Source organism: Allosaccharopolyspora coralli, assembly GCF_009664835.1.
Classification (GTDB): domain Bacteria; phylum Actinomycetota; class Actinomycetes; order Mycobacteriales; family Pseudonocardiaceae; genus Allosaccharopolyspora; species Allosaccharopolyspora coralli.
The window spans coordinates 4,587,649-4,818,334 of record NZ_CP045929.1; the positions used below are offsets into that span (position 1 = coordinate 4,587,649).

The window sequence follows — 230,686 nt, forward strand, 5'->3', positions numbered from 1 at the left end:
AGGCGAAGATTGCCGTCATCTGACATTGGTTGCTAATCGTCCGCATTAACTCGAAGGATAACGAAAGCAAATGCTCGTAAGAGATGGTCGTGTATGGACACTTGCCAACGTTTTTCGGGGGTAAGCCGGGGGTGACGGCGCTCTTACTCTGCGACTGCCAAAGAGGGCGACTCTTGGCGGGTCTTCTCTCGCCAGCGGAGGGGTTTGCCTCCATCCCGTCGACCTGGCGTAGCCCGATCACGTCGTGAGGAGGGTGCAACCGGCGAGTGTGACCGTAGCCGATGGTGCCAGGCTTGCGCCCTCCTCACGACGTGATAGCCCTCTGGGAGGTCGTCGGGATGGAGGCTTCCCCGGAACCACCCACCGACCGCATCGCCCCCGCGGTCGCCGCCATCCTGTTGGCCTGCCCGTCCGGCGAGGACACATGGTCGTTCGATGCTCGCGGCCAGTCTTCAGCGCACCCTAGAGTTTGGGACTATCGAAGGCGCCGCACGTGTCCGCGGACCCTATACTTGGTGCCGTCCGGGCGACTGTAAAAGTAAGTTCGAGTTTTCACGTACACGTTTCGGCGCTTACGTCGGTGATCGCGTTGATGTTTTCGCGCTGAGAGGCCTTCGAACAGCGCTGTCTCAAACTGGTCGCCGACCCACATGATGCGTTCGATCCGGGGCATTGCGTAAAGTTCGGCGACCAGTTCATCTCTGCGCGGGTCCCCCCGCGGGTAGATCTTGACAATCAATCGCAGGCAGAAGCCAGGAGCAACACCGAAGACGAGCACAGCGACCAGCAGTGTTGGCCAGGCTGCGACGGACTGAATCAGTTCGTTCACCAGGCCAACCGTCCAATCATCCCGCTGAATCGAGCATCATCACGAGCCCCCTGAAGCAGGCCACCTAGTTCGCGCCGTCCCTTGTCGGTCAGCTCGTAGTACCGCCGCGGTGGTCGCTTGCCCTGGATTGACGCCGAGTCTTCCCAGCCATCGACCAGCCAGCCATCGTCCAGCATTCGCGTCAACATCGGATACAGCACGCCCGAGCGCACCCCAGCCCGCTTCGTCAGCTCGTAGCCCCAGAACCGGTCACTTGGCGTTTCCATGAGGGCGAGTGCCACCTGAATCAGCGCGTGAGTGCTTCGCATGAGTCGTAATCTACATAGGTAGCGAGATGTAGGTCAAACCAGGTGCGAAGAGTGACCAGAACGCTGCACTCTCCTGACGGCTACGGCGAGCCCGCTCATCGGGTGCGGGTGTGAAGCGATGCTTACTCATCTTGCGGCCCCTGCGTGGTTCCCGGCCGCCTGCTTTCCGCTCCGTGGCCGGGCGCGCCGGCGGGACCGGCCGCCAGGCCGCATGCCCGCCGGCGCTTGCCCGGCCACACGAAACAGCAGGCAGGCGGCCCCGCAGGGGCCGCCCTTGATGAAGTAAGGAAACTCTGAACACACGCACTCTGAGACGGCAGCTGGAACGTCCTACAAGAGTCGCGTGGTGTACCCGGCCTGGATGAGTCGTTGGTAGGCGTTCTCGACCTCGGCGGGGACGGGCTGCGGGATCGCGAAACCTCGCTCGGCGTAGACCGTGATGCGCTGCGTGTCCCCGACCAGCATGTTGATCACACGGTCCACGTCGCCGATCGAGTCCATATAGGCGTCGAGCGGGAGTTCCGCTGACGAGCAGGTGACCTCGACTTCAGGCCAGAGCTTCTTACATGTCGCGAACGCCCGGCGCTGTTGATACGGGCGGGACACGAGCAACACGGACCGCGCCCGTATGCCGTGCTCAACGAGCAGTTGCCGGGTGAAAGTGATGTTCTCGCCGGTGTTGGTCGCGTCGGGCTCGACCAGAATCGCGTCCTCTGGCACTCCGAGCGTCATCGCGTGCTCGCGGTAGTGCACCGCCTCGCCCCGCGGGAACCGTTCCACGGTGGTCGGCGCATTCGCCCCGGTGAACACGATCCGTCCGGCGTAGTCGGCCTGGTAAAGCTCGGCACAGTGTGTTGCAACCCCGAGATCGTGACTCCCGAGAGCCACCACCACATCACACGCACGCAGCTTGTGGTGCATGTCGTGAAACGTCCAGAGCGTTTCGACATCGCCCCGCAGGGCCTCGGGAATCGTCGTCTGCGACATGGTCAACGCGGGCCTCCGTGGTCGTCAGTCCGGGATCGTGAACGTGTAAGTCCAGGCGAACCGCGACGCCGCGTGAACGCCGCGCGCGAACTCGATCACTCGATGTTCTGCGGTGTAGGTGCACCGTTTCAGGATCATGACCGGCTCGCCCGCTGGCAGCTCGAGTTGTGTTACTTCTTCGGGCGTGGGCATCCGTCCGTACACGCTCTCGGTGATGTGGTCAGGTTCGAGCCCTTGCAGGGTCAGGACCGCGAATCCACCGCCCCGTCCTGCGGGGCCGACCGTCGGATCGACCAACGGCGTTCCCTCTACGTCGGTTGGGATGTAGTAGCTCGTGAGCGTGTGGGTGGGAGTCTTGCCGTCCTTCACCAGTCGTGCTCGTTTCGTAGACCGGTGAGCCGACGTCGAGCCCGAGTAGTTTTGTGCACCTAAAGTGCACGTCTGATCTTGGGTTGATCGACGGCCGACGCTGTGGCCTGGTGTTGTGGTGGGGCGCCGGGGGATCGAACCCCGAACCCGCGGATTAAAAGTCCGCTGCTCTGCCAGTTGAGCTAACGCCCCGTCGCTGCCAGGCGGCGCCCACCAGCAAGGTCACCTGCCCAGGCTACAAGGGCTGGATGATCTTCGTGGACGCGGACGGCGACAGGAGGTGCAGACCGCTCGTCCGGGCAGCACAGGCGGCGGCGTCATGGCGAGAGCGCCGACGCTGATAAGCAGAAAGATCATGCACATTCCCTGGCCAGCAGGTTGTAATTCATTAACTGAACAGTCAGTTTATCTGCTACGGTCGGCCCATGGCACGCTCCGTCGACCCTGAACTCGCCACCGCGCGGCGAGAGGCGATCACGTCGGCCGCGGCGGATCTGTTCGCGCGTCGTGGCTTCGAGAAGACCACCGCGGCCGAGATCGCCCGGGCCGCCGGCATGAGCTCCGGCAGCGTCTTCTACTACTTCAAGGACAAGCGCGCCGTCTTTCGCTCCGTGTTCGAACGCGACGTGCCCGAGTCCCGCGAACTCGTCGAACGCTGCCTCGCCGAAACCGATCCGCTCGCCGCCATCCTGACGATGGTGGACGCGATCGCGGCCGAAGCACTTCACCCGCACGCCTGGAAGATCCTGGTGGAACTGCTGCGCCAGGTCGACCAGGACCCGGAGCTGGCTCAAGTCGTGTCCGAGAACGCCTCGATCCTGTACTGCGGCTTCGAAGAGCTGATCGAGCGTGGCATCCGGAGCGGCTCCTTCGATACCGAACTCGACCCGCGGGACGCCGCCGCATGGATACAGAAGATCCTCGACGGCGCCTTCTTGACGGCTGATCCGGTGACCGACCCGCGGCCGATGCTTCGCCGCATCGTCACGCGGTTCCTCGTGCCGCCAACGCACCAAGGGGGAACGCAATGAACCGGTCAGAGTCGATCACGGTTCGGATGCCGGGCTGGATCAGCTGGCTCCTTCGCATCGGAGCCGGAACCATCGGAGTACTACTGGGATTCCTCGTCAAACCGTTGGTTGGCTGGGTCGTCGCTATCGTGGGAGACGCGCCCGGACCGCTTCGCCTCGCCGCGAGTCTCCCGACCGGGTGGGCAGTTCCGGTGCTCGCCCTCGTAGGGCTGCTCGCCGGCATCTGGTTGGCACACACCGCCCGACACGAGGCGCTCCTGCTCACAGTCTCCGCAACGGCCGTGCACCTGCGCCAGAAAGGAATGGAACGCCGCATTCCGCGCGAAGCCGTCTCCGTGGCTTTCCTCGACGGCAAGGAACTCGTTCTGCTCGCGTCGGACACCACACAGCTCGCTCGCTACGGCGCGTCCGACTTGCCCGCACGGCAGATCCGCGACGCGTTCGACAACTTCCAGTACGCCTGGTTCGATCACGGCGATCCGCACGAGCACGAGTTCCAAAGTTGGGTGGACGGACATCCGATGCTGGACGAGACCAGAAACCGGCTGTTGCGGTCGCGGTCGCGAGCGCTGAGCGAGAACCGGTGGGGCACCGCCGCTGACTTGGCGGACGACCTGCAGGAAATCGGCCTGGTTGTTCGCGATCGCGGCACGGATCAGGAATACCGAACCATCGCACGATCCGGGAAACCCCGGAGCGAGGGAGCGAGTGACTCCGGCTCCGCAGCGACCACGAACACGTGACCTTCCCGGCCGTGGCCGAGGTTCGTGACCATGCAGCCGGACCGCCCGTCGTGGAGCCGTTCGACGCTACCGGGGAGAATGGGGCGCGTGACTGCCACTCTGACTCGCTCCGCGCTGCGGATCGGCCCGTACGAGGTCGACCCGCCGGTGGTGCTCGCGCCGATGGCGGGCATCACGAACGTGGCGTTCCGGCGGTTGTGCCGGGAGTACGGCGCCGGGCTCTACGTCTGCGAGATGATCACGAGCCGGGCGCTGGTCGAACGCCACCCCAAGACTCTCGAGATGGTCACCTTCGACGCCGACGAGAGCCCCCGCTCGATGCAGCTCTACGGCGTCGACCCGGCGACGATGCGCGACGCGGTGAAGATGATCGTCGACGACGACCTCGCCGATCACGTGGACATGAATTTCGGCTGCCCGGTGCCGAAGGTCACACGTAAGGGCGGCGGGTCCGCCCTGCCGTACAAGCGGAACCTGTTCCGCGAGATCGTCTCCGCGGCCGTCGGCGCGGCGGAACCGGCGGGGATACCGGTGACGGTGAAGTTCCGCATCGGCATCGACGACGAACACCTCACCTATCTCGACGCGGGCCGCATCGCCGAAGCCGAGGGCGCGAAAGCGGTGGCGCTGCACGGGCGCACCGCCGCGCAGCGGTATTCCGGTACCGCAGACTGGTCGGCCATCGCCCGCTTGAAGGAAGCCGTCACGTCGATCCCGGTGCTCGGCAACGGCGACATCTTCAGCGCCGACGACGCACTGCGGATGATGGCGGAAACCGGCTGCGACGGTGTCGTCGTCGGGCGCGGCTGCCTCGGCCGCCCGTGGCTGTTCCGGGATCTGCAGGCGGCATTCGCCGGTGAGCCGGTGCCGCAGGGCCCGAACCTCGGCGAGGTCGCGCGCGTCCTGCGCAGACACGCCGAGCTGCTCGCCGACCACATGGGTGCGGACAAGGGCCTTCGCGATCTCCGCAAGCACATGCCGCAGTACATGCGCGGCTTCCCGGTGGGCTCGGACCTCCGGCGCGCGCTCGGCACCGTGTCGGGTTTCGGCGAACTGGACGACCTGCTCGGTTCTCTCGATCCGACCGTGCCGTTCCCGGACGAAGCCGAAGGTCCCCGTGGCCGGCAGGGCTCGGCGGGCAAGGTCGTGCTTCCCGAAGGCTGGCTCGAGGACCCGGACGACGCGAGCGTCCCGTTCGCGGCCGAGATCGACTCCAGCGGCGGCTGATCCGGATGCGCCCCGGACCGGTCGTGTTCGTGGCGACCCTGCTCGCCGTGCTCGCCGGTTGCTCGTCCACACCGGAGCATGTGCGGTTGGCGCAGGAGTACTTCGCGGCGAACAACGCGGCCGCCTTCGAGAACTCCGCGGCGCAGCAAGACTTCTTTCGACGCACCCAGCATCCCGACTTCACCGGCGAGATCTGCGCGCTCGGCGGCGCCACCGTGGAGTCCGAGCCGGTGTACTCGACGCTGCGTCCCGACCCCGACTTCGAACCCGACGGAGCCGGTCCGGCGCGTGGCGACACCTGGGTGGTCGCCGTCGAGGTGACGACCCGGCAGGACGGGGTGGTCGTCGGCAGACAGATCGGGTCGCAGCACCTGGTGCAGCTCGATGATCGGATGTTCGGGTTCGCGCCCTGCCCCCGATGACGGACAATTCGGAATACCACGACCGATTTTTCGCCTTTTTGCCACGCTCTGTCATTCGGTGACCAAAGACACAGCCCTCAAGGCTCGTCCGTGCGGGTGGCACCGTCGAATTCGGGTTCCCGGCCGATCTGCCAGCCGGTACACAACGAACAGAGGTGGCACTGAATCGCTCGCGCCGACGGATGGGGCATCATCGGATCCACCGAACGAGCGAAATCGATCGCGATGCGGATCCGGCCGACTCAAGCGCAACGTCCGAGCCGACGACAACCAACGGACGGGAGGTGAGCACGATGACCGGTCTTCGCTCCAGCTTCGTCGCATCCGGGCGACAGCGGTCCCGCGACGCGGACCGGACGCCGCCTGCCCTCCCGGACCAGTATCAGCCCGGCGGACACCAGGATTCGACCGACACCGGACTCGTCGAGCTGCACGAGTCGATCGCCACCCTGCTCGCCTCGCGCGGGCAGTGGCGGCAGGCCTACCACCACCTGCGGTCGGCACTGGACATTCTGTCCGCGGAGAACACACCAGAGGTGCCGCAACAGCTGCGCACCGAGGTCGACCGGCTGCGCAAAGAACACGCCGAGGCGCGGGAGCAGAGCCTGCGGGACAGTCTCACCGAGTGCTTCAACCGCCGCTACCTCGACGAACGCCTCAACCAGATGCTCGACAGCGGCAACGGGCTCGCGGTCGCGCTCGTCGACCTCGATTGGTTCAAGCAGGTCAACGACACCCACGGGCACGTCCTCGGCGACCGCGTACTGCAACGCGTGGTGGATCTGTTGCAGCAGTCGTTGCCTGCCGGAGCGTTCTGCGCCCGCTACGGCGGCGAGGAGTTCGTCCTCGTGTTGCCCGGGATCGACCCGACGAGCGCGGTCGGTGTGTGCGAGGCCGCCCGCGCCCGGGTCGAGCGGTATCCATGGCAGCAGCTGCAACGGGGCCTGCGGATCACCGTGAGCATCGGGGTCACCTACGAGTCGGGATCGCTCGACGGCACGCCACCGACCGACAGCGAACACCAGCTGCTCAACGCGGACGCGCTGCTCTACTCGGCGAAGCAGTCGGGACGCAACGCGGTCGCGTACCGGACGAACAACGAAGTCCGACTGGCCGGATTCGCCGCCGCTCGACGAACCGCTCCCCGCTCGAACGCTCTGGGTTACTGACGGCGGTCGCGGACGTGGTTCCGGTCCCTTTCCGCTGATCGCGCCCGGTGAAATACCTAACACGAACAGACGAAGGATCGCCTGAATTCGGACCGATCGTGCACAGATCGTGAAGAAGTCGGTTGCCGCTATCGTCAGGTTGGGCCCTCGCCCGTATTATCTCTGTAGCGTTGCGCGACAGAGATCGGGGACTGAGCGCCACGCACCCACAGAACGACCGTTCAGCCGGTACGACCGGATCGATCGAGCGACCAAGGCGGGAGGGAACACGGGTGCCGCAGGACCCCGGCCACGGCAATCACGAGCCTCCCCGTTCGCGACAGACTCCACCGGACCAGGGCGACGACCAAGGTGACCAGCGCAGCCGCAGGCGGCGCGCCCTCGGCGACGACGGAACCGGTGGCACGAGCGTCATCGATCTGCTCGCCGCCCACGGCAAATCCCCGGACGGCGGCGGCACGCGACGTCGCCGCGCCGTCGAACCGGACGAGCCGCAGCAGGCTCCGCGTCGACAGCACACCCCACCGGCGAATCCGGCGGGCGGACCCGCGCGGCCACCGCAACCGCCACGCCCCGGCCCCGGGGGACCACCGCAGGGCAATCAACGACCCGTGCAACCGCCTGCCGCACCGGCTCGGTGGGAACCACCGCAGGGGCAGCCGCAGCGCCCGGCAGCACAGGGCCCGGCCACACACGGCTCCGCAGCACACGGCTCCGCGCCGCAACAGCCGCCTCAGACGCAGCAACGACAGCGGCCGGACCGACCCCAGGCACATCCCAGACCCCCGCAGCAGACGCTGAACGGTCGCGGGCAATCCTCGCCCCCGAACGGGCACCCGCGGCCCGAGGCGCAGGCGCAGCAACCGTGGACACCACCCGTCCGCGACGAGAGTCCGCCGGATACGCCCCGCCCCGACCCGGGACCGCCACGGGGCACGCACCCGCCGCCGGATCCCGCGCCGCCACACCGCGGGGCCGCGTCGCGCCCACGGATGCCCGCGCCCGGGCCCCCTGCACCACAGCCGCCGCAGGCACCTCCCGACGGCGGACGTCCGGCACCACCGCGCACGCACGACTCCGAGGCGACCCGCATCACGTCCGCACTGTCCGGGCCGAACACCTCCCAGCAGCGCCCGGACCCCGTCGCAGGCGGCGGCCCGGCACCCGCCCCGCAGGCTCCGGGTCGGCCGGCCGTGCCGACCGACGACGTCGAGATGACGGTGCAGCACCAGCCGGTGTCGCCCACACCCCGACCCGACGCGAGCCGCGAGCCCGACACCGACGAGCCCGATCCGACGCAGGACGACCGCGGCGAGGGCTCCGACCCGTCCGCCCGGCTCGACGAGGATCAGACTCGCTCGATCGACGCGACCCTCGCACGGTTCTCCGCGGTCCACGACCAGATCGCCGCCGAGGAGGACGCGCGCCGGAAGAAGTTCTGGTTCTTCGGAAAACGCAAGGAACCCGAACTCGGGCGGGACATGCCCTTCGACTTCCGCCAGGGCAACGACAGCCAGGCTTCACGCCTCGAGTGGAAGAAGGAACGCCGGAAGCGCCGCATCAGCATGCTGCTCAAGGCACTGGCGGTCGCCGTGATCCTCACGGCCGTGGTCGTGGTCGGTATCGGCTGGAGCGCGACAGCATGGGGAGTTCAGGGCGTCGCCGGGCTCGACGCGGTCTCCGCCGCGATGACGGACACCGGCGGTGACGGCGGCCTCCGGATCGCACCAGACTTGCCGACGTAGCGCCGTCGGCAGCCACGTCTGGCCTCCGTTCGGGCTCCTCACGCGTCGTTCACCGATCATTCACCACGAGGCCTACGGCGGTCTCCCCGCCGGCAGTATCCTGACGATATGCGTGAGGCCTATCAGGAACAGCTCGGCAAGCTCGCCGAAGAACTCGCCGCGATGTCGACCATGGTCGGGACCGCGATGGAGCACGCCACGAAGGCCTTGCTCGACACGGACCTCTCGTTGGCCGAACAGGTCATCGACGACGACCTCCGGGTCGACGAGGCCCGCGCCCGCTCCGAGGAGCACGCGTTCGGGCTGCTGGCGCTGCAGGCTCCCGTCGCGGGCGACCTGCGCACCGTCATTTCGACGATCCACGTCGCCGAGGACCTCGAACGGATGGGCGACCTCGCGCTGCACGTGGCGAAAGCGGCCCGTCGCCGCCACCCGCAGCCGGTGCTCCCGGAGGACGTGCGCCCGGTCTTCGACCAGATGGGCAAGATCGCGGTGAAGCTCGCGGGACGTCTGCACGACATCATCCAGAACCAGGACGCCGACTCGGCGCACGCCATGGAGGCCGCCGACGACGAAATGGACGACCTGCACCGGCACTTGTTCACCGTGATGATGAGTTCGGAGTGGGAGCACGGTGTCGCCGCGGCTGTCGACGTGACGCTGCTCGGGCGGTTCTACGAGCGGTTCGCCGACCACGCGGTCGCCGTGGCCCGTCGTGTCGTGTTCATCGTGACGGGCCAGATGCCCAACGACTGAGACGGAGTATTAATACTCGATCTCAACAGTCCTCGCCGGGGCTCGTCTATGCCATCCTCGTTCTGGTGAACTACAGCTGTGTGACCGGTCGCCTCTCGCTGGGGGCGACCGGTGCGTAAAAGCCCGACCGTGCACCGGCGTCGCCTCGGCGGCGAGCTCCGGACGCTGCGGGAGAGTGCCGGGCGCACCCACCGCGAGGTCGCCGCGCATCTCGACTGTTCCCAGGGCAAGATCAGCCAGATCGAACTGGGGCGAGTGCCGGTGCGCACCTCGGACGTCCGGTTGATGGCCGACTTCTACGGCGCGGGCGAGCAGGTGGACGCGTTGATCGACCTCGCCCAGGGGTCGAAGGAGCGCGGGTGGTGGCAGGACTTCCCGACGACCGCGCAGCAGCCCGGCCTCGAGACCTACCTGGGGCTGGAGACCTCGGCGCACGCGGTGAGCTGCTTCGGCTCGGACCCGCTGCCGGAGCTGCTGCGCACCGTCGACTACAACACCGCGGTGCTGCGCTCCGGGCCACGGGATCTCGGCGAACCGGAGAAGCTGGAGCGGCTCGCCGTGACAGCCACGCGGCAGCAGCGACTCGTGGGTGAGCATCCGCTGGAGCTGTGGGCGGTCGTCGACGAGGCTGCGTTGCGGCGTGAGACGGGCGGACCTTCGGTCATGCGGGCTCAGCTGGAACATCTGGTGCACATGTCGTATCGCCGCAACGTGACCGTGCAGGTGCTGCCGTTCGCTGCGGGGGCACACCCGTTGATGTCGGACCGGGTCTCGGTGTTCTCGTTCCCGGACGGGGTAGACCCTCAGGTGGTGCACCTGGGGGACTCGGCGAACGCGCGGTTCTTCGACAAGCCCGCGGACACCAAGCCGTACCTGACCGCGTTCGAGCAGGTGTGCGCGCAGGCCTTACCGCCGAAGCAATCCAGCGCCCTCATCTCCACCATCGCCGACACCTGGACCGCCTGACCCTCCGCCCGGGTGGCAAATTCGCGCGAATTTGCCACCCGGCTGTCCACAGGGGGACCGAGTTGTCCACAGGGCGGTGGTTCCCCGACCGGGGCCTCGGAGCCTCGGCGAGGACTCAGCCGAAGCGGCCGGAGATGTAGTCCTCGGTGGCCTTCTGGTCCGGGTTCGAGAAGATCTTGCCTGTCTCGCCGACCTCGACGAGCTCCCCGGGCTCCCCGACCGCACGCAGGTTGAAAAAGGCCGTCTGGTCGCTGACGCGGGCGGCCTGCTGCATGTTGTGCGTGACGATGACGATCGTGTAGTCCTGCTTGAGTTCCGCCACCAGGTCCTCGATGGCGAGGGTGGAGATCGGGTCGAGCGCGGAGCACGGCTCGTCCATCAACAGCACGTCGGGTTGCACCGCGATCGCACGGGCGATGCACAGACGCTGCTGCTGCCCGCCGGAGAGCCCGCCGCCGGGGCGACCGAGCCGGTCCTTGACCTCTTCCCAGAGGTTCGCGCCACGCAGCGCCTTCTCGGCGATCTCGTCGAGCGCGCCCTTGTTCTTCTCGCCGGTGAGTTTGAGCCCGGCGACGACGTTGTCCCGGATGGACATGGTCGGGAACGGGTTCGGCCGCTGGAAGACCATGCCGATGGTGCGGCGCACCTGAACGGGGTCCACATCGGAGCCGTACACGTCCTCGCCGTCGATGAGCACCTTGCCGTCGACGCGGGCACCCGGGATGACTTCGTGCATCCGGTTCAAGGAACGCAGCACGGTCGACTTCCCGCAGCCCGAGGGCCCGATGAACGCGGTGACACCCCGGGCGGGAACCTGGACGGTCACGTCCTGTACTGCGTGGAACTTGTTGTAGTACAGGTTCAGGTCTTTGATGTCGAGTCGCTTGGCCATGGGTTCTCCTACTGCCCTTACTTCGTCTTGACCGCGAAAACCTTGGACAGCAAGGTCGCGAGGAGGTTGATGAGCATGATGAGCAGGACGAGGGTGAGCGCGGCTCCCCACATGCGCGCCTCGCCCGCCGCGGTGCCGGTGGACCGCTCCATGAAGATCGTCAGCGGCAACGACGCCTGCTCCCCCTGGAACAGGTTGAAGTTGATGGCGCTGGAGTAGCCGACGAGGATCAGCAGCGGCGCGGTCTCACCCATGATTCGCGCGAGGCCGAGCATGATGCCGGTCAGGATGCCGGACAACGCGGTCGGCAGCACGATCTTGACGATCGTCTTCCACTTCGGGACACCGAGCGCGTAGGAGGCTTCGCGGAGCTCGTCGGGAACGATGAGCAGCATCGTCTCGGTGACGCGCACGACGACCGGCAACATCAGCAGCACCAGAGCGAGCGCGACGGCGAAGCCGCTGCGGTCGAGGCCGAACGTGGTGATCCACAGCGCGTAGATGAACAGTCCGGCCACGATGGACGGCAGCCCGCTGAGGATGTCGACCATGAACGTCGCCGTCTTCGCCAGGCGGGAGTCCCTGCCGTACTCGACGAGGTACACACCGACCATGACACCCAGCGGCACACAGACCAGCGCACAGACGGCCGCTTGCTGGAGCGTGCCGACCAGCGCGTGGTAGACGCCGCCGCCGAAGTCGGTCGGCAGCAACCCGTTGAACGAGTTCGTGAACCACGTCGGGGTGAGCAGGGGCGCCAGCCCTCGCTCCAGCAGGGTGTAGAGGACCCACAGCAGCGGGATCACCGCGAGCCCGAACGCGGCCGTGAACACGACGGTCGCGGAGTTGTTCTTCAATTTCCGCCCGAATCCGAGTTGCTGGAAGGCGGGCGGCGTGGCGAGGCGCTCGACGTCGGGGCTGTCGGTTCTCATTCTTCCCCCTTGCCGCTGCGGCTCTCGATCCAGCGGGCCAGCGCGTTGACCACGAAGGTGATGACGAACAGCACGAGTCCGGCCGCGATGTAGGCCCCGACCTGCAGGTTGTGGTTGAACTCCGCCGCGCTCAGCGCGATCTTGGACGCGAAGGTCGCTCCGACGTCGAAGATGCTGTACTCGGGCGGTGCGGAGGCGCCGCTGAGGATGACCGCGAGCGCGACGGTCTCACCGAGCGCGCGGCCGAGTCCGAGCATGGATCCACCGACGAACCCGTTTCGGCCGAACGGCCACACGGTCGTGCGGATGACTTCCCAGCGGGTCGCGCCGAGCGCCTGCGCTCCTTCGATCTGCGCGCTCGGAGTCCGCTGGAACACTTCGCGGGTGACGCCGGTGATGATCGGCAGGATCATCACGGCGAGCACGATGCCCGCGGTGAACACGTTCGCGCCGCTGTCGGCGGGCGCGTTGCCGTCGCCGAAGATCGGGATCCAGCCCAGGTTGGCGTTGATCCACGAGGCGACCGGGTTGAGCACCGGCGCGAGCACGTAAACGCCCCACAGGCCGTAGACGACCGACGGCACCGCGGCGAGCAGGTCGACGACGTAGGCGAACGGCCTGGCGAGCGCGGCGGGCGCGTACTGGGTGAGGTACAGCGCGACGGCGGCCGAGAGCGGCATGGCGATGGCGAGCGCCACCAGCGAGCTGGCCACGGTGATCCACGCGAGATCGAGGATGCCGAAGCTCAGGTTGTCGATGTCGCTGGTGTCCCACTCCCTGCTGAACAGGAAGCTGACCTGGTTGACCTGCAGCGAGGGAACGGCCCGGATGAGCAGGAACAGGCCGATCGCCGCGATGAGCGCGACGACGAACGCCCCCGAGCCGGTCGCGAGCGACTGGAAGACACGGTCGCCGGTGCGGACCACGCTCCGGTCGGCGGAAGAGGAGACCTCGGGGGCGGAAATAGGAGCCTCCGGTCCGGTGCTGGTCGCCGAAAGGCCCCGCGAGTCCCCGGATTCTCCGGTGTCCGCGGGGCGCCGCTCGGCTTTCGTCGAGTCGGTCACTGCTGGTGGCAGCCTCTCACTTCGGGTTCGGTCCCTCTCGAGTGCCTCGCCCCTCGACCGAGGGGCGAGGCGGGCTCGATCAGGAGGAAATGGCGTTGACCGAGTTCATGACCTTCTTCTTGAACTCCTCGGGCAGCGGCACGTAGCCGGCTTCCTCGAGTTGCTGCGGGTTGGCGTTCGCCGCGACGGTCAGGAACGCCTTGACCGACTTGGCGGTCTCCGGGTCGTAGCCCTTGGAGCAGACGATCTCGTAGGTGTTGAGCACCAGCGGATACACGCCGGGGGACTTGTTGCCGTAGACCGAGTCGAGGTCGACGCGCAGGTCGTTGCCTTGGCCTTCGATCTTCGCGCCTTCGATGGCGTTGCCGACGGTCTCGCTGTTCAACTCGACCGGGCCCGCGCCGCTGTCGAGCTTGGCGATGTCCAGGCCGAGGTTCTTCGGGTAGGACCACTCGGCATAGGTGATGCTGCCTTCGGTGGCCTTGACAGCCTGGGAGACCTGGTCGGTGCCCTGCTTGCCCTGGCCGACGCCGGGGCCGGGCTGGAACTGCTTGCCTTCGCCCTTCCACGCGCCGTTGGTGGCCGTGGAGAGGTACTTCTGGAAGTTGTCCGAGGTGCCGGACTCCTCCGAGCGGAAGAACGGAACGATGTTCATGTCCGGCAGCTGCGCGTCGGGGTTGAGCGCCTGGATCGCCGGGTCGTTCCAGTTCGTGATCTGACCCTGGTAGATCTTGGCGATGGTGTCGGCATTGAGGTTCAGGTTGTCCACACCGGGAATGTTGTAGGCCATCGCGACGGGGCCGAACACCATCGGGATGTTCCAGGCTGGGTTGCCCTGGCACCGCTCGGCGGCCTTGTCGACCTCGCCGCCCTCGGCGTCGAGCGGGGAGTCCGAGCCGCCGAAGTCGACCAGCCCGGCGTTGAAACTCGAGACGCCCTTGCCCGAACCGGACTTCGTGTAGTTGACCTGCTGACCGGGGCATTTGATGCTGTAGTCGCGGGCGAAGACGTCCATCGCGTTCTTCTGTGCCGACGAACCCTCTGCCGAGAGCGGCTTGGTCCCGCATTCGACCTGCACGTTCTCAAGCTGCGGGTTCGCACTCGCCGGGGCGTTCCGGTCGGAGCCGCAGGCCGAGAGCACGAGCGTGCTCACCGCCAGCAAACCGAACGCAGCAGCGTGCCGCGTGATCTTCACTTCGTCCTCCACTCGGGAAAGAAGGCACTGGGTTGGGGAAGGCACCGCGGCCACTCGTGCCGCACGCCCGGAACCGTAAGCGCCCCGCATGGACAGGCACCGCCGAGAAGGTGAACCAGAAGTGAACAACGCACTCTAAGTAAGCAGTCCCACATCCCATCGGGTGATCAAGTGAGGGAGCGAGAACAGCGCCCGAGCGTTCCGTAACTGTGTTGTGCCGCGCCCGGAGGATTCACCCCGCGCACGGTTCCGGCGTCGCGCACCAGCCGAATCGAGGCGAACGGCACTCTCGCCTCGTCCTGTGAGGCGAAGGTGCCGTTCGCCTCACAGGACCAACGAGGCGAACGGCACTTTCGCCTCGTCTGATGGGGCGAAAGTGCCGTTCGCTCCATTTGAACGAGTGGCCGGACACGCCGACGATCACTCGGTGTGATGTTGAGGAGACGCGCCGGAGCGGATGTCGTCCTACAGACCGAACTGGACGTCGGTGTCCCAGCGCTCGAAGCCGAGCCGTCGATACACCGCGATCGCCGGGCCGTTGTCCCCTTCGACGTAGAGCATGACCTGCGTGCAACCGACGTCTCGGAGGTACTGCAGGCCCGCGGCGGTCAGCGCCCGGCCGAGCCCGGAGCCCTGCGTGTCGGGATCCACCCCGACGACGTAGACCTCGCCCGCACCGTCGGGATGAATCTTGGTCCAGTGGAACCCGAGAAGGCGGTCGGCCTCGTCGACGGCCAGCAGGAAACCGGCGGCGTCGAACCAGTCCTCGAATTCCTTGCGCCGGAGGTCCTCCTCGCTCATGTCCCCCTGTTCGGGGTGCCAGGAGAACGCGCGGTGATTCACCCGCACCACTTCGGCTTCGTCGACACCGGTACGGAACGCGCGGATCGTCACGCCTTCCGGAGTCACGACGTCGGGCAGGGCGGGAGCGTCGGTGTCGGTCTCCTGCAGCATGCGGCCCATCCGCCAGAGCTCACGTACCCGGTGCAGGCCGTAGCGTTCGGCGAGACGAAGTGCGCCGGGATGCTCACCGTGCGACCAGATCCGCAGGGATCCGCTGTCGGTGCCGGAGTCCTCGGCGATCTCGACACGTTCGACTAGAGCCTGGACGAGCCGCGTGCCGATGCCGAGGCGCCGGTGATCGGGGTGCACTGCGAGCTCGGCGACGAGCGGGCCCGATTCGGCGGCGGTGTCGAGGTGTGCGTAGCCGACGAGTTCACTGCGGGAGCCGCGCACGATGTAGTGCTCGGAACCGCCGACGTCGGCCTGCACGGGCTCGATCTGTTCGGCGACGCCGCGTCGTGCCGTCAGCCGCAGAATCACGTGTTCGCCGACGGGAGCGACCCCGTCGATCTTCTCGGCGTGCGTCAGCAAAGCCATGATCTCGTCGGCCTCGCTGGAGTCCAGTCCGTTCCGCCACGTCAGCTGCACCACGACTCCGACCGTACCGATGTCGCGGCCGGTTCGGGGACGCCGGTCAGCGCCCACCACCGCAGACCGAAGACAACGTCTCAGAGTGCATTGGGGAACTGGCGATTGTGCCCGTAGGGCACGCCGCATACGTGACCAGCCGCGGCACGGTGGGACGCTCCGGCGTTCGGAGGTCGTGCCTCGCAAGGGAGGGGTTCTCGCCGCGCCCGGTACTCAAGAGGAACCCAAGGCCGCGAGACGCGAACTGGAACGGCGGTACCGGACCACCCACCCCAGTTCCACCATGCCCGCTCAGGAAAGCGGCGTCTGGTCGCGGGTGCGGCTGTCGGCCGGTACGTCGCTGTTCTGGCGTCCCTTGGACGGAGAGACGAACTTGTATCCGACGTTGCGGACGGTGCCGATCATGGCGTCGTAGTCCTGTCCGAGCTTCGCGCGCAGGCGCCGCACGTGGACGTCGACGGTGCGGGTGCCGCCGAAGAAGTCGTACCCCCACACCTCGTGCAGCAGCTGTGCGCGCGTGAACACCCTGCCCGCGTGCTGTGCCAGGTACTTGAGCAGCTCGAACTCCTTGTAGGTCAGTTCGAGCGCGCGCCCCTTGAGACGAGCGGTGTAGGTCGCTTCCTCGATGACGAGATCGCCGACCGTGACGGAGTCGGGCGTCTCGTCCGCCTCGGCGGCCCGGCGGGAGGTGAGCAGCCGCAGTCGTGCGTCGACCTCGGCGGGCCCGCTCGTCGGCAGGACGATGTCGGTGACGCCCCACGCGGCGCTGACGGTGATGAGTCCGCCTTCGGTGACGACCGCGGCGACCGGCGCCTCCCCGGCGGCGAAGACGCGGCAGAGGTCACGAGCTTCGGCGAGGTCGTCGCGGGCGTCGACCAGGACCGCGTCGTGCGATCCCGCGGAGACCAGAGCCGACGGTTCGGGCGCGACGACGCGAACGGTGTGCGGGAGCAGAGCGAGAGCCGGGAGCACTGCGGCACTGTCCCGTTCGGTGGTGACGAGAAGCAGTTCGGAACTCATGTCCGGGGCCTTTCGTTCCAGGCCGCCCGAGCGGCGGGCCGGGTGTACGACCGTGCCGGTGCGACTCGCCTCAGCGGCGCCATCCGGTACAGCCCGGCCTCGTTGCCTGCGGATGCCGAAAAGAATAACGGATCGGACCGTAGAAATCCCAGGTCGAGTCGACAGCGTCACATCGGTGAACCGGATGCGAACCCGTGTTGCGGCCGTGTTTCACGCGCGTCGGGTGTTCGTTGTCATCCTCGCCGGCGCCCGGGACGCGCCGTACGGCCGATAAAGTGAACGTCGCCGGACCCCACAGAACGGACCCCGCAGGTGAAGAAGGCCCTCATTACCCTGGTCGTCGTTCTCGGCCTCTTCGTGGCCGCGGACTTCGGCGCTGCGGCCGTCGCCGAATACCAGGTCTCCAAGCAGATGCGTCAGCAGCTGAGGCTGGAGGAAGACCCGGCGGTGCGCATCAACGGCTTCCCGTTCCTGTGGCAGGCCGCGTGGGGCGACTACCGAAACGTGGAACTGGAGGCCAGGGCCGTCGAGGTCGGCGAGCTCAGCGAGGTCGGCGTCGGCGCGAACCTGCACCACGCGAAGGTGGCGACCTCCGAGGTCATCGCGGGCACCGCGGACGAGATCGACGTCGAGGAGGTCGTCGGCCGGGTCGAACTCAAGGCCTCCGACGTCGGCCGGTACCTCAACATCACCGACCTGCGGATTTCGCCTGCCCCGAAGAACGCGCTCCAGGAGGAGTCCAGCGGCGACGACGCCAGCGGACAACCGCAGAACCCCAGCGGCGCCGACCCCACCAGCAGCGGGCAGGAGGACGGCGGGGACCGCACGAAGGCCACCGTGCAGCTCGACGGCAGCGTCAACATCGGCGGCGAGAACGTGAAGGTCAAGGTCATCGCGGTGCTGTCGCTGCTCAACGGCAAGCTCGAGATCGAGCCTCGTAAACTGGACCTCAACACCAGCCGGTTCGGCGACATCCCGCTGCCGGCGGTCTTCGAGAAGTCGGTGCTGCAGCAGTTCAACACCACCCTCGACCCGGGGGCTCTCCCGTTCCGCGTTGTGCCGACCGCCGTGGACGTCGAGCACGGCGCGCTGATCGTCGAGGGCAAGGCTCGGGACGTAACGATCAGTGCGGGGGGCATGAGCTCGCCGTGACCGGCTGGTGGGCGCTGCTGATCGTGCTGGCCGTCACGCTCGTCGTGGCGCTACTACTCCGCGCGAAGGAGGGTCGTATCACCCGCGCGAAAACCGGTTCGGACACGTCGGCGGCCTCGCAGGCAGGATCCGTGTCCGCGCTGCCGGAGGCACTGCGCGAGCGGCTCGACGAGGAGCCCGCGGCGCCGGTCACCTTGCTACAGCTCTCGACGACCTTCTGCGCTCCGTGCAGGCACCTACGGATCCGGCTCGCCGACCTCGCCGCACGAACCGAGGGGGTCCGCCACGTCGAGGTCGACCTCACCCACCATCCGGAGTGGTCGACGCCGCTGCGGGTGCACACGACGCCGACGACGCTCGTTCTCGACTCCACAAGCTGCGAGTTGTTCCGGTTCTCGGGAGTGCCGCGTCGGGCGGAACTGGCCGACGCGCTCCGGCCGCACCTCGCATGAACTGGGACGAAACAGATTCGACAGCGCTGAGGGCCGGCCACCGTGGGACGATCAAAACCGTCCCACCTGGTGAACTTCCTTCCCGCACTCCGGTGCGACCGGTAACCTCACGATCGTGCATGAACTGCTGACCCGACGGCGCGCGGTGGACTACTGCCGCGTGGGGAGCAGCCTGTGTCGGGCGCACTGACCGGGCGGTAGCCCCGACGCACCGCGCTCCCAGCAGTGCCCTGCGCCAGGCTCGCGCCGCCTGACGGACTCGTCAGCAATGGTCCACGGTCAGGAGGCCCGCTATGCCCGCAGACACTCTCGACCCCCGTGGTGTGCGCTTCACCGCGTGGGTGACCAGCGGGATCCTCGCGCTCGGCCTGGTCACCGGGAGCTGGCGGCTGATGGCAGCGCAGACCGTGCTGTTCGGGCTGTGCGCGTTCGTCGGACTCAAGCTCAATCCGTGGGGTGAGGTGTACCGGCGGACGCTGGCCCCGCGCCTCGAACCGGTCGCCACGGAGGACCGGGAGGACGTCGCACCGGTCCAGTTCTCCCAGGGCGTCGGGTTCGTCTTCGCACTGCTGGCCACCGTCGGGTATGCGGCCGGGTGGGTCACGTTCGGCATGATCGCCAACGGGCTCGCGCTGGTCGCGGCGTTGCTGAACGCGGCCATGGGCTACTGCCTCGGCTGCCAGATGTACCTGCTGTTGCGTCGGTTCGCCCCGGCGGGCCGAACGACACCGTCCACACCGGACGCCGGATAGATGCTCGAACAACGAAGGAGTCGCTCGACATGAGCCGCGAAGAGGTCCTCGTCTCCACCGACTGGGCCGAGCAGAACCTGAACACCGACGGGATCGTGTTCGCCGAGGTGGACGAGGACACGACAGCCTATGACGCGGGCCACATCGCGGGCGCCGTCAAGCTCGACTGGCGAGAGGACCTGCAGGACCACGTGCGCCGCGACTTCGTGGACCGCGCCGGGTTCGAGAAGCTGCTGTCCGCGAAGGGGATCTCCAACGACGACACGGTGATCCTCTACGGTGGCAACAACAACTGGTTCGCCGCCTACGCCTACTGGTACTTCAAGCTCTACGGCCACGACGACGTCAAGCTTCTCGACGGTGGCCGCAAGAAATGGGAACTCGACGGCCGCCCGCTGGTCAAGGACGAGTCGAACCGGTCCACCACGCAGTACAACGCGCAGGAGCCGGACACCTCGATCCGCGCGTTCCGCGACGAGGTCGTCGACGCGATCGGCACCAAGAACCTCGTCGACGTGCGTTCGCCCGACGAGTTCTCCGGCAAGCTGCTCGCCCCGGCGCACCTGCCACAGGAAGCCGCGCAGATCGGCGGGCACATCCCGAGCGCGATCAACGTGCCGTGGAGCAAGGCCGCGAACGAGGACGGCACCTTCAAGTCCGACGACGACCTCCGGAAGCTGTACTCGGAGGCCGGGCTGGACACCTCGAAGGACACCATCGCCTACTGCCGGATCGGCGAGCGGTCCTCGCACACCTGGTTCGTGCTGCGTGAGCTGCTCGGCGAGAAGAACGTGAAGAACTACGACGGTTCGTGGACCGAGTACGGCTCGCTCATCGGTGTGCCGGTGGAGAACCCCAGCAAGGAAGACAGCTGAGACCGTCGCCCCAGCGGCGAGGACAGGAGAGAGCGGACATGAGTGGATGCGGAGCTCCGCAACAGGGCGGCACCGCCGTGGCCGAGGACACCGATCAGGTCGTGCTCGCGGGAACCGTGACGGCGGGCGGCAACCCGGTCGAGGGAGCCTTCGTGCGGCTCCTCGACTCGAGCGGTGAGTTCACCGCCGAGGTGGTCTCGTCGGCCGACGGCGCGTTCCGGTTCTACGCGGCCCCGGGCACCTGGACGGTGCGGGCACTGCACCGCGAAGGCACCGGTCAGGCCGAGCTGGCACCGGCCGGGGTCGGCGTGCACACGGCGGACATCGCCGTCAGCTGACGACATTTCGGCGAGCGAAGGGGTCGATGCCCGCAGGGCGTCGGCCCCTTCGCGTGTCCCGGGGGTCAGACGCGGGATCGCAGGAGGGCGAAAGCGCGTTCGTCCCGGTCCTGCGTGCACGGATCGGAGTCGTGTTCGCAGCCGACCGTGGTGAAGTCGACGACCTCCCACCCGGTGCGTTCGAAGAGCCGCTCGAGTCCCGTCGCCGAGAAGATCCAGAAGTTCGTGGCGTCGTTGTTCGCCTCCGAGGGATGCAGCAGGTAGGCCACCGGCTGGTGCTGCAACCGCGTCCGGTGATCCGGCGCGAGCTGCGCCACCCGGGTCGACAGGAAGCACAGGTCGGCGTGCCTGGCGAGGGTTTCCAGCGCGAAGAACGGGTTCTTCAGGTGGTAAAGCAGCCCGAGGAAGAACACCGCTCCGTAGCGCTCGGCAGGCATCGTGAACTGGGAGTCGAGGTCGACCTCGTGCACTTCGGTCGTCGAGTCGAGTTCGGAGACGAGTGTTCGCGCCCCCTGCAGGCCGTTGAAGTTCGTCGGCGCGTGGTCGATCAGGTCGACCCGGCAACCGAGTTCGTCCTCCAGGAAGAAGCCGAAGTCTCCGTCGGCCGCACCGATGTCGGCGACGCGGCGCTGCCGGAGCTGCTCGAACACCGTCCGGTTCTGCCCGGTCAGCAGCCGGTCCAGGTGAAAGATGTTCGCCATCGTGTCGTACGGGTACCACTCGAAGTCCGTGGGCGCGATCCGCTGCTTGCGCGCGAGCAGGCGCTCCCGGTACGCGAGCGCGCGTTCCCGAAACGTCTCGAACTCCATGTGTTCCCGCCCCCTGTTCGGTGGCCCCGCGGCCGGTCGTCTGCGCAGCCGGGGACGTGACGTCCGTCTCGCACCGCCCACGACCTGCACTCACTCGACGGTGTTGACGCAGATCATGCCGGACGCCTCGCTCACCGCGGCGGGCGCCGTGGTTATGCTTTGGCCGTGGAACTCATCGACGTTTTGCACTACGGCCTGGTCGGACTCGTCGGCGTCGCTGCCGTGGCGACCGTGTGGTTCGCCGGGTACGTGGTCTTCCGGCTGTACAACGACTGATCCCGATGACCGACGAGCCTCAGGCCCAGGGGCCGGTTCCCGGCAGCGGTGACGCGGCCGTCGCGGCGGCCGCGGAGCGTGCCGAACACACCCGGGGCCGCAACCTGCCCCAGTTCGACGACCTCCCCGGCGCGCAAGACACGGCGAACCTGCGGCTGGGTCCGGAACTCAACGACGCGTGCCTCGCGCTGCTGCCGCTGGTCGGGGTGTGGCGCGGCGAGGGCGAGGCCTCGCACCCGTCGCTCGACGAGACGTACCGGTTCCTGCAGCAGGTGACGTTCGCGCACGACGGGCGGCCGTTCCTGTTCTACGAGAGCCGCGCCTGGAAACTCGACGGCGAGGGCGGCTCGGTCGTGGAGCCGGCGTTCCGCGAGGTCGGGTTCTGGCGGCCCCAGCCGGACGACACGATCGAACTGCTGCTGCTGCACGCCGACGGGATCTCCGAGATGTTCTTCGGCTCGCCGCGCAACCAGACGACGTGGGAGCTCTCGACCGACGCCGTCATCCGGACGCCCACCGCCGACGACGTCAAGGCGGCGAGCCGTCTCTACGGCGTCGTGGAGGGCTCCCTGGCCTACGTCGAGGAGCGCGCGACCTCCGAACACGAGATGCAGCCCCGCCTGTCCGCGAAACTCGAGCGCGTCGTCGGCTAGGCCGGGTGGCAAATTCGCGCGAGTTTGCCACCCGGCTGTCCACAGGGGTGGGGAGTTGTCCACAGGGCGGGGGCGCGGTGCCGGGTTCGGACTCGGTGGCCCTCAGTGCCTGTCTGTGGTCTTGTTCGGATGCCCGTCAGGGCATGGTCTTGCGTGGTCAGCCCGGGCACGGTGAGAAGCTCCGGCGTTTCAGTTCGTGCCTCGCAAGGCAGCGGTGCTCGCCGCGTACGTGTGCTGGGGCGGCGGTACCGGACCACCTCCCCAAGTTCCACAATGCGCTCTCAGCTCAGGAGTAGTTGGACTCGTAGAGGGCGCCGAGCGTCTCGTGCAGAGCCGGGTCGGCCTTGACCTCCGCACCGTCGATGCTGCGGACCTGAGTGACGAGCCGCACGCTGGACGCCAGCCACACGCCGTCCGCGGCGAGCATGTCGTCGACGCCGAACCGCTCGACGCGCGTGTTCCACCCGGCGTTCTCGGCCGCCCGGAACAGCGCGCCCTGGGTGGTGCCGCGCAGGATCCCCGTGCTCGGCGGCGTCGTCAGCAGCGAGTTCCCCTGCGCGAGGACGACGTTCGAGGTGGGGCCTTCGAGCACCGTTCCGTCGCTGGCGACGAACACGACCTCGTCGGCGTCGCGTCGGCGAGCTTCGCGCATCGCGGCCATGTTCACCGCGTAGGACAGCGTCTTCGCCGACAGCAGCAGCCACGGGGCCCGCTCCATCAGCTCGGGGGCGATACCTCGCTCCAGCGTCACCACCGAGACGCCGTCGGCGCGTTTGCGCTTGGTCTGCTCCTCGATCGAGGTCCCCAGCCCCCACGCGGTCGGAACGTCGGTGCCCTCGACTCCCCGCGTGCACACGATCTTGAGCGCCATCTCGCGGTCGTCCTTCCACGGCCACGCGTCGACCGCGGCCGCCACGAGCCGTTGCCAGTCCTCGCGCGGCGGGATCGTCATGTCCATCAGCCGCGCCGACCGTTCCAGCCGGTCGAGGTGCGGACCGAGCTCGCGAGGCCGGCCTTCGACGACGAGGATCGTCTCGAAGATCCCATCCCCGCGGTGGACACCAAGGTCGTCGACGCGCAGCTGCGGCGCGTCCGGGTCGGCGAGTGTTCCGTCCAGAAGAGCGAGTACGCGCATACCCGCAGCCTAAGCGGTGTGCGCAGTGCCACCGGCATCCGTGCGGCGGTGCCTCGCGCGGCCGTGCGGCGCCTGCGGCACGCACCCCCGGTCGCGGCCTACGATCGGGGGTGGCGACCGGTGCATCGCCGCACCGGCGAGGAAGGACCGGGACCGTGGGCGATCAGACGGGACTGCGCCGGACACTGCACCGGCGCGGGAAACGGATGACGCCGCAGCGGCAGCTGGTTCTCGACGCGGTGCGCGAGCTCCGGCACGCGACTCCGGAGCAGGTGTGCCAACGGGCGCAGGCCACCGCGCCGAGCGTCAACATCACCACCGTCTACCGTGCCCTGGACCTGCTGGAACAGCTCGGGCTGGTGCGTCACACCCACCTGGGGCACGGCGCGCCCACCTACTCGGTCGACGAGCACGAACACGTGCATCTGGTGTGTCACGTGTGCGGCGAGGTCGACGAGGTGCCGTGCGAGACGCTGGACGCACTGGCCGGCCTGCTCGACCGGGAACGCGGTTTCGGACTGGACGCCGGTCACGTGGCACTGTCCGGCACGTGCCGCCGCTGCAGGCGGGACGCGGCACCACCCGGACGCGAGTGAGAATCGAGGAGTCATGACATCACCGCTGCTGGAGTTCCCCGGGGCGGTTCCCGCCCCCGACGACGACCCGGACTCCGGCGTTCCCTGGCACTTCGGCGACCCGTTCGCCGAGCAGCGGCGGGCGGCGCGCTCGGCGGTCGTCGTGGACCGCTCGCACCGCCAGGTCATCGCGGTGCCGGGCGAGGAGCGACTGAGCTGGCTGCACCTGGTGCTCTCGCAGCACCTCACCGAGCTGCCGGAGGGCCGCGGGACCGAGTCGTTGGTGCTGGACACGCACGGGCGGGTGGACAGTCACCAGATGGTTGCCCACCTCGGCGGCGTCGTGTACCTCGACGCCGACCGGGGAACGTATGCGACGAGCGCGTTGCCGACCCTCGGCGAGAACGGCAAGCAGCCGCTGTTCGACTACCTGGAGGCGATGCGCTTCTGGTCCAAGGTGGAGCCGCGTGAGGCCACCGGTGAGTTCGCGGTGTTCACGATCATGGGGCCGGAGTCCGGCGACGTTCTCGACAAGGCGGGTGTCGCGACCGTGCCCGCCGAGGTCGACGACGTGGTGGCGCTGCCGGACGGCGGGTACCTGCGCCGGGTGGCGTTCGGTGGCCTGAGTGTCGTCGACGCGGTCGTGCCGCGTGACGAGATGGTCGACTGGTGGACACGGCTCACCGACGCGGGCGCGCACCCGGCGGGCACGCTCGCGTACGAGGCGCTGCGGGTCGAGGCACTGCGCCCGCGGGTCGGCGCCGAGACCGACGACCGCTCCATTCCGCACGAACTCGGCTGGATCCACGTCGCCGCACACGTGGCGAAGGGCTGCTACCGGGGCCAGGAGACCGTCGCCAAGGTCCACAACGTCGGCAAGCCGCCGCGGCGCCTACTCCTACTGCATCTGGACGGCTCCGTGGAGGTCAGGCCGGAGACGGGCGACCCGGTGTGGCACGGCGACCGCAAGGTGGGTCGCGTCGGTTCCGTGGTGCTGCACCACGAACTCGGCCCAGTCGCGTTGGCGCTGCTGAAGCGTTCGGCTCCGGTGGACGTGGAGCTCGTGGCAGGCGACCGGGACGAGGAGCGGGCGGTCGCGGCGGCGGTCGACCCGGACTCGGTTCCGCCGGACACCGGCGAGCCGCCGGGACGGTTGGCGGCGCAGGGACTCCGCGGCCGGTGAGGTGTGCCAAGATCGCGGGTATGACGACGTCGTCCAGTCCGAACCGACCTCCCGAGGGCACGGTCGTCGCGGTCGCGCCGCTGGGCGGGCACGTCGCGGTGACCGCGGACGACGTGGCACGGGCGGCCACCGACTGCGCGCGCATCGGTGCGTGCGTGGTCGACGTGGAGCCGCGCGCCGACTGCCCGATCGCCGACCAGGTCGCCGCCGCCCGCCGGGAGGCGGACGTGCTGGTGCGGGTGTCGGCCTACGCACGGACCGAGACGTTGACCGCGCTGCTGGAGGCCGGTGCGGACATCGTCACGGGCCCGATGGACGCGCCTGCGGAATTCCTCACCGAGCTGCGGCAACGGTCGGAGCGGCAGGGGCTTCCGGTGCACTACGAGGCGCGCAACCTCGAACAGGTGGCCCGGCTGCGGTCGCTGCCTGCCGTGGAGCACGCGGTGCTCGTGTTCGGCGACAGCAGGGGCATGCCCGGAACGGTGGAGACGATCGCGGAGGCGCTGCACGCGGTTCCGGAGTCCGCTGCGGTCACCGCGACCGGTCTCGGCTCGGTGTGCGTCCCGGTGATGCTGACCGCGTTGGCGGCCAGCGCACACGTACGCACCGGGCTCGCCGACTCGTGGGAGTACTCCGAGGGAGTGGCCGCCAAGGACGATGCGCAACTCGTCGCCCGCGCCGCCGGGCTGGCGAAGATCGCGCAGCGTCCCGCTGTCGGCGCAGCGGAGGCACGAACGCTGCTGACTTCCAGGGCCACGGCGTGATGCGCCGTGCGTACACGGTTCGGCACACTGGGCGCACCACGATGAGATCGACGTCCCGTCGAGGCCGGGAGCGCGGCCCGTCGGGACAGCGGAGGATGGACACGTGATCGAAGTCCGCCCGGGTGGGCGCCGTCGGATCGACCGAGTGCTGAGCCCGGACTACACCGCAGAGATCGGCGCACGGTCGCTCGCGGACGTCCGCGAGCGGCGCGACGAGGCGGCCCAGGAGGAGACCGACCTGTCGTACCTGCGTCGGCTGTTGCACGTCCGGATCGACATCGTGCGCGCCGAACAACGCAGACGGGCCGAGACCGGGTCGGCGTCGGTCGTGGAGCAGCTGGTGAGCATCCTCGCCGACAACGCGGTGGGGCCGGCGACCGGTTCCGGGCGTTACCAGACGATGGAGCCCTCGCGTGCCGAAGCGCACCGCAGGCACGTGGAGGCGCTCGTGTCCGACGTGGATCTCTCGGACGTGATGTCGCTGTCGGAGTCGGCGCTGGAGACCACGCTGACCGCCTACACCGAGGAGGAGGACTCCGTCTCGGCGCGGCGGCGCGAGGTGCAGAGTGTGGTGGACGAACTCAACGCGGAGATCGCCCGCCGGTACCGGGAGGGCGCCGCCTCGGTCGACGAACTGCTCGCGGCGGAACGGGACCAGTCGTCATGACCGAACACGTTCCACTGGTCGAGGTGGTGCGCGGCGGGCTGCGCGAGGGCGTGCACCACGGTTCCGTGGTGGTCGTGGACCGGGACGGTTCGATCGCCTGGTCGCGCGGCGAGGTCGAGACGCCGATGTTCCCGCGCTCCTCGAGCAAACCGGCACAGGCACTCGGCATGCTGCGTTCGGGCCTGACGCTTCCCGACGACGCGGATCTGGCGCTGGCCGCCGCCTCTCACAGCGGGGAGACCGCACACGTCTCGCGAGTTCGGGAGATGCTGCACCGGCACGGGTTGTCCGAGGCCGACCTGCACTGCCCACCGGACTGGCCGATGCACGAGCCGTCGCGGGACGCCATGCTAGCCAACGGCCTCCGACCGCAGCGGGTCACGATGAACTGTTCCGGCAAGCACGCGGCGATGCTGGCGACCTGTGTGCAGCGCGGCTGGTCCACGACGGACTACCTCGACCCGAAGCATCCGCTGCAGGTGTCCGTGCACGAAGCGGTCGTCGACCTCGCAGGCGAGCCGACCGCGACATCCACTGTGGACGGTTGTGGCGCGCCGTTGTTCGCGATCTCCCTCGCCGGCCTCGCCCGGATGTACAGCGCGCTGGCGACCGCCGGGATCGGGACGCGGCGCCGCCGGATCGCCGATGCGATGCGCGCGCACCCGTGGCTGGTGTCCGGAACCGACCGCGAGGACGTGGAACTCATGGGGGCGGTCCCGGGTCTGTTGTCGAAGATCGGGGCCGAAGGCGTGCTCGCCGTCGCGTTGCCGGACGGTCGAGCGATGGCGTTGAAGATCGCCGACGGGGCGGACCGGGCCCGCCTGCCGCTGGCGATCGGGGTGCTGCGCACGCTCGACGTCGCCAACGACGTGCTCGACGCACTCGCGGAGTCGCCGGTACTCGGAGGCGGGGTGCGGGTCGGCTCCGTCCGCGTCCTCCGCTGACGAGGCGTGAGCCTTTGTGGTGCCTATGACCACCAAAAAGGCTCACGCAACGCAACGCACCCCCCACCCAAGTCCCACACCACCACACAAACCCTCACGCAACGCAACGCACTCCCCACCCAAGTCCCACACCACCACACAAACCCTCACGCCACGCTCCCGCAGGTCGCCTCACCGCGTCACTCAGGCCTGGTCAGTTGTAGCGTTCGCGGGCGGCGAACTCGGCCCAGAAGTCTCGGAGCGCCTCGTATCGTTCGGCGACTTCGGTGGATTCCCCGCGTTCCATGGCGTCGATGATCGCGTGCACGTCCTCGGCGGACGTGTCGGCCTGGACGTCCTCGGCGCTCATCAACTGCACCAGCCCGCCGTAGTCGAGCTCCACCGCGGAGTGCGGGTGGAACCGCTCCAGCCAGCGGCCCGTCTCACGCAGGATCCTCGTGGGCCCTTGATCGCCGAGCGCGCCCTCGGACACGGTGTGCGCCCGCGCGGCCCGGCGCCGGGCGTCGGCCATCGCCACCAGCCACGACACCGCACCGGAGTCGGTGCCCTCGATCCGTTCGGTGGGGTCGACGAGCGCGAACCACGGCAGCGGCACCGTCCAGGTGGACGAGAGCACGTGCACCGCGGTGTCCGAGAGCTCCTGCACGACCCGGTTCGCGTGGCTCTTCGCGTCACCGTCCGGGTCGGGGAACACGGCGCCGCGCAGCGGCACCTCGGCCGAGGCCAGGAACCCCACGAGCGCCGCGGCGGACCGGCCGCGCAGGTCCAGTGGGCACACCAGCGGCCCGGGCCCGACCGTCGCGGACTCGCCTGTGGGCACGTCGTCGGGATCGACCACCAGGACGTCCTCGGCTCCGGCCGGCGTGCCGTCCGCGGCCTCACCAGGCAACAATCGGGACGGGGCGACGAGCTGGCTGTGCAGCCAGCGGCGCTGTTCACGGACCCCTGCGTGGTCGGGGGCGATCGGACCGCGTCGGAGCGCTTCCACGAGCTGGTCGCGGACTGTCGGCGCGAACGTGGACAAGGGTTCGTACACCCTCAGGTAGGCGACGAACGGTGCTGGCACAGCGTGCATCGTGTCACGTCCGCTCCGCGGCGACGGAGGCGGTCGCCGTTCGGCGCGTGTCCGCGCCGAACGTCACCGACGCCACGCCCGACGCGGGCCGGACCACGTCGCGTAGAACCGCATCGGCACGGTACGGTAGTTACCAGGAAACGTTGTCGAGATCATGCGGGGCCGCCTCCCCTGGCCGCCCCGCCACCCTGCGCGAGGGGGTCGAGCCATGGGGCGCGGCCGGGCCAAGGCCAAACAGACGAAGGTCGCCCGCGAGCTGAAGTACAGCTCACCGAACATGGACGTCGAGGCGCTACAGCGTGAGCTGTCGGGTCCGGAGTCCAGTGGCGAGTGGTCCGAAGAGGATCGCGAAGACTCATACGACGACGGGTACGACGACCCACGACGTTGACACGCTGCACGCCACCGAGCGGTTCGCACGCCGACCGCTCGGTACCTTGTGTCGCCGATGGGGGTCGAGCACCCGGTGGATGAGTCTCGCGCACAGGACACTGTCCGTCGCGGGCAAGAGAAGAATCCGAGAGACGAACGGGCGGTGGGCAGACCCACCGCCCGTTCCGTCTGTCGAGGGGCCGGTGTGCGGGCCGCCTCTCGGCGAAAGGCTCTGCAAGGCTCCAGCCGGACGGTATTCCCAGCAGGCGATAGATGGGGCCCGGGGGCACGCGCACACCAGCCATGCTGTGCAACGGCCGTGTCCCCGGTGGCATTCCCACGTGTGCTCGCTCGGATCGAGTGCTGGGGTCAGGCCACTGCGCCGCCGCTCAGATACCGGCCCGCGATGCGAGCTTCCGCCACGGAACCACCGACGCCGAGCACCGCGCACCCTTCAAGCGTCAGAGCTTGTGTCAGGGCATGGTCTCGCGTGCTCAGCCCGAGCACGATGAGAAGCTCCGGTGTTCCAGGTTGTCGCTCGCAAGGCCGGGGCCGCCGCTGCGTACGTGCTGGTACTCGAGGCGACCCCAACGCCGCGAACGGCAAGCTGGAACGCCGGTAGGTGACCACCACCGCAGACCACAGACAGCTTCTCAGAAACGCAGGTGGTTGCCGTGCAGCAGCACTCGCCGACCGTCCTCGGCTCCGTCGACCGTGGGCTGCTTGGCGACCTCGCCGAGCACGAACGCCGGGATGTGCCGAGCGGTGAGGACGGCCAGCGCCCGGTCCACGTCCTCGGCGGTGACGACGGCGACCATGCCGATGCCCATGTTGAACGTTCGTTCCATCTCGTCGGCGTCGACACGGCCGCGCTGGGCGATGAGCCCGAACACCGGCTCCGGTGTCCACGACCCGCGATCGAGGACGGCGGTGAGCCCCTCCGGGATCACCCGCTCCAGGTTCGCGGCGAGTCCGCCGCCGGTGACGTGTGCGAACGTCCGGACCTCGGCTTCGGCGGCCAGCGCGAGGCAGTCCTTGGCGTAGATGCGGGTCGGCTCCAACAGTTCCGCACCGAGAGTGCGGCCGAACTCCTCGACGTGGCCGTCCAGCGGCATCCGTGCGATGTCGAGCAGCACGTGCCGGGCCAGGGAGTAGCCGTTGGAGTGCAGCCCGGAGGATCCCAACCCGATGACCACGTCGCCGGCGCGCACCTTGTCCGGTCCGAGCATCGCGCCGGCTTCGACGACGCCGACCCCGGTGGCGGAGATGTCGTACTCCCCGGGGGCCATCAACCCGGGGTGCTCGGCGGTTTCGCCGCCGAGCAAGGCACAGCCCGCCTGCACGCAGCCCTCCGAGACACCTTTGACCAGCTCACCGACGAGTTCCGGGTCGACCTTGCCCGCGGCGACGTAATCCTGGAGGAACAGCGGTTCGGCGCCGCACACGACGAGGTCGTCGACGACCATGGCCACCAGGTCGATGCCCACGGTGTCGTGCTGTTCCATGGCCTGCGCGACGGCGAGTTTGGTGCCGACACCGTCGGTGGCCGACGCGAGCACCGGCTCCTCCCACCGGTCCAGCTTCAACTGGAAGAGCCCGGCGAATCCGCCGAGCGAGCCGAGCACCTCCGGCCGGGTCGCACGCCGCGCCCACGGCAGGATCCGCTGCACCGCTTCGTCACCGGCCTCGATGCTCACCCCGGCGGTGGCGTACGTGGCCTTCTCGTTGTCGGCGGACTCGCTGGTCGAACCCGCGAGCAGCTCTTCGGACACGGCTGTCTCCACATCTGATGGGATCGTCGGCTCGTCGACGCGTCGCGAGCACGCATCACGCTACGCGCAGCGGCGAGTCTCCGGGGGCCTCGGGTAGACGGCGGACCCCGCCGGGTCAGGGCCTGCGTACGGCATCTTCGGCGCCGTACCCGCTGGGCAGCACGGGTTCTGCCGCACCGGCTACACCCCGGGAGTCGAGCGGTTCGAGCAGATTCTTGCCGATCTGCTCGTTCTCGGGCAGCGGGATCGGGTACTCACCGTCGAAGCAGGCGGCGCACAGACGTGTCCGGGGTTGCTCGGTTGCGCTGATGAGCGCGTCGAGCGCGACGTAGCCGAGGCTGTCCGCCCCGATCGACCGGCGGATGCCGTCGGAGTCGAGCCCGTTGGCGACGAGTTCGGCCCGGGAGGCGAAGTCGATGCCGTAAAAGCACGGCCACTTCACCGGCGGCGAGGCGATGCGCACGTGCACCTCCACTGCGCCTGCCTCACGGAGCATCCGCACGAGCGCACGCTGCGTGTTGCCACGCACGATGGAGTCGTCGACGACGACGAGGCGTTTGCCGCGGATGACCTCGCGCAGCGGGTTGAGCTTGAGCCGGATGCCGAGCTGGCGGATCGTCTGGGAGGGCTCGATGAAGGTGCGGCCGACGTAGGCGTTCTTCACCAGCCCGTTGCCGTACGGCACGCCGGATTCCTGCGCGTAGCCGATCGCGGCGGGTGTGCCGGATTCGGGCACGGGGATGACGAGGTCGGCGTCGACGGGATGTTCGCCTGCGAGCCTGCGGCCGATCTCGACGCGGGTGCTGTGCACCGACCGGCCGGCGATCGTCGTGTCCGGGCGTGCGAGATAGACGTACTCGAAGATGCAGCCCTTGGGGTCGGGGTTGGCGAACCGCGAGGACCGCAGCCCGCTGCCGTCGATGGCGAGCAGTTCGCCGGGCTCGATCTCGCGCACGAACGAGGCCCCGACAATGTCCAGACCGGCGGTCTCGCTGGCGACGACCCAGCCGCGTTCGAGCCTGCCCAGCACGAGTGGCCGCACCCCGTGCGGGTCACGGGCGGCGTAGAGGGTGGACTCGTCGCTGAAGACCATGGAGAACCCGCCGCGCAGGGTCGGGAACAGCTGCATGGCGGCTTGCTCGACTCCCAGGTCGCCGGCGAGGTCGGCCAGCAGCGCGCACACGAGGTCGGAGTCGTTGGTGGCGCGTTCGCAGCCGTTGGCGGGCGAGGACGTGTTGGCGGCAGCCCTGTCCACGCCTGCGGCGACCACGCGGTCACGGAGTTCGGCGGTGTTGACGAGGTTGCCGTTGTGGCCGAGCGCGAGACCGCTGCCGGACGCGGGGATGCGGAACGTGGGCTGCGCGTTCTCCCAGGTGCCACCGCCGGTGGTGGAGTAGCGACAGTGCCCGACGGCGACGTGCCCGCGCAATGAGTTCAGCACTTGCTCGTCGAAGACCTGGCTGACCAGCCCGAGGTCCTTGTAGACGAGGACCTGCGAGCCGTCGCCAACGGCGATTCCAGCGGCTTCCTGCCCGCGGTGCTGCAGGGCGAACAAGCCGTAGAAGCTCAGCTTCGCGACGTCCTCACCGGGCGCCCAGACACCGAACACGCCGCATTCCTCGTGCGCGACGTCCTGGTTCGGGTCAGGCTCCGGCGCGGGAGGCGCGCCGGATGGCGTGGAGGTGTGCGCGGGGTCGGGACTGCCTGGCTGGCCCGTGCCGGGCCGATCGGTCACCACCGAGAACTCCCTGGAGGACGGAGCCGGAGTTACACCCCAGTGTAAACAGCGGCCGACGCGCGAATGACGAGATGTGACGTGTCCGCTGCCTCACAGGCGGCATTCACACCGGGCGAGGTTTTCGCGGTCGCACCGAGTGCGATATGTGTGTCACGCGGAGTCAGCGGACCCTTGCGTGGAGTCGATCCGCACGAGTGGCAGCCAGCCGTCGAGGTCGGCGCGGGCGCCGGACGCGGTGACCGAACCGTCGGCCACGGCTTCGGCGAACGAGAGCGCACCGGTGGCCATCCGCAGCCAGGTACGCGCGTCCGTTTCGATGACGTTGGGTGGCGTTCCGCGCGTGTGACGCGGGCCCTCCACGCACTGGACCGCCGCGTACGGCGGCACCCGCACTTCGACGCTGCGGCCGGGCGCGAGCTGTTCGAGAGTCCGCAGACTCAATCGCACCGCCTTGGCGAGCTCGGTACGTGGGGGCGGCTCCTCCCCGCCGTCGAGCCAGGGTGCGACGTGCTGCACAGCCCGCCGCAGTTCCGACGCCTCCACCCCACGCTTGGCCATGCCACGACCCTAGTCGACGGGCCGGCGTGCGAAGCGTGAGTCTTTTTGGTTGCCATAGCCACCAAAAAGGCTCACGCGGCCTTTCTCACAGCCAGCCGAGTTTGACCGCTTGCATACCCGCCTGGAATCGGGTCTCGACACCGAGACGGGCGATGAGCTCGCGCACCCTGCGATGCGCGGTGCGGGCACTGAAGCCCATCAATCGTCCGATGGTGTCGTCAGTCGCACCGGAGGCCAGCAGCGAGAGGATCCAACGCTCCTCCTCGGAGGGTTGGGCGTCGCCGTTGACCGTCGCCGCCTGGCCGGTGAACGGAGCCGCGAAGCGCCACAGGTCGTCGAAGATCCGCACCATCGCGGCCAGCATCGCCGAGTTCCGGACGACGACGGCGCTGTCGATGCTGTTCTCGCTCGTCACGAGCGGCAGCAGGGCGACCTCGTTGTCGACCACCAGCAGTTTGGTCGGCGCGAGGTGCACGACGCGGGCCTGCTCACCGAGCGAGACCAGTCGTGAGGTCACGTCGATCTGCGGCGGCAACGCGAGCGCCGCGCGGTCGTAGAGCACCTTGTAGTCGACGCCCTCGGACAGCTTGTGGGTCTCGACGGAGTCGAGCGAGTCCGTCGCGGCGTACGGTGGCTTGACGACGCCTTGGACCAGTGTCCGCGCGCTGCGCTGGAGTTCGTAGGCGGCCCACCCGACGCGCTTGCTGCCGTGGACGACCTGGAGGACGCCTCCGTTGCTGCCCCTGGCCCGCGCGGCTCGCGCCACGGAGGCGACGGTTTCCCGTGCGTCGACGTGGGCTTGGACTGCTTCGTCCGTGGCCGCGGGGCCGTTGACGACCCGCTCCGGTGTCGCGGTGTGTCCGGTGAGCACAGCCTCACCCCTCCCTGAGGTGGCAGGGGTGAATCACTGGCACCGATCCACCCCGTCGCGTGAAACGTAACCGGTTCGGGAGAAGGCCGGAACCAACTTTCGAAGGATGAACACCGTCACCTTTGCCTAATGTCACTCCTTCGTAGGAGTCCATTCACCCCGTGAATGAGAAGTATGTAACTCAAGGTGATCATCGTTGTGCGCCCGACCGCACGACTCGGGCCCCCTCTCCCACGAGGAGAAAGGGGGCCCGAGTCGTGCTGAGCGCGGCGGGCGTCAGCCCTGTGCGACCTGGAGCAGGTCCGGGATGGTGCCCTGCGGAGCGCCCTGGATGACCCCGGCCGAAGCGGTCTCCTGCAGCGCGGTCACGATGTCGGCCGGAGCCGAGCCCTCGTTGAGACCCAGGTGCACCGCGGCGACGCCGGCCACGTGCGGGCTGGCCATCGACGTGCCGCTGAGCGTGTCGGTGCCCCCGCCCGGAACAGTCGACTCGATGTCCACACCCGGGGCGTAGCCCTCCACGGTCTCGCCGTAGTTCGAGAAGCTCGCGTGAGTGTCGGTCTCGTCCGACGCCGACGTGGTGAACACACCCTCGGCCGACGCGGGCGAGACGTTCGAGGCGTCCTGGCTCTCGTTGCCCGCGGCCACCGCGAGGAACACACCCTGATCGACCAGGCCGGTCGCGGCCTCGTCCAGCGCCGGGTCCTTGCCGCCACCCAGCGACATGTTCGCCACCGCAGGCTTGCCGGCGGCGTCCTGGGCGACCCAGTCCAGACCCTTGATGATGCCCTCGGTGGTGCCGGAGCCGTCGTCGCCGAGAACCTTCACCCCGACCAGGTTCGACGCCTTCGCGACGCCGTAACCCGCCGAGCCGATCGTGCCGGCGACGTGCGTGCCGTGGCCCTGCCGGTCGCCGCCGTCACCACCGGTGGCGTCGAAACCGACCGAGGCACGACCCTCGAAGTCCGCGTGCTGGGCGTCGATCCCCGTGTCGAGGATGTAGGCGGTCACGCCCTCACCGTTGCCCGCCGGCGTGTAGGCCCCGTCCAGCGGCAGCTGGGGCTGATCGATGCGGTCCAGACCCCAGGTGGCCTGCACGTCTTGCGGCGGCGGTTCGACCTGGATCCGGTGGCTCTGCGAGACACCCTCGACGTTCGGGTTCGACCGCACCTGGTCCAGCTGCTCCGGGCTCAGCTGCGCCGAGAAGCCGTTCAGCGTGTTCGTGTAGACCTGCCGGGTCTGCACGTCCATCTCCTGAGCGGCACCGAAGACGTTGGCACCGTCCTTGAGGTTCACCACGAACACGTCACCGGCACCCGCGGCTCCTTGGCCGTGCATCGTCAGCGGGGCGGGCTCGGTGTCGAGCGCGTGTGCGGGGGCGGCGGTGAGCGCGAGAGCCGCGGCGGCCACACCGGCCCCGGCTCCGGTCATCAGCTTCTTCATGGAATCCCCTCCTGTTGTTCGTCCGGGTGGGGCCGGACGACCTAGGTACAACGCGGAAGGTAGCCATGCGGGTCACCCGACAGGTTTGAGTGGCGAGATATTGCCACAAGAATTCGGGATTCGGCTACGTCCAGTGATCATTTCGACGCGCAGCAAGCCTCGAACGTGATCAAGTGCTCGTGACGATCAGCCCGCCGCCGCCCAACGTCGAAGACGCAGTCGGACAGCCTGGACGTAGCCCCGGCCCGGTTCCTCCGAGCCACGCTGCTGCGACGGGATCACCCCGTACTCGAGGCCGTAATGCAGGAACAAGGCACGTTCCTGCTCCGCCAGCAGGTCGCCGTCGTGCAGCGACACCCTCGGCGCCTGTCGCACCACGTCCTTGCGTACGGCCACGGTGAGCGTGTCGCCGTCGAACGCCGCGCCGTCAAGCGGAACGAAACTCTCGTTGGTGCCGAACAGGCCGGTCTGGACCGTGATCCACGCGGGCTGGTCGGTGTGATCGTCGAGGAAGAGCTGCCCGACGATCCCGACCCGCTGCCCGTCCGGATCGAAGACCTCGCACCCGAACAGGGCCAACGACTCCCGTGGTTCGATCATGACCGACCGCCTCCCCGCTCCGATCGCCCGACCGGGTCCAGTCTCACCCCGCCGACACGACACCGGCACCTCGGAACGGCTGATTCGGCGGTCTCGACTCGGTCACGACGGCGCGCCGACGGGAGGCGTCCCCAGGGCTCCACCGGACCGATGGGACCCTCGGCGGGTACGCCGCATGCCGATCCGACGGAGTCCACCGTTCCCATGTCCGAGCAGCCCGAACAGCCGACCGCCCCACCCGTCACCGACGAGATGCGCGAGCAGGCCCGCCAGACCCCCGACAGCTGGATGTACATCATCGACCCCGGCTACGAGGAGTCCGGTGAGGACGTCCCGCCGGAAGGCGTGGTCGGCGCCTTTCGGATCGACTCCGCGGGCGAGATCGAAGACGAGTTCCACCACAACGACGAGTACGTGCCCTCCGAGTTCACCGGCCCGATCCCGGAGCCGACGAACGCACTGGAGCAGGTGTTGCACGCCATCGCCGCCGGCGACGCACCCGAGTCGGACCTGCCGCCTGCCATCCTCGACGCCGAAGTGCTGTTCTACGCACCCGAGGACGGCGAGGAGGACGCGATCTACGCGGCCGAGATGTCGGACGGATCGCAACTGGTTCCGGCGTGTACCTCGGTCGAGCGGGTGCCGGAGTCGTGGCCCGGGTACCGGCCGATCGCGGGCAACCTGCTGCCCGACCTGCTCAACGGACTCGATCTCGGTTTGAACCTGGACGACCCGATCCGCGCGGTGGTCCCCCACAGCGTGCTGCTCGAGACCGCCGCGCACCGCGACTGACCGGCTGCGAGCCTCGTCCCCGGGTGCCACCCCAGCGCCGATTACCTAGTCTCGGACGTGATGGCTCACGATCACGCACCTGCGAACGGGCCCGGCCTCATCGAGGACTATGCGTTGCTGTCCGATCTGCGGACGGCGGCTCTCGTCGGCAAGGACGGTTCGGTGGACTGGCTGTGTCTGCCGCGGTTCGATTCACCGTCGTGTTTCACGCGACTACTCGGTGATCACCGCGACGGACACTGGCAGCTCGCCCCGACGGCGACCGTGCGCGACGTGTCGCGGCGCTACCGCGGCAACTCGCTGGTCCTGGAGACCGACCTGCGAACCGACACCGGCACGGTCCGGCTCGTCGACAGCATGCCGCCGCACGAGAAGAACCAGCAGGACGATCCGTGCCTGGTGCGCCACCTGGAAGGACTCGACGGCGAGGTCGAGGTGCGGATGCGGTGGGTGCTGCGTTTCGCCTACGCGGACGCGGTGCCGTGGGTCCAGCACGTCCGCACCGAGGACCCGACCGACGAGTACGTCATCGGCGTCGCCGGCCCGCACGCGGTCGTGCTGCGCGGCGACGTCCTGCCGTACCCGGTCAGCGGTGAACTCGCCCACGAGGCCGTGTTCACCGTCCGCGCCGGGGAGCGGCTGTCGTGGGTGCTGCAGTGGACCAGCGACACCGACCAGGTCGCGCCGCCGCTGGATCCCGACCAGGAAACCCGGGACAGCGAGGACTTTTGGCACGAGTGGACCTCGCGGCTGCGCTACACCGGGGAGCACTCGGAGGCGGTCTACCGCTCGCTGGCGACCCTGAAGGCGCTGACCTTCGACCCCACCGGCGGCATGGTGGCCGCACCGACGACGTCGCTGCCCGAAGCACTCGGCGGCGACCGGAACTGGGACTACCGCTACTGCTGGCTGCGGGACGCCACGCTGGTGCTGCTCGCCCTGGACAACTACGGCTGCTCCGACGAGGCGGCGGCCTGGCGCCACTGGCTGGTGCGTGCGGTCGCCGGGGACCCGGCGGACCTGCAGATCATGTACGGCATCAGCGGCGAACGCCACATGTGGGAACGGGAGCTGGACTGGCTGTCCGGCTACCAGGGTTCCGCTCCGGTACGCATCGGCAACGGGGCGTTCCGCCAGCTCCAGCTCGACGTGTTCGGCGAGGTCATGGACGCCTTGCACCTGGCACGGGAACGCGGCTTGCAGGACACCGCGCGTTCCTGGGACGTGCAGCGCGGCATGCTGACCCACCTGGAGACGATCTGGCAGCAGCCGGACAAGGGTCTGTGGGAGGTCCGCGGCCCGGACCGGCACTTCACACACTCCCGCGTGATGGTGTGGGTCGCCTTCGACCGGGGGGTTCGGGCGATCGAGGAGCACGGATTGTCCGGCCCGGTCGGCCGCTGGAAGGAGCTGCGCGACACGGTGCACGAGGAGGTACTCACGAAAGGTTTCAACGAGGAACTGGGCGCGTTCACCCAGTACTACGGGGGCACCGAGCTGGATGCGTCGATCTTGTTGATCCCGGCCGTGGGGTTCCTGCCGGGCGACGACGAACGGGTCACGAGCACCGTGCGCGCCGTCGAGCAGCGGTTGCGGCACGGCGTGCTCGTCGACCGGTACGAAGCCGCGGAAGGTGAGCACTCGGTCGACGGGCTGCACGGGCGCGAAGGCTCGTTCCTGGCGTGCTCGTTCTGGCTGGTGGACGCACTGGCCGGGGCCGGGCGCCGCGACGAAGCGGTGGAGATGTTCGAGGGCCTGCTCGAACTGGCGAACGACGTGGGGCTCTACGCCGAGGAGTACGACCTGCACAGCGGCCGTTTCACCGGGAACTTCCCGCAGGCGTTCAGCCACCTGGGGCTGGTCAACTCGGCGGCGGTGCTCTACGGCGGGCACGTGCGCAACGAATCCGTCCGCCGCGGACCGTGGAGCCGGCGGTGAGGGCGGCCACGGTCGTCCCCGGCGACCCGGACTCGGCGGGGGTCAGCGAACTGCCGGGTCCGACTCCGCAACCGGGCGAACTGCTGGTCGAAGGGCTGCTCGCAGGAATGTGCGCGACCGACCGGGAAGTCGCCGCGAGCACGCACGGAGTGCTGCCTCCTGGCCACGACCGGTTGGTTCTGTTCCACGAGTCCGTGGGCCGGGTGCTGCACGCGCCCGCGATCAGCGGCTTCCACGAAGGCGACTTCGTGGCGGGCGTGGTGCGCAGACCGGACCCGAAGCCCTGTGGGGCGTGCGCCGCGGGCGAATGGGACTTCTGCCTCAACGGCGAGTTCACCGAACGCGGCATCAAGGGCCTCGACGGGTTCGGTGCGCAACGGTGGACGGTCGAACCACGGTTCGCGATCCCCGTCCCGGCGGCGCTGGGCGAGTTGGGGGTGCTGACGGAGCCGACGTCGGTGGTGGCGAAAGCCTGGGAGCAGGTCGAGCTGATCGGCCGCCGCTCCTTCTTCGCGCCGCGACGCGTGCTGGTGACCGGAGCCGGACCGATCGGCCTGCTCGCGGCGCTGCTGGCGGTGCAGCAAGGGCTCGAGGTGCACGTTCTCGACCGGGTCGACGACGGCCCGAAGCCCGACCTGGTCGCCGAACTCGGCGCGACCTACCACCGGGACGTGATGGCGATCGGGTTCGAACCGGACGTCGTCGTGGAGGCGACGGGCTCGGGTGAGGTCGTCTTCGAGGTGCTGCAGCGAACCGCGCGCAACGCGATCACCGTGCTCACCGGTATCTCCGGTGGCGACCGCACGGTGCCGATTCCGGCCGGGGCGATCAACAACGAGCTGGTGCTGGACAACGACGTGGTCGTGGGCAGCGTCAACGCCAACCTCAGGCACTACCGGTCGGCGGTTCAGGCGCTGGCGGCCGCCGACCCCGAGTGGCTCTCGTCGCTGATCACCCGCCGCCTTCCGCTCGACAAGTGGCCGGACGGTTTCTCCGGCGGGCCGCACGACATCAAGACCGTCGTCGAACTCCAGTAGCTCTGCGACCGACGAACAGCATTCCCGCCCCACCCCGAAGAGGCGAACGGCACTCTCGCCCCACCAGACGAGGCGAAAGTGCCGTTCGCCTCAGGCCCACTGGGGTAGGTGGTCCGCGATGAAAGCCCGCGCCCGGTCCGGCAGACACGGCTTCTCGAAGTAGTAGCCCTGGCCGGTCTCGCACCCGATCGCCGCGAGCCTTTGGGCTTGGTCCTCCGTCTCGACACCTTCGGCCGTCACCGAGAGGCCGAGGGTGTGCGCGAGCTCGACGAGGGTGCGGACGATGCGCGCGTCGACCGGGTCCGGCTCGTCGGGGTTGCGGAGCCCCTCCATGAACGATCCGGCGATCTTGAGTTCGTGCACGGGCAGATGCCGGAGGTAGGCGAGGTTGGAGTAGCCCGTCCCGAAGTCGTCGATGGCGATGCGGACGCCCATCTCGGAGAGGCGGCGCAGCGGCTCGAGTGCTTCGTCGGCGGTCCCCATCACTGCGCTCTCGGTGAGTTCGAGTTGCAGTTTGGCGGCTTCGAGACCGGTCTCGGCGAGGACTGCGGCGACGTCCGAGACGAGCCGGGGTTCGCGGAGCTGGCGAACGGCGAGGTTGACGCTCACGAACGGGGCGGTGTCCCCGAACTCGTCCGCCCACTGCTTGGCCTGCCTGCACGCGGTGCCGAGGACCCAGCGCCCGAGGGGGACGATGAGCCCGGTCTCCTCGGCGAGGCCGATGAACTTGTCCGGTCCGAGTCGCCCGTGGTCAGGGTGCCACCAGCGCACGAGCGCTTCCACGCCGACGACCTCGCGGCGGCGGAGACCGACGAGGGGCTGGTAGTCGACGTAGAACTCGCCGTGTTCGAGCGCCGCCGGCATGGTCGCAGAAAGGTGGAACCGCGCGAGTTCGCTCGCGTTGCGCACCGGGTCGAACGTCTTCCAGGTCCCTTTGCCCTCGGACTTCGCCCAGTAGAGCGTGACGTCGGCGTCGCGGATGAGCTCGGCGGCGTCCTGGCCCTCGACGGGACGTTCGACGATGCCGATGCTGGCACCGACGGACAGTTCGTTGCCGCCGATGCGGATAGGGTCGCCGAGAGCGTCGAGCACGGTCTCGGCGATGTCGACGGCCTGCTCGGTGCCGGTGGAGTCCTCGACCAGGATGACGAACTCGTCGCCCCCCATGCGAGCGACGAGACGGTCGGAGCCCCGCACGGTGTGCGCGAGGCGGTCGGCGACCGCGACGAGCAGATCGTCACCGATGTGGTGCCCGAGGCTGTCGTTGATCATCTTGAACCCGTCGAGGTCCATGTAGCAGACGGCGATGCGTTCGTCGTCGCGATGCGCGCGCATGGTCTCGTCGAGCCGGTCGAGCAGCAGCGCGCGGTTGGGCAGGCCGGTCAGCGGGTCGTGCATGGCCTGGTGGCGCAGGCGTTCCTGCAGCGTCTTGCGATCGGTGACGTCCTCGACCATCGCGACCTGGTAGAGCGGCAGGTCGTCCTCGCCGCGCACGAGGGAGACGACGATCTCGGTCCATACCCGGGTTCCGTCGGGGCGCACGAACTGCTTCTCGACGCGGTACTGGTCGCGGTCGCCCCGGACGAGTTGCTCGTAGACATCCCGATTCTCGTCGTCCTCGTCGGGGCCGGTGAGCTCGTAGACCATCATGCGGCGCAGTTCGTCGTACGGTCGTCCGAGGATGCGGCGCAGCGAGGAGTTGACTTCGAGGATGCGACCGCCGATGTCGGCGATGCCGATGCCGAGCACGGCTTCGGCGAAGATCGCCCGAAAGCGGGACTCGCTGGTGCGCAGTGCGTTCTCGACGGAGTCGCGGGCGTCGATGACGGCCTGCCGGATGGCTTCTTGCTCGTCGAGCGTGCGCTTGCGTGCGGCCTGCACGAACCCGGCGCACACCGCCCCTTGGATCGCCGAGAGCCGCTGTCTCCACTCGGGCGTGTCCTCGATGCCGAGCAGGCGCAGCGCGTCCTCGCCGAGCACGTCGACGGTGCCGGCGAGGGACTCGGCGCCGGTGAAGTGGACGGCGACGAGGTCGGCTCCGACCGCCCGGGCGTCCTCGCTGTCGAACGGCTCGCTGACCAGGTCGGCGACGAGCCGCTCGGTGTAGCTCTCGAGCCTGCGTTCGACCTCGTCGCCGGTCATCGGGACGTAGCTGGTGCGCGTCAACGCCTGGGCCCAAGCCAGAGCGAAGCGTTGCCTGTCGGCGGCCCTGACGGCACCAGCGCTCGACGGGTCCTCGGCGCTCGGCGATGACGCGGTCCACCGAGTCATTCCTGCGGCGTCCTCCGCTTCTCCTGCTCGCCTTGGCGGGCTCGTCCGAGCATACGTTCGGGGTCACCGTGGAGCCGAGCACACGTCAGCGGGACGCCGTCGGCGGCGCCCGGTCGCGTGAGCGAGCGTGGTTCCCCTTGATCGTCGCTGCCGTCGCAGCACGATACTGGCCCCCAGCCCGGCAGTCATGGCCGCTACGCCCGTGCCCTGTTGACCGAGTGATCACAGTACGCCGCTCAGGTGAAATTGATCCTCGTGGACACCGTCACGACGCGTGTGCACGGCACGCTTCCTCGGGTCAGAATTCTGCCAGCCCGGTGACGAATTCACCAAATAGGCGGACAGTCTGGCAACTCATCGCCACACCGTCGAACGAACGCTGCACCGATGGAGCGAGCGGGTTCACGCGAACGACACTTCGTCGTCCGCTCGTGACGCGATGACCAAGCGTCCCGACGCCTTTACCACGGGTGATCTCGCCGTGCACGGTGATCCCGAACGGTCCGCCCACGCGGGCCCACCGGGAAGGGAATCACCTCATGAGCTCCCAAGTCGAGCACGGCGAGCGCCCCGAAACGGACCCCAGCGCCGAGCCACGAGCCGCCGTCGACGGCATGGACGTCAGCGGCCATCAGCAGAACGTCGACTGGCAGCACTGGTGGAACCAGGGCATGCGGTTCGCCTACTGCAAGGCGACCGAGGGAACCGGATACGTGAACCCGTACTTCGCCCAGCAGTACAACGGTTCCTACGACATCGGGATGATCCGCGGCGCGTACCACTTCGCGCTGCCCGACCGGGCAAGCGGCGCGACACAGGCGAACTATTTCGTCGACAACGGCGGCGGCTGGTCGGGCGACGGCAAGACCCTGCCCGGTGCGCTCGACATCGAGTACAACCCGTACGGCCCGAACTGCTACGGCTTGACGCAGGCGCAGATGATCGCCTGGGTCAAGGACTTCAGCGACACCTACCACGCCAGGACCGGCAGGTGGTGCACCATCTACACCTCCACCAGCTACTGGAACCAGTGCATCTACGGCGAGTTCGCCAGCACGAATCCGCTGTGGGTCGCGCGGTACAACGACACGGTCGGAGAGCTGCCGTACAACTGGGGGTTCCACACGTTCTGGCAGTACACGTCCTCGCCGCTGGACCAGAACCTGTTCAACGGCGCCTACGACCGGCTGCAGGCCCTGGCCAACGGCTGATCGTCAAGGCAAGATCAACTGTGTGCGCCCGCTGACGCTCACCCTCGTTCTCGCGGTGCTGGCCTTCACCGGGACCAGCACCGCTCTGCTGTTGTTCGACCCGCGCGTGAACGGAGCCGACGCGCTGCGCACCGGAGGTCTCGCAGCGGGATCCGTCGTCGCGCTGTACGCGCTGTGGCTCAACGACCGACGGCGCCGGGTCGACGAACAGCGCCAGGAGCTCGAAACCCGGCGCCAAACACTGGAAAGCGAGCGCTACACACTGGAGCAGCAGCGGCAGGCGCTGGAGGACCGACGCACGGGCAACGAGTACGAACGCGCCGCCGACGAACGCTTCGCGCGGGCGGTCGAACTGCTCGGTCACGAGGCAGACCAGGTGCGCATCGGCGCGATCCACGGCCTCGTCGGTCTCGCGCGCAGCAATCCGGGCTACACCCAGACCGTCCTCGACGTACTGTGCTCCTACCTACGGATGCCGTTCAATCATCCGAAATGGACGACGCCGAACGACGCGGAGTCGATTCCGGCCGCCGCCACACCGGAGCAGGAGCGGGAACGCACCGTGCGTCAAACCGCCTGCAAGTCTCTGCGCACACTGTTGCCCGGCAAGGAGTTCGTGGACCCGCCGATCTATCACCTCGATCTGATCGACGCACACCTGGAACTCGTCGACTTCTCCGACCGGGTCGTCGGCCGGGTCGCCGCCTACTCCGCGACATTTCGTCACACCGTCCACTTCGAACGCACCGAGTTCCGCGGCCCGTTGGCACTGTCCGGCGCGGTGTTCCTCGACAGGCTGCGCGCCGAGGATGCCGTGTTCCTCGAGAGGGTGGCCGCGCAAGGGGTGACATTCCGCCGCGAAGTCAACTTCGACCGAGCCGAATTCCTCGACGAACTCGATCTCCGCGAGATCCACTGCGAGCATTTCGTCTCCTTCGAACGCGCCCGCATTCTCGGGTCTGTCGACCTCCGTCGAGCCTACTTCGAACGCGGAGTTCATTTGCGCGTCCGTGAACCGGTCCCGACCTTCGCGCTGTACAAGACGACGGTCACGGCGAAGGCACCGTCCACGATGCCGCACACGCTGACGATCGGCCCCTCGGAAAGCCGAGGGCTGGGCTGGCTACACAGCTCCGGCGAGCCTCCTACACTTGCCGTTCCGCCCTCACGCCCGGGTGCTCGCACCTCGGACTATCGGGACGTGCGGGAGTGAGGACTTTCGCGCCGCGATTCGTCGTTCGGCCCTGATCGGCATCATCGTCCTTGCCGTCTCTGTTCCCTTGTCGGCGCGTCGACCGCGCTGCCGCACTCGAATCCTCGGGCAGACTCGGTTCTCCTCCGCCTCTTCCATGAAGAGGCGGCGTTCGCGATGACCGTGTTCGACGAGCCCCGGGTCTCACCGGCACCCGTTTCGAAGCAGGCACCGACCTCGCCTCGGCAGCGACGTGAGCCTTTTTAGTGGCTATAGCAACCAAAAAGACTCACGCTGCCGAGCTGCGCCTCAGCCGAACAGGGCGGGCAGTGTGCCTTCCCACGCATCGCGGAGCTCGGTCAGCGGGATGTCGGCTACGTCCTGGATCTCCAGCTTCTGCGACTGATCGTCGACCACGCCGACCTTCACGCAGGGCAGCCCACGCGCGGCACACATCTCGGTGAACCGCAGTTCCTCGCTGCGCGGCACCGCCACCAGCGCGCGGCCTGCGGATTCGGAGAACAGCCACACGAACGGGTCGACGCCCTCCGGAAGTACGACACGCGCGCCGGTCTCGCCGATCAGCGCCGTCTCGACCAGCGCCTGCGCCAGTCCGCCCTCTGAGAGGTCGTGCGCGGCCGAGACCATGCCGTCCCGGGAACCGGCGAGCATGACGTCCGCGAGCAGCTTCTCCCGAGCCAGGTCGACCTTCGGCGGCGTGCCGCCGAGATGCCCGTGCGTGACCTTCGCCCACTCGGAGCCGCCGAGTTCTTCCGTGGTGTCCCCGAGCAGCAGTAGCGTTTCGCCCTCGTCGCCGCCGATACCAGTAGGAATGCGGCGGGTGACGTCGTCGATGACGCCGAGCACACCGACTACCGGCGTCGGCAGGATCGGGTGGCGTCCGGTCTGGTTGTAGAAGCTGACGTTTCCGCCGGTCACCGGGATGCCGAGTTCCGCGCACCCGTCCGCGAGTCCCCGCACCGCCTGCTGGAACTGCCACATCACGCCGGGGTCCTCAGGAGAACCGAAGTTGAGGCAGTTCGTGACGGCCATCGGCGTGGCGCCGGTGACCGCGACGTTGCGGTAGGCCTCCGCGAGCGCCAGCTGGGCGCCCGCGTACGGGTCGAGCCGGGTGTAGCGGGAGTTGCAATCGGTGGAGACGGCGATGCCGCGCCCGGTCTCCTCGTCGACGCGGAGCACACCGCCGTCGGAGGGCTGGGCGAGCACGGTGTTGCCGCGCACATAGCGGTCGTACTGGTCGGTGACCCACGCCCGGGAACACAGGTTCGGAGAAGCGGCCATCCGCAGCACGGTCTCCCGCATGTCGTCCGGAGTGGACGGCCGCTCGAGCGTGTTCGGGTTGTCCGCGGCGATGAGGTCCTGCTCGCCGGGACGCTCCACCGGCCGCTCGTACACCGGGCCCTCGTGGGCGACGGTGCCGGGCGGGACGTCGAGGACGCACTCGCCGTGCCAGTAGATCTCGAGGTTCTCGCCGTCGGTGACCTCACCGATGACGGTGGCGAGCACGTCCCACTTCTCGCAGACCTTCATGAACGCGTCCACGTCGGACGGTTTCACCACCGCGCACATGCGTTCCTGCGACTCGCTGGAAAGCACCTCGGCGGGAGTCATTCCCGTCGCCCGCAGCGGAACCCGGTCGAGGTCGACGCGCATTCCGCCGTCACCGGCCGAAGCCAGCTCGGCCGTCGCGCACGAAAGCCCGGCGCCGCCCAGGTCCTGAATGCCGACGACGAGCTCGTCGTTGTAGAGCTCCAGGCAACACTCGATGAGCAGCTTCTCGGTGAACGGGTCACCGACCTGCACGGCGGGCAGCTTCTTACGCCCGGCACCGGTCTCGTCGCCCTCGAAGGTCTCCGAGGCCAGTACGGACACGCCACCGATGCCGTCCAAGCCGGTTCGCGCCCCGAACAGGATGATCTTGTTGCCCGTCCCGGAAGCGTGTGCCAGATGCAGGTCGTCGACCTTCATCACGCCGACACACAGGGCGTTGACCAGCGGATTGCTCGCGTAGCACTCGTCGAAGACAACCTCGCCGCCGATGTTCGGCAGACCGAGCGGGTTACCGTAACCGCCGACACCTTCGACCACACCGGGCAGCACCCGTTTGGTGTCCGGCGCGTCGGCGGGACCGAAACGCAGCGGGTCGGCGACCGCGACCGGGCGGGCTCCCATCGCCATGATGTCGCGGACGATGCCACCGACACCAGTCGCCGCGCCCTGGTAGGGCTCCACATAGGACGGATGGTTGTGGCTCTCGGCCTTGAACGTGACCGCCCAGCCGTCGCCGATGTCGACCACACCGGCGTTCTCACCGATGCCGGCGAGCATCTTCGCCTTCATCTCGTCCGTCGTGGTCTCACCGAAGTACTTGAGATGCACCTTCGAGGATTTGTAGGAGCAGTGCTCGCTCCACATCACCGAGTACATCGCCAGCTCGGCGTCGGTGGGACGCCTGCCGAGGATCTCGCGGATGCGGGAGTACTCGTCGTCCTTGAGCCCGAGTTCACGGTACGGCTGCTCGGTGTCCGGCGTCGCCTTCGCGTGTTCGACCGTTTCGGCCTGCTGGGCGGGTGCGGAAATGTCGGTCACGCTGCCACCAGTGCGTCGAGAGCGGACAGGAACATGCCGAGGCCGTCATCGGTGGGCCCCGTCAGCGGGTCGATGGCGTGTTCGGGGTGCGGCATGAGCCCGACGATGCGGCCGGTCGGGTCGCTGATGCCCGCGATGTCCCGGGCGGAGCCGTTCGGGTTGCCGTCGACGTACCGGAAGACGATCCGCTGCTCCCGTTCCAGCTCGTCGAGCACCGCGTCCGGAGCGGTGTAGCGGCCCTCGGCGTGCTTGACCGGGACGAGCAGGTTGGCGCCCTGCTCGTAGCGACCGGTCCAGATCGTCTCGGTGTTCACCGGCTGGATCCACTGGTCGCGGCACACGTAGTGCAGACCGGCGTTTCGGGTGAGCGCACCGGGCAGCAGTGCGGCCTCACACAGGATCTGGAACCCGTTACAGACTCCGAGTACCGGCAAGCCATTGGCCGCGGCGCTGACGATCTCGGTCATCACGGGGGCGAACTTCGAGATCGCGCCGCAACGCAGGTAGTCGCCGTAGGAGAAGCCGCCGGGCAGTACGACGGCGTCGACGCCCCGCAGGTCGGAGTCGGCGTGCCAGAGCGCGACCGCCTCACCGCCCGCGCGACGCACGGCCCGGCGCACGTCCACGTCGTCCTGGGTGCCGGGGAACGTCACGACACCGATCTTCGCCCCGGTCACGACTCGATCCTGCGCACTGACCAGTCCTCGATCACGGTGTTGGCGAGGAACGTCTCGGCGATCTTGTCGAGCGTCGCGTCGTCGACGTCGTCGCCGACCTCCAGCTCGAAACGCTTCCCCTGACGAACCTCGGAGACACCCTGGAAGCCGAGGCGCGGCAGCGCATTGGCCACCGCCTGCCCCTGGGGGTCGAGGATCTCCTGCTTGGGCATGACGTCGACTACGACTCGGGCCACAGGTGCTGCTCCCGGTTTCCGTGCGTATCCACCGGCGCGTCCCGGCCCGGCAGATGGCCAGCAGTACGCTGCCAGCCTAACTGACCTGGGCAGACGGCCTCTGGCCAGGGCGTCCGGCTGCGACATGGCTCACTCCGGTGCTCGGTTCGGCTCGCGACGGCCCCACCCTCCGTCCCGGGGTCGTGTTTCCCCTGCGGACACGCGGGCGCGACGCTCCGGCGGGTGACGGGTTTCGCTGGCGGCGAAGATCGGTCGCGGGAACCCGGAGCGCAGGGCATCGTGGAGAACGTGAAGATCCTCGTTCTCGGCGGCACCCGGTTCGTCTCCCGCGCCGTCGCGGCGGAGGCGGTAGCGCGGGGTCACGACGTCACGTGCGCGGCGCGTGGGGAGAGCGGCGCCGTCCCCGAGGGCGCTCGACTCGTCGCGGTCGACCGGGATCGGCCGGACGGACTCGCGCCGCTGGCAGGCGAGTCCTTCGACGGGGTGGTCGACGTGGCACGGCTCTCGCTGCGGTGGGTGCGGGAGGCGCTCGCCACACTCGGCGCACGGGTCGGGCACTGGACGTTCGTCTCCACCGGCAGCGTCTACGCCCACCCGGAGGTCCCGGGTCAGGACGTCACCGCGCCGGTGCTCTCGCCGATCACCGAGGTGACCGGCCGACAGGAGGACTACGGCGGCGTGAAGGTCGCCTCGGAGATGCGGGTACGCGAGGCAGGTCTCTCGCCCGAGGACGAGGCCGAGCTGTTCGACGGTTGATCATCGTGTGACAGTGGCGAAAACCCTGGAGGAGGCACCATGCAGCTCACGCACTACGGGCATTCCTGTCTGCTGGTCGAGACCGGATCGGTCCGGCTGCTGTTCGACCCGGGGGTGTGGTCGTACGGGTTCGAAGACCTGCGGGATCTCGACGCGGTGCTCGTCACCCACCAGCACCCCGACCACGTCGACGCGGGGCGGCTCGCACCGTTGCTCACGGCGAACCCGCGGGCGCGCCTGGTCACCGACAGCGGCTCGGCGACCGCACTGGCCGATCACGGCCTCCGAGCCGCTCCGGCCACGCCCGGAGACGCGATCGACATCGACGGAACCGGCGTCTCGGTCGTCGGGGGCGACCACGCGGTGATCCACCCGGACATCCCGGGCATCCCGAACATCGGCTATCTGGTCGACCACGGCGCGCTGTATCACCCGGGGGACGCGTTGCACGTTCCCGAGCAGGCCGTCGACGTGCTCGCGCTGCCGGTCGACGCACCATGGATGAAGCTCGCCGAAGGCGTCGACTTCTACCGTGCCGTCGCGCCGCGTGCCGCGGTGCCGATCCATCAGGAACTGCTCGCGGACCCCACGTTCTACTACGAGCGCTACGAGTCACTCGGGCCGAACGTCACCTCGCTGCACCGACCTTCGCGGGGCGAGGCCGTCACGCCGTAGGGCTCACTTCCCGAGGTCACCTCGCCCTTCTGCGCGTCACACCACCATCCGGCGGACCCACCTGCCCAGTTCGGCGCGTTCGCCCTCGGACAACGATCCAACCGGAGACTCGCCCACGAATCGATGCGTCGACACCGCACGCAGTGCTTCGGTGAGAGCCCAGCTCGCGCGGTGGAGTCCGGATGCGTCGGGGTCGATGCGCACATGGTGTGGCAGGCCGCGGTCCCGTGTCGTCAGCGGCACGATCAGCCCGAGGTTCACGGGAAATCGGCAGTGGTCGTCGGAGCCGACCACGACGGCGGGTCGCCGACCTGCTTGCTCATTACCGACGACGGGGTCGAGGTCGATCCACCACACCTGCCACGGCGCGATCGACGGGCTCACCGGCCCTGCTCGGTGTCAAGTCCATCAGCGACGGTGCTGTCCCATCCATCAAGATCGTGGTTGTAGTCGGCCCACGCTTGCGAGTCCTCCTGCAGCCGAGCGTAGGCGGCGTGAACTTGGTGCATCTCGTGCTCGTCGATGAGGCGTTGAAGCGCGGTGTCGTTACTGACGCCCTGCTCACGGGCAACGCCGGCGAGTCGGTCTCGCGTGCTGGGGTTGACCTTGATGGTGGTGGACACAGATTCACCATACCACCAGGTATACCTCCGAGTATCCCCTGAAGGTTACGCGCGGGGTGACTCGGTGGTGCGGACGACGTTGTCCACACCACCGCCCCGGCCCATCGCGAACCTCACCGAGCGACCCGCGCGTTCTCGCCACAGTGCTCAGTCGTCGCGGTCGTCCCGGTCGTCGTCTGCGTCATCGCGCTCGTCCCGGTCGTCCCGGTCGTCGTTCCGGTCGTCCCGGTCGTCGTTCCGGTCGTCCCAGTCGTCAGCACGGTCGTCGCGGGCATCGTCCCGGTCGTCGTGTCGGTCGTCGCGGTCGTCGTGTCGGTCGTCGCGGTCGTCGTCGCGGTCGTCATCACGAACGTCGTCCCAGTCGTCATCCCGGTCATCCCGGTCGTCGACGGGAACCGTGGCTCCGACCGTGCCCTGCTGACCGGGCCGCTGCGGGGCGTCGTCGCCCGCGGAGGCGACACCCGCGCCGCCGACTCCGAGTGCGGCCGCCAGCACGCCCGCCATCAACCAGGTCCGCTTGTCGTTACGCAGCTTCATCGTGTTCACCTCACGCGATCGGTTTTCCTCGCTACGTCAACCAGAGTCACGTGCGCGCGTGAGCCGACCCTGAATCTCGGGTGAAAGAGCCTTCATCCGGCAGTCGGAGTGGGCCAGTCGTCGATGCTGCGGCCGGTGATCCGCTCGTAGGCCTCGACGTAGCGATCCCGCGTCGCCGCGACGACCTTGTCGGGCAGCGCCGGCGGAGGCGCGTCGGACGCGCGGTCCCAGCCGGATTCCGGTGAGGTCAGCCAATCCCGCACGTACTGCTTGTCGAAGGACGCCTGCACCCGGCCTTCGGCGTACTCGTCGGCGGGCCAGTACCGCGACGAGTCCGGGGTGAGAACCTCGTCGCCGAGCACCAGGGTGCCGGCCTCGTCCACACCGAACTCGAACTTGGTGTCGGCAAGAAGCACTCCCCGGCGGCGGGCGTGCTGGGTCGCGCGCTCGTACACCCGCAGTGTGGTGTCGCGCAGTTCCTCGGCGCGCTGCCTGCCGACCGTGGCCACTACCGCCTCGAAACTGACGTTCTCGTCGTGTTCGCCGAGCTGCGCCTTGGTCGCCGGAGTGAAGATCGGCTCCTGCAAGGCGGACGCCTCGACCAGGCCCGACTGGAGTGCCACACCGCAGACGGCTCCGGTCCGCCGATAATCGAGCAGACCGGAGCCGGTGAGGTACCCGCGCGCCACGCACTCGACCGGCAGCATGTCCAGCCTCCGGACCAGCAGCGCCGTGCCACGCACCTCGGCGGGGATGCGCGGGTCGTCGTACGCGACGACGTGGTTCGGCACCAGGTCGGCGAGCAACTCGAACCAGAACACGCTCATCGCCGTGAGCACCCGTGCTTTGTCCGGGATCGGAGTCGGCAACACGTGGTCGTAGGCCGAGATGCGGTCCGAGGCCACCATGAGCAGGTGTTCGTCGTCGACGGCGTGCAAGGTGCGGACCTTGCCCGCATGGACCTGGGGGTACTCAGACAGTGCGACCACGTGGGCGATTGTTGCGCACGACCGGTGACGACGGCCTCGCGGGCTGGTAGACCCGAAGACAGTCGGTGTCACGAGTGCGGCACGCGGTCAGGGAGGCATGGTGGCGAGCTTCAGCGACTGGATGCGGGAACGCAGCGAACCGGATTGGACCCAAGTCATCGCTCACCCGTTCACCGATTCCGTGTTCTACGGGGCCGTGCCGGACAACTTGATGCGCTCGTACCTGGTACAGGACTACCAGTTCCTCGACGCGTTCGTCGCGTTGCTGGGAGCGGCATTGGCGCGGGCGGACCAGTACGCGTCGCGGCTGCGGATCGCGGGGAGCATCGCGGTCGTCACCAGCGACGAGAACACCTACTTCCAGCGCGCTTTCGACGCACTCGACGTGCCCGATGAGGACCGCACCGAACCCGCGCTCGACCCGGCGACGGTGGCGTTTCGGGACCTGATGTTCGACACGGCCGAACGCGGTTCGTACCCGGAAGTGCTGACCGTGCTCACGGTCGCCGAGTGGACCTACCTGGAGTGGGCCTCCCGCGCACCGCAGACCCTGCCGGAGAGTTTCGTGCACGCGGAATGGGTCTCGCTGCACAACAGTTCCGAGTTCCGCGCGTGGGTGGACTGGCTGCGCAGCGACCTCGACCGCGTCGGCGGCGAACTCGACGAGCGCGACCAGGCCCGCTGCCTGCGCCTGTTCCAACAGGCCACCCACCTGGAACAGGAGTTCTTCGACACCCACTGGTGACCCGCGCCCTCGCATCTTTCGGTGCGAACGGCACTCTCGCCCCACCACACGAGGCGAAAGTGCCGTTCGCGCCTACTCGACCGGGTGAGTGGGAGAGAATGCGGCCGTGCTGATCATGCCGGTTTCGCAGGGTCCCTCGGTTTTCGTGCTCACGCGGGATGCCCCCGCACGGATCGCGTGGGTACGCCGCAGAGCTCTGCCGTGGTGGCTCCCCGGTCCACAGTGGATCGAACCGGTGTGACCGGAACCGACCTGAGCAGGGCGTGAGTCTTTTTGGTGGCTCTGGCAACCAAAAAGGCTCACGCTAGAGAATCGGGGACGGGGTGTAGGCGGCGGCTTCGGGGTAGCGGCCGGTGAGCTTGTCGATCTCGGCGACCACGGTGGCCACCTGGCTCGCCGCCGCGCCGGTGAAGTCGAGCCGGTCGGCGAGTAGTTCGTCCAGCTGTTCGCGTTCCAGCGGCAAGCGCGAGTCGGCGGCGAGCCGGTCGAGCAGGTCGTTGCGTTCGATGCCCTGCTCGCGCATGTCGAGGGCCACGGCGACGGCGTTCTCCTTGATCGCCTCGTGGGCGGTCTCGCGACCCACGCCCGCACGCACGGCGGCCATGAGGACCTTCGTCGTCGCGAGGAACGGCAGGTACCGGTCCAGCTCGCGCGAGACGACGGCGGGGAACGCGCCGAACTCGTCGAGCACGGTCAGGAACGTCTCCAGCAGGCCGTCGAAGGCGAAGAACGCGTCCGGCAGCGCCACGCGTCGCACCACCGAGCACGAGACGTCGCCTTCGTTCCACTGGTCGCCCGCCAGTTCGCCGACCATCGACACGTACCCGCGCACGATCACCGCGAGTCCGTTGACGCGTTCGCAGGAGCGGGTGTTCATCTTGTGCGGCATCGCGCTGGAACCGACCTGACCGGGCTTGAATCCCTCGGTGACCAGCTCGTGCCCTGCCATCAGCCGCACCGTGGTCGCCACGTTCGACGGCGCGGCGGCCAGCTGCGCGAGCGTGGTGAGCACGTCGAAGTCCAGCGAGCGCGGGTACACCTGGCCGACGCTGGTGAGCACGCGCTGGAACCCGAGGTGGCTCGCGACGCGCTCTTCGAGCTCGGAGAGCTTCGCCGCGTCACCGCCGAGCAGGTCCAGCGCGTCCTGCGCGGTGCCGACCGGGCCCTTGATACCGCGGAGCGGGTAACGCTCCAGCAGGTCTTCGAGCCGCTGGAACGCGACGAGGAGCTCGTCGGCGGCGGTCGCGAACCGCTTGCCGAGGGTGGTCGCCTGGGCGGCGACGTTGTGCGACCGGCCCGCCATCACCAGCTCGGAGTTCTGGGCGGCGAGCGTGCCGAGCCGGGAGAGCACGGCGACCGCCCGGTCGCGCACGTGCTCGAGGCTTCGCCGGACCTGCAACTGTTCGACGTTCTCGGTGAGGTCGCGTGAGGTCATGCCCTTGTGCACGTGCTCGTGCCCGGCGAGGGCGTTGAACTCCTCGATGCGCGCCTTCACGTCGTGACGGGTCTGGCGTTCCCGCTCCCCGATGGAGTCGAGGTCGACCTGCTCCACGACCCGCTCGTAGTCGGCGAGCGCCTGCTCCGGCACCTCGATCCCGAGGTCGGCCTGGGCGCGCAGGACGGCGAGCCACAGCCTGCGTTCCAGGACGACTTTGTGCCGCGGTGACCACAGCTCGACCAGCTCGGGCGAGGCGTAGCGGGCGGCGAGGACGTTGGGAAGGCTGGGCTTGTCCGTCACGAACACGCAGGATACGTGGCGTGCGAGGACGCGACGTCGCCACCAGGCACGCGACGACCTCCGTTGGCGGCAAATTCGCGCGAGTTTGCCATCACCAGCTCCGTGACCAGGGGGAACGTCGGAGGTCGCCACGACTGGGTGAAAGCGATCATGGTTGGGTGCGGCAGTGTCGTGGCGGTCGGGGACGACGCGTGGCTGGGCGGGGAAAACCGGTCGCCGGGTTCCAGCGGACGAGGCTATTTTCGGGTTGCCATGACCACCGAGGCGCGCAGCAGTTCTCCGCACGAGGCCGTGGACTCGCGGAGTCCGTCGCGGTACCTGTGGTCGGTGCTGCGGCAGCGGCCCCGACTGCTCACCTTGGCCGCCGTGGCGGGTGCGGTGAACATGATCGCCGCAGCGGTGCTGCCGCTGGTCATCGGCCGTGCCGTCGACACCGGAATCGCCGCGGGCGCCACTGCCGTGCTGCTCGGCTGGGTCGCTGTCGTCCTTGTGCTCGGTCTGCTGCAAGCGGCCGGAATGGGCGCCCTCGAATGGGCCGAGCACACGTTGTGGCTGCACGGCACCTCCACGACCCAGCGGGTCGTCGCCCGGCACATCACCGGGCTCGGGTTCGCCCTGTCCCGTGAGGTGCGCACCGGCGAGGCCGTGGCGATCAGCTCGACCGACTCGTACCGGATCGGCAACCTCTACGAGAATCTCGGACGCCTGATCGGTTCCGTTCTCGCCTTCCTCGTGGCGGCCGTGATCGTGCTGAGCATGTCGCCGACGCTGGGGCTCGTCGTGCTCGTCGGGGTGCCGCTCGCGGTCGCCGGAATCGGGCCGTTGCTGCCGGTGCTGCAACGCCGTGAAGAGGTTCAGCGGGAGCGGATCTCCGAACTCAACGCGCAGGCAGGCGACATCGCGACCGGGTTGCGGATCCTGCGCGGTATCGGTGGCGAGCACCGGTTCCACGCGCGGTTCACCGCGTCCAGCCGCCGAGCCCGCGAGGCCGGAATCGCCGCAGGGCGGGTCGAAGCGTGGCTGGCGGCCTCGGAAATCCTGCTCCCCGGCCTGGTCACCGTCGCCGTGACGTGGCTCGGGGCGCGCCTGGCGCTGGCGGGCACGATCACCGTCGGCGAGCTGATCGCCTTCTACGGCATCTCGGCGTTCCTGGTGATCCCGGTCCGCACCGCGACCGAGGCACTGGACGCCCTCAGCCAGGCCCTCGTCGCGGCGGGCCGAGTGACGTCAGTGCTCGCACTGCGACCGGCACCACCCGCACCCGAACGTCCGCGACCACTGCCGCCCGGACCGCTCGGGCTGCACGATCCCGCGACCGGACTCACCGCCCGGGCGGGCGTGCTCACGGTGATCGACGCCGGGAACCGGATCGACGCCCTCGCTCAACGCCTCGCGCATCACGCCGAGTCCGACATGCCGGTCACCGCCGCCGGGCCGGCGGATCCGGCGGTACCGCTGAACGCTGTGGAACCGGACGAACTGCGGCGACGCGTGGTGCTGGCGCACAACGAGGACGTGCTGTTCACGGGGTACTACCGCGACGCGCTCGACCTCGGATCCACTGTGGATCTCGGTGCCGCGCTGCACGCGGCTGACGCGGACGACGCCGTCGACGCGCTCGACGGCGGCGTGATCGACGAGCGGGGACGGTCGCTGTCCGGTGGGCAGCGCCAACGACTGGTGCTGGCCCGGGCCTTGACCACCGATGCCGACGTGCTCGTGCTCGACGAACCGACCTCCGCCGTCGACGCGCACACCGAGTCCCGCATCGTCGAACGCGTCCGGGCACTGCGCGCCGGACGCACCACGGTCGTGCTCACCCAGAGTCCACTGTGGAAGGCAGCGGCCGACGAAACACACACGGTCGAGGGGAGCCCGGCATGAATCGGCTTCCACAGGCCGACGGCGGGATGATCCGGCGCTGGGCGGGCGAGTCCGTCCGCCGCGACCGGCACCGCTTCGGCGCGACCATCGTGCTCTACCTGCTCACCACGGGACTCGGCCTGGTCGGCCCGCAGGTGCTCGGCGCTCTCGTCGACGCCGTCGAATCGGGAGCAGGCGCCGGACGAGTCGACCTCCTCGGCGCGGTGTTCCTCGTCGTGCTCCTCGCGCAGGCCTTGATCATGCGCTCGGCGCGGGACCAGGCAACCCGGTTCGGCCAGGCCGTCCTCTCCCATACCCGGGAGAGCTTCGTCGCCCACGTTCTCCGGCTCCCGGTGAGCACCGTCGAAGCAGCGGGCACCGGTGACCTGCTCAGCCGAGCCACCACCGACGTCGATCGGCTCGACGACACGGTCCGCAACGGCGCTCCCGAAGTCACCGCCGCCACCGTCACGCTCGTGCTCACCGCCGTCGCCATGATCGTCACCGCGCCGGTGGTCGCGAGCGGGATGCTCGTGGGCGTCGTGCTCACCGTCGCGAGCGTGCGCTGGTACCAGCGGCGAGTCGGACCCGTGCTCCGCGACATCCTCGGTGCCTGGGCGGACGTCGGAGCCGTCACGCACGAAACGGTCGAGGGTGCGCGCACGATCTCCTCGCTGCGGCTGCGCGACCGGCGCGTCCACAGCAACGACACCGCCGTCTCCCACGCCGAGGCCCACGAGCACCGGCACCGGGCACTGCTGATCCGGCTGTTACCGAGTATGGAACTGGCCTACGTACTGCCCATCGCGGCGGTGCTGCTCGTCGGAGCGTTCGCCTACGACGCCGGACTGGCGGGCATCGGCACCCTCGCCACGGTCGTCCTCTACGCGCAGGCCATGTCGAGCCCCATCGACGAACTGCTCATGTGGTTCGAAGAGTTCCAGGTCGGCGCCTCCGCACTGCGCCGCGTGCTCGGAGTCGGCGCGGCCCCGGCGGCCGGACGCACGATCGGAGAGTCCGGCGCCTCCGACGGCGACGGCGTGCATCTGCGGGACGTGCGGTTCTCGTACCGGGAAGGTGTCGAAGTGGTGCACGGTGTCGACCTCGACGTGGCGCGCGGCGAGCGGCTCGTCGTCGTCGGGCCGTCGGGCGCGGGCAAGTCCACGCTGGCCCGGCTCGTCGCAGGCATCAGCACCCCCGATTCCGGCTCCGTCGTCGTCGGCGGGACCGAGATCACCGACCGGACTCCCGAGCAGGCCCGGCGTGAGGTCGTGCTGCTCACCCAGGAGCACCACGTGTTCGCCTGCTCGCTGCGCGAGAACCTGTTGCTCACCGAGTGGGAACACACCGACGACGACGTCCTCGAGGCGCTACGGATCGTGGGAGCACTGGGCTGGGCCGACGCGTTGCCGGACGGCCTCGGCACCGTGCTCGGCTCGGGCGGACACCCCGTCCCGCCCGCCGTCGCGCAGCAGCTCGCGCTCGCCAGGGTGGTGCTCGCCGATCCCCACACGATCGTCCTCGACGAGGCGACCTCGCTGGTCGACAACGCGACCTCTCGCGGCTTGGAGCACTCCCTCGCCGCCGCACTGCACGGACGCACCGTCCTGGTCATCGCGCACCGGCTGCACGCGGCACGGGGCGCCGACCGGGTCGCCGTCGTCGAGGACGGACGCATCACCGAACTCGGCACCCACCACGACCTCATCGCCTCCGGCGGCTCTTACGCGCGGCTGCACCGGAGAGCATCCGCAACCGCCGACACGCCCCGGTGATCAGCCGGACGCTCCGGGCCACGAGGTGAGGTTCCGCCACCGAAGCACCCACAGATCACTCCGCGCACCCTCTGAGCCGGGAACGCAACAGACGACGGGCGACCGCACGGGGATCCGGGTCGCTGCCGATCAGCGCGTTGACCACCGCACCGTCGACCAGTGCGACGATCTCGAACAGCCGCTCACCGTCCACCGGCATCCCACACCGGTCGAAAATCTCCGCGAGCAGCGCGTTCAGCTCGTCGCCCATCTCGCGCATCAACGGAGCCAGGTACGGCCGTCGCGGCGACCCGACGAGCCGCTCGTAGCGCAGCAGCACCGACTCCGGGCCGCCGTGCCGCGACCGGTGCCCCAGCAGCAGGTCGAGCACCAGCTCGACGACCTCGTCCACCCCGTGCGGCCCCGCCGACAGCTGCGCGAGCCGCTCACGTCCCTCCGCGAGCTCCTGCCTGCCGGCGAACTCCACGGCCGCCGCGGTCAACTCGTCCAGCGAATCGAAGTAGTACGTCGTCGACGCCAACGGCAGTCCGGCGCGTTCGGCCACGGCGCGGTGCCGGATCGCGTCCAAGCCGCTCTCCACGAGTAGTTCCGCCGCTGCCACGACCAGCGCTTGCCTGCGCCGCTCCCCCTTCGGCGTGCTGGCAGCGGTCATCTTCGGCTCCTCAGGCGAATTCTTGAACTTGGGTGGCTGGTCCGGTACCGCCGCCCGGAGCCCCTCCCCCTGCCGAGGCCGGTCACTCGCGAGGCGTGCCCTACGGCACAAAAGCCAGTTCCCAAATGCCCGCTCAGGGAACAGGGCGGGACCCGCAGACTACGGGGGCGTGCGCGCGCACGCCGCCGACCGTGACGGATCAGAACCGGGCCGCCAGCGCCTCCGCCACCTCCGGCAACCGATCGGCCTCCGGCGCCACCGCACCGCTCTGCGGACTGCTGACCACCGTGAGCACCTTGCCACTGCCGGTCCGCTGCACGATCTTCACCGAGCCGTCCGGGCGATCGGTGGTCCCGAACTGCTCGGAGACCGCCGAGGCGGGAGCCACCGTAGCGCTCAACCGGCCCTGCCCCAGCAGGAACGCCGCACCCCGGGCGCCGTCCGGGCACTCCGTCACCTCGATCGGAGCCGTGTTCGACGCCGCGGGCACCTGCTCGACCACGGCCTCGGCGAGCTGCTGATCCGGTGCCGGACATCCGTCCCCGCCCGGCAACGACATCGGACCTTGCCGGAAGTCCGGGGCCGACGTGGTCGACGGCGGAGGTGGCAACGCGACCGGCTCGCCCGCGCCACCGGAGGACCCGCCGAACAGGCCCGTACCGAACCCGACCCCGACGACGAGCACCCCGGCAGCGACGACCGTCCCTCCGACGGCGGCCGTCCGCCGCTGCGCCGTCACGCGGCGCGATCCGCGCCGCACGTCCTCCGTGTCGAACGACGGCGGCGGGGTCGGACCGGGGACCTCCCGGAACAGATCCCCGAGCTCGCGCTCGTCCACCTCACACCTCTCTCGTCACAACGCCGAACGCAGGTCGCCGAGCTCGTCGCCGAGCACCGCCCGCAACGCGTCGAGTCCCCGAGCCGACTGGCTCTTGACGTTGCCCTCACTACACTTGAGCACCTCGGCGACACCCGCCACGTCCAGGCCCTCGAAGTAGCGCAGGACCAGGACGGTGCGTTGCTTCGCCGGCACCTGCTGCAACGCGGCCAACAGCGTCTGCCTGGTGGCCACCGTGTTGCCGAGACTCGGCGCCGACTCCGCCTCGTCCGGCAGGACCTCGGTGGAGTGCTCCCGGCGCCACGGTCTGCGTGACTCGTCGATGACGGCCCGACTCAGGGTGCGCCGCACGTAGGCGTCCAGCGCGCCCTTGTCCGTGACCTTGCGCCAGCGGCGATGCAGGGCGATGAACGCGGTCTGCGCGAGATCGTCAGCGCGGTGCCAGTCACCGCACATCATGTACGCCATCCGACGCACCGCCTCTCGCCGAGCCGCGAAGTACTCCGCGAACTCCTGCTCCTCGTGCTGGTCCACGCGGAACTCTCCGCTCGTTCGTGCTGTCACGTGCTGGACGGGACGTCCACGTCACCAGGTTGCACGGCGAGCCGAACGCGACATACATCACCCCCCTGGCGCAGCACGCCCCGCCGCAACGCGGCCCCCGGCTGCGTCCGTTCGGGTGAAGATCACGGCTGCGACACGACGCCGTTGACCTCGCCGTGACGAGGTCAACGCCCTGCGCCGAGCCGTCCCCACAGCCGGGACCGTCGAACCGGCCCGTTGCTCCGCCCCCTGGTCCGTGTGGTGTGATCGGTTCGTGACCAAACCGGCGCCGATCGACCTCCGATCCGACACGGTCACACGTCCCGACGACCGAATGACCGCCGCCATGGCGTCGGCGGAGGTCGGCGACGACGTGCTCGACCACGACCCGACCATGCGTGCCCTGGAGGACCGGCTCGCGGAGATACTCGGCGCCGATGCCGCGCTGTGGGTGCCCAGCGGCACGATGGGAAACCTCGTCGCTCTCTGCCTGCACCTGCATCGCGGCGACCAGTTCCTCGCGCCTCGCGGCGCGCACGTGCTGCACCACGAGCTCGGTTCCGCCGCGTGGCTCGCAGGCGGCATGCCCGAATCTCTCGACTGCGACGCCGGTCCCGGGCGCCCCACCGCCGACGCCGTGCGCGCGCACACCAGAGGCAGCAACCGTTACGACGCGCTCCGTCCCGCGCTGCTCTGCCTGGAGAACACGCACAACTCGGCAGGCGGCACCGTCACACCTCCGCACGAGCACGCCCAGCTCGCGGCCGCCGCACGCGACGGAGGGTTGCGGGTGCACCTCGACGGAGCACGGATCTGGAACGCCTCCGTCACGCTCGGGGTGCCACCCGGTGCGCTCACGGTCGGCGCCGACTCCGTGCAGGTCTGCCTGAGCAAAGGGCTCGGCGCGCCCGTCGGCTCCGCCGTCGCGGGCAGCACGGAGTTCGTCGCGGAGGCGCGGCGGATGCGCAAGATGCTCGGTGGCGGCGTGCGTCAGGGCGGCGTGCTCGCGGCGGCGGGACTCATTGCCCTGGAGCGCGTCGACTCGCTCGCGGACGACCACGCGAACGCGCTCCTGCTCGCCGACGGGCTCCGCGAACTCGGCTGGGACATGTCGACGCCGGAGACGAACATGACGCTCGCGTCCGTTCCGGACGTGGGGCTCACCCTCGAACGGCTCCGGACGGCGGGAGTGCTCGCCGTCCCCATGCACGGCAAGATCCGATTCGTCACCCACCGGGACGCGGGCAAGAGCGACGTCGAGGAAGCCGTGCGCCGCATCGCCACCGCCGGGGTGTGAGCGTGCAGTGGGGAATCGGCATGTGTGCCCGTAGGGCACGCTTCATACGTGACCAGCCGCGGCGCGGTGAGGGACTCCGGCCTGGTACTCACGAGGACCCGAACGCCGCGAGACAAGAACTGGGACGGGACCACCCACCCAAGTTCCACAATGCCCGCTGAGCGCTACCTGAGTTCCTTGCGGTCCTCTCCCTTGTCCATCGCCCACCCGATCGCGGCGGTCGCGACGAACAGGACGCCGCCGATCACAGCGAGCCAGAACAGACCCTTGATGACCCAGCCGGCGACGGACAGCACCAGCCACAGTGCCAGCACACCGCCGATCACCTTCCACCACATGACGCCGCCCTCTTCTCTCGCCGTGCGATCCTGTCTCCCAGGCTGCCAGACGCGGCGGCCCAGCGGGACGAATCCGGCACGATCTCAGGGCTGAACCAGGGTTCGCCTCCGGGGCCGCTGACATAGGCGGCTGATCGATTCGCGCGGGTGGTTCCGTAGCGGAGTCAGCCGAGCCAGCCCTGGAGACGAGCGAGCGCTTCGGACACGTCCTCGGTGGAACCGGCGAACGACATCCGCACGAAGTGGTGGCCCTCGGCGGGGTCGAAGTCGACGCCCGGCACCACCGCCACCCCGGTGTCGTCGAGCAGCCGCGCACACCAGGCGAGTGCGTCGTCGGTCCATGCCGAGACGTCCGCGTAGGCATAGAACGCGCCGTCGGCAGGAGCGATGCGGTCCACGCCCAGGTCGGCCAACCCGGACAGCAGCAGCTCACGATTCGTCCGATACCGGTCGACGTGGCCCGACACCTCCGCGTACGCCGCGTCCGTGAACGCGCCCAGTGCTCCGTACTGCGACAACGCGGGAGGACACAGCGTGAAGTTCCCCGTCAACGAGTCGACGGCACGGCGCAGCCTCGGCGGCACCAGCATCCAGCCGAGCCGCCATCCCGTCATGGACCACAGCTTGGAGAAACTGTTCACCACGATCGACTCGCGTGAGAACTCCCACGCGGTGCTCAACGGGTCCCGGTAGCTGATGCCGTGGTAGATCTCGTCACTGATCAGCTGCACGCCGCGCGACTCGCACCACACCGCGAGCTCGGAGAGCTCGCTCGAGGACAGCACAGTGCCGGTCGGGTTGGCCGGGCTCGCCAGGATCAACCCCTGCACCGGCTCGTCGAGGTCCTCCAGCATCGCCACCGTCGGCTGGAACCGGGTCGAGGCGTCACACGGCAGCTCCACGACCTCGCAGCCGAGCGCGGCGAGGATGTTGCGGTAGGCCGGATACCCCGGGCGAGCCAGCGCGACTCGATCACCCGCGTCGAACGCCGCGAGGAACGCGAGCAGGAACGCACCCGACGCTCCCGTGGTGACCACGACGTCCTCGGCCTCGACGGGGATGCCGTAGCTGCGGGTCGAGTGACCCGCGATCGCGCGGCGCAGGTCGTGGAGACCGAGCTGTTCGGTGTAGCCGAGCGGCTGGCGGCGCAACGCTTCGGTCGCCGCGTCCAGCACGGGCGTGGGCGCGGGTGTCGAGGGCTGACCGGCGGCCAGTGACACCACGTCACCGCGCGTGCGCTGACGTTCCGCCGCGCGGGTCAGCACCTCCATCACTTGGAACGGCGCCACGTCCGCGCGTCGGGCAACTGCGAGAGCGGTGGGATCGACCATGCGCCCATGATGCCGTGCGGCCCAGCGGCGGGAACCCGCAGGCCGTGGCGTCGTGAGTCGATCAGTAGCCCTGGTAGCCGCCGCCCCCGGCCATCGACTCCAGTCCGGGGTGTCCTTCGAAACCGCCGTAGCGGTCGAAGGTGTAGCGGACGCCGGCGATGATGTTGTCCACCGGGTCGTAGATGTCGCCGTGCCCCGGCAGCTTGTGCGCGTCGAACGTCGGGTCGATGCACTGCATCAGGCCCTTCGACGGTGTGCCCTTCGCGGCGTTGGAATCCCAGTTGTTGATCGCGTGCGGATCGCCGCCGGACTCCTTCTCGATGATCGTCCAGATCTCGTCGACGTTGTCCTCGGTGACCGGGATCCCGTTGGCACGCAGGATCTCGATCGCCTCCCGGATCCACTGGTCCACGTTCCCGGGCGGCGGGCCGCTCGTCGGCGGGCCACCGCTCGATCCGAGTCCCCCGCCGGAGCCACCGCCGGGCGTCGCACTCGCGCCGTCCGAGCCTCCGGAACCGCCTGTTCCACTGCCGCCGGATCCGCCTGAGACGCCGGAGCCCGGCGAACCGTTCGAGCCTGAGGATCCCGGCCCACCGGAGCCGTCCGGCGACGGCGCTGCCGCCGGTTCCGTCCGTGCGGGTCCTCCCGGCTGCTGGAAGTCCCATTCCGTCTGCTCCCCGCGTCCGGGAGTGAACGGTTGGTCGTCCGCGAGCGGCAGCGGCGTGAACGCACCCGCGAGTTCGGCCTCGGCCTGCTCGATGCGGCCGACGGAGTCCGCGAGCTGCTGGTCGGCTTCCTTGACCGCCACCTCGGCCTCACGCGCGTGCTCCCCCAAGAGCTTCGTGATCTGCGCGTCGCGTGCTCGCTGAGCCTCTTGGACGAACCCGGTGTCGTGCTCGTGACCACGGACCTGCTGCGTGAACGCGTCGTCGGCCCGCTTCGTGTCGGCGAGCGCACGCTCTCCGATGTTGGAGATCGCGTCCTGACCGGTGCCGACGATCTCGGCGGCCTTGGCCATCGCCGCCGCAGCCGCGTCGAGCGCACCGTTCGCCGTGCCGAAGCCCTGGGTCACCTTGCCCATGTAGCCGACGAAGGCGTCGGCGGAGGCGCCTTCCCAGGCACCGTCCAGTCCGCTCACCGAGGCGTCGACGTCGGCGCCGCACGAATCGGATTTCTGCGCGGCCGTGCGCCAACGCTCGGCGACGGCACTGATCGCCTCCGGCCGGGCCGACTCCAGTTTCCGCACCTGCTCGGCGAGGGCGGCGCCACCCGGCTTGCTCTCGATTTCGTCCGCGATCCCCATGACTCCCCCTAGTGGAACGACCGGCGCGCCTCGTCGTCGGTGGCCTCGACGGACGTACGGACCGCGTCGAGTGCCCCACTCGCACTGCGCAGCACCTGTTCCGCCTTGTCGAACTCCCGCTTGCCTGCTTCGTCGAGGCTCGCCACGGCGGCGGCCATCCGCCCCGCGGCGTCGAGCTCACCGAACACGGCGACGTCGACGGGACCGGCTTCGAAACCGTCACCGACGGCACCCGCCGGACCCGCTTTGGAGTCCACTGTGGACCGACAGTCCTCCAATGCCCCCATGTTGTACCCGGCCTGGGTCACGGCCCCTCCTCACCATGCGAGCCGGCGACACGGACCGGCAGCGAATGGGACGCGCCACCCGGTGACCCGGTTCCGCCCCAGACCTGAATACCAGGAACACCACCACCCCCGGCACCACTCCGCGGATTCCCCCCGATCGTGCCGTCCCCGGCCGGCGGGGTGGCAAATTCGCGCGAATTTGCCACCCCGCTGTCCACAGGGTGAGGAGTTGTCCACAGGGTTGGGGCGGGAAGGGTCCGAGGTGGTGCGCGATCGGGTGAAGTCAGTGGTCGCGCGCGGAGGTGGCAGTGGTCGGGCCGAGCTGAGGTTCCGCCACCCAACCACCCACGCACACCAACCCCCGCACCGCTTCGTCAGGAGTTCGTCAGGGGGAGGGCGATCTGACCTCGGGCGGCGCGCAGCGCGATGTCGGTGCGGTGGTGCGATCCGGGCAGGTGCACCGCGTCGACGAGCCGGTACGCCTCCTCCCGTGCCGCGTCGAGATCGGCGCCGGTACCGACGACGGCGAGCACCCGCCCGCCCGCCGAGAGCACCGCGCCGTCCTCGCGACGGCGCGTGCCGGAATGCAGCACCCCGGGGACGTCGGCGCCGGTGATCACGTCGTCCACCTGTGGCCGACCCGGGTAGCCCTCGGCAGCGAGCACGACCGTGACCGCCGAGCCGTCGTCCCACTCCAGCGGCGGGTGCTCGGCCAGCGAGCCGTTCGCCACCGCGTCCAGCACCCCCACCAGCGGAGTGCGCAGCAGCGCCAGCACGGCCTCGATCTCCGGGTCGCCGAAACGGCAGTTGAACTCGATCACCTGCGGACCGGAGGAGGTCAACGCCAGGCCCGCGTACAGCACTCCGGAGAACGGGCAGCCACGCCGCGCCAGTTCGTCGACGGTCGGCTGCACGACCGTGCGCACGACCTGCTCGACGAGGTCGTCCGGGGCCCACGGCAGCGGCGTGTAGGCACCCATACCGCCGGTGTTGGGCCCGGCGTCGTCGTCACCGACCCGCTTGAAGTCTTGCGCGGGCAGCATCGGGACCACCGTCGTGCCGTCGACGAAACAGAACAGCGACGCCTCCGGACCGTCCAGGTACGTCTCGAGCAGGACGGGGTGACCGTCGTCGAGCAGCCGCAGAGCGTGCGCCCGCGCCGCGTCGAAGTCACTGCTGACGAGCACGCCCTTGCCGCCGGCGAGCCCGTCGTCCTTGACCACCCACGTCGGGCCGAACCGCACGAGCGCGGCGTCGAGCTTCGCCGGGTTGTCCACGATCTCGCTGTGCGCGGTCGGCACCCCGGCGGCGTCCATGACGTCCTTTGCGAACGACTTCGAGCCCTCGATGCGGGCGGCATCCTTCGACGGACCGAACGCCGGGATCCCCGCGGCACGCACCGCGTCCGCCGCTCCCGCGACCAACGGGTTCTCCGGGCCGAACACCACGAGGTCGGCCTGCCACTTCGTGGCCAGTGCCGCAACGTCCTCCGGCACGCCGACGTCGACGGGGTAGGACTCGGCCTGCGCCGCGGTTCCGGCGTTGCCCGGCGCGCACGCCACCGCCGTCACCGACGGGTCGCGCGCGAGGGCGAGCACGATCGCGTGTTCCCTGCCACCAGCACCGATCACGAGGATTCGCACGGTGGGGAGACTACCGACCTCGACCCGCCGGACCCGTTCCGGGCACGCGTCCGGGACGGGCCGCTGCCTCCGGCCGTTCACCGCCGAGTCTTGCTCCGGACGGGTGAGAGATCGCGCATGGCCGCTTTCACCGACGATGCTGGTCGCCTCACAGTGCTTGTCCATCACCCCCGACCTCCGGGAGCTCCGATGATCCGGGCCCGATCAGTCGCCTCCGTCCTCGCCGTCGCCCTGCTCGGCGCGATCGTCCCTGCCGCGGCCACCGCCGCACCGCCGCCGCGCGAGCCCAGTGCCGTCGAGGTCTACGGACACCGCGGCGCCTCCGGCTACCGTCCCGAACACACGCTCGCCGCCTACGACCTCGCGGCGCGGATGGGCGCCGACTACATCGAGCCCGACCTCGTGCCCACCAAGGACGGGGTGCTGGTGTCCCGGCACGAGAACGAGATCAGCGGCACCACCGACGTGGCCGAACGACCGGAGTTCGCCGACCGGCGCACCACCAAGACGATCGACGGTGCGGAGCTCACCGGCTGGTTCACCGAGGACTTCACCCTCGCCGAACTCAAGAGTCTGCGGGCGGTCGAGCGCATTCCGGACATCCGCCCGAACAACACCATCTACGACGGCCGCTACCAGGTTCCGACCTTCCAGGAGGTCCTCGACCTGTCGAAACGGCTCTCGCGGGAGCTCGGCCGCCCGATCGGTGTCGCCCCCGAGACCAAGCACCCCAGCTACTTCCAGCACATCGGCATGCCCCTCGAGCCCGAGCTGGTCGACACGCTCCAGCGCAACGGCCTCAACCGGCCGAACGCGAAGATCATCGTGCAGTCGTTCGAAGTGGCCAACCTCAAGCAGCTCGACGAGTCACTGCGCACGAGGTTGGTGCAGCTCATCAGCAGCAGCGGCGCACCGCAGGACTTCATCGAGGCGGGTGACCCGCGCACGTATGCGGACATGGTCACACCGGAGGGGCTGCGCGAGATCGCCGAGTACGCCGACGCCATCGGCCCGGACACGAAGGTGATTCTGCCGGTCGACGAGAACGGGTACCTCACCGAACCGACGGAGGTCGTCGCCGACGCGCACGCCGCGGATCTCGAGGTCGTGCCTTACACCGTGCGGAACGAGAACACGTTCCTGCCGGAGGACTTCGTCACGTCCGACGACCCGACCGCGCACGGCGACGTCTTCGGGTTCTACGAAGCGTTGTTCGCGCAGAACATCGACGCCGTGTTCGCCGATCAGCCGGACACCGCGGTCGCGGCCCGCGACGAGAACCAGCAGTGACACCCAACGGGTGGTGAGGTCGCGCGACCTCACCACCCGCTTCTCCCGAACGGCCGGTGCGTGTCTTTGATCTCGTCTGATGCCCGTATGGGCATGGCCTCACGTGCTCAGCCTCAGCAGATTGAGGAGCTCCGGCGTTCGGAGTTCGTGCCTCGCAAGGCAGGGGTTCTCGCCGCGTACGCGTGGTACTCAAGAGGACCCCAACGCCGCGAGGCGCGAACTGGGGGCGGGGCGGTACCGGACCACCCACCCAGGTCCCACAATGCATTCTCAGGCCATCGTGTGACGCACGATCGTCTGTTCCCGGCCGGGGCCGACGCCGATCGCCGAGATCCGGGCGCCGGAAAGCTCTTCCAGACGCTCGACGTAGGCGCGGGCGTTCGCGGGTAGGTCTTCGAAGCTGCGGGCGCCGCTGATGTCCTCGCGCCAGCCGGGCAGCTCCTCGTACACCGGCGTCGCGTGATGCACCCCGGTCTGGGTCATGGGCATCTCCGAGACCCGCGTCCCGTCCACGTCGTAGCCCACACACACCGGCAACGAGTCGAGCCCGGACAACACGTCCAGCTTGGTCAGGAAGTAGTCCGTGATGCCGTTGACCCTGGTCGCGTAACGGGCGATGCAGGCGTCGAACCAACCGGTACGCCGGGAGCGGCCGGTGGTCACACCGAACTCGCCGCCCTGCTTGCGCAGGTTCTCGCCTGCCTCGTCGGTCAGCTCCGTCGGGAACGGCCCGGACCCCACCCGCGTGGTGTAGGCCTTGAGGATCCCGATCACCGTGTTGATGCTCGTCGGGCCGATGCCGGACCCGGAGCTGGCCCCGCCCGCGGTCGGGTTCGACGAGGTCACGAACGGGTAGGTGCCGTGGTCGACGTCGAGCAGCGTGCCCTGCGAGCCCTCCAGCAGCACCGTCTCGTCGCGTTCGAGCGCCTCGTTGACGAGCAGTTTCGTGTCCGCGATGCGGCCGCGGAACTTCTCCGCCTGCTCCAGCACCGTGTCCACGGTCTCGTCGACGTCGACGGCACGCCGGTTGTAGACCTTCACCAGGATCTGGTTCTTGATCTCCAGCGCCGCTTCGACCTTCTGCCGCAGGATCTTCTCGTCCAGCAGGTCCTGGACGCGCACGCCCTGCCTGGCGACCTTGTCCTGGTAGGCGGGCCCGATGCCGCGGCCGGTGGTGCCGATCTGCTTCTTGCCCAGGTAGCGCTCGGTGACCCTGTCGATCGCCACGTGGTACGGCATGATCAGGTGCGCGTCGGCCGAGAGCAGCAGGCGGCTGGTGTCGATGCCACGTGCCTCCAGGCCGGAGAGTTCGTCGAGCAGCACGCCCGGGTCGACGACGACGCCGTTGGCGATGACGTTGGTGACGCCCGGGGTGAGGATCCCGGAGGGGATGAGGTGCAGGGCGAAATCCTGCCCGTCCGGGAGCACCACGGTGTGACCGGCGTTGTTGCCCCCCTGGTAGCGGACGACCCACTGGGCCTGCTCGCCGAGCAGGTCCGTCGCCTTGCCCTTGCCTTCGTCGCCCCACTGGGCGCCGATGAGCACGATCGCCGGCATGTGAAACTCCAACCTGAACTGTGGGGCCTACGCCGCAGGCCTACCCGCCACACGGTCCCCGCATGACGTCGTGCCCACGTCCGTGGGCATGCCGGTCGATCAGGATAAACCAGGAGCCACACGTGACCGTCACCGCACTTGCCTGCGGAAACAGCGACCGCTCCGGACGCTGCGAGCAGCACTCTGCCCGGTGGGTCCCGGTGCCCGCGATACCGGGCAAGGACGACGTCGATCCGGTGCTCGCCGAGCTCGACGGGCGACTCGTCGTGCTCGGAACCGACGCCGATCTCGCGGCGGTCGTGGTGCGGCTGCTGCGTAAGAGCCGGCTCGCCGACGTCGAGCTCGGCTACGTGCCTGCCGGCCCGTCCGCGGCGAGCAGGGTGTGGGGTCTCGGCTCCGGAGACCACGCGGTCGACGTGGCGTTCACGGCGGCGACCCGGCCGAGCACACTGGTGCGCGACGACCAGGGCGGAGTACTCGTCGGTCTCGGCACCGTCGAGCCGATCACCGGCCAGGTGTACTGCGAGGACGAGCAGGTCCTCGGCGGCTCGGCGTTGCGCCTCGAGGTTCGTCCGGATCCGGCCGCGGCACCGCTGCGGGAGCCGACGGCCGACCCGTTGTCGACAGACCTCGACCCGGCCACCGACGGGATCCACGTCGTGGCGGTGCGGCGCTCGCTGTTCGGCAAGCAGCGAACCGAGGCTCACGGTCGAGCTGTGCAGGCCGGGTTCCGCGCGACCACGGTGGTGCGCGACGGGGTCGCGCACCCGCGCCCGGCGACGCAGTGGGGCTGGTACCGCCACACGGAGGATCTCGCCCTCGCTCGGCCGTAGGAGGGGCGCGGTGTGACTGACGTGAGCGGTTCGTGGCGGAACCTCACTCCGCGCGTGAACTGAACGGCGGTTCCCACGACGCCATGCATTCGTGAAGATGCATGGCGTGTTCACGACATATCACCTATGCGTCACTCGTTCGCATTGCCTCAGTTACCCGGATAGGTGATCGTTCCCGGTGAAAACTCCGGAGCAGCCCGGAGACCGTTCCACCTCGGAGGAACCATGACACTCACCCGCTCGCTGCGCTCCACGTTCACCGCGCTCCCGCTCGCCGGACTGCTGGCCGTCGGCCTCGCCACCCCCGCCGACGCACTGCCGCCGGGGATTCCCAGCGCGGACCAGGCCGAGACGATGCTCTCCGAGCTGACCGTCGCCCCCGAGGGCTCGATGGACGGCTACGACCGCGACCGGTTCCCGCACTGGAACTCCACCAGCGGTGGCTGCGACGTCCGCGACGAAGTACTCAAGCGCGACGGCGAGAACATCGAGGTCGGCGAGAACTGCGACGTCACCGGCACGTGGAACAGCGCCTACGACCCCGGGGAGTGGACCGACGCCTCGGACGTCGACATCGACCACGTGGTGCCACTGGCGGCCGCGTGGCGATCCGGTGCCGCCGACTGGTCCAGCGACGAGCAGCGGTCGGCGTTCGCCAACGACCTCGAGTCGCCGCAGCTGATCGCCGTCACCGACAACGTCAACCAGGAGAAGGGCGACAAGCCGCCGCAGGACTGGATGCCGCCGAACGCCGACTTCCACTGCACCTACGCGGCCATGTGGGTCGGCTCGAAGCACAAGTGGGAACTGACCGTCAGCGACGCCGAGAAGGCCAAGCTGACCGAGGTGCTCGGCGGCTGCTGAGTTGCCCGTCCCGGACGATGCCGGTGAGGGTGGGGTGATGAGCTCCACGACGCTGCGTTCCACCCTCACCGCACCACGCGACGGGATCATGACCGACGAGGTCGGAACGGTCACCGGCGAGCTCGAACTCGCCACCGACTGCTCCGGCGGGGACGTCACCGTCTGGTTGCGCTACTCCGGGGCGACGGAGTGGTACCGGATCTCGGCTGCCGACTGCCACGTGCACGACGTTCGCGACCATGAGGCCGTGCACCACGCTCTAACGGCCGTGCTGCACCGGCCCACCGCCCACCTCGCCGGGTGAGCCCTTTCAGAGGGTGCGCGGGGTTGGTCTGCGTTGGTGGTCGGGTAGCGGAACCTCAGCGCCCTGGTCCGGCTGCGTCCGTGGTGACCAACCAGAGCTCCGAGCATTCCTTTCAGCGGGGCGGCAGGGGCGTGGGAATGGCGGGAAGACCGTCGATGCTGGAGCCGTTCTTCTTGCCGCAGTACTCCACGAACTCCTCGTCGGACTTCCGGCCGAAGTGGCGGTAGTGCAGGTCGCGGTCCTCGCGGTAGTCCATGAACGGCACGGCGTAGCCGCACGAGTCGCTCACCCGAAGCGCGCGCACCACGACCACGGACCGAAGTCCCGGCGCGTCGGCGTCGCCGAACCGCGTCACCAGCTCGGCGAAGCGCGGATCGTCACGGAACACGACCTCGCCACGACCGTGCACACGCAAGACCTTCGGCGGGCCGTCGAAGGCGCACCACATCAGCGTGATCCGGCCGTTCTCCCGCAGGTGCGCGGTGGTTTCCGCATGACTGCCGCCGAAATCGAGATAGGCGAGGGTGTGTTCGTCGAGCACCGCGAGCGTTCCGGCGCGTCCCTTCGGGGAGAGATTCACGTGACCGTCGGAATCCAGCGGCGCGCTCGCCACGAAGAACACCGGCTGCGCCTCGATGAACTCCCGCAGCCGGTCGGTGATCGACTCGTATACCTTGCCCATGTTCGGCAGTATGCGCCGCGCCGAATCCCGGAAGGGCCCGCAAACGGCGGAATCACGGTGTGTCCGGCCACACCGCTCAGTCGTCGCGACCGTGCAGGGGTGGCAGCGCCTCGATGGCTTCGGTCCTGCTCAGACCGCTGGCCTGCAACAGATCCACCGCGATCGAGCGCACCTGCAACACCACGACCTGCATCGAGAAGTCACCCGTGCCGAGCAGCTCCACAGTGGACCGGTTGGCGACGGCGCGCGCGAGTCCCCTCGCCTGGCGCGGTTCCTCCCCGCTGGCGAGTTCGTCCCGGAGCAGCACCACGGCTCCCGCGAGTTCCTCCAGCATCCCCGGCAACGGTTTCGGCACCGGTTCGTCGTCCCGCAGCGCCGCGAGCGCCCGCCGCGTGAGCACGCGAGTGTTGCGCAACGCCCGGTCGATCGGCACCGACGCCGCGTCGTAGCGCTCCAGTTCCGCACGCCTGCGCCACCGGAACGGTGCGATCGTGGCGATCTCCTTGCCCGCCAGCAGGGCCTGGCGGAACTCCTCGACGTGGCGCTGACTCTCCCGCGCCTGCGCGAGCACGTCCGAACACGCACCCGTGTCCTCGCGAGATACCGCCGAGGCCACCCCGCGCAGCGCGTCGGCGAGCGCACCGAGCACGATGCGGCCGTTGCGATGCGCGACGGCGAGCGGGTTCGCCGGAAGCAACGCGGCGACGACGAACCCGACGATCCCGCCGACCGCGGCGTCGGCCATCCGGCTCAACCCGCCTGCCGACGCGGGCGGCAGCAACGTCGCCACCAGCACCGACGACGAGGCTGCTTGCAGCACGATCACACCGCCGCTGTCGAGCAACACGGCCGTACTCATCGCGAGCGCGACCACGAGCGCGATCTGCAACGGCCCGGTGCCGATCACCGAGATCAGCACGTCCCCGACGCCGATGCCGATACTCACTCCGACGATCAGCTCCGCGGTCCGGCGCATCCGCTGTCCCAGCGACACCCCGAGCGAGATGACCGCCGCGATCGGCGCGAAGAACGGCTGCGGATTGCCGATCACGTGTTTGGCCAACGCCCACGCGAGACCGGCCGCGACCGCGCACTGCACGATCGGGATGCCGTTGCGCAGCAACCGGCGCACGCGCCGCGACACTTCCTCCTGTGCGCGGCGCGGGCGGGTCTGCTGCGGAACGTTCTCGGTCACGAGACGGACGGAACGCTCAGTCGAGACCGAGCGGGGCCAACGAGGCAGGGTCGCTGTCGAGCAGCAGTTGGCGGCACCGCTCGTACTCCTCGATCTCACCGATCCCGTGCGCCGCCTTCGCCAGTACCGCGACCGCACGCAGCACGCCCTGGTTCGGGCGGTGGCGCCACGGCACCGGCCCGAAGCCCTTCCAGCCGGCCTTGCGCAGCGCGTCGAGGCCCCGGTGGTATCCGGTGCGGGCGTAGGCGTACGCCGCGACCAACTCGCCCGCTTGAAGCGCCACCTCCCCGAGATTGGCCCACGCGGCACTGAACGTCGGGTGCGCGGCGGCGACCTCGACGGTGGGAGTTCCGGAGTCCAGCGCCGCCTGGGCCTCGCCGTCCTCCGGCAGCAACGTCTCCGGCGGTTCCAACAGGTTCGTCATGCCGCTCATCCTGCCAGCAGCCGCCCCGCCCGTGGCCACTCGCCGGGCCCCGGCGCGCCCCGCCCGAGAAACGCGAACGCCACCCCGGACAGACCGGAGTGGCGTTCGTCGACCAGGTGGGAGTCAGCCCGCGATCATGCGGCCCGCGGACTTCAGCGTCTCGCAACCGTTGGCGACGCGAGCGGCCATCGACTGCTCGGCGGCCTTGAGGTAGCTGCGCGGGTCGTAGATCTTCTTGTTCCCGACCTCGCCGTCGACCTTGAGGATGCCGTCGTAGTTCTTCAGCACGTGGTCGGCGATCGAGCGGGAGAACGCGTACTGGGTGTCCGTGTCGATGTTCATCTTCACCACGCCGTAGGAGACCGCGTCGTGGATCTCCTCCAGCAGCGAGCCCGAACCGCCGTGGAAGACCAGGTCGAACGGCTTCGCGTCCGCGGACAGGCCGAGCTTGCTCGCCGCGACCTCCTGGCCCTGCTTGAGGATCTCCGGGCGCAGCTTGACGTTGCCCGGCTTGTAGACGCCGTGCACGTTGCCGAACGTCGCCGCGAGCATGTAGCGGCCGTTCTCGCCCGAGCCGAGCGCGTCGATCGTGTGCTCGTAGTCGCCGGGGGCGGTGTAGAGCTTCTCGTTGATGTCGTTGGCGACACCGTCCTCCTCACCGCCCACGACACCGACCTCGATCTCCAGGATCTGCTTGGCTTTCGCCGTCATGGCCAGCAGTTCCGTGGCGATCTCGAGGTTCTCGTGCAGTTCGACGGCCGAGCCGTCCCACATGTGCGACTGGAACAGCGGGTTCTCGCCGCGTGCCACCCGCTCCTGGCTGATCTTGATCAGCGGGCGGACGAACCCGTCCAGCTTGTCCTTGGGGCAGTGGTCGGTGTGCAACGCGATGTTCACCGGGTACTTCGCCGCGACCGTGTGCGCGAACTCGGCGAGCGCGGTCGCGCCGGTCACCATGTCCTTGACCTTGGTCCCGGAGGCGAACTCGGAACCGCCGGTGGAGAACTGGATGATGCCGTCACTCTCCGCCTCGGCGAAGCCGCGCAGCGCCGCGTTCAGCGTCTCCGACGAGGTCACGTTGATGGCCGGGTAGGCGAATTCGCCTGTCTTGGCCCGGTCCAGCATCTCCGCGTAGACCTCGGGGGTGGCGATGGGCATCGTGGGGTCCTCCTCGGGGTGGAGCTGTTGGTTGTGCTGAGCGGATCCGACGCCGCCGAAACGGGGGAATGTACGCCGAATCCTACGAGGTCGCAGGCGCCCGCAGGCACCTGTCACCGATGGACGTACCCCGACCCGGCGACCATGACAATCACTGGATCGGTGCGGACACCGGCAGTTGTCGTCATCCTCACACCGACGACGTGATCAAGTATGCCGACGCACGGGGTGAGCTGCGTAGGCGGTTCCGTGACGGAACCGCTCAGGCGACCCACGAACCGGTCACCGCGTTCCATTCGCGCACCGTCGTGTTCGCGATCACGCCGGCCTCGGTGTACGGATCGGCGTCGAGCACCGCACGCAGCTCGTCGGCGTCGGCGACCTCGTAGACGATCATCGCGCCTGCGCCATCCTCGTACGGACCTCCCGCGAGTAGCACACCCTTGTCAGCGAGCGTCTTCGAGTACTCGCGATGCGCGGGCCGCACTTCGAGGCGGCGCTCGGTGTCCGCCCCGTACTCGAGTTCGACCACGAACTTCGCCATGCCACGCCACCTCGGTTCTCCGCTCGGGCCTGGCGATGCCTCCGGGCACCGCGATCCGGACGCTACCCGGTAGCGTGCGCACCCGTGGTCGGGGAATGGGCATCCGGCGCCGAACGCAGCGCCGAGCGGAGCGTCGAACGCACCCTCGGGCACCTGCGGGTGCTCGACACGGACGAGCACCCGCCGCAGCGGCCCGCCACCCTCGAAGACCTCTACCGGCAGCAGCGCATGCGGATGGTGCGCCTGGCGATCCTGCTCGTCGACGAGCCCGCCACCGCCGAGGACGTCGTGCAGGAGGCGTTCACCGGGCTGTACCGGCAGTGGTCGAAACTCCGCGACACCCAGGCCGCCGTCGGCTACCTGCGCACCGCAGTCGTCAACGGCAGTCGCTCGGTACTGCGGCGGCGCAAGACCGCGCGCGATTATCAGCCGCCGCACCCGGGCAACGAGCGCTCGGCCGAATCACTGGCGATGCTCACGGCCGAGCACCAATCCGTCGTCGGCGCCCTCGGACAGTTGCCGGACCGGCAGCGCGAGATCCTCGTCCTGCGCTACTACGGCGGGCTCTCCGAATCGGAGATCTCCGAGGTCACCGGCGTGTCCAAGGGGACGGTGAAGTCCACAGCGAGCCGGGCGCTCAACGCACTGCAGAAGATTCTCGACGCGCAGTGACGCGGCGAACGACCTGCAGGAGGATCGAGTCGTGAGCACGTCCATCCCGAACCCGTCCGTGGCGGGAAAGCTCGTCACCCCCGACGGTGTGCAGGACGGTTGGGTCGCGGTCACGGGTGGCACCCTCACCGAGATCAACAGCGGCCCGGCACCGGCCTCGGCGGTCCGGGGTCACTGGGTGGTTCCGGGGTTCGTGGACATCCACTGCCACGGAGGCGGGGGCGGCTCGTTCACGAGTTCCGATCCCGAGCAGGTGGACGCGGCGATCGCGACGCACCGGGCGCACGGCACAACAACGATGCTCGCGAGCCTGGTCACGGCGCCGCTGCCGGATCTGCGCTACCAGGTCGCCGCGCTCGCCGAGCACGTACAGGACGGGCGACTCGCCGGGGTACACCTGGAAGGGCCTTTCCTCTCCGCAGCACGCTGCGGCGCCCACGAGCCTCGGCTGCTCCGCCCACCCGACCGGGAGTCGGTCGCGTCGCTGATCAGCGCCGGACGCGGCACCGTCTCGATGGTCACGCTGGCGCCGGAGCTCGAAGGCTCGATCGACGCGGTCCGGCAGTTCGTCGACCACGGCGTCCTCGCCGCCGTGGGGCACACCGACGCGACCCTCGACGACGTTGTCCCCGCCGTCGACGCAGGCGCGAGGGTCGCGACGCACCTGTTCAACGGGATGCGCCCGCTGCACCACCGCGAACCCGGCCCCATCGGCGCACTGCTGGACGACGAACGCGTCACCATCGAGCTGATCTGCGACCTCGTCCACGTGCACCCGACCGCCGTGCGTCTGGTGGCCGAACACGCGCCGGGACGAACCGTGCTCATCACGGACGCGATCAGTGCCACGGCGGCGGGGGACGGCGAGTACGAGCTGGGGCCGCTGACCGTGACGGTGCGCGACGGCGAGCCTCGGCTGGACGACGGATCGTTGGCGGGCAGCACGTTGACCATGGACGCCGCGCTGCGCAACCTCGTCACCGGTTGCGGGCTTCCCGTGACCAGCGCCGTGCACGCGACCGCGACACGCCCTGCCGAGCTGCTCGGCGTGTCGGACAGGGTCGGCTCGCTGCGGCCGGGCATGGACGCCGATCTCGTCGTCCTCGACGAGAACCTTCACGTCCAGCACGTCCTCCACCAGGGCGCCTGGGCTCGGTAACGCGCACGCGGCTGGACCGCGAAGTGACGCAGCAGAACGTCCGGAAAGGAATGGGACACCGACGACCCGCTAGTGTCGGGTCATGGGTTCCGGAGAGTCACCAGAACGGCTGCTGTCGGCGGCGCTACGAGCCCAGGCGTCCGGCGGCACACCCACTGCGCGGCCCGGAGCGACGCAGGTGACCGCACACCGCCGGCTGCCGGTGCTGCCCATCATCGTGTTCGCCGCGGCGCTCGGGCTCGTGGCGGGCGTGGTCGTGGGCGTGCTCTCCCTGCTCTGACGGGATGACCTGCAGCGTCGCGGAACCGGACCTACCAGACACTCTGGACGCCGGGAGGGGCGGGCGATCACTCGGCGCCGCAAGGTACCGTTCTCCGGGTGACGACCGAACTGGCCGCCCTCGGCGACGCAGCGACCACATCGACTCTCGCACTGCTTCCCGCCTGGCTCGACCCTGAGAACATCATCACGGCTCTCGGCCCCTTCGCACTGGTCGGCGTCTGCCTGATCATTTTCTCGGAGTGCGGCCTGCTCGTCGGCTTCTTCCTCCCCGGCGACTCCCTGTTGTTCGTGACCGGGCTGTTCACCGCAGCGGGCGCGATCGACAGCCCGCTCTGGCTGGTCCTGGCGCTGCTGACGATCTGTGCGTTCGTCGGCAACATCACCGGCTATTGGATCGGCCGCACGCTCGGGCCTCCGATGTTCAACAAACCCGACTCCAAGCTGTTCAAGCAGGAGTACGTGGACAAGACGCACGAGTTCTTCGAGAAGTACGGCCCGGTGGCGATCATCCTCGCCCGCTTCGTGCCGATCGTGCGGACGTTCATCACCGCCATCGCCGGGGTCGCGAAGATGGACCAGCGCAAGTTCTTCCTCTACTCCGCGATCGGCGCTGTGGCCTGGATCGTGAGCATGACGCTGCTCGGCTACTTCCTCGGCAACATCCCGGTGATCAAGGAGAACCTGGAGCTGGCCACGATCGCGATCGTGTTCCTGTCCATCGTCCCGATCATCATCGAGTACGTCCGGTCGCGCCGCAGCAACAACAAGCAGCAGGCGCCCGCCGCCGACTGACTCCCGCACCTTCCGACAGCAGGCCGGTTCCCTCCCGTGGGGCCGGCCTGTCGTCGTCCGGGGCTGCTCACCAGGCCCGGTCGGGGTCCGCGTGCTGCTCGATCCAAGTGTGCATGACGATCCCGGCGGCCACGCCCGCGTTGATGGACCGCGTCGAGCCGAACTGGGCGATGGAGACCACCAGGTCGGAGTGCTCGCGTGAGTGGCCTGCCAGGCCGGGCCCCTCCTGCCCGAAGAGCAACACGCACCGTCGCGGCAGCGCCGCGCGCTCGATCGGGCGGGCTCCGGGAGCGTTGTCGACGCCGACGACCGCGAGGCCGTGCTCGTCGGCGTGCCTGCGCAGCGACGCCAGGTCCGGCTGGTGGTGCACGTGCTGGTACCGGTCGGTGACCATCGCCCCACGCCGGTTCCAGCGCCTGCGGCCGACGATGTGCACCGCTCGCGCGGCGAAGGCGTTGGCCGTGCGCACCACGGTGCCGATGTTGTGGTCGTGCTGGAAGTTCTCGATCGCGATCTCGAAGTCGTGCCTGCGCTCGTCGAGGTCGGCGACGATCGCCTCCCGCCGCCAGTACCGATAGTGGTCCACCACGTTGCGCTGGTCGCCGTGTTCGAGCAGCTCCGGATCGAAACGGTCGTGGGTCGGCCAGGGACCTTCCCACGGACCCACGCCCACCGTCGTGCCCCATTCGGTGGGCCCGGGCTCTCCCGTGCCCCGCTCGGCGGGGTCCGGCTCCACTCCGCCCGGCTGGTCGCTCACCGTGCTCGCTCCTGACGCCGCCGACGCTCAGGCGAGACCGAGGTCGGCGAGGCCCAGCAACGAGCGATAGGCGAGTCCGGCCTCCTCGACGGCTTCGCGCGCCCCGGTGTCCCGGTCGACGACGGTCGCCACGCCGACGACGTCGGCGCCTTCCTCGCGGAGCGCTTCGACGGCGGTGAGCACGCTGCCGCCGGTCGTGGAAGTGTCCTCGACGGCGAGCACCCGGCGCCCGGCCACGTCCGGCCCTTCGATCCGGCGCTGCATCCCGTGCTCCTTGGTGGCCTTGCGGACGACGAAGGCGTCGAGCGCGGGCCCCTCGGCGTGCAGCATCGCGAACGCCAGCGGGTCGGCACCGAGAGTGAGCCCGCCGACGGCGGTGAACTCCCAGTCCTCGGTGAGCCGGCGCAGCAGCGACCCGATGAGCGGAGAGCACTCGTGGTGCATGGTCGCTCGGCGCATGTCGACGTAGTAGTCGGCTTGTTTGCCGGACGACAGAGTCACCCTGCCGTGCACCACGGCGACGTTCTTCACGAGGTGCGCGAGCGTGCTGCGCTGCTGCTCATCGATGTCGTACACGAGCCGCGAGCCTACCCCGGTCACGTACGGCCGGGGGCGGTGCGGGTGACGATCAGGCGTTGGAGCGCGCGGGGGACGAGGCGGCCCAGAGCCACGAGTGCCTTGTACGGCAGGCTCGGGATCGACATCGCCTTGCCGGCACGCAGGTCGGCGAGCGACTCGTGCACCACGGTGTCCGCGTCGAGCCAGAGCGCCTTCGGTACCGAACGGATCGTGAGTCCGGCGCGCTCCTGGAACTCCGTGCGGGTCAATCCGGGGCACAGTGCCATGACGCGGACACCGGAGCCTGCCAGTGAGGACGAGAGACCTTCCGAGAACGCCGTCACGTACGCCTTGCTCGCCGAGTAGGTCGACCCGGACACGGTGAAGAATCCGGAGACGCTGGAAACGTTGAGGACGTCGCCGCGCCCGCGCGCCCGCATCCGCGGAACCGCCGCGTGCGTGAGCCGCAGGACGGCGGTCACGTTGAGGTCGAGCTGCCGCTGCAGCGTGTCGGTCTCGACGTCCCAGAACGCCTCCGAGGTTCCGATCCCGGCGTTGTTCACGAGCAGGTCGACGGGGTGGTCCTCACTGGCCACACGCTTTTCGACGGTGGCCAGCTGCACGTCGTCGGTGATGTCGGCGACGAGTACCTCGACGCCGATGCCGTGTCTGCTGCGCAAGCGGTCGGCCAGCGTGCCGAGCCGGGGTTCGTCGCGGGCGACGAGGACGAGGTCGTGGCCCTCGGCGGCGAGCCTGCGGGCGAACGCCTGGCCCAGCCCGGCGGAGGCCCCGGTGACTAGTGCGGTAGGCATCCCAGCACCGTAACCGGCCGGGACGGCCGGTTACGCACGCTGGTCGGTGTCCACCTCGTCGGGGGTGCCGAGGTCGACCGTGGCGGTGCCACGGCCCTTGCGCGCGCGGACCTGGCCCTTCGGCGAACTCCCCTTCCCGCCGGTACTGGAGTCGGTGTCGTCAGGGGATTGGGTGTCCTCGTCGGCGGGGTCCGCATCGGGCGCGGCATCGGTAGCGCCGGTCTCGTCGACGGATTCCTGTTCGGACTCCGGAGTCGATTCGGTGCTCCTGCCCGCGTTCTGCCGAACCTCGCTCAACGACACCACGGTCGCACCGGCCGGGTCCCGATCGAGCGTCTCGTCCTCGTCGGGGCTCTCGAAGTCGAACACTTCGTCCCGCTCGCCTGCCTCCTCGGAACCGTCCGGGGCCTCGAGTGCGTCGGCTTCGTCGAACGCGTCGGGTGCGTTCGGGTCGACCTCGAACGGGTCGACGACGTCGGCGAGGTCGCCGAGCGCGCGCAACACCTGCTCGACCTGCTCCGGGTCGGCGCCCGGCTCGGCGGCGGCGAGGGCCCAGTCGTTCTCGAGCCAGGTCACCGTGACGTCCTCGCCGAACTGATCGGTGGCAGCCACCAGTTCCGAGGTGATCAGGGGGCGAGCGACGGCGGAGTCGGCGACGAAGGCGTAGCGCGTGCCGACCGGCCCCAGAAGGTCGAGTCCTTCGTCCTTCGGCGCGGGAACGTCCGGCAACCACAGTTCCACAGTGGTCGGCACCGGACGGTGACAGCGAACCGCGGCGACCACCGCGACAGTGCGCCCGTTCACGTCGAGGTCGAGCACGTACACCGGCCGGCGACCGTCGGCGGTGAACGTCGTCCCCGCGACGACGTCGGTACCGACGATGCCGCTGTAGCGGGCGAGCACGCCGCGCTCCCAGCGGCTCGGCAGCACTTGGTCGGTGTCGACGAACTGCCAGCCGCGCAGCGCCGCCCACCGGGAACGCTCGCGGCTCTTGGCGCTCCGGCGCGACCGCCGCCGACGAGACGTGTCCTCCTCGTCACTGCGCTGCCTTGGAGCCAGCAGGAGCCAGCCGCCCGCCCCGAGGGCGACAACGGCGATCGCGAACCACAACCACGCAGGAATACCCACACGCGCAGGGTAGTCCGGTGTGCGTGGTTGTCGAGATCGCCGGGGGGCCGTTTCGCCGATTGATTCCTCAACTTTCCACTCAGCCGCAAAGAGGGCGTGAGTCTTTTCGGTTACCAGGACCACCACAAAGACTCACGCACGCTCCTCGGAGTCGTCCGCAACGGCTTGTTCGCCGCCCCCACGGACGAACCATGCGACCACCGCGGCGATCGAGCACAGGATCGCTCCGGTGACGAACGCCGCCTGGGTGCCACCGGCGGAGGCGACCTGGGGGGCCTGCCCGGCGGCGATCCGCGAGCCGGTCACCGCGGCGAGGGTGCTGATGAACAGAGCCGAACCGGCCGCGGCCGCCACCTGCTGCAAGGTGGCGACGAGGGCGCTGCCGTGCGAGTAGAGGTGCGCGGGCACCGCGCCGAGACCGGTGGACATCACCGGCGTCATGATCATCGCCAGTCCGATGCTCAGTACGACGTGCAGCCCGACGAGCAGCGCGAACGGTGTGGACGCACTGGTGACCGCCGCCAGGCCCCACAACGAACCCGCGAGCAGGACGACACCGGGCACGACGAGCACGCGGGTCCCGCGCCGGTCGTAGACACGACCCACCAACGGCGCGGCCAGCCCCATGAGCAGCCCGCCGGGCAGGACGGCCAGCCCGACGTACAGCGGCGGGAAGCCGAGCACCTCTTGCATGTAGATCGGCAGCACGATCATCGTGCCGAGCAATGCCGAGAACGAGATCATGACCACGATCAGGGACAGCGTGAACTGGACCGACCTGAAGGTGCGCAGGTCCAGCAACGGCGAGTCGCTGCTTTGGAGGACCAGCTGCCGGACGACGAACGCCGCCAGACCGGCCACACCGACCGCGGTGACCGTGAGCACGAACGCGACGTCCACGGTGGCTCCCTCGCCGGCGAGGCTGAGGCCGTAGACCAGGCCGCCGAAGCCGATCGCGGAGAGCACCACGGACAGCACGTCGATCCGGGCGTGGCGGATCTCGGTGACGTTCTGCACGCGGCGCGCCCCGACGGCGAGCATCCCCGCGGCGATCGGCAACACCACCCAGAACATGGCGCGCCACCCGAACGTCTGCAGGATGACCCCGGAGATCGTCGGGCCGAGCGCGGGTGCCACCGCGATGACGAGGCTGATGTTGCTCATCATGCGCCCCCGGATCGCGGCGGGCACCAGTGTCATGACGGTGGTCATGAGCAGCGGCACCATGATCGCGGTGCCGACGGCCTGCACGATCCGCCCGGCCAGCAGCGCCGAGAACCCGGGCGCTACGGCGCACAGCAGGGTGCCGGTGGTGAACATCGTCATAGCCGCCACGAACATCGGCCGGGTCCGCACCCGCTGCAGCAGGATGCCGGTGATCGGGATGACGACGGCCATGGTGAGCATGAACCCGGTTGCGACCCACTGAACGGTGACGTCGCCGACGCCGAGGTCGTCCTTGAGGGCGGGCAACGCCACGCTCATGATCGTCTCGTTGAGGATCACCACGAACGTCGCGGCGAGCAGCAGGTAGATGACGTTGCGGTCGCGTCGGGTCAGGGTCGCGGCCCCGGCGTCCGACACGGGTGGTCGGTCGGCGGTGGACGTCTGGGACATGAGGCTCCTGTCGCAACGGTGGACCATGTGGGCACACGGTGACGGCACGGAGCCTCGGCGCGGCCGAACGGCAGCGCGGAAAACGACACGAGGATCCGGGCGGTGCCCCCAGTGGCGACGGCGAGAATCGTGCTGCCGTCACCGTGCACGCTAACAGCGTCAGCCGACGCGGTCCGCCGAATATTCCCGACGCGACCTGCCGTTTTCGCCAACGGCTGACGTGGTGTCCGTCTCAGTGCGGGAGCCTGGAGAGGTGACGGCAGGGACGGCCCCGCTTCGTACACGTGACTCATCGGCAGTCCGGCTGATTCGGTGAATCGGCTGTTCAGGTGATCTTCGCCGCCTACGCGGACCAGCCGGCCGCGAGGCGGGGTTCCGCCACACGACCGTCGACGCAGCGCTACCCACGCACCACCGTTCAGCTCAACGTCAGGGCCGAGTTGTCGTCGGCCACGTCGACCGTGACGGTGTCGCCGTCCCGGACCGCGCCCGAGAGCAGCTTCTTCGCGAGCTGGTCCCCGATCGCCGACTGCACGAGCCTGCGCAACGGCCGGGCGCCGAACACCGGGTCGAACCCGTTGATCGCGAGCCAGTCTCGTGCGGCGGGCAGCACCTCGAGCGTGAGCCTGCGCTGGGCGAGCCTGCGCGCGAGCTCGTCCACCTGGATGTCCACGATGGACGTCAGCTCCTCGGTGCTGAGCGCGTGGAAGACCACGACGTCGTCCAGCCGGTTCAGGAACTCCGGTTTGAACTGCTGCTTGACGACCGAGAGCACCGCCTCGTCACGCTGCTGTTCGGTCAGGGACGGGTCGGCGATCGCGTGCGAACCGAGGTTCGAGGTGAGGATCAGGATCGTGTTCCGGAAGTCCACCGTGCGGCCCTGACCGTCGGTGAGCCGGCCGTCGTCGAGGGCCTGCAACAGCACGTCGAACACGTCCGGGTGGGCCTTCTCGACCTCGTCGAGCAGCACCACCGAGTACGGCCTGCGGCGCACCGACTCGGTGAGCTGACCGCCCTGGTCGTACCCGACGTAACCCGGCGGCGCCCCGACCAGGCGCGCCACCGAGTGCTTCTCGGAGTACTCGCTCATGTCGACGCGGACCATCGCCCGCTCGTCGTCGAAGAGGAACCCGGCCAACGCCTTCGCCAGTTCGGTCTTGCCGACCCCGGTCGGGCCGAGGAACAGAAACGACCCGGTGGGCCGGTCCGGGTCCGCCACCCCGGCGCGGGTCCGGCGCACCGCGTCGGACACGGCGCGGACCGCCTCGGCCTGACCGACCACGCGGTTGCCGAGCTCGTCCTCCATGCGCAGGAGCTTCGTCGTCTCGCCCTCCAGCAGGCGTCCCGCAGGAATGCCCGTCCAGGAGCTGACGACGTCGGCCACGTCGTCCGGGGTCACCTCCTCCTGCAGCATCGCGGGCCGGTCGCCCTGTTCGCCGGTGGCGGCCGCGAGTTCCTTCTCCAGCGCGGGAATCCGCCCGTAGCGCAGTTCGGCGGCGGTCCCGAGGTCACCGTCGCGCTCGGCCCGCTCGGACTCACCGCGCAGCGCTTCGAGCTGCGTCTTGAGGTCGCGGATCCGGTCGATGGACTCCTTCTCGCCCTGCCAGCGCACGGTCAGCTCCGAGAGCCGCTCGCGATGGTCGGCGAGCTCGGCCCGCAGCGACGCGAGCCGTTCCAGCGACGCCGGGTCGTCCTCCTTGGACAGCGCCATCTCCTCGATCTCCATGCGCCGCACGTCGCGCTCGACCTCGTCGACCTCGACCGGGCGTGAGTCGATCTCCATGCGCAGCCGGGAGGCGGCCTCGTCGACGAGGTCGATCGCCTTGTCCGGCAGGAACCGCGCGGTGATGTAGCGGTCGGAGAGGGTCGCCGCCGACACCAGGGCACCGTCGGTGATGCGCACGCCGTGATGCACCTCGTAGCGCTCCTTGAGCCCACGCAGGATCGCCACCGTGTCCTCCGGTGACGGCTCACCGACCATGACCTGCTGGAACCGGCGCTCCAGCGCGGCATCGGTCTCGATGTGCTCGCGGTACTCGTCCAGCGTGGTCGCCCCGACCATACGGAGTTCGCCGCGGGCGAGCATCGGCTTGATCATGTTGCCCGCGTCCATCGCGCCGTCCCCGGAGGCGCCCGCGCCGACGAGGGTGTGCAGCTCGTCGATGAAGGTGATGACCTGGCCCTCGGAGTCCGCGATCTCCTTGAGCACCGCCTTGAGCCGTTCCTCGAACTCGCCGCGGTACTTCGCTCCGGCGACCATCGCGCTGAGGTCGAGCGCCACCACCCGCTTGCCGCGCAGGGACTCCGGCACGTCACCGGCCACGATGCGCTGGGCGAGCCCTTCGACGATCGCAGTCTTGCCGACGCCGGGCTCGCCGATGAGCACCGGGTTGTTCTTGGTGCGCCGAGAGAGCACCTGCACCACGCGACGGATCTCGGTGTCCCGGCCGATCACCGGGTCCAGCGCCCCCTTGCGCGCTCGATCGGTGAGGTCTTGGCCGTACTTCTCCAGTGCCTGGTACGTGCCCTCCGGGTCGGGGCTGGTCACTCGCGCCGAGCCGCGCACCTGGGTGAACGCGTCCTGAAGCGCCTCGGGCGTGGCGCCGTGCCTGCGGAGCGCGTCGGCGACCTGACCGCCCTCGGCGGCGAGCCCGACCAGCAGGTGCTCCGTGGAGACGTACTCGTCGCCGAGCTCGGTGGCGAGCTGCTGGCTGTGGGTGAGCACCTTGACCGAGTCCCGCGACAGCTGCGGCGCGGAGACCGTCGAGCCGCTGGCCGCCGGAAGAGTGCCCGCGATCTTCTCGACCTCCGTGCGGAGCTGGGCGACGTCGGCGCCGACCGCCGACAACAGGGGCGCGGTGAGCCCCTCGCCCTGCGCCAGCAGAGCGCCGAGCAGGTGCGCGGGCGCGACGTCGGGGTTGCCCGCCACTGTGGCGGCCTGCACCCCCGAAGTCACCGCCTGCTGGGTCTTCGTCGTCGGGTTGAAAGCGTCCATTCCCCACCTCTGTCGCGTGCGTGCCGGAGCGACGGCGGTTCCGTCGCCCAACACTCTCAACGTAAGGAAAGTTGAGTGAGTTCCGCTCAAGTTTAGTTGTGTCCGACGTCACGCCCGGAACGTCCGATTACCCGCTCCGTCCACTCTTCGAGATCGACGAAGGCAACGCCCGTCCGTTCGTCACTCAGTGTCCCGCTCTGGTTACTCCGTGGTCGACGGGGACGAGGTGAGGACACGATATGAACGCGATTTGCGGGTGAACCCACGCGCTGGACTTGTGATCTGACGCGCAGGTTGCTCCACTACCCAGCCATGTGGCCACAGCTAGCACCGTCGATCACGGGTGCACCAGGACACGTCCTCGCCCAGACGTCGGAAGGAGCCGATGCCGGCTTCCTGTCCGCCATCGAGGACGCCATCAACGCCATCTTCGACCCGCTCACCGAGGGGTTGTCGACCGTCATCTTCGCCGAGATCCCGGTCTTCGGGGTCGGTGTGCCGTGGATCGTGGTGTGGCTGATCGCCGCGGCCGCGATCTTCACCATGGCCTTCGGGTTCATCCAGTTCCGCGCCGTCGGACTGAGCCTGAAGCTGGTTCGCGGTAAGTACTCCAAACCGGACGACCCGGGCGAGATCACCCACTTCCAGGCACTGGCTTCGGCACTGTCGGGAACGGTCGGCATGGGCAACATCGCCGGCGTGGGTGTCGCCGTGACCGTCGGCGGGGCGGGCGCGACCTTCTGGATGATCGTCGCCGGTCTGCTCGGCATGTGCACGAAGTTCGTCGAGTGCACGCTCGGTGTGCGGTACCGGACCATCCACGAGGACGGCACCGTCTCCGGTGGTCCGATGCAGTACCTGAGCAAGGGTGTCGCGGAGCGCTTCCCGGGCAAGGGCGGCCGGACCTTCGGCAAGGTCCTCGCCGTGCTCGCCGCGATCATGATCCTGTTCTTCGGTGTGGCAGGCGGCAACATGCTGCAGGCCAACCAGACCTTCGCCCAGCTTCAAACCGTGACCGGCGGCGAGGAAGGCTTCCTCGGCGGAGACGGCGCGGCCCTGCTGTTCGGTATCACGCTGGCCTTCATCATCGGCCTGGTCATCGTCGGCGGCATTAAGTCGATCGCCCAGGTCACCCGGATCCTCGTGCCGTTCATGGCGATCATTTACGTGGCCGCCTGCCTGTTCGTGATCGGCACCAACTACGACCTGGTCCCCGCGGCCTTCGGTCAGATCGTCTCGGGCGCGTTCAGCCCCGAGGCCGGGCTCGGCGGCGTGCTGGGTGTTCTCGTGGTCGGGTTCCAGCGATCGGCGTTCTCCAACGAGGCCGGTATCGGTTCGGCCCCCATCGCGCACTCGGCGGTCAAGACCCGCTACCCGGCCACCGAGGGCCTCGTCGCGCTGCTCGAGCCGTTCATCGACACCGTCATCGTCTGCACCATGACCGCGCTGACGGTCGTCATCGCCCAGTCGCAGTTCTGGCAGGACGCGAAGGCCTCGATCATCGCGGGCGGGGACGAGCCCGAGGGCATCACGGTCGTCTCGGCGTCGTTCGAGACGTTCCTGCCCTGGTTCCCGATCGTGCTCGCGGTGGCCGCCTCGCTGTTCGCGATCTCCACGATCCTGACCTGGGGTTACTACGGCCAGCGCGCCTGGGTCTACATGTTCGGCAAGAACCGGCTGAGCATCGGCTGCTACAACGCGTTCTTCAGCCTGTTCGTGATCACCGGCTCGGTGTTGACCCTGGGCAGCGTGCTCGACTTCGCCGACGCGGTGCTGTTCGCACTGGCCTTCGTCAACATCGTGGGTCTGTACCTGCTGTTCCCGGTGGTCCGCAGCGAGGTCAAGCGCCTCCGCGACGCGATCAAGTCCGGCGACCTGTACCGGACGGACCTCCCGCGCGAGGACACGGAGGCCGACAAGGTCACCGAGTAACTCCGACCGCACTGTTCGACGGGAGCCGGAGGGGCCGCGAGCCTCTCCGGCTCTCGTCGTATCGGAGGCAACCACGCGAGCAGGCGCGTCTCCACGATCATAGGTCACCGACTGCTGTACCTCGTCCGCACGCCGATGCCGACACACACCCCGTGGATCACCTGCCGGGCCAACTCGCCCGCGCGGCTTGGAGGCTGATCGTGCACAGCGTGCCGAGAGGTTTTCCTGCCGCCTACGCAGATCAACCGGCGTGCCCTCGGAGTGCATTTTGGAACTGGCTTGTGTGCCCGTAGGGCACGGTCATACGTGCCCAGCCGGGGCACGGTGAGGGCTCCGGCGTTTGGAGTTCGTGCCTCGCAAGGCAGGGGTTCTCGCCGCGTACGGCGTGGTACTCAAGAGGACCCCAACGCAGCGAGGCACGAACTGGGGCGGCGGTACCGGACCACCCACCCAAGATCCACAACGCCCTCTCAGCTCGCGTACAACGACGCGGGGCACCCGCCGCGAAGCCCTTCGGGGGACGGACTACCCGGACGAGCTACGGGTGTGAGCGGCTACCAGTCTCCGGCGGAATCGACCACTCGATCCGAACGCTCGGCGGCACCGAACCAAGATCACTCCGACGGCGGTTCCGAGAGCCCGGTCATGATCGAAAGGCACCGGCGCTGACCAGCACGCGAGCACCTGCCCACAGAGTTGTCCACAGGGTTGCCCACAGGACTCCGACGCCGCTCGGGACCGGCCGCCCAGGCACGCGGCCTGCACAGAGTGGATCACCGGACCGAGGGAGCGCTCACCAGCTACTCGCCGAGTTGTCCACAGGATGAGGGCAGTTGTCCACAGTTGTCCCCAACCGGGGACCGCGCCGGCTCGCGACGCAGTCGATCACCCGGTCGGGGCAGAGACGATCACGCTCGGGAAGCGGAGGACAGGGACTCCGTCTCGGTCCGGGCGTTCTCCGAGGTCCACTCCACCGTCGTACGCAACGGCTGCTCCTTGATCAACACCACGCACGCCAGCGTCACCAGCGCGACACACCCGGCGATGAAGAAGATGTCCCCGAACGCCTGCCCGTAGGCGTCGCGTACGACCTGCTGCACCGGCCCGGGCAGGGATTCGACCTCCATCGAGCCCCCTGCCGACGGAGCGCCAGGGACACCCGCGAGCCCGGCGGCGACGTAGCTCGCCACGTGCGCGGCGAGCACCGCGCCCAGCACCGACACACCGGCCGAACCGCCCAGGGTGCGGAAGAACGTCACCACCGACGTCACCGAGCCCACCTCGCTGTTCGCCGTGGTGTTCTGCACCGCGAGCACGAGGTTCTGCATCATGCAGCCGAGGCCGGTCCCCATCAGGGCGAGGTAGCACCCCACGAGCACGAGGTTCGTGCGCGAGTCGATGGTGCTCAGCAACATGAGGGCGACCACGAGCGAGGAGGCACCGAACACCAGGAACGGCTTCACCCGCCCCGTGGTGCGCGAGATGATCTGGCCCGACAGCGTCGAGGAAACGAACATGCCGAGGACCAGCGGCAGCGTCAGCAAGCCGGCGTGGGTGGGGCTGAAACCGCGCGCGACCTGGAAGTACTGCGCCAAGAACACCGAACCGCCGAACATCGCGGTACCGACCGCGACGATCGCGACGGTGACAAGGCTGATCGTCCGGTTGCGGAACATCCGCAGCGGCACGATCGGGTCGCTCACGCGAGTCTCGACGAACAGCGCCAGCGCGAGGATCAGCACTCCGCCGCCGAGGTAGGCGGCGCTCTGTGCCGAGAGCCAGGCGAACTGGCTGCCCGCCATGGACACCCACACCAGGATCAGGCTCACGCCGCCGACGAGGAACGTCGCGCCCAGCCAGTCGATCTTCACCGGGCGGCGTACCACCGGCAGCTTCAACGTCCGGCCGAGCACGATCAAGGCGATGACCGCGACGGGCACGGTGATCCAGAAGCACCAGCGCCAGCCGAGTCCCGGCGCGTCCACGATGAACCCGCCGATCAGCGGCCCGCTCACGGTGGCGGTGGCGAACGCCGCCCCGATGAATCCGCTGTAGCGGCCACGCTCGCGCGGGGCGACCATCGCGGCGATGACGACCTGGATGAGGGCTTGCAAACCACCCATGCCGATGCCCTGCACGGCGCGGTAGCCGATCAGCTCCGGCATCGACTGGGCGAATCCACCGAGCACGGAGCCGGTCATGAAGATCGTCAGCGCCAGCTGGTAGAGCAGCTTCTTGCTGAACAGGTCGGAGAGCTTGCCCCAGATCGGGGTGGTCGCCGTGGAGGTCAGCAGCATCGCGGTGACCACCCAGGCGTACTGGCTCTGGCTGCCGTCGAGGTCGGCGAGGATGCGCGGCAGCGCGTTGGTGACGATCGTCGTGCTGAGGATCGTCACGAACAACGCCAGCATCAGGCCGTACATGGCTTGCACGACCTGGCGGTGGGTCATCGGTGCGCCCTGCTCCGCCTCCGTCGACGTCGTCATCGAGTTCCTTCCTGTGCTCGGTCGTACGCGGCTCGGTGCAGGTCGTCGCTCATGTCGGAGAGCACGGCGACGACCGTGCGCAGGGTCTCGGCGTCCCAGTCGCGCAGAGCGTGGCTGAGCCACTCGGCCTTACTTCGGTCGAGGCGTCGGAGCTCGGCGGCACCGTCGGCATTGGCGGCCACCAGGCACACCCGCCGGTCGTACGGGTCGGGCCTGCGAGTGACCAGGCCTGCGGCCTCGAGCTGGGAGAGCTGTCTGCTCACGACCGAGACGTCGGTGAGCCGCCGGTGCGCCAACTCGGAGACACGACATTCGCCCCGGTGCACCAGCTCGGCGAGCAGGCCGCCCGCGGCCACGGGCAGCGGTCCCTGGTCGGGCCAGTGCGCGACGGCCGTGCGGAGGCCGACGAGGGAACGCAGCGGCCGGAGCAGTCCGGCGCATTCTTCGGGTGTGGGTGCCGTCATGTTCGGTTCCTTGCCTTCTGCAACCAATCCTACGAGTCGTTAGTTGTAGACTGCAACGTATAGGGACTGTGCCGCCTCCCACACCTCAGAAACCGCGCCGATCGAGGCTGTGGTCAGGCACCGTGCGCCGACGGTTTCCGCTGGCCACGCAGACCGGCCACCAGCGGGTTCTCACCTCGCGGTCGGCGAGGACAGCGTCGACGTGGCGGAGAGGCGCTACTCGATGTCGACGATCCCGCAGCCGGCCGCGAGGTGAGGTTCCGCCACGCAAGAACCCACGCAGACCAACCCCGTGACCTTCCACGGTCGAGGCTCAGAACATCTCGTTGAACCGCGCGAGCAGGCGCCCGAACTCGTGCATGTCCTCGGTCGACCAGCTCGCGAACTGGCCCCGCATGTACTCGCGACGTTTCGCCCGCGCGGCGGCCAGCCGATCCCGCCCCGAGGCCGAGAGCTGGATCCGGCGAGCGCGACCGTCGTCGGGGTCCGGGACCCGCTCCAGCAGGTCCAGCTCCACCAGCGTCGCGATCTGCCTGCTCACCGTCGACTTGTCGAGTCCGATCCGGTCGGCCACGTCCATCCCGCGCAGCCAACCCGCGTCGTCGACCATGAGCAGCAGGCTGTACGACGTGGGATCCAGATCCGGATGCACCTGCGTGGCCACCGAGGTCGACAGGTTCCGTGCCCGGCGGAACATCAACACCAGCTCACGTTCGACGGCCGCCGCAGCCGTCCGCCGCGTGCCGTCGGCACGTCGGCCGTCCTGCCCGCTCACACCCGAGTCCTTCCGTTCAGCCACACCGGCGTCGACCGTTTCGTCCAGTGTGACGGACCCGATCAGTGTGTCCGCGCACCGACCTCGGCCACGCGCCACGGGCGCGGCGCACCTCTCGCTTCGAAGTAGTCGCCGCCCTTGCGTTTGACGTCGTCGGTGCCCCAGTTGCGGGTCCGGGACACCGGTTCCATCCGCGGGATGTGCTTGCGGCAGTGGACGTAGGCCTCCTCGACCTCGACCACGACCCAGCGCTCCGGAGCCCTGCCGCGTTCGACCTCGGCGGGCAACTCCGGGTAGTGCTGGCGCAGGTCCGCGTCCTCGGTCACCGACGCACGGCCGTTGACGTGCAGACCGATCAGGTCACGCACGAAGTCGACCATGAGGATGCCCACGTGCGGATTCTCACTGATGTTGCCCAGGCTGGCCATCACGCCGTTGCCCCGGTACTCGGGATAGGCGAGACGGCGCTCGTCGAGCACGGCGAGGAACCCGGCGGGCCCGGCGCGGAGACTGGCATCGCACTCGCCGTCGCGATCGGCGGTGGCGACGAAGGCCATCTCCATCCGCCCGACGAACTCGCGCATCGGCTCGTTGAGGCGGTCGAGGACCTGGTCGTCGTAGAACCGTTTCGCCCGATCCTGCGTGCCGTAGGCGCACTGCAGAAGGTGCTCGCCCTCGGATCCCGGCAGCCGCGCGGCGTCCGGACCGCCGACGAACGGGTCGGGCACGTCGTCCTCGGAAGCACGGCCGCTCCTCGGCGATGCGGCAGGGCGCGGCCGAGAAGCGGCGGAGGCGCCGAGCGGCTCGGAGAACTCCAGCGCCAGCATCTCGGGGCTCGCCGCTCCGGTCGGGGCCGAGGGATCGGAGAACATCCGCGCCAGCGTGCCAGGCGCGCGAGCACGAATCCAGACCTCATTGCCGATATTCACTCTGCTCAGTGCATTTTCGGACACTACTCGTAGTCGCGAAACACTCGAAGGAGGCATCAAGAAGCGTTCTTCGCCAGTTTCGGGTTAAAGTCCACCCTGTCGGGGGACACGTGCGGGCCGGTCCGTGACCGGTCGGCCGATCAGCGCGCATCCACCCGCGGGTGCGCGGAGCCAACAGCGGAGAACTGCGCCAGCACCATGACAGCCAACGCCGTCCTCAGCCCGAGCGACCCCCCGAACCGGGAACCGTCACCGGGCGTCAGCACCATGGTCCGCCTCGTCCGCGACAGCTGGGCGGTGGCGGAGCCGCACGCCGACGAGGTCGCCCGGTTCTTCTACGGCATGCTCTTCAGCCTGTCCCCCGGCACCCGCGAGCTCTTCGCCGTGAACATGGAAGTGCAGCGCAGCCGGCTGCTCCGGGCCCTGGTGCACGTGATCCAGATGGTCGACCGGCCCGACGAGCTCATGCCGTTCCTGCAGCAGCTCGGTCGCGACCACCGCAAGTTCGGCGTCGTCAACTCGCACTACGAGGCCGTCGGGACCGCGCTGCTCGCGGCGGTGAAGAAGTACGCGGGCGACGCGTGGACACCGCAGGTCGAGCGCGCGTGGGCCGAGTGCTACACGATCATGGCCTCGGCGATGACCGAAGCGGCCGCCGCCGACGAAGGCCCCGCCTGGTACGACGGCGAAGTCATCCAGCACGAGCGACTCAGCTGGGACGTCGCCGTCATCCGGGTCCGCCCGGACCATCCGGTGCCCTACCAGCCCGGCCAGTACGTCAGCGTCGAAGTCCCGCAGCGCCCCCGGCTGTGGCGCTACCTGACACCCGCGAACGCGCCAGGCGACGACGGCATCCTCGAGTTCCACGTCCGTGCCGTCGACGGCGGCTGGGTCAGCCGCGCGCTCGTCGGACACGCTCGCCTCGGCGACACCTGGCGGATCGGGCAGCCGATGGGCCGCCTGGCCGTCGACCGCTCCAGCGACCGCGACGTGCTCATGGTCGCGGGCGGAACCGGCCTCGCACCGATGCGCTCGATCATCGAGGACCTCGCGCAGTACGGCGACAACCCCCAGGTGCACCTGTTCTACGGCGGGCGCACGCGCGACGATCTCTACGACCTCGAGAACCTCCAGATGGTGGCCATGAGCAATCCGTGGCTGACCGTCACACCCGTCCTGGAGAACGACCCCGAGGCGGCGGGTGCCGAGCACGGCACGCTCGCCGACGTCGTCAGCGGTCACGGCGCGTGGGACGACCGGCACGTCCTCGTGGGTGGTTCCCCGTCCATGATCAGAGCCACGGTCTCCCGGATGCTCGTCGCAGGCACGCCGCTCGACCACATCCAGTACGACCCGTTCACCATGGACTGACGACTTGTAGGTGGGCAGGGGTGATCTGCATGGGTGGTTCCGTAGCGGCACCCGACCTCGCGGTGTCACGGCCCCGATGTCACACGGGGGCGGCGCGCCTCGTCCTGAAGGTGTGAACCGAACGGATACCGCTGTCTTCGGGCGCGAGCGCGCACGGCTGGTGACCATCGCCTACGGCATCATCGGCGACCTCGGCGAGGCCGAGGACGTGGTGCAAGAAGCCTGGTTACGGATGCGTCGCACCCACGGCATCGAGGACGTCGCGGGCTGGCTCGTGGTCGTCACCTCGAGGCTGGCGCTCGACGTCGTCCGCTCCGCCCGTCGCAGGCGGGAGGACTACGTCGGGCCGTGGCTGCCCGAACCGCTCGTCGACACCACGGGCCCCGACCCGGCGGACCGGGTGACGCTGGACGAGTCGGTGAGCACGGCGATGCTCGTGGTGCTGGAAACACTCTCACCGGCCGAACGCACCGCGTTCGTGCTGCGTGAAGTGTTCGGGCACAACTACGACGACATCGCCGACGCGGTCGGCCGCAGCCCGGCTGCGGTCCGCCAGCTCACCGCCCGAGCACGCAGGCACCTGCGCGAGAACGCGCCGCGATTCGACGCGGACCCGACACGCCATCGGGCCGTCGCCGAAGCGTTCGCGACCGCGTGCCAAGGGCGGGACCTCGACGCGTTGCTGGAACTGCTCGACCCGGACGTCGTGCTGCGCAGCGACGGCGGTGGCGTCGTCTCGGCGGCGCGGAACCCGATCGTCGGAGCAGACAAGGTATCCCGGTTCCTGGTCGGTGTCGCAGGCCGTATTTCGGGGTTCTCGACGCGTCCGGTGCGGGTCAACGGCGGAGTCGGGGCGCTGACCTTCCGTGGATCCCGCTTGCACTCGGCGACCTCGCTCACGATCGCCGACGGACGAGTGACGGCCGTGGACAGCGTGCTGCACCCCGACAAGCTCGCCCGGACCCGCGCGCTGCTCGACGCGCCGAACTGACACGCACCGCCCGTTCGCGTTCACACGCCGCTGTCCGCGGTATCTCGACCGATGGAGGAGTCATGACCGCTCGACTGAGCTTGAACAGCGATCCCGCCGCTTACCGGGCGATGCGGGGGCTGGAGGACTATCTGGCGGGGACGTCGCTGCCCCGTTCCACGCTGGAGCTGATCAAACTCCGGGCGAGCCAAATAAACGGATGCGCGTTCTGCGTCGACATGCACGCCCACGACATGCGAGACGCCGGCGAGACCGACCAGCGACTGTTCTCGGTGGTGACCTGGCGGGAAGCACCGTTCTTCACCGAAGCGGAACGGGCAGCGCTCGAGCTCACCGAGGCCGCCACCCGACTCGACACCGAGGGCGTCCCCGACACGGTGTGGGACGCCGCCGCCGAGCACTACGACGACAAACAGCTGGTCGCTGTCGTGACGGCGATCGCGACGATCAACGCCTGGAACCGCATCGCGATCACGGCCCGCTCGGTGCCAGCAAAGCGTGCGTGAGCCTTTGTGGTTGCTATGACCACCAAAAAGACTCACGCACGTGGTTTCCAGACGACGAGGGCGGTCTCCTGGCGGACCGGAACCAGGTCCCGCCGATACGAAGCATGAACCCGGGCGGCCGCCTGCTGCGTCGCGGTCTGTGCGGTGGCGAGTTCGTCCATCAGGTCGCGGACCTGGCCGCGCAGCGCGTCGACCTCGTTCTCGAGTTCGATGATGCGTTTGATCCCGGCGAGGTTGACTCCGTCCTCCTGGGAGAGTCGCTGGACCTCCCGGAGCACGGCGATGTCCCGCGCCGAGTACCGGCGTCCCCCGGCCCGTGTGCGGCCGGGGGACACCAGTCCCATGCGGTCGTAGGAACGCAGGGTTTGGGCGTGCAGACCGGCGAGTTCGGCGGCCACCGAAATGACGAACACCGGGGTGTCCTCATTCGCACCGGCGGGGAATCCCGCCGTGGCACCGGTGCCGAACGGCCGATTGCTGGTCACGTCGCCCTCCCGAGCAATGATGCGAGGTCAGCGCGGGGATCGTGGTCGGCGGTCGCCTCGGCGTAGGCCTGCAACGCCTCGGTCGCCTTGGTGTCGAGCTTGGACGGTACCGCGACCTGCAGGGTCACCAGAAGATCTCCGCTGCTGCCGTCCTTCTTCCCGACGCCCTTGCCACGCACCCGGAGGGTTCGCCCGCTCGACGTCCCCGCAGGGACCTTCAGCGAGACCTTCGAGTCCAATGTGGGCACGGTCAGCGTCGTGCCGAGCGTCAGCTCGGGGAAGGTCACCGGGACGGTGAGCGTCAGGTCGTTGCCGGAACGGCTGAACACCGGGTGCGCGTTGACGTGCACCACGACGAACAGATCGCCGCCACCGGCGCCGTTGCGGCCCGGTTCGCCCTGACCGGCGAGCCGGATCCGCTGGCCGTCCGAGACACCCGGCGGGATACGCACGGTGAGCGTTCGGGTCCTGGTACTGACGCCCTCGCCGCGGCATTCGGAGCACGGGTCGTCGATCAGCGTGCCGCGGCCCCGGCAGTCGGGGCAGGGCTCGCTGAACGCGAACGCACCCTGGTTGCGGGTGACCATGCCGCCACCGGAGCAGGTGGGGCAGGTCCGCGGCGTGGTGCCCGGCTTCGCCCCGTTGCCGTGGCAGGTGGTGCAAGTCGCCGGGCTCGACAGCCGCAGCGGAACGGTCGCGCCGTGTACCGACTCGGCAAAGTCGATCCGGACCTCGGTCTCGATGTCCGCGCCGCGTTTCGGACGGCTCGCCGTGGCCGACCCTCCGCCGCGACGACCGCCGGCGCCGCCGAAGAGCCCGCCGAACAGGTCGCCGATCCCGCCGGCGCCGGGCCCGCCGCCCTGACCGCCCGCTCCGAACAGATCGCCCAGGTCGAAGCCGCCCGGTGCGCCTCCGCCACCGCCGAAGCCACCGAAGCCGCCGCCCTGACCGGCGCCGGAGAAGCCTCCGGAACCGAACAGCCTGCGGGCCTCGTCGTACTGCTTGCGCTTCTCCGGGTCGGAGAGCACACCGTAGGCCTCGGAGACGGCTTTGAACTTGTTCTCCGCCTTGGTGTTACCGGGGTTGGCGTCGGGATGGTTCTCCCGCGCCAACTTTCGGTACGCCTTTTTGATCTCGTCCGCGGACGCATCGGAGGAGACGCCCAGTTCGGCGTAGAAATCCTTCTCGAGCCATTCCCTCGCGCTCACCGGGCGCCCCTCCTCTCGCTTCGCGTCATGTGATCACTCGGTGGTGCCGGGCTCGCCGGACGGGGTCGGGTCCCCGGCCCCGTCGGCGGGTGCGGCTTCCGCTTCGTGGTCGGTGACGGCCACCATCGCCGGGCGGAGCACGCGCTCGCCGAAGGCGTAGCCGCGCCGCAGGACCGCGCTGACCGTCGGCCCCGACACCTCGGGCGAGGTGCTGTGCTGCACCGCCTCGTGCACGGACGGGTCGAACTCGTCGCCCTCCTGCCCGAACGCGGCGAGCCCGGCGTTGCTCAGCGAGCTGACGAGCTTGTCGCCGACCGACTTGAACGCACCGGTGAGGTCACCGTGGGCGTCCGCGCGCTCGAGGTCGTCGAGCACGGTGAGCAGGTCGTTGGCCACCGACGCCTTCGCGGACTCCACGACCGCGTCCCGATCGCGCTCCACGCGCTTGCGGTAGTTGGCGTACTCGGCGGTGACCCGCTTGAGATCGGCGGTCAACTCGTCGATCCGCTGTTGGGCGTCCGCGTCCGCCGCCGGTGCCTCGACATCGACGACCGGCGACTCCGGTGCCTCGGCGGACTGGGCGAGCTCGTCGTCGAGGGTTCCCGACATGGTTCCCGTGACCTCCTCGGACATGCGGCCGTTCGAGCCCTCTCCGTCGGAAGCGGGAGCCCGCCGCCGGCCCGTCTCCGGGTCGATACGACGCCGGTCGCGGACCACGACGGGTTCCTGCTCCTCCTGCTCGGCCGACGGACTCGTGTTGTCTCGGTGGGCTGAGCTGTCTGCGGTCACTGCTTCTTCTCGTCCTCGTCGTCGACGACCTCGGCGTCCACCACGTCCTCGTCGGACTGGCTCTGCGAGGAGGACTCACCGTCGGCGGCGCCTGCCGCGCCTGCGCCGGCCTCACCGCCCGGTGCCGCGGCACCCTGGTCGGCGTAGAGCGCCTGACCCAGCGCCTGCGACTCGGTGGCGAGCTTCTCGACCGCGGCCTGGATCGCCGCGACGTCCTCGCCCTTGAGGGATTCGTTGACCTCGTCGATCGCCGACCGGACCTTGGTCTTGGCCTCGTCCGGGAGCTGCTCGTCGTTGTCCTTGAGCACCTTCTCGGTCTGGTAGACCATCGTCTCGGCCTGGTTGCGGGCCTCGGCCTCCTCGCGGCGCTGCTTGTCCTCTTCCGCGTGGGCCTCGGCGTCCTTGACCATGCGGTCGATGTCGTCCTTCGGCAGCGCGGAGCCGCCGGTGATCGTCATCGACTGCTCCTTGCCGGTGCCGTGGTCCTTGGCGTTGACGTGCACGATGCCGTTGGCGTCGATGTCGAACGAGACCTCGATCTGCGGCACCCCGCGCGGTGCGGGAGGCAGCCCGGTCAGCTCGAACATGCCGAGCTTCTTGTTGTGCGCCGCGATCTCACGTTCGCCCTGGAAGACCTGGATCTGCACGGACGGCTGGTTGTCGTCGGCCGTCGTGAAGGTCTCGGAGCGCTTGGTGGGAATCGTCGTGTTGCGCTCGATGAGCTTGGTCATGATGCCGCCCTTGGTTTCGATACCGAGGGACAGCGGGGTGACGTCGAGCAGCAGGACGTCCTTGACCTCACCACGCAGCACACCGGCCTGCAGGGCGGCGCCGACGGCGACGACCTCGTCCGGGTTGACGCCCTTGTTCGGCTCCTTGCCCTTCGTCAGCTCCTTGACGAGGTCGGTGACCGCGGGCATCCGGGTGGAGCCGCCGACGAGGACGACGTGGTCGATGCCGTCCACGTCGATGCTCGCGTCCCGCATGACCGACTCGAACGGCTTGCGCGTGCGCTCGAGCAGGTCCGAGGTGATGCGCTGGAACTCGGCCCGGGTCAGGGTCTCGTCCAGGAACATCGGGTTCTTGTCGGCGTCGACGGTGATGTAAGGCAGGTTGATGTTGGCCTGCGAGGAGCTGGACAGCTCGATCTTGGCCTTCTCCGCGGCTTCCTTGATCCGCTGCAGCGCCATCTTGTCCTTGGTCAGGTCGATGCCGCTGGAGTTCTTGAACTTGTCGACCAGCCACTCGACGATGCGCTCGTCCCAGTCGTCACCGCCGAGCCGGTTGTCACCGGAGGTGGCGCGCACCTCGACGACGCCCTCGCCGATCTCCAGCAGGGACACGTCGAACGTGCCGCCACCGAGGTCGAAGACGAGGATGGTCTGTTCCTTCTCGCCCTTCTCCAGGCCGTAGGCCAGCGCGGCGGCGGTCGGCTCGTTGACGATGCGGAGCACGTCGAGGCCGGCGATCTGGCCGGCTTCCTTCGTCGCCTGACGCTGGGCGTCCTCGAAGTACGCGGGGACGGTGATGACCGCGTCGGTGACGTCCTCACCGAGGTAGGCCTCCGCGTCGCGCTTGAGCTTCATGAGCACGCGGGCGCTGATCTCCTGCGCCGTGTACTCCTTCTCGTCGACGCTGGTCTTCCAGTCGGTGCCCATGTGGCGCTTGACCGACCGGATGGTGCGGTCGACGTTGGTGACCGCCTGGTTCTTCGCGGGCTGACCGGTGAGGATCTCGCCGTTCTTCGCGAAGGCGACGACCGACGGGGTCGTCCGCGAGCCCTCCGAGTTGGCGATGACCGTCGATTCACCGCCCTCGAGGACGGAAACGACGGAGTTGGTCGTCCCCAGGTCGATGCCGACCGCTCGCGCCATGGGTGGTTCCTCCTGCTTCACGCTGTGTACTCAAAGGCCCGTGATCGCCCTTGAGTGGTTTCGACTCAAGTTTTACCGACGACCCTGTCGAGTCGTCAAACCAATGTTGAGCGACGCTCGCTCAAGGTTCATGCCTGTTCAACGCCTGCCCTGCATCGACAGTTCCCGCAGGAGACGCATTGTGTCCGGGCCCACAACCTCCGAACCCGCGCGTCTGAACGTGAACGGCACCCTCACACCCCGCAGGCACCTGCCCACTCAGCCACCTGTCCGGCCCGCCACCGGACTCCGCCCCTGGAGCCCGTACCCCCAACCGGATGGGGACAACCCCGCCCCCTGTGGACAGAGGGGTGGCAAATTCGCGCGAATTTGCCACCCGGGCCGTCAGCGTGGGGTGACGGAGACTTCGCCGCTGCCGGTGGACAGGGTCAGCGTGCGAGGCGCCTTCGGGTCCTGTGTGATGCGGACGTTCTCCTCACCGCTGCCGGTCTCGGAATCGACCCGGTACCCCCCGTCGGGCACCACCAGTTCCACGTCTCCGCTGCTGGTGCGCGCGTCGACGTCACCGGTCTCGAGCAACGAGAGCGCGACCTCGCCGGAGCCCGTGACCGCGCGCAGCCCCTCCGCGCGCAGGTCTCGGCCCGAGATGCTGCCGCTTCCCGACTCCACGTCGAGCTTCCCCCCGGACTCCGAGCAACTCGACGTCACCGGACCCCGCGTGCGCGCGCACCGAGCGCCCCTGCACGTCCCGGACGTCGACTCCGCCGCTGCCGGTCTCGGCGTCCACCGAGCCCTCGACGTCGGAGACGGCGAGGTCACCCGAACCGGACCGCACCCGGACGGTGCCGTCGACGCCGGAGATCTCCGCCCCACCGGAGCCGACCTCCATGTCCACCGAGCTCATTCCGGCGACAGTCACGTCACCCGATCCGAGCGTGCCCTCCACTCCGACGGGCGTCGGCAGGATCACCTCGTAGTCCACCGAACAGTTCCATCCACACCGATCGGTGAGCTCCAAGGTGCTCCCGCGAAGCCGGTGCTGCGGCTCGCCTGCCGTCGCGTCCGGGTTGAACCAGCCGCCGAACCAGCCCTGATGGACGACCTGTTTGACCTCGGCAGGAGCTCCCGGCCGGTGCTGGATCCGTACCTGGCCATCCCCGCTGTCGACGCGAACCGACTCGACGCGTTGCAGCGGCGAAGCGTGCGCCCACTGCTGTGCCCCCAGTCCGTCACCCCAGGCCAGAACCGCACCGCCCACGAGCACCAGCGCGGCTCCTCCGACGGCGAGCCCGGTCCGAACCATGATTCCCCCTGCGTTCGTGGTTGATCACGCATCACGGTACGGCCGCGACGCCACTACGGGATCCGGAAGCACCCTGAGCCCACCCCGAGCCGTCCCCGACCCGACGCCGCTACGGCCCGGACGCTCAGGGGACGGTGTCGACGCCGAAGTAGTCGAGCGGCTGCAGCAGGAACCGCAACGGCCGTTCGAGCTCGGCCGCCGACGGCGGTTCGTCCGCGATCAGGCCGTGCAGCAGCAAGCCGTCGATCGCCGCGAAGAACGCCGTGAGCACGCCCTCGTCCGCGCCGCGACCGTCGTTGACCGAGGCCGCGGCGACCTCCCGCCACTTCCGGGCCGCCGGGCGCAGCGCGGGCCGACGAGCCGCGAGCAGGTACAGCTCGTACTCGGCGAGAGTGTTGCCGCGGTAGTCGTGGATCATCGAGGCGAGCATCGCGGCGATCTCGGCCGGCCAGCGACGACTGTCGTCCACCCGGTCCTTCATCTCGCCGATCTGCTCGACCAGCACGTCCACGCTGTCGAACAGGCTCGCGATGAGCAGTTCGTCGATGCTGTCGAAGTAGTAGGCGATCGACGCGGCGGAGACTCCGGCCTCTTTCGCGACCGCACGGTGACTCACCGCCGCCGAGCCCTCACGCTCGACGAGCCGCATGGCGCCCGCGATGATCTGGCGCCGCCGTCGTTCGCCCTTGGCGAGCCTGCCGTCGGCCGGTTCACCCCCATCGGTCGACGCATCGTGCCCGGAGGACCTCACGCGCCCACCGCCTTCGGCTCAGGGACGGTTCGGGCGGGGCGGATCAGTGCGACCATCCCTTGCCGTTCTCCTTGTCTCCGCCTTGCTCGCCACCGTCGTCCTCGTCGTCCTCGTCCCCGAACAGCATTCCAGCGAGCAGGACGACCGCCCAGATGCCCACCGGGAAGATCGGCCAGAAGAAGATCGCCTCACCGACGGCGAGCGAAATGACGGCCCAGATGCCGACCAACACGAACGAGGTTCCCGCCCAGTCCCGCCATTCCTTGGCGTGTTTCGCCTTGGCCTTCTCCCGCTTGGCGACCTCGGCGTCGGGCGGCGCCGGGGCTTCCGGTTCCGGCAGGTCGGAGGTCAACGGCACGAGGTCGGCCCGGACGACCGCCGCGTACGCACGGCGCAGCCGGTCGTCGTACTCGGCGAGGTCGAGGCGTCCTTCTTCGAGTGCGACGCGGAGCCGCTCGGCGACCGTCTCCCGGTCACGGTCCGACGCCCGCATCGACGGCTCGTTCGGCTCGGCCATCGCGTCCCCCGTTCCACTCGCGGCCGACGAGGCCTCACCGCGCTCGCCCAGCCGGCTCACCGCAGCCAGCCCAGCTGGACGGCGATGTGCGTGAACCCGTGCCTTGCCAGCAGGAATCCGACGATACCGAGTATCCACAACCAGGTGCCGTCCTTCGTGTTCTCGCGGCGGGCCAACCACGCCTGAAAGCGTGGCCGGATTCGATCGCCGAAAGCCGCGAAGGCGACCATCAACAGCACCGGCGGCAGTACGAAGATCGCGTTGTAGGACGCCAGAAGCGGCACCGCGACGGCGAACTCCCCGGTCAGATCCCGCAGCAGTCCGATCGCCCCGAGATACGGGAAGGCGGTGCTGAACTCGGCGACGGTGATGGTGACGCCGGTGCCCATGACGAGGGAGAGCGGCAGCCGCTCCGGTAGTCGAGGCAGCTTCATGCCCTGCCGTGTCCGTGCGGGCGGGAACAGCGCGAACAGCAGCATCGCCGTGCCGAGCACGGCAGCGAGCCAGTAGCCGACCTCGCGCACGATCGCGTTGTCGAACAGAGCGAGCACGCCGCCGAATCCGGCGTAGATCGCGATCCCCAGAACGAGGTACGTGGCGAAAATCGCACTGACGTAGGCAACCACTCTGGAGCGATACGGGCCACCGCGAAGCACGAGCAGCAGCGTCACCGCCAGCGCGGACGGGTTCAGGGCGTCGAGCAGGGACAACCCGTAGAAGCCGAGCAGTGAGGACATGGACGACCCCCAGGTGGTCGAAACTCCGGAACAACAACCTGAACGATCGTACAACATAAAGTCGAACGGGTGCCCAACTAGTTTTTCCCGGTCCCGTCTCGCAGAATCACCCGAAACTTCGCGCCCCCGTGGTTACTGACGAGTAACAGGGCGTACGCTGCTCACACCACCACACCCGGAGGAAAGGCACCCGATCATGGGCGCTGTACAGATCACACTCGGGACCATCTCGGTCCTGTTGGGCCTCGTCGCGTGGAGCATGTTCGGCGCGACACTGGTCCGGTTCGTGCGCATCCTTCGCCTCGGCCAGCCCGACGGCACCCGCAACGGACCGGCGATGGCGCGCCTGGCCACGATGGTCAAGGAGTTCGCCGCCCACACGCGGATGAACAAGTTCCGCAACGTCGGGATCTGGCACTGGCTGGTCATGTGGGGCTTCATGCTCGGCTCCCTGGCGCTGTTCGAGGCCTACGGTGAGGTCTTCGTACCCGGGTGGGGCTGGCCGATCCTGGACGACCTGGCGATCTACCACCTGCTCATGGAGCTGCTCGGTATCGGCACCGTGGTCGGCATCCTCGTGCTGATCGTCGTGCGCCAGCTCAACCACCCGCGTCGCGCCGACCGTGCCTCCCGCTTCGAGGGCTCCAACTTCGCGTGGGCCTACTTCATCGAGGCCGTGGTGCTGATCGAGGGCATCGGCATCCTGGGCGTGCGCGCCGCCAAGCACGCGCTGGGCACCCACGAGGTCCCGACGTGGGCCTCGTTCGTCTCGAACCCGGTCGGTGAGCTGCTGCCCGCCAGCCCGGCCCTGGTGTCGGTGTTCGCGTTCGTCAAGCTGATGAGCGCGACGATCTGGCTGATCGTGATCTCCAGGACGATGACGATGGGCATCGCCTGGCACCGGTTCAGCGCTTTCTTCAACATCTACTTCAAACGCGAGGACGACGGTGGTGTCGCCCTCGGTGCCGTCAAGCCGATGATGAGCGGCGGCAAGGAACTCGACTTCGAGGAAGCCGACCCGGACACCGACGTCTTCGGCGCCGGCCAGGTCGAGGACTTCTCGTGGAAGGGCTGGCTGGACTTCACGACCTGCACCGAGTGCGGTCGTTGTCAGTCGCAGTGCCCGGCGTGGAACACCGGCAAGCCGCTGTCGCCGAAGCTGCTCATCACCTCGCTGCGCGACCACGCGTACGCGAAGGCTCCGTACCTGCAGGCCGGCGGCAAGCGGGACATGGCAGGCGACGAGGTCGGTATCACCGGCGACGGTGCCGAGGACAAACTCGCCGGTGTCAACGCGCTCGCACTCGCCGAGGCGGACCGGCCGCTGGTGGGCGGCCCGGAGGAAATGGGCGTCATCGACCCCGAGGTGCTGTGGGCCTGCACCAACTGCGGTGCCTGCGTCGAGCAGTGCCCCGTGGACATCGAGCACGTCGACCACATCGTCGACATGCGCCGCTACCAGGTGCTCATCGAGTCGAACTTCCCGACCGAGCTGGGCGGGATGTTCAAGAACCTGGAGAACAAGGGCAATCCCTGGGGACAGAACTCCAAGGACCGGCTGGCCTGGACCGAGGACCTCGATTTCGAGGTGCCGGTCTTCGACGGTGAGCTGGAGGACGACGTCGAGTACGTGTTCTGGGTCGGGTGCGCAGGCGCGTTCGAGGACCGTGCGAAGAAGACCACCCGCGCGGTGGCCGAACTCCTGCACATCGCGGGCGTGAAGTACACGGTGCTCGGCTCGGAAGAGACCTGCACCGGCGACCCGGCGCGCCGCGCGGGCAACGAGTTCGTGTTCCAGATGCTGGCGCAGCAGAACGTCGAGGTGCTCAACTCGGTGTTCGAGAACCGCGAGCCCGGCAAGCGCAAGATCGTCGCGACCTGTGCGCACTGCTTCAACAGCCTCGCCAACGAGTACTCGCACCTCGGCGGCAACTTCGAGGTCGTGCACCACACGCAGCTGCTGAACAAGCTGGTCCGGGAAAAGCGCCTCACCCCGGTCGCCCCGGTCGCCGAGGACGTCACCTACCACGACCCGTGCTTCCTGGGCAGGCACAACAAGGTCTACGAGCCGCCGCGTGAGCTCGTCGGTGCCTCGGGCGCGAACTTCCGCGAGATGCCGCGCCACGCCGAGCGTTCGATGTGCTGCGGTGCCGGTGGCGCCCGTATGTGGATGGAGGAGCGCGTCGGCAAGCGCATCAACCACGATCGGGTGGACGAAGCGCTCGGGACGGCACCGTCGAAGATCGCCACCGGCTGCCCGTTCTGCCGTGTGATGCTCAACGACGGGCTCACGTCGCGGCAGAGCGACGGTGCGGCCTCCGAGAACGTCGAGATCGTCGACGTCGCGCAGCTCCTGCTGTCGTCGGTCAAGCGCGGCACCGACGGCGCGTCCGCCGAACCGCTGGTGCCTGCCGGAGAGGTGACCGAGCGCGGCGGCGAGGCCGAGAGCGACGCCAAGGCCGACGAACCGACCGACCAGACGGCCACCGGCGCACCGTTGCCGGAAGAGGACGAGCCGAGCCGCTGACCTTCGAGGCGTGAGCCTTTCTGGTGGTCATGGCCACCAAAAAGGCTCACGCATCTGTGTCGGGTCAGGACGTCTTGTAGCTCAACCGGTACTTCGCGCCGTCCTTCTCGAACGTCAGGATTCCGTCGTCGTCCCCGGGTTCGAGGACCTTCTTGCCGAGGAAGTCGTCGCCGTCCGGCGAGTCCTTCTCGTACAGCGCAATCTCGACCCTGCCGGTGAACTGCATGGGCTTCTCGTCGATCTTCTGCTTCTCGCCCTCGCTCATGTTCCCGTCCCAGACCGCCTGCTTCTCGACACGGACGGAGATCTCGTCCTCGCCCACCCAGTCCTCGGTCTCGACGCAATGCAGTGTGCCCAGCGCGAGCTTTCCGCCCTTCAACGATTCCAGCGTCGAGAGCTTCGCCCGGTGGAACCCGTCGATCACGTTGCGAGCGCGGTCCCCGTCCGTGCCGTCGTACTTGTGCGAGCCCGACTCGAACAGCAGGTGAGCGTTCCCGCTGGTGTCCGAGGCGATCGCCTGCGACAGACTCGGCGCGCGGAAGCACCGCGGCGCCGCCTTGTCGAGGTCCTTGGTCTTGTTGCTCACCGAGTAGACGTTGCTGCGGTTGTTCCGCCCCGACGAGGTGCTGTAGACGAACTCGTCGCCGTTGACCGACACACCCTGCGTTTTCGCCGGGATCTCCCACGGCCCGTCCACCGTCTCCAGCGAGCCGTCCGAGCCGATCGCGTACTTGTACATCTGCTCCCGGTGATCCTTGAACAGGCCGGCGTAAAGATGATCACCGTCGACGGTCAGGAAGGAGGACCCGTAGACGTTGCGATCGGCGCCCACCGGGTGAATCCGCGGTTTCGTGTCGGTGCCGGGTTTACCTTTCTCGATGCCCTGCTTGACGTCGGAGAGCCGGTACTTCTGGATCGTGTGCTGCTTGCCGCCGTCCTTCTTCGGACCCGCGACGAAGACCCAGTCGCCGTGTACGGCGATTCCGCCGACGTGGGACTTGTCGATCCGTACTGTCCCGACGGTCCCGTTCTCGCCGCGTGCGGTCGGGTCGAGGCCGACGATGTGCGCGATCGACGCGTCGTCGTTGTACGTCGTGGCGAGCAGCATCGCCCGTCCGTCGACGCCGTTGTCGAGCCAGAAAGCGCCTTGCGGCGTGAAATGCGCCAACTCGGCACCACTGAAGTTCGGCCCGGCCGCGAAACGGTTGTCGTACATCTGCGATGCGGAAGCGCCGTCGTAGAACGGATCGGCGTCCGACGTCGTCGTCTCGCAGAGAATCCTGGTGCTCGCCGCCGACGCGTCCACGTCGGCGGCTTCGGCGACTCCCGCCGTGGCACCGAACAGCAGGGACGCGCTCACCACGACGCCACCGGCTTTGCGGAACATACCCATCGTTCCCCCAGAAGTTGATCGAGTATCACTTCTGGAGACGCTCGACACGACCGCAGGGTTCCCCGAGTCGCCCGATCGGCGGAGCCGGCGCTCAGCCGCTCATCTCCTCCAGCGAGCGCCCCTTCGTCTCCTTCAGGTAGCGAAGCACGAACACCAGCGACACCAGCGCGAACAGCGCGTAGCCGAAGTAGGTCACCGGCAGGTTCCAGTCGCGCAGGCTCGGGAAGCTCACCGTGACCAGCCAGTTCGCGATCCAGTTCGTCGCCGTTCCGAGTGCGAGTGCGGCGGCGCGGATGCGGGCGGGGAACATCTCGCCGAGCAGCACCCACATCACCACGCCCCACGACGCGGCGAAGAACAGCACGAAGGAGCTCGCCGAGACGAGGGCGACGACGCCCCACTGGTAGGGCAACTGCGCGTCCTCGCCGACGACCTGGGCGAAGCTGAACGCCCAGCCGGTCACCGCCAGCGCGACCGCCATGCCGGACGAGCCGATCACCAGCAGCGGCTTACGGCCGATCTTGTCGACCAGGGCGATCGCGATGAGCGTGCCGACGATGTTCACGATCGAGGTGAACAGGCTCAGCAGCAGCGAACTGCTCTCGTCGATGCCGACGGACTGCCACAGCGACGACGAGTAGTAGAAGATCACGTTGATGCCGACGAACTGCTGCAGCGCGGCGATCGCCATGCCGACCCAGACGATCGGCAGCACGCCGAAGCGGCCACGGAGGTCGCTGAGCTTCGGGGTGCGCTCACCGAGTGCCTCGCGGATCTCGGTGATCTTGTCGTCGACGTCGGAGGGCTCGATGCGCGCGAGGACGCTGCGGGCACGCTCGGTCTGGCCGACAGCCACGAGGTAGCGCGGCGACTCGGGGATCAGGGACGCCACGACCAGGTACACCAGCGCGGGAACGGCGGCCACACCGAGCATCCACTGCCAGGCTTGCAACGGGCCGATCGCGTTCGAGGCACTGCCGCCCGCTGCAGCGGCGAGGCCGTAGTTGACCAGCTGCGAGAGCGCGATCCCAAGCACGATCGCGAGCTGCTGCAGCGAGGCGAGCCGGCCCCGGTACTGCGCGGGTGCGACCTCGGCGATGTAGGCCGGGGCGATCACCGACGCGATACCGATCGCGACACCACCGATGACGCGCCACAGGGCGAGGTCCCAGATGGCGAACGGCAACGCGGAACCGACGGAGCTGACGATGAACAGGACCGCCGCGAGTTGCATGACCCGGATGCGGCCCCATCGGTCGGCGAGGCCTCCGGCGAGTGCGGCGCCCACCGCGGAACCCAGCAGGGCAGCGGAAACGGTGAGCCCGGTCAGTGCGGGGCCGACGTCGAAGTGGGCCTGGATGGCGTCGACACCGCCGTTGATGACGGAGGTGTCGTAGCCGAACAGGAATCCGCCGAGCGCCGCCGACGCGGCGATCATGATCACGTGCGCGAGTTGCTGGCGCGACGTACCGCGCGCGGAGCTGGTTTCCGGCATCGAGCTACTCCTCGGTCCCGACACCTGTGTGAGCGTCACGTGTCGGCGAGATGAACGGACGCTCGGACCCTAGGCCTCGCGGCGCTGTGTGTCTGCCACGATTCAGCGTGACGCTTCTCACTCGATCCAGAACCCGGACGTACCGGCTCTGAATCGACGTCGTTCAGCGGAAACCCGAGTCGGCTCGCCAGTATCAGTCGCGGCGGGTGTCGACCCGCCCGAAGTTGAGGTGAGCCCGAGACGGGGTGGGCCCGCGCTGGCCCTGGTACCGCGAACCGGCCTGCTTCGAGCCGTACGGGTGCTCGGCCGGACTGGACAACCGGAACAGGCACAACTGTCCGATCTTCATCCCCGGCCACAGTGTGATCGGCAGGTTCGCCACGTTCGAGAGCTCGAGAGTGATGTGTCCGGTGAACCCGGGGTCGATGAACCCGGCGGTCGAATGGGTCAGCAACCCGAGCCGGCCGAGCGAGGACTTCCCCTCCAGCCGACCGGCCAGATCCTCGGGAAGCGTCACGCACTCGAACGTCGCACCGAGCACGAACTCGCCCGGATGCAGCACGAACGGGTCCCCCTCCGGGTTCTCGACGAGCGAGGTCAACTCGTCCTGCTGCTGTGACGGGTCGATGTGGGTGTACTTCGTGTTGTCGAAGACCCGGAAGAAACGGTCGAGGCGCACGTCGATGCTCGACGGCTGGATCATCGCGGCGTCGAACGGGTCCAGTTCGAGCCGGCCCTCGTCGAACTCTTTACGCAGGTCCCGGTCACTGAGCAGCACGGCCACAGCGTATCGGCAGGGGAGTCCACGATCACCGTCGCCCGCCGTGTTAGGCTCGGCCGCACCGGCTGAGCAGCACGTTCAGGTGCTCGCCAGGCGATGCGGATGTAGTTCAATGGTAGAACATCAGCTTCCCAAGCTGAATACGCGGGTTCGATTCCCGTCATCCGCTCCACCCACGAAGGCCCAGGTCACACGGTGTCCACACCGGACCTGGGCCTTCGTCGTATCAGGGGCCTGTCAGCGGGCTCAACAACATCTCAACAAACACGGGGGACCCGGCCCGCACGTTCCAGCTCCGAGCGGCACCGGCGGTGTAGCCGTGGCCTGTCAGGTCGCGAACGGTGCACCGGTGCTGAAAGCCAGTTCCGCGAACCTTTGACCCATGAGCCCGTGGGTCAACGTGTCCGGGTGCAGACGGTCCGGAAGAGGCTGCTCGATGGCGTCGGTCTCGCCGTAGAGCTCGCGACCGTCGAGATGGTGCAGGTGCGGATCCTCGACGGAGCGTCGGTGCACGATGTGGGCGATCTCGTGGCGAATCACCCGCAGCGTCAGCTTCCCTGCGGGAACCTCCGCAGGGTCTCCGGTGGCGCGGAACCTCATCACCCCGTCGGTGAAGTCCGGGGCGCCAGGGCCAGGGGTGTCCTCGTGGATCGGGCAGAGGATCGGCGAGAGGACCAGCAACGGCGTCGACGGGTGCCCCTCGCGGATCGTGTCGAGGAAGCCGTGAACGGCCGGAGCGAAGGCGCGCCGCCGCATGACGTCACCGTTGACGAGGTTGATTCCGATCTTGACGCTGATCAGGTCGGCGGGAAGGTCGCGCATGGTGCGGGCCACGAACGGGTCGAGCATGGCGCTTCCGCGGAACCCGAGGTTGACCAGGTCGACGTTTCCGTGCGCGGCGGCGAGAACGGGCCAGGTGGCCGTGGGGCTGGTCGCGTTGGACCCCTGGCTGATGGAACTGCCGTGGTGCAGCCACACCGGCCGGCTCCCTGCCTGCACGCGCTCGACCGGCGCGTCGCTGCGCAGCGCGACCAGCTCGATGCGCTCATAGTGCGGTAGCCAGATCTCGACGCGCTTCTCCCGCTCAGCCAACCCGGCGAAGCGGACGGTGGTGACTTCGCCGGGCTGGGTCTCGACTTCGCCGGTCGCCATGTCGACGATCATGGTGGTTCCCCCTGTGGAGGTCACCCGAGTGACGAGTTCGCCGTCGACGACCAGGTCGTAGCAGCCGTCGGGACGCGGGGCGACTCCCCGGTAGGCCATCGTCGTGCGGTGCGTGTCCAGCTCTACGACCGTTGCTGCGGTGCGGAAGACCAGCCGCACCCCGGAAGGCTGGGCTTGCGCCGTGACGAGCTGCTGATCGGCCTGCATTCGCGCGGCGCCAGGCAGTCGCTGCGGCACTAACCCGTGCACACCGGGTTCGAGGTCGAGTGCACCGCGGAGCATGTCGCCGGAAATGGGAGTGACGACACTGTCAGACATGGGGACGGGCACGCCTGGCGTCACTTCAGCGTTCGGCATGGCCACATCATCTCGCACAGCTGATGGCTCCGGCTCAGGCATTGCCGCTCCGGATCTCGGCCGTCTCATCGGGATAGCGTTTCGGGGAAAGCCGGGCCGCGAGCGAGAACGGGAGTGTCGGTGATGCGGGAACGTGCGGGAAGTACCGCGTTCGAGTACGACATGCACGGAGGAAGTGACCTCACCACGGTGCAGTGGTACTTCCTCGACCGGTCACGCCTTCCGGTGGCCGTGCAGATGTGGGAGTTGCCACCGGGTGGTGCCGAGGGGATGCACTCGCACGACGACGACGAGCCGCTGGAAGAGCTCTACCTCGTGATCGACGGGCACGCCACGATGCGCGTCGACGCCGACACCCACGAACTCGGACCGGGCGACGCCGTGCTCGCCCCGGTCAATTCCCATCACGACCTGCGCAACACCGGCGAGACCACCCTCCGAGTCGTGGTCGTCTGGGGCCGCCCGGCCGAGGTCGACTGGTCGAGCTTCGGCACCGCCCGCACCTCTCGCGACGCGCGGCAACGTCACACCGGAACGAGTCCGGCGTAGTTTCAGGCATCGATCGCCACATGCGCACCCACCAGCCGGTGGGGTGACGTGTTCGCGCCGCGTTGCCGACCTGATCGCCGAAGCAGACACCCACTTCACGCGCTCACCCATGTCGACGAACCCGTTGCGTTCCTGTCGATGAGCGATATCGTGGATCGATATCGCATGTCGATATCTAGGGGGCGCCATGAGCAAAGTGGGAGTTCGCTACATCGTCGATCATGTCGGCGACGCGGTGGCGTTCTACACGGAGAGGTTGGGCTTCGTCGTCGAGTTCGACGCCACCCCCGGGTTCGCTGCACTCGAACGCGGAGACCTGCGGCTGTTGCTCAACGCCGTCGGCGGTTCCGGCGGCGCCTCGCAGGCCATGGCCGACGGCGAGGCGCCGGTACCTGGTGGCTGGAACCGGATCCAGCTCGTCGTCGACGACCTCGAGGGAGCGGTGGCTCGGTTGCGAGCGCAGGGTACGAGGTTCCGCAGCGAGGTCATCGTCGGCCGTGGCGGATCGCAGATTCTGCTCGAGGATCCCGCAGGCAACCTGGTCGAGCTGTTCGAACCGGCCGGCTGAGCGAGCCGGGCTGTCGAAAGGATCTCGCTGCGCTATGGATGTGATCCGTGAGTTCGGCACCGCCGCTGTCCGGCTACACATTCTTCATCACGCGTCCGCAGGTGAGGTACACGGTGCGTGGATGACCGCGGAGCTGGCCCAGCACGGACACGACATCGGTCCGGGCACGCTCTACCCGTTGCTGCATCGGATGGAGCGGGCCGGGCTTCTGGTGTCGCACACCGAGACCACCGGTGGCCGTCAGCGACGGCTCTACCGAGCCACGTCGACCGGGCGTGCAGTACTCGCCGGTTGCCGCCATGCTCTCGCCGAGCTCGCCGGCGAACTGCTCCCGTCCCAGCCGGACCCGTAAAAAACGTGTCGGGTCCGGGCACCTTCATCCGGCGAGCGCTGGTACACGCCCGAGCCCTGCGGTCGTGGACTGCCACAGGTCAGGGTTCTTCCACCCCTGGCCGCCAGATGTACGGAGTCGTGGTGGTGACTTCGTGGAAACCGAGCCGCCGCAGGATCGGGGCGCTGTCTTCGGAAGCGTCGACCTGCAGGTGCCGGATGCCGCAGTCGACCGCGAGCACGGCGCGAACCCCGACGAGTGCCCGGTAGATCCCTCGACCGCGCCACTCGACCCGGGTCGAACCGCCCCACAACCCGGCGACGTCGGCCGCACCGAAATACACCAGCCACGCGGCCGAGACGATCTCGCCGCCTGCCTCCGCGACGAACACGGCGATGTCGTCCGGAGCCGCTTCGATGCGCGAGCCCAGGTCGTCCGCCAGCGCGCTCCAATCCTGCCCCCACACCGCCGAGAGCATCTCTGCGAGCCGACGTAGATCGTGGCCGGAGGAAACCCGTCGCACACGGACCCCGTTCGGCAGCGGAGGTGCGGCCACCATGTCGGGTGCCGACCCGACGAGCACGGTTTCCGCGTCCTCTGCGACGAAACCCGCCGCACGCAAGCGATCCGGAAGATCCGTGGGCTCGTCGTGAGCGCGGACCTTCCACTCGACCGCCTCCCCACGCGCGGCGAAGTAGTCCCGCTGCTCAGCGATGAGCCGGTCGAGCTCGACGCCCCGCACACCGACGTCGCGCGGGGCGGAGACGAACCCGCGAAACTGGCCCACGATTCGCACCAGCGGACCGACCCGCTCGTAGACCGCGCCGCGAGGCGGCGTCGGCGGCGGCTCACGCATCCGGTCGTCGTACAACGCGAGCAGATCGTCCGAGGGCACACCAGCACTGTACGGGCGCACGCCACGCGCTCACCCCCGAATTCGGTTGCCCGATGATTTCCGACGAGGTGCTGCAGTCGACGGACGCGTTGCTGTTCGGCCGACGCACCTGGCAGGTCATGGCCGCGGCATGGCCGACCCGGGCGGGCGACCCGTTCGCCGACCGGATGAACGCGCTGCCCAAGTACGTGGCCTCGCGCGCGCTCGGCGCCGACGACCTCACCTGGAACTCGACACTGCTGCCCGGCGGCGACGTGCTCGGCGCGGTGCGCGAGCTGCGCGAGCGAGACGGGAAGGGATTGCAGGTCATGGGCAGTGCGTCCGTGGCGCGGCAACTGATCGAGCACGACCTCGTCGACGAGTACCGGCTCATGCTCGAACCGATCCTGCTCGGCGGCGGCAAGCGCGTGTTCCCCGAGACGGGACAGCAGCGCCGGCTCGAACTCGTCTCGGCCACCACCACGGGCACCGGCGTCCTGATGTGCACCTACAGAGCAGCGTGAGCCTTTTTGGTTGCTATGACCACCACAAAGACTCACGCGTCTGTGCAACGGGCTGCAACGGTATGCGGAGCCGGGGAACAGGGCGTTCACTGTAGTGCACGTCACATGAACGCGGCGGGGACGGCGTGCGGCCGGATCTTCCGCCCTCGTGCACAGGAGGTGGCTCGTGAGCCAGACGCTGGAACGAACCGCGGCCGGGACACGGGTGCAGAACTGGCTGTCCGAGTTCGAAAGCGCCCTCTCCGCTCGTGATGCGGAGCGCGCGGCGTCGCTGTTCGTCGAGGACTGCTACTGGCGGGACCTCGTGTCCTTCACCTGGAACATCAAGACCGTCGAGGGCCGTTCCGAGATCGTCGACATGCTCCGCGCCACCCTCGAGAACACCGATCCGGGCGGCTTCGCCCTCACCGCCGAGCCGACCGAGGCCGACGGTGTCACGGAAGCGTGGATGTCGTTCGAGACGGCGGTCGGTCGCGGCACCGCGCATCTGCGGCTCGTCGACGGGAAGGCGTGGACGCTGCTGACGGTCCTCGAGGAGCTCAAGGGCTACGAAGAGGCGATGAGCGAGCGGCGGCCGAAGGGTGTCGAGCACGGTGCGAACCCGGACCGCGTCAGCTGGCGGGATAGCCGGGAGCAGGAAGAACAGGAACTCGGCGGCACCCGCCAGCCCGAGGTCGTGATCGTCGGCGGCGGGCAGGGCGGCATCGCGCTCGGCGCTCGACTCCGCCAGCTCGGCGTCCCGGCGATCATCGTGGAACGCAACGAGCGGGCCGGGGACTCGTGGCGCAACCGGTACAAGTCGCTCGCTCTGCACGACCCCGTCTGGTACGACCACCTGCCGTACATCAAGTTCCCGGACAACTGGCCGGTGTTCTCGCCGAAGGACAAGATCGGCGACTGGCTGGAGATGTACGTCAAGGTCATGGAGATCAACTACTGGTGCTCGACGACCGCGTTGAGCGCAAAGTACGACGAGAACGCCGAGCGCTGGGAACTCGTCGTCGACCGCGATGGCACCGAGACGACCTTGCGACCCCGCCAGCTCGTGTTCGCGCTCGGCGTCTCCGGTAAGCCGAACGTACCGACCTTCCCGGGACACGAACGCTTCCGAGGCGACCAGCACCACTCCTCACAGCATCCCGGACCGGACTCCTACGTCGGCAAGAAGGCCGTGGTGGTCGGCTCGAACAACTCCGCGCACGACATCTGCGCGGCGCTGTGGGAGGCCGGGGCCGCGGAAGTGACGATGGTGCAGCGCTCGTCCACGCACGTCGTGCGCTCCGAGTCGCTGATGGAGCATGCGCTCGGCCCGTTGTACTCCGAGCAGGCCCTCGCCTCCGGGATCGACACCCGCACGGCGGACCTCATCTTCGCCTCACTGCCGTACCGGATCATGAACCGGTTCCAGAAGCCCGCCTACGACACCATCCGCGACCAGGACTCCGAGTACTACGACCGGCTCGAACAGGCGGGCTTCGACCTCGACTTCGGCGACGACGACTCCGGGCTGTTCATGAAGTACCTGCGGCGTGGGTCCGGCTACTACATCGACGTCGGCGCGGGGGAGCTCGTGGCGAACGGAGACGTCGAGCTCGCACGTGGACAGGTCTCGGAACTGACCGAGACCGAGGTGGTGCTCGACGACGGCACGCGTCTGGAGGCCGACCTCGTCGTCTACGCCACCGGCTACGGGTCGATGAACGGGTTGGCCGCCGACATCGTCGGCCAGGAGGTCGCGGACAAGGTCGGCAAGGTGTGGGGCCTCGGCTCCGAGACCACCAAGGATCCCGGACCGTGGGAGGGCGAGGAGCGCAACATGTGGAAGCCCACCCAGCAGCGGGGACTCTGGTTCCACGGCGGCAACCTGCACCAGTCGCGGCACTACTCGCTGTTTCTCGCATTGCAGCTCAAAGCCCGTATGGAAGGCGTTCCGACACCGGTGTACGGCCTGCAAGAGGTCCACCACACGTCGTGACACGAAACATCCCGCCTGATCGGGTCCGGCGGCCTGATGTCTCACAATGCACCTATGACGAACAACGAGGAACCGACCGGCCACAGCGAGCCCGTGACGGAGGAGTCGGGCGGAGGCGTCGTGCCCGAGACCGGCGGGGAACTCGAACCGGCAGACGCGGAACGCGTCGAACCGGAGCAGCCGCAGAAGCTCGCCCACACCCGCACCGCCGGTACCTGGGCCGCCGTCGTCGTGGCGACCGTGACGCTGATCGTGCTGCTCGTGTTCATCCTGCAGAACCTGCAGACGACCTCGGTGACGTTCCTCGGTCTGACCGGTGACCTGCCGGTCGGGGTCGCGCTGCTGCTCGCCGCTGCGATCGGCGGCCTGCTGGTGGCGCTCGTCGGCGCGGCACGGATCCTGCAGCTTCGTCGCACCGCCCGCAAACCACGCTGACGGCTCCGCCGGGCCCTCAGGCCGACTCGGTGCGACCGAACGCGAACAGCCGTTTGGGCGAGCCGGATCATCCCTGTCGCTGGACCCGCACTGCGTCCTGAGCGGCGACGGAGGCGGGGTTTCTAGACTCGGGCAGTGACGGTTCTACGGTCGATCATTCTGTTCGCCCTCGCGGCTCTGGCCGAAATCGGCGGCGCGTGGCTGGTGTGGCAGGGCGTGCGCGAGCACAAGGGCCTGTTGTGGATCGGCGCCGGGGTGCTCGCGCTCGGCGCGTACGGGTTCGTCGCGACCTTGCAGCCCGAGGCGCACTTCGGGCGCATCCTCGCCGCCTACGGCGGGGTGTTCGTCGCGGGGTCGCTGCTGTGGGGTGTGGTGGTCGACGGCTTCCGCCCCGACCGGTGGGACCTGGCCGGAGCGGTGATCTGTCTCGTGGGAGTCAGCGTGATCATGTACGCGCCGCGATGACGAGCGGCGGCTCAGTTCGACGTGAACTGTGCCGGGCCGTGCGCGAACAGTGCCCGTCGCACCGCGCAGACGATCGCCTCCACCGGCGGGTGGTGGCGCTCGGCGTCGCGCTCGCGAAGCCAGCGGACGGTGTCCAGGGAGTCCGGGGGCGCCGGAAGCGGTACTTGCTGACCGGAGCCCAGCACGCGCACGTCGAGGGTGCGAACGTCGTCGGGCAGGCGATACGGGGAGCCGATCGGTTGGGTCAGAAAGATCCACTCGTCGCCGTCCTGGATCACGGCGCCGGGCAGCAGGTGCAGGGACAGAATTCGGTCGACCTCGACCGCGAGGTCCGCGGGCATGCAGACGGCGCTCGTCGCTTCGTCGAGTACGAGTGCGGGAGATCGATCGATGTCGTCAACGGAGGTGCCGTCGGGGTCCATAAGCCTCACCCTGCCTCGCTCGGCGACTCTCGGAATCGGGGCAAGTACCTACACGACTACCTAGGTTGAATCCTATTCACGTTCTGTGTGTCCGTATTCGCGGAACGTAACACAGCAATCGAGACTCACCTCACCACTGGGCGTCCGACACACCGTGCGAACCGCGGCCGACGCGCCACGTGCTCGGTACCGCCGGTCTCGTCTCCCCGACGGTCGAGGAGGTCCCCGCCCTGCCCGCGGAGGTCATGGTGCTGACGGTACCGATCAGCCCGGACGAGCAGCGGCAGGTGCTCGACCAGATCCGGACCAGCGGTCACACCAACTCGTGGAACCGTGGGGGTGGCAAATTCGCGCGAATTTGCCACCCCTCTGTCCACAGGCGGCGGAGTTGTCCACACTCGGATGGGGTGGTCACCACGCTGGCGCCGCCTGCCAGCAGCTCTCAACCCGCGACCACTCACGTGAGCGCCCGGACCGCCCCCGGAAGTTCCGCGAGGGCACCGAGCACCCGGTGGACGTCGCGCAACGCGTGCTCGGCGGGCGGGAAGTGCGGGTTGGGCACCGCGAACACCGTCATGCCTGCGGCCACGGCCGCGCGCAGGCCGTTGCCGGAGTCCTCGACCGCGACGCACTCGGCCGCGTCGACCCCGAGTCCGCGCGCCGCGTCCAGGTACACGTCCGGCGCCGGTTTCCCCGCGCCGACCTGCTCGCTCGACACCGCGTACCGGACCGTCCCGGCAAGGTCGGCGACGTCGAGGAACGTCTGGATGATCCGGGCAGGGGCCGAACTGGCGATCGCGACCGGACACCAGCGAGCGATCTCGGTGACGGTCTCGGCCGCGTCCGGAAGCAGGGGCGGCTGCGTCTCGTAGCGCTGCGCCATCCGGTCGATCACGCTCTCGGCCGCCGCGTCGGCGGAGAGGTCGGCACCGAGGTCCTCCACGAGATACCGCGACCACTCGGGCGTGGACATCCCCATCATCACCTCGGTCGCGCCGTCGGCCCACTGCCCGCCGAACTCGGCCACGACGTCGCGCCGGATTCGGTCCCAGAGCTGCTCCGAGTCGACGAGCACCCCGTCCAGATCGAAGATCACCGCGGTAGGTCGCACGTCTCGATCGTAGGCGTTCGGCGCGCGATTCCCGCCGACGGAGGCATGCACAACGAGTCCAGCACCCCGAGAGGCTTGCCCCTGGCCAGTACTCGGCTATCGGCAGCCCATCCGAGAGCACTGCGCCATTCGGGTCAATCGCGGTGACGACATCTCGCCGGACGCCTCTCGACGCTCCCGGTCACGCGCGGGATGTGATGCCATGTCGGCTATTCCGGACGAGACCCTCGGAGGCTGCGGTGTCCAGACGACGCGACGCGCGAATTCCGTTACCCCTGCTCACCGGCCGGCGAGCGAGCGTGACTTGCCGCTACCGCTGTGGCGACCAGTGCTCGCACCAGCCGCCGAACCCGACGACGAACGCCTACTTCGGCGACATCGTGCAGCAGGTGATCGACCGTCGGTCGCTGCTCAAAGCCGGTGCGGTGGTGACCGTGACGGGCGCGGCGACAGCGGGCGGCCTCACGAGCGCGGCTGCCGCACCCCCAGCGCGGCCCGGACGGCCGGGCAACGGACTCGACTTCACGCCTGTCGAGCCGAACACCGAGGACGCGGTCGTCGTCCCCGAGGGCTACCAGCAGAAGATCGTGCTGCGGTGGGGCGACCCGATCCTGCCGGACGTCCCGGAGTTCGACTTCGACGCGCAGACGCCCGAGGCGCAGGAACGCCAGTTCGGCTACAACAACGACTTCTGCGCGGTGCTGCCGCTCGACAACCGCGGCGACCGCGCGCTCATGGTCAACAACCACGAATACACCACCGAAGAGTTCCTGTTCCGCGGCTACGACGAGGACAACCCGACCGAGCAGCAGGTCCGGATCGCGTGGGCCGCGCACGGCATGTCGGTCGTCGGGCTCGACCTCGGCGACAACCCGCCCCGCGTCGTCCGCGACGACGAGCACAACCGGCGGATCACCCTGCACACCGAGTTCGAACTACGGGGACCGGCCGCGGGCAGTGACCTGCTGACCACCCCCGCCGACTCCGAGGGGCGCCGCTCGCTGGGCACCATGAACAACTGCGCGGGCGGCGTCACCCCGTGGGGCACCGTCCTGTCCGGCGAGGAGAACTTCCACTTCTATTTCGCCAACGCCGATCAGGTCTCGGACCCCACGACGCGGGAACGGCTCGCCCGCTACGGACTCGAAGGCGGCGCCAGCGAACGCAAGTGGGAACGGTTCGAAGCCCGCTGGGATCTGACCCGGCACGTCAACGAGCCCAACAGGTTCGGCTGGATCGTCGAGGTCGACCCGTACGACCCGCAGTCCACCCCGGTCAAACGCACCGCGCTCGGCCGGTTGAAGCACGAGGGCGCGAACCTGCACGTCACCAGGGACAAGCGGGTCGTGGCCTACATGGGCGACGACGAGAGGTTCGAGTACCTCTACAAGTTCGTCGCCGACAAACGCATGAAACCCGGCCGCAGCGCCCACGCTCGCAGGCACAACAGGACGCTGCTGGACGAGGGCACCCTCTACGTCGCGAGACTCACCGGGGACAGCGCCGACGAGATCGACGGCAGCGGCTCCCTGCCCTCCGACGGTGAGTTCGACGGGGTCGGCGAGTGGATCCCGTTGGCGCACAACGACGAAAGCTTCGTCGACGGCATGAGCGCCGAGGAGGTCTACGTCTTCACCCGCCTCGCCGCCGACAACGCAGGAGCCACGAAGATGGACCGGCCGGAGGACGTCGAACCGCATCCGCACACCGGCAGGGTCTACGCCGCGCTGACCAACAACGGCGACCGGGGCACCGAGGGCGAGGCACCCGCCGACGAGGCGAACCCACGCAACGCCAACAAGCACGGCCAGGTGCTCGAACTCGACGACGACCACACGGGCACCCGCTTCACCTGGCGGCTGCTGCTCGTCTGTGGCGACCCGGAGGACCCCTCGACCTACTACGGCGGGTTCGACAAGTCGCAAGTCTCGCCGATCACCTGCCCGGACAACGTGACCTTCGACCGGCACGGCAACCTGTGGATCTCGACGGACTCGTCGGCGGCGCTCGGGTTCAACGACGGGCTCTATGCGGTCCCGTTGGAAGGGGACGAGCGCGGACACGTGCAGCAGTTCCTCAGCGTGCCGCGCGGTGCCGAAGCGTGCGGGCCGGTGCTGCGGGACGACTTCACGCTCGTCTCCGCGCAGCACCCGGGTGAGGTGGACGGCGCCGACGCCGACAACCCCGCCTCGAACTGGCCGGACAGGGGTGACTCGCGACCCCGGCCGTCCGTCGTCGCGGTCTGGAAGTAGTCGACGGGGCCGTGGTGGCGCCGCGGCCCCTCACTCCGGTGGTGCGGGTGAGGCGTTCGTGAACGCTCGGGTCCGGTCCACGACCTCCGCGAGGAATCGCAACACCGTGTCGGCCGTGTCCTCGTCGAGTTCGGACGTCACCTCCCCGATCGCGGTCAGCAGTGGACTCAACGCCGTGAGCACTTCGGTTCGTGCGGATTCCGTCGTGTGCAGCGTGACCCGACGCCGATCGGTCGGGTGCCGCGAGCGTTCCACGTGGCCGGCCGCGACGAGCCGGTCCACCAGCACCGTCGCCGAGGCCGAGCGGATGCCGAGCCGGTCGGCGAGTTCGACGACGCCGGGCGCGGCCGGTGCGGACACGAGCTGATCCACCGCGGCGACGTCGGTCGTGCCCACTCCCAGCCTGCCCGCCAACGCCCTCTCGACCTGCGGTTGCAGCTGCATCAGGCCGCGCAGCGCCGAGGCGATCTCACGGTCGATCGGGCGGGGTTCCGTAGGCCTCGCTGACTGCATGAGCGGATGATACGGGAGGCATTGCCTAGATTATCTAGCTAAATCCGCCAGCCTGTCCTACTGTGTCGCTAGGTAGTTAGATAGTCTAGCGATCGGGTGGGCGATGAACGACAGGGACGACACCAGCCGCTGTGTGGTCGTCGGTGCCGGGCCGGGCGGGATGCTGCTCGCGTATCTGCTGGCCCGAGCCGGAATCCCGGTCACACTGCTGGAATCCCAGCGGGACTTCGACCGCGACTTCCGGGGCGACTCCCTGCATCCGTACACCCTCGAGCTGCTGCACACCCTCGGGCTCGCCGACGATCTGCTGCGACGCCCGCACTTCCGGGCCCGGAACTTCCGGTTCCACACACCGGTCACCACCTTGACCCTGACGGACTACGGCAAAGTCCGCTCCCCGTTCAACTACGTGGCGCTCATGCCGCAAGCGCGGTTCCTCGACTTCATCGCGGGCGAAGCGGCGACTCTTCCCACGTTTACGCTGCGCACAGGATCGAAAGTGACGGGACTGCTGGAGGACGGCGGGCGGGTGTCCGGCGTGCGGTACCGCGACGAGGACGGCGAGCACGACCTGCCCGCCGAGCTCGTCATCGGCACGGACGGGCGGTTCTCGAAGGTTCGGCGACTCGCCGGAATGCGTGCCGAACCGCTCGGCGCCACCACGGACATCCTCTGGTTCCGGCTGCCACGCCGCGACACCGACCCGGCGGAGGCAGACGTCGACCTGTACTTCGGAGCGCACCACTACGTCGGCCTGCTCGGCAGCCCGCAGACGTGGCAGGTCGGGTACTCGTTACCCAAGGGCGACTACCCGGAGGCGAAGAAGCGCGGGATCGAGCCCATCCGTCGGTTTCTCCGAGAACACGTGAGCTGGCTCGCCGACCGAGCGCACCTGCTCGACGACTTCGGCCGGACGACGCTGCTGTCGGTGGACATCTCCCGTGTCCCGACCTGGCACCGGGACGGCCTGCTGCTGCTCGGTGACGCCGCGCACGTGATCTCGCCGGTCGGCGGCAACGGGATTCTCATGGCCATTCAAGACGCGGTGGCCTGCGCGAACAGGATCGTCCCCGCATGGCGGTCCGGGTCGGTCACCGAGTCCGACCTCGCCGCGATTCAAGCCGACCGCGCACCGGCGATCAGGCAGGTGCAGGCTGACCAGGTGGCGGTGGAGCAACGCCTCGCCCGGGCCCGTGAGCGAGGTCGGCCGATCTCGCCGCCTTCGCTGCTGAAACTGCTCGCGGCCGTGCCGGGTGTCCGTGCACGCAACGCGCGCAAGAACGCCTACGGCCCACACCCACCTCGCCTCGACCTCGCGTTGCTGGACCGTTGAGGTCTCGCTCCGTAGTCATCTCCGGGCGAGGCGTACCCGAAAGGTGCTAAAGAGAAGACGTGTGACGACTCCACGTCATGATTTTGACCGGTGTTCACCTGCTGGTCCCGGAAACATCGCTCCGCCTGCATAGCCTCGCGGCGTTCCCGACACGGCGCCCCGACACGGGCGGCGCCGGTCCCGCGTGAGCCGAGGCTCCGCGACCACCGGACCTGGAGGACCACGTGCCCACCCACTCGGACGACGCACGAATCGTGCCGCTTCCGCTGCTCGCCCACCACTCCGCCGCCCGCTCCTCGGTCACCTGCAAGTACCGGTGCGGCAACGCCTGCGCCCACGACGCACCGAACACCTCCGGAAACGAGTACTTCGGCGACATCGTCGACTCCGTGCTCAGCCGCCGCGGCGCGCTCAAGGCGGGCGCTGTCCTCGCGGCGACCACCGGCGGCGCCGTCGCGTTCAGCGGTTCCGCCGCCGCAGCGCCGGCTCCGGGGGACTCGTCTCCGGACAACTCCTCTTCGGGCGCCGCACCGGGGACCGACTTCGACCCGGTCGCCCCGAACACCGAGGACCGCGTCGTCGTACCGGAGGGCTACGCGCAGAACGTCGTCATCCGCTGGGGTGACCCCGTGTTCGACGAAGCACCGGAGTTCGACCTGAACAACCAGACCGGCGCCGCGCAGGAAAAGCAGTTCGGCTACAACAACGACTTCGCCGCACTGCTCCCCCTCGACGCGAGCGGGAAACGTCACCTGCTGGTGTGCAACCACGAGTACACCACCGAGTCGCACATGTTCCCTGGCTACGACGAGAACAACCCCACCGAGGAACAGGTCCGGGTGGCATGGGCCGCACACGGACTGTCCGTCGTGCACGTCGACGCCGACCTGCGCGAAGGGGGCCTCACCCCCGCGACCAGCAAGTACAACCGCCGCATCACCCTCAACACAGAGTTCGAGATGCGCGGGCCTGCGGCGGGAAGCGACCTGCTCAAGACCTCCGCCGACCCGAGCGGCACGAAGGTGCTCGGCACCCAGAACAACTGTGCGGGCGGCGTCACCCCCTGGGGCACGGTGCTCTCCGGCGAGGAGAACTTCCACCAGTACTTCGCCAACGCCGAGGGCGTCACCGACCCCGCCGCCAAGCAACGACTCGACCGCTACGGGTTCAGCGGCACCGCAAGCGACCGCAAGTGGGAACGCTTCGACAAGCGCTGGGACATCTCGCAAGAGCCGAACGAGCCGCACCGCTTCGGCTGGATCATCGAACTCGACCCGCACGACCCGCGCTCCACGCCGGTCAAACACACCGCGCTCGGCCGCTTCAAACACGAAGGTGCGACCGTCCACGTCGCCGACGACGGCCGCGTCGTCGCCTACTCCGGTGACGACGAACGGTTCGACTACCTGTACAAGTTCGTCTCCGACAAGGCGATGAAGCCGGGACGCAGTTCCCGCGCGCGGCGCCACAACATGGCGCTGCTCGACGAAGGCACCCTCTACGTCGCGCGGTTCACCGGCAACAGCCCCGAATCCGAGATCGACGGCAGCGGGAAACTGCCCGCCGACGGCGCTTTCGACGGCACCGGCGAATGGCTCCCGCTCGCGCACAACGACGAGAGCCTCGTCGAAGGCATGAGCGCCGAGGAGGTCTACGTCTTCACCCGCCTCGCCGCCGACAAGGTCGGGGCCACGAAGATGGACCGGCCCGAGGACGTCGAACCGAACCCGACCAACGGCAAGATCTACTGCGCGCTCACCAACAACACGAACCGCGGCTCCGAGGGCAACGCCGGAGCCGACGAGATCAACCCGCGTGTGGGCAACAAGCACGGCCACATGCTCGAACTCGACGACGACCACACCGGCACCACGTTCGGGTGGAACCTGCTGCTGGTGTGCGGCGACCCCGGTGACCCGTCCACCTATTTCGGCGGGTTCGACAAGTCGCGGGTCTCGCCGATCTCGTGCCCGGACAACGTGGCCTTCGACCGGCACGGCAACCTGTGGATCTCCACCGACGGCAACGAGCTCGACTCCAACGACGGGCTGTTCGTGGTGCCGGTCGACGGGCCGGAGCGGGGCCACGTCAAACAGTTCCTCACCGTTCCGGTCGACGCGGAGACCTGCGGTCCGGTGATCAACGACAAGCTTGTGACCGTCTGCGTGCAGCACCCGGGCGAGAACGACGAGGGGCTCACCTCGCACTGGCCCGACGGAGGCACTTCCCACCCACGCCCGGCCGTGGCTGCCGTCTGGCGCGACGACAACGGCACGGTCGGCGAGATCGGCCGCCGCTGACGGCTGACAGCAAGGGAACCTTCCTGTCATCAGTGACCGGAAAGTTCCCTTGCTGTCATCGACCGTGTCGCGTGCGGCTACGGTGCGGCGCATGACTTCTCGACCGACGGCACTGGTAACCGGGGCCTCGCGCGGCATCGGCATCGAGATCGCCCGAAACCTCGCCGAGACCCACGACGTCCTGCTCGGAGGCCGCGACCCCGCGGCTCTGGACGCCGTGGCCTCCGACATCCCCGGGGCGCGCTCGTGGCCGGTGGAACTCACCGACGACGCAGCAGTCCAGGAGGCCGCCGCCGACGTCGACCGCCTCGACGTGCTGGTGCACAGCGCGGGGACGGTCGAGCTCGGGACGCTCGCCGAAGCCGGGACCGACTCGTGGCGGCGAACGTTCGAGCTCAACGTGTTCGCCGTCGCCGAGCTGACCCGCGCACTACTGCCCGCGCTCCGCGCCGCACAGGGCCACGTCGTGCTCGTCAACTCCGGCGCCGGTCTCGGCGCCAAGCCGGGGTGGGGCTCCTACGCGGCGAGCAAGTTCGCGCTGCGCGCCTACGCCGACGTGCTCCGTGCCGAGGAGGCCGAGCACGGGGTCCTGGTGACCTCGGTGTTCCCCGGTCGGGTGGCCACCGACATGCAGCGCGAGGTGCGCGCGTCCGAAGGCGGCGAGTTCGAGGCGGCGCGCTACCTGCGGCCGGAGACGGTCGCGAGCACCGTCGCCTCCGCCGTCCGAACCCCCGCCGACGCACACGTCACCGAGATCGTCCTCCGCCCCCGGAACTAGCCCTCCGGGCTTGTGGACAACTCCCTCCGCCTGTGGACAGAGGGGTGGCAAATTCGCGCGAATTTGCCACCCGGCGGATCAGGGGCGGAGGCGGGAGGCGGCGGTGCGGGCCGCGGCTTGCACGGAGCGGCGGTCGACGCGGCCGGGCTCCGCCTCGTGGAGGACCTCCTCGCCCGCGACCCACACGTCCCGGACACAGCGGGAGCCGGCGGCCCACACCACGTTCGCGATCACCTGGTCGTCCGGCGCGTCGAGGCCGGTCGCGAACGCCGGGTTGTCGACGTCGAGATGTACCACGTCGGCCCACCGCCCGGCTTCCAACGCCCCGATGTCGTCGCGGTGCAACGCCTCCGCACCACCGCGCGTCGCCGCGAGCAACGCCCTCGGCGCGGGCAGTGCCGTGGCGTCCTGCGTCGACATTCGGGCGAACATGCCCGCGAGCTGCACTTCCTCCCACAGGTCGAGGTCGTCGTTGCTGGACGGCCCGTCCGTTCCGAGCCCGACCGGAATCCCGGCCGCGAGCATGTCCACCAACCGGGCCGTGCCGGAGGCCAACTTCGCGTTCGAGCCCGGACAGTGCGCCACCCCAGTCCCGCGCCGCGCGAACAGCGCGATGTCGTCGTCCGAGAGGTGCACCGCGTGCGCCGCGAGCACCCGCCCGTCCAACACACCCAGCTTGTCGAGCAGCTTCGGCACCGAACCGAACTGTTCCCGCTGCGCCGTGTCCTCGCCGGGCGACTCAGCCACGTGCACCTGAACCAGCGCTCCGCGCGCCTGGGCCGCTTCCCCGACCGCCCCCAACGCCTCGGTCGGCAGCACGTACGCCGAATGCGGCCCGTACCCGAGCTCCACCCGGTCGCCGGCCCCGAACCGGAGCCCGTCCGCATCGATCCACCGGCTGATGCCCGCGATCATGTCCTGCCAGGTGCCGAGCCCGGCGAGATCCGGAACGTCCAGCACGCCGGGGGTGAGCACGATCCGCGAGCCCACCGACAGCGCGGCCTCCGCGATCGCCTCACCGGGGAAGTACATCTCGGCGCTGGTCGTGACCCCGGCGCGCAGCATCTCCACGCACCCGAGCTCCATCCCGACTCGGACGTCGGCGTGACGCAGCTTCGCCTCCGCAGGCCAGATCACCTCCTGCAGCCAGCGCATCAGCGGCAGATCGCCGCCCATCCCGCGGAGCAAGGTCATCGGGCTGTGCGCGTGCGCGTTGACCAGCCCCGGCATGAGGATCCCGCCGCACTCGCGCACTCGTGTCGTGTTCGGGCGCGGCGGGGCCTCGTCGCGCGGGCCGCAGAAGAGGATCCGGCCGTCGGTGTCGATGTCGAGGACCGCGTCCCGGATCACCGAGCAAGTGTCGTCGCAGGGCAGGGCGAGCGGGGCGTGCAGACGCAGTGCAGACATGCCTCGCATTCTGCAACACGGCTCCCGCCGTACCGGCGGCCTCAGTCCCGGACGTACAACAGGTCGTGCACGACGCGGCCTTCGTCGTGGGCACGGTTCTCGAACTTCGTCACCGGCCGCCACTCCGGTCGCGGCGCCCAACCGCCGGGAGCGTCGGCGTGGAGGTTGCGCAGAGCCGGTTCCGCCTCGCACACCTCGAGCATCTGCTCCGCGTAGTGCTCCCAGTCGGTGGCCAGATGCAGGATGCCGCCCACGGCGAGCCGCGAGGCGATCAGTTCGACCGTGCGGGGCTGCACGAGCCGCCGCTTGTGGTGCCGCTTCTTCGGCCACGGGTCCGGGAAGTAGATGCGCACCTCGGCGAGCGCACCCGGCTCGACATGCTGTTCCAGCAGCACCGTGGCGTCGCCACGCAGCACGCGCAGGTTCCGGACGTCGAGGTTCTCGGCGCGCAGCATCAGTTGCGCGAGGCCTGGCTTGTAGACCTCGACCGCGAGATGGTTGGCCTCGGGCCGGGCCGCGGCGAGCTGAGCGGTCGTCTCGCCCATGCCGGAGCCGATCTCCAGCACGAGCGGAGCATCGCGCCCGAACCAGCCGTCGGTGTCCAGCCGACCCGGTGGCAACGCGGAGACATCGTCACCGAGTTCGGACCAGTGACGGTCCCACGCGCGTTGCTGTCCTGCGGTCATCCGCTCGCCGCGCTGCACGTAGCTGACGACGGCACGAGGATGCGGAACCTGCTGGTCGGGTGTGCTCACAGGGACCCAGTATCGCAAACGCGAGTGATCGGTCCCCGCCTACCAGGACTCGATCCACGGCAACGCCGAGAGCAACCCGTCGGCGCCGTTCACCGGAACCGGCACCGGCCGGCGCCCGTCGTGCGCGGCGAAGGCGTTCGCCCAGCCCGGGTGTTCGTCGGTGAGCACGACGGTGGTCGGTTCGATCAGCGGCGCGCGGTCGGACGGGCCGTACTCCCAGTACCCGCTCTGGCCCGTCTCCACCCAGGGGACGAAGAACCAGCCGGCTCGATCACCGAGCACGGCGTGCAGCTCGTCCTCGACGGCGAATCCGGCGGCCCGGGACGGCAGCAGGCCCCGGTCGAGCGCGGTGAGCCACCAGGGTGCGGGCAGCGGCCTGCCCGACCGCCCGAGCTTGCGGAACAGTGTGAGCACCTGCTCCTCCGGAGCGCGGTGAACCCAGCCCGTGCGCAGCGACGCGGGGGACCGGCCTTCGTGGACGAGCGGATGCACCTCGGTGGCCAGCGACCATTCCAGTCTCGGCAGCGGTTCGAGCTGTACGTCTCGAACGCCGCTGCATCGTGGCGACGGGATCGGACGGCGGTCGGCGGGTCGTTCGGTGGAACGGATCACAGCTCACCCATCTCCGGTCGAGAACAGTGCGAGCGCACCAGAGGGTGCCCCGGTACGCGTGCCCCAGAGCAGCGTTGATTCGGGACAACAACCTCTACTAGTTCAATAGCACGGCGCGTCCGTTTCATTACCGAATGCGGTCAATTTGTGTCTCACGTCACAAATTTGCTACGGCTGTGCGGCACTCTGGAGATCCACTCGACAGCACCGCACGCCCGCCTGAGAGTGGAGACGTGTCGGAACGGATACAGCAGCGAGTGGAGATCGACGGCGGTGTCGCGGTCGGCGTCGACGGATCGGCGTCGTCGCTGCGCGCACTCGAACTCGCGGCGGAGGAGACGCGGCGTCGCGGTACGACGCTGCACGTCGTACGTGCCTGGAGCATGCGCACCGTGCCGCGGCCTCCGGACTGTCCGCCGGGAGCGACCCCGACCATCGACGAGTACGAGACGTCGGTGACCGACACCCTCCGGCACGTCGTCGAGACGGCGATCGGCACCGAGCCGGGCTTTCCCGTCGAGTACCACGTGGCGCATTCGCCGTCGCCGCAAGCGTTGCTGTCGGCGTCGCGCGGCGCGCACGTGCTGGTGGTCGGGCATCGGGGCCGCGGCGGATTCTCGGGGCTCATGCTCGGTTCGGTCGCCGAGCAGTGCGTGCGCCACGCTGCCTGCCCGATCCTCGTCGTCCGCCCCTCGTATTAGTGCGAACGGCACTTTCGCCCCGTCACACGAGGCGAGAGTGCCGTTCGCTCCGTTGCTCGAAGTGAATGAACCTGCCGTTCGCCTCACGTGATGGAGCGAGCACAAGGGCCCGGGCCGTCCCCCGAATGACAGCCCGGGCCCTCCCCCGTCCCGACCGCGGACGCCCCCGAGCGCCGTGCAGCCGGTCGTTTTCTGTTGTGCTCCGGCGAAGGATCGACGTCCCGGCGGAAAGTACCGGTGATCTTAGCCGGTGTCGTGATCAGGCCCTTCGTCGGGTAGTGATCGTTTTCACGCGTCGCGGCGGTGCGCGACGACGGCGGCGACGATCCACAACGCGACGGCCACGCCGAGCACGTAGCACAACGAGCCCCAGGGGCCCAGCACCGCGTCCGGCGCTGCACGGCCGAGGAAACGGTCGAGTGCCGTGAACGGCAGCCATTCCTGAATGGTCGTGCCGATCTCCGGAATCAACGCCACGAGCGATTCCACCATCATCGACCACACGAGCAGGATCGTGACCGCGCCCGCCGTCTGGCGCACGAGCGTTCCGACGGCCAGCGCCATGATCGCCGCGACGGCGAACACCGCGCCGACACCGGCGACCTGCCGCCACTGCTCCGCGGTGGTCAACGCCAGCTGCGAGTCCGTCGACACCACGGCGGAGACCGCCAACGAACTGAAGGCGACGAGCAGCCCGAGGACCAACGCGAGACCCGTGACCACCGCGGCCTTGGCGAGCAGGACGGCGAACCGGTTCGGCATCGCCTGGAACGAGGCCCGGATGGTCCCGAAGCGGTACTCGGTCGTGATGGCCAGCGCCGCCATCACCATGACGACCATCAACCCCAGCTGGGCACCCGACTGCGTCATCGGGACGGTGACCGGGCCGTCGCTGTACGCGGCGAGCATCCCCGCGTACCCGCTGGTGAGCCCGAGCGCGAGAACGAGACACCACCACGGGGAGCGGGTGGAGAACAGTTTGATGCGTTCGACGGCGAGCAGTGCCACGCCGGTCACCTCCTCGCCGCACTGAGTGCGGCCTGCTCGTTGCCGCCGACGGCGGGCTGATCGGTCGTTGCGGGCACGGACCCGCCGGTCCGGTAGTCGACGGACTCACCGGTGAGTCGCATGAACGCCTCTTCGAGCGAGCCGCGCCGGGTGGTGAGTTCGTGCAGCACGATGCCTTCGCGGGCGGCGACCTCACCGACCTGCTCGGTGGAGCCGACGGTGACCACGAGCGTGTCGTGCGGTGCTTCGTCGTCGCGATGACCGGACAGTCCTTGTGCGGCAACGCATTCGAGCAGCCGCGCGGCCTGTGGCGAGCGCACCCGCACGGAGGTTTCTCCCGCGCCGTCGACGAAGTCGTCGGTGCTGCACTGGGCGATGAGCTCGCCCCGTCCGATGATGACGAGATCCTCCGCGGTCAGTGCCATCTCCGAGAGCAGATGGCTGGAGACGAACACCGTGCGCCCCTCGGCGGCGAGGCTCTGCATGAAGCGGCGGATCCAGTGGATGCCTTCCGGGTCGAGTCCGTTGACCGGTTCGTCGAACAGCAGGACCTCCGGGTCACCCAGCAGCGCGGCGGCGATACCGAGCCGTTGCGCCATGCCGAGTGAGTAGCCGCCCGCGCGGCGGCCGGCCACGTCGGAGAGCCCGACGATGTCGAGGACCTCGTCGACCCTGCGGTTCGGCAGCCGGTTCGACCGCGCCAACCACCGCAGGTGCGAGCGCGCGGAACGGTTCGGATGAACCCACTTGGCGTCCACCAGTGCGCCCACCGTCCGCAGTGGATTCTTCAGCTCCCCGTACGGCCGTCCGTTGATGTGCACGTGCCCCGCGGTGGGCCGGTCGAGACCGAGCATCATCCGCATCGTCGTCGATTTCCCGGAACCGTTCGGCCCGAGGAACCCGGTGACCTTGCCCGGCTGCACGGTGAACGACAGGTCGTGCACGGCGAGGGTGTCCCCGTATCGCTTGGTGAGGCCCTGCGCCTCGATCATGTCCCCTCCTGGCGTCGTGGGCGGAGCTCGGCCGCCGGCGTTCCAGATCAGCGTGCCGTCAGACCCCTGTCGGGCGCGTCGCCCCGAGGTCTCGACCCGGGTCCGCTCGAAGTCGTAGTTCCGTCGGCCCCGGGTCGGGGATCACACCTCGGGGAGGTCCCTGACAGGCATCTGGGAGCGGGCCACCGTGCCGCGGCTGGTCGCGTACGAGGCGTGCCCCACGGGCACAACTGCCGGTTCCCGGACGCGCGCTCAGAACCAGCGGGAGAGCACGTCGGCGAGACCGTCCTGTTCGACCGCCGGTGCGATCTCGTCCGCCACGGCGTGCACGGACGCGGGGCCCTGCGCCATCGCGATGCCGTGCGCGGCCCACGAGACCATCTCCACGTCGTTGTCCCCGTCACCGATCGCGAGGGTGTCCTCGCAGGGGATACCGAGTTCGGTGCGCAGCTTCTCCAGCGCGGAACCCTTGGTCACCCCGTCCGGCACGACGGTCACCCACGGTTCGTAGTGGTCGATGGTGCGGTGGCAGCCGGGCAGGTCGAGGGAACCCACCACCGCCAGCGTCTCTTCCGGCGTGTGCTCGGCCCAATGCGCGATGAGCCGGGGAGTCGGGCGCTCGGCGAGTTCCGCCCGGCTCACGACCCGTGTCTCGCCGGTGAGCGTGCCTTCCGGGAAGGGCGCGGTGACCAGGGAGCCGACCCCGACCAGTTCGGCAGCGAACAACGCGCCCGGAAGGTGCTCCGCGAGACGGGCGCACACCGGGCCCGGGTCGAAGGTCTCGACCGCGACGGGTTCGCCACTGGCGGCGTCCAGCCGCACGGCCCCGTTCGAGCACAGGGCGACGCCGCTGGTCAGGTCCAGCTCCCGCAACACCGGCACGGTGCCGAGCATCGACCGGCCGGTGGCCAGGACGACGTGCGCGCCGCTGTCGGCGACCCGACGGACCGTGTCCCGCACCGGCGGGGAGATCGTCCGGGTCATCGGGTCGAACAGGGTGCCGTCGATGTCGATCGCGACGAGTCGGGGAATGCGCACGTCGTGCACGGTAGCCGGGGCGACGTCCCGCGCGCCGCATCGTGCGGCGAAGCGCACTCAGCCGGCGAGCCCGTCCAGGTCCACTTCGGGGTCGGCCAGCGTCTCCGCAGGCACCGGCTTGCCGGAGCGGATCAGCCGTTCGACGGCCTCGCCCGCGTCCCACACGTTGACGTTCATTCCCGCGAGCACGCGAGACGTGCTGTCCTGCCAGAACGCCACGAACTCGCGCGCACGTTCCGCGCCGCGCACCACGACCTCGTACGCCGCCCCCGGCGGCACGTGGCCTCGGTACTCCATGCCCAGGTCGTACTGGTCACTGAAGAAGAACGGCAGGTCCGTGTACTCGGTGCGATCGCCGAGCGCGTTCGCCGCGGCCACCGCGGGCTGGTTCAACGCAGTCGCCCAGTGCTCGACGCGAACCCGCGTGCCGAGCACCGGGTGCTGCACGTTCGCGATGTCACCGACTGCGAGCACGTCCGGGTCGCTCGTGGTCAAGTGCGCGTCGACGAGCACCCCGTCCTCCACGTCGAGCCCGGCGCGCTCGGCGAGCAGCGTTTCGGGGCGTGCGCCGACGGCGACGAGGACGCAGTCAGCCGAGACCTCACCGTCGCCGAGGCGGACACCGGTGACGGCACCGTCGTCGGTGATGATCTCCTCCACGGTCGCGTCCGTTCGCAGGTCCACACCGTGGTCGCGGTGCAACTCGGCGAACACGGACGCCATCCGAGGCCCGAGCGGCCCGAGCAACGGCGCGCTCGCCGCCTCCACCACCGTGACCGGCAGACCACGCCCCCGCGCGACGGCGGCGGCTTCGAGCCCGATCCACCCGCCGCCGATCACGACGACCGCGCTCGCCGAGTCCCAGCTGCTCCGGAGCCGGTCCGTGTCGGCGACGCGGCGTAGGAAGTGCACGCCACGCGCGTCGGTGCCCGGGACGTGCAGCCTGCGCGGACGGGACCCGGTCGCGAGCACGAGCTTGTCGTAACCGAGCACCGAACCGTCGGCGAGCACGACCTCGTGGCTGCCGGTGTTCACCGCGTCGGCACGGACGCCGAGCTGCACGTCGACGTCGTGCTCGTCGTACCACTGTCCGGTATGGACGGTGAAGTCGTCGGGGGTGCCGTTGCCCGCGAGGTAGTCCTTCGACAACGGCGGTCGCTCGTAAGGCAGGCGCTGCTCCTCGCACAAGAGGATGACCGGGCCGTCCACACCGCGCGCACGCAGCGCCTCGGCGGTTTTCGCACCGGCGAGTCCGCCGCCGATCACGAGGTACGCAGGCATGTCGCCCCTTCCGACCATCGGCTTGCCGCGAGCGTACTGCTCGCGCGGATCCAGCGCCGCACCAACGCAGATCACCCCGCACCCTTCAGATGTCCTAGCGGAATGAGCCATCGTCTCTTGTCAGCGCGGAGCCGCTGAGCACTCACCACGTACGCAACCCGACCACCCGCCACCCGACCCACCCGAACCAACCAGCCCGCCCACCCCGTGAGCCTCATTCGTGGCCCGGGCGGACGAGGCCGGTTTCGTAAGCTAGGACGACGGCCTGCACCCGGTCCCGCAGGTCCAGTTTGGACAGGATCCGGCCGATGTGGGTCTTGATCGTCGCCTCGGACAGGAACAGCTTGCCGGCGAGCTCGGTGTTCGAGAGCCCCTTCGCCACCAGTATCAGCACCTCGCGTTCGCGCTCGGTGAGCACGTCGAGCACCGAGGCGTCCCGCAACCGGCCGGCCGAGTCACCGAGGAACCGGTCCAACAGCCTGCGCGTCACGCTCGGCGACACCACGGCGTCCCCACTGGCCACCGACTGCACCGCCGCGACGAGGTCAGCGGGCGGCGTGTCCTTGAGCAGGAACCCGCTCGCCCCGCCCCGCAAGGCGGCGAGCGCGTACTCGTCGAGGTCGAACGTCGTCATGACCAGCACTTTCGCGGTCTCGTCCGCGACGATCCTGCGGGTCGCCTCGACCCCGTCCAGCACCGGCATCCGCACGTCCATGAGGACCACGTCCGGGCGCAGCTCCTCCGCGAGCGTGACCGCCCGCTCGCCGTTCTCCGCCTCGCCGACGACGTCGAGCCCGTCCTGCGAGTCGAGCACCATTCGGAATCCCATGCGCATGAGTTCCTGGTCGTCGACGAGCATCACCCGAACCATCGGCTCACCCTATTTCGCCTGTCCGGGCCTCACCCGGATGCCACACGCACGCCGTCGAGCGGGAGCACCGCGTGCACGCGCCAGCCACCCTCGTCGGCCGGGCCCGCCTCGAGCGTTCCGCCGTAGACCGTGGCGCGCTCCCGCATCCCGATGAGGCCGTGGCCACCCGAGCCGTCCTCCGCCGCGCGGCGGGTTCCGTCGTCGAGGACCTGGACGTCGATGCGGTGGCCGTCGTTGCGGACGATCACCGAGGCGCTCGCCGCCCGGCCCGCGTGCCGCAACGCGTTGGTCAGCGACTCCTGCACGATTCGGTAAATGCTCAACCCGAGACCGGTCGGCAGGTCGTCGAGCTCGCCGTCGACCTCGACGGTCACCGGCAGACCGAGCGAACGCACCCGGTCGGCGAGCTCACGCACCCCGGCGGCGTTCGGCTGCGGACTGCGGCTCTCACCCGGCTCTTCGGAATTGCGCAGGACCGCGAGCAGGTGGCGCAGTTCGGCCAGCGCCGCACGCCCGGTGTCGCCGATCGTCGTCATCGCCTGCTCGGCCAGTTCCGGCTTCTTGCGCAGTGAATAGGTGGCGCCGTCGGCCTGGGTAACCATGACACTCACCGAGTGCGCGAGGACGTCGTGCAGCTCGCGAGCGATCCTGTTGCGTTCCTCGGCAACGGCGATCCGCGCCTGTTGGTCCCGCTCGAATTCGACCGCACGGAGCCGCTGTTCCACCGCCTCGTGGTGTGCGCGGCGAGCACCGACGAACTCACCGAGCACCCAGCACACCGCGAAGAACAGGATGCCCATGGCGACACCGACGGGAATGGCTCCACGTGCCTGTTCCGGCGTGTGCAGGATGAGCTTCGCCGGATACAGGACGAGCAATGCCGCGACGTAGGACGCACCACCGATCCGGCCGTGCCGGGAGACCAGTGTGTACAGGAACACGGCCACGGCGATGTCGGCGGCGAGCCGGACCGTGTTGCCGAAGGTCACGATGCTCAGCGCATATCCGGCGAGTACCACGTACGCGGCGGGGACCGTCGCGGTACGCCGCACGACCATCGGCACCACGAGCAGTGCGGTGACCAGGAAGAACCAGAAAGGCGAGCGCGCGTGGGCCGACAGGACCACCTCGAGGAACAACAACAGCAGCGCGAGGGCGCTGTCCCCGGCGATCGGACGGGACCGCAACCACAGGCTGAGTCTCTGCACGTCACGAGCCTACGGGCCCGCTCGTGCCAGGGCGTCATCCCGAGGGGGTCAGCCCACTCCGACCGAGGTCGTAGGCAGTGACCCGGGGAGGCTCACTTCGCGGGCGAACCACTCCCTTCTTGTCAGCGGCGGCCCCGGCCTGGCGAGCGACAACCTGCAACGCCGGAGCTTCTCATCGTGCTCGGGCCGAGCACGCGAGACCATGCCCTGACGGGCATCAGAACCAGAGCACAGACAGGCTCTCAGCGCCCTCCTTCCGAGGACAGCGTTTTCGCAGCGTAGGCCGCTACTCAAGAAACCGATCCCGCAGCGAGGAGGGCGCTGATGTTCCGCCACCCGACCACCCACTCGGACCAACCCGCACACCCTGACGTCAGGTACCGCGCTCGACGATGTCGTCGGTCTCCTCGTGCCCATTCATCCGAGCCTCGTTGCGCGCGACCAGCTCTTCCTGCATGCGTTGCTGGCGCTGACGGTTCCGGATGCGCACCAGCACCCAGATCGTCACTCCGTGTGCCACGGCCAGGATCAGCAGCATCACCCCGGTTCGGGCGACCACCGTCTCCAGTGCGGTGTCCCTGGTGAGGTCGATCGTCGAGATCAACGCCAGGATGCCCAGGACCGAGAAATGAAACAGGACGGTGACCAGTCGGTTCACCGAATCGGCGACATCCTTGTCCGGATAGACCTCTTCGAGGTAAGTCCGGCCGGACCGTTGGATCAGCCGGCCGTCGATGAACACGAGCGCCACGCCGACGATCAGGAACGTGATGTACGAGCCCATACCCGGTTCCATCGCCACACACGTCCTTCCGCGGCACCGCGACGGGCCGCACGCTCGGGGGCGGGCACTGTCCTCACGTCCCATCGTTACCCAGCGCAGTGGATCAGTAAACTCTCCGGTAGAGCGAACTTCGTCCACCCGCGGTGATCAACGCGGTTCACTCGGTCACCTGAGCGGGCACACGCGGTGCGGACCGTCCACTCCGGCGCGTCGCCGTGACAGGATGTGGTCCCCGGCGGCTCGGCCGCCGCAGCCCAGGTCTTGAGGTGAAGGATCGGCCGTTGGACACCGGAGCGCACCAGCACTGGCCCGGACCGCTCTCGGCGGCCGTCGCCCAGCTGTGCACCGGATTGCAGCCGCAGGTCTGCGAGGGGACGGCCGAGGGGTTCCGCGAGGTCCTGCGCCGATTGGGTGCGCCGTTGCAGGTCGCCGTGGCCGGGCGGCTCAAGTCCGGCAAGTCGACGCTGGTGAACGCGCTGATCGGGCGCCGGGTCGCGCCGACCGGCGTCGGCGAGTGCACCCGCCTGGTGACCCGCTTCCAATACGGCACGGTCGACCGGGTCGAGGTGATCCACCGCGACGGCAGCGCCCGGGTCGTCGCTTTCGACGCCGACGGCGCGATCCCGGCCGAGCTCGGTGTGCCGATCGAGGAGATCTCGCACCTCGAGGCCTATCTGACGAACGCGGTGCTCGCCGACCTCACCGTCGTCGACACTCCCGGCCTCGGCTCGCTGGACGCCGCGTCGGTGGCGCGCACCGAACGGGTACTCGGCACCCGTGCCGCCGACGCGGACCCGGCCGAACTCGATCCGGTCTCACGAAGTGCCGTCGCCGGAGCGGAGGCCGTGCTCTACGTCGTCACCCAAGGCGTGCGCGCCGACGACCACCAGGCGCTGACGTCGTTCACCACGGCGACCGCGAGTCGCGAGGCCGGGCCGGTGAACGCGATCGCCGTGCTCAACAAGGCGGACACGGTCGAACCCGGCTCCGTCGAGGATTCCGGCGGGGACGTGTGGAAGGCGGCCTCCGTCCTGGCGGGCAGACAGTTCGAGGTGCTCACCCCCCGCGTCGCCGACGTGCTGCCGGTGGTCGGACTGCTCGCCGAGACCTCCGAGAGCGGCCGGTTCACCTCCGCCGACGCCGACGCCCTGCGCACACTCGCCGCACTCGACGACACCGACCGCGAGACCATGCTCATGTCCTCGGATCTGTTCACCGCGTGGGACTGCGAGCTGCCCGTGAGCACCCGGGCCGGCCTGTTGGAACGCCTCGACCTGCACGGCATCCGGTGTGCGCTCGACGCCATCGCCGCCGACCCGGACGTCGCCACGGGTGTCCTTCGCCGGAAACTGCTGGACTCGTCCGGGCTCCGCCACGTGCGCGAGAGGCTCGACGGCGTGTTCCGCGCACGGGCGGACGGGATCAAAGCCGCCGCCGGACTCGCCTCGGTCACGGCCCTCGCGCACGCTTCCGATGAACCGGGCGAGCGGCAGCGGGTGCACGACGCGATCGAGGTGCTGCTGGCGCGCCCGGAAGCCCACCAACTGCGGCTACTGGAGGCGTTGACGCTGATCACCTCGGGTGCGGTCCAGCTGCCGTCCGACCTGGCCGACGAAGTGCTGCGGGTCGGCGGCAGCGCCGATGCGGCCGAGCAGCTCGGGCTCAGCGGCCGTCCGCACGCCCAGCTCGTCTCCTACGCGCTGGAGCGGGCGGGCTGGTGGCGGTCGTTCTCCTCGTTCGGCGCGACCCCGGCACAGAGCCGCATCGCCGACGTCGTGCACCGCGCGTACTTCTTGATCTGGCAGCAGCTGACCGGCAGGGCATGATCGTGGGCACGACTTCACCCGACCCGGGAACCGGGCTCGACTCCGGCACGTCCGAAGCGGCGACGGAGCCCGCGACGACGGACGGCTCCGGAAGCGAGTCGGATGCGGGAGCGGACATGACACCGGCCACCGGGACCGATGCGTTGAGCCTCGCGCTCTCCGAACGGTCCGCGCTCATCGAACTGTGCCTCTATGCCCTCGATCGGGCGAAAAGTCCCGGCGTGGTGGAACGCCTCGCCGAGGGCTTCGACCACGTCGGCGTCGTGTCGCTGCGCCCCGACGGCGAGCGGTTCGACCCCGCGCTACACGAAGCCGCAGGCACCGTGCCCACCGATGATCCGGAGCTCGACGGGCTCATCGCCGCGACCGAGACGCTCGGTTTCGTCGACCGCGATCGCCTGCTGCGCCCGCCGGTCGTTCTCGTCCACCAGCTGCGAGCCGCGCCATGACCACGGCCCGCGAGGTTCCCGCCGCAGGGACGCCGTTGCCCGCGCTGGTCAAACAGACCCGCGACTCGTTGCTCGGGCTGGTGCGCGAAGCCGACCCGGCGCGCGCCGACCGGGTCGAACAGGTGCGGCTGGACCGCCCCCGGCGGCCGGGTGTGGTGGTGGTCGGTGAAACCAACCGCGGCAAGAGCTCGCTGGTCAACGCGCTGCTCGACCGACCAGGACTGTCCCCTGTGGACGCAGATGTGGCGACGGCGACGTACCTGGTGTTCGAGCACGCCGAACAGTGGGCGGGCCACGCCTGCTACCCGGGCGCACAGGAACGGGTGCCGCTCGACCTCACCGAGCTGAGGAACTGGGTCTGCCCGTCGGCTCCGCTGCCGGAAGGCAGGCTCCCACCGCGCCACGTGCAGGTCGACGCACCGCTGCCCGCGCTGGAGCAGCTCACGCTGGTGGACACGCCCGGCGTCGGCGGACTGGACTCCCTGCACGGCGAACTCGCGCTGGAAGCCGCGTCCTCGGCGACGGCACTGCTGTTCGTCGTGGACGCCTCCGCCCCGTTCAGCCGTGGCGAACTCGATTTCCTGCACCGCGTCGGAGACAAGGTGGAGACGGTGGTCTTCGCCCTCACCAAGACCGATCAGCACCGAGGCTGGCGCGAGGTGCTCGAAGCCGACCGGGCGCTGCTCGCCGAGCACGCCCCGCGCTTCGCCGACGTGCCGATCCACCCGGTGTCCGCGCTGCTGCACGAACGGGCGGGCAGAGCGGAAGCAACGAGCAGGGCGGAAAGAACGGGCTCGGCAGAACGGTCGCCGGGCGAGCGGGCGGCAGAACTACTGCGGGAGCAGTCCGGCGTCACCGAACTGCGCTCGGCGCTCGACCAGCTCGTCGGCGGACGAGCGGCGATGCTCGGCGAAGCGAACCTGATGCGCGCCCTGTCCACCGTGCTCGGCGAGCTCGCCGCCGAACTCGACCAGCAGCAGCGGGCGCTGAGCGTCGGCGAAGCCGAGGCCGAAACGCTACGGGCACGCCGCGACGAACTCGCCACCGCGCGGCGCTCCTCCACCCGAGGCTGGCAGGTGCGTCTACGGGGGGAGGTGCAGCGCACCCGAGTCGAGGCAGGGCACGACGTCACCCGGCAGATGCGGGAAGTGCAGAACTGGTTCCGGCGCGCGATCGACACGGCCGACCGCGCCCAGCTCGCCGCACTGCCCGCGCACGTCGACGCGGCGCTGCAACTCGTCTCGTCCCGGGTGGCGGACGCGCTCTCCGAGCGGCTGCGGCGGGTCGCCGAGACAGCGCTGGCGGAACTGTTCTCCGCGGAAGAACTCGACGTGATCCGAGGCCAGATCGCCCGCGGCGCACAGAACCCGGTGGCGCTGCGACCGCCGGACAAGCGACCGCCCACCGCCGAGGACAAGTTGCTCGTGTTCATGGGTGTCTCCGGCGGGCTCGGCGTGGGGCGCGCGGCCGCGATGCCGCTGGCAGGGCTCGGAGTCGCGGCGCTGAACCCCGTCGTGCTGCCGGTGACGATCGTGCTCGGACTCGGCGCGGGCTGGTGGATGGCCCGCACCCGCAAGCACGTCGCCGACAAACAGCACCTCAAGCAGTGGCTCACCGAGGCGATCGCCGACGCCCGCTCCACCCTCGACCAGCTCGTCTCCGAGCAACTCATCGACGCCGAACAACAGCTCGCGCTGGCCATGGACGAGGCGTTGAGCAGACGGATCGAGGCGATCGAGACGGAGCTGCGGGGCGTCGACAAGGCGCTGAAGATGGGGGCCGCCGAGCGCACCAAGGAGCTGCAGACGGTGAACCGGCGGCTCGGCGAGGCGAAAGCGGGGCGGGAGCAGGCCGAGCAGCTTCTCGCCCGCATCCGCAGCCTCCGCGACCGCGCACCCTGACCCGCCCCGTGCCGGCGAGGCCCTGGTTCGCGGGAACCGTCGGGCTCTAGGCTGCGTCGCAGGCAGTGGCAGGCTCCGAGCGGGCCGAGAACCCGGGTGAGGGGACCGAGCGTGTACATCGAGGAGACCGGCGCCGGGGACGGGGACATCAAGGTCACCGTCGAGGGCGAGGAGTACGCCGCCGAGGCCAACTACGACCTCGACGGCGACTGTGTCGACGAGACGATCGCGGTGATGACCGACGACGGATTCGTCGCCTACGTGGACGAGGACGCCGACGGCGCCGCCGACCTCATGCGGACCGTCGACGGCTCCGGCGCCGTGGTCGGCCAGGCCCGATTCGACGACGGCAGCGGCGACTGGGTCGCCGAGGAGCCGGGCCAGCAGCCACCGGCTCCCGACCCGCGCCCCGACGACCCGTCCGCCCCGATGGTCGTGGACACCCCGGAGGGCCAACGGGAGGTCGGACCGGCGACCGAGGACACCGACGGCGACGGCGTCGCCGATACCGCCGTGGTCGACGGGGAGAACGGCACGATGCTGATGACCGACCGCGACGGCGACGGCTCAGCGGATCAGGTGGTGCAGCTCGGCCACACCGGCGAGGTCACGGTCTCCGAACACACCGGTCCCGGCCGGTGGACGGTCGTGGAGGAAGGTCACCTCGGCCCGGACGGCGCCTTCGTACCGAACCCGGCGACCGGAGCCACCGGCACCGACGACGCGACCTGGACGTTCGACGAGGAACCGGCCACGCCGATCGTCGCGCCAGGCCTGGGCCATGCTTCCGCCTCACCGGCGACCGATGCCGACGCGGACTCGCTCTGGGGCTGAGCCGGAGGCGTGAGCCTTTGTGGTGGCTATAACCACCGAAAAGGCTCACGCATGCCCGGGGGCGCACCCGCACGGCACACGCCCGGTCCATCGAAGCGCCACACGGCCGACGCGTGGCCGTCACCTTTCGTTCGCGCCCTGGTCCACTTCGTCGGAAATCATGCGGTGCGGAACGCGCGACACAGAGTGAACTTTTGTCCGGACCACCGTGTCGAATGTCTTCTGTATCGATTCCCTTATCGTTCTTGTGAGGGAGCCGACAACTCCGATCTCCTTGTGTGGAGCATGTCGCCGTTAACCTCGATGCATCCCTTGTGACTCGCCCGGCTCCGTCGGGCGAGCGAAGCATTCTCTGACGACGAAGCCGTCGGGCGAACCAGCGGTGAGATGTGGCGCCCACTGTGAAGGAGACACGACGCGATGACCGCAGTGACCATCCCCGGTCTCGATCAGGCACCGACCACGCATCAGCGCCTGCTGTCGTGGGTACGTGAGGTCGCCGAGCTCACCACCCCGGACCGGGTGGTGTGGTGCGACGGTTCCCAGGAGGAATGGAGCCGGCTGACCGACCACCTGGTCGAAGCGGGCACCTTCACACGGCTCGACGAGAACAAGCGGCCCAACTCGTTCTACGCCGCCTCCGACCCCTCCGACGTGGCACGCGTCGAGGACCGGACCTTCATCTGCTCCCGCGAGAAGAAGGACGCCGGGGTCACCAACAACTGGGCGAACCCGGACGAGATGAAGGCGACCATGACGGAGCTCTACCGGGGCTGCATGCGTGGTCGCACGATGTTCGTCATCCCGTTCTGCATGGGCCCGCTCGACCTCGACCCGCCGCGCCTGGGCGTCGAGATCACCGACAGCGAGTACGTCGTCGTCTCGATGCACATCATGACCCGCGTCGGTTCCGAGGTGCTCGAGCGCTTCGGCGACGACGCCGAGTTCGTCCCCGCCCTGCACTCCGTGGGCGCTCCCCTGGAGCCGGGCCAGCAGGACGTGCCGTGGCCGTGCAACGACACGAAGTACATCACCCACTTCCCCGAGGAGCGGATGATCTGGAGCTTCGGCTCCGGCTACGGCGGCAACGCGCTGCTCGGCAAGAAGTGCTACTCGCTGCGGATCGCCTCGGCGATGGCCCACGACGAGGGCTGGCTCGCCGAGCACATGCTGATCCTCAAGCTGATCTCGCCGGAGAACAAGACCTACTACGTCGCGGCCGCGTTCCCGTCGTCGTGCGGCAAGACCAACCTCGCGATGCTGCAGCCGACCATCCCCGGCTGGAAGGTCGAGACGCTCGGCGACGACATCGCCTGGATGCGCTTCGGCGAGGACGGCAGGCTGTACGCGGTCAACCCGGAGGCGGGCTTCTTCGGCGTCGCACCCGGCACCGACTGGAACACCAACCCGAACGCCCTGCGCACGTTGGAGAAGGGCAACTCCATCTACACCAACGTCGCGCTCACCGACGACGGCGACGTCTGGTGGGAGGGCCTCGGTGAGCCGCCGGCGCACCTGACCGACTGGAAGGGCCGCGACTGGACGCCGGACTCCGAGGAGAAGGCCGCGCACCCGAACTCGCGGTACTGCACGCCGATGGCGCAGTGCCCGACGCTGGCACCCGAGTGGGACGACCCGAACGGCGTGCCGATCTCGGCGATCCTGTTCGGTGGCCGTCGCAAGACCACGGTGCCGCTGATCAACGAGGCGTTCGACTGGCAGCACGGCGTGTTCATGGGCGCCACCATGTCGTCGGAGACCACCGCCGCCGCCGCGGGCGCGGTCGGCCAGGTCCGCCGTGACCCGATGGCCATGCTGCCGTTCCTCGGCTACAACGTCGGCGACTACTTCAAGCACTGGGCGAACCTCGGCAAGGACGCCGACTCCTCGAAGCTGCCGCGGATCTACTACGTGAACTGGTTCCGCCGCGACGAGTCGGGCAAGAAGATCGTGTGGCCCGGCTTCGGGGAGAACTCGCGCGTGCTCAAGTGGATCATCGACCGCATCGAGGGCAACGCGGAGGCGACCGAGACCCCGATCGGCCGCGTGCCCGGCGCAGCGCAGATCGACCTGTCCGGGCTGGACACTCCGCGCGAGGACGTCGACACGGCGCTGCAGGTCGACGCCGAGGAGTGGAAGGCCGAGATCCCGCTGATCGAGGAGTACTTCGCGAGCATCGGCGACGACCTCCCGTCGGAGATGCGCGCCGAGCTGGAGAACCTCAAGCAGCGCCTCGGCTGAAGCACCGAACGCTCACGGAACCGGGTGGGTCCTGCACACGCAGGGCCCACCCGTTTTCTTGTGGGGCGAACGGCACTCTCGCCCCGTCACGTGGGGCGAAAGTGCCGTTCGCCTCGTGTGGTGGGGGCGATGCTGCGAGCGGTCGATCACGCGTAGTCTTGAGACCCCGATCACAGCGCAGCCGTCGCCAGGGGATCCGGCAGCACGGCGCGGTGACCCGGACGACAGGACGGCCAGGCGCGGTGACCTCTCCGCACCGGCTCGACAGGCGACGTGGCGGCAGGGACGGCGACCATGCGGCGAGACTCCTGGCAAGGCACGAACCTGCCCAAGGTCAGCGGCTACAACCGCGCCGTCGTCCTCGACGCGATCCGCGGGCACGACGGAATCAGCCGGGTCGAGCTCGCCGACCGGACCGGTCTCACCGCCCAAACCATGTCGAACATCGTCCGCGGCCTGATCGGCGACGGCCTCGTCACCGAGGACGGCCACGCGCCGTCGACCGGGGGCAAGCGGCGATCCCGGCTCCGGCTCGTCGCCGACTCCCAGCACGCGGTCGGCCTGCACCTCGACCACGAACGTCTCACCGGCGTACTGCTCGACCTCTCCGGCTCCCCGCTGCGGCGCAGCGAGCGAGCGATCCCGCCGGACAGTTCCTCGAGCACGGTGATCCGTGCCCTGAACCGGATGTTCACCCAGCTCGTCCGCAGCTCCGGTACCGACCGGCTGCTCGGCGTGGGACTCGCCGTGCCGTCCGCGCTCGACAGCTCGCGGCGCGGCCTCGCGTACGGCTCGTGGGCCGGGGTACCCCTCGCCGATCTCGTGCAGGACCGGCTCGGTGTCCCGGTCGTCATGGACGGCGACGGCATCGCGGCGGCCGTCGGGGAACACTGGTCAGGAGGCGAACACCGCACCGGCTCGTTCCTCTACGTCCACCTCGGCTCCCGGGTCGGCATCGGTCTCGTGCTCGACGACCAGGTGCACCGCGGCACCAGCGGCAACGCAGGCGAGATCGCCCACGTCCCGGGCGCGGGCGGACGCGAGTGCGTGTGCGGCAGGCGCGGTTGCCTCGACGCGTACTGCTCGATGAGCGCCGTCGTCGCCGACTGGCGCGCGAGCGCCAACGGCACCGGCCCGGCCAGTGCCGAAACCGTGCACGCCGAGTACGACCAGCTACGCCGCGCCGCCTCGGACGGTGACGCGCTCGCCGTCAAGACACTCCGGCAGGCCGCGAGCCGCCTCGGTCAAGCACTCGCGCCGGTCGTCGGGGTGCTCGACCTCGATCGAGTCGTGCTCGGCGGGCCCGCGCTGCGCCACGTCGACGAACACATCCGTCCCCGGGTCGCGAAAGCCCTCGACGCGTACCGGAGCTCGCCCGGCGGGTGCCGGGTCGAGTCCGGGCTGGTCGGCGACGACGCCGGGGCCGTCGGGGCCGCCGCGCTCGTGCTCGACCAGGCCCACGCACCCCGTCTGGCACCCCTGCCCGGTTGAGAGAGCATCCAAATGCACTCTGAGATCGCGAGGCGCGGTGTCGGTCTCCCGCGCGATACTCACGCCGTGACAGCGGACACGATGGCCTTGGCCGCTCAGGAACGAGCGGAGTTGGCCGACTTCCTCGCCGGACTGACCCCGCAGCAGTGGCGGACACCCAGCCTGTGCACCGGCTGGACCGTCCACGACGTCGTCGCGCACGTCGTCAGCTACGAGGAGCACGGCCGGGGCGAGGTGTTCCGGCGGCTGGTGCGGGCGCGGTTGCGGCCCGGTCAACTCAACGACGTCGGCAAGGCCGAGTACGCCACCCTCGAGTCCGCCGAACTCGTGGAGTTCCTGCGTGCACACCTGCGACCGCGCGGCATGACCGCCAGCCTCGGCGGTGGCGTCGGACTGGTCGACGCACTCATCCACCACCAGGACATTCGCCGTCCGCTCGGGATGCCCCGCACGATCCCGTCCGAGCGACTGCTGCCCGCACTGCGCATCGCGATCACCGCCCCGCCGCTGCGCGGATTCTGGAACGCACGCGGAGTGCGTCTCGTGGCCACCGACCTCGAGTGGACACGCGGCTCCGGTCCCGAAGCGCACGGCGAAGCCGAGGCGCTGCTCATGGCACTGGCCGGACGCGCCGGCGTCGCCCGCGAGCTCACCGGCCCCGGAGCCTCGACCCTGGTCCGTCGCCTGGGTTGATCAGTGCTCGCGGCGCAACGAGCGGCTGATCCCGGCCGCGACCGTCGTCGCCAGGATCCAGCCCGCCGCGATCAGCCCGACGGTGATCCACTGCGAGTAGCCGGTGACCCGCCACATCACGTCGTGGCCTAGGTTGATGATCGGCACCAGCTGATCCACGGTGTACAACAACGGGCTCCACACCGGGTTGTCCTCCGCGTTCACCGGCTCCAGCGGCGGTCCCAGCGCGAACCACGTGGTGCCCAGCGCCGCGAACAGCACCAGCCACACCAGCGCGCGCATCGGCCGGTAGCCGTAACTGACCGTGGCTCGTTGCAGCAGGCTCCACAGCCACACCGCCGGACGCAGCATCGGTCGCGAGGACTGGGCGATCGCCTGGTAGCGGCGACGCTGCTTCTCGATGAGCACCGTGACCGCGTGCTCCTCGTTCCCGTTGTCCCGGAACACGGCCGCGAGCTGATCGTACGGACCCGGCTGGTAGGAACCCTTCGACGTCGAGTGCAGCCACCGCAGACGCTCCCGGACGCGCCCGTGATCCGTGGCCTCGACCGGCGTGGCGAGGTTGTCGTAGGCGAAGTCCTCCACGTCGACTCCGCGCGTCGCCGCCCACAGGTCGGCGTTGTCCGCGACCAGCTCGCACTGCGCCTGCCGCAGCACGACCCGCCCCACCGGCGGGCTCGACGGCAACAGCGTCAGCTCCTGCGTCACCAGGCCGAACCCGTTGATCGCGTTGGACGCGCTGCCTTCACCCAGCAGGCACCCGTGGAAGTTCGTCTGCCGCTCGACCACCGCCCGGCGCAGCTGCACTTCTCCGTCGGCGCAGAACGGACGAATCCCCTCCGCGCACACCAGGTCTCGCCCGATCGACGCTGCACGCAGGTCCAATGAGGACTTGTAGGTCTCGCGGTGCTGGTGCCACGCGGGTTTGCCGAGGAACGTCGCCCGCAGGTCGACGTTGGCTCCGATCCGGGCGCCCTGCAGGTGCAACGTCCCGGACACGTCGGACTCGCGACACTCCAGATTGCTGCCGACGATCATCCGGTTGGCCTGGAAGACGTCGGTGCGGGGGCCGTCCAGCACCGCGCGGTTGAGCTGCAGCCCCCCGTGCACGTTCAGGTCGATCATGCGGACCTGGCCGCGGAAGACGACTTTGCTCGCGTCCAGATTGCCCATGATCTCGGAGCCGTCCAGGTGGATGGCCCGCAGCGGACGCTGCACCGCGTCGCTGCGGTTCCGCGCCCACCCCAGGTCGACCCGAGCGCCCGAGAACCGCAGGTTGCCGCCGATCTTGGTGCTCACCATGCGCACCGTGCCGCCGCTGTGGAAGTTCTCGTCCAGCTGCACGTCCCCGCGAATCTCCCCGCGGTCGGCGACGAGTGTGCTCAACGGGTCGTCCTGGCTGGACTCGCCGCGCACCGGTCGGCTCGTCCCTGGTTCGAGCACCGCGTCCCGCAGCCGCAGATCACCTTCCAGGTGCAGGCTGGCCAGCGAGAGCCGCCCGGCCGACGAGAACGGGGCGCCGGTGTCCGGGTCGGTGCTCGCACGAATCGAGCCGCCGACCTGAATACCGGTCGCATTCAGCGCGTTCCTGCCGCGGTTGCGCAGCGTGGCGCCGCAGAAGTTCAGGTTGCCTGCGATCTTCGCGCCGGGAATGCGCACCTCACCCGCCGCGTACAGGCGCATCGCCAGCAGCGCCCCTGCCACGACGAGCCGATCGGCGTGCATCGCCCGCCTTCCCGCACGCTCCAGACGCGTGTCGAGCATTTCCAGCGAGCCGCCGATGTTCGCGTCGGTCAGGTTCACCAACCCGGCATGACTGGTGCAGCTCAACAGCATCGCGTCGTTGGCGGTGCGCAGGTTGCGGGCACGCAACCCGGGGAAGCGGCAGTGCCGGAGCACGAGTCCCGCGAGATTCGCCTGCCGCAGGTCCGGCGTCTGTTCGAAGCGGCACCGCACGAACTCCAGCAGATACGGCAGGTCCGCGGCGCGCAGATTCAGACTGCCGGTGATGACCGCGTCGTGCACCCGCACCACCGGCGGCTGCGCGCTGCGCCGCCAGAACAGGCGCCACCCCGCCTCGTCCGGAGGTTCGACGAGGCGCCGGGTCAGGTACTCGCCGCGGATCTCCTGTTCCCGGCTGTGCGAGGTGCCGTGCACATTGAGCCGGGAGAGTGGTTGGTCGAACTTGGACCGCATCCGTCCCTGACCGAGACTCTCGTCGAGCCGCTGCTCCGCGGCCGTCGGCGCACTACTGCTCTCCCAGGGAATGCTCGGCACCACGACTCCATCACTCGCCCCAGCGGGTCCCGCTCGCCCGGACGGTCGCGGACGAGCTGTGCCGGAAACAGTAGTGCAACACCCCGACGGGAAACACCGACGAGCGAGGGATCGTCGCGATATTCCCCGCCACGCAGGGAGATCACGTCCCGCTCCGTCCGCTGTGGACGCACTTCGGTTGCTCGGCAACCGGGTGACGCTTCGAGCCAGTAGTCGGGCGGATCTGTAGTCAGGCACACTGCGCCGAGGGTTTCCGCCGCCTACGCAGACCGGCCACCCGCGGGTTCTCACCTCGCGGCTGGCGAGGACAGCGTCGACGCAATGTAGGGCGCTACCTGATGTCGACGATCCCGCAGCCAGCCGCGAGGTGAGGTTCCGCCACAGAACCACCAACGCAAATCAATCCGCGCACGCTCCATTACTAAGAGCCGGGGTCGCCTGCGGCGGTGGGGTTGAGCACGCGGGCCAGGAAGGCTCGGGTGCGCTCCTCCTTCGGCGCGCCGATCACGTCCGAGGGAGGGCCCTGCTCGACGATGCCGCCGCCGTCCATGAACAGCACCCGGTCGGCGACCTCACGAGCGAACTGCATCTCGTGGGTCACGACGAGCATCGTCATTCCCTCGTCGGCCAGCTGCCGCATCACCGCGAGCACGTCGCCGACCAACTCCGGGTCGAGCGCCGACGTCGGCTCGTCGAAGAGCATCACGTCCGGCTCCATCGACAGCGCCCGCGCGATCGCCACCCGCTGCTGCTGGCCGCCGGACAGCTGCGGCGGCATCGCGGACTCCTTCTCCGCGAGACCGACGCGGTCCAGGTTCGCCCTGGCGACCTTCTCCGCGTCGGCCTTGCTGCGCTTGACGACCTTGCGCTGCGCGATGGTGAGGTTGTCCAGCACGGACAGGTGACTGAAGAGGTTGAACCCCTGGAAGACCATGCCGATGTGGCGCCGGGCGGCGTCGATGTCGCTGTCCGGATCGGTCAGGTCGATTCCGTCGACGACGACCGTGCCCGCCGACGGATCCTCCAGCAGGTTCACGCACCGCAGCAGCGTCGACTTGCCCGAACCCGACGGCCCGATGACGCACACGACCTCCCCGCGCCGGACCGTGAGGTCGATGTCGCGCAACACCTCCAGCGCGCCGAACGACTTGCCCAGCCGCGAGATCTCGATGACGTTCTCGGTCATGCTCCGCCTCCCTGGCCGCCGGGAACCGCGCCGCCGAAGCGCCGTTCCAGCCGCTGCTGCAACACCGACAGCGGAATGGTGATGATCAGATAGCACAGGCCGACGACGAGCACCGGCGTCATGCTCTTGAAGTCGGTCAACGCCTGCCTGCCGAACTGCGCGAGTTCCTGCTGGTCAAGGGTGCTGCCCAGCAGGAATGCCAGCGAGGAGTCCTTGGTGAGCAGGATGAGTTCGTTGGTCAGCGGCGGCAGGATGATGCGGAACGCCTGTGGGATCACGACGGTGATCATGGTGCGGGTCGGAGACATGCCCAACGAGCGCGCTGCTTCGATCTGGCCCTTCGGCACCGCTTTGATGCCCGCGCGGATCGTCTCGGCCATGTAGGCCGAACCGACCAGTCCCAGCGCGATCATGATGGACACGTTGCGGTCAAGGACCACCTCGAACGCGGTGGGGACACCAATCCCGACCGCGAGGAACACCAGCAGCGCGGGCAGACCGCGGAAGAACTCGATGTAAGCGCCGGAGATCCACCGGTACGGCCCCACCGAGGACAACCGCATCAACGCCAGCACCAGGGCCAGGCCCAGGCCGAGCGCGAAGCCGAGCGCGGTGTAGAGGGCCGTGTTCAGCAACGCGACGGTGATCACGTCGGGGAACTGGGCCGCGGCGACCTCGAGGTTGAAGAACCCGTCGATGATCGCCGGCCAGTCGGCGACCAGTGCCAGCAACAGCACGACCACCAGGAGCACGGCGTACTGAATCCCGCGGGTCACCCGGGCCTTCTGCCGTTTGCTCATCCCGCTCGTGGCGGGTTCGACATCCACTGCCATCACACACTCCTGCACAAGACACGGGGCCGGCGCGACTCGCGCGCCGGCCCCGCATCAGCTCGTCAGTTCTCGTCCGGCAACTTGTCGAACCACTTCTGGTAGAGCTTGTCGTACTCGCCGCTTTCCTTGAGCTTCTGCAAGGACTGGTTGATGAACTCGCGCATCTGCGTGTTGCCGGTGCGCACCCCGATCCCGTACTGCTCGCCGGTGTCGAACTCGGTCGAGACCTCGAGCTCCGGATTCCGCTTGACGTAGTCGTAGAGCACGCCGTTGTCGTTGATGACCGCGTCGATCTGCTGGGTCTTCAGTGCTTCCAGCAGCAGCCCGAGGTCCTCGAAACCGACGAGCTCCACCCCGGCGGGCTTCGCGTTCGCCTCGGCGTACTCGGCGCCGGTGGTGGCGTTCTGGATGCCGAGCCGTTTGCCGCGCAGCTGCTCGAAGCCGGCGATCCCCGACCCCTTCGGCACCAGCAGCGCCTGGGTCGCGTCGAAGTACGGGTCGGAGAAGTCGAAGTTCTCCTCCCGGACCTCGTTGATCGTCATCCCGGCCGCGGCCATGTCGCACTTGCCTGCGTTGAGGTCCTGTCCGGACTGGATCGTCTCGAACGGGGTGTCGATGATCTGCTGCTCGACGCCCAGGTCGCGCGCGATCGCCTTGCCGAGATCGACGTCGAACCCGACGATCTCGCGCCCGTCGCGGAACTGGAACGGCTCGTAGGGAAGGTGCGTGCAGGTCGTCAGTGTTCCCTCGTTGACGATGGGAACGCCCTGCGCCTCTCCGCCGCCACCGCCGCAGCCAGCGACGGCGGTCGCCAGGGCGAGGGCGGGGATCAGGGCAACCGCTCGTGTAGTTGTCCGACGCGCCACGATGTCACTCCTCGTAGGTGAGAACGAGATTCTGGGAATCGTGCCACTCCGTCGTCGGGTTTCCCAGCGGAAAAGGTTGCGAAGGAATCAAGTTTCCGCCCCCGCCCGCTCACGGGCACCCCGGCGACGTCCTCGCCACAAGAAGTGACCACACAGATCGAGGCCGAAGGAAGATCGCCTGCCGAACGCCCGACCGCCGAAAAAAGCTCCGCCACACCCCGGCAGCGAACACCCCGCGAGCAGAACCGCTCACCCCGACCACCCCTGTGGACAACTCACCACCCCTGTGGACAGCCGGGTGGCAAATTCGCGCGAATTTGCCACCCGGGGGGTCAGCGGTGGGCGTGGGCGTTGAGGACGTAGGCGATGGCTGTGGTGACCTTCGCGGCGTAGTCGAGGTCGAGCGACTCGTCCGGCACGTGCGCGTTGCTGCCCGGCCCGAGCGCCCCCGTGACGACGAACTGCGCGTCCGGGTAGGCGTCGTGCAGCAACCCCATCAGCGGAATCGAGCCGCCCATGCCGAGCGTGCGCCAGGACTCGCCGAACACGTCGTCGCTGGCGTCGTCCAACGCCCGGCCGAGCCACGGGGCCGTGTCCGGTGCGTTCCACCCGGCAGCGGCGTCCTTCTGCGGCCCGAAGGTCACCGTCGCGCCGTAGGGAACGTCGGTCGACAACGCCCGCCGGATCGCCTCCGAGGCCGCGGCGGGGTCGGCGGTCGGCGGCAGCCGCAGGCTCAGCGACAGCGTCGTCGACGGACGGAGGACGTTCCCGGCGTTCTCCGGCTCCGGAAGTCCTGCCGCGCCGATCACCGACAGGGTCGGCCGCCACATGTTGTTCAGCGCGAGTTCGAGCTCGTCGTCGCTGACGGGGCGCATCCCGTCCGGCAGTTCCACCATGTCGCGCACCAGACCCGGCACGGACTTCACCGCCGCACGAAGCTCGTCGACGCGGTTCTGCGGAATGTCCACCGTGAAATCCGGCAACCGGATCTCGCCGGTCGCGGAGTCCTCGACCCGGTCCAGCAGCGTCCGCAGCACGCGGAACGAGCTGGGCACGATCCCGCTGGCCATGCCGGAGTGCTGGCCGCTGTCGAGCACCGAGACCGTGACGTTGACCTGGACCTGCCCCCGCAGCGAGGTCGTCAGCCACAGGCGTTCGTAGTCGCCGCCACCCGCGTCCAGGCACACCACCAGCGACACCGACCCGAGGCGGTCGGCCAGGTGTTCCAGGTAGGCGGCCATGTCGGGACTCCCGGACTCCTCCCCGGTCTCGAGCATCAGCACGCAGCGCCGGTGCGCGCCGCCGTTCGCGCGCACCGCCTCGATCGCGGCGATCGCCGCGTAGCCGGAGTAACCGTCGTCGACCGAGCCACGCCCGTACAGGCGGCCGTTCCGCACCACCGGCGTCCATGGGCCGAGTCCCTCCGACCAGCCGTCCAGCGGGGGTTGCTTGTCGAGGTGTCCGTAGAGCAGCACGGTGTCGTCCGCCGCACCGCCGTCGGAGGCCGGAACGTCCACGAGCAGCAGCGGAGTCCGGCCCGGCAGACGCACCACCTCGAGCTCGACGCCCTCGAGGCCGCGCCCCGCGATCCACGCACGCACGTGCTCGATCGCCGCGTCGAGCCGACCGTGTTCGACCCACTCCGCGTCGTAGGCGGGCGACACGGCGGGAACCTCCACCAAGGTCGACAGGCTCGGGAGGATGTCCGAAGTCCAGGTTTCGGAGACGGTCCGGTTCGCGGCGGCGTGATCCATGCGTTCGATCCTATGTTCCGCCCGCCACCTGCACGGACCGTGTCCGGAAGTGGTCACGCCCGCTCGTGCGGGGCGAATCTCGCCGCAGCGTGGCGGTGACGAGAGTGTGAACGAACGGCAACAGTCGACCGGAATCGGTTCCGCGACCGTCCGAAGATCATCCATCGGATGTCCATCCCTTTGACGACCTGCGGTTTTGGCTGATCGGAACGCACATTACGGTCGTGTCGAGAAGGCGTTGGAGCAGCGTTATCGCCGAAGGTTGCTTGTGTCGGGCCTCACCGATTCGCGTCTCCTCGTGTCACGATGACGGGGAGCGATCCGCACGCCTCGACCCCGGCAACCGGCCGAGACCACCCTTTCTCGACCGGGCCGTGGGCGAGGCTGCCGGTCCGCGCCGCCACAAGCGGCCGTGCCGGTTCCAGACGAGGAGATCCACATGTCGCCCGAACACTGGTCGCCACCCAGCCGACCGGACAGCGGCCAACCCGCCGCCGCCACAGCACAGCCCTCGAAGGACCAGGTCATCGCCGGTCTCAGGGCCACCAGCGAAGGAGGGGCGGACCTCGTCCAGCTCCTCACCCCGGAAGGCGAGCGAATCTCGCATCCGGACTTCGACCTGGACATCACCAGCGAGGAACTCCGCGGCCTGTACCGCGACATGGTGCTCGTGCGCCGCGCCGACCGCGAGGGCAACGCCCTGCAGCGCCAGGGCCAGCTCGGCATCTGGGTTCCGCTGCTCGGCCAGGAAGCCGCCCAGATCGGAGCGGGCCGCGCGTTGCGTCCCCAGGACATGGCGTTCCCGAGCTACCGGGAGCACGGCATCGCCTGGTGCCGGGGCATCGACCCCACCGGCGTGCTCGGCATCTTCCGCGGTACCGACCACGGCTCCTGGGATCCCCGCGAGACCGGCTTCCACCTGTACACGATCGTCATCGGCAACCAGTGCCTCAACGCCACCGGCTACGCGATGGGCCAGCGTTTCGAGGGCAAGGTCGGCGACGACAGCGGCGAAGCCACCATGGCGTTCTTCGGTGACGGCGCCACCAGCCAGGGCGACGTGCACGAGGCGATGGTGTGGTCGGCCGTCTACGACGCGCCGGTCGTGTTCTTCTGCCAGAACAACCAGTGGGCGATCTCCGAACCGCTGGAACGCCAGACCAGGGTGCCGATCTACCAGCGGGCCGGCGGCTACGGCTTCCCCGGCATCCGCGTCGACGGCAACGACGTACTCGCCAGCCTGGCCGTGTCCCGCTGGGCGCTGGACGAGGCCCGCCACGGCAACGGCCCCGTCCTCGTGGAGGCGTTCACCTACCGGATGGACGCGCACACCACCTCGGACGACCCCACGCGGTACCGCCTCAACGACGAGATGGAGGCGTGGAAGCTCAAGGACCCGATCGAGCGGCTGCGGGTGCACATGGTGCGCGAGCAGATCGCCGACCAGGACTTCTTCGACGCGATCGACACCGAGGCCGACGAGCTGGCCGCCCGGTTCCGCCAGTTCTGTTTCGACATGCCCGAGCCGCCACCGGAACGGATGTTCTCGCAGGTCTACGCCGAGGGCAGTCCCACGATCGACCGCCAGCGCGAGGAGTACCTGAGCTACCTCGACGGATTCGCCGACGCACACGAGGGGAGTGCTCACTGATGGCCGCACCCGCGATGGAACGCTCCAGCTCCGAAGCGTCGCCGACCCAGACGACCACGATCGCGAAGGGCCTGAACATGGGCCTGCGCGCGGCGATGGAAGCGGACCCGAAGGTCCTCGTGATGGGCGAGGACGTCGGCAAACTCGGTGGCGTCTTCCGCGTCACCGACGGGCTGCAGAAGGACTTCGGCGAGCACCGGGTGCTGGACACGCCGCTGGCCGAGTCCGGGATCATCGGCACCGCCGTGGGGCTCGCGATCCGCGGCTTCCGCCCGGTGTGCGAGATCCAGTTCGACGGGTTCATCTTCCCCGGCTTCGATCAGATCGTCTCCCAGCTCGCGAAGCTGCATTTCCGCAGCCAGGGCAAGCTGGCGATGCCGATCGTGATCAGGGTTCCGTTCGGCGGCGGTATCGGTGCCGTCGAGCACCACTCGGAATCGCCGGAGTCGCTGTTCGCGCACGTCGCCGGACTCAAGGTCGTGTCCTGCTCGAACCCGGCCGACGCCTACTGGATGCTGCAGCAGGCCATCCAGTGCGACGACCCGGTGCTGTTCTTCGAACCGAAGCGGCGCTACTGGGAGAAGGGCGAGCTGGACCCGAACGCCGAACCGGCGCCGCTGTTCGACTCCCGCGTGCTCAAACCGGGCACCAGCGCCACGGTCGCCTCCTACGGGCCGATGGTGCGCACCTGCCTGGACGCGGCGAAGGCCGCCGGTGAGGACGGCAACGACCTCGAGGTGATCGACCTGCGTGCGTTGTCGCCGCTGAACCTCGACGCGGTGTACGAGTCGGTGCGCCGCACCGGACGGCTGGTCCTGGTCAGTGAGGCCCCCTCGGAGTCCTCGGTGACCTCGGAGATCGCCACCCGGGTCCAGCAGGACTGCTTCTACTCGCTCGAGGCCCCGGTGCTGCGCGTGACCGGCTTCGACACCCCGTATCCGCCGAGCAAGTTGGAGGAGGGCTTCCTGCCCGATCTCGACCGGGTGCTCGACGCCGTCGACCGTGTTCTGGCCTTCTGAGGGAGTCGTTGATGCCGCAGTTCAAGCAGTTTCCGCTCCCCGACGTCGGCGAGGGCCTGACGGAGGCGGAGATCCTGGACTGGAAGGTCCAACCGGGCGACACGGTCACGGTCAACCAGATCATCGTCGAGATCGAGACGGCGAAGGCGGCGGTGGAACTGCCGTGTCCCTTCGCGGGAGTGGTCAGCGAACTGCTCGCCGACGTCGGCCAGACCATCGAGGTCGGCGCGCCGTTCGTGACGCTGGACCTCGATCCGGACGGGGCCGGAGGCGCCCCGGCCGAGCAGGCACCCGAGTCCGCCGAAGCAGGCTCGGGCAGCGGCAAGATCGGCGAGGAGGGCGCCGACGGGCGCATCGCCACGCTGGTCGGCTACGGCCCCCGCACGACCGGCGCGAAGCGGCGGCCGCGGAAGGGGGCCACACCGGCGAACGCGAGTGCTGCCACGGCCCAGCAGGCCGTGCAGGGGGCGATGCAGCCGGAACCGGTCACGCCGCCGGCCCCGCCCGCCGAGCCTCCGCCCGCTCCCGCGTCGACCACGAACGGAGCCGATGCCGGTGGCCACGTGCCGCTGGCGAAACCACCCGTGCGCAAGCTCGCGAAGGACCTCGGGGTCGACCTGCGATCGTTGGCCGGGTCCGGCACGGGCGGGATCATCACCCGCGACGACGTGCAGACCGCCGCCAACGGGGCGTCGAGCGCTCCGGCCGCGACGGTCGACGGGAGCGCGCGGGAACATCGGGTGCCGATCAAGGGCGTCCGCAAGGCGACCGCGCAGGCGATGGTGGACAGCGCGTTCACCGCGCCGCACGTCACGGAGTTCCTCACGGTCGACGTGACGCCGATGATGGAGCTGCGGGAGCGACTCAAGACGCACCCCGAGTTCCGCAGCGTCAAGGTCACGCCGTTGGCGTTCGCCGCGAAGGCCGTGTGCATGGCGGCGCGCCGCACCCCGGACGTCAACGCCACCTGGGACGAGCAGGCGGGCGAGATCGTCTTCAAGGACTACGTGCACCTGGGCATCGCGGCGGCCACGCCGCGCGGCCTCATCGTGCCGAAGGTCCGCGACGCCGATCAGATGTCGCTGAAGGAGCTCGCCGGGTCGTTGGAAGGCCTGGTCACGACGGCGCGGGACGGTAAGACCGCGCCCGCCGACATGGCGAACGGGACGATCACCATCACCAACGTCGGCGTGTTCGGCGTGGACACCGGGACTCCGATCCTCAACCCGGGGGAGTCGGCGATCCTCGCGTTCGGCGCGATCCGGGACATGCCGTGGGTCGTCGACGGTGAGGTCGTGCCCCGCAAGGTCTGCCAGCTCGCGTTGAGTTTCGACCACCGGGTGGTGGACGGTCAGCAGGGTTCGCAGTTCCTCGCGGACGTGGGCGCACTGCTCGCCGACCCGAGCATGGCCATCACGTACTGAAGCACCCGAGCCGCACGAACGGCGGTCCCACCCACCCGGGAGGGACCGCCGTTCGTGTGTCCGAGATGGAGCGAACGGCACTTTCGCCTCACGAGACGAGGCGAAAGTGCCGTTCGCCCGGTGCTCAGGCGCATTTGGGAACGGGCTTTTGTGCCCGTAGGGCACGGTCATGCGTGATCAGCCTCGACAGGGTGAGGAGCTCCGTCGTTCGGAGTTCGTGCCTCGCAAGGCAGGGGTTCTCGCCGCGTACGCGTGGTACTCAAGAGGACCCCACCCAACGCCGCGAGGGGCGAACTGGGGCGGCGGTACCGGACCACCCACCCAGGTTCCAAAAACGCCTTCTCAGGCGCGGGTGAAGACGGTGACACCGGAGCCGGGGCGCCAGCGGGAGATGACCAGATGCGTCTCGTCGTCGGACACGCGGGTGAGCACGGCTTCGGCGAGGTCGAGGCGGAAGAAGTGCGAGTCCTCGGAGACCTCCGCGGTCCCGGTGAGCGAGCGCAGCTCCGCGACATCGACGATCTCGACCGCGCGACCGGAGAGCTTCGCGTCCCCGCCGCTCATCGACTCGTCGCCCGGGTTGGCGTGCAACGCGAACCGCGCATCCCGCTGCAGATCGCGCGCTTTCCGCGCCCCCGGCATCGAACCGATCGTCAATTCCGGCCCGCGCCAGCTCACCTCACTCCCGCTGACTCGCGGTGAGCCGTCGCGTCGCACTGTCGCCAACACGTGATGCTTCGCCGCACGCAGCCGCACGGCGATCGCGTCGGCCAACGCTGGTGACTCCTCGTGGAACTGGCCCCAGGTGGTCATGAGGGTCAGTCTCACACCGAGCACCGACAACTCCCCCGGACCGGATGGAGCGAACGGCACTTTCGCCTCGTCTGACGAGGTGAAAGTGCCGTTCGCCTCACGAATTCCGGGTCGCCTCGGAGGCCGGTCGGGGGTGCGAGGTCCGAGGCACCGAGGTGGTGGGCTCAGGGCTCCTTGCGGCGACGGCCACCGGAGGACTGGGAACCGCTCGATGGGGTGGCCGAGGACGGGGTGGCTGGGGTTTCTGCAGGCGAGGACCCTGATGCCGGGGTTTCCGTAGCCGAGGACTCGGTAGCCGAGGACTGGGTGTCGTCGGCAGACTCCTCGGCGGACGTGCTCTGCGCCGCCTTGGCGCCCGGGCCCTTCGCCGCCTTCGAAGCCTTGGAGCGGGACTTCGGCTTCGACGCGGCGGCTTCTGTCGAGGCCGCCTCCACGTCGGTGGGGAAGTCGAACTCGTGCCAGTCGAAGTCGTGGATGGTGATCTCCGGCAGCTCTCCGAGTTCCTCGTTGAGCTGTCCGAAGATGGGGGTACCTGGATCAGACGTGGTCTTGCTCACCGCTTCGCCCTCCCTTTCACTTTCGAAGCCGTGCTCGGCGCGCCCCGGTCCGATGCCCACCTGCGGACAGGTCGATCACCCGACGCCGCGTTGATGATGAGACCCGCTCGACCGTGGTTACTGACGCGTTCAGCAGCCGATTTCATCCTTTCGAGTTATCCGCACCGGCTGTCCGGCGTCCCACGCCTCCCACAAGCGCTCACGCACAACACCCGACGCGACTCCCGGTCATGGTGACCCGGGACGCGACAACAGACACCACCAATACGAAATTCCACGGCGTGGCACTCGCCACGTTCGCTCCGGCACGCGGCCCGAGCCGCCCACGCCTGATCGCGTGCTGAACTAACCTGGCCGCACCCTGAGTACGAGAGGCCCGATGCAGCCCGACCAGCACTCGCGCCCCACCGGGCGCACGAAGTCCCGGCGACTTCCGCGTGCCGTCCGCGAACGACAGATTCTCGACGCGGCCGTGGAAGTCTTCGCCGAGCGCGGCTTCCACCCGGCGTCCATGGACGAGATCTCCGAGACGGCGGGCATCTCGAAGCCCATGATCTACGCCTACCTGGGCTCCAAGGACGAGCTGTTCCTCGAGTGTCTGCGCCGCGAGGCCGCCCGGCTCATCGACGCCATCGGCGAAGCCGTCGACCCGGAGCTCGGCCCGGACGAGCAACTCTGGCGCGGACTTCAGCAGTTCTTCGCCTACGTCAACGAGCACCGCACGAGCTGGGCAGTGCTGCACCGGCAGGCGAGCAGCCAGGGCGAGCCGTTCTCCCAGGAGCTGGCCACGTTCCGCAGCAGGGCCATGGGCCTCATCTCCACCCTGCTCGCCAGGGCCACCGTCGACTCGCAGACACCGATGACCTCCGAACAGCTCGAACCGTTCGCGTCCGCGCTCGTCGGGGCGTGCGAGTCACTCATCGACTGGTGGATCGAGCACCCCGAGCACACCGCCGACGGCATGGCGATGCGGGTCATGAACCTGACCTGGATGGGGTTCGGCGACCTCATCGCGGGGCGAACCTGGTCCCCGGCCGAGCCGTCGTGAGGGCGGCTCGGCCGGGCAGCTCCCACAGCCGTGCTCAGAGGTTGCGCGGATCTGCCATCAGGCACACCGCGCCGCCAGTGTTTCCGCCGCCTACGCGGACCGGCCCCCGGCGGGTTCTCACCTCGTGGCCGGCGAGGACAGCGTCGACGTGGCGTAGGGCGCTACTCGATGTCGACGATCCCGCAGCCGGCCGCGAGGTGAGGTTCCGCCACCCAACCACCCACGCAGACCAACCCGCACACCCGTTCAGATCGCCCTGATCGCCCCTTGTAGGTGCGCCTTGCCGGACCGGGAGTGCAGCGCCACGTCCCAGCCCTGGTGCTGCTTGACGGCGGTGAACTCGGCCGTGGAGGGCAACAGCACGGGCTTACGGAACTCCACCGACACCGTGAACGCCTCCGGCAACCGACCTTCCAGCGCGGCGATACTGCGGGCCTTCGACCACATGCCGTGGGCGATGGCCTTGGGGAAACCGAACGCCTTCGCGGGCAACGCGTGCATGTGGATCGGGTTGCTGTCCCCGGACACCGCCGCGTACGAGCGCCCGAGATCGGCGGGCAGCCGCCAGCGAGCCGTCGGCGACCCGGCCTCCACCTCGGCCACCGGCTCGGGACGCGGCGCGGACGGGTCCGACTTGCCGCGCCGAAGGTAGGTACTCGCCTCCCGCCACACGAGCTCGTCGCCGACGTAGGTCTCGGTGACCATGTCGAACTGCTTACCCTTCGGGTGCGGGCGCAACCCCGCCGCGTACACGCGCTGGTCGAACGTGTCGGTCACCAGCACCGGCCGGTACTGGGTGATCTCGTTCGCCACGTGCACCAACCCGACCAGCGGGAACGGGAACCCGGTGTCGGTCATGAGGCGGACCGCCATGCCGAACGAGGGCATGTGCGGATACGTGACCGGCAGCTCGTCGCGCAGACCGAACCCGCACACCCGGTTGTAGGCGGCCAGGTGCTCGCGGTCGACGGTGACGTCGCGCCGCACGTACTCGGCGTCCGGCAGCGCGTCCCCGCCCCGGCGGGTCGGGCCCGTCACGGCGGCCTTGAGGTAGAGCGAGGGCAGATGGGGCGCTTCGGTGATCTCCGGCATGTCAGGCTCCGAGCAGGCTCTGGCCGCAGACGCGGACCACGTTGCCGTTGACGCCCGAGGACGCCGGGTTCGCGTAGAAGGCGATCGTCTCCGCGACGTCGACCGGCAGACCTCCCTGGGAGAGGCTGTTCATCCGCCGTCCCGCCTCGCGGATCATGAACGGCACCACGGCGGTCATCTTCGTCTCGATGAATCCGGGGGCGACTGCGTTGATGGTCACGCCCTTCTTCGCCGCTTCCGGCGCCAGTCCTTGCACGTGGCCGATGACCCCGGCCTTCGACGCCGCGTAGTTCGTCTGGCCCATGTTGCCCGCGATGCCGCTGATCGAGGCTACGCCGATGAGCCTGCCGCCCTTGCGCAGCGGCGACTTCGGCTTCAGCAGCGCGGCGTTGATGTTCTCCTGCGCGGTCAGGTTCACCGCCAGCACCGGGTCCCAGTGCTTCTCGCTCATCCGGCCGAGCGTCTTGTCCCGGGTGATGCCTGCGTTGTGCACGACGATGTCGAGGCCGCCGTGGCGTTCCTTGACGTAATCGATGATCTTCTTCGGCGCGTCGTCCGCGGTGATGTCGAGCTGCAGCGTGGAGCCGCCGACACTGTTGGCGACCTTGCGCAGATCGTCGCCCTGTGCGGGCACGTCCAGGCAGATGACGTGCGCGCCGTCGCGTCCGAGGGTCTCGGCGATCGACGCGCCGATCCCTCGCGACGCGCCGGTGACCAGCGCGACCTTGTCGGCGAGCGGCTTCGACCAGTCCACGTCGGGCACGTCCGCGGCGCCGACCCGCACGACCTGGCCGGAGACGAACGCCGATTTCGCCGACAGCAGGAACCGCAGCGTGGAGCTCACCGCGTCCTCCGCGCCACGCGCGACGTGGACGAGCTGGACGGTCGCGCCGCGCTTGAGCTCCTTGCCGACCGAGCGGGTGAAGCCCTCCAGTGCGCGCTGGGCGGTGCGCTCGCGCAGGTCGGTGATCTCGTCGGGCGGGGTGCCGATGACGACGACGCGTCCGCAGGTGTCGAGCTGGCGGAGGGCACCGGCGAAGAACTCCCGCAGCGCGCTGAGCTGCTCGCTACCGGTCAGACCGGTAGCGTCGAAGACGAGTGCGGAGTAGCGCTCGCCCTCGGCGTGCACGTCGCGAACCTGTGCGTGAGCCTGCTTGAGGGTGGAGTGCACGGCGTCGACGACCCGCGAGCCGGAAGCGGAGCCGACCAGCACCGGCCCGGAGACGACCGGGTCGCCTGGCTTGTGGCGGCGCAGGTTGACCGGGGCAGGCAGGCCCAGGCGCTTGGCCACCTCCTTTCCGAAGCCGGAGGTGACGAACTGTTGGTACCTGTCAGTCATGGACGCTCCCGTGTTCTGGCGTGACCGTGGGTTCCGGCGCGCGCACCCTCGACCCTGCCGCGGTCGATGTGTCCTCACGCACGTGGCTCGACGGATAAGCTACCCGTCGGTAGGTTATCCTGACGAACACGGCCGGACCACTCCCGGCCGTTCCTGAGAACACCACCGTCCCAGCCCATCGGGCAGTGAGGGAGTCGGGCATGTCCAGCATTCGCCGGGTCGCCGTCGTCGGCGGCAACCGCATCCCGTTCGCACGTTCCGGCGGGCCCTACGCACAGGCGTCCAACCAGGACATGCTCACCGCCGCGCTCGACGGGCTCGTCGCGCGCTTCAGCCTGCAGGACGTCCAGGTGGGCGAGTTCGCCGCGGGCGCCGTGCTCAAGCACAGCCGGGACTTCAACCTCGCCCGCGAGGTCGTCCTCGGCTCGCGGCTGGCGCCCACCACTCCGGCGCACGACGTGCAGATGGCGTGCGCGACCGGACTCGAAGCCGTCGTCTCGATCGCGAACAAGATCGCACTCGGCCAGTTGGAGTCCGGCGTCGCAGGCGGTGTCGACAGCGCCAGCGACGCGCCGATCGCCGTCAACGACGAGCTGCGTCGAGTGCTGCTCGAAGCCAACCACGCCAAGACCAACACCGGCCGCGTCAAGGCACTGAGCAAGGTGCGGCCGCAGCACGTGGTGCCGGAGATCCCGCAGAACTCCGAGCCCCGCACGGGCCTGTCCATGGGCGAGCACGCCGCGAAGACCGCGAAGGCGTGGGAGATCGGCCGCGAAGCGCAGGACGAACTCGCCGCCCGCAGCCACCAACGGCTCGGCGCCGCCTACGACCGCGGCTTCTTCGACGACCTGCTCACCCCGTTCCAGGGCTTGAGCAAGGACCAGAACATGCGCCCGGACAGCACCGCGGACAAGCTCGCGAAGCTCAAGCCGGTCTTCGGCAAGGGTGAGGCCGCCACGATGACGGCGGGCAACTCGACCGCGCTCTCCGACGGTGCCTCCACCGTGCTGCTGGCCAGCGAGGAGTGGGCCAAGGAGCGCAACCTTCCGGTGTTGGCGTACCTGACCTTCGTCCAACCCGCGGCGGTCGACCACGTCAGCGGCGACGAGGGGCTGCTCATGGCACCGACCTACGCCGTGCCGAAGCTGCTGGCTCGCGCCGGTGCGGGTCTCGGCGACTTCGACTTCTACGAGATTCACGAGGCGTTCGCCTCGCAGGTGCTCAGCACGTTGAAGGCGTGGGAGGACGTCGATTTCTGCAAGGACCGGCTCGGGCTCGACGGGCCGCTGGGCAGCATCGACCCGGCGAAGCTGAACGTGAACGGGTCCTCGCTCGCGTCGGGACACCCGTTCGCCGCGACCGGCGGCCGGATCGTGGCCACGCTGGCGAAGCTGCTGTCCGAGAAGGGCTCCGGCAAAGGCCTGATCTCGATCTGCGCGGCGGGCGGCCAGGGACTGACGGCCATCGTCGAGCGCTGACCAGCATCTGATCCACGGAGCCGGGTGCCCTTCGGGGTGCCCGGCTTCGTTGCGTCTCGGGGTTGCTACCGACATATCTGATCGTCTTTGTTTTTCGCTAGATCGTTTTATACACCGACATCGAGTGCTCGACAGTTCGGCTTGACCTTGACGCTGCGTCAACCTCTACCGTCGTTGTCACCGACGAGGAGGCGGGATGGAGTTCTCGATCCAGGAACTGGCGAAGGCGGCCGGAACCACGAGTCGCACCCTGCGCCACTACGACGCGAAGGGGCTGCTCGCACCGAGCCGCACGGGAGGCAACGGCTACCGCTACTACGACCAGGACGGTCTGGTGCGGCTGCAACGCATCCTGCTGCTGCGCGAACTCGGACTCGGGCTCGCGGCCATCGCCGACGTCCTCGACGGCCAGCAGAACACGGCAGGCGCGCTGCGCACTCATCTGGAGCTGCTCGAACAGGAGCAGCAGCGGATCGGCAGACAGATCGAGTCGGTCCGGACGACGCTGCGCGCCACGGAAGAAGGGGGATCGCTCATGCCGCACGAGGCACTGGACGGCTTCGACCACACGCGCTTCGAGCAGGAAGTCACCGAACGCTGGGGACGCGAAGCCTACGAGAAGGGAGACCGCTGGTGGCGTTCGCTCAACGACACCGAGAAGCGGGACTTCCAACAGCAGCACCTCGACATCGCCCGGGACTACGCGCAGGCCCTGCGCGACGGGGAGCCGGCCGACGGTGAGCACGCGTTATCGATCGCCGCACGACACCGCGAATGGCTGGAGATCACGGTGGCCGTGACGAAGGACTACTTCGTCGGACTGGGCGAGATGTACGTCGCGGATTCCCGGTTCACCGACGTCTACGACCAGCACGGCGCAGGCACGGCGGAGTTCGTCCGCGACGCCATGCGCGCCTACGCCGACCGGAACCTGGCGTAGCGCGACCTGGCAGGGCGCGCGGGCAGGCGTGAGTCTTTTTGGTGGTCATAGCAACCAAAAAGACTCACGCCCTGTCTCGACACGCCGGATCGGACTTTCTGGCGAAGTATCACGCGAACGCTAGAGAGCCGGATACAGTCCGAGCATGGATCCCGTCCGGAATCCCTTCGCCCCCGGAGCCGGCCAGCGTCCGCCCGAACTCGCCGGTCGCGACCGTGAGGCCGACGCCTTCGACGTGGTGCTGGAACGGATCTCCCGAGGTCGCCCCGAACGCAGCCTCGTGTTGACCGGCCTTCGCGGCGTCGGCAAGACAGTGCTGCTCGGCGAACTGCGGTCGATGGCCGTTCGCCGAGGCTGGGGCGCCGGGAAGCTGGAAGCACGACCGGACGCAGGAATCCGCCGGCCGCTGTCGGCGGCGCTGCACCGCGCGGTCCGCGACCTCGCCGTGCGACACCGCGCGCCGGACCGGGTCGAGGAAGTCCTCGCGGTACTCAAGGCGTTCGCCCTCAAATCCAACCCCGACGGCGCGAAGCTCCGCGACCGCTGGCAACCGGGCATCGACGTGCCCGCGGCGCAGGGACGGGCGGACTCCGGCGACATCGAGATCGACATGGTCGAGTTGTTCACCGACGTCGCCGAACTCGCCGCCGACGTCGGCACGGGCGTCGTGCTGCTCATCGACGAGATGCAGGACGTACAACCGGAAGACGTCTCGGCGCTGTGCGCGGCCTGCCACGAACTCTCGCAGTCCGGCGCTCCGCTGATCGTCGTTGGAGCCGGCCTGCCGCACCTGCCCGCGGTGCTCTCGGCGAGCAAGTCCTACTCGGAACGGCTGTTCCGCTACGTGCGGATCGACCGGCTCGACCGCTCGGACGCCGATCACGCGGTGGTCGTGCCGATCGAGCGGGAGGACGCCACGATCAGCTCGGAGGCTCTCGACGCACTGTTCAGCATCTCCGGCGGCTACCCGTACTTCGTGCAGGCATACGGCAAAGCGGCATGGGACGCCGCCGTACGGGCACCGATCGCCGCGGACGACGTGCGCCTCGCGGCGCCGGACGCGGAGAACGAGTTGGCCGTGGGCTTCTTCGGTTCACGCTACGAGCGGGCGACACCGTCCGAGCGTGAGTACCTGTGCGCGATGGCCGAGGTCGTCGAGGGCCGGGACGAAGCGGCGGGTACCGCGAGCATCGCGCAGTATCTGGAACGCAAACCCTCGTCGCTGTCCCCGGCCCGCGACGGGCTGATCAAGAAGGGCTTGGTCTACTCGGCCGAGCGGGGCCAGATCGCGTTCACGGTGCCGCACTTCGGGCGTTACCTGCTCACCCAGGACTGAGCTCCCCACGTCGATGCGCCCGATCAGGGGATTTTCAGTCTCTTGATCTGTGATGTGAGCCACTCCGCGACACAGTTGTAACACCAGGGCGTCGCGCGCCGATGACCCTGATGACTCCGCGATGCTGTCGGACCCCCGACCTGGCAGCATCGCGGGGCCTTCACCTTCCCGTCTCCGGTGTTCCTGGTTTTCCAGGGCCTGGGTCCGGTCTTCCAGATTCGGCATCGCCGGATTGATCCCCAGACAAACCGCCTCACCCCGGCCTCCCGGGACGAGGTGTCTCTTCGGCTCCGTGCTCGGTGCCGATCCCCCTTGTGCAACCCCGTGTCGCGGGGTCGCTTCGCCCTGCCCGGAAACGGACCGAACGCCCGGCGTTCCCCGGTCTCGCACGAAACGGAGACCCGAATGGAGACAGTGATCGTCCTTCTCGGCCTGCTGCTGCCCGTCCTCGCAGCCAGCGGCTTCTATCTCGGCGACCACCGCAAGACCCAGAAGGCACGGGTGCCGGTACGCCACGACCAGTCCGACCACTCGTAAGACGTCCCGGGCAGCGGCACGTAGTCGCGTGCCGCTCCCCGACCGAAGTCGTTGCGAACGTGCTCGTGGACTCGGGACGACGAGCCCCCGCGGGCATGGGAGCACGACCTGAAGGCTCAACGCGGCGGCGGGGGCAGGTGAGCGGCCGCGTCGGCAACGCCGTCCATCAGGTCGTCGTCCGGCGAGCCGCGCACCGGTGCGACCTCGGCTCGGGTGAAGACCCGTCCGACGTAGCGGCCCCGGTAATGGTCACCGGTGAACGAGACACCCCGCGCAGCGAGCGCATCGTCCCCGAGAGCGTAGAAGTCGCCGGTGCCGTCGCGATCGTCGAGCAACTTCAGCTGCCTTGCGGACTTCGTGGTGGTCATCCGTGCCCACGCGAGCGACAGAACGGCGGTGTTGCCCTGCTCGTCATCGAACTCCACGGTCACGCGCGCCAGGTCGCGGCACGGATTGCGGATCACGAAGTCCTGCACCTGCCCGAATGACCGTGCCACGCACTCCGCATACTCCGGCCCCTTCGACCTCTTCCGCTTCAACCGCATGGACCGAAGCACCGCGTCCGGCTTCCCCTTCCTGGCGGCTTGTTTCCCCTTGGTCACCCGGGACGCCACACTCTCGCTCGCAACCGAACTCGCCGAGCCGCCGCCACCGAGAAGCGCACCACCGCCGCCGGTCGAGGCGACGAGACCGAGAGCGAGCACCCCAGCGGCCACCACCTTGCCGCTCTTGCCGCCTCCACCGCCGCCCTTGCCGCTGCCGCCGCTCGGCCCCCCGATCGGCCGCCTGCGCCCTTGGCCGTCGGTGTAGAAGTCCTTGGGTTTATTGGCCACCCCGTCCCCTTTCGCCGCTGCCAGCAGGGTGGTTCTTCGGCGCGGCGCCGTCAGGCGAACCGGCGACGATCACTCAAAAAGATCACGCAGCGACGAGGGCGTTACTCCTCTCCGGCGAAAGCTCGACCGTGCACCGAAGGCCGTGTGTGTATCCTGTGTGTATGACGCGTATGAACGTGTGGGTGCCCGATGATCTCGCAGCACGAGCCCGCGAGGCGCGACTCAACGTCTCGGCGTTGACGCAAGCTGCTATCGCCGCCGAGTTGGCGCGCACCGCTACCGACGCGTGGCTGGCGACGCTGCCTGCACCGCGTGGGCTCACCCATGAGGCGTCCATGCGCGCACTCGATGACGCGCGTGAGGAGTTCGGTGCGTGAGCTCAGCGGTGAACGCCGTGGTGCTGGATGCCTCCGTGGCGGTCGATCTGCTCACCGGCACGGACTGCGCCCCGGCAGCGTCCGCCCGCTTGGCCGGGACCGAACTCCACGCTCCAGCGCACCTGGACGCTGAGGTCCTTTCTGCGCTTGGCCGGATGCAGCGCGCCGGTGACCTCGCCGCCGTCGATGTCGAACTGGCCATCGACCGCCTCGCGGTCATGCCCGTCACTCGTCACCCGTTGCCGAATCTGTTGACCGGGGCGTGGGCACGGCGCGCGTACGTGCGTCTGCTCGACGGGCTGTACATCGCACTGGCCGAGCACCTCGGACTTCGGGTACTGACCACGGACCTGCGACTGGCGAGGGCGTGCCCCGAGCTGACCGACACTCTTCACCGACCGACCGAACAGCGCGACGTGAGACACGAGTAAGTGCCCGTCGGAACACCACTCGACCCGGTGTTGTTGGTTTCGGGCGTGACTACTCAGCTGCAGAAGCGCCGCGCCCGTGTCCGCGCACCCGAGTTCGCCGGTCGCCGGTGGTTGAACACCGGGGAGGAGCCGGTCACGCTCGCCGGGCTGCGCGGCAAGGTCGTGCTGCTCGACTTCTGGACCTTCTGCTGCATCAACTGCCTGCACGTGATCGACGAGCTCCGGGGACTGGAAGAGGAGTTCGCCGACGAGCTCGTCACGATCGGGGTGCACTCGCCGAAGTTCGAACACGAAGCCGATCCCGAGGCGCTCGCGGCGGCCGTCGAGCGCTACGCCGTGCACCACCCGGTGCTGGACGACCCGGAACTGACGATGTGGCGGCAGCATGCGGTCAAGGCATGGCCGACGCTGGTGCTCATCGACCCCGAAGGCTATGTCGTGCACGTCGCCGCCGGTGAGGGCCACGTCGACGCGTTGCGCTCCCTCGTCGGCGAGCTCGTGGCCGAACACGAAGAGAAGGGCACGCTGCACCGGGGCGACGGTCCGTACGTCCCGCCGGAACCGGTCGCCTCGACGCTCCGGTTCCCCGGGAAGGTCGCCGCTCTCCACGGGGGCACGCTGCTCGTCTCGGACTCGGCGCACCATTCGCTCGTCGAGTTCGCCGGCGACGGCGAGACGGTGCTGCGGCGCATCGGCACCGGCGAGCGCGGCCGCGACGACGGCCACGCGCCGACCTTCGCCGAGCCGGGCGGTATCGCCGTACTCCCCGGGCACGTGGCCGCGAAGGTCGGCTACGACCTCGTCGTCGCCGACACCGTGAACCACCTGCTTCGTGGCGTGCGCCTGGCCGACGGGTCCGTCACGACCGTCGCGGGCACCGGTGAGCAGTGGCGCGACGAAACCGACGAGGGCACCGCCCGGGACGTCGCCCTCACCAGCCCCTGGGACGTCGCCTGGTGGGAACCCGCGGGCGCAGTCGTGATCGCGATGGCGGGAAACCACACGCTCGGGCTGTTCGACCCCGTCGCAGGCACCGTCCGCCGGTTCGCCGGGACGACCGTCGAAGGACTCCGCGACGGCGAGGTCACCGAGGCACACTTCGCGCAGACTTCCGGCCTCGCCGTGGACGGCAAGCGGCTGTGGCTCGCCGACTCGGAGACCTCCGCGCTGCGCTGGGTGGAACCCGACGGAGACTCGTTCGCGGTGCACACCGCCGTGGGCGAAGGCCTGTTCGATTTCGGCCACGCCGACGGCGCCGCCGAGACGGCACGGCTCCAGCACCCGCTCGGTCTCGCGGTGCTCACCGACGGCTCCGTCGCGGTGTGTGACACCTACAACGACGCGATCCGCCGATACGACCCGGCCACGAACGAGGTCGGCACGCTCGCCGCCGATGTCGCCGAACCCTCCGACGCCACGGTGGTCGACGGAGAACTCGTGGTCGTGGCCTCTGCGGCACACCGTCTCGAACGCCCGGTCCCGCCCGGCGTGACGGCCACCCTCGTCGAGGGCGCGTCACAGCAGGTCACCCGGCCCGCGACCGAGGTCGCCCGTGGTGAGCTGGACCTCGAGGTCGTGTTCACCCCACCCCCGGGACGCAAGCTCGACGAACGCTACGGCCCGTCGACGCGCCTGGAGGTCACCGCCTCACCGGAGTCGCTGCTCGTCGACGGAGCGGGCGTGGGCAGCGACCTGACTCGGCGGCTGGTGCTCGCCGACGACGTCGAGCACGGCGTGCTGCACGTCGTCGCCCAGGGCGCCAGCTGTGACGACGACCCGGCGATCGAGCACCCGACCTGCCTGCTCACCCGGCAGGACTGGGGCGTGCCCCTCCGCCTCACCGACTCCGGTCCGACACGCTTGCCGCTCGTCATGGGCGGAATGGACACCCCGGACGAGTGACAAACGGGCGCGTCAGGGCGCTGACAACCCTGCATTTCGGAGCCGCGAGTAGCAGTCGGTAAACTTTCCGGGTGACCGATGCCAAGCTCGAGATCCAGATGCTGCACGACCGTGTCATGGTCCGGGTCTCGCAAGACGACGGCGAACGCCGCAGCAGTGGCGGGATCGTCATTCCCGCGACCGCCCAGATGGCCAAGCGCCTCCACTGGGGCGAGGTCTGTGGGATCGGCAACCACGTGCGGGCCGTCTCGGTCGGGGACCAGGTGCTGTTCAACCCCGAGGAACAGTACGAGTTCGAGGTCCAGGGCAAGGCGTACCTGGTCATGCGCGAGCGTGACCTGCATGCCGTGGCCACCGACCACACCGAGCACGGCACCGGGCTGTATCTGTGAGCCGGGCGTGACCCGGCCGTGAAAAACGGCGTGCACGATGGCCTTCGCGCCGGGCACGTCTCGACACTCGTCGCGCGGCGACGGCTCTCGGCCTCACTGGCGAGGGGCGCCGCGTGGGGCAGCCTGCCGGGTTGCCCTCCCACCGCACGACCGGAGAGAAGGGGAAGCGGTGCCGGACAATCACGACCACCTCGACGGGGGCCAAGACCTCGATCCCCGCGAGGACGCCACCCCCCGCGAGGATGCGGCCGACGACACCGGCCAGGACACGCACCGTCTGTCGACCGACGGCGGTGCGGAACCGACAACCCGCATCGACGCGGCCTCGCTGCCCGGTGACCCCGCGGCTGCCGAGACCGAACGCACCGACGTGAGCGGGGACGAGGCGACGCGCCCCACCTTCCCCGCTCCCGGCGGCAACCAGCCCGGGGAGGACTCCACCGAGCGGACGCAGGCGATCACGCCGGTCCCGGCCGAGTCCGACGCCGAGACGACGCAGCGGATCGGCGCCGTCTCCGGGGCGACCTGGACACAGGGCTCGTTGAGCGCACCGCAGGAGCAGCCGCAGGCCGCCGGGCAACCGGCCGAACGGAAGCGCTCGTACGCCAAGGCCGGGATCATCGGCGGCGTCGCCGCAGGCGTGCTGGTGCTGGCCTACGTGCTCGACATGGCGCTGAGCAGCGGCACCGTGCCGCGCGGCACCATGGTCGCCGACGTCGCGATCGGTGGCATGGACCACGCCGCCGCCGAGTCGACGTTGCGCAAGGAGATCGGCCCGGAGCTCGGCGAGCCGGTCGTGCTCCGCGCCGGGGACGCGCAGACCACGATCGACCCCGAACCGGCCGGACTCACGATGGACTGGCAGGCGACGCTGGACCACGTCGGCTCGCAGCCGTGGAACCCGATCACCCGGGTGAGCTCGTTCTTCACCACCACCCAGGTCGCTCCGGTCACCAACGGCGACCGCAGCCAGGTGACGGCCGCGCTGGAACAGGCCACCGACGAGCTGAACCGGGAACCGAGGGAAGGCACCGTCCGCTTCGAGGGCGCCACCCCGATCGCGGTCAACCCCTCCAACGGCCGGACCGTCGACGTCGCGGCCGCGACCGACGCCGTGATCGCCGACTGGGGCGGCGGCGACCCGGTGGACGTGCCGTTCTCCGAGCAGCCGGTCTCGACCACGCAGGAGGGTGTGGCCAGGGCGGTCGCCGAGGTCGCCGAGCCCGCCGTGTCCGCGCCGGTCACGGTCCGCGGCGAAGGCACCGACGCGACGCTGCAGCCGGAGGACATCGCCGCGTCGCTACGGTTCGAGCCGGACGGCAACGGTGGTCTGAAGGCAAGCGTCGACAACGAATCGGTCGTCGAGGCCGTCGAACCCCAGTTGCGGGACACGATCCGGCCGGGCAAGAACGCCGAGATCACCGTGCAGGGCGGGGCGCCGACCGTCGTGCCCTCGGTCAACGGGCGCGGCATCGAATGGGACAAGAGCCTGGACTCGTTGCTCGACGTCTACAAGCAGCCCGGCGACCGCTCGGTGCAGGCGCAGTACCGCGACGAGCCCGCGCAGTTCACCACCGAGCAGGCCAACGGCCTCGGCATCAAGGAAGTCGTCAGCGAGTTCCAGACCGGTGGTTTCGAACAGGCCTCGGGCGTCAACATCCGCCGCACCGCCGAGCAGGTCAACGGCGCGATCATCAAGCCCGGCGAGACGTTCAGCCTCAACGGCCACACCGGGCCGCGCGGCACGGCCCAGGGCTACGTCGAGTCCGGGATCATCCAGGACGGACGTCCGCAGAAGGCCGTCGGCGGCGGTATCTCGCAGTTCGCGACGACGCTGTACAACGCCTCGTACTTCGCGGGCATGCAGGACGTCGAGCACAAGGAGCACAGCTACTACATCGACCGCTACCCCGAGGGCCGGGAAGCGACGGTGTTCCAGAGCCCCAGCGGCAAGAGCATCATCGACGTCAAGTTCAAGAACACCTCGGAGAACGGCGTCATGATCACCACGGAGTGGACGCCGTCGTCGATCACCGTGAAGTTCTGGAGCACGAAGACCTACGACGTCAGCTCGGAGACCGGGCCGCGCACCAACCCGACACCCCCGGAACGCACCGTCGTACCGCCGGGTGAGCCGTGCAGCCCGAGTACCGGCGAGCCCGGGTTCACGGTGACCGACACGCGCACCATCAAGAACGTGAACACCGGCAACGTGAACCGGGAGTCTCCGACGAAGACGGTGTACGACCCGCACCCGATCGTCGACTGCCCGCCGCCTCCGCCGGCCGGCGCACCACCGCCGCCCGGCTGAGCCACCGACACCGGTGGCGGGCCGCCACGGCACATCCCCGTCCACGCCGCCGACCCCCAGTTGCGGCGGCGTGGAGGGGACTCCCGGGTCTCAGCGGCCCGGCAGTTCGGGGCGGTCCACGTGCCAGAACAGGAGCTCCGGGCGTTCCGGCGTCTCCTTCTCCAGCAGTGGGTGATCCTCGCCGCGCAGGTGAGTCCCGACGAACGCGGTCACGACCTCGTTGCCGAGCTCGGCACCACGCGCGCCCGGGAGTGGGTTCGGACGGGGCAGCTCGGCCTGGTCGCGGAGCATGGTCAGGTCGGTCATGGTGCTGTGCCCGGCACCGTTGAGCGTCGTCCAGCGCTTCCAGCCGGTGAGCTGCTCCCACGTCTCGTCCCAGGTCGGGTCGATCCCGTGCGGGGCGTGCGCACCGGAGCCGAGCAGCAGGAACGGGCGGTCGAGCGGCGCCTCGAGCGGGTCGTAGACCGTGCCGTCGAGGTTCACACCCGCATCGATCCGCTCGTCGCGCGACATCGCCTCGGATGCGGCGGCCCCTCCGATGGAGTGGCCGACCATCGCCACCCGCTCCTCGTCGATCAACGCGGCCTCGTGCTCCGCGAGACGGTCCAGCACGAACGACGTGTCCCGCGCACGCACACCGGGCACCCGCGGGACGTTGGCCATGTCGTCGCACGCGACGCACTCGGTGACTCGCCCATCCGGGAACTCCGTACCCGCCGACTCGTAGTTGTGGCCGATCAGCGCGACCGCGTAGCCGTGACTCGCGAGCGCCTCGGCCATACCCGACAACGCAGCACGCGGATGGGAGAAGCCCGGCGAGAGCACCACCAGCGGAAGCCCCTGACCACTCGGCAGTGCTTGGGCGTCGGGGTGCGCGTTCGTCCGTACGGTGCTGAGCACGTCCTTCGGCAGGTCTTCCGGCAACGGCGCCTGTTCGCCCTGCAGTTCCAGGAACAGGCGCGATTCCTCGGGAGTCATGTACTGCTTGGTGTCCCCGTCCGGTTCGCCTGCCGCCGGATACCACAGGTCGACCATCAGCTCGCGCCGCGCCGACGACACCCACGGGTCCTGCCCGGACTCGTCGACGAGGTGCAGGGTGCGGACACCGACCTCGTGGTCACCGGTCGGCTCCGGCAGGGCGAGCGACTCGGGCGGCGCGGCAATCGCGGCGAGCGGTTGAACGGCGAGCAGCAACGCACCCGCCACGGCACCCACGAGGCGCGTGGATGTCATCATCGGTGTCTCCCGGAGTAGTCGATCAGTGTCGTCTCCGAGTCTGTGCCCGACACAGGCCCGCCTGAGTCAGGTACCTCCCCGGAACGAACCCCGAGAGCCCACCATGACCATGGTCAGGGACCACGACACGCGAAGACGCCCCCGGAGATCCGGAGGCGTCTTCGTGCGGGGTCGCCGATCAGAAGACCGACTCGTCCAGCTCCATCAGCGAGTTGTCGGCCGCTTCGACGATGCCGCGACGGGCCGTGAGCTCGGGCAGCACGTTCTTCGTGAAGAACCGCGTGGCCGCGAGCTTGCCCTGGTAGAACGGCTGGTCCTTCGCCGAGGCACCCGCGTCCAGCTGCTGCAGCGCGACCTCGGCCTGCCGCAGCAGCAGCCAGCCGATGACCAGGTCCCCGACGCTGAGCAGCAGCGTCACGGCGTGCTGGCCGACCTTGTAGACGTTGGTCAGCTCTTCCTGCGCGGAGGTCAGGTGGCCGAACACCGCGCCCAGCATCGCCTGGGTGTCCTCCAGCGCGGTCGCCAGCAGCGCGCGCTCCTCCTTCAGCCGGTCGTCGCCGGACTCCAACGAGTTCTGGATCTCCGCGGCGACGTGCCCGAGGGCCTGGCCGTTGTTGCGGACGATCTTGCGGAAGAAGAAGTCCTGGCCCTGGATCGCGGTGGTGCCCTCGTACAGGCTGTCGATCTTGGCGTCCCGGATGTACTGCTCGATCGGGTAGTCCTGCAGGTAGCCGGACCCGCCGAGTGTCTGCAGCGAGTGCGTGAGCATCTCGTAGGCGCGCTCGGAGCCCACACCCTTGACGATCGGCAGCAGCAGGTCGTTGACCGCCTCCGGCAGCGACACGTCCTCGCCGGCGGCCTTGCCCTGCGCGATCTGGTCCTGGTACGTCGCGGTGTAGAGGTAGACCGCGCGCAGGCCCTCGGCGTAGGCCTTCTGCAGCATGAGGATGCGGCGCACGTCCGGGTGGTTCGTGATCGTCACGCGCGGCGCGGTCTTGTCGGCGGTCCTGGTCAGGTCCGCGCTCTGCACCCGCTCCTTGGCGTACTCGAGCGCGTTGAGGTAGCCGGTCGAGAGGGTGGCGATGGCCTTCGTGCCGACCATCATCCGCGCGTACTCGATGACCTGGAACATCTGGGCGATGCCGTCGTGGACGTCGCCGAGCAGCCAACCCTTGGCCGGGACGTCGTGCTGCCCGAAGGTCAGCTCACAGGTCGCCGAGGCGTTCAGGCCCATCTTGTGCTCGACGTTGGTGACATAGGCGCCGTTGCGCTCGCCGGGGGCGCCGTTCTCGGAGTCGAAGTGGAACTTGGGCACGAGGAACAGCGACAGGCCCTTCGTGCCGGGCTTGCTCTCGATGCCTTCGCCCTCGGGACGCGCCAGCACCAGGTGCATGATGTTCTCGGTCATGTCCTGGTCGGCGGAGGTGATGAACCGCTTCACGCCGTCGAGGTGCCAGGAGCCGTCGGCCTGCTGCACGGCCTTGGTGCGGCCCGCGCCGACGTCGGAGCCCGCGTCCGGCTCGGTCAGCACCATGGTGGCGCCCCAGCCGCGCTCGATCATGTGCTCGGCCCAGCGCTTCTGCTCCTCGGTGCCGTTGTTCCAGAGGATCGTCGCGAAGTTGGGGCCCGCCATGTACATGTAGACCGCCGGGTTCGCACCGAGGATCAGCTCCGCGGCGGCCCACACCAGGGTCGAGGGGATGCCGAAGCCGCCCAGCTCCTCGGGCAGGCTCAACCGGCCCCACCCGGCGTCCATGATCGTGTTGTACGACTTCTTGAAGGACTCGGGCAGCGTGACCGAGTGCGTCTTCGGGTCGAAGGAGGCCGGGGTGCGGTCGCCTTCCTCGAAGGAGTCCGCGAGCGGTCCGGTGGCGAGGGTGTTGAGCTCGGCGAGGATGCCGCGGGCGGTGTCCTCGTCGGCCTGCTCGAAGATGCCGGTTCCGAGTCGCTCCTGCACACCGAAGACCTCGAAGAGGTTGAACTCCAGGTCACGGATGTTGCTCTTGTAGTGGCCCATGCGCGTGGCTCCCTTGGCGCTGCTGTTCGGGGCCGGGCCCTGCTCCTCGGACACCGTTGCCCTTACTCGTCGGTAACAACACCATATTACTTGACGGTAACCGTGCCAAGTCCGAGTGGCGTAGCGAACTCGCCGGGCGCGTGAGCGTGCATTTGGGAACTGGCTTTTGTGCCCGTAGGGCACGCCTCGCAAGTGACCAGCCGCAGCAGGGTGAGGGGCTCCGGCGTCCCAGTTCGTGCGTCGCAAGGCAGGGGTTCTCGCCGCGTACAACCGGGTACTCAAGAGGACCCCAACGCCGCGAGGCACGAACTGGCGGGCGCCACCGGACCACCCAACCCAGTTCCACAATGCCCTCTGAGCGGCGTGAACACCGCGACCACGAGCCGGGGACGAAAACCCGGCGACGTTGTCGGTACGGCGGCCTACAGTGGCGAGGGCTGGGGCAACGACTACGACAGGCCGGGGGACTCGATGGCGTCGGCGACGACCGTGCGCACCGAAGCACTCGTGAAGAACTACGGCAGCACCCGAGCACTCGACGGTGTCGACCTGGAGATCACCGCAGGTCACGTCCTCGGGCTCCTCGGGCCGAACGGCGCGGGCAAGACCACCACCGTGCGGATCCTCACCACGCTGCTCACCGCCGACTCCGGAAGCGCCGTCGTCGCAGGCCACGACGTCCGCACCGAACCCGACGCCGTCCGCCGCAACATCGGGCTCTCCGGCCAGTACGCCGCCGTCGACGAGAACCTCACCGGCCGCGAGAACCTCTACATGGTCGGCCGTCTGTACGGCATGAGCCGCACCGACTCCACCGCCCGCGCGAGACAGCTGCTCGACCGGTTCAACCTCACCGACGCCGCCGACCGCACGGCCAAGACCTACTCCGGCGGTATGCGCAGGCGCCTCGACCTCGCGGGCGCACTCGTCGCCGCACCGCCGGTCGTGGTCCTCGACGAGCCCACCACCGGCCTCGACCCCCGCGGACGCCTCGACACCTGGTCGGTGATCGGCGAACTCGTCTCCGACGGCACCACCGTGCTGCTGACCACCCAGTACCTCGAGGAGGCCGACCAGCTCGCCGACACCATCGCGGTCATCGACCACGGGCGGGTCATCGCCCGCGGCACCTCCGAGGAACTCAAGACCCGCGTCGGCGGCGAACGGCTCGAACTCGTCGCCGAGGACGAGCGCGACCTGGCCGTCATCGCCCGCGTCCTCGCCGAGGTCGGCTCCGGCGAACCCACTGTCGAGGACTCACTGCGCCGCGCCCAGGTCTCCGTCGACATCGGCAAGAAAGCCCTCATCGAAGCCCTCCGCCGACTCGACGCCGAACACGTCACCGTGCACGACGTCGCACTGCACCGACCGACACTCGACGACGCGTTCCTCAGCCTCACCGGCCGTCCGAGCGCCGAGAGCACCGACGAAGAGGAATCCCCCGCATGACCACCCTCACCGCCAGCTTTCGCGACTCCGGTGTCGTCGCGTGGCGCAACCTGATCAACATCAGGCGCAACCCGGACTGGCTGCTGTCCGGGACGGTGCAGCCGATCATGTTCGTGCTGCTGTTCGCCTACGTCTTCGGCGGCAGCCTCGGCGGCGGGCCGTACCGCGAGTTCCTCATCGCGGGCATCTTCACCCAGACCGTCGCGTTCAACAGCGCGTTCACCGTCATCGGCCTGGCCAACGACCTGCAGAAAGGAATCGTCGATCGGTTCCGCTCGCTGCCGATGTCCCGGCTGGCGGTCCTGCTCGGCAGGACGACCTCGGACCTGGCGGTCAGCGTGCTCACGATCGTGATCATGACGGTGTGCGGGCTGCTCGTCGGCTGGCGCATCCGAGGCAGCTGGACCGACGCCATCGTGGCCTACTTCCTGCTGCTGCTCTTCGCGTTCACCATGTCGTGGGTGGGAGCGTTCATCGGGCTGATCTCCACCAGCGTCGAGATGGCCCAGAGCGCGGGCCTGCTGTGGCTGTTCCCGGTCACGTTCATCTCGTCGGCCTTCGTCCCCACCCACAACATGCCGACCGCGCTGCGCGTGTTCGCGGAATGGAACCCGATCACGGTCATCGGGGACGCGGTCAGGGAACTGTTCGGGAACCCGATCCGGGTGGGCACGCCGCTGCCGACGGGATGGCAGGCCGAGAACCCGATTCTGTACTCGATCCTCGCGTGCGCGGTGATTCTGGCGATCTTCGTACCGCTCGCCGTGAACCGCTACCGCCGCGTCGCCAGCCACTGAGCGGGTGCGCGGATTGATCTGCGTGGGCGGTGCCGTGGCGGAACCTCATCTCGCGGCTGGCTGCGGGATCGCCGACCTCAGGTAGCGCGCCTCCATCGCGTCGACGCACTGTGCCGGACCGCAGCCCCCATCCGCGCGGCCCCTCAGCACCCTGTCATCGGATGGATGACATCTCCGCTCGATCGGATGACGAGGGGATCTGTCGCGCTGCGAAGCTGCCTCCTTCGTGGGACGACTGCTGCGGAGCTCGGCGCGTGGCCCCGTGCCGACGCCCGAACCACCCGGCATTACGAACTGTGGAGGTCGTCATGGACCGAAGTGTCAAGTACGTCGGCTCGGCGATCGCCTTCGCGGCAGCACTTCTGGTGGGCGGCTGCACCGGCGGAGGCGGCGAAGGTCAACCCGGCCAGGGCGAACCCGGCCAGCAACAGGGCCAGGGCCAGCAGGGACAGGGACAACCGGGACAGGGCCAGCCCGGACAGGGCCAACAGGGCCAGGGTGGCGATCAGGCTTCGCTGGACGCTGCGGCGAAGGCCGAGATGGAAGGCCAGCTCGCGCAGCTCATGCAGCAGAGCCCGATCACCTTCGAGCCGGACACCGCGACGCTCACCCCCCAGGGCGAGCAGACCGTTGCGCAGGTGGCGGAGATGATCACGAACTCGCCCGGTGAACTGCGGTTCGAGGTCACCGGTTTCACCGCGCCCGAGCAGCCCAGCGCCACGGACGTGAACCAACTCGCGCAGGAACGCGCGCAGACCGTGGTGGACCAGCTGGCGGGGGCCGGAGTGCCCGCCGAGCGCCTCCAAGCCACCGGCGGCGGTCCCTCACAGCCCATGGGCGACCCGACCCAGGAACGCCGCGCCGAGATCAGGATCCTCTGACTCCACGCACCGTGAAGCCCTGGGCACCGCGACGGTGTCCAGGGCTTCGCCTGTACCGCGACGCGCCCCACCAAGAGCAACCGCTGTAGATGCGCCCTCGGTGGCATGTCGCCTCACCGAGGGTGTCTCGGTGTCAAGAGTAGGTTCATGAGCATGGACAACGAGGGACCGAGCGGGATATTCGTCTCGCTGCGCTGGCTGCGGACCCGTGCGCCGTCAAGTCCCGGCCCGACGACTGGCACTCCCATGCCGGGGCGCACAACATCGTCACGGTTCTGCGCGGAGCCGCGTCTACTCGGGGGCCATGTCGACGAAGCGGCTGTAGTGCAGCTGGTGCGCGACGGTGATCGTGGAGGTCGGTCCGGCACGATGCTTGGCCAGGATCAGGTCCGCCTCACCCATGCGCGGGTCGTCACGTTCGAACGCGTCCGGCCGGTGAACCAAGATCACCATGTCGGCATCCTGCTCCAGCGAGCCCGACTCGCGAAGGTCGGCCAGCATGGGGCGTTTGTCCGTTCGCTGTTCCGGACCGCGGTTGAGCTGTGAGATCGCCACGACCGGGACCTCGAGCTCCTTGGCGAGCAGCTTGAGCGCGCGGGAGAACTCGGAGACCTCCTGCTGCCGCGACTCGACCCGCTTACCCGAGGTCATCAGCTGCAGGTAGTCGACCACGATGAGCTGGATGTCGTTGCGCTGCTTGAGCCTGCGGGCCTTCGCGCGGATCTCCATCATCGTCAGGTTCGGCGAGTCGTCCACGAACACCGGCGCCTCGCTGATCTCACTCATCCGGCGAGCCAGGCGCGTCCAGTCGTCGTCGGTCATCTTCCCGCCGCGCATGTCCCCGAGCCGGATGCGCGCTTCCGCGGACAGCAGCCGCATCACGATCTCCGTACGGCCCATCTCCAGCGAGAAGATGACACTCGCCATGCCGTGGTTCACCGAGGCCGACCGGGCGAAATCCAGACCCAGCGTCGACTTGCCGACACCCGGCCGCGCCGCGACGATGATCATCTGCCCTGGGTGCAGGCCGTTCGTGACGGCGTCGAGGTCGGCGAAGCCGCTGGGGACGCCGAGCGACTGCCCGCCACGGGACGCGATGGCGTCGATCTCGTCCATCGTCGGCTGCAGCAGCTCGTCGAGCGGCGCGAAGTCCTCGCTGGTGCGGCGCTCGGTGACGTCGTAGATCGACGCTTGGGCGCGGTCCACGACCTCCTCGATCGCCGAGCCGTCCGAACCGTGGTATCCGAGCTGGACGATGCGGGTGCCCGCCTCGACCAGCCTGCGCAGCACCGCCTTCTCCGAGACGATCTCCGCGTAGTAGGAGGCGTTCGCGGCCGTCGGCACGGTCGCGATCAGCGTGTGCATGTACGGGGCGCCGCCGACGCGCTGCAGTTCCTGCCTGCGTTCCAACTCGGCGGAGACGGTGATCGCATCGGCCGGTTCACCCCGCCCGTACAGGTCGAGGACCACGTCGTAGATCGCCTGGTGTGCGGGCCGGTAGAAGTCCTGCGGGCTGAGTACCTCGACGACGTCGGCGATCGCGTCCTTGCTCAGCATCATCCCGCCGAGCACCGACTGCTCGGCGGCGACGTCCTGCGGCGGTTGCCGCTCGAAGGCACTCCCGCCGGAGAATCCGTTCTCGGGGGGTGCTTCGGCCCCTCGTTCGTCGGCCAGCGCCACCGGTACCTGTCACCTTCTGCGGACCAGGCTGCTCCGCCCGTCCGCCGCCTCGCTGCTGTCGGGTCGACTCCGTCGGTTCCACTGCTGTCGAGTTCGATCTGTGCCCGCCACCGTAATCCGCCGCCGACGGCCGACGGCCGAGGCGCACGGGCCGCCCGTGCAAGATCACCGACAGCGACACGGGTGTGTGCGCGGCGAAACTAGATCGCCCGTACGGAGCAGGCAAACCGAACTGTGGACACATTTGTGGACAGCTTGAGGACAGGCATGACCACCCTGGGGACAACCGTGGCCCGTGCGCGTGACGACCTGGGGACAACCTGGGGACAGGAAACCAAGATCAGCCGTTTCCCGCAGGTCAATCCCTGTGTACAAGCTGTGGAAAGAATTCGATGCGATCGCACGGCGTGTCGAACGCGACTGCCCACGCGGGCGTGTCGTTCGCGACCGCGCGCGCCCGGGAACGGTGATCGACACGAGCGCAGTCGAGTGATCGGGACCGCCGGACGGCCGTCACTCGAACAGCCGCACGTGCTCTCGGCGGTCGAGACGCGCGCACCCGCCGGGGCAAGTCCTGGCGACCTGTCCCCGGCGGGTGCCGGCACTCAGCCCTTGCTCGCGACCTCGACCGGGAAGGTCACGCTCACGTCGGGGTGCAGCCGCACCTCGACGGAGTGCTTGCCCAGCTTCTTGATGTGACCCTTGGTGTCCACCGAGCGCTTGTCGATGTTCGGGCCACCGGCCTGCCGGACCGCCGAGACGACGTCGGCTGCCGTGACCGAACCGAACAGCTTGCCCTGCTTCGAGACCTTCGCCGGGACGTCGACCGTGCCCAGGTCCTGAAGCTGCTGCTTGAGCTCACGGGCGTGCTCGAGGTTGCGGACCCGACGGTTCTCCTGGACCCGGCGGATCGTCTCGACCTGCTTCTGCGCACCCTTGGTGGCCACGATGGCCAGACCGCGGGGCAGCAGCAGGTTCCGGGCGTGGCCGTCCCTGACCTCGACGATGTCACCGGACTCGCCGAGCCCGGACACGTCAGCGGTGAGAATGATCTTCATGGCTGCGTCTCCTTCCTCAGCGTGCGGTCGAGGTGTAGGGCAGCAGGGCGACCTCGCGGGAGTTCTTCACCGCGATGGCGATGTCGCGCTGGTGCTGGCTGCAGTTCCCGGTCACTCGGCGGGCACGGATCTTGCCGCGGTCCGAGATGTACTTCCGCAGCATGGTGCTGTCTTTGTAGTCGATGGTCTGCACGTTGTTGCCCTTGCAGAACACGCAGACCTTCTTCTTCGGCTTGCGCACGGGCGCCTTAGCCATCGTGTTCCTCCTGAATGAAACGTCTTCTCGAGTGTGGGAGAGCCTCAGAACGGAGGCTCGTCGCTGAACCCGCCGCTGGACCCGGCAGGCGGGGCCGAGCCCCACGGGTCGTTGGCCGGGGCGGAGTCGCCACCGGAACCACCACCGAAGCCGCCGCCTCCGCTACGACTGACCTTGTTGACCTTGGCCGTCGCGTACCGCAGGGACGGGCCGATCTCGTCGACCTCCAGCTCGACGACAGTGCGCTTCTCGCCTTCCTTCGTCTCGAAGGAACGCTGGCGCAACCGTCCCTGCACCACGACGCGCATGCCGCGGGTGAGGGTCTCGGCCACGTTCTCCGCGGCCTGTCGCCAGATGTTGCAGCGCAGGAACAGGGCCTCGCCGTCCTTCCACTCGCCGCTCTGGCGATCGAAGAACCGGGGCGTGGAAGCGACCGTGAAGTTCGCCACCGCGGCACCCGACGGGGTGAAGCGCAGTTCCGGGTCGGCGGTGAGGTTGCCGACCACCGTGATTACCGTGTCACCAGCCATGCCTGCGTGCTCCGTCTTCTGCGGTACGGATTCGGTGCGTGCTCGCCCGGTGGACCGGGCGGACGGGTTCGAGCTGAATCAGGCCTCGGAGCGAGCCTTCGCCGCGGCCTTCGCTGCCTGGGCCTTGGCGACCCTGGCCTGCTTGCGAGGCTCGACGATCTTGCGCATCACCTTGGTGCGCAGAACGGTCTCGTTGAGGCTCAGCTGACGGTCGAGTTCGTTGACCGACGCGGGCTCGCTGTTGAGGTCGACGACGACGTAGATGCCCTCGGCGTGCTTGTCGATCTCGTAGGCGAGACGGCGACGGCCCCACACGTCGACCTTCTCGATGCTGCCACCGTCGTTGCGGATGACGTTGAGGAACTTCTCCAGGGACGAAGCGACGTTGCGCTCGTCCAGGCTCGAGTCGAGGATGACCATGAGCTCGTAATGACGCATGAAGACCATTCACCTCCTGTGGACTCACGGCCACGGGCTCTCCGTGGCAGGAGGGTCGTTCGCGTCGACGAACTGGACAAGGCTAGCAACCGCCTCCGACCGTCCCGCGCACCGGTCTCGCCCGGGCGCGTCGGACGGCACAGGCGCGTCGCCGCCGGTCAACGGCAGGCACGACCTCCGGCAACCGTCACGACCTCAGCCCTGGCGCGACTCGACGGCCGCGGCCAGGCACCCCACGCCGACCCGGCGTCCTGTCTTGTCAGCGGCGCAGCCGCTGAGCAGTCACCACGTCCTCAGCCGGACCACCCGCGGGTTCTCAGCGCCCTCCTCGCGAGGACAGCGATTTCGCAGCGTAGGCCGCTGCTCAAGAAATCGATCCCGCAGCGAGGAGGGCGCTGAGGTTCCGCCACCCGACCACCAACGCAGAACCACACGCCGCTAACCAAGAACTCTCAGCTGCGACGGAGGACCCAGGTCCGCACCAGCCCGGCGGTCACCATCGCAAGCCCGAACGCGGCCACGAGCACCGGCAGCGCGACCTTCTGGCTCGCCTCCATCGGCATCGCCTCGGCGCGTCCCACGGCGCGGACCTCGTCCTCGTTCTGCTTCTTCTGCTGCTCGCGCACGGTGTCCTGCATGGGCGGAGGGGCACCGGGGGTGCGCCCGAAGTCGGCCAGCTTCCAATCCGGCACCGTGCCGGGCTCGAACGAGAAGCCGGGTGCCGACATGGCGCCGTAGCCGGGGTAGGAACCGGAACCGGGCGCCGAAGGCAGACCGCTGGACGAGGGCGGAGCCGATGCTCCCGGTGCGGCGCCGCCGGGAGCCGACGACGGAGGCGGTGCGGGCTCCTCGGAGGTGGGCTCCGGCGCGGGTTCGGGGGAAGGCTCGGGGGCGGGTTCCGGTTCCGGAGCGGGTTCCGGCTCGGGTTCCGGCGGCGGAGGCGGCGGATCGTCCGGTTCTGCGTGGACCGTGATCGCGTTGCCCATGGCCGTCAGGTTCTTGAAGTGCGTGGTGACGCTGTCGCGCTCTTCCGCCGGGACAGCGCTCAGCAGCGCGATGCGTTCGGCACCGGCGTCGGCGATGGTGCTGCCGGAGTAGAAGTTGCTGCCTTCCTCGGCAGTGCCCAACGGGATCGGCGACATCGCCGCGAATTCCTCGGCCGCGCGGTCGGCCTCGCCGAACTGCAGCGGCATCGCCAGCAGCACGGCCTTGCGCACCTTGAAGTCCATCGCGGACGGGTCGACCGCGACCGGCTGACCGGGCTCGGCACCCTCGACGGCGAGGAAGTCCTCCACGACGAGCGTCTCGGCGGCCTGCGCCGGGGCGGCCAGTCCGAACAAGCCGAACGCGGCCGTGGTCACACCCGTGGCCACCACTCGCCGGACCAGGGGATTGTGCGGTCGGGCTGTGTCGCCGCGTTCCGTGTCCCTGCGCATCCCATCGCCTCCCCGTCACGCGTTCGCGTGAATCGGCGTCCCACCCTGCCACTCGATTCAACGCCCGAACAAGCGTGGAGTGACGGTGTTGACCGGTAGATCCACACATTCACCAGAATGGACTCGCGCGGATACGCGGTGTCGCGGCACATCGGCGCGGCTCCACAACGTCGGAGTGTGCTCGGTCCGCCGGGACGCTCCTTCCCACCGGGATATCCTCACCGCATGCGCATCGGTGCTCACGTCCACGACGACGATCCCCTGACCGCCGCGACCGAGCGCGACGCCGACGCCGTGCAGTTCTTCCTGTCGGACCCGCAGGGCTGGAAGAAGCCGACCGTCCATCCGCAGACCGAAGCTCTGCGCGAGGCCGACGTCGCGGTGTTCGTCCACTCGCCGTACGTGCTCAACGTGGCTTCGCTGAACAACCGCATCCGGATCCCCTCCCGCAAGGCGGTCACCCAGCAGGCGACGGCGGCGGCCGGGACCGGGGCGCACGGGCTCGTCGTGCACGGTGGCCACGTCACCAAGGACGACGACCCTGACGAGGGCATCGCCAACTGGCGCAAACTGTTCGAACGCCAGGCCGCCGAAGGCGGATTCGAGGTGCCGATCCTCATCGAGAACACCGCGGGCGGAACCAACGCGATGGCCCGGAACTTCGACATGCTCGCGCGGCTGTGGGACGCCGTCGGCGAGTTCGGGGCCGGGTTCTGCCTCGACACGTGCCACGCGCACGCAGCAGGAGAAGCACTCCCCGACCTCGTGGAGCGGGCGCGGGCGATCACCGGGCGCGTCGACCTCGTGCACCTGAACAACTCGCGGGACGAGTTCGGGTCGTCCCGCGACCGGCACGCCAACATTGACAGCGGCGAGATCACCCCCGACGAGCTCGTCGCCGTCTGCTCGGCGGCCGGAGCGCCGGTGATCGTCGAGACACCCGCCGAGGGTCAGGCCGACGACATCGCGTTCCTGCGCGAGCGGCTGACTTCGCGTCGCGGCGACCGAGAGGCGTGACGATCGGTTCCGCCGCACTGTCCACGACGGAACGACCGGCGGTCCGTCGACGGTTCCCCACCGCGGCCGTGCTGTGCGTGCTCACCGGGCTCACGATGCTGCTGGGCTTCGCGAACAAGGCCCGCTGTCTCGGCCCCGGGTTCGACGAGGACGGTCGTTCGACGCCCGGCTACGCCGACCGGGCCTACGGGCAGGCGTGCTACTCGGACATCCAGCACCTGTGGCTCGGCAGGCAGATCGACGAGCACGTGTTCCCGTACCTCTCCGGCGGCATCACAGCCGACGGGTCGCTCTACGGCGGCGTCGTCGAATACCCGGTGCTGACGGGGGTGCTCATCTGGCTCGGTGCGCTCTTCGCCGACACCGACGCCGGGTTTCTGCTGGGCTCGGCGGTGCTGATGGCACCGTTCGGACTGGCCGTCGCGTGGTGGCTCGGGCGGCTTCGAGGATGGCGGGCACTGCTGTGGGCGTTGGGACCACCGCTGGTGCTGTACTCCTTCCACAACTGGGACCTGCCGGTCATCGCGTGTGCGACGGCGGCGGTCTACGTCGCGGCACGCTCCACGAGACCGCTGCGGGAGCGGGCGACGCTCGCGGCCGTCCTGCTCGGCCTGGGTTTCGCGTTCAAGATCTACCCGGCGATCTTCGTGCTGCCGTTGGCGCTGCTGGTGCTCAGCGGCGGTCGCGACGGCGCAGAGGCGCCGCCGGGAGTCCGTTACGACGTGCGCGGAGCCCTCCGGGTGGTCGGCGCGGCGGTGGGTACGGCTGTGCTGGTCAACGCGCCGTTCGCGGTGCTGGGTTTCGAGGGCTGGGTCGCCTCGTTCGAGTTCCAGTCCCGGCGGCAGGTCGACCTGAGCACGAACTCCATCTGGTACTGGGGATTCCGTGCGGTCGCGGACACCGAACAGTTCCAGGACACGATGAGTCTCGTCTCGCCGCTGCTGGTGATCGCCGCGTTCGTGCTCGCGTGCGCGCTCGGCTGGCGCCGGATGCGCCAGACCGGCACGTACCCGTGGGTGGTGGTCTCCGCGGCGATGCTGTGCGGCTTCCTGCTGCTGCACAAGGTGCACTCACCGCAGTACACGTTGTGGCTGTTGCCGTTCTTCGTGCTGGTGTCGGTGCGGTGGGGCTGGATCGTCGCGTATCTGGTGGCCGACCTCGCGATGGGGATCAGCGTCTTCGTGTGGCTGCACCTGACCACGCTCGGCGAGGGCTACAGCATCTACGAGGGATTCACCGCGCAGGCGCTCATGATCGGCGTGTGGGGCCGGGCGGCACTGCTGATCGGACTGTTCGTCGCGTTCCTCGGCGCCCGCTCACCAGTGGACGACTCCCCACCGGAACCGACCACGAGCCGTCGACTCGACGCCGGGCGTTTGCGGTAACCGCCTACGCAGACCGGCAACCCGCGGGTTCTCAGCGCCCTCCTCGCGAGGACAGCGAGTTCGCTGCGTAGGTCGCTACTCGAGAAATCGATCCCGCAGCGAGGAGGGCGCTGAGGTTCCGCCACGCAACCACCCACGCAAATCAACCCGCACGCCCCTTCAGCCCGGGGAGGACGAAACGGTCGGGGGTGCCGTCGAACGGCCCTCCACAAGGGTCGTCCACAGTGGAGTCCCGACCTGGCGGCCGCAACGCCGCACGCACCTTGTCGTGCGCCGGGGCGAGGATCTCGCGCACGATCAGGACGCAGAGCAGCACCACGACGACGTCGCGGACGACGACCGCACCGAGGAACCAGCCCTCCGGCAGTCCCTTGTTGCCGACACCGAGGTAGTAGTACATCCGCGGCGCCCACACCATCGCGTCGAGCAGCATCCAGACCGCCAGCAGCCGCCAGCGCGGGATGGCGAGCACGGCCAACGGGACCAGCCACAGCGAGTACTGCGGGCTCCACACCTTGTTCGTGAGCAGGAACGCGGCCACCACGAGGAAGCACAACTGCGCCAGCCGGGGCCGGTACGGGGCGGCGAGCGCGAGCCACCCGATCGCCGCGCAGGCGCCGAGAAAGAGCACGAGGCTCACCGCGTTCAACACCGACGGCGCCTGCCCGAACTGGAGCTCGCCGTCGAAACCCGCCCACCCGGTGAAGTACTCGACGACGTTGTAGAGCGAGTCCGGGTCCGCCGGCCGTTCACTGTTGAGCCGGAAGAACTCCCACCAGCCCGCCGGGTACGCGAGCATGATCGGCAGGTTCACCGCCAGCCACGTCCCCGCCGCGACCAGGATGGCCTTCACCGCCTCCTGTACTCGCCCGGATCTCAGGCACAGCACCAGGATCGGCCCGAGCAGGAACAGCGGGAACAGCTTCGCGGCCCCGCCGAGCCCGAAGAGGACGCCCGCCAGGACCGGCCGTCGTCGCGCCCACGCGAGCAGGCCCGTCAACGCTCCCGCCGTGGCGAGCGTGTCGAAGTTGGTGAACGCGTGCACCAGCACCAGCGGGGACACGGCCGCCAACACCGCGTCCCAGACCCGTCTGCGGCACAACGCCACGAGCGCCCAGATCGTGGTGAGCCACGCTCCGGCGAGCCAGAGCGCGGTGGCGTTGAAGTAGACGACGACGGGCACCGAACTCGGCAGCGGAGTCCGCTCCGCGAACGTCACCCAGCCGTCGGTGATCTTCGCGTTGACCCACTGGAACAACCCGGTCAGCACCGGGTACTCCATGTACCGGACCCGCTCCTGTGGTGTCCCCTCGTTCTCCACGAACGACGTCTTGTACGGAAACGCGTCGTCCGGGGCGAGGTCGCCCACCCCGAACCGGGGAACGATGTCCGAGTAGCACATCGCCGTGTACTGCGTGCTGTTGCGCCAGTCGAGCTGCGGCCCCTGCTCGGTCTCGTAGGTCTGCAGGCACGGCGCCTTGAACAGCCACCCCGCCGCGAGTGTGAGGGTCGCGAGCAGCAGTATCACTCGCAGCGGTGTCCAGAACCGCTGACGTCCGACCTGGGCGTGCCTGCCCATGCGGCCGCCGGTGAGCCGGCTCAGCGAGCGCGCGAGCGGTTCGGTCCAGCTGGCCACGACCCGGTCCGCCGCGCCGAGCGAACGGCGATCGACTCGTGCCCCGGCCGGTGGCCGTCCCGCTTCGGAACCGTCGGACGCCGGCACGTCGTCAGGCGGCGCGGGCCGGTCGGGCGAGGTGGACACGCCCGGATGCTACGGCGCCGCTCCCACCGCCCGGTCCACGGGACACGGGACACAGGGCCGCGGAGACACCGAAGGCCGGACACCACCGTGGTGATGTCCGGCCGGCCGGGGTCAGTTGTCGGACTCGGGGTCCCTGCCTGGTGGCCCACCGGGCGGGTTACCGGCGCCTTCGCCGCTGTTGCCACCGCCCTCCTCCGGACACGGCGGCTCGAAGATCCCGCCACAGTCACCGTCGCCGCCCGGCTCGGTGGTCGGGATGCCCGGCTCCGACGACTCCGTCGGTTCCTCCGACGACGGAGGTTCCTCCGAGGGCGGCGGTTCCTCCGACGGAGGCGGTGGCTCCGACTCGGTGGACGACGGCGGTGGCGGCGGCGGCGTGCTGAACGTCGGTGCGACCCGTTGGTACTGGCCGATCGGTTCGGCGTCGGTGAACTGCTCGACGGGCTTGCCCTGGAGGTAGTTGCTCATGAACTCCTGCCAGACCTCACCCGGCAGACCCGAACCGTAGATCGGCGCTCCCGAAATGTTCTGGAGCGGCTTCACCCCGGTCTCGTCGTCGGCGCCCATGGACACCGCCGCCGAGATCTGCGGGGTGTAGCCGACCATCCAGGCCTTCGCGTTGTCCTTGGTGTCGAAGAACTGGTGCGTCCCGGTCTTCGCCGCCACCGGCCTGCCGTCGCTGAGGTTCAGCGACGCCTCCTTCGTCACGTTGAGCAGCGTCTCGGTGACGTTCGCGGCGATGTTCTTGCTCTCCTGCGGGTCCTCGGAGAACGCGGACTCGGACTGAGACCCGAAGGTCTTGTGCACCTCGCCGTCGGCCTGCACCAGGCGGTCGACGAACCGAGGCTCGGTGCGCTGACCGTCGTTGGCGAACGTCCCGTAGGCACTGGCCATGTCGATGGTGCGCACCGGGTAGCCGCCGAGCGCGATGCCGGCGTTGACGGTGCCGTCCTCGTTCTGCAGCGTCGGTTTCCCGTCGATCTCCGGGGGAATCCCGGCTTGGATCGCCGCGTCGCGGACCGCCTTCGCCCCGGTCTCGGCGAGCATGTTGACGAACACGGTGTTCACCGACTTCGTCATCGCCTCCCGCACCCCGCACTGCTCGGGGATGTCGCACTCGACACCCTCGGAGTTGTTGTACTCGGTGCCGAGGATGTCCTGCGGGGCGGAACCATCGTAGTTCTTGCCGATACCGATGCCCTGTTCGAGCGCGGCGGTGACGACGAACGGCTTGAACGACGACCCCGGTTCCTGCGGGGCGTTGGCGTAGTCGAACCCACCGACCTTGTTGCCGCCGCCGTAGTAGGCACGAACCCCGCCGGTGTTCGGATCGAGCGCGACGAGCGAGGTCTTCAGGTTGTCCGGCTGGTTACCGGTCACCTTGTCCACCGCCTGCTCGGCCGCCTGCTGCGCGGCGGGGTCGATGTTGGTGACGATGGTGAACCCGCTGCGGGCCAGGGCACTCTCGGTGTAGCCCGCCTTGTCGAGTTCGGCGAGGACCCGCTCCCGGATGTGGTACTGGGAGCCGGTCAGCTTCTCGCCACGCCACTCGAACCGGTCCCGCGTCTCCGGCAGCTGCATGGCGCTGCGTTCCTCGGCGGAGACGAAGTTGTTCACCGCCATCTGGTCGGCGACGTAGTTCCAGCGGATCTGAGCCTGTTCCGCGTCGACCCTCGGGTCGTTCTGCGTCGGCCGCTGCACCATCCCGGCGAGCACAGCCGACTCAGCGGGATTGAGATCCGTCGGCAGTTTGCCGAAGTACGCCTCCGCCGCGGCGTGGATGCCATAGGCGCCCCGCCCGTAGTAGGCGGTGTTCAAGTAGGCCTTGAGGATGTCGTCCTTCGGCTGCTCGTTGCTCATCTTGAACGCGAGCACGATCTCTTTGAACTTGCGCGTGTAGGTCGGCGCATCGTTGCCGGTGGACAACTTGATGTACTGCTGGGTCAGCGTCGAGCCACCACCCGCCGAGCCGGTGACCTGCGACCACACGGCACGGGCGATCCCCATGACGTCGAAGCCGGGGTTCTCGTAGAACGAGGCGTCCTCGGCGGCGAGAGTGGCGTCCCGCATCGCCTTCGAGACCTGCCCGACGTCCTCGATCATGGTGCGGTTGCCGCCGTCCGGGACGATGCGCGTGAGCTCCGAGCCGTCGGAGTACTGCACGGTGATCGTCTGGTCGGTGCGCGCGGCGACCTCGGCCGGGTCGTCGACGTCCCAGACGAAGTAACCGACGACGAACGCCAGCAACGGACCGACGATCATCGCCGCGAGCGCCCAGTAGCCGACGCGGCGCGCCCGGCGCCACCGGCGCTTCTTCACCGCCGCGGCGCTCATGTCCTGACCGTCCGGATCATCCGGGTCGTCCGAGTCCTGGCGTCGGCCGCGGCCGAACACGCCACCGAGCTTGCCGAACCGAGACTGCTGCTCGTCGCCGAACAGTTCGTCATGCCCGTCCCCCCGGCCGTCGTCCGGTGTCGAGTACTCGCCGCGAGCGTCACCGTAGGGGTCTTCGTCGAAGTCGTCGTAGGGGTCGTGGGCACCGTCCGAGTAGTAGTTGTAGCCGCCCTGATGCGACTGGTGGGTGATGAGTTGCGGCTCACGAGGAGAGGCCCCTCCCGCTCCTGAACCACCCGCTGCCCCGGCTCCCGCGGCAGCTCCACCAGCGGCACCGGCTCCCGCGGCAGCTCCACCCGCGGCACCGGCTCCCGCGGCACCGGCTCCCGCGGCTCCGGCCGCCGAGGCGCTCCCCGCACCGAACGCGGCAGCGCCGGCCGCTCCAGCTGCGGCAGCGCCGGCCGCGGCGGCTCCGGCGCCACCCCGGCGCGTCCGGTCCTGATCCTCGCCAGGGGCGGGCGGTCCGGGCCGAGAGCCCGAACCGACGTTCGGCATGTTCTCGGTCCGCTGCTCGCTCTGCGGCGTCTGCCGCCCTTGCTGTGCCGACGGCGGCGGCGCGGCGGCGCGGGTGTTCTCGCCACCGTGCGCGGGGTTCGGCGTGTACGACGTCGGCAGATCGAGCCTGCGTCCGCCGTCACGCGGCGGCTCCTGCGGCGGCCCGCCCTGCTGGGGCGCACCCGACTGAGACGGCTGGCCGGGCGGCGGACCCTGCGGCGGACCCGACCGGGCAGGCCCGGGCGGCGGTCCGGACGGCGGGAAGCCCGGCTGTTGAGAACCCGGCTGGGGCGGCTGGCCGGACGGGGGCGGACCCTGCGGAGGGCCCGACCGGGGAGGCCCGCCCTGGGGTGACCCCGGAGGCGGAGCGCCCGGGGGCGGCGAACCGACCGGCGGCCGCCCGGGGGGCGGGCCCGCAGGCGGACGACCCGCGCTGCGATCGGGCGCTGGTTGCTCGTCCTCGTCGTCGAAGGACGGGATCCAGGCGCCGGTGCTCTCCTGCGTCGTCTCCGGCTCCGCCGCGGGCGGCCCGGGGCCTGCGGATCGGGGCGGCTCACCCGGCCAGTTCGGGGGCGCCTCACCGCCGTCCTGCCGTGCACGCCGACCACGGGTGGGCGGTTCCTCACCCGGCCACTCGGGCCCGGCGCCTCGCTCGGGGCGCTCCGGTGCGGGGCCGGAGTCGAACCACGGCGTCGGCGGCGGACCCTGCTGCGGCGGCTGCGCACCGCCGGGCTGACCGTCGTGCGGAGAGTGCCGGGAGTGGCGACCACGGGGCCGGTCGTCACGCGCGTCGTTCACGGGAGGTCCTTCCGGGGCGAGCGTCCGAAGACGCCGAGCGGGCGCTCACGTCGTGAGTCGCGGTGCGAGACCGATCACCCGGCCGCGATGCGACTCCGGTCACTCGGCAGCGGTGCGGCGCCGGGAACGCCGCCCGCCCGCCGATCCGGTTCCCAGGACGTACGACAGCACCAGGTGGTTCCACTTGCACGTCCTGCACACCTCGACGACGTAGACGTTGAACTCCTCGAACATGCTTGCCATGCGCGAGAGCTCCTCGGTGGACCGGGCCGACCCGGACGCGTGCCGCAGCTCGTCACCGAAGATCCACGCGACCTCGGTCAACGGCTCCTTCCGGCACACCGGGCACGTGGTCTCGCTCGGTTCACCGTGAAACTTCGCCGCCCGCAGAAGATACGGGTCGGCGTCGCAGACCTCCATCACCCCGACGCGACCGGAGTGGACCTGCGCCAGCAGCGCGCGTCGCTGCAGCGCGTAGTCCACGACCTGCCGTTGGGTCCGCACGATCCTCAGGGTACGTGCCGGGGACGAACGCTCCATGGGCCGTTCAGGGCAGCGCCCGGCCGTGGTGTCACGACGAACACAGTCAGCGGATCAGGATTCGGCAGACGATATATCGGGACGATATAATGACCGGCTGGGACAGCTGTCGATACAGACCTGTACGCAGCACGATCGTGCAACGCCGTGTGCGAGATCAGTATTCGCCGTCGCGTCCGCGAGGGACGCACCGGCCGGAGTGAAGGAGGTGCCCGTGCTCGAACTCGCCCTGCTCGGCTTCCTGCACGAGGCACCGATGCACGGCTACGAACTCCGCAAACGGGTCAACGACACGCTCGGGGCGTTCCGGGCCCTGTCGTGCGGCACGTTGTACCCGACGCTGCGGCGGATGCAGCGGGCCGGGTACATCGAGGAGGATCACCGCGACCCGTCCGGCAACTGGGGGCGACGCGCCCGTCGCGTCTACCGGCTCACTCCCGACGGCGAGCGACGGTTCGCCGAACTGGTCGGCGACTGCGGGCCGCATGCCTGCGAGGACGACTCGTTCGGGGTGCACGTGGCCTTCTTCTCCCGCACCCCGGCCGACGTCCGGATGCGGAAACTGGAGGCTCGCCGCCGCCGGGTCGAGGAACGCCGCGAGGGCCTCCGGGCGTTGCTGACGGGGGCTCAACCGCAGGGGGATCGCTACACGGTCGCACTGCACCGGCTCGGGTTCGACCACACCGAGCGCGAGGTCTGCTGGCTCAACGACCTCATCGAGCACGAACGAGCCGGCGAGCACGGTTCGGGCGACACACACGACCGCAAGGACGTAGAGGACACATGACGAAAAAGGAGGGCCCGGTCATGGGCGGAGATCGTGGGAGCATCCCCAGCCGGCCGATTCGGGTGGCGATCGTCGGCATCGGGAACTGTGCCGCGTCCCTGGTGCAGGGCGTGCACTACTACGCCGACACCGAACCCGACTCCCGTGTGCCGGGTCTCATGCATGTCACGTTCGGTGACTACCACGTCCGCGACGTGCAGTTCGCCGCCGCGTTCGACGTGGACGCCAAGAAGGTCGGACGCGACCTGTCCGAAGCGATCGTGGCCAGCGAGAACAACACCGTCAAGATCACCGACGTGCCGCCGCTGGGAGTGACCGTGCAGCGCGGGCACACACTCGACGGTCTCGGCATGTTCTACCGGGACATGATCGAGGAGTCGGAGGAGCAGCCGGTCGACGTCGTTCAGGCGCTGCGGGACGCCGACGTCGACGTGCTGGTGTCGTACCTTCCGGTCGGTTCGGAGGACGCCGACAAGTACTACGCGCAGGCAGCGATCGACGCGGGTGTGGCGTTCGTCAACGCGCTGCCGGTGTTCATCGCCTCCGACCCGGAGTGGGCACGCAAGTTCACCGAGGCGGGGGTGCCGATCGTCGGCGACGACATCAAGTCGCAGATCGGGGCGACCATCACGCACCGGGTCCTGACGAAGCTCTTCGAGGACCGCGGGGTGCACGTCGACCGCACGATGCAGCTCAACGTCGGCGGGAACATGGACTTCCTGAACATGAAGGAACTGGATCGGCTGGAGTCGAAGAAGACCTCCAAGACCCGGTCGGTGACCTCGCAGGTGCAGCGCGATCTGGGTAAACGCAACGTGCACATCGGACCGTCGGACCACGTGCCGTGGCTCGACGACCGGAAGTGGGCCTACATCCGGCTGGAGGGCCGCGCCTTCGGCGACGTGCCGTTGAACCTGGAGTACAAGCTCGAAGTGTGGGACTCGCCGAACTCGGCCGGAATCATCATCGACGCGGTGCGGGCCGCGAAAATCGCGAAGGACCGGGGTGTGGGCGGCCCGATCCTGTCGGCCTCCTCGTACTTCATGAAGTCGCCGCCGGAGCAGTACGCCGACTCGGACGCCTACCAGGCCGTCGAGGACTTCATCGCCGACCGCAGCAACGAGTGACCCGAGGCGAACGGCACTCTCGCCCCACACACTCACCCGAGGCGAACGGCACTCTCGCCCCACACACTCACCCGAGGCGAACGGCACTCTCGCCCCACACACTCACCCGAGGCGAACGGCACTCTCGCCTCACCAGACGAGGCGAAAGTGCCGTTCGCCTCAGGGGTTGGGGTGGCGTGGGTCGAGGGCTGTGGTCAGGCACGGTGCGTCGACGATTTTCCCGCCACGGACGCGGCCTGACCACCGGCGGGTTCTCAGCGTCCTCCTCGCGAGGACAGCGATTTCGCTGCGTAGGTGGCTACTCGAGAAAGCGACCCCGCAGCGAGGAGGGCGGGAGAGGTTCCGCTACCCGACTCACCGAGCACCACCCTCTGAAAGATGTTTTCAGTGGGAGAGCTGCTGTTCGGCGGTGGCCAGCACCGAGTGAACACTGGCGAAGCCGTCGGTGGTGACCCAGGACACTCGCAGCTGCGGGCGAACCCGCCTGCGTCCGATCCGCATCGGCCACCCGACGACCTCCCTGGCCTGCTCGGCGATGTCCTCCCCGGTCCCGCTGGGGTGGTCGGCCACGACGGCGAACTCGTCCCCGCCGTAGCGGGCGACCGTGTAGTCGTCGCTGAGTCCCTGCCGGAGGCGCCCGGACAGGACACCGAGCAGTTCGTCACCGCCGTCGAAGCCGTGCTGCACGTTGAACTGGGCGAGGTGCCGGATGTCGATGAGGACCAGGGTGGTCAGGGCGCCGCGGGTGCGGGCGCGCACGAGGGACTGGTCGAGCCTGTCGAGCAGCAGTGCCCGGCCGGGAAGCCCGGTGAGCGGATCGAGAAGGCCACGACTGTGGGACACGCTGTGGTGAACCGGCTGCAGCAGCATGAGCACCCGATCGCGACCTTGAGCCCGGACCGGGTGGTAGTCGACCCAGATGCGGGTGACGGGTTGCCCGGTGCGTTCGATGACCAGCGGTGTGGACAGCGGAGCGCCCGCTCGGCGGACCTGGCCTGCGAGATCGGACCAGTCGGGCATCGCGGCGCCGGTGTCGTCGCGCACCGACCATCCCTCCGGACGGGTGCCGGTAAGGAGGTCGGACCTGCTCAAGTGCATGAGTTCTGCGGCGACGTCGTTGGTCGCGAGCACCTGGCCGTGGTCATCGGCGAGCAGGACACCCACGGTCATTCCACCGATGATCTCGTCCCATACCGGGGCGAGCTGGGCCGGCACACTCGTGTCGAGAAGACTCATCTGCTTCTGCCCTCCCACCGAACGGAGCAGCCGAAATGAGCCTCCCCGCCGGGTAGAGTCGAATCAAGAGGACCACTAACACCCGTAACGGTGGTTCTTTCGGCAACGATGTAACCGAGGGTGACAGACCCGGTGGACGTTGCGGCGTCGCACGATGCGCCACTCCGGATCACGCACGCGGACTCGGAGATTTCGGCCAGGCACTGGAAAGATCGACATTCGGACCCTCTACCCTGGATAGGCTGCCCGCGTCCACACACCGGATCGTTCGCTCGAAATTGCCCGAGGTGGGCCTGCAGCCTACCCATCTGTGCCCGGTCGCCCCTGGATGGTGAGTCGTGACCGTGACTGGACGGAATCCAGCCGAAATCACGCTGCGCGAACGTCTCTACCAGCAGCGACAGCTGATCGCCGTGATCGCGGTGTGCGAAATCGTCGCGCTGATCACGGTGTCGGCGATCAACCCGCACGACCACATCGACGGCGAGGTGTACCGGCTCGGCGCACGAGCGTGGCTCGACGGCAAGGACATCTACCAGAACCTGCCGCCGACCGAGTCCGGCATGGCGCTGCCGTTCATCTACCCGCCGTTCGCGGCCATCGTGTTCAGCCCGCTGGCGTTGGTTCCCAAGGTCGCCAGCACCGTCATCATCTCGCTCACCACGCATCTCGCGCTGCTGGCGACGCTGTACGTGGTCCTGAGTGCGTCGACGTTCATGATCGCGCACCGGGACAAGATCGTCCTTGTCACCGCCGCGATCCTGCCGTTGGCGACGGTGACCGAGCCGGTGCTGGAGACGATCACCTACGCGCAGATCAACGTCGTGCTCATGGCGCTGGTCGCCGTGGACTGTCTGTGGCGGATCCGCGGACCGAAGAAGCTGCCGTACCCGCGCGGCATGCTCATCGGGATCGCGGCCGGGCTGAAACTGACACCGCTGGTCTTCCTGCTGTTCCTGCTGCTGCGCCGGGACGGCCGGTCGATCGCGGTGGCGCTCGGGACGTTCGCGGCCACCATCGTGCTCGGAGTGGCGCTCGCCTTCGAGAACGCCGGACAGTTCTGGTTCAAGCAGATGCTGGCCACCAGCAACGTCTCCTTCGGCAAGCTCACCGGGGACGCCTCCACGTATGCGGGTAACCAGTCGATCCGCTCGATGCTGAGCAAGTGGACCGTCCCGGACCAGCTGCTCACGGTGGTGTGGGTGCTCGCGGCGCTGCTGGTGCTCGCTTTGGCCGTCGCCGGGATGGTCCAAGCACTGCGCAAGAGCGACCCGGCGCTGGCACTGACGCTCAACGCCGTGGCCGGGCTGCTCATCTCCCCGGTCTCGTGGTTCCACCACTGGGTGTGGGCCGTCCCGGCGCTGATCCTGCTGCTCGGAGGCGCGGTCGTCGCACGGAACTGGGCCACGGCGCTGGCCGGAGCGTTGGCTGCGGCGCTGTTCACCCTCGCGCCGCACTTCAAGGTGCCGCAGGGCAAGGGCCGGGAACTGACGTGGAACGTGTTCACCCAGTTCGTCGGGAACGCCTACGTGTACCTGGGCCTGGCGCTGCTGCTCTACGCCGCTTACCAGTGGTGGGACGCGCGACGCACGGACCAGCACGTCGAACCCGACCCGGCCGCGGTCGACCAACCCCGCCTCTGACGGCATCTGGGAACTGGCAGTTGTGCCCGTAGGGCACGGTCTCGCGTGCTCAGCCTGAGAAGCTGCCCCTCCGCACGACGAAGCCGGCCCAGGAGCGTGCTCCTGGGCCGGCTCTCTATCGGGAACGCCGGTCAGACCGTCACGCGGGGGAGCGGACGGGTCTCGTCGACGACGCGGGAGGGGGACGCGTCGAGACCCGGCGTCGGCACTGTCTCGCCCTGCGCGACCGTGAGGTCGGGCAGCCCGTCGAGCACCGGCAGCGCCATGGGCGCGGAGGCGCGCGGTGCGGGTGCGGTGCGGAACGGGTTCTGGGTGACGAGCTCGCGCTCGTCTGCGGCGGCGCGGAGTTCGTCGAGAACCACGTAGTGCACGTCCGCGAACTCCGGGGTGCGGGAGAACCCGGGTACGTGCGGGACGGCCGGCGGCTCGGTCTCGGCCGCACGTGGCAACGGCAACCGGTTGCCCTCGAGCGCCTCGGAGATTCGATCCGGCGAGGGCAGCGTGGTCGCACCACCGTCCAGCGCGTGCAGGTCGCCGAGCCCGGGCACAGGCGCCTCGACGCCCGGCCGTTCCTGGGTGACCAGCGCGCGTGTCAGGGTCGGCACGTCGGTGGCCTGTTCCTGGTGCTCACCGGGCACGTGTAGCGGCACGAACTCGGAGTTCTGCGGCACGGCCCCGACCGGTTCGGTCGTCAACGCCGAGGTGAGCAGCGCGTTCGGCACCGTGTGCAGCTCGGCGAGTAGACCGTCGAGCCGCCCGTCGGTGAGGTCTTCGGTGTTCGTGGTGAGCAGTGCCGCCGCCGGTTCACCGGCTCCTGCGGGAGCGGGCAGCGCTGCGATCCGGTCGAGCTCCGTGTCCGGCACGACCAGCGGAGTGCCCGCGGGCCGCACGACCGGGATCTCGGTCGTCTCGGACGGATCGGCCGCAGGCGGCTCGGCGACGACGTCGCCGAGCGGGCCGGCCCACCCCATCGAGCGGTGGAATCCTTCCGCGGGGGAGCCGAGCTCATCGCCGGGCGAGATGCCGGCACGGTCCTCCTGCGGGATCTCCGCGACCCACCCCGCGAGCTCCAGCGGATGTACAGCGGCAGGAACTCGCGGCGCGGAAGGGTCCGGCGTGAACCACTGGTGGTCGGTGATCGCCGGGATCTCGTGGGTGAGCGCCTCCTGCGCGGCAGGCATCCGGCGCTGGTCGGGGGTGATCAGATGGTGACGGCCGGTGGGGGCGTCGTCGAACCGCTCGGGGAACAGTTCGCCCGAGAACCAGGTACCGCTGCTGCGAGGGGAGCCGTCGTCGGCGGCACCCCAGGGGAGCATGTCGGTGTCGTGGTGGTCGGCGGCCGAGGCGACGCCCGAGCCGACGGCGAGCATTCCGCCGGTGACCAGCGCGGCGTGCACACCACGCCGAGCCCATGTCTGCATGGGAACTCCTTCGATATTTCCCTGGTGGAGGGACTGTCCTGGTAGAGGACCGTCCGGGGGACGGGTCGGCGCCCGGCGTGGGACAGCCGCGGCGCTTCGGGCTCCGGTGCGGTCGGCCCCGACGGGGACGGGACGGTGTGGGGACACGCACCGGCGGGGAACTCAGTCGGGAGTGGTACCCGGCTGCGGGCGTGGAGCGCCCGGAACGTGCTGAGCAGCAGTGCGCAGCGCGGTCGTCGTACCCGCGTCGGGCGCGGGCGCGGTGCGGAGGCCGGACGTGCGGTCGGCGGAGGGAGTGCCCGGCCAGTCCCCGACCGAACCGGTCGCCGGCGGCGCGGGTGCCGTCCCGAGTAGTGGCGGCAGCGGTGGAGCGGGATCGGCGTCGTCCTCGATCGACGGCCCGGGCGCGGCAAGCACAGCACGGTCCGCAGGGGCGTCGGCGACGGTCGTCATCGGAGTGGGCACGACGACCGACGAGACAGCCGGAGGTGCCGGGGCCGCCTGTCCGGGTACCTCCGGTCCCCTCTGCGAGGTGTCGGCAGGAGCCGGCTCGGCCGGGGCAGTATCAGGACGCTCGGGAGCGGGCACGTCCGGCTCGGGCAGGGTCTCCGGTAGCGGCACGTCGAGCACCGGCTCCACGTCCGGCAGCGGCGCGCTCGGCAGCTCGACCGCGGGCGGCGTCACGTCCTCGACGACGGCGGGCACCTCGTCGACGACGGCGGGCACCTCGTCGACGACGGCCGGGATGCCCTCGTCGGCCTGGCCGAGCACCGGTTCCACCGTGCCCGCGACCTCCACGACCCGGTCCTGGACGGGGCCGAGCACTCCGCCTGCGTTCTCGTCGGCCATCGACAGTCCGCAGCCGATCAGGCACGCCGCGGACGTTCCGGCGACCGTAGCGCCGGCCACGACCGCGACGCGGGCGAGCAGCCGCCGCATGCGGCCACTTCCCGTTCGCCGATCGGGCTGGGACATCGGGACTTCACGCCTCCTGGCGTCGAGTAGCTGATCCGGGGCACCCCGCGCGGACGCCACCCCCGTCGGTTCCGTACCGAACCGTGTCGGCGTCGCTCGACGGCACTGTTCCAAACCAGCGCCCCCCGGCGCAGCACTCCGGCGCCAAGATCGCTATATCGGGTGAGGCCGGTGGCCGGAATGGAATTGATCACGACCGCCGCGTTCGAAACACGCGCACACGGGGTGCGGGGATACTGTTGGCGCGTGAGTGACTCCAGGATCACCGACCGGGAGGACGCGGCACTGTCGGTGCCCCGCGTGCTCCGCGTGTCTGCCGCCGTGAGCTGGCGTGTGCTGATCGTGCTCGGCGCGCTGTACGTGCTGGGCACGATGATGCGGACATTGTCCGTGGTCGTGATTCCCGTCGCGGTCGCGCTGCTGCTGGCGGCACTGCTGGCACCGGCCGTGCTGGCACTGTCGCGCTGGGGCGTGCCGCGTGCGCTGGCGACGGCGGTGGTGCTCGTCGGCGGTCTCGCAGGCGTGGGCGGAGTCCTCAGCTTCGTCATCAACGCGTTCATCCAGGGCTTCCCGCAGTTGCAGCGGCAGGTCGTGGCCAGCCTCGGTCAGATCCGCGACGCCCTCATCAACGGGCCGTTGGCGCTGAGCGGCGAGCAGATCGACGGCTACATCGAGCAGGCGCAGCAGTGGCTGCAGGACAACCAGGCGCAGCTGACCTCGGGTGCGTTGTCGACGGCGTCGACGTTCGGCCAGTTCCTCACCGGCATCGTGCTGATGCTGTTCACACTCGTGTTCTTCCTGCACGACGGGCGGGGGATCTGGTCCTTCGTCATCCGGGTGGTGCCGCGGCAGTCGCGTCCGGCGATCGACCGGGCGGGCACTCGAGGGTTCGCCTCACTGGTCGGGTACGTGCGAGCGACCGTGCTGGTAGCCGTGGTGGACGCGCTCGGCATCGGGCTCGGGCTCGGGTTGCTGGGGGTTCCGCTGGCGGTACCGCTGGCCGCGCTGGTGTTCCTCGGTGCCTTCGTGCCGATCATCGGTGCCGTCGCCTCCGGTTCGGTGGCGATCCTCGTGGCTCTGGTGACGCAGGGCTGGATCGTCGCGCTGGTGGTGCTCGGCATCGTGCTCCTCGTGCAGCAGTTGGAGGGCAACGTGCTGCAGCCGCTGCTGCTGGGGCGTGCCGTCCAGCTGCACGCACTCGCCGTCGTGCTGGCGATCAGTGCGGGTGTCGTCGTCTACGGGATCGTCGGCGCACTGCTGTCCGTACCGCTGATCGCGGTGCTGAATTCGGCGGTGCGATCGCTGGTCGAAGACGACCCCGACGAGGCCGATCCGCTCGCCCCCTCGGACGCGACACCTCACCACGAGCAACAGGAGTCCGAGCAGGTGGACACTGCGGAATCCAGCGAGGACCGGGAACCGACGGAGCAGGCGGCGGAGCGGGGCGACGACCCGAGAGCGTGACCGCGACGCGGCCTGTGTTCACCCACATCGCGCCGAGGGTTCCTCCGCCGCGTACGCAGGCCGGCCACCGGCGGGTTCTCACCTCGTGGCCGGCGAGGACAGCGTCGACGTGGCGTAGGTGGCTACTCGATGCCGACGATCCCGCGGCCGGCCGCGAGGTGAGGTTCCGCCACCCCACCACCCACGCACATCAATACGCGCGACCTCACTCAGGCCAGGTTGACGAGGTTGCGGCCGTCGGCCTTCGCCGACATCAGGGCCGCGTCCGCCGCTCCCAACAGGTCCGGGAGTTCGTAACCGTGCTTGGCGGTGGCGGCGACACCGATACTCGCGGTGAGGTCGTTGAGTTCCCGGGGCGTACCGCTGAGGTCCTGCGCCTGCACCGACAGGGTCGAGATCGCCCACCGCACCCGCTGTGCCACCGCGTACGCCTCGTCCGGATCGGTGCGCGGCAGCAGCACCACGAACTCCTCCCCGCCGAAACGCCCGACCACGTCCTCGCGCCGGACACTGCTGGTGAGCATGATCGCCACCGAACTGAGCACCGCGTCGCCCGCGAGGTGCCCGTGCTCGTCGTTCACCCGTTTGAAGTGGTCGAGGTCCACCAGCAGCACCGCGCCCGGACGGCCGCGGATCCGGGCACGGGTGAGCTCGGTGCTCGCCACCCGTTCCCAGTGCAGCACGTTCGCCAGTCCTGTCTTGGCGTCCCGCTGCGCGGACCGGCGCCACTGCGGGAGCTGACTGGCGAGGTCGAGCAGAGCCAACGGGGGCGCCGCGAGCAGCGCACTGATCGGCTCGGCGAGCAGCGCGACGGCGATCAGCCCGCCGAGGGTGGCGGCGACGATGGCGAGCAGTACGTCGATCGGGTCGCCGAGGACCTCGTGACGACCGGCGGACGGACGGCGCAGGCGGATCCCGACCGCCACGAGCGATGCCCGCACCAGAATCAGCACCGTGCCCCCGACGACGAACGACAGCGGCGTCCACACCGGTTCGTCCCAGCCGACGGTCACGCGTGCCGCGAACGTCGCCAGCGCGGTGGCCGAGGTCGTGAACATCCAGCGATGCAGCTGCGGTCGCCCGTCGAGGATGCCGTGCAGAGCCGGACCGAGCAGCAACAGCACGAGCAGGTTCACCGGCAGCGTGAGCACCCCGGCTGCGAGGTAGGCGATGTGGATCGTCCACGGGTTGCGCCGGACCTCGTGCCGTACCGAGATCGACACCGAGGTGGCGACGATGACCACGCCCGCCACCAGTGCCAGCAGGCCGAAGTGCAGCAGTTCCACCGGGTCGGGCTTCGGCGTGGTCAGCACCACGTGGATCGAGAGCCCGACCGCGACCGCCTGCACGATCAGGACGTAGGCGAGCGCGGGCCCTCGCAGCGACCAGACCGGCCATGCCCGCATCGTTCGTCCTCCCCGTGTCACCGGCGAGCCTGGCACATCGGGCACGCGCCGGGGGAACCGCACACCTGCCGCGACCATCACACCACTGGTCGTGAACGCCGACACCGGCCTGACAAGAGCACGCCCACCCGTCTACGCAGGCCGGCCACCGGCGGGTTCTCGCCTCGTGGCCTGCGAGGGCCGCGTCGACGTGGTGCCGGTGGCTACTCGTTGTAGACGATCCCGCTGCCGAACCGCCAACGCACATCACTGCGCACGCCCTCTACTTCGCCCGAACCATCCCTTCCGCGGGGCGGGCTCAGGCAGGATTGTCGCCGGAAAGGAGCTGCCGTGTCGAGTGAGCAGGAGGCCGCACCCCCGCTGCGGCGAGTGCCGGACGGCCGGACGCACCTCTGGCGTGCCCACAACATCTTCCGCGTCGTGACGTTGTGCTACGCGATCATCTGGTTCGCCGTCTTGGTGGACGACTACCAGCGGCCGTGGCTGGGCTGGATCGCGATCGTGACGATGACCGTGTGGACGCCGTACACGATCTGGCGCTACCGGCACCGCTCGGGACGCACCAACCGGCTCGTTCTCCTGGACCAGGTCGTGGTGACCGTGGTGTTCGCGACGAGCGAGTTCACCCTCACCGACGAGCAGATGCTCGGGGGGCTGCCCACGCTGACGACGCTGTGGCACAGCTCGATGATCACGGCGGCCGCGGCGCAGTGGGGCATGCTCGGCGGCGGGATCTCCGGCGTCGTGGCCGCCGCGGGCCACACCCTCGCACGCGGCTACATCGACCCGAACATCACGATGGACGCACTGCTGATGGTCGGGCCCGGCCTGCTCATCGGCCTCGCCTCGGACACCGCGCGGCGCTCCACCGAACGCCTGACGCGGGCGTTGCGGGCGGAGGCGTCGACGGCGGAGCGCGAACGGCTCGCCCGGTCCATCCACGACAGCGTCCTGCAGGTGCTCGCCAGGGTGCGCAGGCGCGGCACCGAACTCGGCGGGGAAGCGGCCGAACTCGCGCGGCTCGCCGGGGAACAGGAGGTCGCTCTGCGGGCGCTGGTCGCGGCCTCACCCGCCGAGTCGCCCGACGACGGCAGCGCCGATCTCGCCGGTGCGCTGCAGGTGCTCAACAGCGGGCAGGCTCAGGTGTCGGTCCCGGCGACCCAGGTGTGGGTTCCCGCCGTGGTCTCCCGCGAGCTGACTGCGCTGGTCCGGGAGGCGTTGGAGAACGTCGAGCGACACGCGGGACCGGACGCGGGCGCCTGGGTGCTCCTGGAGGATCTCGGTGACGAGGTCGTGGTCAGCGTCCGGGACAACGGTCCGGGCATCCCCGACGGACGTCTCGGCACCGCCGAGTCCGAGGGCCGGATGGGGGTGGCGCAGTCGATCCGGGGCCGGGTGCACGGTCTGGGTGGGACGATCTCGTTGGACACCGCACCCGGCGAGGGAACCGAGTGGGAGGTGCGGGTGCCGCGCACGGAAACGTCGAGAACGAAGCGCCGGAAGGGAGTGGCGTCATGACCGGACCCGAGGGCTCCGGGACGAACGCGGGAGCCGAGGTTTCCGTGATGGTGGTCGACGATCACCCGATGTGGCGGGACGGCGTGTCCCGAGACCTCACCGAGCACGGCTTCGACGTTCGTGCCACCGCGTCCGACGCGACGTCCTCGCTGCGGATCGCGCGGGCGGTGCGGCCGGACGTGGTGCTCATGGACCTCAATCTCGGGGACACCTCGGGAGTGGAGGCGTCGCTGCAGATCACTCAGGAGGTGCCGGGCACGCGGGTGCTGGTGCTCTCCGCGAGCGGCGAGCACAGTGACGTCCTCGAAGCGGTCAAGGCCGGTGCGTCCGGCTACCTGGTGAAGTCGGCGTCCGTCGACGAGCTCGTCGACGCCGTCAGCCGCACCGCCGCAGGAGACGCCGTGTTCACGGCGGGATTGGCGGGCCTCGTGCTCGGGGAGTACCGGCGGATGGCGGTCGCGCCGGACTCGGGTGACCAGACTCCGCAGCTCACCGACCGGGAGACGGAAGTGCTGCGCCAGGTCGCGAAGGGCATGACGGCCCGTCAGATCGCGACGAAACTCGTCATCTCGCATCGCACCGTCGAGAACCACGTGCAGTCCACGCTGCGCAAGCTGCAACTGCACAACCGGGTCGAACTGGCCCGCTACGCCATCGAACACGGACTGGATCAGGAACGGGCAACCGAGGAGGAGTGACTTCTTCGATGCGGCTGCGCGGGCAGAGCTGCGGCCGGTCCTACTGCACCGCCGGTTTTCTGCCGGCCTACGCAGCCCGACTACCCGCGGGTTCTCAGCGTCGCGAGGACAGCGGTTTCGCTGCGTAGGCGGCTACTCGAGAAACCGATCCCGCAGCGAGGAGGGCGCTGAGGTTCCGCCACGGGACACCAACGCAGATCACCCCGCACTCCCGCTCAACGCATTGCGGGCGGCTTCGCGCGCCGTGTGCGCGTCGGTGGCGTTGATCGCTGCGTCCGCCGCGGCCCGATAGGCGTCGCGGGAGTGGTCGGCCAGCGCGGCGCCGACGGTGGGCACCACGGCCGCGGCCATGGACAGGCTGCTCACTCCGAGACCCACGAGTACTCCGGCCAGCAGCGGATCGGATGCCGCCTCGCCGCACACGCCGACCGGCTTGCCGGTGTCGGCTCCAGCCGCACCGATCCCGGCGATGAGCCGCAACAGCGCGGGCTGCCACGGATCGTTCAACGTGGCCAGTGCCCCGAGCATCCGGTCGGCGGCGAACACGTACTGGGCGAGGTCGTTGGTGCCGATGCTGACGAAATCGGCCGCCTCCAGGATTCCCCGCGCCGCGATCGCGGCCGCCGGGACCTCGATCATCACACCGGCTCGGTCGATCCCCGCCGCGCGGGCGCGGTCGACGAACCACGCGGTCTCTTCCGCCGTCGCGACCATCGGCGCCATCACCGACACCTCGGCGCCGGAGTCCGCCGCGGCTGCCGCCACTGCCTCCAGCTGCCGATCGAGTACGTCGGGACGGTCGAAGGCGATCCGCAGCCCGCGCACTCCGAGTGCCGGGTTCGGTTCGTCGCCTGATTCCAGGAACGGCAGCGGTTTGTCCGCCCCCGCGTCGAGGGTGCGGACGACGACCGGCTTTCCGGCGAACGGAGCGAGCACCTCACCATAGGCCCGGCGCTGACCGGCGACGTCGGGTTCGTCGGACGCGGCGAGGTAGCAGAACTCGGTGCGGAACAGTCCCACGCCCTGGGCCGAGACTCCGGCGGCAGCCTGTGCGTCGGTGGCCGAGCCGACGTTGGCCAGGACCGACACCGGATGGCCGTCGGCGGTGGCGCCCGTACCGGAGAACTCGGTGGTCGCGGCCGGGTCCGCGACGTGGGTGGCGATCTCGTGGTCGAAAGTCTCGACCGTGCCGGTGTCTCCGTCGACGTCCACCGAGACGGCCGCGGCGGCCCGGATGCCCCGGACGGCGACCGCCGCGGGAATGCCGAGCGACCGGGCGAGGATCGCGGTGTGGCTGGTCGGCCCGCCCTCCTCGGTGACCAGCGCGAGCACCCGGCTCGGATCGAGGTCGGCTGTGTCGGCTGGGGCGAGGTCCTTCGCGAGCAGCACGCTCGGCGCGTCGATGTCGGGGACACCCGGACTGTCCACGCCGAGCAGTTCGGCGACGAGACGGTCCCGCACGTCGTGCACGTCCCGCGCGCGCTCCGCCATGTAGCCGCCCGCGTTCACGAGGGCGTCGGCGAAACCCCGGGCCGCCTCGTGCACGGCGCGCGGGGCGGGGAGTCCGTCGTCGGTCACGTACGCCTCGGCCTGCGAGAGCAGTGCGGGGTCGATGGCCATCGCCGCCGTGGTCTCCAGCACCGCCTTCGCGTCCCCTTCGACCTGTGCGGCGCGCCCGAAGAGCCGGTCGGCGACGGCTTCGGCGGCCGGGCGGATGCGGGCGGACTCGGCGGCGCGGTCCTCCGGGGCCGGTGTGGCCGGAGGTTCCGGCAGCGGCTCGGCGACCCGCGCGACCGGACCGGATGCTCGGCCGGGGCTGACCCCCACCCCACTGAAGCTCGCCATGCCGGGCACCTTACGTCGTCGGGGACCGAGACACTGCCCGGAGGAGGCACCTTCGTTGGCGCGACGGCATTCTCGGCCCACCACCCGAGGCGAAGGCGCCGTCATCGTTCGACCGCACTCAGGTAGCGCGTTGAGTAGTGCGTGAGTAGCCGTACGGATCCGGTGCCGCTCCGGAATCCGCACTCTGGATGCCATGACGACGCGAGACACCGCCGACACTCCGGCGAGCGCTGCCCGCACCACACGTCACGACCTCGACCCGTTCGACCGGCTGGCGTCGATGGTCGCCGAACTCGGTGCGGAGGTCGACCGGGTGAGCGAGGAACTGCGCCCCACCGAGGAAGACCCGCCGCGGACGGACGAGGACAGACCGAGCCCACCTCCCCCGACCGGACCGGGGATGCACCGGGGCGAGCCGGTCGACACCAGCTTCGCCCCGCCGGAGACGGCAGCCACGATCGCGAGCACACCAGGAACCCCGGTCGCTTCGGCGGCCGGGGATTCCCCGTCTTCGGGGCCGATGCCGGTAGCCGCCGGGAACAGCCCGGGGATCCCGCCGAGGAACCAGCAGACCCAGGAACGGACACGGCGCACCCCGATGTCTCGCCTACGGCGGGACGACGTGATGAGCAGGCTGCCCGCGTGGGCCGGTGCGGCGGTCACGCTGCTCGGTGTCGTGCTGTTGCTCGTGATGGCGGTGCAGCAGGGGTGGATCGGGCCGCTCGGGCGCGTGATCGGCGGCGCGGGACTCGGCGTGGCTCTGCTCGCGTGCGCGGGCAGGGTGCGTCGTTCGGGCGAAACCGGGCGTGCGGGCGCGTTCGCGCTCGCCGCGACGGGAATCGCGACGCTGTATCTCGACGTACTCGCCGCCACGGTGCTGTACGCGCAACTGCCGCTGCTCGTCGGCTGGTGTGCCGCACTCGCGATCGCGGGCGGTGGGTTGTGGCTCGCGGACCGCTGGACGTCGCAGACGCTCGCGGTCGGCGTGGTGCTCGGATGCGCCGGGTGCGCGCCGTTGCTGGTCTTCTCGGCACCGGTGTCGGTCGCAGCCGCTCCCGCATTGCTGGCGGGTTTCCTCGTGGTACTCAAGGTCGCGGCCGCGCCGGTGCAGTTGCGGCGCGGTTGGCCACGGCTCACGGCCGCCGCGGCACTTCCCGCGATCGCGGCGGCGCTTTTCGCCGACGCGCACGCCGCCGTCGTCGCGAGCACACCGTGGCCGGCCGTCGCCGCAGCCGTCACCGTCACGATCACCGGCCTGGGGCTCGCGATCGTGACGGCACGGCGGAGGCCGAAGGACCCGGTGACGCTCGGTTTGCTGGCATTGTCCGGAACCCCGGTGTTGCTCGTGGCGCCGATGCTGGATCGTGCGGCGGCACTGGGGGTGTTGCTCGGTCTCGCCGGGGTGCACGTGGCGGTGTGGGCTTTCCGCCGGCATTTTCCCGCACGGTGGGGCGCGGTCGCGGGCGCGACGGCCGCGGTGGCGGTGTTCCAGGCTTCGGTCAGCACACTGGACGGTTCCGCCCGGTCGCTCGCCCTGCTCGGTGAGGCCGTGGTGCTCGTGATGCTCGCCGTCCGGTTGCGCGGTAAGGGAATGCTGTTGACGGCGTCCCTGTACGCGGCCACGGGCGCGATCAGTGCCGTGGCCGCCGACGTCCCGCCGCGACTCCTCGTGACTTTCCCGGCGGAACCGTTCGTCGTGGACGGCGTGCCGCGACCGGGCCCGACGGCGATCGGACTCCTGACCTTCGCCGCCGTGACCGCGGTCTCGGCGTTGCTCCCGTGGGCCGCGGTCCGACTCCGTGTTCTCGGCGCCCCGGGGTCCGAGCCGCTGGGAACCGACGGCCATCCACGGGTCGAGCACCGGCTGCTCACGCTGGTCGTGCCTGCACTACCGCTGCTCTACGGCGCCTCGGGAACGGTGCTGGCCGCCGTGCTGTGGGCGGCACCGTCACCGACGGGCTTTCTCGTCGGTCAGGCTCTGGTCACGGTGTCGTGGGTGGTGGCGGCGTTCGTGCTGCTCTCGCAAGGGATCCGGCACGGTGCGTTGCGCGTCGCCGGGTTCGCGTTCATCGCCGCGAGCCTGGCGAAACTGCTGCTCTTCGACCTCGCGGCACTGGACGGGTTCGCGCGGGTCGGGGCGTTCCTCGGGGCCGGTCTGATCCTGCTCGTCGGGGGGACCCACCACGCAAAGCGGATCGCCGAGCGCAGGAACCCGCTCGAATCCCGCATGTGAGCCGACAGTGATCTCCAACCCGACATCATCCTGCATGGTGGGACAAACATGAGTCTGTGCAGAGCACAGAGCAGCTTGATCCACAAGAGATGATCACCCGGATTGGTTGCGCCACTACCGCCTTTCCACCCTTTCGAGCGTATTTCCGGTCAAGAACTGCCCACGACGGCGGGTCGTGAGTCCACACTGTCCGAGTTGTTGCTCGTCGACACTCGCGCCGTCGACGATCGGCAGCAGCCCGGTGCCGGCCGCAACGCCCCCCGTGCGGTCGGCACCGGATCTTCACCCCTCGCCCCGGAACCCGGTCCCGTCTCGTGTTTCCGACGTCCGGAAGCCCGCCGCGTCGAGCAGCCCCCGCACCAGCCCCGGTTTCCGCTCCGGGAGCCGCCCGGGCGCGTACTCCTCGGCCGCCGCGACGACCTCCGCCGCGCCGGGGTTCACCGCCGTCCACGGGCCGACGACGACGGTCGGCACCGTCTCGTTCCCGTCGGCGATCGACCGCACGAGCGCTGCCGCCTCGGGCTCCTGCCAGATGTCGACCTCACGGAAGTCCACGCCGTGGCGTCGAAGGCCGCCGCGCAGCGAGGTGCAGAACGGACATCCCGGCCGCGTGTGGACGACGACCTCGGTGTCGCCGTCGTGCGGAGTCCTGTCGTCGGCCATGTCGCCGAAACTCCTTTCCGAGCCACGTTTCTCGTACGGCACCGCGGAAGGTCCACTGTGGCCCTTGATCCGCCGGAGCCGGGAGCGTGCCGGTCGTCCACCCTGTGGTTGCCGGACCTCGACCATTTACCGTAGTCGCGACGACTCGGGTGCACGCTCGACTGTCACCACGCACTCTCCCGGGAAACCACCCTGTCCAGGAGCAACGGATGACGAAGCTCACCCAGCGCGGACAAGCCGGCGTGACGACCGACCTCGAGATCCGCAGGCGCGCGCGCATCCTGCTGCGCACGGACGGTCACGACGCCGTCACGCTCCGGGCGATCGCCCGCGCGCTGGGCATCACCGCGCCCGCGTTGTACCGCTACTACGACTCCCGCGAGGACCTGCTCCGCCAGCTCTGCGACGACATCTGCGCCGATCTCTCGCACGAGCTCGCCCGCCGCGTCCAGCACGTCGCCCCGGACGCGTTCGCCGAGCGCGTCACCGAGACCTGCCGAGGGCTGCGCACCTGGGCCGTGGCGCACCCGCGCGAGTTCACGCTGGTGTTCGCGACCCCACCGTCCGCGGACGCGCAGTCACCGACCGTGGGCCAGGACGAGTTCGCGGGCGTGTTCCTGTCCCTGGCCGGCCCGTTGCTCGTGGAAGGCACGGCCATGACACCGGCGCGTCCCGTTCCCGGCGAGTTCCTGTCCACAGTGGAACACCATCGAACCGCGCTCGCCGAGGCCTGCGTCGCACACGGCCTCGACCTGGCACCGGAAGACATCCGAGCCGGACACGTCTACGCCCTGCTGCAGTGGTGGATCCGCATCTACGGGCACATCGCACTGGAGGTCTTCGGCCGCTTCCCGTTCGACGTGCGCCACGCCGAAGTGCTTTTCGAGGTACTGCTGACCGACCTCGTCCACGACATCGAACTGTCCTGAATCCCGTTGCGGGACAAACGCCCCCTCGGCTGAGTCAGTTCTCGCGCGGTCGAGGCGAGCCCCACGCCGCGAGCGGCAATCCAAGTAGAACTACTCGGATTCGGCGCGGCCGGGAACCAACGCGGCGTTGCGCCGGGTCCCAGTGTGCGTCACCGGCCCTGCCTGAACCGCGAAGGGAACGCGCACGATGAGCACATTCGGCCGCATCATCGGGATCGTCATGCTCGCCGGGACCGGCGTGGCCGCGGCGGGAATCGTCCTGAGCGGATACTCGGTATTCGGCGTGGACGCAGCGCCACCCCCACCCACGCCGACCACCGTGACCGTCACACCCGAACAGTCGAAAGCCGCCCCGCCGGAAGAAGTGGCCGGCCTACAACCCGGTGATTCCGGAGCGCTCATGGACGAGTCGATGTTCGTCCGCACTTTCGACGCCGACACCGGGAACTCCGTACAGCTCGTGCAGAAGCCGGACGAGTTCCTGCCGCCGCACATCACCGGCGTCGGGCCCGCGGAGGTGCTCGCGTTCGACATCGAATGGGCACACTGGGACTCGGAGAAGGCCGTCGGCAACTGCACGGTCCGGGTGACCGGCGGCGGTGCTGACCCCGAGGTCCGCGAGGGAGTCCGCATCGTGCTGGACGAGCCGGCCGAGAAGGACGGCGTGGCCCAGTACACTCGGTACACCTTCGACTGGGGCGACGGCGAGGAGCCCGACGTCGGTGACCTCACCTTCTCGTCCTGACCGGACTCACTGCTCGTGCGTGCGCTGCTCCTGCTGTCGCGCGGCCTCCGCACCGGTCGCGATCGGCGCCGTGATCCACTGGCGTGGCGTGCCGAACGCCTCCACCAGGGACACGGCGTGCGGCCGGAGCCGCCGACACAACGTGTTCACCGCCTCGGTGACGGCCTTCGCGCGTCCGCCGCTGATTCGTTCGTGCTCAAGGAACCACGCCTTGTCTTCTTCCACTGTGGACAGGACATAGAGGTCGCAGAGCTGGCCGAGCACCACGGCGAGGTCCGGGTCGGTGCAGCGTTCGACCGCCGCGACGAACGCCTCCAGGACCACCCGGTCCACGTGCACCCGCGCCGCCCGCAGCACGTGGTCCTGCGCGTTGTTGAACACCTCGAACGGATCGGCGCCGTCAGAAGTCGCCCGCCGCAACCGTTTCGCGACGCCCTCGAGCACGTGCTGTTCACGATCGTCGAACAGGTTCAGCTGCCAGCCCCTGTCGAACAGGACGTCCTCGTCGTCCCTGCCCGGTGCGGCGTCGGCGATCCGCTGCAGGATCTTGCGCGCCGCGGTGCGTTCGATCACGGCGCCGACGAACTGGTCGGCGACGAACCGCGCCATCCCCAGCGTGCCGAGCTCCTCGAACTCGTCCTTGTAGTTCGTCAGCAGACCCTTGGCGACCTGCTGCAGCAGCACCGTGTTGTCGCCCTCGAACGTGGTGAACACGTCGATGTCGTCGCGCAGGCCGGTGAGCTGATTCTCCGCCAGGTACCCGGCTCCACCGCACGCCTCACGGCAAGTCTGAATGGTGTGCAACGCGTGCCAAGACGAGAGTGCTTTCAGCCCGGCGGCCCGGGATTCCAGTTCACGCTGCTGCCATTCGTCGACTTGTTCCGCCGTCGAGAGGTCGTGCAGGCACGAGACGAGCTCTTCCTGCGCGAAGTGCAGCGCATAGGACTTCGCGAGAGCGGGGAGCAGCTTTCGCTGGTGTGCCAGGTAATCGAGGACAGGCGTCTCGGCCTGCGTTCCGGGGTTCTCGAACTGACGCCGGACCTCGCCATAGCGCAGCGCCACCTCCAACGCGATCTTCGTGCTCGCGCCCGAGACGCCGGCGATCGAGATCCGACCCCGGATCAGCGCGCCCAGCATCGTGAAGAAGCGCTTGTTCCTGCTCCGGATCGAGCTGCTGTACGTGCCGTCCTCGGCGACGTCGCCGAACTTGTTCAGCAGCGCCTCACGCGGCACCCGCACGTGGTCGAAGTACAGACGCCCGTTGTCCACCCCGTTGAGGCCGCCCTTGCGTCCGGAGTCCTCGATGGACACACCGGGCATCGCGACTCCCTGCTCGTCGCGGATCGGGACCATCAGCGCGTGCACCCCGTGCTGCTCGCCGCCCACGTGCAGCTGCGCGAACACCACCGCCATCCGGCCGTCGCGCGCCGCGTTGCCGATGTACTCCTTGCGGGCGGCCTCGAACGGCGTGTGCACGACGAACTCGCCCGTTTCGGCGTCGTAGGTCGCCGTGGTGCCCAACGACTGCACGTCGGACCCGTGTCCGGTCTCGGTCATCGCAAAACAGCCGGGCAGCGACATGTCCATGATGTCGGTGAGGTACCGGTCGTGGTGGCGCTCGGTACCGAGCGCGACGACCGCCCCGCCGAACAGGCCCCACTGCACACCCGCCTTGACCATCAGCGAGAGGTTCCCGCCGAGCATCTCCAACGACACGGTCGAACCGCCGACGTCGCCCTCACCGCCGTGCGATGCCGGGAACCCCAGGCCCGCCACACCGTGCGTGGCGAGCTGCTGCATCTGCGCCAGCACGTGCTCGCGCTGCGCCTCGGTGCCCGGGTCCTCCGGCGGGGGCAGCGGATTCTCGTCCAGCGACTTGCGCACTCGCTGCCGCACGTCGGCCCACCGTCCGGCCAGCAGCGTGGCCAGCTCCGCGGTGTCGAACCGTTGCGGCGTGGTCGCGATCTCCATCCGGCCCTCCGGTACTCAGGCGACGTGACACCACCGAGGCTAGCCGGAGGCGACCGGGCTCTGCTGTGTGCTGGCGCACTCCTGAGCGCTCACACGCCGACGAGAACCTCCACCAGGTCCGCCGGCCGATGAAAGTAGCCGACGTGGCTCGAGAACACGGTGCACACGTCGAACGGGTTCTGCGGCATGGCCGCGTCCGCTTCGGCGATCATCCGGTCCTGGCTGGCCAGGGTGATCGAACGGTCCTCGGCGAGCCGCACGTACGTACGCGGGACCGTGCCGAACGTCTCAGGCCAGGCGCGACACTCCTCGGTGGCGGCGAGCAGGTTGGCGTCCGGCTCCATCAGATTCAGCACCGCACGGAACTGCTCGTCGGTCCCGTCGTGCATCGACGCGGCCTTCATCCGGGAGAAGAATTCCGGATCGTTCGAGCGCAGGTTCACCCGGGCGAAGCCGTCCCGCGCGGGATCGTTGAGCAGCGGAAACGGGACAGCGTCGAACAGATTGCCTTGCTGTTCCGGCCACGCCATGCACTCGGCCACGGTCGAGGAGCCGACAGGACACCAGGCCGAGACGTAGACGAGACGATCGAGGAGTTCCGGGGCACGATTGGCGACCTCCGTGATCGCCACGCCGCCGGCACTGGTGCCGACGAGGACAACGGGACCGTGCTCGGCGACGGTGCGGACCTCGTCGAGTACGTGCTCGGCCCAGGCGTCGACGCCGACGTTCGCCACAGCGGACGGTTCCGCGGCGAACGCGGCGAGGTCGGCGGGCTGTTGGTAGTACGACGTAGGACGTCGCCCGCTCGCACCGTTGCCGGGCAGGTCCAGAGCGAGTGAACGCCGGCCACGTAAGGACAGCTCACGCTGCACCGGGCCCCAGATGGTCGAGTTGCACGCCTGCCCGTGTACGAGAACGAACGTCGGCAGGTCGGAGTGAGTCACTTGCACGAGACACCTCGTTCTCCCGCACACCCGGCGGGTTCAGTCAGAACGGAACACACTCACCTTGCGCGAACGGCACAGGCGCCTCGTCTCGTGAGGCGAACGTGCCGTTCGCCTCACGAGACACAACGGGCGCCGACGGTGCGAACGGCACTTTCACCCCGTGTGGTGGGGCGAAAGTGCCGTTCGCCTCATGAGGGATCAGCCGACTACGTTGACGAGGCGGCCGGGGACGACGATCACCTTGCTCGGGTCTTTGCCTTCCAGCGCCGCCGCGATCTTCTCGTCAGCAAGCGCCGCTTGCTGGACCGCGTCCTCGTCGGCGGAGGCCGGCACGGTGATGCGGGAGCGGACCTTGCCGTTGAGCTGAATCGGGTACTCGACGGTGTCCTCGACGAGGTACTGCTCGTCGGCGTGCGGGAACGCGTGGTGCGCCAGCGTGTCCTCGTACCCGAGGCGGGACCACAGTTCCTCCGCCAGGTGCGGGGTCAGCGGCGCGACCATCAGCACCAACGGCTCCACCGCGACGCGGGGGACGCCGGCAGCCGAACCGAACTCCTTCGTGAGGCGGTTGTTCAGCTCGATCAGCTTCGCCACTGCGGTGTTGAACCGCAGTTCCCGGTAGTCCTCGCGAACACCCGCGATCGTCTTGTGCAGGGCGCGCAGCGTGTCGACGTCGAGTTCCGCGTCGCTGACCCGCAGCTCACCCGTGTGCTCGTCGATCACGTTGCGCCACAGGCGTTGCAGGAACCGGTGCGAGCCGACGACGTCCTTCGTCGCCCACGGGCGGGAGGCGTCCAGCGGCCCCATCGCCATCTCGTACAGGCGCAGCGTGTCGGCACCGAAGGAGTCGCACATCTCGTCAGGGGAGACGGAGTTCTTCAGGCTCTTGCCCATCTTCCCGTACTCGCGGCGCACTTCCTGTCCATTGTGGAAGTAACGCCCGGCATCCTCGACGACCTCCTCGGCGGGCACGTACACGCCGCGCGGGTCGAGGTAGGCGAACGCCTGGATGTAGCCCTGGTTGTACAGCCGCCGGTACGGCTCTTCCGAGCTCAGGTGTCCCAGGTCGTAGAGCACCTTGTGCCAGAACCGGGAGTACAGCAGGTGCAGCACCGCGTGCTCCACCCCGCCGACGTAGAGGTCGAGGCCGCCGGGGTCGTTCGTGCCGTGCAGCTCGGGGCGCGGACCCATCCAGTACCGCTCGTTGGCCGGGTCCACGAACTGGCTGTCGTTGTCCGGGTCGATGTAGCGCAGCTGGTACCAGCACGAGCCCGCCCACTGCGGCATCGTGTTGGTGTCCCGGTGATAGTGCGTGAGCCCGTCGCCCAGATCCAGCTCGACCTCGGCCCACTCGGTCGCCTTCGCCAGCGGCGGCTGCGGCGAGCTGTTCGCGTCGTCCGGGTCGTAGGTGGTGGGCGAGTAGTCCGCGACGTCGGGCAGTTGCACCGGCAGCTGGTCCTCGGGCAGACCCAGCGGGTTGCCGTCCTCGTCGTAGACGATCGGAAACGGCTCGCCCCAGTACCGCTGCCTGGCGAAGAGCCAGTCGCGCAGCTTGTACTGCACCGAACCGGTACCGGCGCCCTGTTCCTCCAGCCAGGAGACGACGACCTTCTTGGCCTGGTCCAGGTCCAGACCGTCGAGGCTCAGGCCGCGCTCGGGGTTCGAGGAGTTGATCCGCGGTCCTTCGCCGGAGTACGCCTCGCCGTCGAAGCCCTCCGGAGGCTGAACCGTGCGGATCACCGGCAGGCCGAAGACCGTCGCGAAATCCCAGTCGCGCTGGTCCTCACCGGGGACGGCCATGATCGCGCCGGTCCCGTAACCCATCAGCACGTAGTCGGCGATGAACACCGGCAGCACCTTGCCGTCGACCGGGTTCGTCGCCCAGGCACCGGTGAACACACCGGTCTTGTCCTTGTTCTCCTGGCGGTCCACATCGGACTTCGACGCCGCCGCACGACGGTAGCTGGCCACCGCCTCGGCGGGCGTGGCGGCGCCCTCGGTCCAGAGCTCGTCGGTCCCCGCAGGCCAGCCGGTCGCGGTCAGCTCGTCGACCAGCGGGTGTTCCGGTGCCAGCACCAGGTAGGTGGCTCCGAACAGGGTGTCCGGCCGGGTGGTGAAGACCTCGATGTCCCCGGCCGAGCCGTCCAGCTCGAACCGCACCTGCGCACCCTGCGAGCGTCCGATCCAGTTGCGCTGCATCGACTTGACCTTCTCCGGCCATTCCAGGCGGTCCAGGTCGTCGACGAGCCGGTCGGCGTAGGCGGTGATCCGCATCATCCACTGCTTGAGGTTGCGGCGGAACACCGGGAAGTTGCCGCGCTCGGTCAGCCCGTCGGCGGTGACTTCCTCGTTCGCCACGACCGTGCCCAGACCGGGTGACCAATTCACCGGGGCCTCGGACAGGTACACCAGGCGGTAGGAGTCCAGCACCCGGTGCTGCTCGGTGCGCGAGAGCTCCTGCCACGGGCGTCCGTCGGGGGTCGCGCGCTCGCCCAGCGCGAACTGCGCCTCCAACTCCCGGATCGGGCGGGCTCGACCGCGCCCGCCGTCGGCCTCGGTGTCGTACCAGGAGTGGAAGATCTGCAGGAAGATCCACTGTGTCCAGCGGTAGAACTCGATGTCGGTGGTGGCGATCCGCCTGCGCTCGTCGTGGCCCAGCCCCAGCCTGCGGATCTGGCCCAGGAACAACTCCATGTTGTTCTCGGTGGTGGTGCGCGGGTGGGTGCCGGTCTGCACAGCGTACTGCTCGGCGGGCAGCCCGAACGCGTCGAAGCCCATCGTGTGCAGCACGTTGTAGCCGTTCATCCGCTGGAACCGCGCGTAGACGTCGGTGCCGATGTAGCCCAGCGGGTGTCCGACGTGCAGGCCGGAGCCCGACGGGTACGGGAACATGTCCTGGACGAACAGCTTGTCCTCCGGCACCGCGTCGCGGGTGGCCAGCGGACCGGACGGGTTGCGCGTGTGGAACGTCCCGAGCTCTTCCCACCGCCGTTGCCAGCGCTGTTCGATCTCACCGGCCAGCTGTGCGGTGTACCGGTACCGGGGCATCTCGTCGGCGGAGGTGGAGCCCTCCTGCGTGCCTGCCGAGCCGCTCATCGTGTTCCTTCCCTACCTCGTCACCGGGAGCTGTCCTCACCCGGGATGTGCCGGCGCCTGCAGCGGCGTCCCTGCTCCGTGCAACGGCGTCACCGCCCCCGAACAGCGAAAACCCCCCAGCCCGACCGGGGCATGAGGGGTCGCCACGCCGAGAGGCCCGCGATCACGCCGAGCGGATCAGCGGCGGACGCCTCGGCGCGGCCCGGTAAGCAGGCGCGCCGTACGCATGTGCCCAGCGTAGCGCGCGCCGGAAACGCGTTTCCGGAGGGCGTCGGTCAGCCTCGAAGCGACGACGGCAACAAGCTCAGCAGGAACACCATGTCAACAGTCTTTCCCACCGCTTACGCAGCCCGACCACCCGCGGGTTCTCAGCGACCTCCTCGCGAGGACAGCGATATCGCTGCGTAGGTCGCTACTCAAGAGATCGATCCCGCAGCGAGGAGGGCGCTGAGGTTCCGCCACGGAACCACCCACGCACATCAACCCGCGCACCCTTTGACAACCGGCGATCAGCGGACTCCGAGGGCTATGAGCTGGGTCTTCTGCTCGGCGGAGAAGTTGTCGTCGGAGACGAGCACGAGCGAACGCTCGCCGCCGGGCAGCTCGGGCCCCCAGGTCATGCCCTCCACGTTGTCCACCGGGCCGTGCTCGCCGAGATCGAGGTCGCCGAGGTCGACCAGCAGTTCCTTGCGTACCGGGGTGACGTCGTCTCCCTTGAGGGAGTCCAGGTCACGGACGTCGGTGGCGCCGCGAGCATCGACCTCGTAGATCCGGACCGAGTTGCCGACGCCGGTGACGAACGAGCGTTCCATGACCAGGTAGCGGTACGGGTCGTGCTCGTCGGCCGCGAGGATCGAGACCACACCGTTGTTGGAGAAGCCGCCGCTCGGCGACTCGGCGAACACGGGATCCATCGGGTAGGCGTGCTGGGCGACGACGGAACCGGACCGGTCCTGTGCGGTGACCCGACCGAGTGCTCCGTGGTCGACGGTCGGGGACTCGCCGTCCTGCATCAGTGGCCCCTCGGTGGCGTGCATAACGAGTTCCCCGCCTGCGGCGAAGGTCAGGGCTTCCAACGCCTCGTTGTGACGCGGACCGGTGCCTTCGGCCATCCGCAGGTTCTCGGGCAGGTCGAGCTCGGACCGGAACGAGCCGTCGGGTGCGGCGATCCGCACCGCCGGGTCGATCACCTGCTCCGCACGAGCGCCTTCGCTGGTCCACCACAGCTCGTGGGAGCGCGGGTCGAAGCGGATCTCCTCCGGGTCGACGGTGGTGCCGTCGCCAACCTCCGGCGGTGGGTACGGACGGCCGTCGGGACGCAGGAACGGACGCGTTCCGGTCAGCTCGGGCGCACCTGTTTCAGGGTTCAGTCGAGCCGAGTAGAACCGTGACGGCTGCTGCTGCGAGCGGTCGTCGCTGATCAGCACGAACTCACCGGTCCGCGGATCACGGTCGATCCCGGACAGACCACCGACGGTGGTGCCCTCGAACTCCCACGCGTGCGGCACGGTCGTCGCACCCAGCAGTCGCACTCGGTCCTGGTCCGCGAACGCCGGGGACGCGGGCAGCAGGGTCGTCATCACGGCCGCGCACCCGGCGGCCACCCATCGTCTGTTCATGACCTCCAGCACACCTGAGCAAGGTGACCGAAAGGTAGCGCCCAGATGGAGGCTTACTTGAGGTCGCGTGGGCTTCTCTGCGTTGGCGGTTCGGACCCATGGTGCCGACCGCCCACCCCACACGACCTCGTATCCTGGCTTTGTGACCGTGGTGCTGCAGTTCTTGGTAAGTGGTGTCCTCGCCATCGGCGGGGTCGCGCTGATCGCTGTCGCGTGGCTGTCCTTCCAGGGCAAACTGCCGCGCAACCGCTACGCCGGAGTGCGCACTCCCGCCACGCTGCGCAGTGACGAGGCCTTCGATGTCGGCAACCGCGTGGCGGCTCCCGCCACCGTCGCCGGCGGACTCGTCGCGCTGATCAGCGCCGCCGCGATGGCGCTCGCCGGTAGCGGTACGACCGGGCTGGTACTGGCTGTCGGCGGTGTCGTCGGGGCGTTCTCACTGGTCTTCGCCGCCGGGGTGCTCGGCAACCGGGCGGCCGAGGCGGTGCCGGAGCCCGAGGTCGCCGGTGGCTGCGGAGGGTGCCCGGGCGGCTGCTGCGGCTGAGAGGGCATTGTCGAACTGAGTTGGGTGGTCCGGTACCGCCGCCCAGTTCGCGCCTCGCGGCGTTGGGTCCTCTTGAGTACCCGGTTGTACGCGGCGAGAACGCGGCGAGAACCCCTGCCTTGCGAGGCACGCACTCCGAACGCCGGAGCCCCGCACTTTGCTGTGGCTGGTCACGTAGGACGGTGCCCTACGGGCACCGAGGCCAGTTCCCACATGCACTCCGAAACCGGATCGTTCCCCCATACCCGGCCGTCCGCGCCGTAAGCTCGGCGCGTGAACATCGCGCTCCAAACCCTGCTGTGCGGGGTCCTGCTGTTCGGCGGGGTGCTGCTCCTGGTCGTCGCGCACCGGTCCGCGCAGGAACGACTCGGCCGGAACCGGTTCGTCGGCGTCCGCACGTCCGCGACTATGCGCAGCGACGACGCCTTCCGCATCGGCAACCGTGAGGCCGCGTCCGCGACCCGGCTGGGCGGAGTGATCTCGGTGGTCAGCGGAGTCGCGGTGTTGTTCGCACCCGCAGGCGGTCCGCTCGGAGTGGGGATCGCCATCGTCGGCACGGCCGCGATGCTCGGCTTCGTCATCCTGGGCGGGGTTCGCGGACACCGCGCCGCGCAGAGTCACGGCGCCTGAGTGTGGCGGGAACCGAGCAGGTCGTCGCGGGCCTCGTCCTGATCGGATCGGGGCTGCTGCTGATCGTGCTCGTGCGCAAGCCGATCGTCGGAGTGCCCCAGACCAGGATCACCGGGTTCCGGACACCGGCCAGGGCCGTCAGCGACGACGCCATCCGCGCGGGTCACCGAGTCTCGGCCGCGCTGCTGAACGCAGGCAGTCTGCTCCTGGTCATGGCGGTGGCGGGGATCCTGCTGCTCGAGCCGGGCGCGTTGTCGGTGACGGTGGCCGTGCTCGGCACCTGCGGCGCCACCGGGTTCATGTTCGTCGGTGCCGTTCGCGGGGAGCGGGAATCCCGGCGTGTGGATCGGGCGAGCGACGAAGCGGTCAGTTGAGCTGCACGTCCCCGGGGTGGGTAGCGAGATAGGCCATCGGCACTCCCTGCCTGCGCAGGACGTGGCCCCACAGGTCGGCCCCCGGCGCGGCGATCACGTCGTCCGGCAGTGCGGGCACGACGTGCCAGTCGCCGCGCTCGAGCTCCCCGGCGAGCTGTTCGGAGTCCCAGCCCGCGTAACCGGCGAAGAACCGCAGACCGCGCGTACGAGGGACGAGCTCGTCCGGATCACCGTCGAGATCGACCAGACCGACCGGGCCGTTGACGGCCACGACACCGCCGACCGCCTCCGGGGACTCCCCGGCGCGCAGCGCGGCGAGACAGATCGCGGTGCGCTGTTCCACCGGGCCGCCGACGAACAGCGACTGCGGGTCGCTGGCGTGCGCTCCCCACTGCGGCAGCACGTCGTGCACCGGAACCTCGCTCGGCCGGTTCAGAACCACACCGAGCGTGCCCTCGTCGCGATGATGAATCACGTACACGACGGTCCGACGGAAGTTGTCGTCGAGCAGTTGGGGAGCCGCGACCAGCAGCGTCCCCGGCTCCACCTCGGCGTCCGATCCCACGACGACATGATCTCACCGCCGTGGCGCGTGCGGGCGCGGCAGGGCCGGACTTCCCGGATTCCGGATCGGCCGACGAAGAACGACTCACCGCTATCATCGATAGATAACACTCACTATTACTATTAGCGCTCGCCAGCGGAAACAGGTTTCCCGCTTTCCCACTGCGTAGGGATCCCGACCACCCGCGGGTTCTCAGCGCCCTCCTCGCGAGGACAGCGATGTCGCCGCGTAGGCCGCTACTCAAAAAAGCGATCCCGCAGCGAGGAGGGCGCTGAGGTTCCGCCACCCAAGCGCCAACGCACATCAGCCCGCGCCTCTCAGTCCACCCCAGGAACATCGAGGCCTCGGTCGCGCGCCCAGCGGTACAACTCGGCCACCGCCTCGTCCCGCTCCATCGGGCCGCGATCCAGCCGGACCTCCTTGAGGTGCTTCCACGCCTCGCCGACGACGGGGCCCGGTTCGACCCCGAGCAGCCGCACGATCTCGTTGCCGTCGAGGTCCGGACGCACCTTCGCCAGGTCCTCCTCGGCCGCGATCCGCGCGATCCGTTCCTCCAGTTCGTCGTAGGCCCGCTGCAGTGCGCGAGCCTTGCGCTTGTTGCGGGTCGTGCAGTCCGCCCGGACGAGTTTGTGCAGCCGCTCCAGCAGGTGCCCCGCGTCGGTGACGTAGCGGCGCACCGCCGAGTCGGTCCAGTTCCCCTCGCCGTAGCCGTGGAAGCGCAGGTGCAGGTACACCAATCCGGAGACGTCGTTGACGACCTCCTTGGAGTACCGCAGCGCGCGCAGCCGCTTGCGGGCCATTTTCGCGCCCACCACTTCGTGATGGTGGAAGCTGACCCCGCCGCCCGGTTCGAACCGGCGCGTCGCAGGCTTGCCGATGTCGTGCAGCAGCGCGGCCAGGCGCAACACCAGGTCCGGCTCGGTCTGCTCGGCCTGTTCCAGGTCGATCGCCTGGTCGAGCACCGTCAGCGAATGCTCGTAGACGTCTTTGTGCTGGTGGTGCTCGTCGATGGCCAGCCGCATGCCAGGCACCTCCGGCAGCACGTGGTCGGCGAGGCCGGTCTCCACCAGCAGTTCCACCCCGCGCCGAGAGTGGGTACCGCACAGCAGCTTGGACAGCTCGGCCTGCACCCGCTCCGGAGTGATCCGGGCCAGCTCGTCGGCCATGTCCCGCATCGCCGCGAGCACCCGGTCGGCCACCGCGAACCCGAGCTGCGCGGCGAACCGCGCGGCACGCAGCATCCGGAGCGGATCGTCGGCGAAGGACTCCTCCGGGGTCGCCGGGGTGTCCAGCCGCCGCGCGAGCAGATCCGGCATGCCGCCGTGCCGGTCGACGAAGCGACGCTGCGGCAGCTCGATCGCCATCGCGTTCACGGTGAAGTCGCGGCGCAGCAGGTCGCCGTCGAGGGTGTCGCCGAACTCGACGTCCGGGTTCCGTGTCACCCGGTCGTAGCTGTCGGCGCGGAACGTGGTGATCTCCACCGTCGTGCCGTGCCGGTACGCACCGAGCGTGCCGAATTCGATCCCGGTGTCCCACACCGTCTCGGCCCAGCCGTCGAGCAGCTCACGCACCCGATCGGGTCGCGCGTCCGTGGTGAAGTCGAGATCCGTGCCGAGCCTGCCGAGCAGGGCGTCGCGCACGCTTCCCCCGACCAGGTAGAGCTGATGCCCGGCCGCGGCGAACCGCTCGGCGAGCTCCTCGGCGAGCGGGGCGAGACGGAGTACCTCGACGACGGCGTTGCGCTGCGCGTCGCGTTCGCGCTCCTCCGGCCGCGACGCCCCGTGTGACGAGGCCGGGAGCTGTGCGGCGGTACCGCCCTGGAGGTCGTCGTGAGCTGAGGGTGACACGAGGAACCAGGGTATCGGCCCAGCGGCGGGGCCCCGACCGCAGCCGGACGCACCGGCGCGCACGTTCCGGCCCGACGCTCGCCCGGCGCACTACCATCGGCGGCATGGCCTCGTCGTCCGGCCGCTCCGGCGGCACCGCACCGGGGCGTCGCCGAAGCCGCCGACGTCGCAGGCTCCGCACGGTCGACGAAACCTCCGCCGGGGGGCTGGTGGTCGACGAGCCTCGAGGCCTCGCTGCCATCATCGGAAGACTCGATCGGCGCGGCACACTGCTGTGGTCGCTGCCGAAGGGGCACATCGAGGCAGGTGAGACCGCCGAAGAGGCCGCGGCCCGCGAGGTCGCCGAGGAGACGGGCATCACCGGCCGTGTCGTCGCCCCACTCGGCATGATCGACTACTGGTTCGTGGCCGACGACCGACGAGTGCACAAGACGGTGCACCACTTCCTGCTGGACGCGGTGGGCGGAGAACTTTCCGACGAGGACCTGGAGGTCACCGAAGTGGCGTGGGTGCCGCTGGGTGAGCTGGACACGACCTTGGCGTACGCCGACGAGCGGCGACTCGTGCGCAAAGCGGTCGCGGCGCGCGACGAGGCCACGCCTCCGTCGGCCGCGCCGGGTTCGGTGGCGACCTCGACCGGGTGCACCGGGACGGAGCCGGGGTGAGGTTCCTGTCGTCCGTCGCCGTCGTGCTGCTGACGTTGGCTCTGTTGCCGCTGACCGCGACCACCGCCGCCGCCCAGCCGGGCGAGAGCCGCGCTCAACTCGAAGTGACCGACATCACTCCCTCGGTAGTCGGTCCGGGCGCGCCCGGCGAGGTCACGATCAGCGGGCGGATCACCAACACCGGCGACCGGACCATCACCGGCCTCGAGGCGCGCGTGCAGCGCGGTGACGCCGTCGACGCCCCCGACGACGTCCAGCGCGCACTCCAAGACGACGTCGCCAGCGCCACGGTGCCGCAGTTCGCGCCCGTCACGGACACGCTCGCGCCCCAGCAGCAGGCCCCGTTCGAGGTGCGGATCCCGCTTGCCGGCGGGCCCAGCAGCCTGCAGATCGATCGCAACGGCGTCTATCCGCTGCTGGTCAACATCAACGGCGAGCCGCAGTACGGCGGCAGGGAACGCATCGCCGAAGGGCGGTTCCTGCTGCCGGTGACCGCCACGCCCGGCAACCCACCGTCGCCGCCCCCGGCCGCGACGCCGACCACCCTGCTGGTCCCGCTCGTCGACCGGCCGCGGATGGAACGGGAGGCGACGCCGGGGCAGCGGACGATCCTCGCCGACGACCAGCTGTCGGAATCGCTGGCTCCCGGCGGGAGACTGTCCGACCTCGTCCAGGCCGTCGGAGAGGAAGCCGGATCCGGCTCACCCCTGGCAGGCGGCCTGTGTTTCGCCGTCGACCCCGATCTGATCGCCACCGCCAGTGCCATGCAGGACGGGTACCAGGTGCGGCAACCCGACGGCTCGTTGCAGGAAGGCATCGGGGCCGGGGCGGCGGAGCTGTGGCTGGGGCAGCTTCGTGAGGTGACACAGGGACGCTGTGTGATCCCGCTGCCCTACGCCGACGCGGACGTCGTCGCGCTCGGGCGCGCCGACCTTCCCGACCTCATCAAGGGCGCGCTCGACGGCGCGGACCTCATCGAGCGGGAACTGAACGTGCAGACGCGGCGCGACGTGCTCTGGCCGATCGACGGCGCACTCGGCGAGCCCGCCGCCTCCGAACTGGGCGACTTCGGGATCGACACACTGCTCACGCAGCCGTCCGCGCTGGGCCTGTCCGCCGAGGAACGGGCACCCGTGTCGGTCGACACCGACAACCCCGAGTACCGGCCCACGGCACAGCCGATCGACCCGCTGCTGACCGCCGCCCTCGACCCGCAGCGCGCCGAGACGGGCACCGCGCCCGCACCCGCGCCCGGGAACGGCCTGCTCACCGCGCAGGACGCGCTCGGTGCCCTCACCGTCCGGGCCCGGACGCAGACCGAGCCGCCCGCCCCGTCGGTACTCGCCCCTCCGCGTCGATGGGACCTCGCCGCAGGGGACCTTCGTGGCCTGCTCGGTGGTCTGCGGCAGCTCACCGAGCAGGGCTTCGTCCGCCCTGCAGGCCTTCCGTCCGGGCCGGACGGGGCCGACGGTGGGTCCGGGTCGGACGAGCAGGCTCCGCCCGAGCAGGACGGGCAGCCCCCCGAAGAAGGCGGGCAGAGTCCCGAACAGGGCGGCGACGGCGACCGAGAGCCGGCCGAACCACCTGGCGAACAGCTGCCGCCTGCTCGGCTGAACTACCCCGTGCTCGCCGGCGCGAACGAGATCCGTCCCGCCCTGCTCCAGGACCTCGCCGCCCTCAACTACAAGGTCGGCGACCTCTTCCGGTCGTCCGAACGGGACCCGGCCATCGACGTCGAGCCAGGCGTGCTCACGACCCCGCTGCGCAACGGGCTGCTGCGTGCCGCGAGCAGCGCCTGGCGCGGCGAGCCGGACGCGGCGCGCACCTGGCTGGACACCGGCGAGTCGACCCTCGACGGGGTGCTCGCCGGTGTCCAGGTCGACGAGTTCAGCGGCAAGGTCACCCTCGCCGCATCGAACAGCCCGATTCCGCTCACGGTGACAAACAGGCTGCCGGTCACCGTGTTCGTCGAGTTGAAGGTGGCCCGCAATCCGGGCCTCGAGGTGCAGGACCTCGGCGTGCTCGCGATCCCCGCGCAGGGTTCGCGGCAGTTCTGGCCGGAGACGGAGACGAGCCGGGTCGGAGAGTTCCGGGTCGACGTCTCGGTGCAGACCCCGAGCGGGACCCAGCTCGGATCCACGCGCCGGTTGCAGCTGGAGTCGAACGCCTACGGGCCGTTCACGATCGTGCTCACCGCGGGTGCGGGACTGCTGCTCGTCGCACTCGCCGGACGCCGGATCGTGCGCCGCGTCCGCAACGGCAGGAACACCGCCGAGGACGGTGCCGGCTCAGCGGCCCCCTCGTCCGGGTCCGCGTCCGACACACCGGGGCGGAGCGAAAACCCCGGCGGCACCGAGCAGGCGCGCGATCCTGACGGGAAGGCGCCCGCCTGGAACGCGGAGTCTCGCGGTGCGGTGGGTGCGTGGCCCGGGGACCCACACCACCGGCAGTGAGCGGCACGCGGACTGACATCCTGTCTCCGCGTCGCACACACGGGTGATGTGCACAGGGGTGACGCGGGAGCGAAGGACTGAGTTGGTGAACCGAGACAGGCAGGCGGGACCGGTCGATCGGCCGGGAGAGTTCCCGACCGAACCCCTCGGGCGTGCGGTGCCCGCGGGGGCGGCCGAACTCACCCAGCCGATCGCCGTCGGGGACACCTCGGGGCCGCCGCCCGACCCGGACGCCGAGCAGACTCAGGTGATCCCGAAGCCCTCCGCCGGTTCGCGCGGCCCGTCGCTGCTCAAGGCCAGCAGCACGATGGCGATCGCGACGCTGATCAGTCGGGTCACCGGCTTCGGCTGGAAGTTCGTCCTCGCCATGATCATCGGGTTCGGGGTCGCCAACGACTCGTTCACCGTCGCCAACACGCTGCCGAACAGCATCTTCGAGCTGCTGCTCGGCGGCGTCCTCACCAGCGTCGTCGTCCCGGTCCTGGTGAGCGCGGCGAAGTCCGATCCCGACGGCGGCGAGGCGTACGTGCAGCGCCTGCTCAGCATCGCCGCGATCATCCTCGGCGCGGGCACGGTGCTCTCGCTGTTCGCCGCGCCGCTGCTGACCGCGATCTTCGTGACCCCGGGCGACAGCTCCAATCAGCCGCTGGTCACGGCGTTCGCCTACCTGCTGCTGCCGCAGATCCTGTTCTACGGCGCCAGCGCGCTGTTCTCGGCGATCCTGCAGTCCAAGCAGGTCTTCGGCCCACCGGTGTGGGCGCCGGTGATGAACAATCTCGTGGTGCTCGCCACGCTCGGCGTCTACGCGCTGATCCCGGGCGAGCTCACCCTCGACCCGGTGCGGATGAGCGACCCGCACCTGCTGACGCTCGGCATCGGCGTGACCGTCGGTGTGCTCGTGCAGGCCGCGTACCAGATCCCCGCACTGCGCAAGACCGGATTTCGGTTCCAGTGGCGGCTCGAATGGGACAGCAGGCTCTCCGAGTTCGGTGCGCTGACCGCATGGATGCTCGGCTACGTGGCGATCAGCATGGTCGGCCTCGCCGTGCTCACCCGCGTCGGCACCGGCGCAGCGGGCGGCGCGTGGTCGATCTACACCTACGCCTGGATGCTGCTGCAGTTGCCGTACGGCGTGATCGGGTTCTCGGTGATGACCGCGATCCTGCCTCGGATGAGCGCCGCCGCTGCCGACCGGGACTACCCGAAGCTGATCGAGGACCTCTCGCTGGGCAATCGGCTGAGCACCGTGGCGCTGTTGCCGATCGCGGCCGTGATGACCGCGCTCGGCGTGCCGCTCGCCCTGGCGTTGTTCTCCCTCGGTGCGGCGTCCAGTCGCGCCGAGGACCTCGGTTTCGCGATCGCGGTCTCCGCGTTCGGGGTGCTGCCGTACGCGATCACGATGATGCAGATGCGCGCGTTCAACGCGATGAAGGACGCGCGGACCCCCACCATGATCATGTTGATCATGACCGTGGTGAAGATCGCGCTCGCGATCGCGGTGCCGCTGGTCCTGCCCGCCGAGGACGTGGTCTACGGGCTCACCGTGGTCAACTCGTTCGGGTTCGTGATCGGCTGGCTCGTCGGGGAGGTCTGGCTGCGCCACCGGCTCGGGCCGCTGGGCAGCAGGCGATTGCTCGCCACACTCGGAAAAACCACGCTCGCGTCCGTGATCGGCGGACTCGTGGCGTGGGGCGTCGCGTACGGCGTCGACGGTGCGATCGCGGGCGACGCGGGGCTCGGAACCGGGTGGCTGCAGCTGATCGCTGGCGGCCTGATCGGTCTCGCCGTGATCTTCGGGCTGATGCACGTCCTGCGGGTGGCCGAATTGCAACCCGCGTTCGGGCGGCTCGCGACTGCGTTGCGTCGTCGCTGACGGTCGCGTCACGTACTCTCGACACGGAAGTCTCCTTGCGTGGAAGGGTGGCTGCCGTGCCGCCGACGGGACCGGAAGGAGCGGGAGAGGGAAGGTGAGCAGCAAACCGACCGAGCAGGCGCCATCGAACCGGGACGGCTCCGGCACCTCCGAGTCGACGCACTCGGGCGCTGGGGAGAAGGAGCTCGTCCCGGGAGCCGTGCTCGATCACGGAAGGTACCGGCTGCTGTCGCACGTCGGTTCGGACGTCCGCTGCGACGCGGAGTTGTGGCGCGCCAAGGACGGCGTTCTCGGCCGCGACGTCGCGCTGACGATCCTGCTCGGTGATCGGTCCGACTCCGGCGCCGCCGCCCGTGCGCGCCGGACCCTCGAACGCGCGATGCACGCGAGCACCTTCAACCACGTCGGCGTCGCCAGGGTGCTCGACGTCGTGACACCCGCGCCCGAAGATCCCGGTGGCTTCCTCGGTGCGGTGATCGCCGAATGGACGCACGGCACCGACCTCGTCGATCTCGTCGCCGAAGGTCCGCTACCTCCGGGCACTGCGGCGCGGTTGACGCAGCCGCTGGCGGCTGCGGTCGAGGCAGCCCACCACGCCGGCCTCGTGCTCGGAGCCGATCATCCGCAGCGGATCCGGGTGACCAACGAGGGCGAGATCCGGATGGCGTTCCCCGGACCACTGTCGTCGGCGTCCTCCAGCGACGACGTGCGCGGTCTCGGCGCGGTGCTGTACCTGCTGCTCACCGGCCGCTGGTCGTTGGCCGACGGGCCGGAAGGCGTGCCGACGGCGCCGCAGGGCCCCGACGGAACGATCGTCGCTCCGCGCACGCTGCGCCCGACGGTGCCGATGGAGCTGTCGACGGTCGCCGTCCGCGCGCTCGGCAGCCCGGACCAGTCCGGCACCACCGGCGGTGTCCGCACCGGGGCGGCGGTGCTTCGGGTCCTCGAACAACACGCCTCCCACGAAGCGTCGACCAGCGTCATGCAGGCGGTTCCCGCCAGTGGCGGCGAGCCGCGCGACAACGAGGTGTGGCGCACCGAGGACCCCAAACCGGACAAGACCACCCGCAAGAAGTTGTTCATCAGCGTGGGCGTGCTCGGCGCGGCGACGCTGCTCGTGGTCGGCTGGGTCACCGCGGGCGTGATCGGGATCTTCGCAGGCCCTGCCAGCAGTTCCGGCCCGTCGGTGGTCGTGCACGAGGACGGGGACAACCACGGCAACCCGGGGCAGGGTGCGCAACCACCGCCACCGCCGCCGGAACCGGTCGGCGCCTCCGAGGCGACCGCGTTCAACCCGTACGGCGAGCCCGACAGCCCGTCCCGCGCCCCGAACCTCATCGATGGTGACCCGGCGACGTACTGGACGACCTTCGACTATTTCCAGCAGCTCGGCCCCGGCGGGATCGCCGAGGGCACCGGCGTGGTGCTGAGCCTCGAGCAGGCGTCGAACCTGCGCGAGGTCGTGGTCGACTCGGCGACGCCAGGGGTGCGGGTCGAGATCCGCTCCACGAACAGCAGTTCCCCGGACATCGAGGCCAGTCCCGTGATCGGTTCCGCCGATCTCACCGAGGGCGAGAACGTCATCCCGATCCAGCCGAGCGAGCCCACCGACCACATCGTCGTGTGGGTCACCCAGCTGAACGAGACCGGGGGCAACTTCCGCGCCACGCTCAACGAAGTCACCGTGCTGGGCACCGCTGCCTGACACCGCCACACGGCTTGGTCACTGAGCACTCTTCACAAGAGCTTCGTCTGTCTTGTCAGCGGCGCAGCCGCTGAGCAGCCACCACGCACGCAGCCGGACCACCCGCGGGTTCTCAACCACCCGACCCACCGAGCACATCTTCAGGGAGAGGAGTTCTGGGTTCCGGCGGCGATCAGTAGAGTGCTCATCCGTGTCTGCCTCCGTCAGTTCGGACGCCGATCTCATCGCGGCGCACGCCAATGGGGACCCGCACGCGTTCTCGGAGCTCTTCCGTCGACACCGGGACCGGTTGTGGGCGGTGGCGCTACGCACCATGCGGGACCACGACGAAGCGGCCGACGCGTTGCAGGACGCCATGATCTCGGCCTTCCGCAATGCGAGTTCGTTCCGTGCCGAGTCCCGGGTCACGACCTGGCTGCACCGCATCGTCGTGAACGCCTGTCTCGACCGAATCCGGCGAAGGCAGGCGCGACCGACGGTGCCGTTACCCGAGGACGGGCCCGGTGAGCCCGCGACGCCCAGGGACCTCATGGCCGAGCGCGACACTCGGATGGCGATCCAGGACGCGCTGGCCGAACTCCCCGAGGACCAGCGCACGGCCATCGTGCTCGTCGACGTCCAGGGTTACTCGGTGGTCGAGGCGGCGGCGCTGATCGGGGTCGCGGGCGGCACCGTGAAGAGCCGTTGCGCGCGCGGCCGGTTGAAGCTCGCGAAACTTCTGGGGCACCTACGGAACCCGAGTGCGGATGCGAACGTCCCAGATGACGCGATGGCCGAGCATCGACGGGAGGGACGATGAGTGGCGACGAACGGCGTGCGGACCCGCCGCCGGTAGGGCCGCCGTGGACCCCCGAGGTACTGGCGGATTTCCACGCCGGCGCGTTGGACGCCGACACGACGGACAGGATCCGGCCGCTCGTCCTCGCCGACCCCGAAGCCCGCGAGGTGCTCGCGGCACTCGACGCGGCCGATGCCGAGCTGGGCGAGTTCGGCGAACTGACCCGCGACGGCGGGGCAGCCGACACCAGGGCAGCGGGCGACGTGGCGCAGATGGGAATCCCCACAGACGTGGCCGCACGGCTCGACGAGGCACTCGAGCACGAACTGCACTCCCGGGCTCAGTACCAGGCTTCGGTCACCGAGCTGCCCACGCGTCCCGCCCCGGCGCAACCGGTCCGGCAACCCGACGGGCACGGCGCGCGGCCGGTCGACCTCGCTTCCCGCCGTCGTCGTCGTGCTGGATGGACCGCGGCACTGGCCACCGCCGCCGCTGCCGTACTCGGGGTCGCGATCCTCGGTCCGATGCTCACCGGCGGTGACGACACGTCCCAGCAGGCGGGTGAGGCACCTCCGCCGAGCGGCTCCCCGTCCGGTCCGCCACCGCTGGCGTTGCAGGGTGGCGAGGCGAGGTTGACGCCCGGCCAGTTCTCCGAGGTCATGCGCTCGGACCAGCTCGGGGCGCTCACCGAACCCGAGCGACTGCTCGGCTGTCTACAGGCCAACGGCGTCGACAGCGGAACACCGATCGGTGCGCGCAGCGTCACACTCGACGGCACGCCCGCGCAGCTGTTGATCCTGCCCGCCGGCGCGATCGGACAGTTCCGCCTGCTCACCGTCGGGGTCGACTGCGGACCGGGCAATCCGGCCACGATCTCGGACACCACGTTCGGCAGCTGAGACGCCGCGCACCCCCTTCCGGCAGGAGTTCCGGCCCGACACCAGCACGACCACTCGCCTGGTGGCAGGCCTCACCGCACGGCATGCGGGGTCACTCACGAACGGCCGTACCGAGGCGGGAACAGACCCGCATAGGATCGTGTTGAGCGGGGTGTAGACAGCGCACACCCACGCTCGGGGCATACACCAGCCCGAGGGCAGCCCCGAGTGGCGATGTGCGACGACCCCGCACTCTTCGGTGCACGGACTATGGAAGGGGCGCGGTGAGCAGCGACGTCCGAAACGTGATCATCGTGGGCTCCGGTCCCGCCGGCTACACCGCAGCGGTGTACGCGGCACGGGCCGAGCTCGAACCGCTCGTCTTCGAAGGGACCCAGTTCGGCGGCGCCCTGATGACGACGACCGACGTGGAGAACTACCCGGGCTTCCGCGAGGGCGTCATGGGCCCCGACCTGATGGAGCAGATGCGCTCCCAGGCGGACCGATTCGGTGCCG

The 230,686-nt window shown here is 69.3% G+C and carries 212 protein-coding genes and 2 tRNA genes (1 of these 214 cut by a window edge); 101 read left to right on the forward strand and 113 right to left on the reverse strand.

Annotated elements, in window-relative coordinates; genetic code table 11:
- Positions 1 to 825: 825 nt before the first annotated feature.
- The 4 genes from GIY23_RS21420 to GIY23_RS21435 form a co-directional block, all read right to left on the reverse strand.
- A complete protein-coding gene (locus tag GIY23_RS21420) occupies positions 826 to 1,137 on the reverse strand; it encodes a PadR family transcriptional regulator (RefSeq protein WP_154078301.1) in 312 nt (103 codons plus the stop codon).
- Between the two features lie 330 nt (positions 1,138 to 1,467).
- Entirely contained in the window at positions 1,468 to 2,124 is a 657-nt protein-coding gene (locus tag GIY23_RS21425; protein ID WP_154079034.1) for a YdcF family protein, read from the reverse strand.
- Positions 2,125 to 2,148: 24 nt separating this feature from the next.
- Complete coding sequence (locus GIY23_RS21430; protein WP_187351957.1) at positions 2,149 to 2,493, reverse strand: UTRA domain-containing protein; 345 nt, start codon at positions 2,491 to 2,493, stop codon at positions 2,149 to 2,151.
- Between the two features lie 116 nt (positions 2,494 to 2,609).
- Positions 2,610 to 2,685, reverse strand: a tRNA-Lys gene (locus GIY23_RS21435).
- Positions 2,686 to 2,918: 233 nt separating this feature from the next.
- Between GIY23_RS21435 and GIY23_RS21440 the strand changes: the two genes are divergently transcribed.
- From GIY23_RS21440 to GIY23_RS21475, 8 genes are all read left to right on the forward strand, one after another.
- Complete coding sequence (locus GIY23_RS21440) at positions 2,919 to 3,524, forward strand: TetR/AcrR family transcriptional regulator (RefSeq protein WP_154078303.1); 606 nt, start codon at positions 2,919 to 2,921, stop codon at positions 3,522 to 3,524.
- Positions 3,521 to 4,267, forward strand: coding sequence for a YqeB family protein (locus GIY23_RS21445; protein ID WP_154078304.1), 747 nt, complete (start codon positions 3,521 to 3,523; stop codon positions 4,265 to 4,267). Before GIY23_RS21440 ends, GIY23_RS21445 begins: the two co-directional genes overlap by 4 nt.
- 78 nt (positions 4,268 to 4,345) lie before the next feature.
- Positions 4,346 to 5,494 (forward strand): tRNA dihydrouridine synthase DusB, encoded by a 1,149-nt coding sequence (gene dusB / locus GIY23_RS21450; protein WP_187351958.1) that lies wholly within the window; start codon positions 4,346 to 4,348, stop codon positions 5,492 to 5,494.
- Positions 5,495 to 5,499: 5 nt separating this feature from the next.
- Positions 5,500 to 5,916, forward strand: coding sequence for a hypothetical protein (locus GIY23_RS21455; RefSeq protein ID WP_154078306.1), 417 nt, complete (start codon positions 5,500 to 5,502; stop codon positions 5,914 to 5,916).
- A 293-nt stretch (positions 5,917 to 6,209) separates the two neighbouring features.
- Positions 6,210 to 7,085 carry a GGDEF domain-containing protein gene (locus GIY23_RS21460; RefSeq protein ID WP_154078307.1) on the forward strand — a complete coding sequence of 292 codons (876 nt, stop codon included), beginning with the start codon at positions 6,210 to 6,212 and terminating at the stop codon, positions 7,083 to 7,085.
- A 272-nt stretch (positions 7,086 to 7,357) separates the two neighbouring features.
- On the forward strand, positions 7,358 to 8,830 hold the full coding sequence (locus GIY23_RS21465; RefSeq protein WP_154078308.1) for a hypothetical protein: 1,473 nt from the start codon (positions 7,358 to 7,360) through the stop codon (positions 8,828 to 8,830).
- A gap of 108 nt (positions 8,831 to 8,938) precedes the next feature.
- On the forward strand, positions 8,939 to 9,586 hold the full coding sequence (gene phoU, locus GIY23_RS21470) for a phosphate signaling complex protein PhoU (RefSeq protein ID WP_154078309.1): 648 nt from the start codon (positions 8,939 to 8,941) through the stop codon (positions 9,584 to 9,586).
- A 129-nt stretch (positions 9,587 to 9,715) separates the two neighbouring features.
- Positions 9,716 to 10,552: a helix-turn-helix domain-containing protein gene (locus GIY23_RS21475; RefSeq protein WP_154078310.1), complete on the forward strand. Its 837-nt coding sequence runs from the start codon at positions 9,716 to 9,718 to the stop codon at positions 10,550 to 10,552.
- Between the two features lie 115 nt (positions 10,553 to 10,667).
- On the opposite strand, the gene pstB is transcribed toward GIY23_RS21475, so the two are convergent.
- From pstB to GIY23_RS21505, 6 genes are all read right to left on the reverse strand, one after another.
- Positions 10,668 to 11,444: a phosphate ABC transporter ATP-binding protein PstB gene (pstB, locus tag GIY23_RS21480; RefSeq protein WP_154078311.1), complete on the reverse strand. Its 777-nt coding sequence runs from the start codon at positions 11,442 to 11,444 to the stop codon at positions 10,668 to 10,670.
- A gap of 17 nt (positions 11,445 to 11,461) precedes the next feature.
- Positions 11,462 to 12,376, reverse strand: a complete 915-nt coding sequence (pstA, locus tag GIY23_RS21485; protein WP_154078312.1) for a phosphate ABC transporter permease PstA — start codon at positions 12,374 to 12,376, stop codon at positions 11,462 to 11,464.
- Positions 12,373 to 13,302, reverse strand: a complete 930-nt coding sequence (gene pstC, locus GIY23_RS21490) for a phosphate ABC transporter permease subunit PstC (protein WP_228717752.1) — start codon at positions 13,300 to 13,302, stop codon at positions 12,373 to 12,375. The genes pstA and pstC overlap by 4 nt, the downstream gene beginning before the upstream one ends.
- A 217-nt stretch (positions 13,303 to 13,519) precedes the next feature.
- Complete coding sequence (gene pstS, locus GIY23_RS21495) at positions 13,520 to 14,635, reverse strand: phosphate ABC transporter substrate-binding protein PstS (protein ID WP_154078314.1); 1,116 nt, start codon at positions 14,633 to 14,635, stop codon at positions 13,520 to 13,522.
- A 465-nt stretch (positions 14,636 to 15,100) separates the two neighbouring features.
- Positions 15,101 to 16,069: a mycothiol synthase gene (mshD, locus tag GIY23_RS21500; RefSeq protein WP_228717427.1), complete on the reverse strand. Its 969-nt coding sequence runs from the start codon at positions 16,067 to 16,069 to the stop codon at positions 15,101 to 15,103.
- A gap of 288 nt (positions 16,070 to 16,357) precedes the next feature.
- A complete protein-coding gene (locus tag GIY23_RS21505) occupies positions 16,358 to 17,086 on the reverse strand; it encodes a winged helix-turn-helix transcriptional regulator (protein WP_154078316.1) in 729 nt (242 codons plus the stop codon).
- A 312-nt stretch (positions 17,087 to 17,398) separates the two neighbouring features.
- Between GIY23_RS21505 and GIY23_RS21510 the strand changes: the two genes are divergently transcribed.
- The 5 genes from GIY23_RS21510 to GIY23_RS21530 all read left to right on the forward strand — a co-directional run bounded on the left by GIY23_RS21510 (position 17,399) and on the right by GIY23_RS21530 (position 20,655).
- On the forward strand, positions 17,399 to 18,238 hold the full coding sequence (locus tag GIY23_RS21510) for an LmeA family phospholipid-binding protein (protein ID WP_154078317.1): 840 nt from the start codon (positions 17,399 to 17,401) through the stop codon (positions 18,236 to 18,238).
- A complete protein-coding gene (locus GIY23_RS21515; RefSeq protein ID WP_154078318.1) occupies positions 18,235 to 18,690 on the forward strand; it encodes a TlpA family protein disulfide reductase in 456 nt (151 codons plus the stop codon). The genes GIY23_RS21510 and GIY23_RS21515 overlap by 4 nt, the downstream gene beginning before the upstream one ends.
- Positions 18,691 to 18,983: 293 nt before the next feature.
- On the forward strand, positions 18,984 to 19,442 hold the full coding sequence (locus GIY23_RS21520) for a DUF4395 domain-containing protein (protein WP_154078319.1): 459 nt from the start codon (positions 18,984 to 18,986) through the stop codon (positions 19,440 to 19,442).
- Between the two features lie 29 nt (positions 19,443 to 19,471).
- Positions 19,472 to 20,317, forward strand: a complete 846-nt coding sequence (locus tag GIY23_RS21525; protein ID WP_154078320.1) for a sulfurtransferase — start codon at positions 19,472 to 19,474, stop codon at positions 20,315 to 20,317.
- Positions 20,318 to 20,355: 38 nt separating this feature from the next.
- Positions 20,356 to 20,655: a DUF1416 domain-containing protein gene (locus tag GIY23_RS21530; protein ID WP_154078321.1), complete on the forward strand. Its 300-nt coding sequence runs from the start codon at positions 20,356 to 20,358 to the stop codon at positions 20,653 to 20,655.
- A 65-nt stretch (positions 20,656 to 20,720) separates the two neighbouring features.
- Here the strand turns inward: GIY23_RS21530 and GIY23_RS21535 are convergent, their stop codons facing one another.
- Positions 20,721 to 21,464, reverse strand: coding sequence for a class I SAM-dependent methyltransferase (locus tag GIY23_RS21535; protein ID WP_154078322.1), 744 nt, complete (start codon positions 21,462 to 21,464; stop codon positions 20,721 to 20,723).
- Between the two features lie 281 nt (positions 21,465 to 21,745).
- Between GIY23_RS21535 and GIY23_RS21540 the strand changes: the two genes are divergently transcribed.
- Positions 21,746 to 22,393, forward strand: coding sequence for an FABP family protein (locus GIY23_RS21540; protein ID WP_154078323.1), 648 nt, complete (start codon positions 21,746 to 21,748; stop codon positions 22,391 to 22,393).
- A gap of 286 nt (positions 22,394 to 22,679) precedes the next feature.
- On the opposite strand, the gene GIY23_RS21545 is transcribed toward GIY23_RS21540, so the two are convergent.
- Entirely contained in the window at positions 22,680 to 23,528 is an 849-nt protein-coding gene (locus GIY23_RS21545) for an aminodeoxychorismate lyase (protein ID WP_154078324.1), read from the reverse strand.
- A 206-nt stretch (positions 23,529 to 23,734) separates the two neighbouring features.
- Between GIY23_RS21545 and GIY23_RS21550 the strand changes: the two genes are divergently transcribed.
- The 5 genes from GIY23_RS21550 to GIY23_RS21570 all read left to right on the forward strand — a co-directional run bounded on the left by GIY23_RS21550 (position 23,735) and on the right by GIY23_RS21570 (position 27,661).
- Positions 23,735 to 24,124 carry a Fur family transcriptional regulator gene (locus GIY23_RS21550; protein ID WP_154079035.1) on the forward strand — a complete coding sequence of 130 codons (390 nt, stop codon included), beginning with the start codon at positions 23,735 to 23,737 and terminating at the stop codon, positions 24,122 to 24,124.
- A 13-nt stretch (positions 24,125 to 24,137) separates the two neighbouring features.
- Positions 24,138 to 25,286: a CAF17-like 4Fe-4S cluster assembly/insertion protein YgfZ gene (gene ygfZ / locus GIY23_RS21555; RefSeq protein WP_154078325.1), complete on the forward strand. Its 1,149-nt coding sequence runs from the start codon at positions 24,138 to 24,140 to the stop codon at positions 25,284 to 25,286.
- Between the two features lie 20 nt (positions 25,287 to 25,306).
- Positions 25,307 to 26,050, forward strand: a complete 744-nt coding sequence (locus GIY23_RS21560) for a 3-keto-5-aminohexanoate cleavage protein (protein WP_154078326.1) — start codon at positions 25,307 to 25,309, stop codon at positions 26,048 to 26,050.
- A 103-nt stretch (positions 26,051 to 26,153) separates the two neighbouring features.
- A complete protein-coding gene (locus GIY23_RS21565) occupies positions 26,154 to 26,717 on the forward strand; it encodes an RsiG family protein (RefSeq protein ID WP_154078327.1) in 564 nt (187 codons plus the stop codon).
- A complete protein-coding gene (locus GIY23_RS21570; RefSeq protein WP_154078328.1) occupies positions 26,714 to 27,661 on the forward strand; it encodes an asparaginase in 948 nt (315 codons plus the stop codon). The genes GIY23_RS21565 and GIY23_RS21570 overlap by 4 nt, the downstream gene beginning before the upstream one ends.
- Before the next feature lie 193 nt (positions 27,662 to 27,854).
- Here the strand turns inward: GIY23_RS21570 and GIY23_RS21575 are convergent, their stop codons facing one another.
- The gene (locus GIY23_RS21575) at positions 27,855 to 28,736 is read right to left on the reverse strand and encodes a hypothetical protein (RefSeq protein WP_407646795.1); all 882 of its coding nucleotides are present in this window, start codon (positions 28,734 to 28,736) and stop codon (positions 27,855 to 27,857) included.
- A gap of 208 nt (positions 28,737 to 28,944) precedes the next feature.
- On the opposite strand from GIY23_RS21575, the gene GIY23_RS21580 reads away from it, so the two are divergent.
- On the forward strand, positions 28,945 to 29,127 hold the full coding sequence (locus GIY23_RS21580) for a DUF3073 domain-containing protein (RefSeq protein ID WP_154078330.1): 183 nt from the start codon (positions 28,945 to 28,947) through the stop codon (positions 29,125 to 29,127).
- Positions 29,128 to 29,761: 634 nt separating this feature from the next.
- On the opposite strand, the gene purM is transcribed toward GIY23_RS21580, so the two are convergent.
- The 6 genes from purM to GIY23_RS21610 form a co-directional block, all read right to left on the reverse strand.
- Complete coding sequence (gene purM, locus GIY23_RS21585; protein ID WP_154078331.1) at positions 29,762 to 30,880, reverse strand: phosphoribosylformylglycinamidine cyclo-ligase; 1,119 nt, start codon at positions 30,878 to 30,880, stop codon at positions 29,762 to 29,764.
- A 115-nt stretch (positions 30,881 to 30,995) separates the two neighbouring features.
- Positions 30,996 to 32,489 (reverse strand): amidophosphoribosyltransferase, encoded by a 1,494-nt coding sequence (gene purF, locus GIY23_RS21590; RefSeq protein WP_228717753.1) that lies wholly within the window; start codon positions 32,487 to 32,489, stop codon positions 30,996 to 30,998.
- Positions 32,490 to 32,768: 279 nt separating this feature from the next.
- The gene (locus GIY23_RS21595; protein ID WP_154078332.1) at positions 32,769 to 33,176 is read right to left on the reverse strand and encodes a sterol carrier family protein; all 408 of its coding nucleotides are present in this window, start codon (positions 33,174 to 33,176) and stop codon (positions 32,769 to 32,771) included.
- An 85-nt stretch (positions 33,177 to 33,261) separates the two neighbouring features.
- Positions 33,262 to 34,047, reverse strand: coding sequence for a helix-turn-helix transcriptional regulator (locus GIY23_RS21600; protein WP_228717428.1), 786 nt, complete (start codon positions 34,045 to 34,047; stop codon positions 33,262 to 33,264).
- 276 nt (positions 34,048 to 34,323) lie between these two features.
- Entirely contained in the window at positions 34,324 to 35,490 is a 1,167-nt protein-coding gene (locus GIY23_RS21605) for a S8 family peptidase (RefSeq protein WP_187351959.1), read from the reverse strand.
- 186 nt (positions 35,491 to 35,676) lie between these two features.
- The gene (locus GIY23_RS21610; RefSeq protein WP_154078333.1) at positions 35,677 to 36,090 is read right to left on the reverse strand and encodes a PRC-barrel domain-containing protein; all 414 of its coding nucleotides are present in this window, start codon (positions 36,088 to 36,090) and stop codon (positions 35,677 to 35,679) included.
- Between the two features lie 204 nt (positions 36,091 to 36,294).
- Between GIY23_RS21610 and GIY23_RS21615 the strand changes: the two genes are divergently transcribed.
- From GIY23_RS21615 to GIY23_RS21625, 3 genes are read left to right on the forward strand one after another with little or no spacing between them, the layout of a single operon-like run.
- A complete protein-coding gene (locus tag GIY23_RS21615) occupies positions 36,295 to 36,882 on the forward strand; it encodes a type VII secretion system-associated protein (RefSeq protein ID WP_154078334.1) in 588 nt (195 codons plus the stop codon).
- A gap of 60 nt (positions 36,883 to 36,942) precedes the next feature.
- Positions 36,943 to 38,820 carry a glycoside hydrolase family 15 protein gene (locus GIY23_RS21620; RefSeq protein ID WP_154078335.1) on the forward strand — a complete coding sequence of 626 codons (1,878 nt, stop codon included), beginning with the start codon at positions 36,943 to 36,945 and terminating at the stop codon, positions 38,818 to 38,820.
- Positions 38,817 to 39,857, forward strand: coding sequence for a glucose 1-dehydrogenase (locus GIY23_RS21625; protein WP_154078336.1), 1,041 nt, complete (start codon positions 38,817 to 38,819; stop codon positions 39,855 to 39,857). The genes GIY23_RS21620 and GIY23_RS21625 overlap by 4 nt, the downstream gene beginning before the upstream one ends.
- A 90-nt stretch (positions 39,858 to 39,947) precedes the next feature.
- Here the strand turns inward: GIY23_RS21625 and GIY23_RS21630 are convergent, their stop codons facing one another.
- Together GIY23_RS21630 and GIY23_RS21635 are read right to left on the reverse strand one after the other, a co-directional pair.
- On the reverse strand, positions 39,948 to 42,128 hold the full coding sequence (locus GIY23_RS21630) for a putative bifunctional diguanylate cyclase/phosphodiesterase (protein ID WP_154078337.1): 2,181 nt from the start codon (positions 42,126 to 42,128) through the stop codon (positions 39,948 to 39,950).
- Positions 42,129 to 42,426: 298 nt separating this feature from the next.
- Positions 42,427 to 42,639, reverse strand: coding sequence for a hypothetical protein (locus GIY23_RS21635; RefSeq protein WP_154078338.1), 213 nt, complete (start codon positions 42,637 to 42,639; stop codon positions 42,427 to 42,429).
- 28 nt (positions 42,640 to 42,667) lie between these two features.
- On the opposite strand from GIY23_RS21635, the gene GIY23_RS21640 reads away from it, so the two are divergent.
- A complete protein-coding gene (locus GIY23_RS21640; protein WP_154078339.1) occupies positions 42,668 to 43,339 on the forward strand; it encodes a lysozyme in 672 nt (223 codons plus the stop codon).
- Positions 43,340 to 43,361: 22 nt separating this feature from the next.
- On the forward strand, positions 43,362 to 44,552 hold the full coding sequence (locus GIY23_RS21645) for a pentapeptide repeat-containing protein (RefSeq protein WP_154078340.1): 1,191 nt from the start codon (positions 43,362 to 43,364) through the stop codon (positions 44,550 to 44,552).
- A 288-nt stretch (positions 44,553 to 44,840) separates the two neighbouring features.
- Here the strand turns inward: GIY23_RS21645 and purL are convergent, their stop codons facing one another.
- Genes purL through purS form a run of 3 tightly spaced genes read right to left on the reverse strand, consistent with a single transcriptional unit; the run spans position 44,841 to position 48,054 of the window.
- Positions 44,841 to 47,141: a phosphoribosylformylglycinamidine synthase subunit PurL gene (gene purL, locus GIY23_RS21650; RefSeq protein ID WP_228717429.1), complete on the reverse strand. Its 2,301-nt coding sequence runs from the start codon at positions 47,139 to 47,141 to the stop codon at positions 44,841 to 44,843.
- Positions 47,138 to 47,818 (reverse strand): phosphoribosylformylglycinamidine synthase subunit PurQ, encoded by a 681-nt coding sequence (gene purQ / locus GIY23_RS21655; protein WP_154078341.1) that lies wholly within the window; start codon positions 47,816 to 47,818, stop codon positions 47,138 to 47,140. The genes purL and purQ overlap by 4 nt, the downstream gene beginning before the upstream one ends.
- Entirely contained in the window at positions 47,815 to 48,054 is a 240-nt protein-coding gene (purS, locus tag GIY23_RS21660) for a phosphoribosylformylglycinamidine synthase subunit PurS (RefSeq protein ID WP_154078342.1), read from the reverse strand. The genes purQ and purS overlap by 4 nt, the downstream gene beginning before the upstream one ends.
- A gap of 222 nt (positions 48,055 to 48,276) precedes the next feature.
- Between purS and GIY23_RS22725 the strand changes: the two genes are divergently transcribed.
- Together GIY23_RS22725 and GIY23_RS21670 are read left to right on the forward strand one after the other, a co-directional pair.
- Entirely contained in the window at positions 48,277 to 48,810 is a 534-nt protein-coding gene (locus GIY23_RS22725; RefSeq protein WP_187351960.1) for a Rossmann-fold NAD(P)-binding domain-containing protein, read from the forward strand.
- A gap of 39 nt (positions 48,811 to 48,849) precedes the next feature.
- Positions 48,850 to 49,485 carry an MBL fold metallo-hydrolase gene (locus GIY23_RS21670; RefSeq protein WP_154078343.1) on the forward strand — a complete coding sequence of 212 codons (636 nt, stop codon included), beginning with the start codon at positions 48,850 to 48,852 and terminating at the stop codon, positions 49,483 to 49,485.
- A 36-nt stretch (positions 49,486 to 49,521) separates the two neighbouring features.
- Here the strand turns inward: GIY23_RS21670 and GIY23_RS21675 are convergent, their stop codons facing one another.
- The 4 genes from GIY23_RS21675 to GIY23_RS21690 form a co-directional block, all read right to left on the reverse strand.
- Positions 49,522 to 49,869, reverse strand: coding sequence for a type II toxin-antitoxin system PemK/MazF family toxin (locus tag GIY23_RS21675; RefSeq protein ID WP_154078344.1), 348 nt, complete (start codon positions 49,867 to 49,869; stop codon positions 49,522 to 49,524).
- Complete coding sequence (locus GIY23_RS21680) at positions 49,866 to 50,108, reverse strand: hypothetical protein (RefSeq protein WP_154078345.1); 243 nt, start codon at positions 50,106 to 50,108, stop codon at positions 49,866 to 49,868. Before GIY23_RS21680 ends, GIY23_RS21675 begins: the two co-directional genes overlap by 4 nt.
- Before the next feature lie 147 nt (positions 50,109 to 50,255).
- Positions 50,256 to 50,612, reverse strand: coding sequence for an ATPase (locus tag GIY23_RS21685; protein ID WP_228717430.1), 357 nt, complete (start codon positions 50,610 to 50,612; stop codon positions 50,256 to 50,258).
- A 125-nt stretch (positions 50,613 to 50,737) separates the two neighbouring features.
- The gene (locus tag GIY23_RS21690; protein ID WP_154078347.1) at positions 50,738 to 51,634 is read right to left on the reverse strand and encodes a phosphoribosylaminoimidazolesuccinocarboxamide synthase; all 897 of its coding nucleotides are present in this window, start codon (positions 51,632 to 51,634) and stop codon (positions 50,738 to 50,740) included.
- A gap of 97 nt (positions 51,635 to 51,731) precedes the next feature.
- Here GIY23_RS21690 and GIY23_RS21695 point away from each other — a divergent pair, with 97 nt between their 5' ends.
- Positions 51,732 to 52,379 (forward strand): TenA family protein, encoded by a 648-nt coding sequence (locus GIY23_RS21695; RefSeq protein ID WP_154078348.1) that lies wholly within the window; start codon positions 51,732 to 51,734, stop codon positions 52,377 to 52,379.
- Between the two features lie 304 nt (positions 52,380 to 52,683).
- On the opposite strand, the gene purB is transcribed toward GIY23_RS21695, so the two are convergent.
- A complete protein-coding gene (gene purB / locus GIY23_RS21700) occupies positions 52,684 to 54,117 on the reverse strand; it encodes an adenylosuccinate lyase (RefSeq protein ID WP_154078349.1) in 1,434 nt (477 codons plus the stop codon).
- Between the two features lie 252 nt (positions 54,118 to 54,369).
- Between purB and GIY23_RS21705 the strand changes: the two genes are divergently transcribed.
- Together GIY23_RS21705 and GIY23_RS21710 are read left to right on the forward strand one after the other, a co-directional pair.
- On the forward strand, positions 54,370 to 56,001 hold the full coding sequence (locus tag GIY23_RS21705) for an ABC transporter transmembrane domain-containing protein (RefSeq protein WP_154078350.1): 1,632 nt from the start codon (positions 54,370 to 54,372) through the stop codon (positions 55,999 to 56,001).
- On the forward strand, positions 55,998 to 57,755 hold the full coding sequence (locus tag GIY23_RS21710; RefSeq protein ID WP_154078351.1) for an ABC transporter ATP-binding protein: 1,758 nt from the start codon (positions 55,998 to 56,000) through the stop codon (positions 57,753 to 57,755). The genes GIY23_RS21705 and GIY23_RS21710 overlap by 4 nt, the downstream gene beginning before the upstream one ends.
- A gap of 55 nt (positions 57,756 to 57,810) precedes the next feature.
- Here GIY23_RS21710 and GIY23_RS21715 read toward each other — a convergent pair whose 3' ends face one another.
- The 3 genes from GIY23_RS21715 to GIY23_RS21725 all read right to left on the reverse strand — a co-directional run bounded on the left by GIY23_RS21715 (position 57,811) and on the right by GIY23_RS21725 (position 59,779).
- Positions 57,811 to 58,407, reverse strand: coding sequence for a TetR/AcrR family transcriptional regulator (locus GIY23_RS21715; protein WP_154078352.1), 597 nt, complete (start codon positions 58,405 to 58,407; stop codon positions 57,811 to 57,813).
- Positions 58,408 to 58,606: 199 nt separating this feature from the next.
- The gene (locus tag GIY23_RS21720; protein ID WP_154078353.1) at positions 58,607 to 59,245 is read right to left on the reverse strand and encodes a hypothetical protein; all 639 of its coding nucleotides are present in this window, start codon (positions 59,243 to 59,245) and stop codon (positions 58,607 to 58,609) included.
- Positions 59,246 to 59,260: 15 nt separating this feature from the next.
- A complete protein-coding gene (locus tag GIY23_RS21725) occupies positions 59,261 to 59,779 on the reverse strand; it encodes a SigE family RNA polymerase sigma factor (protein ID WP_154079039.1) in 519 nt (172 codons plus the stop codon).
- 283 nt (positions 59,780 to 60,062) lie between these two features.
- On the opposite strand from GIY23_RS21725, the gene GIY23_RS21730 reads away from it, so the two are divergent.
- Positions 60,063 to 61,085 carry a threonine aldolase family protein gene (locus GIY23_RS21730; RefSeq protein WP_154078354.1) on the forward strand — a complete coding sequence of 341 codons (1,023 nt, stop codon included), beginning with the start codon at positions 60,063 to 60,065 and terminating at the stop codon, positions 61,083 to 61,085.
- Between the two features lie 164 nt (positions 61,086 to 61,249).
- On the opposite strand, the gene GIY23_RS22730 is transcribed toward GIY23_RS21730, so the two are convergent.
- The 5 genes from GIY23_RS22730 to purD all read right to left on the reverse strand — a co-directional run bounded on the left by GIY23_RS22730 (position 61,250) and on the right by purD (position 65,987).
- A complete protein-coding gene (locus GIY23_RS22730) occupies positions 61,250 to 61,423 on the reverse strand; it encodes a hypothetical protein (RefSeq protein WP_187351961.1) in 174 nt (57 codons plus the stop codon).
- A 164-nt stretch (positions 61,424 to 61,587) separates the two neighbouring features.
- Positions 61,588 to 62,754, reverse strand: a complete 1,167-nt coding sequence (locus GIY23_RS21735; RefSeq protein ID WP_154078355.1) for a pyridoxal phosphate-dependent aminotransferase — start codon at positions 62,752 to 62,754, stop codon at positions 61,588 to 61,590.
- A 61-nt stretch (positions 62,755 to 62,815) separates the two neighbouring features.
- The gene (locus GIY23_RS21740; RefSeq protein WP_154078356.1) at positions 62,816 to 64,057 is read right to left on the reverse strand and encodes a transglycosylase SLT domain-containing protein; all 1,242 of its coding nucleotides are present in this window, start codon (positions 64,055 to 64,057) and stop codon (positions 62,816 to 62,818) included.
- Between the two features lie 8 nt (positions 64,058 to 64,065).
- Positions 64,066 to 64,365 (reverse strand): hypothetical protein, encoded by a 300-nt coding sequence (locus GIY23_RS21745; protein WP_154078357.1) that lies wholly within the window; start codon positions 64,363 to 64,365, stop codon positions 64,066 to 64,068.
- A gap of 353 nt (positions 64,366 to 64,718) precedes the next feature.
- Positions 64,719 to 65,987 (reverse strand): phosphoribosylamine--glycine ligase, encoded by a 1,269-nt coding sequence (gene purD, locus GIY23_RS21750; protein WP_154078358.1) that lies wholly within the window; start codon positions 65,985 to 65,987, stop codon positions 64,719 to 64,721.
- Between the two features lie 189 nt (positions 65,988 to 66,176).
- On the opposite strand from purD, the gene GIY23_RS21755 reads away from it, so the two are divergent.
- Positions 66,177 to 67,277, forward strand: a complete 1,101-nt coding sequence (locus tag GIY23_RS21755; RefSeq protein WP_154078359.1) for a glycerophosphodiester phosphodiesterase — start codon at positions 66,177 to 66,179, stop codon at positions 67,275 to 67,277.
- 270 nt (positions 67,278 to 67,547) lie between these two features.
- Here GIY23_RS21755 and GIY23_RS21760 read toward each other — a convergent pair whose 3' ends face one another.
- Positions 67,548 to 68,834, reverse strand: coding sequence for an adenylosuccinate synthase (locus GIY23_RS21760; protein ID WP_154078360.1), 1,287 nt, complete (start codon positions 68,832 to 68,834; stop codon positions 67,548 to 67,550).
- 122 nt (positions 68,835 to 68,956) lie between these two features.
- Between GIY23_RS21760 and GIY23_RS21765 the strand changes: the two genes are divergently transcribed.
- The 3 genes from GIY23_RS21765 (at position 68,957) to GIY23_RS21775 (ending at position 70,835) form a co-directional block, all read left to right on the forward strand.
- Positions 68,957 to 69,667 (forward strand): hypothetical protein, encoded by a 711-nt coding sequence (locus tag GIY23_RS21765; RefSeq protein ID WP_187351962.1) that lies wholly within the window; start codon positions 68,957 to 68,959, stop codon positions 69,665 to 69,667.
- 225 nt (positions 69,668 to 69,892) lie between these two features.
- Entirely contained in the window at positions 69,893 to 70,531 is a 639-nt protein-coding gene (locus GIY23_RS21770; protein WP_154078361.1) for an HNH endonuclease family protein, read from the forward strand.
- Between the two features lie 37 nt (positions 70,532 to 70,568).
- Positions 70,569 to 70,835: a hypothetical protein gene (locus GIY23_RS21775; RefSeq protein WP_154078362.1), complete on the forward strand. Its 267-nt coding sequence runs from the start codon at positions 70,569 to 70,571 to the stop codon at positions 70,833 to 70,835.
- Positions 70,836 to 70,947: 112 nt separating this feature from the next.
- Here GIY23_RS21775 and GIY23_RS21780 read toward each other — a convergent pair whose 3' ends face one another.
- From GIY23_RS21780 to GIY23_RS21800, 5 genes are all read right to left on the reverse strand, one after another.
- Positions 70,948 to 71,517, reverse strand: a complete 570-nt coding sequence (locus GIY23_RS21780; RefSeq protein ID WP_154078363.1) for a pyridoxamine 5'-phosphate oxidase family protein — start codon at positions 71,515 to 71,517, stop codon at positions 70,948 to 70,950.
- Between the two features lie 76 nt (positions 71,518 to 71,593).
- Positions 71,594 to 72,712 (reverse strand): FUSC family protein, encoded by a 1,119-nt coding sequence (locus GIY23_RS21785; RefSeq protein ID WP_228717431.1) that lies wholly within the window; start codon positions 72,710 to 72,712, stop codon positions 71,594 to 71,596.
- A 16-nt stretch (positions 72,713 to 72,728) separates the two neighbouring features.
- The gene (locus GIY23_RS21790; protein WP_154078364.1) at positions 72,729 to 73,136 is read right to left on the reverse strand and encodes a DUF3151 domain-containing protein; all 408 of its coding nucleotides are present in this window, start codon (positions 73,134 to 73,136) and stop codon (positions 72,729 to 72,731) included.
- A gap of 123 nt (positions 73,137 to 73,259) precedes the next feature.
- On the reverse strand, positions 73,260 to 74,294 hold the full coding sequence (fbaA, locus tag GIY23_RS21795) for a class II fructose-bisphosphate aldolase (protein WP_154078365.1): 1,035 nt from the start codon (positions 74,292 to 74,294) through the stop codon (positions 73,260 to 73,262).
- A 262-nt stretch (positions 74,295 to 74,556) separates the two neighbouring features.
- Positions 74,557 to 74,838, reverse strand: coding sequence for a YciI family protein (locus tag GIY23_RS21800; protein WP_154078366.1), 282 nt, complete (start codon positions 74,836 to 74,838; stop codon positions 74,557 to 74,559).
- An 84-nt stretch (positions 74,839 to 74,922) separates the two neighbouring features.
- On the opposite strand from GIY23_RS21800, the gene GIY23_RS21805 reads away from it, so the two are divergent.
- From GIY23_RS21805 to GIY23_RS21820, 4 genes are all read left to right on the forward strand, one after another.
- A complete protein-coding gene (locus GIY23_RS21805) occupies positions 74,923 to 75,510 on the forward strand; it encodes a SigE family RNA polymerase sigma factor (protein ID WP_154078367.1) in 588 nt (195 codons plus the stop codon).
- 31 nt (positions 75,511 to 75,541) lie between these two features.
- Positions 75,542 to 76,669, forward strand: a complete 1,128-nt coding sequence (nagA, locus tag GIY23_RS21810; RefSeq protein ID WP_228717432.1) for an N-acetylglucosamine-6-phosphate deacetylase — start codon at positions 75,542 to 75,544, stop codon at positions 76,667 to 76,669.
- Between the two features lie 82 nt (positions 76,670 to 76,751).
- Positions 76,752 to 76,949: a hypothetical protein gene (locus tag GIY23_RS21815; protein WP_154078368.1), complete on the forward strand. Its 198-nt coding sequence runs from the start codon at positions 76,752 to 76,754 to the stop codon at positions 76,947 to 76,949.
- Positions 76,950 to 77,047: 98 nt separating this feature from the next.
- Positions 77,048 to 77,743, forward strand: coding sequence for a VTT domain-containing protein (locus tag GIY23_RS21820; RefSeq protein WP_228717433.1), 696 nt, complete (start codon positions 77,048 to 77,050; stop codon positions 77,741 to 77,743).
- Positions 77,744 to 77,810: 67 nt separating this feature from the next.
- Here the strand turns inward: GIY23_RS21820 and GIY23_RS21825 are convergent, their stop codons facing one another.
- The 6 genes from GIY23_RS21825 to clpB form a co-directional block, all read right to left on the reverse strand.
- Positions 77,811 to 78,500, reverse strand: coding sequence for a TrmH family RNA methyltransferase (locus tag GIY23_RS21825; RefSeq protein WP_228717434.1), 690 nt, complete (start codon positions 78,498 to 78,500; stop codon positions 77,811 to 77,813).
- A gap of 27 nt (positions 78,501 to 78,527) precedes the next feature.
- Complete coding sequence (pyrE, locus tag GIY23_RS21830) at positions 78,528 to 79,076, reverse strand: orotate phosphoribosyltransferase (RefSeq protein WP_154078369.1); 549 nt, start codon at positions 79,074 to 79,076, stop codon at positions 78,528 to 78,530.
- A gap of 20 nt (positions 79,077 to 79,096) precedes the next feature.
- Positions 79,097 to 79,870, reverse strand: coding sequence for an SDR family NAD(P)-dependent oxidoreductase (locus GIY23_RS21835; protein WP_154078370.1), 774 nt, complete (start codon positions 79,868 to 79,870; stop codon positions 79,097 to 79,099).
- 30 nt (positions 79,871 to 79,900) lie between these two features.
- Positions 79,901 to 80,998: a type III secretion system chaperone family protein gene (locus tag GIY23_RS22735; RefSeq protein ID WP_187351963.1), complete on the reverse strand. Its 1,098-nt coding sequence runs from the start codon at positions 80,996 to 80,998 to the stop codon at positions 79,901 to 79,903.
- Positions 80,999 to 81,130: 132 nt separating this feature from the next.
- Positions 81,131 to 82,615: a DHA2 family efflux MFS transporter permease subunit gene (locus GIY23_RS21845; protein WP_222850201.1), complete on the reverse strand. Its 1,485-nt coding sequence runs from the start codon at positions 82,613 to 82,615 to the stop codon at positions 81,131 to 81,133.
- A gap of 418 nt (positions 82,616 to 83,033) precedes the next feature.
- Positions 83,034 to 85,610, reverse strand: a complete 2,577-nt coding sequence (gene clpB / locus GIY23_RS21850) for an ATP-dependent chaperone ClpB (RefSeq protein ID WP_154078372.1) — start codon at positions 85,608 to 85,610, stop codon at positions 83,034 to 83,036.
- Between the two features lie 312 nt (positions 85,611 to 85,922).
- On the opposite strand from clpB, the gene GIY23_RS21855 reads away from it, so the two are divergent.
- Positions 85,923 to 87,542, forward strand: a complete 1,620-nt coding sequence (locus tag GIY23_RS21855; RefSeq protein ID WP_154078373.1) for an alanine/glycine:cation symporter family protein — start codon at positions 85,923 to 85,925, stop codon at positions 87,540 to 87,542.
- Between the two features lie 908 nt (positions 87,543 to 88,450).
- Here the strand turns inward: GIY23_RS21855 and GIY23_RS21860 are convergent.
- The 4 genes from GIY23_RS21860 to GIY23_RS21875 form a co-directional block, all read right to left on the reverse strand.
- The gene (locus tag GIY23_RS21860; RefSeq protein ID WP_228717435.1) at positions 88,451 to 90,028 is read right to left on the reverse strand and encodes an MDR family MFS transporter; all 1,578 of its coding nucleotides are present in this window, start codon (positions 90,026 to 90,028) and stop codon (positions 88,451 to 88,453) included.
- Positions 90,025 to 90,492, reverse strand: a complete 468-nt coding sequence (locus GIY23_RS21865) for a MarR family winged helix-turn-helix transcriptional regulator (protein WP_154078374.1) — start codon at positions 90,490 to 90,492, stop codon at positions 90,025 to 90,027. The genes GIY23_RS21860 and GIY23_RS21865 overlap by 4 nt, the downstream gene beginning before the upstream one ends.
- Positions 90,493 to 90,805: 313 nt before the next feature.
- Positions 90,806 to 91,267, reverse strand: coding sequence for a MarR family winged helix-turn-helix transcriptional regulator (locus tag GIY23_RS21870; protein WP_228717436.1), 462 nt, complete (start codon positions 91,265 to 91,267; stop codon positions 90,806 to 90,808).
- Between the two features lie 62 nt (positions 91,268 to 91,329).
- Complete coding sequence (locus GIY23_RS21875) at positions 91,330 to 92,139, reverse strand: pyridoxamine 5'-phosphate oxidase family protein (protein ID WP_154079046.1); 810 nt, start codon at positions 92,137 to 92,139, stop codon at positions 91,330 to 91,332.
- Between the two features lie 324 nt (positions 92,140 to 92,463).
- Between GIY23_RS21875 and GIY23_RS21880 the strand changes: the two genes are divergently transcribed.
- From GIY23_RS21880 to GIY23_RS21890, 3 genes are all read left to right on the forward strand, one after another.
- Positions 92,464 to 93,567, forward strand: a complete 1,104-nt coding sequence (locus GIY23_RS21880) for an FAD-binding oxidoreductase (RefSeq protein WP_154079047.1) — start codon at positions 92,464 to 92,466, stop codon at positions 93,565 to 93,567.
- Positions 93,568 to 93,679: 112 nt separating this feature from the next.
- Positions 93,680 to 94,558, forward strand: coding sequence for an RNA polymerase sigma factor SigJ (gene sigJ / locus GIY23_RS21885; RefSeq protein ID WP_228717437.1), 879 nt, complete (start codon positions 93,680 to 93,682; stop codon positions 94,556 to 94,558).
- Positions 94,559 to 94,620: 62 nt separating this feature from the next.
- Positions 94,621 to 95,064, forward strand: coding sequence for a carboxymuconolactone decarboxylase family protein (locus GIY23_RS21890; protein WP_154078377.1), 444 nt, complete (start codon positions 94,621 to 94,623; stop codon positions 95,062 to 95,064).
- A 32-nt stretch (positions 95,065 to 95,096) separates the two neighbouring features.
- On the opposite strand, the gene GIY23_RS21895 is transcribed toward GIY23_RS21890, so the two are convergent.
- The 9 genes from GIY23_RS21895 to GIY23_RS21935 form a co-directional block, all read right to left on the reverse strand.
- Positions 95,097 to 95,549, reverse strand: coding sequence for a heat shock protein transcriptional repressor HspR (locus GIY23_RS21895; protein ID WP_154078378.1), 453 nt, complete (start codon positions 95,547 to 95,549; stop codon positions 95,097 to 95,099).
- Positions 95,546 to 96,757, reverse strand: a complete 1,212-nt coding sequence (gene dnaJ / locus GIY23_RS21900; protein WP_154078379.1) for a molecular chaperone DnaJ — start codon at positions 96,755 to 96,757, stop codon at positions 95,546 to 95,548. Before dnaJ ends, GIY23_RS21895 begins: the two co-directional genes overlap by 4 nt.
- A 33-nt stretch (positions 96,758 to 96,790) precedes the next feature.
- The gene (gene grpE, locus GIY23_RS21905) at positions 96,791 to 97,546 is read right to left on the reverse strand and encodes a nucleotide exchange factor GrpE (RefSeq protein ID WP_228717438.1); all 756 of its coding nucleotides are present in this window, start codon (positions 97,544 to 97,546) and stop codon (positions 96,791 to 96,793) included.
- Positions 97,543 to 99,420: a molecular chaperone DnaK gene (gene dnaK / locus GIY23_RS21910; RefSeq protein ID WP_154078380.1), complete on the reverse strand. Its 1,878-nt coding sequence runs from the start codon at positions 99,418 to 99,420 to the stop codon at positions 97,543 to 97,545. Before dnaK ends, grpE (GIY23_RS21905) begins: the two co-directional genes overlap by 4 nt.
- A gap of 384 nt (positions 99,421 to 99,804) precedes the next feature.
- Complete coding sequence (locus tag GIY23_RS21915) at positions 99,805 to 100,089, reverse strand: DUF4097 family beta strand repeat-containing protein (protein ID WP_154078381.1); 285 nt, start codon at positions 100,087 to 100,089, stop codon at positions 99,805 to 99,807.
- Entirely contained in the window at positions 99,983 to 100,723 is a 741-nt protein-coding gene (locus GIY23_RS21920; RefSeq protein ID WP_154078382.1) for a DUF4097 family beta strand repeat-containing protein, read from the reverse strand. The genes GIY23_RS21915 and GIY23_RS21920 overlap by 107 nt, the downstream gene beginning before the upstream one ends.
- 124 nt (positions 100,724 to 100,847) lie before the next feature.
- Positions 100,848 to 101,372: a TetR/AcrR family transcriptional regulator gene (locus GIY23_RS21925; RefSeq protein WP_154079049.1), complete on the reverse strand. Its 525-nt coding sequence runs from the start codon at positions 101,370 to 101,372 to the stop codon at positions 100,848 to 100,850.
- Between the two features lie 145 nt (positions 101,373 to 101,517).
- Complete coding sequence (locus GIY23_RS21930; protein WP_228717440.1) at positions 101,518 to 102,051, reverse strand: DUF1707 SHOCT-like domain-containing protein; 534 nt, start codon at positions 102,049 to 102,051, stop codon at positions 101,518 to 101,520.
- Positions 102,048 to 102,728, reverse strand: coding sequence for a GAP family protein (locus GIY23_RS21935; RefSeq protein ID WP_154078383.1), 681 nt, complete (start codon positions 102,726 to 102,728; stop codon positions 102,048 to 102,050). Before GIY23_RS21935 ends, GIY23_RS21930 begins: the two co-directional genes overlap by 4 nt.
- Before the next feature lie 196 nt (positions 102,729 to 102,924).
- Between GIY23_RS21935 and GIY23_RS21940 the strand changes: the two genes are divergently transcribed.
- A complete protein-coding gene (locus tag GIY23_RS21940) occupies positions 102,925 to 105,255 on the forward strand; it encodes a (Fe-S)-binding protein (protein WP_154078384.1) in 2,331 nt (776 codons plus the stop codon).
- Between the two features lie 64 nt (positions 105,256 to 105,319).
- On the opposite strand, the gene GIY23_RS21945 is transcribed toward GIY23_RS21940, so the two are convergent.
- From GIY23_RS21945 to dcd, 3 genes are all read right to left on the reverse strand, one after another.
- Positions 105,320 to 106,642, reverse strand: a complete 1,323-nt coding sequence (locus GIY23_RS21945; RefSeq protein ID WP_187351965.1) for a hypothetical protein — start codon at positions 106,640 to 106,642, stop codon at positions 105,320 to 105,322.
- Between the two features lie 97 nt (positions 106,643 to 106,739).
- Positions 106,740 to 108,143: a sugar porter family MFS transporter gene (locus GIY23_RS21950; RefSeq protein ID WP_154078385.1), complete on the reverse strand. Its 1,404-nt coding sequence runs from the start codon at positions 108,141 to 108,143 to the stop codon at positions 106,740 to 106,742.
- A gap of 193 nt (positions 108,144 to 108,336) precedes the next feature.
- Positions 108,337 to 108,921 carry a dCTP deaminase gene (gene dcd, locus GIY23_RS21955; protein ID WP_154078386.1) on the reverse strand — a complete coding sequence of 195 codons (585 nt, stop codon included), beginning with the start codon at positions 108,919 to 108,921 and terminating at the stop codon, positions 108,337 to 108,339.
- Positions 108,922 to 109,022: 101 nt separating this feature from the next.
- Here dcd and GIY23_RS21960 point away from each other — a divergent pair.
- A tRNA-Gly gene (locus GIY23_RS21960) sits at positions 109,023 to 109,096 on the forward strand.
- A 155-nt stretch (positions 109,097 to 109,251) separates the two neighbouring features.
- On the opposite strand, the gene GIY23_RS21965 is transcribed toward GIY23_RS21960, so the two are convergent.
- On the reverse strand, positions 109,252 to 110,406 hold the full coding sequence (locus tag GIY23_RS21965) for an SGNH/GDSL hydrolase family protein (RefSeq protein WP_154078387.1): 1,155 nt from the start codon (positions 110,404 to 110,406) through the stop codon (positions 109,252 to 109,254).
- A 162-nt stretch (positions 110,407 to 110,568) separates the two neighbouring features.
- On the opposite strand from GIY23_RS21965, the gene GIY23_RS21970 reads away from it, so the two are divergent.
- The 3 genes from GIY23_RS21970 to GIY23_RS21980 all read left to right on the forward strand — a co-directional run bounded on the left by GIY23_RS21970 (position 110,569) and on the right by GIY23_RS21980 (position 111,914).
- Positions 110,569 to 110,994: a cupin domain-containing protein gene (locus GIY23_RS21970; protein WP_154079051.1), complete on the forward strand. Its 426-nt coding sequence runs from the start codon at positions 110,569 to 110,571 to the stop codon at positions 110,992 to 110,994.
- Between the two features lie 187 nt (positions 110,995 to 111,181).
- Positions 111,182 to 111,562, forward strand: coding sequence for a VOC family protein (locus tag GIY23_RS21975; RefSeq protein WP_154078388.1), 381 nt, complete (start codon positions 111,182 to 111,184; stop codon positions 111,560 to 111,562).
- A gap of 34 nt (positions 111,563 to 111,596) precedes the next feature.
- Positions 111,597 to 111,914 carry a PadR family transcriptional regulator gene (locus GIY23_RS21980; RefSeq protein WP_228717441.1) on the forward strand — a complete coding sequence of 106 codons (318 nt, stop codon included), beginning with the start codon at positions 111,597 to 111,599 and terminating at the stop codon, positions 111,912 to 111,914.
- A gap of 79 nt (positions 111,915 to 111,993) precedes the next feature.
- Here the strand turns inward: GIY23_RS21980 and GIY23_RS21985 are convergent, their stop codons facing one another.
- Positions 111,994 to 112,788 carry a GNAT family N-acetyltransferase gene (locus GIY23_RS21985; protein WP_228717442.1) on the reverse strand — a complete coding sequence of 265 codons (795 nt, stop codon included), beginning with the start codon at positions 112,786 to 112,788 and terminating at the stop codon, positions 111,994 to 111,996.
- A 53-nt stretch (positions 112,789 to 112,841) separates the two neighbouring features.
- Between GIY23_RS21985 and GIY23_RS21990 the strand changes: the two genes are divergently transcribed.
- The 4 genes from GIY23_RS21990 (at position 112,842) to GIY23_RS22005 (ending at position 116,166) form a co-directional block, all read left to right on the forward strand.
- Positions 112,842 to 113,291 carry a dihydrofolate reductase family protein gene (locus GIY23_RS21990; RefSeq protein WP_154078389.1) on the forward strand — a complete coding sequence of 150 codons (450 nt, stop codon included), beginning with the start codon at positions 112,842 to 112,844 and terminating at the stop codon, positions 113,289 to 113,291.
- Between the two features lie 166 nt (positions 113,292 to 113,457).
- Entirely contained in the window at positions 113,458 to 115,266 is a 1,809-nt protein-coding gene (locus GIY23_RS21995) for an NAD(P)/FAD-dependent oxidoreductase (RefSeq protein WP_154078390.1), read from the forward strand.
- Positions 115,267 to 115,320: 54 nt separating this feature from the next.
- Positions 115,321 to 115,701, forward strand: a complete 381-nt coding sequence (locus GIY23_RS22000; RefSeq protein WP_154078391.1) for a LapA family protein — start codon at positions 115,321 to 115,323, stop codon at positions 115,699 to 115,701.
- Between the two features lie 135 nt (positions 115,702 to 115,836).
- Positions 115,837 to 116,166, forward strand: a complete 330-nt coding sequence (locus tag GIY23_RS22005; RefSeq protein WP_154078392.1) for a YnfA family protein — start codon at positions 115,837 to 115,839, stop codon at positions 116,164 to 116,166.
- A gap of 11 nt (positions 116,167 to 116,177) precedes the next feature.
- On the opposite strand, the gene GIY23_RS22010 is transcribed toward GIY23_RS22005, so the two are convergent.
- On the reverse strand, positions 116,178 to 116,597 hold the full coding sequence (locus tag GIY23_RS22010; RefSeq protein WP_154078393.1) for a hypothetical protein: 420 nt from the start codon (positions 116,595 to 116,597) through the stop codon (positions 116,178 to 116,180).
- Positions 116,598 to 117,045: 448 nt separating this feature from the next.
- Positions 117,046 to 117,699 (reverse strand): HAD family hydrolase, encoded by a 654-nt coding sequence (locus GIY23_RS22015; protein WP_154078394.1) that lies wholly within the window; start codon positions 117,697 to 117,699, stop codon positions 117,046 to 117,048.
- A gap of 239 nt (positions 117,700 to 117,938) precedes the next feature.
- Here GIY23_RS22015 and GIY23_RS22020 point away from each other — a divergent pair, with 239 nt between their 5' ends.
- Entirely contained in the window at positions 117,939 to 119,951 is a 2,013-nt protein-coding gene (locus GIY23_RS22020; RefSeq protein WP_228717443.1) for a PhoX family protein, read from the forward strand.
- A 30-nt stretch (positions 119,952 to 119,981) separates the two neighbouring features.
- On the opposite strand, the gene GIY23_RS22025 is transcribed toward GIY23_RS22020, so the two are convergent.
- The gene (locus GIY23_RS22025) at positions 119,982 to 120,464 is read right to left on the reverse strand and encodes a MarR family winged helix-turn-helix transcriptional regulator (protein ID WP_154078396.1); all 483 of its coding nucleotides are present in this window, start codon (positions 120,462 to 120,464) and stop codon (positions 119,982 to 119,984) included.
- Positions 120,465 to 120,567: 103 nt separating this feature from the next.
- Here GIY23_RS22025 and GIY23_RS22030 point away from each other — a divergent pair, with 103 nt between their 5' ends.
- The 3 genes from GIY23_RS22030 to GIY23_RS22040 all read left to right on the forward strand — a co-directional run bounded on the left by GIY23_RS22030 (position 120,568) and on the right by GIY23_RS22040 (position 124,875).
- Complete coding sequence (locus GIY23_RS22030) at positions 120,568 to 121,797, forward strand: FAD-dependent oxidoreductase (RefSeq protein WP_154078397.1); 1,230 nt, start codon at positions 120,568 to 120,570, stop codon at positions 121,795 to 121,797.
- A 224-nt stretch (positions 121,798 to 122,021) separates the two neighbouring features.
- On the forward strand, positions 122,022 to 124,097 hold the full coding sequence (locus tag GIY23_RS22035) for a PhoX family protein (RefSeq protein WP_154078398.1): 2,076 nt from the start codon (positions 122,022 to 122,024) through the stop codon (positions 124,095 to 124,097).
- A 91-nt stretch (positions 124,098 to 124,188) separates the two neighbouring features.
- Positions 124,189 to 124,875, forward strand: a complete 687-nt coding sequence (locus tag GIY23_RS22040) for an SDR family oxidoreductase (RefSeq protein WP_154078399.1) — start codon at positions 124,189 to 124,191, stop codon at positions 124,873 to 124,875.
- A gap of 78 nt (positions 124,876 to 124,953) precedes the next feature.
- On the opposite strand, the gene GIY23_RS22045 is transcribed toward GIY23_RS22040, so the two are convergent.
- The 3 genes from GIY23_RS22045 to GIY23_RS22055 all read right to left on the reverse strand — a co-directional run bounded on the left by GIY23_RS22045 (position 124,954) and on the right by GIY23_RS22055 (position 127,649).
- On the reverse strand, positions 124,954 to 126,291 hold the full coding sequence (locus tag GIY23_RS22045) for an amidohydrolase family protein (RefSeq protein WP_154078400.1): 1,338 nt from the start codon (positions 126,289 to 126,291) through the stop codon (positions 124,954 to 124,956).
- A 32-nt stretch (positions 126,292 to 126,323) separates the two neighbouring features.
- Positions 126,324 to 126,968 carry a tRNA (guanosine(46)-N7)-methyltransferase TrmB gene (gene trmB / locus GIY23_RS22050; protein WP_222850398.1) on the reverse strand — a complete coding sequence of 215 codons (645 nt, stop codon included), beginning with the start codon at positions 126,966 to 126,968 and terminating at the stop codon, positions 126,324 to 126,326.
- A 108-nt stretch (positions 126,969 to 127,076) separates the two neighbouring features.
- On the reverse strand, positions 127,077 to 127,649 hold the full coding sequence (locus tag GIY23_RS22055; protein WP_228717444.1) for a hypothetical protein: 573 nt from the start codon (positions 127,647 to 127,649) through the stop codon (positions 127,077 to 127,079).
- Positions 127,650 to 127,882: 233 nt separating this feature from the next.
- On the opposite strand from GIY23_RS22055, the gene GIY23_RS22060 reads away from it, so the two are divergent.
- Positions 127,883 to 128,350: a universal stress protein gene (locus tag GIY23_RS22060; protein ID WP_228717445.1), complete on the forward strand. Its 468-nt coding sequence runs from the start codon at positions 127,883 to 127,885 to the stop codon at positions 128,348 to 128,350.
- A gap of 288 nt (positions 128,351 to 128,638) precedes the next feature.
- On the opposite strand, the gene GIY23_RS22065 is transcribed toward GIY23_RS22060, so the two are convergent.
- The 7 genes from GIY23_RS22065 to GIY23_RS22095 form a co-directional block, all read right to left on the reverse strand.
- The gene (locus GIY23_RS22065) at positions 128,639 to 129,367 is read right to left on the reverse strand and encodes a hypothetical protein (RefSeq protein WP_323847462.1); all 729 of its coding nucleotides are present in this window, start codon (positions 129,365 to 129,367) and stop codon (positions 128,639 to 128,641) included.
- Complete coding sequence (locus tag GIY23_RS22070; RefSeq protein WP_154078404.1) at positions 129,364 to 130,350, reverse strand: ABC transporter ATP-binding protein; 987 nt, start codon at positions 130,348 to 130,350, stop codon at positions 129,364 to 129,366. The genes GIY23_RS22065 and GIY23_RS22070 overlap by 4 nt, the downstream gene beginning before the upstream one ends.
- 252 nt (positions 130,351 to 130,602) lie before the next feature.
- Complete coding sequence (locus GIY23_RS22075; protein ID WP_228717446.1) at positions 130,603 to 131,388, reverse strand: HAD family hydrolase; 786 nt, start codon at positions 131,386 to 131,388, stop codon at positions 130,603 to 130,605.
- Positions 131,389 to 131,445: 57 nt separating this feature from the next.
- Positions 131,446 to 132,744, reverse strand: coding sequence for an NAD(P)/FAD-dependent oxidoreductase (locus tag GIY23_RS22080; protein WP_228717447.1), 1,299 nt, complete (start codon positions 132,742 to 132,744; stop codon positions 131,446 to 131,448).
- A gap of 139 nt (positions 132,745 to 132,883) precedes the next feature.
- A complete protein-coding gene (locus tag GIY23_RS22085; protein ID WP_154078405.1) occupies positions 132,884 to 133,540 on the reverse strand; it encodes a response regulator in 657 nt (218 codons plus the stop codon).
- A 29-nt stretch (positions 133,541 to 133,569) separates the two neighbouring features.
- On the reverse strand, positions 133,570 to 134,748 hold the full coding sequence (locus GIY23_RS22090; RefSeq protein ID WP_228717448.1) for a sensor histidine kinase: 1,179 nt from the start codon (positions 134,746 to 134,748) through the stop codon (positions 133,570 to 133,572).
- A 373-nt stretch (positions 134,749 to 135,121) separates the two neighbouring features.
- On the reverse strand, positions 135,122 to 135,550 hold the full coding sequence (locus GIY23_RS22095) for a hypothetical protein (RefSeq protein WP_154078406.1): 429 nt from the start codon (positions 135,548 to 135,550) through the stop codon (positions 135,122 to 135,124).
- A gap of 263 nt (positions 135,551 to 135,813) precedes the next feature.
- On the opposite strand from GIY23_RS22095, the gene GIY23_RS22100 reads away from it, so the two are divergent.
- The 7 genes from GIY23_RS22100 to GIY23_RS22130 all read left to right on the forward strand — a co-directional run bounded on the left by GIY23_RS22100 (position 135,814) and on the right by GIY23_RS22130 (position 144,967).
- A complete protein-coding gene (locus tag GIY23_RS22100; protein WP_228717449.1) occupies positions 135,814 to 137,358 on the forward strand; it encodes a dynamin family protein in 1,545 nt (514 codons plus the stop codon).
- Positions 137,355 to 137,807: a nucleotide exchange factor GrpE gene (grpE, locus tag GIY23_RS22105; RefSeq protein ID WP_407646797.1), complete on the forward strand. Its 453-nt coding sequence runs from the start codon at positions 137,355 to 137,357 to the stop codon at positions 137,805 to 137,807. Before GIY23_RS22100 ends, grpE (GIY23_RS22105) begins: the two co-directional genes overlap by 4 nt.
- On the forward strand, positions 137,804 to 139,708 hold the full coding sequence (locus tag GIY23_RS22110) for a dynamin family protein (RefSeq protein WP_154078407.1): 1,905 nt from the start codon (positions 137,804 to 137,806) through the stop codon (positions 139,706 to 139,708). Before grpE (GIY23_RS22105) ends, GIY23_RS22110 begins: the two co-directional genes overlap by 4 nt.
- Positions 139,709 to 139,819: 111 nt before the next feature.
- A complete protein-coding gene (locus GIY23_RS22115) occupies positions 139,820 to 140,542 on the forward strand; it encodes a DUF6802 family protein (protein ID WP_154078408.1) in 723 nt (240 codons plus the stop codon).
- A 420-nt stretch (positions 140,543 to 140,962) separates the two neighbouring features.
- A complete protein-coding gene (locus GIY23_RS22120) occupies positions 140,963 to 142,783 on the forward strand; it encodes a phosphoenolpyruvate carboxykinase (GTP) (protein WP_154078409.1) in 1,821 nt (606 codons plus the stop codon).
- A 294-nt stretch (positions 142,784 to 143,077) separates the two neighbouring features.
- Positions 143,078 to 144,274, forward strand: coding sequence for an ROK family transcriptional regulator (locus GIY23_RS22125; protein ID WP_154078410.1), 1,197 nt, complete (start codon positions 143,078 to 143,080; stop codon positions 144,272 to 144,274).
- 66 nt (positions 144,275 to 144,340) lie between these two features.
- A complete protein-coding gene (locus GIY23_RS22130; RefSeq protein WP_323847463.1) occupies positions 144,341 to 144,967 on the forward strand; it encodes a maleylpyruvate isomerase family mycothiol-dependent enzyme in 627 nt (208 codons plus the stop codon).
- Here GIY23_RS22130 and GIY23_RS22135 read toward each other — a convergent pair whose 3' ends face one another.
- The 5 genes from GIY23_RS22135 to GIY23_RS22155 all read right to left on the reverse strand — a co-directional run bounded on the left by GIY23_RS22135 (position 144,968) and on the right by GIY23_RS22155 (position 151,883).
- Positions 144,968 to 147,244 carry an oxidoreductase gene (locus GIY23_RS22135; RefSeq protein WP_154078412.1) on the reverse strand — a complete coding sequence of 759 codons (2,277 nt, stop codon included), beginning with the start codon at positions 147,242 to 147,244 and terminating at the stop codon, positions 144,968 to 144,970.
- Between the two features lie 421 nt (positions 147,245 to 147,665).
- On the reverse strand, positions 147,666 to 148,430 hold the full coding sequence (locus GIY23_RS22140; RefSeq protein WP_154078413.1) for an amino acid ABC transporter ATP-binding protein: 765 nt from the start codon (positions 148,428 to 148,430) through the stop codon (positions 147,666 to 147,668).
- Entirely contained in the window at positions 148,427 to 149,230 is an 804-nt protein-coding gene (locus tag GIY23_RS22145; protein WP_154079060.1) for an amino acid ABC transporter permease, read from the reverse strand. The genes GIY23_RS22140 and GIY23_RS22145 overlap by 4 nt, the downstream gene beginning before the upstream one ends.
- A gap of 95 nt (positions 149,231 to 149,325) precedes the next feature.
- Positions 149,326 to 150,129, reverse strand: coding sequence for a basic amino acid ABC transporter substrate-binding protein (locus GIY23_RS22150; RefSeq protein ID WP_154078414.1), 804 nt, complete (start codon positions 150,127 to 150,129; stop codon positions 149,326 to 149,328).
- 332 nt (positions 150,130 to 150,461) lie between these two features.
- On the reverse strand, positions 150,462 to 151,883 hold the full coding sequence (locus tag GIY23_RS22155; protein WP_154078415.1) for a M20/M25/M40 family metallo-hydrolase: 1,422 nt from the start codon (positions 151,881 to 151,883) through the stop codon (positions 150,462 to 150,464).
- A gap of 439 nt (positions 151,884 to 152,322) precedes the next feature.
- Here GIY23_RS22155 and pdhA point away from each other — a divergent pair, with 439 nt between their 5' ends.
- Genes pdhA through GIY23_RS22170 form a run of 3 tightly spaced genes read left to right on the forward strand, consistent with a single transcriptional unit; the run spans position 152,323 to position 155,977 of the window.
- Positions 152,323 to 153,534: a pyruvate dehydrogenase (acetyl-transferring) E1 component subunit alpha gene (pdhA, locus tag GIY23_RS22160; protein WP_154078416.1), complete on the forward strand. Its 1,212-nt coding sequence runs from the start codon at positions 152,323 to 152,325 to the stop codon at positions 153,532 to 153,534.
- The gene (locus GIY23_RS22165) at positions 153,534 to 154,553 is read left to right on the forward strand and encodes an alpha-ketoacid dehydrogenase subunit beta (RefSeq protein WP_154078417.1); all 1,020 of its coding nucleotides are present in this window, start codon (positions 153,534 to 153,536) and stop codon (positions 154,551 to 154,553) included. Before pdhA ends, GIY23_RS22165 begins: the two co-directional genes overlap by 1 nt.
- A gap of 11 nt (positions 154,554 to 154,564) precedes the next feature.
- Entirely contained in the window at positions 154,565 to 155,977 is a 1,413-nt protein-coding gene (locus GIY23_RS22170; protein WP_154078418.1) for a dihydrolipoamide acetyltransferase family protein, read from the forward strand.
- A gap of 342 nt (positions 155,978 to 156,319) precedes the next feature.
- Here GIY23_RS22170 and GIY23_RS22175 read toward each other — a convergent pair whose 3' ends face one another.
- Together GIY23_RS22175 and GIY23_RS22180 are read right to left on the reverse strand one after the other, a co-directional pair.
- Positions 156,320 to 156,790 (reverse strand): pyridoxamine 5'-phosphate oxidase family protein, encoded by a 471-nt coding sequence (locus GIY23_RS22175; RefSeq protein ID WP_154078419.1) that lies wholly within the window; start codon positions 156,788 to 156,790, stop codon positions 156,320 to 156,322.
- A gap of 164 nt (positions 156,791 to 156,954) precedes the next feature.
- Positions 156,955 to 157,347 carry a hypothetical protein gene (locus tag GIY23_RS22180; protein ID WP_154078420.1) on the reverse strand — a complete coding sequence of 131 codons (393 nt, stop codon included), beginning with the start codon at positions 157,345 to 157,347 and terminating at the stop codon, positions 156,955 to 156,957.
- Between the two features lie 379 nt (positions 157,348 to 157,726).
- On the opposite strand from GIY23_RS22180, the gene GIY23_RS22185 reads away from it, so the two are divergent.
- Positions 157,727 to 158,395, forward strand: a complete 669-nt coding sequence (locus tag GIY23_RS22185) for a TetR/AcrR family transcriptional regulator (protein ID WP_154078421.1) — start codon at positions 157,727 to 157,729, stop codon at positions 158,393 to 158,395.
- Positions 158,396 to 158,641: 246 nt separating this feature from the next.
- On the opposite strand, the gene GIY23_RS22190 is transcribed toward GIY23_RS22185, so the two are convergent.
- Together GIY23_RS22190 and GIY23_RS22195 are read right to left on the reverse strand one after the other, a co-directional pair.
- On the reverse strand, positions 158,642 to 159,487 hold the full coding sequence (locus GIY23_RS22190; RefSeq protein ID WP_154078422.1) for a MaoC family dehydratase: 846 nt from the start codon (positions 159,485 to 159,487) through the stop codon (positions 158,642 to 158,644).
- Between the two features lies 1 nt (position 159,488).
- Entirely contained in the window at positions 159,489 to 160,826 is a 1,338-nt protein-coding gene (locus tag GIY23_RS22195) for a 3-oxoacyl-ACP reductase (RefSeq protein ID WP_154078423.1), read from the reverse strand.
- A gap of 200 nt (positions 160,827 to 161,026) precedes the next feature.
- On the opposite strand from GIY23_RS22195, the gene GIY23_RS22200 reads away from it, so the two are divergent.
- From GIY23_RS22200 to GIY23_RS23260, 4 genes are all read left to right on the forward strand, one after another.
- The gene (locus GIY23_RS22200) at positions 161,027 to 162,304 is read left to right on the forward strand and encodes an acetyl-CoA C-acetyltransferase (RefSeq protein WP_154078424.1); all 1,278 of its coding nucleotides are present in this window, start codon (positions 161,027 to 161,029) and stop codon (positions 162,302 to 162,304) included.
- Positions 162,305 to 162,500: 196 nt separating this feature from the next.
- The gene (locus GIY23_RS22205; RefSeq protein ID WP_154078425.1) at positions 162,501 to 163,244 is read left to right on the forward strand and encodes a MerR family transcriptional regulator; all 744 of its coding nucleotides are present in this window, start codon (positions 162,501 to 162,503) and stop codon (positions 163,242 to 163,244) included.
- Positions 163,245 to 163,389: 145 nt separating this feature from the next.
- Positions 163,390 to 164,580, forward strand: a complete 1,191-nt coding sequence (locus tag GIY23_RS22210) for an ATP-binding protein (RefSeq protein WP_154078426.1) — start codon at positions 163,390 to 163,392, stop codon at positions 164,578 to 164,580.
- Positions 164,581 to 164,985: 405 nt separating this feature from the next.
- The gene (locus GIY23_RS23260; protein WP_267313229.1) at positions 164,986 to 165,117 is read left to right on the forward strand and encodes a hypothetical protein; all 132 of its coding nucleotides are present in this window, start codon (positions 164,986 to 164,988) and stop codon (positions 165,115 to 165,117) included.
- A 116-nt stretch (positions 165,118 to 165,233) separates the two neighbouring features.
- On the opposite strand, the gene GIY23_RS22215 is transcribed toward GIY23_RS23260, so the two are convergent.
- Positions 165,234 to 165,950 carry a hypothetical protein gene (locus tag GIY23_RS22215; protein WP_154078427.1) on the reverse strand — a complete coding sequence of 239 codons (717 nt, stop codon included), beginning with the start codon at positions 165,948 to 165,950 and terminating at the stop codon, positions 165,234 to 165,236.
- Between the two features lie 161 nt (positions 165,951 to 166,111).
- Between GIY23_RS22215 and GIY23_RS22220 the strand changes: the two genes are divergently transcribed.
- The 5 genes from GIY23_RS22220 to GIY23_RS22240 all read left to right on the forward strand — a co-directional run bounded on the left by GIY23_RS22220 (position 166,112) and on the right by GIY23_RS22240 (position 171,363).
- On the forward strand, positions 166,112 to 166,327 hold the full coding sequence (locus GIY23_RS22220; protein WP_154078428.1) for a type II toxin-antitoxin system CcdA family antitoxin: 216 nt from the start codon (positions 166,112 to 166,114) through the stop codon (positions 166,325 to 166,327).
- Positions 166,324 to 166,758, forward strand: a complete 435-nt coding sequence (locus GIY23_RS22225; protein WP_222850203.1) for a type II toxin-antitoxin system VapC family toxin — start codon at positions 166,324 to 166,326, stop codon at positions 166,756 to 166,758. Before GIY23_RS22220 ends, GIY23_RS22225 begins: the two co-directional genes overlap by 4 nt.
- Before the next feature lie 45 nt (positions 166,759 to 166,803).
- On the forward strand, positions 166,804 to 168,660 hold the full coding sequence (locus tag GIY23_RS22230; RefSeq protein ID WP_154078429.1) for an NHL domain-containing thioredoxin family protein: 1,857 nt from the start codon (positions 166,804 to 166,806) through the stop codon (positions 168,658 to 168,660).
- A 71-nt stretch (positions 168,661 to 168,731) separates the two neighbouring features.
- Positions 168,732 to 169,052, forward strand: a complete 321-nt coding sequence (locus GIY23_RS22235; protein ID WP_154078430.1) for a GroES family chaperonin — start codon at positions 168,732 to 168,734, stop codon at positions 169,050 to 169,052.
- A gap of 169 nt (positions 169,053 to 169,221) precedes the next feature.
- Complete coding sequence (locus tag GIY23_RS22240; protein ID WP_228717450.1) at positions 169,222 to 171,363, forward strand: VanW family protein; 2,142 nt, start codon at positions 169,222 to 169,224, stop codon at positions 171,361 to 171,363.
- A 90-nt stretch (positions 171,364 to 171,453) separates the two neighbouring features.
- Here GIY23_RS22240 and GIY23_RS22245 read toward each other — a convergent pair whose 3' ends face one another.
- Both GIY23_RS22245 and GIY23_RS22250 read right to left on the reverse strand, forming a co-directional pair.
- Positions 171,454 to 172,599 (reverse strand): alpha/beta hydrolase family protein, encoded by a 1,146-nt coding sequence (locus tag GIY23_RS22245; protein WP_228717451.1) that lies wholly within the window; start codon positions 172,597 to 172,599, stop codon positions 171,454 to 171,456.
- 178 nt (positions 172,600 to 172,777) lie between these two features.
- Positions 172,778 to 174,616 carry an acyl-CoA dehydrogenase gene (locus GIY23_RS22250; protein WP_154079064.1) on the reverse strand — a complete coding sequence of 613 codons (1,839 nt, stop codon included), beginning with the start codon at positions 174,614 to 174,616 and terminating at the stop codon, positions 172,778 to 172,780.
- 471 nt (positions 174,617 to 175,087) lie between these two features.
- On the opposite strand from GIY23_RS22250, the gene GIY23_RS22255 reads away from it, so the two are divergent.
- The 3 genes from GIY23_RS22255 (at position 175,088) to GIY23_RS22265 (ending at position 177,743) form a co-directional block, all read left to right on the forward strand.
- A complete protein-coding gene (locus tag GIY23_RS22255; protein WP_154079065.1) occupies positions 175,088 to 176,065 on the forward strand; it encodes an ATP-binding cassette domain-containing protein in 978 nt (325 codons plus the stop codon).
- On the forward strand, positions 176,062 to 176,862 hold the full coding sequence (locus tag GIY23_RS22260) for an ABC transporter permease (protein ID WP_154078431.1): 801 nt from the start codon (positions 176,062 to 176,064) through the stop codon (positions 176,860 to 176,862). Before GIY23_RS22255 ends, GIY23_RS22260 begins: the two co-directional genes overlap by 4 nt.
- Positions 176,863 to 177,170: 308 nt before the next feature.
- Positions 177,171 to 177,743, forward strand: coding sequence for an OmpA family protein (locus GIY23_RS22265; protein ID WP_154078432.1), 573 nt, complete (start codon positions 177,171 to 177,173; stop codon positions 177,741 to 177,743).
- 291 nt (positions 177,744 to 178,034) lie between these two features.
- Here the strand turns inward: GIY23_RS22265 and dnaB are convergent, their stop codons facing one another.
- From dnaB to GIY23_RS22740, 6 genes are all read right to left on the reverse strand, one after another.
- Entirely contained in the window at positions 178,035 to 179,423 is a 1,389-nt protein-coding gene (gene dnaB, locus GIY23_RS22270) for a replicative DNA helicase (RefSeq protein WP_407646800.1), read from the reverse strand.
- A 605-nt stretch (positions 179,424 to 180,028) separates the two neighbouring features.
- A complete protein-coding gene (rplI, locus tag GIY23_RS22275; RefSeq protein WP_154078433.1) occupies positions 180,029 to 180,481 on the reverse strand; it encodes a 50S ribosomal protein L9 in 453 nt (150 codons plus the stop codon).
- Between the two features lie 16 nt (positions 180,482 to 180,497).
- On the reverse strand, positions 180,498 to 180,737 hold the full coding sequence (gene rpsR, locus GIY23_RS22280) for a 30S ribosomal protein S18 (RefSeq protein ID WP_154078434.1): 240 nt from the start codon (positions 180,735 to 180,737) through the stop codon (positions 180,498 to 180,500).
- Positions 180,738 to 180,781: 44 nt separating this feature from the next.
- A complete protein-coding gene (locus GIY23_RS22285) occupies positions 180,782 to 181,267 on the reverse strand; it encodes a single-stranded DNA-binding protein (protein ID WP_154078435.1) in 486 nt (161 codons plus the stop codon).
- 78 nt (positions 181,268 to 181,345) lie between these two features.
- The gene (gene rpsF, locus GIY23_RS22290) at positions 181,346 to 181,714 is read right to left on the reverse strand and encodes a 30S ribosomal protein S6 (protein ID WP_154078436.1); all 369 of its coding nucleotides are present in this window, start codon (positions 181,712 to 181,714) and stop codon (positions 181,346 to 181,348) included.
- A gap of 443 nt (positions 181,715 to 182,157) precedes the next feature.
- Complete coding sequence (locus GIY23_RS22740; protein ID WP_187351966.1) at positions 182,158 to 183,141, reverse strand: hypothetical protein; 984 nt, start codon at positions 183,139 to 183,141, stop codon at positions 182,158 to 182,160.
- Between the two features lie 225 nt (positions 183,142 to 183,366).
- Here GIY23_RS22740 and GIY23_RS22300 point away from each other — a divergent pair, with 225 nt between their 5' ends.
- Both GIY23_RS22300 and GIY23_RS22305 read left to right on the forward strand, forming a co-directional pair.
- Positions 183,367 to 184,158, forward strand: a complete 792-nt coding sequence (locus tag GIY23_RS22300) for a deoxyribonuclease IV (RefSeq protein ID WP_154078437.1) — start codon at positions 183,367 to 183,369, stop codon at positions 184,156 to 184,158.
- On the forward strand, positions 184,155 to 185,543 hold the full coding sequence (locus GIY23_RS22305) for a glycosyltransferase family 87 protein (RefSeq protein WP_407646802.1): 1,389 nt from the start codon (positions 184,155 to 184,157) through the stop codon (positions 185,541 to 185,543). The genes GIY23_RS22300 and GIY23_RS22305 overlap by 4 nt, the downstream gene beginning before the upstream one ends.
- Before the next feature lie 142 nt (positions 185,544 to 185,685).
- On the opposite strand, the gene GIY23_RS22310 is transcribed toward GIY23_RS22305, so the two are convergent.
- The 3 genes from GIY23_RS22310 to GIY23_RS22320 form a co-directional block, all read right to left on the reverse strand.
- Positions 185,686 to 187,305: a glycosyltransferase family 87 protein gene (locus tag GIY23_RS22310; protein WP_407646803.1), complete on the reverse strand. Its 1,620-nt coding sequence runs from the start codon at positions 187,303 to 187,305 to the stop codon at positions 185,686 to 185,688.
- 111 nt (positions 187,306 to 187,416) lie between these two features.
- Positions 187,417 to 190,992, reverse strand: a complete 3,576-nt coding sequence (locus GIY23_RS22315; protein ID WP_154078438.1) for a transglycosylase domain-containing protein — start codon at positions 190,990 to 190,992, stop codon at positions 187,417 to 187,419.
- Between the two features lie 99 nt (positions 190,993 to 191,091).
- A complete protein-coding gene (locus tag GIY23_RS22320) occupies positions 191,092 to 191,496 on the reverse strand; it encodes a DUF5318 domain-containing protein (protein WP_222850204.1) in 405 nt (134 codons plus the stop codon).
- Positions 191,497 to 191,746: 250 nt separating this feature from the next.
- Here GIY23_RS22320 and GIY23_RS22325 point away from each other — a divergent pair, with 250 nt between their 5' ends.
- Positions 191,747 to 192,319 (forward strand): PadR family transcriptional regulator, encoded by a 573-nt coding sequence (locus GIY23_RS22325; protein ID WP_154078440.1) that lies wholly within the window; start codon positions 191,747 to 191,749, stop codon positions 192,317 to 192,319.
- A 20-nt stretch (positions 192,320 to 192,339) separates the two neighbouring features.
- Positions 192,340 to 193,446 carry an inositol-3-phosphate synthase gene (locus GIY23_RS22330; protein ID WP_154078441.1) on the forward strand — a complete coding sequence of 369 codons (1,107 nt, stop codon included), beginning with the start codon at positions 192,340 to 192,342 and terminating at the stop codon, positions 193,444 to 193,446.
- Positions 193,447 to 193,830: 384 nt separating this feature from the next.
- Here the strand turns inward: GIY23_RS22330 and GIY23_RS22335 are convergent, their stop codons facing one another.
- On the reverse strand, positions 193,831 to 194,682 hold the full coding sequence (locus tag GIY23_RS22335) for a GGDEF domain-containing protein (protein WP_154078442.1): 852 nt from the start codon (positions 194,680 to 194,682) through the stop codon (positions 193,831 to 193,833).
- Positions 194,683 to 195,020: 338 nt separating this feature from the next.
- Between GIY23_RS22335 and GIY23_RS22340 the strand changes: the two genes are divergently transcribed.
- Complete coding sequence (locus tag GIY23_RS22340; protein ID WP_228717452.1) at positions 195,021 to 196,325, forward strand: glycosyltransferase 87 family protein; 1,305 nt, start codon at positions 195,021 to 195,023, stop codon at positions 196,323 to 196,325.
- 131 nt (positions 196,326 to 196,456) lie between these two features.
- Here the strand turns inward: GIY23_RS22340 and GIY23_RS22345 are convergent, their stop codons facing one another.
- Complete coding sequence (locus GIY23_RS22345) at positions 196,457 to 197,746, reverse strand: hypothetical protein (RefSeq protein WP_154078443.1); 1,290 nt, start codon at positions 197,744 to 197,746, stop codon at positions 196,457 to 196,459.
- A gap of 162 nt (positions 197,747 to 197,908) precedes the next feature.
- The gene (locus tag GIY23_RS22350; protein ID WP_154078444.1) at positions 197,909 to 198,721 is read right to left on the reverse strand and encodes a hypothetical protein; all 813 of its coding nucleotides are present in this window, start codon (positions 198,719 to 198,721) and stop codon (positions 197,909 to 197,911) included.
- A 246-nt stretch (positions 198,722 to 198,967) separates the two neighbouring features.
- Between GIY23_RS22350 and GIY23_RS22355 the strand changes: the two genes are divergently transcribed.
- Positions 198,968 to 200,185, forward strand: coding sequence for an AI-2E family transporter (locus tag GIY23_RS22355; RefSeq protein WP_154078445.1), 1,218 nt, complete (start codon positions 198,968 to 198,970; stop codon positions 200,183 to 200,185).
- Between the two features lie 209 nt (positions 200,186 to 200,394).
- Here GIY23_RS22355 and GIY23_RS22360 read toward each other — a convergent pair whose 3' ends face one another.
- Positions 200,395 to 201,591: a GGDEF domain-containing protein gene (locus GIY23_RS22360; protein ID WP_154078446.1), complete on the reverse strand. Its 1,197-nt coding sequence runs from the start codon at positions 201,589 to 201,591 to the stop codon at positions 200,395 to 200,397.
- A 330-nt stretch (positions 201,592 to 201,921) separates the two neighbouring features.
- On the opposite strand from GIY23_RS22360, the gene macS reads away from it, so the two are divergent.
- Together macS and GIY23_RS22370 are read left to right on the forward strand one after the other, a co-directional pair.
- Complete coding sequence (macS, locus tag GIY23_RS22365) at positions 201,922 to 203,109, forward strand: MacS family sensor histidine kinase (RefSeq protein WP_228717453.1); 1,188 nt, start codon at positions 201,922 to 201,924, stop codon at positions 203,107 to 203,109.
- Positions 203,106 to 203,807 (forward strand): response regulator, encoded by a 702-nt coding sequence (locus GIY23_RS22370; protein ID WP_154078447.1) that lies wholly within the window; start codon positions 203,106 to 203,108, stop codon positions 203,805 to 203,807. The genes macS and GIY23_RS22370 overlap by 4 nt, the downstream gene beginning before the upstream one ends.
- Before the next feature lie 198 nt (positions 203,808 to 204,005).
- Here the strand turns inward: GIY23_RS22370 and GIY23_RS22375 are convergent, their stop codons facing one another.
- A complete protein-coding gene (locus GIY23_RS22375) occupies positions 204,006 to 205,652 on the reverse strand; it encodes a phosphoenolpyruvate--protein phosphotransferase (protein WP_154078448.1) in 1,647 nt (548 codons plus the stop codon).
- Between the two features lie 193 nt (positions 205,653 to 205,845).
- On the opposite strand from GIY23_RS22375, the gene GIY23_RS22380 reads away from it, so the two are divergent.
- A complete protein-coding gene (locus GIY23_RS22380) occupies positions 205,846 to 207,885 on the forward strand; it encodes a DUF2339 domain-containing protein (protein ID WP_154078449.1) in 2,040 nt (679 codons plus the stop codon).
- Positions 207,886 to 208,167: 282 nt separating this feature from the next.
- Here the strand turns inward: GIY23_RS22380 and GIY23_RS22385 are convergent, their stop codons facing one another.
- Positions 208,168 to 208,548, reverse strand: coding sequence for a glutaredoxin family protein (locus tag GIY23_RS22385; RefSeq protein WP_154078450.1), 381 nt, complete (start codon positions 208,546 to 208,548; stop codon positions 208,168 to 208,170).
- 209 nt (positions 208,549 to 208,757) lie between these two features.
- Here GIY23_RS22385 and GIY23_RS22390 point away from each other — a divergent pair, with 209 nt between their 5' ends.
- Both GIY23_RS22390 and GIY23_RS22395 read left to right on the forward strand, forming a co-directional pair.
- Positions 208,758 to 209,477 (forward strand): TetR/AcrR family transcriptional regulator, encoded by a 720-nt coding sequence (locus GIY23_RS22390; RefSeq protein ID WP_154078451.1) that lies wholly within the window; start codon positions 208,758 to 208,760, stop codon positions 209,475 to 209,477.
- A gap of 187 nt (positions 209,478 to 209,664) precedes the next feature.
- Positions 209,665 to 210,222 (forward strand): hypothetical protein, encoded by a 558-nt coding sequence (locus tag GIY23_RS22395; RefSeq protein WP_154078452.1) that lies wholly within the window; start codon positions 209,665 to 209,667, stop codon positions 210,220 to 210,222.
- 6 nt (positions 210,223 to 210,228) lie between these two features.
- On the opposite strand, the gene GIY23_RS22400 is transcribed toward GIY23_RS22395, so the two are convergent.
- From GIY23_RS22400 to GIY23_RS22415, 4 genes are all read right to left on the reverse strand, one after another.
- Positions 210,229 to 212,193: an acyl-CoA dehydrogenase family protein gene (locus GIY23_RS22400; protein WP_154078453.1), complete on the reverse strand. Its 1,965-nt coding sequence runs from the start codon at positions 212,191 to 212,193 to the stop codon at positions 210,229 to 210,231.
- A gap of 89 nt (positions 212,194 to 212,282) precedes the next feature.
- Positions 212,283 to 213,146 (reverse strand): alpha/beta fold hydrolase, encoded by an 864-nt coding sequence (locus GIY23_RS22405; RefSeq protein ID WP_228717454.1) that lies wholly within the window; start codon positions 213,144 to 213,146, stop codon positions 212,283 to 212,285.
- A gap of 195 nt (positions 213,147 to 213,341) precedes the next feature.
- A complete protein-coding gene (gene leuS / locus GIY23_RS22410) occupies positions 213,342 to 216,239 on the reverse strand; it encodes a leucine--tRNA ligase (RefSeq protein ID WP_154078454.1) in 2,898 nt (965 codons plus the stop codon).
- Between the two features lie 509 nt (positions 216,240 to 216,748).
- Entirely contained in the window at positions 216,749 to 217,858 is a 1,110-nt protein-coding gene (locus GIY23_RS22415; RefSeq protein WP_154078455.1) for an esterase-like activity of phytase family protein, read from the reverse strand.
- 142 nt (positions 217,859 to 218,000) lie between these two features.
- On the opposite strand from GIY23_RS22415, the gene GIY23_RS22420 reads away from it, so the two are divergent.
- The 3 genes from GIY23_RS22420 to GIY23_RS22430 all read left to right on the forward strand — a co-directional run bounded on the left by GIY23_RS22420 (position 218,001) and on the right by GIY23_RS22430 (position 219,406).
- Positions 218,001 to 218,402: an SdpI family protein gene (locus tag GIY23_RS22420; RefSeq protein WP_154078456.1), complete on the forward strand. Its 402-nt coding sequence runs from the start codon at positions 218,001 to 218,003 to the stop codon at positions 218,400 to 218,402.
- A gap of 273 nt (positions 218,403 to 218,675) precedes the next feature.
- A complete protein-coding gene (locus GIY23_RS22425; RefSeq protein WP_154078457.1) occupies positions 218,676 to 219,032 on the forward strand; it encodes an SdpI family protein in 357 nt (118 codons plus the stop codon).
- Between the two features lie 2 nt (positions 219,033 to 219,034).
- Entirely contained in the window at positions 219,035 to 219,406 is a 372-nt protein-coding gene (locus GIY23_RS22430; RefSeq protein ID WP_154078458.1) for an SdpI family protein, read from the forward strand.
- Here GIY23_RS22430 and GIY23_RS22435 read toward each other — a convergent pair.
- On the reverse strand, positions 219,399 to 219,971 hold the full coding sequence (locus tag GIY23_RS22435) for a YqgE/AlgH family protein (protein WP_154078459.1): 573 nt from the start codon (positions 219,969 to 219,971) through the stop codon (positions 219,399 to 219,401). The two genes, GIY23_RS22430 and GIY23_RS22435, sit on opposite strands and share 8 nt — an antisense overlap.
- Before the next feature lie 317 nt (positions 219,972 to 220,288).
- A complete protein-coding gene (locus tag GIY23_RS22440) occupies positions 220,289 to 221,818 on the reverse strand; it encodes a CCA tRNA nucleotidyltransferase (protein ID WP_154078460.1) in 1,530 nt (509 codons plus the stop codon).
- Positions 221,819 to 221,922: 104 nt separating this feature from the next.
- Here GIY23_RS22440 and GIY23_RS22445 point away from each other — a divergent pair, with 104 nt between their 5' ends.
- From GIY23_RS22445 to trxB, 7 genes are all read left to right on the forward strand, one after another.
- On the forward strand, positions 221,923 to 222,483 hold the full coding sequence (locus tag GIY23_RS22445) for an NUDIX domain-containing protein (RefSeq protein ID WP_154078461.1): 561 nt from the start codon (positions 221,923 to 221,925) through the stop codon (positions 222,481 to 222,483).
- Positions 222,480 to 224,936 carry a DUF6049 family protein gene (locus GIY23_RS22450; RefSeq protein WP_154078462.1) on the forward strand — a complete coding sequence of 819 codons (2,457 nt, stop codon included), beginning with the start codon at positions 222,480 to 222,482 and terminating at the stop codon, positions 224,934 to 224,936. Before GIY23_RS22445 ends, GIY23_RS22450 begins: the two co-directional genes overlap by 4 nt.
- An 85-nt stretch (positions 224,937 to 225,021) precedes the next feature.
- Positions 225,022 to 226,809, forward strand: a complete 1,788-nt coding sequence (gene murJ / locus GIY23_RS22455; RefSeq protein WP_228717455.1) for a murein biosynthesis integral membrane protein MurJ — start codon at positions 225,022 to 225,024, stop codon at positions 226,807 to 226,809.
- Positions 226,810 to 226,903: 94 nt separating this feature from the next.
- The gene (locus GIY23_RS22460) at positions 226,904 to 228,514 is read left to right on the forward strand and encodes a protein kinase family protein (protein WP_154078464.1); all 1,611 of its coding nucleotides are present in this window, start codon (positions 226,904 to 226,906) and stop codon (positions 228,512 to 228,514) included.
- Between the two features lie 190 nt (positions 228,515 to 228,704).
- The gene (gene sigM, locus GIY23_RS22465) at positions 228,705 to 229,313 is read left to right on the forward strand and encodes an RNA polymerase sigma factor SigM (protein WP_154078465.1); all 609 of its coding nucleotides are present in this window, start codon (positions 228,705 to 228,707) and stop codon (positions 229,311 to 229,313) included.
- Entirely contained in the window at positions 229,310 to 230,191 is an 882-nt protein-coding gene (locus GIY23_RS22470; protein ID WP_154078466.1) for a hypothetical protein, read from the forward strand. The genes sigM and GIY23_RS22470 overlap by 4 nt, the downstream gene beginning before the upstream one ends.
- Before the next feature lie 263 nt (positions 230,192 to 230,454).
- On the forward strand, positions 230,455 to 230,686 hold the start of the coding sequence (gene trxB / locus GIY23_RS22475) for a thioredoxin-disulfide reductase (protein WP_154078467.1). 773 nt of this gene lie beyond the right edge of the window; 232 of the gene's 1,005 nt are visible here — the first part of the coding sequence; the start codon lies at positions 230,455 to 230,457; its stop codon lies off the right edge, out of view.

Coding starts and splice junctions, on each gene's coding strand:
- GIY23_RS22360 (WP_154078446.1), bottom strand. CDS start 201,591: ATGCGGGCATGGCCGGTCTGGTCGCTGCGAGGGCCCGCGCTCGCCTAC.
- GIY23_RS21790 (WP_154078364.1), bottom strand. CDS start 73,136: ATGACGAACCTGTTGGAACCGCCGGAGACGTTGCTGCCGGAGGACGGC.
- GIY23_RS22300 (WP_154078437.1), top strand. CDS start 183,367: ATGCGCATCGGTGCTCACGTCCACGACGACGATCCCCTGACCGCCGCG.
- GIY23_RS22030 (WP_154078397.1), top strand. CDS start 120,568: ATGAACGACAGGGACGACACCAGCCGCTGTGTGGTCGTCGGTGCCGGG.
- GIY23_RS21530 (WP_154078321.1), top strand. CDS start 20,356: ATGAGTGGATGCGGAGCTCCGCAACAGGGCGGCACCGCCGTGGCCGAG.
- GIY23_RS22085 (WP_154078405.1), bottom strand. CDS start 133,540: ATGGTTCGGGTGATGCTCGTCGACGACCAGGAACTCATGCGCATGGGA.
- GIY23_RS21940 (WP_154078384.1), top strand. CDS start 102,925: ATGGGCGCTGTACAGATCACACTCGGGACCATCTCGGTCCTGTTGGGC.
- GIY23_RS21715 (WP_154078352.1), bottom strand. CDS start 58,407: ATGACCGCTGCCAGCACGCCGAAGGGGGAGCGGCGCAGGCAAGCGCTG.
- GIY23_RS21780 (WP_154078363.1), bottom strand. CDS start 71,517: ATGGGCAAGGTATACGAGTCGATCACCGACCGGCTGCGGGAGTTCATC.
- GIY23_RS21540 (WP_154078323.1), top strand. CDS start 21,746: ATGACCGACGAGCCTCAGGCCCAGGGGCCGGTTCCCGGCAGCGGTGAC.
- GIY23_RS22415 (WP_154078455.1), bottom strand. CDS start 217,858: ATGAACAGACGATGGGTGGCCGCCGGGTGCGCGGCCGTGATGACGACC.
- GIY23_RS22395 (WP_154078452.1), top strand. CDS start 209,665: ATGAGCACATTCGGCCGCATCATCGGGATCGTCATGCTCGCCGGGACC.
- GIY23_RS22195 (WP_154078423.1), bottom strand. CDS start 160,826: ATGACTGACAGGTACCAACAGTTCGTCACCTCCGGCTTCGGAAAGGAG.
- rpsF (WP_154078436.1), bottom strand. CDS start 181,714: ATGGTCTTCATGCGTCATTACGAGCTCATGGTCATCCTCGACTCGAGC.
- GIY23_RS21925 (WP_154079049.1), bottom strand. CDS start 101,372: ATGCGGCTCGTCGAGCGTGAGGGCTCGGCGGCGGTGAGTCACCGTGCG.
- GIY23_RS22070 (WP_154078404.1), bottom strand. CDS start 130,350: ATGATCGAGGCGCAGGGCCTCACCAAGCGATACGGGGACACCCTCGCC.
- GIY23_RS22350 (WP_154078444.1), bottom strand. CDS start 198,721: ATGTCCCAGCCCGATCGGCGAACGGGAAGTGGCCGCATGCGGCGGCTG.
- GIY23_RS22335 (WP_154078442.1), bottom strand. CDS start 194,682: ATGAGTCTTCTCGACACGAGTGTGCCGGCCCAGCTCGCCCCGGTATGG.
- GIY23_RS21860 (WP_228717435.1), bottom strand. CDS start 90,028: ATGACGACGTCGACGGAGGCGGAGCAGGGCGCACCGATGACCCACCGC.
- GIY23_RS21710 (WP_154078351.1), top strand. CDS start 55,998: ATGAATCGGCTTCCACAGGCCGACGGCGGGATGATCCGGCGCTGGGCG.
- GIY23_RS22285 (WP_154078435.1), bottom strand. CDS start 181,267: ATGGCTGGTGACACGGTAATCACGGTGGTCGGCAACCTCACCGCCGAC.
- GIY23_RS22730 (WP_187351961.1), bottom strand. CDS start 61,423: ATGTGGTGGAAGGTGATCGGCGGTGTGCTGGCACTGTGGCTGGTGCTG.
- dnaK (WP_154078380.1), bottom strand. CDS start 99,420: ATGGCGCGAGCGGTCGGCATCGACCTGGGGACGACCAACTCCGTCGTT.
- GIY23_RS21630 (WP_154078337.1), bottom strand. CDS start 42,128: ATGACTCGGTGGACCGCGTCATCGCCGAGCGCCGAGGACCCGTCGAGC.
- GIY23_RS22345 (WP_154078443.1), bottom strand. CDS start 197,746: ATGCAGACATGGGCTCGGCGTGGTGTGCACGCCGCGCTGGTCACCGGC.
- GIY23_RS22170 (WP_154078418.1), top strand. CDS start 154,565: ATGCCGCAGTTCAAGCAGTTTCCGCTCCCCGACGTCGGCGAGGGCCTG.
- GIY23_RS21455 (WP_154078306.1), top strand. CDS start 5,500: ATGCGCCCCGGACCGGTCGTGTTCGTGGCGACCCTGCTCGCCGTGCTC.
- GIY23_RS22000 (WP_154078391.1), top strand. CDS start 115,321: ATGACGAACAACGAGGAACCGACCGGCCACAGCGAGCCCGTGACGGAG.
- GIY23_RS22025 (WP_154078396.1), bottom strand. CDS start 120,464: ATGCAGTCAGCGAGGCCTACGGAACCCCGCCCGATCGACCGTGAGATC.
- GIY23_RS21775 (WP_154078362.1), top strand. CDS start 70,569: ATGAGCTCCACGACGCTGCGTTCCACCCTCACCGCACCACGCGACGGG.
- GIY23_RS22260 (WP_154078431.1), top strand. CDS start 176,062: ATGACCACCCTCACCGCCAGCTTTCGCGACTCCGGTGTCGTCGCGTGG.
- pstA (WP_154078312.1), bottom strand. CDS start 12,376: ATGAGAACCGACAGCCCCGACGTCGAGCGCCTCGCCACGCCGCCCGCC.
- GIY23_RS22385 (WP_154078450.1), bottom strand. CDS start 208,548: ATGGCCGACGACAGGACTCCGCACGACGGCGACACCGAGGTCGTCGTC.
- GIY23_RS21980 (WP_228717441.1), top strand. CDS start 111,597: ATGGATGTGATCCGTGAGTTCGGCACCGCCGCTGTCCGGCTACACATT.
- GIY23_RS22400 (WP_154078453.1), bottom strand. CDS start 212,193: ATGGAGATCGCGACCACGCCGCAACGGTTCGACACCGCGGAGCTGGCC.
- GIY23_RS21970 (WP_154079051.1), top strand. CDS start 110,569: ATGCGGGAACGTGCGGGAAGTACCGCGTTCGAGTACGACATGCACGGA.
- GIY23_RS21975 (WP_154078388.1), top strand. CDS start 111,182: ATGAGCAAAGTGGGAGTTCGCTACATCGTCGATCATGTCGGCGACGCG.
- grpE (WP_407646797.1), top strand. CDS start 137,355: ATGATCGTGGGCACGACTTCACCCGACCCGGGAACCGGGCTCGACTCC.
- GIY23_RS21595 (WP_154078332.1), bottom strand. CDS start 33,176: ATGGCCAAGCGTGGGGTGGAGGCGTCGGAACTGCGGCGGGCTGTGCAG.
- GIY23_RS21760 (WP_154078360.1), bottom strand. CDS start 68,834: ATGCCGGCGATCGTGCTCATCGGCGCCCAGTGGGGCGACGAAGGCAAG.
- fbaA (WP_154078365.1), bottom strand. CDS start 74,294: ATGCCCATCGCCACCCCCGAGGTCTACGCGGAGATGCTGGACCGGGCC.
- GIY23_RS21420 (WP_154078301.1), bottom strand. CDS start 1,137: ATGCGAAGCACTCACGCGCTGATTCAGGTGGCACTCGCCCTCATGGAA.
- phoU (WP_154078309.1), top strand. CDS start 8,939: ATGCGTGAGGCCTATCAGGAACAGCTCGGCAAGCTCGCCGAAGAACTC.
- GIY23_RS21950 (WP_154078385.1), bottom strand. CDS start 108,143: ATGCCGGAAACCAGCTCCGCGCGCGGTACGTCGCGCCAGCAACTCGCG.
- GIY23_RS21520 (WP_154078319.1), top strand. CDS start 18,984: ATGCCCGCAGACACTCTCGACCCCCGTGGTGTGCGCTTCACCGCGTGG.
- GIY23_RS21545 (WP_154078324.1), bottom strand. CDS start 23,528: ATGCGCGTACTCGCTCTTCTGGACGGAACACTCGCCGACCCGGACGCG.
- GIY23_RS22375 (WP_154078448.1), bottom strand. CDS start 205,652: ATGGCGAGCTTCAGTGGGGTGGGGGTCAGCCCCGGCCGAGCATCCGGT.
- GIY23_RS21580 (WP_154078330.1), top strand. CDS start 28,945: ATGGGGCGCGGCCGGGCCAAGGCCAAACAGACGAAGGTCGCCCGCGAG.
- rplI (WP_154078433.1), bottom strand. CDS start 180,481: ATGAAGATCATTCTCACCGCTGACGTGTCCGGGCTCGGCGAGTCCGGT.
- GIY23_RS22125 (WP_154078410.1), top strand. CDS start 143,078: ATGCGGCGAGACTCCTGGCAAGGCACGAACCTGCCCAAGGTCAGCGGC.
- GIY23_RS22740 (WP_187351966.1), bottom strand. CDS start 183,141: ATGCGCAGGGACACGGAACGCGGCGACACAGCCCGACCGCACAATCCC.
- GIY23_RS22205 (WP_154078425.1), top strand. CDS start 162,501: ATGGAGTTCTCGATCCAGGAACTGGCGAAGGCGGCCGGAACCACGAGT.
- GIY23_RS21935 (WP_154078383.1), bottom strand. CDS start 102,728: ATGTCCTCACTGCTCGGCTTCTACGGGTTGTCCCTGCTCGACGCCCTG.
- GIY23_RS21965 (WP_154078387.1), bottom strand. CDS start 110,406: ATGTCTGACAGTGTCGTCACTCCCATTTCCGGCGACATGCTCCGCGGT.
- GIY23_RS21855 (WP_154078373.1), top strand. CDS start 85,923: ATGTGGCCACAGCTAGCACCGTCGATCACGGGTGCACCAGGACACGTC.
- rpsR (WP_154078434.1), bottom strand. CDS start 180,737: ATGGCTAAGGCGCCCGTGCGCAAGCCGAAGAAGAAGGTCTGCGTGTTC.
- GIY23_RS21445 (WP_154078304.1), top strand. CDS start 3,521: ATGAACCGGTCAGAGTCGATCACGGTTCGGATGCCGGGCTGGATCAGC.
- GIY23_RS22155 (WP_154078415.1), bottom strand. CDS start 151,883: ATGGATCACGCCGCCGCGAACCGGACCGTCTCCGAAACCTGGACTTCG.
- GIY23_RS21670 (WP_154078343.1), top strand. CDS start 48,850: ATGCAGCTCACGCACTACGGGCATTCCTGTCTGCTGGTCGAGACCGGA.
- GIY23_RS22200 (WP_154078424.1), top strand. CDS start 161,027: ATGTCCAGCATTCGCCGGGTCGCCGTCGTCGGCGGCAACCGCATCCCG.
- GIY23_RS21525 (WP_154078320.1), top strand. CDS start 19,472: ATGAGCCGCGAAGAGGTCCTCGTCTCCACCGACTGGGCCGAGCAGAAC.
- GIY23_RS21605 (WP_187351959.1), bottom strand. CDS start 35,490: ATGAAGAAGCTGATGACCGGAGCCGGGGCCGGTGTGGCCGCCGCGGCT.
- GIY23_RS22175 (WP_154078419.1), bottom strand. CDS start 156,790: ATGACCACCTGGGGCCAGTTCCACGAGGAGTCACCAGCGTTGGCCGAC.
- GIY23_RS21865 (WP_154078374.1), bottom strand. CDS start 90,492: ATGACGGCACCCACACCCGAAGAATGCGCCGGACTGCTCCGGCCGCTG.
- GIY23_RS21610 (WP_154078333.1), bottom strand. CDS start 36,090: ATGATCGAACCACGGGAGTCGTTGGCCCTGTTCGGGTGCGAGGTCTTC.
- GIY23_RS21550 (WP_154079035.1), top strand. CDS start 23,735: ATGACGCCGCAGCGGCAGCTGGTTCTCGACGCGGTGCGCGAGCTCCGG.
- GIY23_RS21440 (WP_154078303.1), top strand. CDS start 2,919: ATGGCACGCTCCGTCGACCCTGAACTCGCCACCGCGCGGCGAGAGGCG.
- GIY23_RS21460 (WP_154078307.1), top strand. CDS start 6,210: ATGACCGGTCTTCGCTCCAGCTTCGTCGCATCCGGGCGACAGCGGTCC.
- GIY23_RS22145 (WP_154079060.1), bottom strand. CDS start 149,230: ATGAGCAAACGGCAGAAGGCCCGGGTGACCCGCGGGATTCAGTACGCC.
- dusB (WP_187351958.1), top strand. CDS start 4,346: ATGGGGCGCGTGACTGCCACTCTGACTCGCTCCGCGCTGCGGATCGGC.
- GIY23_RS21640 (WP_154078339.1), top strand. CDS start 42,668: ATGAGCTCCCAAGTCGAGCACGGCGAGCGCCCCGAAACGGACCCCAGC.
- GIY23_RS22245 (WP_228717451.1), bottom strand. CDS start 172,599: ATGATGACATCCACGCGCCTCGTGGGTGCCGTGGCGGGTGCGTTGCTG.
- GIY23_RS22045 (WP_154078400.1), bottom strand. CDS start 126,291: ATGCGAGGCATGTCTGCACTGCGTCTGCACGCCCCGCTCGCCCTGCCC.
- pstB (WP_154078311.1), bottom strand. CDS start 11,444: ATGGCCAAGCGACTCGACATCAAAGACCTGAACCTGTACTACAACAAG.
- GIY23_RS22380 (WP_154078449.1), top strand. CDS start 205,846: ATGACGACGCGAGACACCGCCGACACTCCGGCGAGCGCTGCCCGCACC.
- GIY23_RS23260 (WP_267313229.1), top strand. CDS start 164,986: ATGGAGACAGTGATCGTCCTTCTCGGCCTGCTGCTGCCCGTCCTCGCA.
- GIY23_RS21685 (WP_228717430.1), bottom strand. CDS start 50,612: ATGGCGGGCGTGCTGGCGGCCGCACTCGGAGTCGGCGGCGCGGGTGTC.
- GIY23_RS21425 (WP_154079034.1), bottom strand. CDS start 2,124: ATGTCGCAGACGACGATTCCCGAGGCCCTGCGGGGCGATGTCGAAACG.
- GIY23_RS22250 (WP_154079064.1), bottom strand. CDS start 174,616: ATGGGCCACTACAAGAGCAACATCCGTGACCTGGAGTTCAACCTCTTC.
- GIY23_RS22265 (WP_154078432.1), top strand. CDS start 177,171: ATGGACCGAAGTGTCAAGTACGTCGGCTCGGCGATCGCCTTCGCGGCA.
- GIY23_RS21945 (WP_187351965.1), bottom strand. CDS start 106,642: ATGTTCCGCAAAGCCGGTGGCGTCGTGGTGAGCGCGTCCCTGCTGTTC.
- GIY23_RS21800 (WP_154078366.1), bottom strand. CDS start 74,838: ATGGCGAAGTTCGTGGTCGAACTCGAGTACGGGGCGGACACCGAGCGC.
- GIY23_RS22470 (WP_154078466.1), top strand. CDS start 229,310: ATGAGTGGCGACGAACGGCGTGCGGACCCGCCGCCGGTAGGGCCGCCG.
- trmB (WP_222850398.1), bottom strand. CDS start 126,968: ATGACCGCAGGACAGCAACGCGCGTGGGACCGTCACTGGTCCGAACTC.
- GIY23_RS21815 (WP_154078368.1), top strand. CDS start 76,752: ATGGGTTCCGGAGAGTCACCAGAACGGCTGCTGTCGGCGGCGCTACGA.
- GIY23_RS22330 (WP_154078441.1), top strand. CDS start 192,340: ATGGGCGGAGATCGTGGGAGCATCCCCAGCCGGCCGATTCGGGTGGCG.
- GIY23_RS21835 (WP_154078370.1), bottom strand. CDS start 79,870: ATGCCTACCGCACTAGTCACCGGGGCCTCCGCCGGGCTGGGCCAGGCG.
- GIY23_RS22110 (WP_154078407.1), top strand. CDS start 137,804: ATGACCACGGCCCGCGAGGTTCCCGCCGCAGGGACGCCGTTGCCCGCG.
- GIY23_RS21505 (WP_154078316.1), bottom strand. CDS start 17,086: ATGAGTTCCGAACTGCTTCTCGTCACCACCGAACGGGACAGTGCCGCA.
- GIY23_RS21875 (WP_154079046.1), bottom strand. CDS start 92,139: ATGTTCTCCGATCCCTCGGCCCCGACCGGAGCGGCGAGCCCCGAGATG.
- GIY23_RS22220 (WP_154078428.1), top strand. CDS start 166,112: ATGACGCGTATGAACGTGTGGGTGCCCGATGATCTCGCAGCACGAGCC.
- leuS (WP_154078454.1), bottom strand. CDS start 216,239: ATGAGCGGCTCGGCAGGCACGCAGGAGGGCTCCACCTCCGCCGACGAG.
- GIY23_RS21695 (WP_154078348.1), top strand. CDS start 51,732: ATGGTGGCGAGCTTCAGCGACTGGATGCGGGAACGCAGCGAACCGGAT.
- clpB (WP_154078372.1), bottom strand. CDS start 85,610: ATGGACGCTTTCAACCCGACGACGAAGACCCAGCAGGCGGTGACTTCG.
- GIY23_RS21880 (WP_154079047.1), top strand. CDS start 92,464: ATGGTCCGCCTCGTCCGCGACAGCTGGGCGGTGGCGGAGCCGCACGCC.
- GIY23_RS22370 (WP_154078447.1), top strand. CDS start 203,106: ATGACCGGACCCGAGGGCTCCGGGACGAACGCGGGAGCCGAGGTTTCC.
- GIY23_RS22185 (WP_154078421.1), top strand. CDS start 157,727: ATGCAGCCCGACCAGCACTCGCGCCCCACCGGGCGCACGAAGTCCCGG.
- ygfZ (WP_154078325.1), top strand. CDS start 24,138: ATGACATCACCGCTGCTGGAGTTCCCCGGGGCGGTTCCCGCCCCCGAC.
- pdhA (WP_154078416.1), top strand. CDS start 152,323: ATGTCGCCCGAACACTGGTCGCCACCCAGCCGACCGGACAGCGGCCAA.
- GIY23_RS21890 (WP_154078377.1), top strand. CDS start 94,621: ATGACCGCTCGACTGAGCTTGAACAGCGATCCCGCCGCTTACCGGGCG.
- GIY23_RS21770 (WP_154078361.1), top strand. CDS start 69,893: ATGACACTCACCCGCTCGCTGCGCTCCACGTTCACCGCGCTCCCGCTC.
- GIY23_RS21755 (WP_154078359.1), top strand. CDS start 66,177: ATGATCCGGGCCCGATCAGTCGCCTCCGTCCTCGCCGTCGCCCTGCTC.
- GIY23_RS21535 (WP_154078322.1), bottom strand. CDS start 21,464: ATGGAGTTCGAGACGTTTCGGGAACGCGCGCTCGCGTACCGGGAGCGC.
- GIY23_RS22040 (WP_154078399.1), top strand. CDS start 124,189: ATGACTTCTCGACCGACGGCACTGGTAACCGGGGCCTCGCGCGGCATC.
- GIY23_RS22190 (WP_154078422.1), bottom strand. CDS start 159,487: ATGCCGGAGATCACCGAAGCGCCCCATCTGCCCTCGCTCTACCTCAAG.
- GIY23_RS22140 (WP_154078413.1), bottom strand. CDS start 148,430: ATGACCGAGAACGTCATCGAGATCTCGCGGCTGGGCAAGTCGTTCGGC.
- GIY23_RS22210 (WP_154078426.1), top strand. CDS start 163,390: ATGGATCCCGTCCGGAATCCCTTCGCCCCCGGAGCCGGCCAGCGTCCG.
- GIY23_RS21705 (WP_154078350.1), top strand. CDS start 54,370: ATGACCACCGAGGCGCGCAGCAGTTCTCCGCACGAGGCCGTGGACTCG.
- GIY23_RS22120 (WP_154078409.1), top strand. CDS start 140,963: ATGACCGCAGTGACCATCCCCGGTCTCGATCAGGCACCGACCACGCAT.
- GIY23_RS22255 (WP_154079065.1), top strand. CDS start 175,088: ATGGCGTCGGCGACGACCGTGCGCACCGAAGCACTCGTGAAGAACTAC.
- GIY23_RS21740 (WP_154078356.1), bottom strand. CDS start 64,057: ATGGGGATCGCGGACGAAATCGAGAGCAAGCCGGGTGGCGCCGCCCTC.
- GIY23_RS22390 (WP_154078451.1), top strand. CDS start 208,758: ATGACGAAGCTCACCCAGCGCGGACAAGCCGGCGTGACGACCGACCTC.
- GIY23_RS21615 (WP_154078334.1), top strand. CDS start 36,295: ATGTCCGAGCAGCCCGAACAGCCGACCGCCCCACCCGTCACCGACGAG.
- GIY23_RS21735 (WP_154078355.1), bottom strand. CDS start 62,754: ATGGTCGATCCCACCGCTCTCGCAGTTGCCCGACGCGCGGACGTGGCG.
- GIY23_RS22165 (WP_154078417.1), top strand. CDS start 153,534: ATGGCCGCACCCGCGATGGAACGCTCCAGCTCCGAAGCGTCGCCGACC.
- GIY23_RS21990 (WP_154078389.1), top strand. CDS start 112,842: ATGATTTCCGACGAGGTGCTGCAGTCGACGGACGCGTTGCTGTTCGGC.
- GIY23_RS22445 (WP_154078461.1), top strand. CDS start 221,923: ATGGCCTCGTCGTCCGGCCGCTCCGGCGGCACCGCACCGGGGCGTCGC.
- GIY23_RS21845 (WP_222850201.1), bottom strand. CDS start 82,615: ATGTCCCAGACGTCCACCGCCGACCGACCACCCGTGTCGGACGCCGGG.
- GIY23_RS21570 (WP_154078328.1), top strand. CDS start 26,714: ATGACCGAACACGTTCCACTGGTCGAGGTGGTGCGCGGCGGGCTGCGC.
- GIY23_RS21620 (WP_154078335.1), top strand. CDS start 36,943: ATGGCTCACGATCACGCACCTGCGAACGGGCCCGGCCTCATCGAGGAC.
- GIY23_RS21575 (WP_407646795.1), bottom strand. CDS start 28,736: ATGCACGCTGTGCCAGCACCGTTCGTCGCCTACCTGAGGGTGTACGAA.
- GIY23_RS21560 (WP_154078326.1), top strand. CDS start 25,307: ATGACGACGTCGTCCAGTCCGAACCGACCTCCCGAGGGCACGGTCGTC.
- GIY23_RS21920 (WP_154078382.1), bottom strand. CDS start 100,723: ATGGTTCGGACCGGGCTCGCCGTCGGAGGAGCCGCGCTGGTGCTCGTG.